The following is a 227,317-nucleotide window of genomic DNA, read 5'->3' as shown; positions in this document are numbered from 1 at the left end:
GCCGCGCCGATACATTTTTCAAGCGGCTGCGCGGCCTTATGTTTTCCCGGACTTTCCCCGGCGATATAGATGCTTTGATGTTGTCCCCCTGCAATGCGGTTCATACGTTTTTTATGCGTTATAGCCTGGATGTACTTTTCCTGGATAGCAATATGAAAGTCCTCCACATTATTTACGGCATGAAACCGGGAAAGCTATCACCGGTGATAAAGGACGCCCGTTATGTTGTGGAAATGGCGGTAGGAAGTGCGGGAAGCAGTGGGGTTTGTGTAGGTGACTTGTTGGTGTGGGATTAAATTAGGAAAGGCGGTGTGATGATGTTGTCTGTGTGGTTGATGTTTGGTTTTGTGACCGTTTGTATGATTACAGATATTATTGAGCGCAAAATTTATAACGTGGTTGTGCTGGCAGGACTTGTAACAGCGCTGGTCTTAAATGTTATTGTGCAGGGATTTTATTCCGGGGCCGTCTTCACTCTGGCAGGATTCTTTACCGGCATTTTTCTCTTAGTAATTCCCTTTGTTTTTGGCGGCCTGGGAGCCGGTGATGTTAAAATGCTGGGGATGATAGGCGCCTTTACCGGCTATCCGGTGGTAATCCAGGTGTTATTGGTGTCGGCTATTGTAGGAGGTGTATTTGCTTTGTACACAATGCTAAGACAGGGCAAAATGTTTAAGAGACTGAAAACATTTTTTCTTGGTATCTTTTGTGCCGCAGCAGCCAGAAAAACTGTGCATATGAATAATTTGGACGAGAAGGACGCGGGAAAAAACGCTATCCCCTACGGTGTGGCCCTCTCCGTTGGTGTAATCATTGTCTATGTAATGGGCTCAATGAACTACATCATGCCCGGCTTCAACGCCATGATCTTCTAATAAACTGGGGGTCAGGTTTAATGTTTTTAATCTTTCCTGCAAATTTGCATCTAGCTAAACAGCCCGTGCTCCTGCGCGGGCTGTTTTTTGCATCAGCTGCAGGATTTTGGCTTTGTTTTGCGAAATGTAGAAAGCAAATCCCAAAGGATGGTAATATTATGCTAAATGGTATCGGTTCCCTTGTTGCTCTTTTGCGTAGTACAGACTCTGGAAAAGTGCTTACGCCGCGTTTTTGGGCGTTGGTCCTGGAGGCTGAAGGTGATAATGCCTTATTGGAAACAAAGGGGGAGCAGGTTCGGGTAAAGCTGGAAACACCGGTGCAGGCCGGGGAAAAATTGCTTTTGGCTCGGGGGAACGTAACAGGAGGACGACTGCAGTGCCGTATTTTACAGCGTCTGGCTCCCGGCGAGCAGGGCGGTCAACTTACAGATACGGTATCTGTACTGTTTTATCCTGAGCAAAACGAACAGTTTCCTTACTTGCTCACGGTGGAGGAGGAGCAAAAAGGGGAAAATTTTTCTCATAATAGGCGCAAGTGGCGGTTTGTGCTGCATACTGAAAATCTGGGAACAGTAATTCTGGTGGTCGGTGAAACTGAAGGCCCCCTTTCTGCCCAGTTGCTTGTGGAAAGCGATGCGACAGCGGCGCGCCTGGGGCGTCTGACTCAATTGTTTGGCAGCGATAATACCTCCGGTGTTGTTTTACACGGAATCAGGGTAATGAATAGCTCTGAACGTAAGCGGACTCTGGGAACCGGGGTGTCGCTGGATCAGCATGGCTAAGGAGTTGGTTTTATGCAGGGCAAAAAGCCTTTAAAAGCAGTGGCACTACAATATCAGGAGGAAAAGGATGATGCTCCCCGGGTGGTGGCCCGCGGTGCCGGAAAGATTGCGGAGCAGATTTTGTTGCTGGCGCAGGAACACGGTGTGCCGGTTAAGCAATCCAAAGTCCTGGCAGAGACATTGTCACTGGTAGAGCCGGGAGATGAAATCCCTGAGGGTCTGTACCTGGCGGTGGCGCAAATTATGTCTGAGGTGCTTGCGGTGGATGCTTCCCAACACTGATGGGGGAGCATTTTTTTTCGTTAATTGCAGGAAAATTTCCGCAAATGTAGAATCTTCCACAAAATACAACATAATCTTACATGCCACCAAGGAGGAAGTAATTTGGAGAAATCAGAGAATTCGCTGTTGCAATGCTTTTTGCAAGTATCGCCGTTTATCAATGATTTAACCATGGGAGACCTGGCTGTTGCCATTAGCAATACCAAAGAAATTTTAGCCTATATTCCGGGAAAAACCATCGATCATAAAATTAAAGTGGGAGATGAAATAAAACCGGAGTCTGTGGTAGGTACTACCTTGTCCAAGGGCCAGCGGGTGGTTAGACAGGTGGGAGCGGAAGTCTATGGAATTCCTTATGTAGGTATCGGCCTTCCCGTTCGCGATGAACAAGGAAATATTATCGGTGCGGTTTCATTCAACGAAAGCCTGGAGCGGCAGGAATCACTGCGCAGCATGGCTGACAACCTAAGCGGGGCAACCCGTGAGTTAAGCGGCACCACGGAAGGTTTGGCGTCGCAGGCAGAAGAATTGGCTGCAGTGGGGCAGCACCTGTCTGCCATGGGAACCCAACTGGGCAATAGTGTGGTTGAGACCAACAGCCTGCTGCAGGTGATGCAAAAGGTAGCGGCTCAGACCAATTTATTGGGTCTAAACGCCAGTATAGAAGCCGCCCGCGTCGGTGAGAAGGGCCGCGGCTTTGGTGTGGTGGCTGATGAAATCCGTAAACTGGCGGACAACAGCGTTAAGTCTTTAAAAGAGATTGAAGAAATCCTGGGAACGCTGAACAAGGCCAAGGAAAGTATTTCCGGTGAAATTAACCAAATTGGCAGCATATCTTCTGAACAGGCAGCTGCTACCCAGGAAATGATGGCGGCGGTGGAAGAAATGAATGCCATGGCCCAAAACCTGCTGGAGTTTGCGGAAGAATTATTGAAATAGATTCAACAAAAGTCCTGCCTAACGGCAGGCTTTTTTGTACCCAAAACCGGGTCCGGTCAGACTTTTTGTTGACAATGTGACAGTGATGTCATATGATGAAAATAAGAAAGTGACAAGGGTGTCATATGAGAGTAGGGGAGGTGAATAAGTGCCTAACCAGACCTTTTTTAATCTGCCGCAAGAAAAGCGAGACAGAATCATCGATGCTGCTTTAGAAGAGCTCTCACAGAATTTGTTTGCCAATGCCAGTATCGCCAGGATTGTGGAAGAAGCGGGCATTTCCCGGGGAAGTTTCTATCAGTATTTCAACGATCTCTTTGACCTCTACAACTACCTCTTTACGCTTATCGGCGAGGAAAAAATCAATTATATAAATGATTTTAATAAAACACTTCAGCAGGCAGATTTTATGACAGTAATCCGGGCTTTGTATTCGGCGGGAATAAGTTTTGCCCGGGAGCACCCCAAATATGCCAGGCTGGGAGTCAACTTTTATAAGGAAGATGCCCAATTCCGTGCGAGGATTATGGGAGACCTGGCTGAAATGTCACTGCAGTATTTTGAGAAATTATTGCAGGATGGTCAAAAGCGGGGAGAAGTGGATTCAGGAGTTGATGTAAAGGTGGCAGCATTTCTTTTTCATACAGTTCACATTGCCATTATGGAGCATAGTCTGCAACACCACGACCCGGAGTACCTTTGGGCTGAGGAAGGCGGTTTTATGACCATTGCTGAAAAGGCGCTGTATATTCTGGAAAACGGCCTGAAGGTCAGGGCCTAAAAAGGGGGAATAGCTATGTTTGCAGTAAAAGACCTGGTTTTTAAGTATCCGCGTAATAAAGAAGATACGCTAACCGGAGTTTCTTTCGAAGTTGCCGATGGTGAAATTTTCGGCCTGCTTGGTCCCAGCGGTGTGGGAAAGAGTACTACTCAAAGAATTCTCATTAAACTGCTGGACAAATACAAAGGGGAAATTCTCTATCACGGCCGTGATTTACAATCTTATGGGCGGGAGTATTACCAGGAAATTGGCGTAGGCTTTGAAATGCCGGTCCATTTTTCCAAGCTGACGGCACAGGAAAACCTGGACTTTTTTAAAAAGCTATACCGAAACAGTGCGGATACAGACCAACTGCTGAAACGAGTGGGGCTCTACCATGACCGGGACAAAAAAGTCAATGAGTTTTCCAAAGGCATGAAAGTCCGGCTTAATTTTGTGAGAGCATTGTTAAATAACCCCAAAGTGCTTTTTCTCGATGAACCAACCAATGGCCTGGATCCCAAAAACGCCAGGATTATCAAGGATTTAATCTTGGAGTTTAAAGAGCAGGGCGGCACAGTACTATTGACCACCCATTTAATGAATGACGTGGATGAGCTCTGCGACCGGGTGGCCTTTATGGCCAAGGGACAGATAGCTGAAATTGACACACCTAAAAATCTGAAGTTAAAATATGCCCAGCGGAAAGTGCAAGTGGAGTACGAGGCTAACGGTGGCACACAAAAAGAAGAGTTTGATCTGGATACACTGGGCACCAACCAGGAGTTTTTTGCGGTGGTTAAAGAGAAGCGAATCATCACTGTGCATAGCAAGGAAACCAGCCTTGATGATATTTTTATTAAGGTGACGGGAGTTGAGCAGGATGAATAGCATTGCAATCCTGATGGCCGGAGAAATGCAGCGGCTGAAAAAATACAACATCCTCACCGCCAGCTTTACCGTTGCCCTTTTATGGATCGGGGTGCTGGCTCTGACAGAGATTCAGGATTTAAGCATGATTTTGCCGCTGGTCCTTTTTCTGGATGCCACCTCCATGGCCATGGTACTGATTGGTGTGACCATGTTTTACGAAAAAGAGGAGGGGACCATTAAAACCCTGCTTGTTTCCCCCATCAATAAAGTGGAGTATATTCTGGCCAAAACGGCAACAAACATCTTTTCCAATCTGATTACCCTGGCTCTGGTGTACGCCTACGCCCGGATTTTCCGGGAAATTAGTATTAACCTGGCCATGCTGGCCGCTGCGGTGATTCTTATCTCATTTTTTCATTCACTGGTAGGGTTTGTTCTGACTTACTCTTCCCGTGACTTTACGTCACTTTTAGTAGGCATGGTAAAGTATACGGTGGTTTTAATGGTGCCGGTTATTTTGGAACAGGTAGGTTTAATTGCCGATGAGACGGTGAGCAATCTGCTGCTTGCATTGCCTACCAAAGCATCCATGGTAATGTTGAACGCCGCAGCTCACACTCCTGAGTTGTGGGAGCTGCTGTTGGCCATTGGTTATCTTGTTGCGGCGTCTGCCATCTTATTTGTCTATGTGGTGAGAAGGTTTGATGAATATGCCGTGAAGGAAAGTGGTGTTTAATATGTATGCTACATTCATGATTAGTGAATGGAAGAAGTGGCAAAGAGATCCGATGATGGGGATTCTTATCTTTTATCCGCTTTTCCTGGCTTTAATCGGCCGGTATTTGCTGCCCTATATTGCCGACACCAGCGGATTTCCCCTGGAGATGTATGCCGACATCATCCTGGCGTCACTTTCATTAATGACACCGCTAATTTTCGGAGCGCTTATCGGTTTTTCCGTGCTGGATGACCGGGATGACCAGATCCTTACTTCCATCCAGGTAACACCCCTAAGCCTGTACCAGTTTCTTTCTTTCAGAATGCTGATGATTACCTTCATCTCGTTTATTGCTGTAATGTTTGTCCTTTGGTTCTCTGACATTTACCAGTTATCTTTGGCAGTTTTGCTCTCAATTTCTTTTCTTGCTGCTTTAGGTGCTCCGGTCACCGGTTTCATTATTAATGCTCTGTCCAAAAATAAAATTGAAGGTTTCGCCGTGATGAAAGGAGCAGGCACCGTCCTGATCGTTCCGGTGCTTTCGCTGCTATTTACCGATGCCCGGGAATTCTTTTTCGCCGTTGTACCCGGTTTTTGGCCGGCTAAAGCTCTCAGTGTAGCCATACATGGTGAAAGCGTTTTGCTTTTGACGTATTATCAGTATTATTTTGCCGGGCTTGTCTATGTTGTCCTGCTAAACATACTGGCCTACCGCTGGTTTTTGGGAAAAGTTAAAGTGTAGAACAAAAGAAGCACTTCTCCGTGAAGTGCTTCTTACCTTAAACATTAAAGCGGAAGTTAATGATGTCCCCGTCCTGTACCAGGTACTCTTTGCCTTCCAGGCGGAGTTTTCCCTGGTCACGGGCGTTTTTGAGTGAATCTCCCAGTTCCCTGAACTCAGTGTAGTTGATAACCTCGGCGCGGATAAAGCCGCGTTCAATATCGGAATGAATCTTACCCGCCGCTTTTTTGGCAGGGGTCTCTTTTTTAATGGTCCAGGCCCGGACTTCGTCCTCACCCACAGTAAAAAAGGAGATAAGGTTAAGCAGTTGGTATGTGGCAGCCGCCAGGCGGGCAATGCCCGACTCGGTTAAGCCGTACTCCGCCAGAAACTCTTCCTGCTCCTGCTTGTCCATCTGGCTGATTTCTGCTTCCAGTGTTCCAGAGAATTCAACCAGCGGATAACCTGTTTCTTCGCACTCAGCAACTATATTTTTTCGGCCCTCGTAGTCTTTTTCCTGCAACTGCTCTTCATCAAGGTTCACCGCCACCAAAACAGGGCGAGAGGAAAGGAAAGCATAATTGCGCAGAATGGGTAAGTCATCTGCGGACCAGTTGCCGGCGGAAAGGGGACGGGTTTGTTCCAGCAGCTCCTGACAGGCTTCCAGGACACGCTGCTCTTCCGGAGTGCGTTTTTGTTTTTTATCCTTTGTTTTGGGGGCCAGTAAGGTTTCTACCTGGGCCAGGTCTGTCAGTATCATTTCTTCCAGAAAGCTGGAGAAAGCTTTATCGGGAGAAACCGGTGCTTCCGGCCAGGGAACAGACGGATCACGGTGTGCCCGGACCACCACCGCCAGGGCATCACAGGCTTTTAGCCGGTTTGCCGCTTCACTGGTTAATTCACCGCTGCTTCCCAGAGAGGGGAAGTCGGCAAATTCCACCGTGGCATACGTGGTTTTTTTAGGATTAAAAATTTCCGACAATGCATCTACCCGGTCATCGGGCACGCGGGCTGCTCCCTGGGGGATGCCGCCTTTATGCCCTGTGGCTGATGCGCCGGTTAAAAGTTGAAACAGTGTTGTTTTGCCGGATAATGCCGGCCCTACTATACCAATTTTCATTTTCTCTACCACCTCACGAATTCAATCATAGCGCAGGGAAAGTCCGCTGTCAACAGCGTTTATGGCTTCCATTGCCGGTGCTGATAACTATAAACGCGCTTTGTGCAGGAATCAGGACAGGCAAGTAGAAATACAATATAGCAATGAAGATATACCGGAGGTTTGCTATGCTTGATTACAGGCAGATTCATGTCAGAGCGCTTTCACCGGTTCTGGAAGAATATCCCCAGATCCGTCTGGGTTATGTTTTTGGTTCTTATCTGTGCCGCGAGCGTTTTCGTGACGTTGATATTGCGGTGCTTCTAGATCCGGAATATGCCCGGGAGTCTTTGGAAAGTGATGTTTTGGGCTGTCGCATTGGGCAGGCCCTGCAATTGGGCTGCGATGTGGATTTAAAAATTATGAATAAAGCTCCCATTGAGTTTCGCTACACCATAGTGCGCAACGGCAGTCTTTTCTTTGCCCGTAACGAAAGGGAGCGAATTAATTTTGAAATACAGGTGCTGGATGAATTTCTCGATTACAGGGAAACTTTATCCTGGTTTGATACACAAGGGGGTGCCAGTTGGTAGTGCGTTATCATGGAGCAGAAGATTTTATCCGCGATTTGGCTTTATTTGATGAGGTAATGGGGGACTGGCGGAGGTACCGGGAGACGGTTTCTCTGCGTCAGCTATTGGAAAACCGGGATACCCGTAACATGGTGCTCTACAGCATGCTGATTACATTTCAGTCCGTTATGCGCTGTTCTCATCACGTTATCATAAAAAATTATTTGCCCAAGCCGGGCACTTACGAAGAAACATTTCTTATTTTAAGAAAGGCGGGTCTTTTGGAGTCATCCTTTGCCGACAAGCTTGCCGGCTTGGTCAGTTATCGTCAGGCACTGGTAAATTCTCCTCAGGCTGTGGATTTACGGGAAATTTATGAGGTACTTTCCAACGACCTGCAGGTTCTGGAGTTGTACCGTGTCAAGCTGGAAGCGTTAATGAAAGACGAAGAATAAAAATAAAAGCCCATGCGTGGGCTCTTATTTTACCGGTAGGAAATTATAACGCTTCCCATTTTGCGAAGCTGCTAAGGAAACCGGTATTGAAAAGCACGCGCTGAGGAAATCGAATACGCGTGCCTTTCTTGTCAGGCAGGAGGGGAATTATGGAAACATTAATATTGGGAGCAGGACAATTTGGACGCCGCGCGGCTACTTTTCTGCAGAAAAGTAAAGGCAGTATTGCTATTGTGGACAACAACAAAGAGGCATTAGACCAGGTTACAGGAAAAACGCAGACTTTTAAGTCTGAGGCCATAGAGTTTATGCAAAAGCACCTGGACCGATATGAGTGGGTTGTTCCGGCCATTCCGGTGCATGTGGCCCTATTATGGCTATTTTCTGAGTTTAAGGATGCCGGCCGGCAAATTGAAAAAATTTCGGTGCCTGAACAAGTCACAGTGCCAAATCCCTTTTGGCATAACGGGACGCTATACGCCAGCCTGGCCAGTCACCTCTGCCCGGAGGACTGTCCCGAGCCGGACGGTTACTGCACTGTTACAGGGGAAGAGCGAAAAGAGCCGCTGTACAGGATTTTAGGTGAATTGAAAGTTCCCGGTTTTACCGTCAATGTGCTGCAAAGCCATCAAATGGCGCCAGGTGTGGGCGGTTTGCTGGTGAGGGAGCTAAAGGAGCTGAGGGAAGAGTTTAAAAGTGGCAAAAGCAGCAGAATTTTAGCCACATCCTGCGGCTGTCATGCGGTGATAGATGCTTTTACAATTAAATAGCCCCATGTTAAAGCCGTTATTTACGGCTTTTTTTATACTGGAAGTTATAACGGCTTTGCAGTTTGCAAAGCTGCTAAGGAAATCAGTATCAAAAAGCACTCGCTAAGGAAACCGAAAAAGCGAGCTTTTTTTATTTTTTTTACATATTGGTAGTGGTCTGGAAGAAAAATATAAGGAAAAATATATGAAGGTGGTGTTTTAATGGGTAAATGTATTAAGGTAGACATGACAACAAAAGAAGTTAAAGTAACAGATTTACCCGAGCGTTATACTCATCTGGGAGGCAGATTGCTGACATCGCAGTATATTTATGACGAGGTTAGACCCACGTGTCATCCATTGGGAGAAGACAACAAGCTTATCATTGCTCCTGGCTTGCTCTCAGGAACTATGGCGCCTTCCTCCGGCCGAGTTTCCATTGGATCAAAGAGTCCTTTGACAAAAGGTATTAAAGAGTCAAACGGAGGGGGTATTACCGGGCAAAAGTTAGGTGCCATGGGTATTCGCGCCATTACCATTGAGGGGCTGCCAAAAGATGATGAACTACAGGTACTTGTGGTTAATGACGACGGGGCAAAATTAATCGCCCATCCTGACCTGGCCGGCAAAGGTGCCTATGAAACCACGGAAATATTACGGAATAAATACGGCAAAAAAGCGGCCGTGGCCTGTATCGGGCCCGCCGGTGAAATGCTCATGGCCAATGCCGGTATCGCAAACTGTGATGTGGAAGGCAGTGCCAGCCGCTACTGCGGCCGTGGCGGGCTGGGTGCGGTGATGGGCTCCAAGCGCCTCAAGGCAGTTGTTATTGATACAGCCAAGACCCGCGCCGATGATATCCATGACGAAGAAACATATAAAGCTGCCAGTAAAAAGTTCAGTAAAATGCTTAAGGACCATCCTGTTTGCGGTGAAGCACTGCCCAAGTTCGGCACCAATGTGCTGATGAATATTCTCAGTGAAGCGGGCGGTTTGCCGACGCGCAACTTCTCCGAGGGTCGTTTTGAACATGCCGATGCCATCGGCGGGGAGACATTGGCCAAAGTGTGTGAGGAGCGGGGCGGGGCAGCAACTCATCGCTGCATGACAGGCTGCGTTATCGGTTGTTCCAACTCCTATCCGCTGCCCGACGGCAGAGTGGTCTCCCCCATTGAATATGAGACTGCCTGGTCTTTTGGAGCGCATTGTGATATTAAAGATCTGGATGTTATTGCTGAATTAAACTGGCTGGCCAATGATATCGGCCTGGATACCATTGAAGCCGGCGGCGTTTTGGGCGTGATGATGGAAGCAGGAGTGATTCCCTGGGGCGACGGCAAACGGGCCATTGAAGTAATGGAAGAAATCCGTCAGGGGACTCCGCTGGGCAGAATTGCCGGGCAGGGTGCGGTCTATGCGGGGCAGGCTTTTGGTGTCACCCGTGTTGCTGCGGTGAAGGGTCAGCATATGCCGGCCTATGAACCGCGCACCGTTAAAGGTATGGGCGTAACCTATGCCACCACCCCCATGGGTGCCGACCATACAGCGGGTTACTGCGTAACTGCCAATATTCTTAAGGTGGGCGGCTTTGTGGATCCGCTAAAAGGGGAAGGACAGATCGATCTTTCCCGTAACCTGCAAATTGCCACAAACCTCATTGACGGTACTGGATTCTGTTTGTTTATCGCCTTTGCCGTTTTGGATGATGAGCAAGGCGTGCCCACCATAGTGGAGTTGATGAACGCCCGCTACGGCTGGAATCTGACCGTGGATGATGCGGTGAAGATGGGACAGCAGTCTCTGAAAGCGGAGAGGGATTTCAATATTCAGGCCGGCTTTACCAAAGAACACGACAGGCTGCCTGATTTCATGCTCAAAGAGAAACTGTCACCGCATGATATTCATTTCGATATCGGTGATCAGGAATTGGATACTTTGCATAATTACTAGCAACCAACGGGCCTGCAGCACAAAACTGCAGGCCCGTTTTCCGTTTGTGGAATATATTAATTAAAGGTTATGGGATGAAAACGATACAGGGTGGCAATCACATCATCGGGCTCTTTACCGCCATCTTGGCGTCCAGGCTGCAAAATGGGATCGCCGATTTGTGCCAGACCGTCTTCACCGTTACTGGAGTTGGCCAAAACATGATTGTTGGAGAGAATCAGCGGTTCACCGCTTTCCCGGTCATAAACAACGCCGCCAAATGTCCCTGCCGATACCTGGTAGTGGCCGATGCTCATCCCGGGCTTTGCCGGGCGCATCTTAACTTTCCTGTCCTGCGGGCCTTCAGTCCAGTACCTGTTGGTATCTGCAGTTAATAAGCCGCTCTCCACCACATCGGTAGGTACATGGTTTATAAACGGCGGTACCAAGTCCTCTGAGCGCAGGTTTTGCGGTGATACTTTTTTCTCTACCAGAACGGTCAGGCAGTGAGTGCCGGTATCTACGCCCGCCACCACTTTATGTCCGATACCGACGCCTACTACGTTGGAGAGCTTGAGCAGACTGTCTGCCCAAGATTCACAGATAGTTTGCAGGGACCGGTAGCTGTTCTCAGTATCCGGCCAGGAGTATTTATCTTCAGCGTCCAGCCGCACATTAAGGGCCAACAGTACTTCGGTAATGGGATGATATATTGTTGCTTTGGGTCCGCCGGCAAAGAGTAAGCCTACAGCGTGGTTTGCATTGTTTAAAAGCAGTGAACCGCTGTCTCCCGGCTCGCCCATTTTGCTGGTAATAATCTGATTGGTAAAACGGGCAGACTTGCCGGAACCAAAGCCCACGTTTACCGTAGCTCCCAGAGTGGTAATATGCCCCCGGCTAAAACCGGTGGAACGGCCGCTTTTTTGCACATTCATCCCCACCGTTGCTCCGGCCATGCCTCTGATTCTGCCAATACCCAAGATGCTGCTGTCCAGCAGATCAATGGAAACAGGTTTGGCAACCGCTGCATCTACCTGGTATTGTTTTGTTTCCAACACCCTCACCAAATACGTACCGCCGGGTAATTCCAGTTGGTAGTTGCCGTTGGCATCAGCTTGAGTTTCCGCCACCAAATCTCCTTTAACTGCACGAAAAACATCAATTTTAGCCCCGGGGATAGGGTGCCCGTCTTCATTCCTGGCCTGGCCGCGCAGTGTCTTTCCCCCGACTTTGCAGTTATTTGCAGCTTCACCGGCAATCCAGACAAAATCCTTTTTTTTCATCTATCTTCCTCCTGTTTTAATGAGCTTTGTGGTTGATACATAGTACACTACAGAGAGGAAGGCGGTGAAAATTTTTTTGAAATAAAAGGAAAGCGCCATTTAAAACAGAAATATTATATTTCAGAAGAAAATGGGGTGATGGCTTGCGCACCAAGCTTCTTGCTTTGGCGGATTTAGCGCAGAAGGAGCAAAAAGAAATATATATTGTGGGGGGCTTTGTCCGGGATGCGCTGCGCGGCATCCCTTCCTGGGATGTGGATTTGGTTGTGACCGAAGAGGCGGAACAGTTTGCCAAGCGTGCTGCCTGGCGCATGCGGGGCGAGTATGAAATGCTTGATTCCCAGTCACAATACTCCCGCATTTTTCTTGTTGCTTCCGACGGGCGTCCCTTTTCCCTGGACCTGACACTGGTGCATGGGGGAAAGCTGGAAGATGACTTAAAGCGCCGTGACTTTACTGTTAACGCCATGGCCGTATCACTGAATAACTATCTTCATGCCCCTGACTGGCAAGAGTCTGTTATAGATCCATGCGGAGGAAAAGAAGACCTGCATGTTGGCCGTCTCCGGTTAACAACGGAGGAATGCATTCTCAGGGATCCGGTACGGTTGTTTCGTTCTGCCCGCTTCCTTTTACGCTTAGGGTTGCAGTTTTGTCCGGATACATTGGCTGTGCTCAAAAAAAATGCTGGGCAGATTCGCTATGCACAGAAAATGAAGCTTTCCATGGAGTTGTTTCAACTGCTTGCCCAGCCTTATGCAGCGGATGGTATGAAAATCCTCCAGGATGAACTGGACGTGCTGACCCACTTTTTCGCTCCTTTTGCCCGGATGAACCAGGTTATTGTGGAAGGAGAAGCAGTTTTTGCCCACGGTTTGGAAGTTTGCCGGGCACTGGAAAAAATATTGGGTGAAAATTATTGTTTAACCTCAGAGCTATTACACAAGTTGCATGCCCATCTGAGGCAAAAAGTTGCCGGAAACAGGCCCCGTCTGTCTTTTTTGCGCCTGGCGTGTATTTTACACGACATAGGCAAGGTGGATGGAGTGCAGTGTGAGCGAGCCAAGCAGTCCTTTAACCATGAAATTGCGGCGGAAGCATACATTGGAAGCTTGGCACAGCGGCTGTGTTTTACCCAGGAGGAAGAAATGTACCTGATCCGCCTGATCTGCAACCATTCCCGCCCACTGTATACCAGAGAAGTTGATTTGGGTGCCAACTTGCGGTTTTTCCGGCAGTTTGGCGATACGGTGCCGGAATTAGTCCTGCTTAGTATGGCGAACCTGGTAGCGCGCCATGGCATGGATGCAATGCGATGCAGAGAACTGAGCTGTTTGCTGGATGATTATTTTGCCGGCAAGTATGCCACTTTACCGGAGCCTGTAATTTCTGCCAGAGAAATTATGGAGTTTTTTAATCTGCCTCCGACACGGGCTATTGGCAAATATTTGGAAGCGGTTTATGCCGCTCAACTGGAAGGCCGGGTAAAAAACAGCGGGGAAGCGCTGTCTCTTGTTTCAATTTTGCTGGAAGCCCGTAATAAGGGCGGTGAAGACACTTAAACAGTGAACGGAGGGGTTGCGGTGGGACTGCGTCTGCCATGGGAAAAAACAGAAGAACAGTTACTGTGTTTTGCGTCCGTAGACGTCTTGTCTTTACCACAAAGCGGAAGCCGTCCGGTTTTGGGGCGGGATAACCGTGTGCAGACAACACATAATACCGGACTGGAAACCGTTGCGCTCCCTCCGGAGAGTAAAGGTGATGGTGGTGGCTACAGCTTTCTGAATAAGCTGGGATTGGATAAAACAAAAAAAGAATTTATCAATGGAATACAGGCCTTAGCGGATAAAGACTTAAAAAAAGCTGCCGGGTTTTTCCGCCATGTTGTAAGCAGAGACGATGCCCTGGCCGATGCACAGTTTGCCTTGGCTCTTTGCGGCCAAAACCCCCAGGAACAACTGCAAGCAATAGACAGAGCCTGGTTACAGCAAACAAAGTTTACACAAATGTTCAAGAAAACAGGGGTGCAGCTCTGTGCCACCTTTATTGCCTGTGACGGAAAACAAATGCGTATTATGAACGACCATCCAGGTTTGGAAATTATCACTGCGGAAATATATCAAAACCATGGAAAACTGGAGGCGGCCCAGCGGGTACTGGAGATATCACAGCATGCGGATTTGGATATTTTCCGTTTCTCCCGCGGGGAATGCCTGTACAGATTACACCGCTATGAAGAGGCCATCGATCTGTTGCGCAGGTTAAATGATAATCCGGGACTGGCAGCACCTGCCTGTTATTTGATGGGCCTTAGCCTGGAAGCTTTAGGGTACATCTCCACAGCGGTTCAGGTGTATCGTAATTGCCTGAAAACAGAAACCTACAGCACACGGCTGGAAATGGCCATGCGCATTCGCCTGGTGGTACTGTTGGAACAGGAAGAAAAGCAATGGATGGCACAGCGTGAGCGTGACCGGTTAGCTGCCCTGCAAAGCGCCGCAGATAACGAAAAAGGGACCGGCCTGAAATAACTCAGACCAGTCCCTTCCTTATTTCCAGACAACGAACCTCTCCTTGTCTGGTTTTTAGGTTAGAGGTTTTTGACCACCAGGTCGCCTACTTCCTGGGTGTTATAACCCATTCTGCCGGCGGCCAGGCTCTTGATGTGAGACTCGCATACTGTCATGATGGATTTTTCCACCCGTGCTGCAGCGTCGGCTTCCCCGATGGTATCCAGCATCATGGCAGCGGCACCGATGGCGGCCAGCGGGTTAACCACATTCTGTCCTGTGTATTTGGGAGCGGAACCACCGATGGGCTCAAACATGGAGACACCTTCCGGATTAATGTTCCCGCCGGCGGCAATACCCATGCCGCCCTGAATCATGGCGCCCAGGTCGGTGATAATGTCTCCGAACATGTTCTCAGTGACAATAACATCAAACCATTCCGGGTTTTTAACCATCCACATTACTGTGGCATCCACGTGGGCATAATCGCGGGTAATTTCCGGGAATTCCTTTTCCCCGATTTCATGGAAGGCGCGCTCCCATAAATCAAAGGCATAGGTAAGTACGTTGGTTTTACCACACAGGGTTAGCTTTTTGTCCTTATTGCGCTTCATGGCATACTGGTAAGCATAGCGCAGGCAGCGGTCCACCCCTTTGCGGGTGCAGATGGATTCCTGCACGGCAATCTCATCGGGCGTTCCTTTACGCAAAAATCCGCCGGCACCGGCATACTGACCTTCGGTGTTTTCCCGGACCACCACAAAGTCAACATGCTCCGGACCCTTGTCTTTAAGAGGTGTTTCCACACCGGGGTAGAGCTTAACCGGACGCAGGTTGATGTACTGGTCCAACTCGAAGCGAAGGCGCAGAAGCAGCCCTTTTTCCAGGATACCCGGCTTTACATCGGGATGACCGATGGCGCCCAGATAAATGGCGTCAAACTGGCGGAGCTCGTCCACCACACTGTCGGGGAGAACTTCCCCTGTCCGCTTGTAGCGTTCTCCGCCCAGGTCATAATGTGTATAGTCCAGTTTAAAGCCTGCGGATTCACCTACAGCATCCAAAACTTTCAGGCCTTCACGGACAACTTCCGGGCCGGTCCCGTCACCCGGGAGAACAGCAATTTTGTACATAGTAAAACCTCCTATTCCCTTGCAATATACTGTTGTTTATACTGATAAAAAATTATAACACTTTCTTCACAGATTGTGAAGACGGTAACCAGTATAAAAAAACACGCACTAAAAACGCGTATTCTTTATTTTAATACAAAATGGGACAAAAGGGAAGTACCGGGTTGAAAGGAATTAACCGGGACCACCGCGAATGTAGTGAGTAAAAGCCATGAGGAAGGTTATTTATGAGAAACCTGTTCTCTCCTCTGTTTGCCCGAATAAAAAAAAAATATGTACGGTTCCCGGTAAGCTGCGGCATTGTCCCGGAGATATTCAGCCCGACCCAATCATGTTATTCCCGGGCACAGGAAAACACGGTTCTGTCCGCCACCTATACCGGCGCCGGGCAGTTGGAATCTTTTTTAAACAACCCCCACCTGCCGGATGTGGTGTGCATCGCAGCTTCCTCTGCCCAACGCTCCGGTGAGGAGTTTGCCCAGGCAATACAAACAGCGCGGCAGGAATCAATCCCGGTAATTGTCACGGAAACAGAAGCGGTGCTGGCCGCCCTGGGTTTGCCGCCTTTGCGCGGTGAAGAACTGGGCAAGGCTCTTACAGACATGGGTTTTGATCTGCGTCCGGAAGCTTCGGTTTGCCCCGAAGCTTCTCTGGCGGCCATTACCGGCTATTTTTACCTTAATAATGAGTATGAGATAGTGGGCCGAAACAAGAACGTGGTGCCGCTTTTGTTGGAAGAGCACCCGTTATTTTCCTTTGTCCGGCGGATTCCCTACGGTGAAGTGGCCACCTATGCCGAAGTGGCCAAGGAGCTTGGTTTGCAGTGGAATGAGCGGATGGTAATGACCCACCTGCGCCGCCTGCCGGCGGGAGCCGATGTTCCCGGGCACCGCCTGGTGGACCGCGACGGCAGGCTAAGCGAGATTTATCCCGGCGGTGTTTCTTCACAGCGAGAGAGGCTAAAGTGGGAGCTGGTGCCCTTTGCCGACCGGGAACATGTTTTCTTGGAACGAGCCAGATGGACCCGGACCAAATACCGGCCGCTCACCAATTATCTGCGGCATGCCACCGCAGAGGTGTCCTTTCTGGAGATGCATCTGTCGGAAATAGAGCAGGTTATCGGGGCACCACTGCCTAAAGCAGCCAGGCGGCTTGGTACCTGGTGGAAAGACGATAAACCTCATTCCTGGATCTGGCAGGAGGCGGGATGGAAGGTTACCGGTGTGAACCTGCAGCAGGAGATGGTAGCTTTTATGAGAATGGATTCTCTTAACTGAAATTGCGGAGGCGACAAATGAGAATACTGCATCTGGCCGATTTGCATCTGGGCTGGCGTCCCAACTTTCTGGGGTCAAAAAACGAAGAGCGCGGCAGGGAACGGGACAACTTCCTTACCCGTGCCGTGGACTTCGCATTGGATAAAAAAAATGAAATATCTGCGGTGCTGATTGCCGGTGATTTATTTGAAACCCACCGGCCACCGGCAGAGCTTTTGGAATATGTACTTTCTCAACTAAACAGGCTGGTGGAGAATAATCTTTATCTGGTGACGGTACCGGGTAACCATGATGAGGTATCTTATCAGGATTCAGTCTATAAAACCGCACAGAAACGCTGGCCCGGTGTTTTGGTTCTAAATCCAAATCCGGCTGAAATTGCCCGCCTGGAAAAAGACGGCCGGCAAATTGCTTTCTACGGTTTGGCCTATAGCGCCGGGCTGACACGGACTTCGCCACCACTGCAGGAATTTCCAAAGGGAGATGCCCACATTCATGTGGGCATCTTTCACGGCAGCCTCAACTGGGATGCCGGTGACCGTAGCCTGCCCCTTTCCGGTGAGGCCCTGTCCCAATCCGGCTATCATTGCGTGGCGCTGGGGCATATCCATCAGCATTCAGTACGTTACCTGGGGCAAACGGTGGCCTGTTATGCCGGAGCACCGGAAGCAAAACACTTTAGCGACCCGGGCTGCGGTACACTGACCATTCTTAACCTGGGCGAGTCCACCTCGGTGGAAACTGTGGACGCCCAGTGTCGTCCCTGTCTAACCTGCAAGGTGGATGTGTCGGAGCTGGACAGTCCACAGGAAGTGGAGAAACTGGTGGAAAGCCAGGCCGATTCCCGGGCTATGCAGCGTATTGTCTTAACCGGTGTGGCCAATTTTCAGATAGATGCGCAGGTTTTGCAGGAGAAATTTGCGCATCTGTTTTATCATCTGGAAATAAACGGCGACAATGTGTTTCTTGATGACGCAGTTATTGAGCGGTTGGCTGCGGAACCCACTATCCGCGGCTATTTTGTGCGCAGCATGCAGGACAGGTTAAAGCAGTCAAAAGAAGAAGAGGAGCGGGAAGTGGTTCGCCGTGCCCTGTTACGCGGTGTGGCGGCACTGGGGGGAGGTGCGGTTTTATGAGCATAACCTGGCTGTCCGTCACTCTGTCTGGGTTTGGCCGCTACCGTGAAGAAACTACGTTTCGCTTTGCCCCCGGGGTCAATGTGTGCCTTGCCGGCAACGAAGCGGGCAAAACCACACTGGCCGCCGGTTTGGCCGCGATCATTTACGGTTTGCCCGCCACCGCAGATCCCCGGGCCTTTGGCCAGGGACGTTACAAAAACTGGGACGATCCGGCCCGCTTTGCCGGGGAGCTTAATCTGCAGGCAGGTACACAACAATACCGGATCCTGCGTAACTTTGCCAACAATCGCGTCAGCCTGCAGCGTCTCATTGACGCCAAGTGGCAGGAAGAGGTGGGCGGGGAACACAAACCCGGTGCCAGAAAACCCAATCTGGCTTATGAAAAAAAAATAACCGAGCTTTTGGGTATCAACAGCCGTGAGCTGTTTATGGCCACCTTTTTTGTGGGACAACCCCTCCCGCAGGATGAAAATATAAACCCGGAGATTCAGCAGCTTATATCCGGCTCCGGTGCCCATTACCGTGATGCGCTGGATTCCCTTTTAGCACAGGCTAAAGCCATTACCCGTTATACCGGGCGGCTGGGCCTTACCGGCCAGGATATGCGCAACCATCGTGAGTTGGAGTTGTTGGAAGATGAAATTGCCACGGTGGGGCAGGCGGTTAAAGACAGTGAGGAAACACTGCTCTCTTTGCAGAACACTTCAGAAGAGCTGTCAATGCTGCGCAGGAAACGTGAATTGCAGTCCGAAGAGTTGCAGAAAAAAGAAGAAATGCTCTCTGGCTGGCAAAAATGGCGGAACCTGCGGGAGAGGTACACCGATTCCCTGCAGCGCCAAAATGTGCTGAGCATGGCTGTGGAGCAGGGAAAAAAGCTGCAGGGGGATATACAGGAAAAAAAGAAGCGGTTAAATCTGATTATGCCCGGGGACTGCCAGGATGCAGAAGAAATGCCGGACTTTGCTACCCTGGGACCAACGCCACAGCAAACGGTGGAGGAGGCAGAGAAGGCGGCAAAACGGCTGCACTCAGACTGGCAAACATTTTTGGCGGACTTGGAGCAGCTTGATTTGCTGGAAAGCCGCCTTGCCGGTGATTATTCCCTGTTTGAGGAAGCGGAGCCCACACTGTTGGAACAGTTGGCAGCATATAACGCCCTGCGCTACCGGTTGGAAACGGAAAAATCCAAAGCAGCCGCAGATTTCCAGCGGTTGCGCCGGCTGGAAGAGGACTGGCGGGCCGCCCTGGAGGATTTTGACGCAGAGTTTGCCGACCTGGCTGATCTGCCGGAAAACGCAGCCGAGCTCATTGACAAGAAGCTGCAGCTTTTAAATAAAATGCGGCGGGAAAAAGAAATAAAAAGACCGACAGGCAAGTCCTGGCTTCCGGCTACCGCTGCGGCGGCGCTTATGGGAGGAGCGGCCTTCTGGCTTTCCCGGGTAATTTGGCTGTCTGGTGCAGTGGCTGCCGCCACTGCTTTTGTGGTGCTGTATATCCTGGCACAGATAAAAAGAAACCGGCAGGCTGCTGCCGGAAAAAAAAGCCTGGGTGAACTTGATGGCTGCCTACAGCAGGTGGATGCACAGCTGGGGCAGCATGCTTTTGACGATGAAGCTGCCCTTGGCGAATTACGTGTGCGCCTAAAACAGCGCCAACGTGCAACTGCCCGGGTAGAGGAGATGGCCGAAGCTCTGCCCCCTGCCCATGCCAGGGAAGCACTGGCTGTGGCCCGGGAGAGTGCGGATAATGCGTATCATTCTTTTCTGGAACAGGCCGAACCGTTTCTGCGCAGCTTTACCGACATTGAAACAGCCTATGAATCCTGGCGGGACATGCTGCGCAAAGCAGCCACTTTGCGGGAGAGTGTGGCCTCCTTTGTTCGCAGGCAGGGAGCTGAAGTGGAGCCCGGGCAGCTAATGACGCTATCCCCCGCTGAGCTTTCGTACCCCTGGCCTGTTTTGGCCTCATTGGCCGGTGTATATGATTCGCGGGCCCAAACTGCGGAGACGTTAATGTCCTGGCTTGACCAAAGGGATGCTGCCTGGTGGCAAAAAGCAATAAACGATGCCATAAAGTTTGCGCAGACTCAACAGGAAGCCACAGAGCTTTTACAAGAGATACAAAACTGCCGGCAGGAACTGTCCGGTTTACTCAGTGCTCACGGTGCGGCGGATTTAGGGCAGTTGCAAAATGTCCTCACCGATGCCACCAACCGCGCAGTCCGTATCCTGCAAGATTGGGAGCAGGTCATTGAAGCACATCCCGGCCTGCCCGGCACCGGGGAGCAGGATCCGCATAATTTAGCTGAATTTTCCCGTGACCTGGAAGCTGAAACTGCACGGCTGCGGGACGAAGATGCCCGGCTGCATGAAACAATCCGCCAGCTGGAAATTGTTCAGTCCCGACTGCAGGGAAAGGCTCCGCAAAACCTGGCTGCTTTACAGGAAAGGCAAAGAGATTTGACGGAAAAACGTGGGCGCCTGCAGCGTGAAAAGGCGGCCCTAAAACTGGCGTATACGGAACTTTCGGACGCCATCCACAATTTTTCCAGTTCTTATAGGCAAGAGCTGGCACAGAAGTCCAGTGAAATATTTTGCCGTATTACCGGTCAACGAGAGAGAAAATTGGAGCTGGATGAGCACTTTAACATCGGCGTTACAGAGGAGGGAAGATCCGTTTCCCCGGCTCAGTTAAGCCAGGGAACCCGTGATCAGCTCTACATTTCCCTGCGCCTGGCCATTGCCGATTTACTGGCGGCCGATGTCCGGCTGCCCTTTATCCTGGATGACCCTTTTTTAAACTGGGATGAAAACCGCCTGGAGATTATCGGCACTACCCTGGCACAAATTGGGCAAAGCCGACAGGTGATTCTACTATCCCACCGGCAGGAGTATGCTCACTGGGGTACACATTGTCAAAAAAGTTAATGCTGGAGGAAAATATGACGGTACGGTTTATTCTGGGGCGCGCCGGTAGCGGCAAAACACAGCGCTGCCTGCAAAGCATTGCCCATTACAGTAAGACAGAACCCATGGGGCCACCAATTATTTTTCTGGTGCCGGAGCAGGCCACCTTCCAGATGGAACGGGAACTGGCCCAGATGTGCGGCGGCGGCACCTTCAGGGCACAGGTGCTGTCCTTTCGCCGACTGGCTTACCACCTGCTGCAGTCCAAAGGAGGCCTGCCGCCGGTAATGAGTGAATTGGGCCGGCAAATGGTGCTGAGGCGCCTGCTGCAGGAGAGCCAGGCGGAGCTGACCATTTTTGGCCGTGCGGCACAGCAACCCCGTTTTTGTGAGCAATTGGCTGTACAAATACGTGAGTTGAACAATTACCTTGTTTCTCCGGAAATGCTAAAAAATCAGGCCGCATCACCTGAAACCGGGGAAGCGTTGCGCAGCAAATTATCGGATTTGTCCACCGTTTTTGCCGCCTACCGTACTTTTACCGCCGGTAGCTTTATGGATCCCGAAGATACTTTGGCTATATTGGCTGCTGCGGTGGAGGAAGGGGCCCTGCCCGCCGGAACCCGTGTCTGGGTTGATGGTTTTGCCGGCTTTACTCCGCAGGAATTTCAGGTGCTGTCAGCCCTGTTTTCAACGGCGGAACATGTAGAGGTGGCTTTATGCCTGGATCCACGGCATATCCCGGCCCAACCGCAGGAGGATGAATTGTTTCATCCCACCCTGGAGACCTATCTGCAGCTGCGCCGTTTGGTGGGAGAAGCGGGTGTGCCGGCGCTGCCGCCGGAGCAGCTGCCCCTTGATGAGAAGCAGACCCGCTTTGCCCACAGTGAAGCGCTGCAAGTTTTGGAAGCCGGCTTTGGCCGTTTACCGGTGGAGAGCTATCCGCGGGAAGCGGAGGAAATTCGGTTGGTCACTGCCGCCGGCACCCGTGCCGAGGTGGAGGCGGTGGCGTGCGATATTTTGCATCTGGTGCGGGAGAAGGGCTGGCGTTTTCGCGATATCGGAATGATTCTGCGGGATTTCTCCCGCTACCACGACTTGGTGGCCGCCATTTTCCAAGAGTATCAGATTCCTTTTTTTGTGGATGAGCGGCGCAGTGCTACGCACCATCCACTGGTGGAGTTTTTACGCTCCGCCCTGGACGCGGCCCAGGCCAACTTTGCCCTGGAACCGGTGCTACAGTTATTAAAGACCGATCTGCTGCCCATTTCCAGGGAAACGGCAGATAAGCTGGAAAATTACGCCCGTGCCCATGGGATCCGCGGCAGTCGTTGGCTGGACGGCAAGCCATGGTCTTTTCGCCTGCGCCTGTCGCTGGACGAATCCCGGGACACTGCCACAGAGACAGATGCTCATCTGGAAGAAATAAATGAAGGCAAGACTGTTTTTGGCCGGATTTTTACTCCCTTTAACAGGCAGGTTGGCGGTTCGGCCAGGCCGGCAGCTGATTTTTGCCGTGCTATCTGGGCTTTGCTGGAGAGTACGGATGCTGAATTACAGCTGCAAAACTGGTCTGAGGAGGATGCCAATCCGGCCACTGCGGCCCAACACCGACAGGTGTGGAGCGGAGTTGTTGAACTGCTGGAACAGATTGTCTCTACCCTGGGTGAGCGCCAAATCAGCCTGCAGGAGTTTAGTCAGATACTGCAGGCCGGCCTGGAAGCGCTAACTTTGGGTTTGGTGCCGGCGGGTCTGGATCAGGTAATTGTTGGCAGCGTGGAACGCTCCCGCCAGCCCCGGTTGCGTGCGGCGTACGTGCTGGGGCTCAGTGAAGGAGATTTTCCAGCTCGCCTGAAAGAAGAAGGGCTGTTGGCCGATGAAGAGCGGGAAGCTCTGCAGGAAAACGGGGTGGATCTGGCCGTTACCAAACGGCAAAAACTTTTCCATGAACAATACTTATCCTATATTGCCCTGACCAGAAGCTCTGAGTATCTTTGGGTCAGTTGCCCTCTGGCCGATGAAGAGGGAAAAGCCAAACGTCCTTCCGCCTTGTTTAATCGTCTGCGGGAAACGTTTCCATATAACGATGTGCACTTCTTTGGCAATACACCGGACAGCAAAGAGGATCTCCATGCGCTGGCCGGTGCTGAAAAAAGTGCTGCCGCCCTGCTCTTGCAGGCCGGTGGTGTGGCGGCCGGCGGCGCTATGTCCGATTTTTGGGCTGCTGCCTACAATGAAGCTTTGTCGATACCCCAGGTGTACAACCGGATGAGAATGCTTTGGCCCTCCCTTACTGAAAGAAACCATATTGCACCGCTTCCGGCGGAGACGGTACTGGAGATATTGGGGACAGAACTAAAAAGCAGTGTCTCCCGCCTGGAGCAGTTTGCCCGCTGTCCCTTTGCCCATTTTGCCCGCTATGTGCTGCGTCTGCAAGAGCGCCACGAATTCCGGGTGGAGGCGCCGGAGATGGGAAATTTCTTTCACCATGCGCTGCGATTATTTGCCGAGAGCTTACAGGCTGAAGGGTTGGACTGGGCACAGTTGGAGACCGAAGAGGCCCAGGCGCGAATGAATTCCATAGTAGAAGAGCTTATTCCCCGCTTGCAGGGCGAAATCCTGTTGTCTTCTGCCAGGATGAGATATCTGGCCGAGCGTCTCAAAGAAACACTGGCCCAGGCGGTGGCAGCGCTTACTGAACATGCCCGTCGCAGTCAATTTAAGACGGTGGCGGTGGAGATGTCTTTTGGCAGCGGTAAAACTCCGGCCTGGCAGCTGCGATGCGGCCAAACTCAACTGAAGCTATACGGTCAGATTGACCGTATTGATCTGGCTGAAGCGGAAGGAAAAGCCTGGCTGCGGGTTATCGATTATAAAAGCACCCCCATAGAGCTTAAACTCTCCGATGTCTGGCACGGCCTTTCCCTGCAGCTTCTGGCTTATCTGGCGGTGGTAAAAGAGAATGCCCGGGCCTTTAGTGCTCTGCCGGCGGAGAGTGCCGGTGCACTGTATTTTGGTATCCATAAACCTTATGAGCGGCTGGACAACCCGCCGCCGGAGGCAGTGACGCAAAAACCGCCCAAACTTGACGGCCTGATGCTGGCCGAACCCAAAGTGCTGGATTTAATGGGCGGCCCGGAAATGGTACGTGCCGGCCTTAAAAGAGACGGTTCTTTTACGCAGCTGTCCCGCGTGGCAGATGCTGAGCAAACAGAAGCTCTTTTTACTTATCTCAGAGAAAAATTGGTTGAGCTGGCTCGTGAAATAACAAGCGGCAGGGTGGAAGCGGCTCCCTTTAAAAAAGCAGACGGCAGCCGGGCCTGCACCTTTTGTCCGTTTATGCCCGTCTGCCGCTTTGATGTGTCTATGGAGGGAAATCGTTACCGACACCTTAGCGCCCTGTCGCACAGACAGGTGCTGGAGCTTGTGAGCGGCAGTTATGAGGGAGGTGAAGCCTGTGGGCAATCTTTGGACGGATGAACAACTGGAAGCCATTGAAACCACCGGGTGTAACCTGCTGGTTTCCGCTGCCGCCGGCGCCGGTAAAACTGCGGTGCTGGTGGAGAGGATAATACGGCTGCTGTGCCATGAGGAAAACCCGCTGGATATTGACCGGCTTTTGGTGGTGACTTTTACCGAAGCCGCTGCAGCAGAAATGCGTGAACGTATTAGCGCCGCCATGGAAGAAAAAATTGCCCACTCGGGCCGCGGGGATTTGGCCCGGCAACTATCCCTGGTCAATGGCGCTTCCATTTCCACGCTCCATTCCTTCTGTCTGGATATAATTCGCCGCTATTTTTACCTGCTGGACATGGACCCCGGCTTCCGGGTGGCCGATGAAAGGGAGGCGCAAATGCTGCAGCAGCAGGTCTTGGACCAGCTGCTGGAAGACGCTTTTCAATCTGGTGATGCTGCTTTTCATGAACTGGCGCACCGCTATGGCGGAAAAACCGCAGATGAAGGGCTGGGCCGTTTGATACTGCGGCTGTATCGCTACACATGGAGTAACCCCTGGCCGCGGCAGTGGTTGGCGGAGGCTGCGACAGCTTTTAATGTGCCGGAGGGCGTGGAGACCGAAGAAGGCCTGGAAAAATGGCTGCCGCCGCTAAAGGAGCATCTTGGCCTTAGCCTGGCTCATGCCAAGTCCTCGCTTCAGCGGGCAGGCAAGCTGTGCAACCGCCCCGGTGGTCCGCTGGCCTATGAGAATCGCCTCCTTGAAGATTTGGAGCAGGTAGAAAACCTGGAAAGTCTGGTGGCCGGTTCCTGGGATGCGCTGCGTGAGGCGTGGCAAGGCTTGGATTTCAAGCGGCTGCCGGCGGTAAAAGACTGCGATGAAGAATTAAAGGAACAGGTGCAGGCGCTGCGCAAAAAGGCCAAAGAAGCGCTGAGTAAAATAGGCAAGACTTTTTTTGAGCGCTCTGCGGCGGACTACCTGAGGGAAATCGGGGAGCTTGCTCCGCTCATTGAAGTGTTGACCTCTCTGGTGGCCCGCTTTGCCGGGGAATATGGACAGGCAAAGAAAATGTACGGATTATTGGATTTTAATGATTTGGAACATCACTGCCTGCAAATCTTAATGGCGGAAGATGCTCCCCCCGGTGAGATTATCCCTTCAGAGGCGGCGCGGGAGGTGCGTGCCCGCTATGAGCATGTGTTGGTAGACGAATATCAGGACATAAACCCGGTACAGGACGCCATCCTTACTCTGGTATCCCGTCAGGGAGAAACTACCCCCAACCTGTTTATGGTGGGAGATGTAAAGCAGAGCATTTACCGGTTTCGGCTGGGGGACCCGGGTCTTTTTCTGGAGCGGTACAGGCGCTACCCTGCAGAAAAAGGAAAAAAGGAGCGTAAGCTGCTGCTTAGCAAAAACTTCCGCTGTCGGCACGGTGTTGTCACAGCGGTAAACTATCTGTTTCGCCAGTTAATGACCACACAGGCGGCAGAATTGGAATATGACCGGGAGGCGGAATTGGTATGCGGGGCACATTATCCAGAGCCCTCCCAGGAGTGCAAAATTTCCGGCCTGGTGGATGTGCATCTGTTGGAAAGAGAACAAGACGGGGACCATGACCGGCAGGGTGACGATGAAGGAGAAGATCTGGATGCGTTGGAGCGGGAAGCTACGGTAATAGCCGGGCAGATTCTGGTGCTTCTTAATGGCCCGGACGGAGCAAGGTATGTTTTTGACAAGGAGGAAAAAGCATATCGCCCGGTCACTTACCGGGACATTGTAATTTTGCTGCGTGCTACATCCAACAGCGCCAACCGCCTGGTGGAGATTTTGGCCCGTCATGGAATTCCTGCCTATGCCGACTTATCCAGCGGGTATTTTGCCGCCACTGAAGTGGAAACCATGCTATCGCTTTTGCAGGTGGTGGACAACCCGCGGCAGGATATACCACTGGCTGCTGTACTGCGCTCTCCTTTAGTGGGGCTCACCGTGGAAGATTTGGCTGCGGTGCGGCAGGCCGGGGAGAGAAACGATGATTTCTTTGACGCGGTGCTGGCCGCATCCCAGCAGCAATTTCCGGGCCTGTCGGAAAAACTCACCGATTTTCTGACCACCCTGGAGCGGTGGCGCACTTTGGCACGGCGGGAAACGCTGGCCACATTTATTACTGCTGTTTATCGGGAAAGCGGCTACAGTGACTATGTGGCGGGATTGCCGGACGGAGCTCAAAGGCAGGCCAATCTCCGCGCCCTTTTTTCCAGGGCCAGGCAGTTTGACCGTTTTGCCCGGCAGGGTTTGTTCCGTTTTCTCTCCTTTATCGAGCAGCTGCGCCGCTCCGGTGAAGACCTGGGTACTGCCCGGGCGCTGGGGGAAAAGGAAAACGTGGTCCGCATTATGAGTATTCATAAATCAAAAGGCCTGGAATTTCCGGTGGTGATTCTCGGTGATTTGGGCAAAACCTTCAACTTCCAGGATCAGCGCTCCGAAATGCTGGTACATCGCCGGCTGGGGTTGGGCCCGTTAATTGTGGAGCCGGAAAAGAAGCTCCGTTACCCCTCATTGCCATATCTGGCCCTAAAAATAATGGGTGAAGCAGAAACCAGGGCTGAAGAAATGCGTGTTCTCTATGTGGCACTGACCCGGGCGCGGGAACAGCTGATTTTGGTTGGCTCAGCCCGGGGACTGGACAAGCATCTGGAGTCCTGGCGCCAACTATTGGCACACTGCGGTGAACAATTACCTGCGTCCGAACTTACCCGGGCGCGGACTTATTTGGACTGGCTGGGAAGGGCGCTGATCCGCCACGGCGATGTGGAGGGCAGGACAGAAACTTATACCTGGCAGGCCGGTGAAGAATCACGGTTCCGCCTGACTGTCTGGGACAGGGAAAGTTTAAGCGAAATTGCAGTTAAACGGGAAGGGGAAGAAGAATATACTAAACGGGATGCTATTTTATCCCTGCGGCGCGTAAAGGTGGACACGGCAGATGATTTGCGGGAGGAAATCCGCACCCGTCTGGCTTATAAGTATCCCTATGCCCGTTTGGATTTGCCGGCCAAACTTTCCGTCAGTGAACTAAAGCGAAGATTTAGTGAACTGGAGGAGGAGGAAGGTGAGAAAAAGGCATTTACTCCCACCAGTTGGTCCCGCCCTGCCTTTATACAGCAAAAAGCCGGACTTAGTCCGGCAGAACGGGGCATCCTGTATCATCAGGTGCTGCAGCATCTGGACCTGTCCCTGTCTCTGGATGAAAGGGGGATTGAGGGCCAAATCCATTACCTGCAAAAGGCCGGAGTGTTGGCGGAGGAAGCAACTGATTATCTGGATCCGGGCCTGATTGCAGCGTTCTTCACCAGCGAAGCAGGGCGGGTGGTGCAGAAGTACCGCAGTGAGGTATACCGGGAATGGCCCTTCACCCTGTCATTGCCGGCAGCGGAGATTGCCACAGGCAACGGGGACGAATCGCTGATTATACAGGGAATAATTGATTTGTTGGTCCGTACACCCCAGGGTTTTGTGGTGATTGATTATAAAACGGACCGCCTTCCCGGCGGAGGCCTTAATGAACTGGCAAAGCGCTACGAGGAGCAGCTGCGCTACTATGCCAGGGCTGTGGAAACAATTCTGTCCGTCCCTGTTTGCGGGGCCTATCTGTATGCTTTTGCGGCCGGGGAGTCTGTGCGTGTTTTTTAGCTACTAGATTTCTTACGGATATATTAAGTTCTTTTTGGTCTTTTACAGGTGAGAGGATTTAAGCGTAATTAGGCGAATTTAAAAGGTTAACCAAAATTTATACAGATGAGGTGAGGAACATGTTCAATAAAATCGTTGTGGCTACCGATGGCTCAGAGCGTTCCCTGCGCACCGCAAAAGTGGCCGGCAACCTGGCCTGCAAGCATCCCGGTTGTGCAGTTTATGTGCTGCACGTATTCCATGAACTGCCTACTTTTGTAACCTCCATGCTGGAAAACGCCAACATTCATTATGGCAGCCAAATGAAGGAAAACGCCAAAGAAGTGTTTAACAAGACCATTGAAGCCATGGAAATTAATATCGATGAAGTGGAAGTACACACTATTTTGGAATATGGAAAGCCGGCGAAAAAAATCATTAAGTTGGCCAAAGAAGTGGAGGCAGACCTGATTGTCATTGGTAACTCCAATATTTCCGAAGCCGAAGAGTTCCTCACCGGTTCCGGCATCAGCCATAAAGTCCTTCATAAAGCTCCCTGCCATGTTTTAATAGTGCAAAGTGATGACAAGAAATAATTATCTTTGAATGCAACGAACCGGTCTGCTGGCAGACCGGTTCGGCTTATTTTTTTAGTTTGTATTATTATTTTTGCTGCGGTCTCCGGACAACCTGTCTCGCCCCGAGATTTTGCGTTAAGCCCGCCGGCTTTGGGCGGTGGTCCGACCGGAAGCAAGGTTCATTGCTGCAATTGTAGTGCATCTATTGCAACATTGGTTAGATTTATTTGTCATGCCACCACCTCCAGTCCCGATTCTTTATTCTTGTCTTGCTTCAATTAAAGTATAGCATACCATTATTTGTAAATCAACAGCTTCAGCAGAGATTATTTCAATAAGGCTTACTTTGATTATAGTCCTACTCTATGAAGAGCATTATTAATGAATTGACAAATAGACAGAATCGTCTTATAATGGGTGAAAATCCAATAGTAGCCATGGGGTGCCGCATTTGCGGAGAATAGGGAATCGGGTGAGAATCCCGAACGGACCCGCCACTGTAACCGGGGAGAAACCGCCAAATCCACTGTCCCAACAGGATGGGAAGGAGGCGGGGACAGAGAGCCGGAAGTCAGGAGACCTGCCACATGCGCTTAATGAACAGGATGATGGTAAAGTCCTCGAGCATGTTTTTTTGCTTGAGGACTTTTTTATTTGTAAAGAAAAAGGAGGACATAGCATGGAAAAACTACAACAAACTTTGGAGAGGATTGCACCCTTTGATTCAGAGGTGCAAAAGCAGTGTCAGGAGCACATCGACAACCTGACAAAGCCGCCAGGAAGCTTGGGCGTTTTGGAACACATTGCCGCAAAAATTGCCGGCATCACCGGCGAAGTTAAGCCTGTGCTGCCCAAAAAAACCTGTGTTCTCATGGCCGGTGACCACGGTGTGGTTGCCGAAGGTGTATCGGCGTTCCCTCAGGAAGTTACTCCCCAGATGGTCTTAAATTTTCTCTCCGGCGGTGCGGCCATGAATGTACTGGCCCGTCATGCCGGCGCCGAGCTAGTAGTGGTGGATGTGGGGGTAGCCGCTGACTTGCCCGATCATCCCGTGCTGCGGAAAATGAAGGTAGCCTACGGTACCGCCAATATGGCCAAGGGTCCCGCCATGACCCGCCAGCAGGCTATTGCTGCCATTGAGGCTGGTATTACAGTGGCTGAAGGCGCTATTACCGGCGGTACAGGCCTGTTTGGTACGGGAGAAATGGGAATTGGCAATACCACCGCAAGTACCGCCATCACAGCCTTTTATTGCGGCGGTAATGTTAAGGCCGCATGTGGCCGCGGTACAGGGGTTGACGACGAGCGGCTTCGCCATAAAATCAGGGTTATTGAAACAGCGCTGGAAGTTAACCGTCCGGAACCCGATGATGCCATTGATGTGCTGGCCAAACTGGGTGGATTGGAAATAGCCGGAATGGCCGGGGTTATGCTGGCTGCTGCTGCCAACCGCGTACCGGTGCTGGTGGATGGATTTATCTCCAGTGCAGCGGCGCTGATTGCGGCAAAACTTAATCCTGATGTCACTGATTATATGCTGGCCTCTCATTTGTCGGAGGAGCCGGGGCATGCCGCTGCGCTGCAGCTATTAGGCCTGAAACCTTTTTTGCAGATGAATATGCGCCTGGGAGAAGGCACAGGCACAGCTCTTGCCATACCTATGGTGGAGGCAGCCATAAAAATTGTCCACGAAATGGCCAGCTTTGCCGATGCCGGTGTTTCCAAAGGAGAGGAATAAACAACTAACTGTTAAAGCATGATAGACTTGTCGCTATCATGCTTTTTTCTTGCACCGGAAATAGATTATCATGCTTTGCAGTTAGCAAAGCTGCAGCGGAAACCGGCACTGAAAAGCACGCGCTTAGGAAATCGAATAGGCGTACTTTTCTTGCAGAAATCTTAAGAGCCGCAGAATGGGCAGGATATAAACAGGAAATCGCGAAAGAATTAAGCAGGAAAGGCGGTAGCAGATTTTGGAATCAATAGAAATCTTTATTATTATATTAAACGTGGTGACCTTGGTACTGATGGGCTTTGATAAGCATGCTTCCCGGAATAAATTATGGCGGATTCCAGAAAAACTATTACTGTTACTTGCCATAGCCGGGGGTAGTGCCGGGGTCTGGTTTGGCATGAAGTTGTTTCGCCACAAAACCAGGCACCCTCGGTTTATGTACGGCATACCGTTTATTATAGCGCTGCAGGTGGCTTTGTTGCTGTTTTTTTCGCTTCGTTAGAATAGGAGGCTCTTTATGATTCCTTTAAGGGATTCACCGGAGACAAGACGGTTCCCATACGTAAATATTGTTTTGATTGTGATAAATATCGGTGTGTTTTTCTGGCAGTTGTCCATGCCGGAAAGTGAGCTGGTACCTTTTGTTTTTGCCCACGGTCTGATTCCGGAGCGTTTGATGGAGACCATAAATCAGGGCGATTTGGCCGCAGCGGCGGGGCCGCTGTTTTCCTATCAGTTTATGCACGGAGGTTGGCTCCACATTATCAGTAATATGCTCTATCTGTGGGTGTTTGGCGATAATATCGAGGACCGGGTCGGTCATGTCAAGTATCTGGTCTTTTACCTGTTAATGGGTATTCTGGCCGGACTGGCTCAGGTGGCCCTGGATCCGGCAAGCCAGGTACCAATTATCGGTGCCAGTGGTTCGGTGGCCGGGGTATTGGGTGCCTATCTGGTAAGCTGTCCCAAGGCACGGGTTTTGGCGCTTGTCCCTATCTTTATCATCCTTACTCCGGTAGAGCTGCCGGCGGTGCTGTTTTTGGGATTCTGGTTTTTCCTGCAGCTGTTGCAGGGTATTGCCAGCATCGGCGTGGATGTATCCATCGCCTGGTGGGCGCATATCGGGGGCTTTGTGGCAGGTATGGTTTTAATTAATCTGTTTGGCAAAAAGATTAAGTGTGAATAGAGAGGAGAGTGGGGCATGGAAAAAAAGGAAGTCAACAAATCGGTAATTGAGCTGGCACAGGGGGACATCACCCAGGAAGAAACAGCTGCCATTGTAAATGCGGCTAATAAAGAATTAAGTCCCGGAGCCGGTGTATCAGGGGCAATCCATAAAGCTGCCGGAGAACAGCTTTGGGAGGATACTAAAAAGCTGGGTGGCTGTGAAACCGGGGAGGCAAAAATCACCTGGGGGTATAATCTGCGTGCCCGCTATGTGATTCACACCGTGGGGCCTGTTTATTCCGGCAGCCCGGAGGATGCCAAACTGCTGCGATCCTGCTATATGGAGTCTCTCAAACTGGCCTCCGGTCATGATGCGCAGTCCGTTTCTTTTCCCGCTATCTCCACCGGTGTGTTCGGATACCCCATTGACGAAGCGGCCAAAGTTTCCTTACAGGCAGTCCGTGACTACCTGCGGGAACACCCGGAAATACAGAAAGTACGGTTTGTGCTCTTTGGAGATAACGATTATGCAGCTTACCAGGCTGCACTGAAAAACTTACCGGTATAAAGAAGACCAAAAAAGACTCAGGTTGCTCCTGAGTCTTTTTTAATTCTGCCTGCCCTGGCAGAGAGTCACTCCTGTCATGAGACAAATTAACCTGTCCCCTTTGTCTCAAAATCGTGCCACACCCCCAAAAACGTGGACAGATAAACCTGTCCCTCTGTCCAAAAAAAATAGGAGAAAAGTGGGACAGTTGACCTGTCCCACTGTCCCATTTAGATGGCGCGGAAGAAGGTGATGATCATGATGATGAGGATGGCCAGCTTGAGGACGGTTCCGCCCAACAGGCCTACCAGGGTGCCGAAACCGGCACGGATTGCCTGCTGCAGCTGTTTGCCGGCAATTGTCTCGGCAAGTACTGCGCCCATAAACGGCCCGAGGATAATGCCAAAGGGGCCAAAGAGTAACAGCCCGGCCAATGCGCCGAAAACGGCGCCCCATACGGCATAGCGGCTGCCGCCGAAGCGGCGTGAACCGACGGCGGTGCTGAGAAAGTCAACGGAAAAGACTAACAGGACGGCCATGCCCTGCAGCAGAAAAAAATTGGCATCCAGGGAGGCAAAGGACGTAAGTACTCCGTATAAAAGCATTCCTCCATAAACCAACAATGCGCCGGGCAAGCCCGGCAGTACAACTCCAATCAAACCGGCAGCAAAAAGAATTACCGCCAAAACCAGTGCTGCTGCGGCCATCATACCGCCTCCTGTTAAGTTTCTTTCTTTATGTTATTCTTAAAAAATTATTCTGTTCCTGCTGCCCGTATATTCTGCCCGTTCATTTTACACAATAAAGACAAGTTCGAAAAAAGGGCGGTGATGACCGGTTTAACCGGGATATTATGCAGCAAAACATTGGATTTCCCCGAGTTGCTTACTTTTGTATGGAATATGGATTGAATTCAGGGCTCCCAATTTATGCGGGAGGTTTGGGTGTGCTGGCCGGAGATTATCTCAAGGCGGCTCATGACCTGAATTTACCCATGGTTGGTATTGGTATGCTTTGGCGCCATGACTACACCGAGCAGTTTGTGGGTGAGGACGGCTGGCCATACGACATTTACCCCAACTATGATTACGACTTTGTTAAAGATACGGGTATTACCATTACGGTACAGGTGGAAGGCCGGGACGTAACCTGTAAGGTGCGCTTGGTTGATCAGTACGGCAATGTGCCGCTATATTTGCTGGATACCAATTTCCCCGGCAGCGAACATGGTTGGATTACCAACAAATTGTACGGTGGCGGCACCCATGAACGGATTGCCCAGGAAATTTTGCTGGGCATTGGCGGCGTGCGACTGCTGCGTGCCTTAAATATTGACGTGGATGTCTATCATTTCAACGAAGGTCATGCGGTACTGGCAGGTTGTGAGTTAATCAGGGAAAAAATGGAGCAGGGTAAATCTTTTGAGGATGCCTGGGAAACCACGCGTCGTCAGGTGGTATTTACCACACACACTCCTGTGGAAGCAGGCAATGAAAAGCATAGTCATGGCGAACTGCAGCAAATGGGTGCTTACAACGGGCTCAATTATGACCAGATGGCCACGTTGGGCGGCGACCCTTTCAATATGACCGAAGCAGCTCTGCGGCTTTGCACCGTGGCCAATGCGGTATCAAACCTGCACGGCCATACAGCACGCTCCATGTGGCGCCATGTGGCGGATACCGGGCCCATCATTTCCATCACCAACGGTGTGCATCTGCCCACCTGGCAGTCACCGGAAATAAACCGTGCTTTTGAGGCGGGGCAGGATATCTGGAAACCCCACATGAAAGCAAAGATGGAATTGATTGAATTTGCCCGGCAGCATACCGATGCCAATCTGAATCCGGAAGCCCTTTTGGTGGGCTTTGCCCGCCGGGCCGCAGGTTATAAACGCTCCGACCTTATTTTCCGTGATTCGGAAATGATTGATCCGCTATTGCAGCAAGGAAAAATTCAACTGGTATTTTCCGGCAAGGCCCATCCCAATGATGAAGAGGGTAAAAGAATTATCCGCGATTTGGTCAAAATGGATCAGAAGTATAAAGATGCAGTGGTGTTTCTGGAAAACTATAATATGGAAATTGCCCGGCTCTTGATCCGTGGTTGTGACGTCTGGTTAAATAACCCGGTACGACCGCTGGAAGCTTCGGGAACTTCCGGAATGAAAGCGGCAATGAACGGAGTGCTCAATCTCAGTGTGGTGGACGGCTGGGTGGGAGAAGGTCCGCAGCATGGTGTTTCCGGTTGGTTATTGGATGTGCATCATCAGCATGTGGACCCGCAGCAGCAAAATATGAATGACTTGCAGGCGTTGTATAAAGTGCTGACCAATGAAGTGATTCCCACCTTTTATGATGACCGTAGCCGGTGGATGGATATGATGCGGGCCAGTATCGACATGTCCCATTACAAGTTTTCCTCCACCCGTATGATCAGGGAATATTACGAACTGATGTACCGCAGGGTGATGGAAAACCGGGCTGCCGTTACCGCACCATGGATGATTCCCAGCAGAATGCAGCAGGAACCGCGCCCGTATCAGCAATAGAATAATTTACAAAAAAAACTGTTGATTTTAATTAGACAGCGTGCTAAGATAAAGATATAAAAATGAAAACATATTTCACAATATGGAAATGGCACAATGACGTGCCGCATATGGGCGATGACGCTCCCAAAGGTAATGTGAACTTCACATGCCTGCGGGAGCTTTTTATATCTTAAGGAGGGATTGCCATGTTGAGGGAAGGAGAAATCCGGATTCCATCCGGGTGCGCCATTACAGGTTTTATTAACCGCAAGGGAAAAACCGTTTCCGGGGAAAAAATAATTCGTTCCATCGCGCTGATGCACGACCGTTCCAACGGACTGGGGGGTGGTTTTGCCGCTTACGGCATTTATCCCGAATTCCGTGATTACTATGCTTTTCATTTGTTTTATGAGGATCATGCCATTCGTAAAGAAACTGAAGAAGTACTTGCCAGGTATTTTACCATGGAAATGGGTGGTCCCATTTCTACCCGTAAAACCAAAGGCATTAGCAATCCTCCGTTAATATGGCGCTATTTTGTTAAACCCAAACTGGAACCGCTCTATGAAAGCGAGCTTAGTGCCAATGAGTATGTGGTGGAGCGGGTAATGGCCCTTAACAGTGCCATGAGCGGGGCGTATGTGTTTTCCAGCGGTAAAAATATGGGGGCCTTTAAAGGTGTGGGATATCCGGAAGATATCGGAGAGTTTTACCGCCTGGAGGAATATGAAGGATATATCTGGACAGCCCACGGCCGTTTTCCCACCAATACTCCGGGCTGGTGGGGCGGGGCCCATCCCTTTACACTATTGGACTGGTCTGTGGTTCATAATGGAGAAATATCGTCTTATGATGCCAACCGCCGTTATCTGGAGATGTTTGGCTATAAATGCTCCCTCCAGACAGACACCGAAGCCATAACCTACATCTTTGATTTGCTGATTCGCAAACACGGTTTGCCTCTGGATGTGGCGGTAGCCACCGTGGCAGCACCGTTTTGGAGCGAGATTGACAGAATGCCGCCACAGAAACAGAAACTACATCGGGCGGCGCGCATTGTATATTCCAGTCTGCTGATTAACGGCCCTTTCAGTGTGGTACTGGGTTCTGCCGGGGGGATTATGGCTTTAAACGACCGCATTAAACTGCGGCCGCTGACAGCGGCGGAACACGGAGACTTTCTGTATGTGGCCAGTGAAGAGTCGGCCATCAGAGAGATCTGCCCACAACCGGACCGGGTCTGGATGCCCCGGGGCGGCGAGCCGGTCATTGGCCTCTTGGACGAAAGCGTAGCACAGCAACAGGACGATGACAGTCCGTTGGCCTTATCTGCACAACAGCGGGTGGCGCGCGCCTGAAGCGAACTATTTGAGGGGAGGAGCTAAGTTATGACTATAAATAAAAGAGCTAAATACAAAATACAGCGGGACAGGGAGCAATGCATTGATTGCGGTGTTTGTGCCCGCCAATGTGCAAATGAAGTGCATTATGTGGACGAAGAGACCAAGGAGGTTCTTTGTGACTCCACCGATTGCTCCAACTGCCAGCGCTGTGTATCCCTTTGTCCCACCAATGCATTGGCTATTCAGAAAGCACCGCAGGAGTTCAGCGGTAACGCCTCCTGGACTGCCGGAGACATCAGAGGTATTCAGGCACAGGCCGAGGGTGGTGGAATTTTGCTGACCGGTATGGGGTGTGACAGAGGTTTACCGGACTATTTTGACCGCATGATGCTGAATGCATCCCAGGTAACAAATCCATCCATCGATCCGTTGCGTGAGCCCATGGAACTAAGAACATTTCTGGGACGCAAACCTGCATACCTGGAGTTGGATTCGTCGGGTAACCCGGCGGATTTGCCGCCGCAGCTGGAACTGGAGCTGCCAATTATGTTTTCCGCCATGTCTTTTGGCTCAATTTCCCTTAATGCCATAAAATCGCTGGCGGCTGCCGCGGAAAGTGAAAGCACCTTTTATAACACCGGTGAAGGCGGATTACACAAAGATCTTTATTGTTACGGTAAAAACACCATTACCCAGGTGGCTTCCGGCCGCTTCGGTGTTGATATTGATTACCTGCAGGCCGGTGCGGCCATTGAGATTAAAATCGGCCAGGGCGCTAAGCCCGGTATCGGCGGCCACCTGCCCGGTGAAAAAGTGGGCAGCGGAGTCTCGGAAACGCGTATGATTCCAATAGGCAGCGATGCCATTTCTCCGGCTCCCCACCATGATATCTATTCCATTGAAGATCTGACTCAGCTTATTTTTTCCCTGAAGGAGGCCACCGAATATACCAAACCGGTCAGTGTGAAAATTGCTGCGGTTCATAACGTGGCAGCCATTGCTTCCGGTATTGCAAGGGCCGGTGCCGACATCATTGCCATCGACGGTTATCGGGGCGGAACCGGTGCTACTCCGTTGCGCACCCGGGACCATGTAGGCATCCCCATTGAGCTGGCGCTGGCAGCAGTGGACACCCGGCTGCGCCAGGAGGGTATCCGCCAGGAAGTTTCCCTGGTTGTGGGTGGTGGCATTCGTCACAGTGCCGATGTGGTTAAAGCCATTGCCCTGGGAGCAGATGCTGCCTATATTGGTACTTCCGCGCTCATAGCCCTGGGGTGCCATGTCTGTCAGCAATGCTACACCGGAAAGTGTAACTGGGGAATCGCCACCCAGAACCCAGAGCTGGTTAAACGTCTCAATCCGGAAATCGGTGCCCGCCGGGCAGCCAATTTGCTAAGGGCCTGGAAACACGAAATTAAAGAGCTTCTAGGCGGTATGGGAATTAACGCTCTGGAAAGCCTGCGCGGTAACCGTTTAATGCTGCGCGGTGTGGGAATGACCGACAGGGAACTGCAGATCCTGGGCATCAAAGCTGCAGGGGAATAGGAGGGATAGCCTATGAAACGGATTCGTATTAAAGAGGAACACTGTATGGGCTGCCGCCTGTGTGAGATCCATTGTATTGCAGCACACAGTGCTTACCGTTATGATTTGGTGAGAACATTCAAGCGTGATAAGAATCGTCCTTCACCGCGCATTATGATTGAACAAAGCGGTCATACCTGCTTTGCTCTGCCATGCCGGCATTGTGAGGAAGCAAACTGCGTAAAGGCCTGTATCAGCGGCTCCATGACCAAAGATTTGCAAAGCGGCCTGGTAACAAATGATTCAGAACGTTGTGTAGGTTGCTGGACGTGCATTGCCGCTTGTCCTTATGGGGTCATCACCCGTGAGGGAAAAAAGATTAGTGTGGCTGCCAAGTGTGATTTATGCGGGGATAAGCCGGTATGCGTCCAACAATGTCCCAACGAGGCTCTGGTATGTGATGATCAGGAGGAGGGAGCATAATGAAGCATGTTATAATCGGTAACTCCACCGCAGCCGTTGGTGCGGTGGAGGGTATACGCAGAAGTGACCAGGACAGTTCCATTACCGTTATTTCTTCAGAACCTCATCACACCTATTCCCGTCCCCTGATTTCCTATTATTTGTCGGGAAAGGTTGATTCCGCCGGAATGGCCTATCGTCCGCCCGGTTTTTATCAGGAAAATAAGGTTACTACCTTACTTGGGAAAACGGCGGAATCCATCGATGTGGAAGGTAAAACAGTCCGTCTCTCCGGAGGAAAGTGTATTGCCTATGACAGGCTCCTGATAGCCACCGGCAGCCGGCCGTCCGGCTTAGATATTGAAGGCATTACCAAAAAGAACGTCTTCTCCTTTTATACTCTGGATGACTCCCGGAAACTGCAGCACTATATCCGGCCCGAAATGTCCGCCGTTGTTCTGGGCGCCGGGCTTACGGCCTTAAAAGCAGCTGAAGCGTTGGTTTCGCTGGGAGTAAAGACGACGCTTGTTGTGCGCAGCCGTATTTTGCGGAATTTCCTGGACACAAAGGCAGCTGAACAGCTTACCGCTCACCTAAAGCATTGCGGTCTTCATTTAGTTTGCGGCAGCGAACCCGAGGCTGTTTTAGGGAAAAGCGCGGCAGAAGCGGTTCAGTTGAGAGACGGCCGGGTTCTACCCTGTGATCTGGTGATTAGCTCCATCGGTATACAGCCTAATACTGAAATTGTCCGCGACAAATTGGAAACAGATTACGGTATTCTGGTTGATCAGGGGATGCGAACCTCCGCTGACCACATTTATGCCGCAGGTGATGTGGCCCAGGGCTATGATTTGCTCAGTGAGCAGCGGCGGGTGATTCCACTGTTGCCCGTGGCTTATGGTCAGGGGGAAGTGGCGGGACGGAACATGGCAGGCGAGAACGCCGTTTATACGGGTATGGGTATGAATGCAGTAAGTTTTTTCGGTTTACCGGTAATCAGTGCAGGGCAAATTGAGGCAAATGAGGGAGAAGAGGTTTCTCTGACCCAGGATGCGGAAGGCGGTAAAATTTATCGCAAGCTTATTTTTCGGGAAAACAGACTTACCGGTTATGTATTAATGGAGCAGATCGACAGGGCCGGTATTCTGACCTGGCTTATCCGTGAAAAAATTGATGTGACATCGTTTAAAGAAAGCCTGCTGGCCGGGACATTTAATCACGCCCACCTGCCGGAAGAAATACGCAGGAAAAAGGTAGCCGTTGCCGGGTAATTTTAAGCATTGATAAAAAGGAGGGGTTAATGTGGTTACCATCGATGCCAGGGGTGTTTACTATATGCAGTTAAACAAGCGGATCCGCCAAGCACTACGGGACGGGGCTGAGGAAATTCTGCTCAAAAATGTAAACGGGCAGCGCTATATTGCCGACGCCATCCGTGGAAATTATAAGCTGACCATCCAGGGCATTGCCGGCAATGATCTGGCTGCCTATATGGATGGGCCGGAAGTTGTGGTGCAGGGCAATACTCAGGATGCGGTGGCAAATACCATGAATGGCGGATCAATTATCATTCATGGTGATGCCGGTGACACTTTGGGGTATGCCATGCGCGGCGGTGAAGTTTTTGTGCGCGGCAATGTTGGCTACCGGGTGGGGATTCATATGAAAGAATTTAGAGAGCAGGTTCCTAAAATCGTTGTGGGCGGCAAAACCGGTGACTTTTTAGGTGAATATATGGCCGGGGGTATCATTGTGGTGTTGGGAATGCCCGACGGCCAGGATTCAGTGGGGAATTACTGCGGTACCGGTATGCATGGCGGTGTCATGTATATCCGAGGAGATGTACCCGACTACAAGTTAGGCCGGGAAGTGCAAAAGTCACAACCATCTCAAAGGGAGCGGGAGTTTTTGCAGGAAACACAGGACCGTTATTCACGCTATTTCCAGACAAATCTGCCGGGGCTGGATGAGCTGCCTTTTACCAAACTGGCTCCTGTTGGGAGTCGTCCATATGGGAACATGTATGTAAAATATTAAGCTGCCGGGCGCACTGTTGTGCGCCTTTTGCTTTTGCTTATTTCCCTGCAAAGCAGGAGAAGTGTCTTTGCAGGTCGAAATCAATCGAAAATGAGGACGGAGGGGATTATATGCGCATTAAACTGCCCTTAACGGAATACGTATCTTATAGCTTTGAGGAACTTCTTGATATGGAGCTTAAACGGGCCTATCGTGGAGGACAGTCTTTTTCGCTGGCACTTGTGGCTTTTTCCACCGGGACCAGTGCAGGCCGTGCCGTGCGCATTCTGCAGGATACACTGCGGGATACGGATACCGTAATCCGTCACGGGGAAACAAGCTTTCTTGTGTTCATGCCCATGACCAACAAGGAGGGTGCAAGGTTTGTAATAGAGCGGCTGCAGCACGCCTTTGCTTCGGAGGATTACCTGGATGATGTGGCAGGTAACACAACATTTCGTGTTTCGTACATAACCTTTCCCGAAGATGGCGACAACAAAGAGCAGCTTTTGGAGTTGTTGTTAAATAACCTTTAACCAAAGAAGGGGGGAGGAAATTGACAACATTGTGGCAGGGGTTCTGGCAGGTTGCCGACCCCAAAATTTGGGTGGCGTCCACAGTGCCCATGGCCGTGGGAGGTGCCCTGGCATATGGCCTTACCGGCCAGTTTAGCTGGTATTGGTTTCTCATAAGCATGCTGGGGGTATTCCTTATTGAAATCGGCAAAAACGCCGCCAATGACCTGGTGGACTATGAAAGCGGCGTGGATTTAATGGTGGCACCTGACAAACGTACCCCGTTTAGCGGTGGTAAACGGGCCATTGTGGACGGCAACCTTACCTTATCTCAGGCCAGATGGATTACTCTGGCCACTTTGGCAGCAGGAAGTTTAATTGGTTTTTACATTGCTTTTATGAGGGAGCCCGGCATTTTATGGATTGGTTTAAGCGGATTGTTTTTTGCCGCAGCGTACAGCCTCCCTCCGTTTAAACTGGCGTATAGGGGCTTGGGTGAAGCGGTGGTGGGCGTTACCTTTGGGCCGCTGATTGTGTCGGGGACATTTCTGGTTCAGGCTCATTTTCTGTCCTGGGAAGTTATTCTGGCATCGCTTCCCATTGGTTTATTAATTGCCAATGTACTTTTCATAAATCAGTATCCCGACTATGAAGCCGATTTACAGGGCAATAAACGCAACTGGGTGGTACGCCTTGGCAAAACAAAAGGGTTAAGCATTTATAAAGCCTTGTTCGCCGGCACCTACCTTTCCTTTGTGGGCCTGTTTGCAACCACCCTTAATCCTTTCTGGCTTATGTCTTTTGTGAGCCTGCCGCTGGTTATTCAGGCTGTTGGCGCAGCGGCCAGGTACAGTGAAGATATCCCTAAGATGATAGTGGCCAATGCCAACACAATAAAAACATATCAGCTGACCGGACTTACCATGGTTTTGGCAGCCATTCTCACCCGCTTTTTTGTCTAAACGTCCTTTGGGGGACGATTTTTTTTTGCTGTAAAAAACTAATCTGTGCACCTTTCTTGTTTCTCAGGGGAATATGCATAAATTGGGAAGGAAAAAGATATAATAATGCAACCGATGTATAGACGAATAGGGTGAGAGAATGACTGAAGAAACTTATTTACAGGATGAAGATAAGCCCTCGGAGGCTGAACAGGCTTTTAGTTCCACCACCAGCAAAAAAAACCTAAGTGGTGTGCGGGGACGTGCTTCCCGGACGGGGCGCAAAGGTGCAGTGATGACCCCCGTTGATTTTTTGCGGGGAAAAGACAAAAAAGCATACATGCAAAACAGTGAGGTGAAGGTGTATAATATGTACGAAGAAAAGGTAATGCCCTATGAGGAATTTAAGGAACTACCCATTGAAAAACAAGTGGTTTTGATGACCAAATGGCGGGATGAAGTAGGTACCAACAATATTATTAAAGATATGAAAATTTCCCGTAAAAAGTTTTATAGTGATGTTTTAAAAAGTCTGGGAATAGAAACCAAACCCCGCGGCCGACGGCCTAAAAAAGAAACTGAGGAAACTTCCGTTACTGACCGGACAGATACTGAAACCTCTGTGGAACTCACACCGACGGCACCGTCAGGAGAGAATACTTTTATCATTTCTTTTAACGGCCGCCTGTCAGGACACGCCCTGGCTAACCGCCTGGCCCGCCTGGCGCGAATCATTGACGGTGACGGAACCTATGAGATTAATGTGGAAGTTAGGGAAACAAATACTGTTTAAGCTATAAAAAAGGCGAAACCTAATTGCTAGGTTTCGCCTTTCTTATACTTTGGCAATGTTTCGGCCATAGAAGATTTCCATCATCTCTTTTTTCAGCCGTTGTTTAATTTTTCTCCGCTCACTGGGGGCTAAGTCTTTTTTGGAAATGCCGAAGAGATAGTTATCCAGATCAAATTCCTTAAGCAGCATCTTAGTGTGAAAAATGCTTTCCTGATAAACATTTACATCAATGGCATGGTATTTTTCTTTGGTACTGCCGGGAATATAATTCTGAATGGAATTGATTTTATGGTCGATAAAGTATTTTCTGCCGTTTACATCACGGGTAAACCCGCGTACCCGGTAATCCATGGTCATAATGTCTGATTCAAAGCTGTGTATCAGATAGTTCAGCGCTTTTAGCGGTGAAATGTGCCCACAGGTTGAAACATCAATATCGGCCCGGAATGTGCTGATGCCGTCGTCGGGATGACTTTCAGGGTAAGTGTGTACCGTAATATGGCTTTTGTCCAGATGTCCCACCAGGGAGTTAGGCAGCGGGCCCGGCGATTCGTTCTCCGACTGCTCATTGTATTCATCGCCTTCGGAAATAAGAATGGTAACACTGGCGCCCTGGGGTTCATAATCCTGCTTGGCAATGTTTAAGATATTGGCACCGATAATATCGGAAACATTGGTGAGGATGCTGGTGAGCCTTTCGGCGTTATACTGCTCATCAATGTATTCGATGTAACCTTTGCGGTCTTCGTCGGTCTTGGCATAACAGATATCGTACATATTAAAACTCAAGGACTTTGTCAGATTATTAAACCCGTAAAGCTTGAGCTTTTTAAATGATTTAATTTCCATTGGTCACTCCTAAAATTTTTTTATAGTTTTCCTCGCACTGTTTATTATAAACGCAATTTCTCCCATACACAAGGTTACGCTATTTTTTGCAAGACAAATTTAAGCGCTTTAAAATTTAAAAGATAGGAAATGCTATTAATAACACAAAACAGGTGGGAGATAATATGTTACTTTCATGGAAACAAAAGTCAGCAGAACGAAAACAGCAGGACGTGGATGTGCGGGAAGCGTTTATCATCTGGGACATCCTTAATTCCAAATATATGATGATGGAAAAACTGCAGATTTGGGAAGACTTTGCCCATGACAAGGATCTGGTAGCGGCTTTGCGCATTATAAAAAAGCCGGTTCTCAAGAACATTCATATCCTGGAGAAAATGATGGAGCGATTTTCCATTGATTCACCGGACCGTAACCGCAGTGCCACAAACACACCCATCAACCCCAAAGTGGTGACAGATGAATACATAGCGATGGATACGTTTTTTCATATGCAGGAACATGTTGAAAACCTGTTAAAAGCACTGCGCAATACTGTAACAAACGATTTGGTGCGTAAAACCATAAAAAAAATGGCCATCCGGACCATTAATGAAGCGGATACTTTTGTCGTTTATCTAAAAGCTAAGGGCTGGTTTTCGCAGCCACCAGCCTATCGTAATCTGCCCGCCGACATCAAGGAGGACATAAGCCTGTGTGCTGTGTCTAACCTCTGGGATCATCTTACTTATCGTTATGATAACAGAAAAACCACAGAAATTTTTTATAAAGCTGTCCATGATGTGGACTTTAAGTTGGTTCTGCATTTAGGCAGTAAGCAGTTAAACAGCCAAATAGCTGCTTTGGAGAAAGAGCTGAAAAGATACGGCATCCCCATGCCCAAAAGGCCGGGTAAATTTACGCAAACGTTTAGTGATTTGCAAATCTTAGATGATGACCACATTTACCGTGTACTATTAGCTTCAATACAAGGGGCTGCAATTTTACATGCCCAGTCTTTTAAAGAATGTGCATCCACAGACCGGGTCCGCGGGATTTTCAAGCAGCTTCTCATTGAGGAAATTAACATGCTGGACAAGTTTATGAAAATCGGCAAATTAAAGGGTTGGCTAAATCCCGCTCCTACCTATGGGCCGTAATTATTTCAAAAGGGTTTAGTGCAAAAAAAGGTCCGCCTGTCCTCGCAGAGGGTCCCTGTTTTGCGCTGTGAGACTCCGGGAGATGTCCCCGGAGTCTTTTTTTGCTAGGGAGTTTGCGATGCCCGGTGGGCGTTTACCACTCCGGCTCCCTGGTCGTTTTCGCCGTAACCCGTAAGGGGGTTGGCTGTTTCCGTCAGGAGATTTTTTATTTGATCCGGTGTGAGGAAGGGGTTCTGCTGCAGAAGTTGGGCGATGACTCCGGCGCAGACCGGTGTGGCCATGGAGGTGCCGGAGAGGCTTGTGTGCCAGTTGTCTATCCGTGCATCTCTGTTTTGTTTATCAATGGTGGAACCGGGTGAGCGCAGGGCAGTTATCTGTACTCCCGGTGCACAAACATCGGGTTTTACCAGACCGTCGATGGTGGGCCCCCGGCTGGAGAATTCTGCAACAAAGCCTTCTTCGTTGGGATTCCTGTCATTTATGGCTCCTACGGTAAGAATACCGGGCTCTATGGCCGGTGAGTTAATGGTGCGGGGCTGGGGCCCGCTGTTGCCCGCTGCAGCACAGACCACAATGCCCGCTTCCCAGGCCCGGACTGCTGCCTGGCAGACCGGGTCATCCCGGTGGGATTGGTAAGCATTGCTGCCCAGCGACAGATTAATTATCCGGATACTAAGGCGCTCCTTGTTTTGAACGCACCAACCAATCCCCTCAATAACGGTGGAGAGGCTGCCGGAGCCAGATTTATTTAAGACTTTCACGCCAACCAGTCCTGCTTCCGGTGCCGGCCCTTTATACTTACCGTTTGACTCACTTCCGGATGCTGCTGCACATCCTGCCACATGGGTGCCATGGCCGTTATCATCGTAGGGGTTGGTATCGTCGTTTATCAAGTCTTTGAAATCAAGAACACGATTTTGCAAATCCGGATGATTATAGATGCCTGTATCCAGCACCGCAATGACAATGCCTTTTCCCGTGTAACCCTCATCCCAGAGCCCGGGCGCGCCAACGGTGGGGGACGCCGCGTCCAGCACGGCATGAACTTCACCGTCATGCCAGATTTTCTTTACATTTTTGTTGCGAAGCAGTTTCTCTAGTTGCTCCGTTGTTACCTCGGAGGCAAAAGCGTCAATAACCTGGAGATTTTTCTTTAGCTTGCATCCTGTTTCCTCGGCCAGGGAGTAGGTGGAAATGGCATGAACTGCATATTTTTCCAGTTGCACAATAATGGGGAATTTCTTCCACCTACGAGTCAGCTTACCAATGGATTTTTGCAGAAAACAGGGGGTAAGACGGGTAGGACGGTAACAGTCCAAAACCCGTTTACGTAATTCCGGGCAAATTTTTGTCCCATATCCCCGCATCCAATTAACATCCTGAAAAATCATAAAAAAATCCCTCCGTCAAATTGTTACAATACAATATGTTGCAACGAAAGGGATTGCGATAGATTTGTAACAGACAGACGACAAAAAGGCAGATATTTTTCCATCAAAGGGAGTATGGACGATTGCAGGTTTTTATATATAATAGTATTTGATAGTATTTGGACAAGCAGAATAATAATGGAAGGATGCATAAAAATAATGCGAAAAATAATTTGGTTATTTATTTTATTGTTATTGTTATTTTTGGTTAGCGGTTGTGGGGAAACCTTTCCTGCTCCCGAAGATACTCTTTTGGAGTTTACAGAACTGTGGGATGCAGGTGAGTACGAAAAGATGTATGAGCTTTTGTCTGAAGAGTCACAAAGTTTTCATGATTTGGATGTGTTTGTTTCACGCTATGACAATATCTCCACCGGCTTGGTTTTACAAAGCCTGACATTGCAGGAAGTTGAGATTCCCGAGGAGGAGGAGGAGAACTCCGAGCAGAAGAGTGTGAGCTACACCCTTTTTTTTGAAACCGGAACCGTCCCCCAATTTACCCAGGAATACCATATTACCCTGCAAAAAGGGGAAGAGAAGTGGCTCATGGACTGGGAACATGAACATATTTTAACCGGGCTTACAGCCGATACCAGTGTCAGGGTAAGCCGTGATTTCCCACAAAGGGGAGGGTTTTATGACAGAAACAACACCCCTCTGGTTTATCGGGGACAGGTGAGGGAAGTGGGTGTTGTACCCGGTCGTATCGGGGACGAAGAAGCTCTGTTGTCCGGCCTGGCCGAAATATTGCAGATAAGCGAAGAGAGGATTAATGCGGCTTATACCCAGTCCTGGGTGCAGCCGGATATGTTTGTGCCCATCCAGCGCGTCACCGAGGATTTCTGGCAGGAAAACCAGGATGAACTCTTGGCACTGCAGGGGATTTTGGTTAACCGGGCAGAAAGCCGGGTTTATGATTTACCCGTTTCCCATGGACCGGCAATCGGTCATTTGTCCGAAATCACCGCCGAGACATTGGAAGAGTTAAAGGAAGCGGGATATCGGGCCGGAGATTATGTGGGCAGTATTGGTTTGGAAGCTTTTTTTGAAGAGCGTCTGGCAGGAAGTATCGGGTTTAGTATCACCATCAATAATGAAGAAAACGAAGCTATACATACTGTGGCGGAAAAAGCGGCAGTGGATGGTGAGGATATTGAGTTAACGCTGGATAAAGATCTGGTTAGGGCTGTGGACTGGGCATTGGGCCGCTACAACGGCAGTGTCCTGATTCTGGATGCAGGCACCGGTGATATCCTGGCCATGGCCAGCAAACCCGGATTTGACAGTAATCTGTTCTCTCTGGGAATAACCCCGCAGCAGTTTAATGAACTGCGGGAACTGGACAGTCCGTTTACAAATCGGGTACTGCGTACCCCTCATCCTCCCGGTTCGGTATTTAAGGCTATAACCGCTAAAATGGCGCTGGAAGCAGAAGTGTTTGATCCCGATGAGGCCTGGAACACTCCCCGCCAGTGGCAGAAAGATGCCGGTTGGGGTAGCTACCATGTCAGAAGGGTTGACAGGCCCGAAGGAGAAATTGATTTGCGCAAGGCCATGAAATGGTCTGATAATGTATATTTTGCTGATTTAAGCCTGAAGATCGGTTGGGATAAGTTTGAAGAGTATGCTCAAAGACTGGGATTTGGCGAAGTTCCGCCACATCTGCCAATGCGTGCTTCGCAGGTTATCTCCTCCAGCCCGCGTGAAACTTTGCTTGCCGATTCGGGGTATGGGCAGGGGGAACTGCAGGTCACACCGCTTCATATGGGTTTAATGATAGCCGCTATTTCCCGCGGTGACGGTAATCTGCCACAGCCCAGAATTACCATGGGTGACGATACGGGCATTTGGCAGGAAACCGGCTTTTCTGCAGAGAATATTGCACTGGTTGATGAAACACTACAGGCAGCGGTTCAGGATGAAGACGCACTGGCTTATATCAGTAACTCCTCATCCCTGGGACTGCGTGGAAAAACAGGGACTGCGCAGATAACTGAGGAGAAGCAGATTGGCTGGTTTGTCAGTTATTTTGATGACTATGTGATTGTGGTGGCGTTGGAAGGCGACAGTTCAATTACAAGCCGGGAGGCTGTTAGTGTGAGTGAACGAATACTTGAATACGGGTTTTAAACTGGTATAAAATAAGCATATAACATAACGGGAGGCAAGCGTCATGGGTTTAATTGATCATGTGGCGGCAGTTTTTAAGTCTTCGTCTGAGGATGCGGAAATGATTGGTGAAACAACGAGTTTAATCAGGCACATGGAGGATGAACTAAGGTTCCTCAGCAAAAATGATCCACAGCAATTTGCTGCTTTGACCAGGGAGCAATATGTGATAATTGTGCAAAGCATAATATTAAAAAAAGCACCACAGCTATCCAATGAAAAGAGAATGCAGTGTATTGCACAGGCTCGCAGGTTGTATGACAGTATAAAAGAAACTCTGCATTAAGAAATGGTCCCGGAGCCTAAGCTCCGGGACCATTTTGGTATCAGCGTACTTCTTTGGTTGTGTTTTCGTGGTGTCGGCTGTTAGTTAGCAGGGTGGCAACCAAGGCAATCTGCTTCGTAGCTGGCATCATCGAACGGGAACATTTCGTCATGGGACGGAACAATATCGTCGTGGCAACCCAGGCAGTATTCAAAATTCCCGGTGGTGCCGTGAGGCGTAACAATCTCTCCACCATGGCACAGCATACAGTCATCAAAATACCCGAAGAGATCTTCGTGGAATTCGATTTCATTTCTGTGGCAGACATCGCAAGTATCTTCATAACGTGGCCCCAAGTCATGGCTTTCCAAAACCGGGCCTGCTACAGCCTGCTTTGGAGCCAGAATTACCCCTCTAACCAGGAAACCGAACAGAACCATTACCACAAGTGAAAAAATTAAAAACTGCGTTGTTTTCTTATCCATAAGTACCTCCTCATTGGAAAAGATTAAAAATGATACCAAGAAATAAATATTCTACCTTTCGGTGGATTAACCCTGCAAATAAGTTAAAAATTTTAAATTTTTTTGACGAAAATTTGAACGGTATATACTGGTGGTGTATGGCAACCATATTAGAAAGGCACGGTTCCTCTACGCGTGCTTTTCTATACCGGTTTCATTAGCAGCTTCGCAAACTGTGAAGCGCTATAATTTCCGGTATAAAAAAAGTCTATTGAAAGGGGTTGTCCGTATGTCAAATATTACTGCCAGCTTGCTTATTGGTCGTTCTTCAACTAAAGATGGTATCTATGCTACACACAGTATGTATCTCATCGAAGAGGAAAAACCCGTTTGGTTTTTGCAGGAAACGGGAATTGAGCAAACGGAGTTAAACGGTTCCTGTGTGACCTGGGTTCCCCGCAGTGACAGCGTGCTGGAAGACGGTTTAATGATGATTGCTTTGTATGTGGTGAAAAACAAAGACTTTGTGGACCTGGCAGAAAGGTATATTCACGGTGTGGGAGGAGACAAGGCTGACCTGAACGCCGATGTCAAAAAAGAAAATCTTGAAGAGTTGAGGAATAAATGCCGCAACCTGAACTTTGGCAAAAAAGTTGCCATAACAGTGCTGGAAGGGTCGGCAATCAGCGGCCAACTGCCTGTGCTGGAGGATTACCGTTTACCGGTGGAAGTTTGCATTCCCCAATACGTCAGGCGCCCCAAAGATCAGGGCTATGATTATACTGTGACCGGTTCCCTGCGCACCCAAAGAGATATGCCCCAGCTGCAGCACTGAATATAAGGCCAAAATTTGATTAAAAAAAAAGGAATTGGGCATATTGGCAAGAATAGCATAAAGATGGGAGGTGAGAACCATTAGTGTAGAAAACTCAGCCAAAGAATTGGCAAATGCAATTAAAGAGACCGAAGAATACGCCAACCTTAATGCGGCTCATGCCCGAATTAAGCTTGACCCTGCAGCCCAGGAACTGGTTTCCGAAATGGAACAAAGCCAGCAAAAGCTTCAGCAGGCTCAGTCTCAGGGAATTCCCCCGGGACAGGAAGATATCCAGCAAATGCAGCTGGCACAGCAGAAGGCAATGCAAAATGAAACACTTAAGCAGTTGTTTCAGGCCCAGGAAGCGTTTGGCAAAGTTATGGAAGAGGCTAATAAGGTCATTAGCCAGGAATTATTCAGCTAAAAAAGAAGTCTGTGTCGCCATATGGTGCACAGGCTTTTTTTGTTTTTCCTTGTTGTCTGAAAATATTTGGCCCTACAAGCAGGAAAAATCACAAGGCAGGTAGAATCGAATATATGGCTGAAAAGCTGAATATATACTTAAAAAAGAGAGGAGAGGGTTTAATGAAGAAAAAATGGACGATGTTCATAACGCTGATCTTTGTTGTTGCCGTTATGGTGACTGCACTGACAGGTTGTGGCGAAGGAAACGGGAATGTAAACGGTGATAACAATGATACCGGAGATGCTTCCCCCAGTTTCATCAGCATTGCTTCCGGTAGCCCCGGTGGCGCGTACTTCCCCCTGGGTGCAGGGATGGCCAAGGTTATTACAGACAATGTTGAAGGTGTTTTTGCTCAGTCCGAATCCACCGGCGCATCGGTAGAAAACTCCCGTTTGGTAGGCAGTGGTGCTTCCGAAATGGGTATGGCCATGGCCAACGTTGCCTATGACGCATACGCAGGCCAGGGAGATTTTGACGGGGATCAGCAGGACGTAGTTGCTTTGTTCTCCATGTATCCCGCAGCACAGCATCTGATTGTAGGTGCCGATTCCGATATTTACTCCGTAGAAGATCTGGTAGGCAAAACCGTTAGCGTTGACGCTGCAGGCAGCGGCGCAGAAGTAACTTCCTACATCATTCTGGAAGCTGCAGGAATCCGTGATGAAGTAAATACACGGAACTTCTCCCAGCCTGAAGCAGCCGATGCCCTAAAAGACGGGCAGGTAGATGCGGTATTCTATAACTTCGCCCATCCCGGCGCTGTTGTGGAAGAAATTATGACAACCAAAGACATTCGCTTCATCCCCATCGAAGATGAGCTCTTAGATGCCATCATCGCTGACTACCCGTACTTCACCAAAGGTGTTATCCCCGCCGGTGTATACGGCCTTGACGAAGATGTTAGCGCTTTGACTGTAGGTAACCTGATGTTGGTACATGCAGACATGGATGAAGACTTTGCCTATGCATTGGTTGAAGCCATGTTTAAGGAAGCTTCTCTTAATGAACTGGTGGGCATTCACCAGGTGGCAGGCCTGATGAACGTTCAGGATTCCGCCGTATCCCCCATTCCGCTGCATCCCGGTGCAGAGAGATTCTTTCAGGAGCAGTAATAGTACATCAGCATTTTCTTTTGAGATTGTCAGCAGAGAAGATAACGAAGTTTTAACTGTGATTCCTGTTGAAGCGGGAGAGGAAATTGAGTATAGTTATATTCACTCCTCCGACGGGACCCCGGTGGAGCAGTCCTTTATTGTAAAGGATGACGGCCTGCTTCATCTGGTGGAAGAGCGCTATGCCTGGTATGGTGCCGGGCTGGAATTTGGTTCCGGCCTGGATGTGGATACAACGGGGGACATGGTCCGGATTACCGGTTATGACCGTTCATTTGCCGAACTGCCCTTCCGGGTAGCGTGGACCGTCCCCCAGGAGTTTCAGATTCGGGACAAAAAAATATTGCTCTCGGACCTGGCGCCGGGTGGCACGTCTCTTTTGGTTCGGATTACAGTTAAGAAATAGCCCTGATGATGCAAGAACACCCTGCTCCCAGGGACTTATTTCCCCGGGGCAGGGTCTTTTTTCCACAAATAACAAAGCTTATATGAACTTATGCCGCAGCAAGCTATTAACTTGGGACGGTGATAGGAAGGAGTGGGTTCATGGTTATCCGCGATTACATGGATAAGGTTGCAGAAAGCAAATTCACCGAAGCTCTACAAGGCAAATATCGTCATTTTGAGGGTAACTGGCGTTTATTGGTCACCGTCTACGCAGCCCTTGTAGGCTTGTACCATATTTATACCGCCTATGCCGGCCCGCCATTTGCCCAGATGTTTAGGACATTAAACTTAACGATGATTTTTCCGCTGATTTTTATGCTATACCCTGCCAGCAGAAGGTCTGTACCGCACCGCCCACAGCTTTGGGATCTGGTTTGTATTCTGCTTACCTTTGTGGTAGGCCTAAATGTTCTTCTAAATTACGGTGCCATAGCCAGTAGGGCAGGGGCTCCTATTATGTCGGACATTGTGCTGGGTGGAGTATTGGTATTTTTGGTCATAGAAGCGGCCAGACGTACTGTAGGCTGGCCGATTATCGTGGTTGCAGTAACCTTTTTAATCTACGCCTATTTTGGTCAAAGCATGCCCGGTATCCTTATTCATCGAGGATATGATTTTTCACGCATTTTTCCATATCTGTACCTGACCGATGCCGGCATATTCGGCCTGCCCATGGGAGTTTATGCTAGGTTCATTATATTGTTTATTATTTTTGGCTCCTTTTTGGACAAATGTGGAGCAGGAGTGTTTTTTAAGGATTTATCTTTGGCTCTCACCGGAAAGTATGTTGGCGGGCCTGCTAAAGCCTCTGTTGTTTTTAGTGCCATGATTGGTTCTATTACCGGTAGTTCAACGGCCAACGTTGTTACCACCGGGACGTTTACTATCCCACTGATGAAGAAGTTGGGCTATGATCCGGCTTTTGCCGGAGGTGTGGAAGCGGATGCGTCCACCGGCGGCCAGATTCTGCCTCCTGTAATGGGTGCAGCAGCCTTTGTTATGGCGGAAATGATCGGAGTACCCTACCGCGACGTCATGGTAGCAGCTGCGTTTCCTGCCTTTATGTATTTTGCCACAACTTTTTTTATGATTCACTACCGGGCAAAAAAAGACGGCTTAGTGGGATTGCCTAAGTCTGAGCTGCCCAATATGTTTGAAACACTAAAAGGCGGTTTTTATTATTTTCTGCCGCTTTTCTTATTGGTATATATGTTGTTTGTGGGTCGTTCTCCGGCAAGTTCTGTGTTTTATGCCATTATCCTCACTGTCTTGCTCAGCTGGATCAAAAAAGAAACCCGCATGTATCCCAAAGATATCTTTGAAACAGTTTCCGACGGCGTTATCAAGGCCCTGGAGGTTGGTGCTGCCTGTGCCATAGCCGGTATCATTATCGGTATGGTCACCATGACAGGGCTGGGCCTAAAATTCTCCGGAATTATTGAGCAACTGGCCGGCGGCCAGTTATGGATGGCCTTGCCTCTGACCATGATTGCCTCGCTGTTATTGGGGATGGGGGTTCCCACCACAGCCAAGTACATTATCCTTGCTACCCTTGTTGCCCCGGCTCTTGTTAATCTGGGAGCTCCGCTCATGGCGGCTCACCTGTTCATACTTTACTTCGGAACGGATGCCGACATCACGCCTCCTGTAGGTCTGGCTGCCTATGCTGCTGCCGGACTGGCCGGCGCTGATCCGCTGCGAACGGGCTGGGAGGCGATGAAGATGGGGATAACGGCGTATATTATACCGTTTCTCATAATTTACTACCCGGCCATAATTCTTGATGCACCGCTGTCTGAAATGCTCATCGTGTTCCCCACGGTGTTTATCGCCTGCGGCTTGATGGGCGCTGCCATGCAGGGTTACTTTATTCGGGTAATGCCCTGGTGGCACAGAGCTGTTTTGGCTGTAGGGTGTGTACTTTTGATGAGTCCCACAATTATGTTAGATATAATCGGTGCTGCGCTGATTGCCCTGATTATGATTCTGGAATATATTGCCAAGCGCCGTGACGATATGTCCGAAGGGATCAGTGTAAGCTAACTTTAGTTTTTCAGAAGCCTGTCTGTGCAGCTGCACAGACAGGCTTTCTTTTTTTTTGGCTTTCTTAGTTGGCACTAATAATATAGAGCCAATTATCAATTGGACTATGAAAATAAGGCCAATATTGTGATTAAAATAACAGATAATTTGCGAAATAGTGAATAAGTGAACGATAACAAAAGTATTAATTAACTAAATAAAGCAGAACAGGATAAGTGGGTCAGCATACTATGGTATCAAAATAGCCAGTTATTTCGCCCCATGGTAAAATGTACTCAGAAAGGTCCAATTAGCCATATTGGATTACAAAGGGGTGAGCCAATCATGAATGTCAAACATAGAGCTCCTTTATATCTGGAGATAAAGAATCAGATTCTGAATGAAATAAATCATAATAATTTTAAGCCGGGGCAGAAAATGCCCACAGAAAGAGAGTTGGCCCGCAGGCTCAACACCAGTCGCAATACCGTCAGTCATGCTTACGATATGCTAATCAATGAAGGAGTACTGGTGGCCCACCAGGGAAGGGGCACATTTGTAAATTGTGTTGATCAGCCCAAGCGGCAGAAAATGCTGATGCAGGCCTTCGTGGAACGGGTGGATGATTTGCTGGACGATGTGCTCAGCGAGGGAATTACCACAGAATCATTTCTTTCCATGGTGCAGGAAAGGGTCGGACGTAAGGAAGAAATGATGCAAAACGTAAGAGCGGTTTTTGTGGAGTGCAACATTGAGCAGGCCCGGATTTTTTCCCGGGAAATCACGGAAATGACTCATTTGGGAACTATACCGGTAGTTTTATCCGCACTGCGACAGTATGACGAAAAGATGAAGAAAACCATCGCTGCAGCCAATTTTGTTTTTACCACCTTCAGCCACCTGACGGAAGTGCGTGAACTTATTGCCAATGAGAACAGTAATGTTTATGGTGTTGCCGTCCGCCCCTGCCTGGAGGGGATTGTAAAGATTGCCCAGTATTCGGGGGACACTAACTTTTGTTTAATCAGCACCTCCGAAGAGTTTTACAGTAAATTTAACCGCAATATGCAATCTGCCGGTCTGGCCGGCTTAAGTATCAGCCATACCATTACCAGGGTAACAGAAGAACTGGAAGCGATGATTGCCAATGCAGATGTAATAATCGTCTCACCCGGGAGGTATGAGGAAGTAAAGAAACTGGTGGCGGGAAAAAAAGAGGTAATAATTTTTAACACCACACTGGATCTGGGATCGGCAAAAGCGCTTTTGCCCCTTATCAGAGACGGTGGCGGTGAGGAAAAAAAGAATTAAAAATCAAAGGAGGGTCTATTTTGGCTATACCCGCACAAAAGCCATGTATGGAGATTGCTGTTAAGAATGAATGGTGCAAGGGTTGTGGAATCTGTGTTGATTTTTGCCCCAAAAATGTTTTGGCAATGAGTGAAGACAAAAAGGCATGTGTGGTGCATTCGGAAAATTGTGTGGCATGTAATAAGTGTGAGCTTTACTGCCCGGATTTTGCTATTCATGTAATTCCTCAGCCTGAAAGGAACTGGAAATATGAAACTGTGGCAAGGTAACGAGGCTTGTGTGGAAGGCGCAATTGCGGCAGGGGCCAGGTTTTATGCCGGCTATCCCATTACGCCTTCCACAGAAATTGCCGAAATTGCCTCCCGCAGGCTTCCTCCGCAGGGAGGAAAGTTCATCCAGATGGAAGATGAGATTGGTGGTATTGCCGCTATGATCGGGGCATCGGTGGGTGGAGCTAAGGCTTTTACAGCTACCAGCGGACCAGGGTTTTCCCTGATGCAGGAAAACCTCGGCTACGCTGCCATGGCAGAAATCCCCTGCGTGTTGGTAAATGTGCAGCGCATGGGTCCCAGCACCGGTGTGGCCACCGCGCCCGCCCAGGGCGATGTGATGCAGGCCCGCTGGGGAACACATGGGGACCATCCTGCTATTGTCCTTTGCCCCTCATCGGTGGAAGAAGTATATTATCTGACCATTGAGGCTTTTAATTTAAGCGAGATGCTCCGGCAGCCGGTGATTCTGTTAATGGATGAAGTGGTGGGGCACATGCGGGAAAACATAGCTGAACCGGACAGGACAAAGATTAGAGTAATTGATCGCAGCAAACCGGAACCGGACCAATTGTACCTGCCATATGCGGAAGATTCTGATGTATCGCCCTTCGCTCCCTTTGGTGAAGGATATGCTTACAACATCACCGGCCTGGCCCATGATGAGAAGGGTTTCCCCACCAATGACGGAGAGGTTGTGCGGCGTCTCTTGGACCGTCTTCATCAAAAGATAGAAAATAATCTCTCTGAACTTCCCGGCATCGAAGAAGCAGAAGCCGCTGATGCCGACCTGGTCATCCTCTGCTACGGCTGTACCGCCCGCCCCGCCCGGGAAGCGGTAAGGTTGGCCAGAGACAGTGGTTTGTCTGTAGGTTATGTTCGCCTCAGAACATTATGGCCCTTTCCATATGAAAGAATTGCTGCTCTTGCTGATAAGAAAAGCATCCTGGTGCCCGAAATGAATATGGGGCAAATCATCGGCGAAGTGGAAAGAGCAGTGAAGGGAAAAACGGAAGTAGTGGGCCTCTGGCGCTATGACGGAGAATTATTCAATCCGGAAGAGATACTGAAAAAGATAAGGGAAGTGATTTAAATCTACGCATTCTCTCCTTCCTACCTGCGTTCGGACCGTTTCCCTCATATCTGGTGTTCCGGTTGTGGAAACGGATTGGTTGTCGGAGCTCTCTTGCGAACTATCGAAAAGATGCAGATACCGGCTGAAAACGTGGCCATTGTTTCAGGGATTGGTTGTTCTTCCCGGGCCGCCGGCTATCTTAACTTTCAGACACTGCATACCACCCACGGCAGAGCTTTGGCTTTTGCCACCGGTTTAAAAATGGTACGTCCCGAACTTACAATCTTTGTGCTGATGGGGGATGGCGATTCCACTGCCATTGGCGGTAATCATTTCATTCATACCGCCAGGCGCAATATTGATGTTAATGCCATTATATTCAATAATCAGATATATGGGATGACGGGGGGGCAGGCGTCTCCTCTGACTCCACAGGGGAAAAAAGGCTCCACCGCACCCTTTGGGTGCACGGAACGAAACTTTGATATCATGAAGCTGGCCATGGGTGCCGGCGCCACCTTTGCGGCCCGCAGTACCACCTATCATCTGAAGCTTTTGGATAAGATGATTGAAGAAGGTGTAAACAACAAGGGATTTTCCATTGTTGAAGCAATGACCTACTGCCCCACCGGATTTGGTCGCCAGAACAAGAGCGGCAGTGCTGCCGCCATGCTAAACTGGTATAAGGATCATGCGGTGCCGGTAGAAAAGGCTGCGGTGTCCGATGCCAAAACGGTAAAAGAAAGAATTACCATCGGTATCCATCACCAAGAGCAGGAAGCGGAGTTTGTCTCCGAGTATGAAAAGATTATTGAAAGCCAAAGGCAGAAAAGTGGTGGAAGCTCATGAATAACCGGCGGGAGTACCGGCTATGCGGTACCGGCGGCCAGGGGCTGATACTGGCATCTATAATTCTGGCGGAAGCAGCGGCGCAAAACGGTATGCAGGTGGTGCAAACCCAATCATACGGTCCAGAGGCGCGGGGAGGAGCCAGTAAGTCCGAAGTAATTGTGGCCCCGGACCGCATAGACCACCCTAAAGTAATTCAGCCGCATACGGTTCTGATTATGAGCAGCAAAGCTTACGCAAAATACGGTGCCGATTATCATCCCCAGGGCACCGTTATACTGGATAGCACGTTTGTCACCGATGCAGAAAACAAGTTTGCCGTCAAACTTCCTATTACGCGCCATGCCCGCACAGAACTGGGGACGGAAATAGTGGCTAATATCGTAGCATTGGGTGTTATCAATGCTTTGTCTGAGGAAGTACCCCACAATCTTCTTCAGGAAGCGGTTTTAAACAGAGCACCTAAGGGTACGGAAGTTATTAATACAAAAGCATTGGAGTTAGGTATGCGCCTGGCGCAAACATTGACCAGATAAGCACGCTGCGGCGTGCTTATTCCATTGTACTGGCAGGAAATTATAACGCTTCGCAGTTTGCGAAGCTGCTAAGGTATCCAGTATTGAAAAGCACGCGCTGAGGAAACCGAATAAGCGGGCTTTTCTTGTAAAAGTGTAATTTTCTCTCTTTGTGGCACTCTAAGGTTTACAAGGAGGGGATTTACATGAGTGGTAAGAGGGAACAGTGGAACTCGCGCATCGGCTTTATTCTGGCCACCGTGGGCTCGGCGGTGGGATTGGGAAACGTCTGGCGATTCCCCACAGTGGTGGTGCAAAGCGGAGGCGGAGCCTTTGTGGCACTTTTTCTTTTGATAGTGGTGGTGGTGGGAGTGCCGTTGATTATCGCCGAGCTGACTCTGGGAAGGGCCGGCAAGCAGAATATCGTCTCCACATTTTCCCGTCTGGCTCCAAATACCCGTTGGTGGCTGGTGGGGCTATTTAGCCTGGTTACCGTCTTTATCATAATCTCGTTTTATTCCGTTATTGCCGGTTGGGCGGTAATTTACTTTGTCGGTAGCGTAATGGGGATTTTCACCGGGTTAGATGCAGCAGGGCTCACACAGTTGAACCAGCAGCTGATTTCCAATCCGGTAATACCGGTTCTGGGCCAGGCAGTTTTTATCTTCTTTACGGTTCTCATTGTCCTTTTAGGGGTTACCGGCGGCATTGAGCGCATCAGCAAAATCATCATGCCCGGAATTGTTGTCATCCTGCTCATTCTACTGGGCAGAACCCTGTCGCTGGAAGGAGCGGTGGAGGGAGTAATCTGGTTCTTTCGCCCTGAGTTAGGTCTGATAAATGTTAATACGGCCCTTGATGCGGTGGGGCAGGTGTTTTTTAGTTTCAGCCTGGGTATGGGGGCCATCCTGACCTACGGCAGCTACCTGACCGATGAGGAAAACATACCACAGAGCGCCTTTTTAATAGGTGTTGCCGATGTGGGCATTGCCATTTTAATGGGCCTGATTGTTATCCCCGCCCTGTTTGCTTTTAATATTGAACCGGGCGTTGGTCCTGCCATCGTCTTTGTTACCCTGCCGGCTATATTTAACACTCTACCCTGGCCGATTTTTTGGTCAAGTCTTTTTTTCCTCATGCTCTCCTTTGCAGCCATCACATCAGCTGTTTCCCTTTTGGAGGTGGCAGCGGCCTACATTGTGGATCAAAGAGGCTGGACCCGCAAAGCGGCGGCCATTACCATGGGCGTTTTAATCTTTGTTTTTGGCCTGCCTGCGGTACTATCTCAGGGAGTGCTGTCCAATGTGGTGTTTCTGGGACGTGACATTCTGGACTTTATGGATTTTGTTTCTTCAAGCTTCTTTCTGCCCATCAGCGGCCTGCTCATTGTGATCTTTCTGGGTTGGGTCTGGAGTACCGACATAGCACTTTTGGAAATAGAAAAAGGCTCGCCCGGTTTTTACTGGGGGAGAGCCTGGTCATTCTTGATTCGCTTTGTGATGCCGATAGCTATTTTTTATATCTTTATAACCGGAATACGGGGGTAAGAGAATAACTACAGCGTAGAAATATTGTCAGAAATTGTTGATATTCTTGGGGGCTGTCATGTATAATGATTTTGAACATGAAAATAAAGGGGTTTTTGGATGAAACTTATCTACACCGGCAAAACAAAAGACGTTTATGAGCTGGAGGATGGCAATTATCTGCTTAAATTTAAAGATGACTGCACCGGAGAAAACGGTGTGTTTGATCCCGGTGCCAATTCGGTGGGTCTCACCATTTGTGGTGTTGGCAAAGCCGGGTTGCGTCTGACTAAGTTTTTCTTTGAAAAGTTAAGGGCACAGGGCATTCCAACACACTACATCGATGCCAACATTGATGAGGCCACCATGACCGTTAAGCCGGCCACAGTTTTTGGACAAGGCCTGGAGGTTATTTGCCGCTACCGTGCCGTGGGTAGTTTTTTGCGCCGTTACGGTAAATATGTGGAAGAGGGACAGCCCTTGGATGCTTTTGTAGAAGTTACCCTCAAAGATGACGGTAGAGGGGATCCACCTATAATAGATGACGCTTTGGACATGTTGGGTATCCTTACACTGCAAGAATACCAGGTGTTAAAGGACCTTACAAAGCAAATCGGCGCCGTTGTCAAAGAAGAACTGGCCAAAAAGGGTCTGGAACTCTACGATATTAAATTCGAGTTTGGCCGCATTGGTGAAGACGGGCAAATTGCTTTAATTGACGAAATTTCCGGAGGCAACATGCGCGCTTATAAAAACGGGGTCTGTGCGGAACCTTTGGAGTTGGAACAATTGATGTTGGAAGAATAAACTGAGGAGATGTTACCTTGAAATTACAGATTCAGCACGTAGGCAAGCGCTTCAAAGATAATACCTGGGGTGTAAGGGATTTTTCCCTGGAATTAACGCCGGGGCTTTTAGGCCTTTTGGGGCCAAAGGAAGCCGGTAAAACCACCCTGCTTCGGATGCTGGCCACCATAACCAAACCTACCACAGGCACAATAAAATGGAATGGGGAAGATATTGAAAAAAACCCCTTTGATTTGCGCCCTGATTTGGGCTATCTGCCCCAGGGGTTTGGAGTTTTCCCCAACCTGACAGTAAATGATTTTCTCAGACAGGCGGCTGCTGTTAAAGGAATGAGCGCAAAAACAGCTGAGCAAAAAACGGAAGAATTGCTTCAGCAGTTTGACCTAACTCACCAGCGCAATAAAGCGCTAAGTGAGCTATCTGCCGGGGAGCGGCAACTTGCCGGTCTTGCCCAGGCTTTAATTAATAACCCCCAACTGCTTGTCCTGGATGAGCCCGCAGCGGGCCTTAATAAAAAAGAACGTGAAAATCTAAATAAACTGCTGAGTGATTTGTCCAAAGACAGAATTATAATCATGGCCACAAGTGACCCCTGCCATATTGACGGTATTGCCACAGAAATTGCCGTTATTATAAAAGGAGAGCTGCAAAGACATTCACTGTCCTCAGAAAAACAGCTTGTCCAATATTGTTAAGAGGAGGTAAACTTATTTGCCGTACGTAAACATTAAAATTACCCGGGAAGGCGCCACTGCCGAGCAAAAAGCTAAGCTCATCGAAGGAGCTACGCAGCTTTTGGTGGATGTGCTTGGCAAAAATCCCAAAACTACTGTAGTTGTCATTGATGAAGTGGAGACAGACAACTGGGGTGTGGGCGGAGAGTCAATCACGGTGCGACGTAAAAAAGGAATGTAAATGTGAGGCGAAAATCATAAGATTTTCGCCTTTTTCTGTTCTGCTTAACATAATAATTATAAAGATTAAAAATTTACCATATTTGTTGTCCACTCCCATTGAGAAGATATTGCTTATCCTACATAATATGGATAGAGGGAGTGGTTTTGATGGTGAAAATATTGTTTGACCTGGATGAACACTTGGATTCATTGGCCAACGACCTCCATGAAAAGTACGGTTTAAACATGAAGCCAACCGTACGTAACGAATTTCACTGCATTGATGTCCTGCTAACGGATACCACCTATCCCTATGGCAAGGACTGGATGCCCCAGATGTCCTTTCAGATTTTCTTTGCCCGAAAAGTAATTGTGTTAAAAGCGGTTCGCCTGCCAAAGGAGTTGCAGAATAAAGGAATCGGCACCCACTGTTTTAACTGGCTTGTAGATTTGTGCAAAAAGTATGACATAGAACAGATCGAAGGAGAAGCGGTGGGAGATTCCAAGGGGTTTTGGACCAGTAAGGGTTGTGTGGAAACTCCGAAGAAAACTATTTATCAATTACATGCACACACACTCAAATAAGAAAGGCTCGCCACCCGGCGAGCCTTTTGCAAATTATTTTACAAACTCTTTACCAAAATCTCTGCACTGGGCAACCATATCCTGATCCGGATTCCAGAGAGCTTTCAGGCCCTCACTTTCCACCGTAAAACCGCACTCTTTTAACCTTTCAGTAACTATACCCACCGATTCACCGCTCCAACCATAGCTACCAAAGGCCGCTGCTTTTTTATCTTTAAAGCCCAGGCCCTTGATTTCTTCCAGAAATCCGGCTACCGCAGAGAGTATGCCGCGGTTGATAGTGGAGGAACCCACCAGAATACCTTTTGATTTAAACACTTCACTGACCACATCATTTTTGTCGGAGATGCTCAGGTTGAAAAGTTTTATTTTCATGGTTTCATCTTGTTGGTGCAGCCCCTCGGCTATGGCCTCTGCCATCTTTTTAGTTGAATTCCACATGGTATCATAAATTATGGCCACTTGGTTTTCCTGATAGTTATCGGCCCATTTTGCATACTGCTCCACTATTTGCAGGGGATTATCGCGCCAAATAACACCGTGACTGGGGCAGATTAAGTTCAGCGGTAGGTTCAGCTCATTGAACTCCGCTACTTTTTTGGGGACAAACCTGCTAAATGGAGTCAGGATATTGGCATAGTATTTGAGAGCTTCCTGATAGAGCTCATCTTTATCCACCAAATCATTAAACATAACCTCTGTGGCATAGTGCTGGCCAAAAGCATCATTACTGAAAAGAATGGCGTCACCGGTCAGGTAACAGAACATACTATCCGGCCAATGCAGCATGGGGGCTTCAATAAAGATTAATTCTTTTGAGCCTAAATCAATCTTATCGCCGGTTTTTACAATTTTGAAGTTCCAGTCCTGATGCATCTGTGCTTTGATCATCTTTGCTCCGTTTTGGGAGCAGTAGATGGGCGTATCCGGGATTCGCTTCATTAACTCAGCCAAAGCACCGCTATGGTCTACTTCTGAATGGTTAGCCACAATATAATCAATATCATCCAAATCAATTTCTTCAGCCAGTTTATCCACATACTCATGGGCAAAGGGTGTCCAGGCGGTATCAATCAGCACATTTTTTTCGTCACGAACCAGATAGGAGTTATATGTAGATCCGCGGTGCGTGGACAACTCATGCCCGTGAAATCTTCTTAAATCCCAATCAACTTTTCCAACCCAGGTTACACTGTCTGTAATTTTAAAACTCATTTAAATTACCTCCCTTTACTGGTACAAAATAATTTTGGTTAACCTGTCTTTTCCTCACTATCAAGTATATAACAATGCCTACTACTTAAAAGTGACAAAAGAATTAAAACTTGTTATAGCTGCTTAAACTATAAACACTATCAGTATTCCCCTATAAGGACAAGTTAACAAATATGAAATAACTGAGCCCCTCAAATGGTTTAAGATAAAATCATAAGATTATTTATAAGGAGGTCACCATGTTTGCCTGGTTGAGTCAACGAATTACAGGAATCTTTCTCATGTTTTTAATCCCCTGGAAAATTTATTCCGGCTATGCGCTAACCGGGCAGGTTCCCCGCATTGAGGGACTGCTTAGCAGCCATATCGTGGCTACACTTGACGGTCTGCTGATTGTCACAGTGATTTTTCATCTTGCTTACGGATTACGGGTGATGTTAATTGATGCAGGGATTAAGCAGGAAAAGGTCTTGTTTTATGCAGCAACAGCGCTGTCCCTGCTTTTGTCCGTCTATGCTCTGTACTACATTTATTGGAGGTAGTTTGGGATGCAGGTTTATGAACACGAGGTACTTGTGGTGGGATCCGGCCTTGCCGGGTTGAGGGCCGCAAGAGAGGCTGCTGAAAAACATGATGTTGCGGTGATTAGCAGGGTGCACCCTGTCCGTTCTCACTCTATATCTGCTCAGGGAGGTATTAACGCATCTCTCAAGAATCATGCCGAGGGAAAAGACGATAGCTGGGAAAAACATGCCTTTGATACCATTAAAGGCAGTGATTATTTAGCTGATCAGGATGCGGCAATGATTATGGCACAAGATGCTCCGGCCTGTGTCTATGAAATGGAACATTGGGGGACTTTGTTTAGCCGCCTTCCCGACGGAAAGATTGCCCAGCGCCCCTTTGGCGGAGCCGGTTTTCCAAGAACGTGTTACGCAGCAGACAGAACCGGCCATCATTTACTACATACTCTTTACGAGCAATCGGTAAAACATCAGATTAATGTTTATGAAGAGCGGTTGGTAACCAATATTGCCACCGATAATAACCTATGCCATGGTTTGGTGGCTTTAAATATGATTACCGGTGAATTGGAAGTCTATGCTGCTCCGGTGGTAATTGTGGCCACCGGTGGTGCGGGGCAGATTTACAGCAATTCCACCAATGCACTGATAAATACCGGCAGTGGTACAGCCACCGCGTACAGAGCAGGTGCACAACTGGAAGACATGGAGTTTATTCAGTTCCATCCCACCAGTTTATATGGGACCAATATTCTTATATCCGAAGCGGCAAGGGGGGAAGGCGGCTATCTGTTAAACAAAAACGGAGAGCGCTTTATGAAAAAGTACACTCCTCAAGCCATGGAACTGGGCCCCCGGGATATTGTGGCCCGCTCTATCCAGACCGAAATAGATGAGGGCCGCGGTTTCCCCGGTGATTATGTTCATCTGGATTTAACTCATTTGGGTAAAGAGAAAATAATGGAACTGCTTCCCGGTATTCGCATCTTAGCCATGGATTTTGCCGGGGTGGACCCCATACATGAGCCCATTCCCATTCAACCCGGGCAGCACTACACCATGGGGGGCATCGCCACAAACGTGGACGGACATACCCGGGTGAAGGGTCTGCTGGCGGCAGGGGAGGCAGCCTGTGTCAGTGTCCATGGTGCAAACCGACTGGGTGGGAATTCCCTTTTGGATACCCTGGTATTTGGCAAAAGGGCGGGCCGTGAAGCAATTAATTATCTTAGCAAAGAAAAGCCCCGTCCGGACAGAAAAGTTGTGGAAGGCCTGTGGGAGAAAGAGGAATCAAGGCTAAAGAACTTCTTGACAGGAGAAGGCAGCGAAGATTACAGGGAGCTGCGGGATAAAATGAAGCAGACTCTTACCGAAAAGGTGGGCATATTCCGCCAGGAAAATGAGCTAAAAGAAGCGGTGGAAATTTTGGCCGACTTACGCCGACGCTACCCTTCTGTAAAAATTAAGAACAGTTGTCGGCAATATAATCTGGAACTTATCAATGCCCTGGAGTTGGAAGGAATGCTTAATTTAGCAGAAACTGTGGCTTTGGGGGCACTTGGGAGAAACGAAAGCCGTGGTTCCCATTCCCGGCTTGATTTTCCCAAACGGGATGATGAAAAGTGGCTTGTACACACCATGGCCGATTATACAAAAGAGGGGCCGAAGCTTTCCGACAAAGAAGTAACCATTACCAAATTCACACCCCAGGAAAGGAAGTATTAATATGGAGCTTAAAGAAGTTGCCGTTGTCATTCGCCGCCAACCCGCCGGAGAACCAGACTCAGCAGCCTATGAGAGCTATACGGTCCAGGTGACTCCCGGCCTTACGGTATTGGAGGCGTTAATTTCTATCCAGGAAAACCAGGACCCAACCCTTTCTTTCCGGTATTCCTGCCGTGGCGCGGTCTGCGGTGCCTGTGCCATGCTGATAAATAATGAAATAAGTTTGGCCTGCCGCACCCAGATTGGTTATTTGAATTCTGCCAACATCAAAATCGAGCCTCTGCCAAACCTGCCGGTTATTACAGACCTGGTTGTGGATATGACGGAGTTTTGGAATAAATATCAGCATATTAAGCCCTGGCTTGAACCTAAAGACGATCCTCCGGAGACAGAAAGACATATGGAAGAAAAACTGCGTGTCAAGCTGGATCCTTATGCAAACTGTATTTTGTGTGCGTCTTGTTATGGAGTGTGCCCAGTGCCCCCACGCTCTGCAACCAAAAACTTTCTGGGACCGGCAGCCCTGGCCAAAAATTATCGTTTCTATGCCGATTCCCGGGAGGGAGGACGTTTTGAACGCCTGCTGCGGGTGGATTCACAGGACGGTCTGTGGGGGTGTGATACGGTTTTTAAATGTGTTGATGTCTGCCCCAAAGATGTGCCGCCCACTCATGGTATAGTTGAAAGCCGTAAAAAGTTAATGGCAGGTAAGCTGCTGGGAATGAAATAAAAATAACAGATTACGGCGCCGGCTTTTAGGGCGCCGTAATCTGTTATACAATATTAAAAACAGGTTATGTTAGCTTTTAAAAGGAGAGAGCGGTATATGCACTATGATTTTGATAAAATTATAGACCGCACCCACACAAACAGTGTGAAATGGGAATTCATGCAGGTCATGGAGTCTGAGGTTACTGCCGACACATTGCCATTCTGGGTGGCGGATATGGATTTTCCCTGCGCCGAGCCCATTCTCACGGCCCTACATAACAGAACGGAGCAAAAGGTATTTGGCTACAGCTCCCATGACACCCCAGAGTTCTTCCAGGCGGTCTGCGGCTGGTATCAAAACCGGTTTAATTGGAATGTGGATCCTGCCCATCTTGCTTACAGCCCCGGTGTGGTTCCGGCAATAGGTTTTATTTTGGACTTATTGACCAAGCCAGGGGAAGGGGTTATCATTCAAAGGCCTGTCTACCACCCCTTTACCAACATAATTGAGAGCCGAAGCAGAGTTGTGGTCAACAATCCGTTAATCAATCAGGACGGTGATTATCGCATAGATTATGCGGATTTGGAAAAAAAGGCGCAAAATCCTGATACAAAGGTAATGATTCTTTGCAGTCCCCATAATCCGGTTGGCCGGGTCTGGCAAAAGGACGAATTATTGCGGTTGGGTAAAATCTGCCTGCAAAACAACGTTTTTATCATCTCCGATGAAATCCACTGCGACCTGCTGCGGCGCGGTATCAGGCATACTCCCCTGGAAACCCTGTTTCCCCGGGAGCAGCACCGTATCATCACCACCACGGCACCCAGTAAAACCTTCAACCTGGCCGGCATGCAGTTTTCCAATATTATTATTCGCGATGATGAGCTGAGGGAGGCATGGGCACTATATGTCAAAGGCCGCCTAGCGATCATGGGGCCCACACCGCTTTCCATCGCTGCCACTCAGGCTGCATACAGCCAGGGAGAAGAATGGCTGGAGCAGGTGCTGGATTATCTGGATGAAAACATCTCATTTATGCAGTCTTATCTGGCGGAGCACCTGCCCAAAGCCCGCTTTTCGCCTCCGGAAGGTACATATCTGGCCTGGGTAGATTTCAGTTCTTACGGCTATACCCATGAAGCGCTGTACAAAAAGCTTGTTTGCCAGGCGCAGGTGCTGCCCCAGAGCGGTACGGTGTTTGGCAGTGAGGGGATGGGCTTTATGCGCTTTAACATAGCCTGCCCCAGGTCTGTTTTGCGTGAGGGATTAAAACGGGTAGCCGCGGTATTAAACCAAGAGACAAATCCGGTTTAGTCTTCCCAGCCTTCTTCACCCAACAGCGGCACAAATCCGCATTTACCAAGATTGATAACCTCTTTGCCGTCTTCTGTTTTGGAGACTAAAAGCAGATCCTGAAATTTGCGCTCACCGGCAGGGATAACCATCCTGCCGCCCATGGCCAGTTGGTCGTATAAAGAAGGAGGTACCAGGGGCCCGCCGGCGGTGACAATTATGGCGTCATAGGGAGCATTATCAGGCCAGCCTTTTGTCCCGTCACCGATAAGAAACCGAACATTGTCATAGCCCAACTGCTCCAATCTCACCTGCGCTTCTTGTGAGAGTTGGCTTACCTTTTCCACGGTATATACTGTTTTGGCAAGCTCGGCCAAAATAGCAGTCTGATATCCGGTACCGGTGCCGATTTCCAGTACTTTCTCATTTCCCTGCAACTGCAACGCCTGGGTCATAAGCGCCACCATAAAGGGCTGAGAAATTGTTTGCCCATGCCCCACAGGCAAAGCGGCATCTGCATAGGCATATTCTTCTTTACCCGCCACCACAAACTCATGGCGCGGCACTTTACGCATAGCGTTCAGCACCCTTTCATCGCGGATCCCGCGAGCCATAAGCTGAGTGGTAATCATTTGTTCCATTTTTTGATTATACATATTTTCTCACCTACTTAGCGCTTTAGATGGACTTTCGTTATACTTTTAGAGTGTCCTGCCGTTTCTTAATTACAAAAATATTAAAAAAACATGTCTGTATTAGAATCCCGCTTTGAAAAATGCGGGATTCTATTTTTTAAAACAGCGTAGGGAAAACAGAAAAAATATGTTGCTATAATTAACAATAATATGCTATATTAACATTGTTAATAAAATTAACTATGTTATGAGGTGAGTTTATGAAGACCCTAATAGTGTATGGGTCAAAACACGGTTGTACAGAAAAATGTGTTGGTATTCTCAAAGAAAAGATGTCCGGTGAAGCGGTGGCGGTGAATCTTGAGAAGGAGCAGTCTCCGGATCTGGAAGGATTTTCTGCGGTGGTGATAGGTAGTCCGGTTTATGCGGGACAGATAAAAAAGCCGGTGGCAGCCTTTATCCAAAGCCAACTGGATGCACTACAGCAAAAAAGGGTAGGATTGTTTCTGGTAGGGGGTAATCTGGAACAGATGGAAACCCAGATGAACACGGCTTTCCCAGAATCTCTGAGAAAACATGCACTGGCTACGGAACATTTTGGGTATGCTTATGATTTTAAGAAGCTGAACTTTTTTGAGCGCAAGATAATCCAGGTTATCGGAAAAGTAAATAATAATCAGGAAAACATTGAAACGGGGAACATAGAAAAAATGGCAGACGCCATAAGGTAAGGTGTTTCTTATGGATAAAAAAGCAATTCAACGCCGGCGTATGGAGCGATACTTAATAGATGCAGCAAAAACCATAATCCGGGATGAAGGGGTAGAGGCAGTAACTGTGCGAAAGGTGGCCGATTTGGCCGGCTACTCCTACACCACCATGTATAATTACTTTACCGATTTAAATGAATTGCTCTGGTATGTGGCAGCGGATTTCTTAGATGAGATTATAGAACTGCTGGAGAATGCAGGGCAAAGACATCCCCATGACGGGGTGGAAGCACTAAAAGAAGGATACCGGGCATATATAAATTATTTTCTGGAAAACCCTACGATCTACCGTTTCACTTTTTTTGCTAAGCTGGGGGAACCGCCTGCCAAGGTGGCAGAAAAAATGTCTGCACCGGTATTGGCCCAAAAACAGATTGAAGCTTTGGCCCAATGCGCAAAAGAAGGTTTGCTGCAGCTGGAAGATGCTCCCGTTGTGGGGGGATTGATTACCACTTTTGTACACGGACTGCTGCTGTTCTATTTTTCGGAGCGGATGCAGGTAAAAGAAAACGAACTAATAGGCAGGATGGAGCAGACAATAGATTATTTAATTCATAAATGAGTGAGAGGATGATAAGTATGCGTATTAAATGGTGGATGATAGTGATGGCACTGGTTTTATTGTTTCCCTTATCTATCGGTTTCTCAGTTTGGCAGGGAATCAGGGAAATTCAGCAAATGGAAGTTTATGATGTTTCCTTGACTGAATTGGCAGACGGTATTTATACCGGGCGCCAGGATACTACCGGGATTAAAGTTGAGGTTAGTGTGGATGTTTCAGACGGCAGGATTACAGCCATCGATATTCTGGAGCATGAAAATGGTCGCGGCTCAGACGCAGAGGTTATTGTAGACGATGTGATTGCTGCCCAGTCGCTTTCAGTGGACAGTATTTCCGGAGCAACACTGAGCAGTACCGTTATTCTAAAAGCGGTGGAGGAAGCGCTGCTGCAGACGTCAAACTAGTATAGATAGCTTACTTGAATGCGTCTGGAGGTAAATAAGTGGAAAAGTTATATGTTATGTACGGTGCAGAAGCAGAACAGATGGCCTTTACTTTACTTGAAACAATGGATGTGGCCGGTGAACTGGCAGGTATGGAAAATCCCCTTATCGGAATTAAACCGAATTTGGTAGTTTCACAGCCGGCAGAGTGGGGAGCCACAACCGATCCAAACCTGGTCCGCGGAGTAATAAAATATCTGCAGCAGCACGGCTTTTGCAATATTATTATCCTGGAAAGCGCCTGGGTGGGTGATTCCACAGAGAAGGCATTTGATGTATGCGGCTACCGTGAATTGGGTGTTCCCCTGGTGGATCTTAAAAAGGACGATGGTGTTCCTTTTGAAGTTGACGGAACCGAAATCTACGTGTGCAAAAAAGCACTGGAAGTGGATTATCTGATTAATATGCCGGTATTAAAAGCCCATTGCCAGACCAGGTTAACCTGTGCACTTAAGAATCTAAAAGGATGTGTGCCGGACAAAGAAAAAAGACGCTTTCATACCCTGGGCCTGCATAAACCCATTGCTGCTTTGAACAAAGTGTTACGAGCCAACATAGCTGTGGTAGATGGAATCATCGGGGATCTGACCTACGAAGAAGGGGGGACTCCGGTCCGCATGAACCGGTCCTTAGCCAGTCGTGATCCGGTCCTGATTGACACCTACGCTGCAGAGTTGATTGGCTATGAAATCGAAGATGTCCCCTATATCAGGATGGCAGAAGAACTGGGAATCGGCAGTACTTTGCTCACCGGCAGAATTGTGGAGCTTAATAACAAAAAAGAAGCCAGAGCCCCCGAATCACTTCTGGCCAGCAACGAAGTGGATAATCTGGCGCGCTGGATTGAAGAGGACCAGGCCTGCTCCGCCTGTTACGGTAGCCTGATCCATGCTTTGATGAGATTACAGGAAAAGGGGAAATTAAAAAAGGGCTTTAAGGTCCATATCGGCCAGGGCTGTAAAAAACTTTCCGGCACCATCGGAGTGGGTGAATGTTCCCGTAACTTTGAAGTTAATATCAAAGGGTGTCCCCCCAAGGCCAAAGATATCGTTTCCGGACTTGAGGAATGGATTAATAAAGAAGGACCAGCAGCTAATTAAGCTGTTGGTCTTTTCATTAACCTCAGTGTCAGACGACAGGATTAACGATATAATATACAGAATGAATAAGAGTACTTAACAAGTAATACAATTGCTCATGCCAAATAATCTATGGGAGGAATCCTGATGGCGCTGACGTTGGAAAGATATAATCCCCGCCGGCATGATGAACATGCGGTAGCCACTCTGATTTTTTTGGCTGATACCGAAATTATGTCATTTATGTTTGGTGAGAAAGGCAAAGCGGTGGGTTTGGTAAAGAAACTAATGCAGCTGCCTAACAACCATTTTAGCGCCAACCATATTACCTGTGCCTGCCTGGCAGGGGAGGTGGCCGGTGTGATTGTTGGGTTTGACGGTAAGCGAAAACAACAAATCAATAAAAAAGGACCATTGGATTATATAAAGGCATTTAGCCTGGTCAAACTTTTGCAGACAGTCCCGCGTTTGCCTGCAATGAGTAAGATAATTACTAAAGATGTACCGGCAGGTAACTATTATATTAACAGCTTCAGTGTAGATGAAAATTACAGAGGAGAGGGGTTGGGCTCCCAAATCTTACAGGTAATATTGGCCAAACACCCAACGGTGTGCCTGGATGTAAATATCAATAACCACCGGGCAATGAAACTGTATAAAAATTTTGGTTTTAAAGTGGCGGGAGAAAACATAACAACTTATGGTGGCAAACAAATCGGTACTTATTTAGTCAGAACCACTACCACCGGCAGGTTATAGCAAAGCCTGTGTCAGAGCATGACACAGGCTTTTGTCTGCAAATGCAGGGCAGGGAAACAATGGGTTAATCCAGAATATACCGATATATCTTTTTTTCGGAGGGAAATATGAAAAACTATTTTGCCGGCGAGCACATGGATAAGGGCATTGAAACACTGGCCGCTTTCATTAGGGCCTCTGATAACACTGTAGTCCTTACAGGTGCGGGTATGGATACGGACAGCAACATTCCCGACTTTCGGGGAGAAGGAGGATGGTGGAAGAATATTGATCCCAGAACGGTAGCCAATATCGACACCTTTGCACAAAACTATTCACTTTTTCAGGAGTTCTACTCCATGCGAATTAAACTGTTGCAGAACGTCAAGCCTCATCCCGGTCATTATATTCTGGCTGATCTGGAAAAGAGGGGCATTATAAAAAGTATTGCTACGCAGAATATTTCCGGCCTGCACCGTCTGGCCGGCAGTGAAAAAGTCTATGAACTGCACGGCAACATCGCTACCGTTAGATGTAACAGCTGCGGCCGCCAGGCTGACACAGCTGATTTCTTGGCCGGTGAAAACTGTACGGGCTGCAATACAGGTGCCCTCAGGCCCAATGTGGTTTTATTTGGCGAGGCTCTGCCCCAGGATGTCTGGGCACAGGCACTTTCCCATATCCAAAGAGCTGATTTGTTGTTGGTCATTGGGACCAGCCTGGAAGTTTCACCGGTTAACCAACTTCCTTTCCAGGCCAAAGGCAGAACCGTCTTTATAAATAAGGAGGACTGCAGCCAACATTATTCCTTTGATTTGACCCTGCTTGGTAATGCCAAAGAAGTCCTGAAGAAATTATCAGACCGGCTGACTTAAAAGAGATCCCCGATACTGCTAGTATCGGGGATCTCTTATTTAGATTTCTACGGTGCTGAAAAATCTGTGGATGAAACCGGCGGACAATCGGAGAACATTGGGGACGATTAACGGCGCCACCTCACGAAATGTATGTTCATCATAGCGCCCGTCGGCAAAATAGCTTTCATACCAGTTAATGGAAAGATGGCTGCCGTAATCAATCCAATCATAAATGTTGGCTGACATAACATGATGACACTGATCGTTGTGACAGAAAGTCTCCTCCCAGTAATAGTAACCTGCGCTGCCCACTTTATACTGTTGCCAGTTTGCGGCCAGCCAGTGTTCCAGTTCGCCGTGACCTCTAAAAGCGGTAATTCCGGCATGATGAGGAATAAAGATATCCTGGATTAAATGCAGCGCCCGTCCCAGATGATAGATGGCTTTTCCTCTTTTACCAAGCTGCCAGAGATTGTTTGCTATGGTAAATAACCGCGAGGTGGCGTCTGCAGAGCTTCTGGAAACAATGTAGCCCCGATGAGACCAGGGGTGGTGGAAATGCCACAGATGGCAGATATAGCCCCCGGAAAAGGGAAGGTCAGCATCTTTGGAGCCTTCAATGATCAGTTCCAAATATGTTTTTCCCAGATCCTTGTCGGTGCTGTTCAACAGTTGATAGATTTCCTCATAACCATCGTTTTTTAAAATCAAAGAGGTGTGGTCGGCGAGGTCCATGTGATTTTCAATTGTAAATAGTGGTCTGGCAAAATATCTTATATCCATGTTCCAGTATATGCATATAAACTGCTTTCTGCCAGCGCTTATCCCCCGTTTAACATAAAATATTTTCATGCATATAGTATCTAAAATGGGATGGAGGGAGAGGCATTGGATAAGTGGATTATTCTACTGGGGATCCTGCTGGTACTTCTGGTGATTGTGCTGAAAATAGCCTATAACTGGCCCAGGATAAAAAGATTTATCAGGGAAATTGTGGACAGTATCGGCACAGGGGGGAAAGTAGATGAAATAATAGCTGCGGCGGGCTATGCCTACGATGCAGAGCAGGATATTTTTTATACCACCATGTATGCATGGCAAAGAAATTTCGGTTACTGCCGACTCTATGATGAAGCGGCCGCCCCCTTAAACCTGATTATTGACTGTGAGCCCATATACTTTGACTATGCCGGCAAACGGTGGATGATTGAGTTTTGGAAAGGCCAGTATGCCATGGCAACGGGTTGTGAGGTGGGTGTATACAATACCACAGGACCAGATTTAAATATTCCCGGAGTTTTTAACGGAACATTTTATCATGTGGTCCCCGACGAAGATCTAATGGATATAACTGTAACCCTTATTAAGGACGAGAGAGCACTTTTTACCCGCAGCGGACTGCACTGGTGGCAAACCGGCTTTATCCTGGGGGAGTTTTCTCAGCCCTGGGAGCTTAGTGTGGATATTACCATCGAACTATTGGATTATGAAATGCGCCGGGCATTTGTCAAAGGATTAGTAGAAGCGGGATACCATGACGATGAAATACTCCGGAGAGGAAATTATGTCAGTCTTCGTTTTGCCCAGCCCAGGACACCCCAACCTTATACACGCAACCCCATTACAGACGGGGTTATCCAACAAAAAAATAAACTATTATGTGATATATACCAGGATATAGTGAAGACACGATCCTGGTCAGAAGCTGGTTTATCCAGCAGATTAAAATTAATAAAGCAACACTCACCAGAACTATATATAGCCCTGCGCAATTTCGGCAGAAACAGGCAACTCTATGAAAAGTATTCAATAATAAAAAGATACCTATAACAATAAGCGCTCTGTACGATACAGGGCGCTTATTAATTCCGCAGGTCTTTTAAATGTCAAAAGGACATAGGGAAAAACCGGCGAAATATGTTAATGGGTATTGACTCTGCAGTAAATTCTCTCTATTTTAGCTTTTATCTTCTGACTCAGCATCTATCTCTAACTTTTCCTTTTTCAGAGTTTCGTCAATGGTTTCTGTGTCTTGGAATTCTGCTTTGTAAACCGAAACTTCGTTTAACTGTACATTTTCTTTATTAACATCGATGCGCTCTTCACTAAGTGGAATTCGCATGGTCTCAGTTTTTTCGTTGTCACCCACAGATTTCTCAACCACCAGTTCTTCACGGGATACAGGGACTGTTATCGTTTTTTCTTCAGTGATAACGTCTTTATGAATATCTACATCGGAGGTTTTGACTCTGTGTGTTTCAATATCCAGTTGTTCTTCACGAAGTGGTATCTTTATATCATCTTCTACTTTGTATTCTACTTCGTTGTAACGTCGAGCATCTGTGTTAGAGCCAATAACTGCTCCCATGACCAGGCCAATTGCGCTCAACGTGATGGACATGGACAGAGGTATAGCCGTAAAGAGGAGGCCCAGGCCCGGGAGTATGCTTTCTCCAATTAACCCAATGAAAAAGCCAAGAAAGGCTCCCACAATTGCGCCAACAATTATTCTCATTGTACGGGATAAACTGTTTTGCACCATAACATCCTCCAATACACAGTTATTTAAAACTCCTACAAATTATTAATTTGTAGGAGTAGTGGATTAATGTTATTATCTTCCTAGTGGCGGTATTTATCCTTCTTCTTTAACCGGGGCTCACCTTCGGCGTCGATGTCGGCTTCTTCTCTTTTCAGTTTCTTATCAACCTGTCTGCTTCCCTCAACACTCTGCTTGTGAGCTTCAACCTGGCCTGTCACCATGGTGTGTTTATCTACATCGATTTCGTCTCTGTTTGTCTGAATATGATACGTCTCTTCTTCGCCAATGGGAGTATCACTTTGCTCGTTTAATGCTCTGCGTTCAATAATGACTTCTTCACGGCTTACAGGCACGTCAACCGCTTTATACTCTTCGATAACATCTTTGTGCAGATTAACTTCGCCGCTTTTTACCCGATCTTTATCAATATCCATTCTTTCTTCGTGTAACGTAAGCTTTGCGTCCTCAGCAAACTCTTCTTTATGCTTATGCTTTTCTTTATCAAATTCTTTTTTCTTTTTCATACAAAAACCTCCTGTCAGTTTTTCAAAGTGCATTATTAGTTTCTTACTAAACGGCAATAAAATAACAGGAAAGCTTATGTAGTAAAGTAATTGTTTTTGTAGGTAGTATACAATATCCATTTTTTTTTAATATGTGGGACAAGGAGACCCTCTGCATGGGTTGCCTGCCACTAGCTGAAGGGTAAAAGGAGAAGAGCAAAATGAACAATGCTAGAGAACATACCGACATAAGGAAAATATACCTGCAACGGACAGAGGATTATCAAAATCAATTGGTCCATGCCCACCGACAAAGCAGGGGATTATCCTCTCTGCGTCTTATTTCTTTTCTCGGTGGAGGGGGTGCTTTGTCCTACGGCTATTACAGGACAATGCCGGTCATGTATTTTCTGGCCTTTATCCTGTTCGTTCTGTTTGTTCATCTGATTGTCCGTCACTCAAGGCTTAATGACAAGATCAGTTTTCTGGAGAACTTGGTGCAAATCAATGAAACGGCCATTGTAAGGCTGGATGGCAACTGGACAACCTTTACCGATGACGGAAGCCAATACGTTAACCACAATCATCCCTATACCACAGACCTGCATATCTTCGGGAAAAGTTCACTGTTTCAATTTATATACGTACCCCTGTCTTCCGGGGGGAAAAAGCGACTGGTGGAGATGTTAAGCTCTCGGCCATCGTTTACCGAAATTGCACCGCGACAGGAAGCGGTTGCCGACCTGGCACAACGTCTGGATTTCAGACAACACCTGCAGGCAACGGCAAGCGATGCCTACTTTAAAAAGAAAAACCCCGCAGAAGTGCTTTCCTGGCTGGAAAGGAAGTATAGTACAGGTTCTGTGCCTCAAGCAGTATTTTTCCTGCCCGTTGTAACCCTGGTCATGTTTGCCCTGGCTTTTTTGGGGTTTGTACCGTATATATTGCCTCTTGCTTCATTGATGCTACAGGCGCTTATAGCTCTCTGGGGCGAACGGGTAGTATTGGAACGTTTTAAGGACCTGGAAAAGCCCGTTATACTCCTAAGGCGATATGCCGAACTGTTAGCATGGATAGAGGGTGAGGAGTTTAAAGCCTCCTTTTTGAAAGAGCAAAAACAACGGCTTTTTACCGGCGATGTTTCGTCCTCCCGCCTTATTAAGCGCTTAAAGAGTATAGCTGAGCGAAATGATCTGCGCTTTAGCAACGCTCTGATCTATTACCCGTTAAATATCAGCCTGTTTTGGGATTTGTGGACCCTGCGGAAACTGCAGGCCTGGCAAGACAAATGGGGAAACTCCGTCAGGGAGTGGTTTGACGCCGTTGCCGAGATAGAGGCAATCTCCTGTCTGTCCGGGCTGTACCACGATAATCCCCAGTGGATTTTCCCCAAAGTAATGGATGGAACGCCATTTATAGATGGGCAAAACATAGCCCATCCGCTTATTTCACCGGATGAGCGCGTTGGCAATGACTTAGCCATGCCCGAGCAGGGCCGGGTGCTGATGATAACCGGCTCCAATATGTCCGGTAAAAGTACCCTGCTTCGCACATTAGGCATTAACCTGGTTTTGGCCTATACCGGCTCAGCGGTTTGTGCCACAGAAATGTCCTGCTCCATGATGGATATCTACTGTAAAATGCAAATCCATGATGACTTAAAAGAGAGGACCTCCACGTTTTATGCCGAGCTTAAGAGAATGAAGATGATCATAGATGCAGCCAAAAGCAAAGAACCGCTCCTGGTGCTGCTGGATGAAATCTTCAGAGGTACTAACTCCCGAGACCGGATCACTGCCACCCGGACCGTAATCCGCCAACTACATGAACTAAACACCATCACCCTGGTGACAACCCATGACCTGGAGTTAGGCAGTCTGGCCGATGAGTACCCCGGCACAATCTCCAACTATCATTTTACCGATGACATCAAAGACGACCACATAGAATTTGATTATAAAATTAAACCCGGCATCTCTAAAACAGCCAACGCCATAGCATTAATGAAGATGATTGGTATAGAAGAGCAAGAGGACAGTAGGGTTAAAATCACTACCGATTATAAGAAATAGGAATAAGCAGGAAGTGAGAGCAAATGGAGATCAGGAATATGTCTGCAAGTGATATTGCCGGACTGGCAGTACTGTATAAGCAGTTTTGGGGAGAAGAATCATCTTCTCAGTTAATGACACAGAAATTTAAGGAGCTGCAGAATAATCCCCACTACATTTTTTTGAGTGCAGTTGAGGGTAATCGTTTAGTGGGATCAGTGCAAGGGATAATTTGCGAAGAATTATATGGGGAATGTAAGCCGTTTTTAGTTATCGAGAATTTAGTAGTAGACCGTCAACGCAGAAGGCAAGGGGTTGGCCGGTCTCTTATTGCAGAGATGGAGAAAGCAGCCATTAAGCACGGCTGCTACCAGGTATTATTTATCACTGAGAACCACAGAACTGAGGCAGTTAATTTCTATAGTTCATTAGGGTTTCGTAAGGATACACATAAGGGTTTTAAGAAGCAGTTAATTTAATGAGCAAGGAAGCTATTTGTGATCCCCGTATCTGATTGGTACGGGGGTTTTTCTATGCTTTTGACAATAGGACCTGTAGCCCAAAAAAATAGTACTGCATCCTCACGATAATAAACACAGCGTTTGATATAATAATGTCAACAATTACAATAAATGGCTTTGTAACAATTGTTAATAATTTGGCAACAGTTTTTCATTAATTGGTAAAACATGGGCAATTACTTTATATTATAATTAATGTGGACCCGTCGTTGATTTTTCTACACTCTTGTTCATTTTTGTACAAAGCTGCTGGTCAACCTGGGTTGTCAATGCAGAAGTTATTAAATGAGTAAGGGGGTAGAACAGATGACTTTTTGGGGCAGAGTCCTTGCATTGATTATATTTATTTCTTTTTCCTGGGGGATGCGTACTTTAGTATCTAAGAAGTTTACCGACAGTGCTCTTGACCGGGAAGAGAAAAAAAATGATTAAATATTTTTGCAGTCGATTAATGGCATTTTTTTTCTACATTTGGATAAATGACCCTCAAAAACAAGAAGAGAGGTTCGAAAACTATAAATGGGATTAGGATTGTTCTCTAAGTGTCCGGAGTACACAGATCTGTTATAAATCCATAAGCTTACTGAAGCTGAGTTTCCCGCTCAGCTTTTATTTACGCTACGCTACAGCCAGGTTCCAGTTCTGAGAAAGCTTATGGTTATTCGCTCCGGGTGTCAATTAAAACGTACGTACCTGAGGAGGGCACTATGTCATACATGGGTAAAGTTTTAGTGGTGGATGATGATCACATTGTTTTGGAACTTGTTAAATTGTATGGAGAGAGAGAAGGGTTTGAAGTCATCGTGGTAAGCGATGGCGACCAGGTCCTGCCTATATATGACCGAGAAAACCCGGATGTTGTTATTTTGGATATTATGCTGCCCGGCAAAGACGGGCTTACCCTTTGCCGCAGCTTAAGAGAGATACGCATGATCCCAATCATTATGCTTACCGCCAAAGGCGAGGAAGCTGATCGGGTTCTGGGATTGGAAATGGGTGCAGATGACTACATTTCCAAACCTTTCAGTCCCCGGGAGCTGGTGGCCAGAATTAAAGCGGTACTGCGCCGCACCCAGGCGGTTGAAGGGGTGACCAATTGGAAATTAAAATACAACGGACTGGAAATTCATGCTGATATCAGAAGAGTACTGGTGGATAGGGAGCACATTGAGTTAACACCGAGAGAATTCGATTTGCTCTATCACCTGGCAAAAAATCCGCAGCGTGTTTTTACCCGTGACGAACTTTTGGCCGCTGTATGGGGGTATGACTACTTTGGTGACCAACGGACAGTGGATGTGCATATTCGCAGACTGAGGACAAAACTGGTATCGCTGCAGCATGAGTATCTGTCCACTGTTTGGGGGGTTGGTTACCAGTTTACGCCACCTGTCAAAGAGGGAGAGATTTCGTCATGAACGCCTACCTTGAACAAGGCAGAGAATACCTCAAGCAGGGAAAAGACAGAGTGCGGGGATATGTTCCTGTTGCTAACAAACTCTTTAGTGGGACCAAACGTTTTCTGCGGCAGCAATTTGATAAAAATATCTACACAAAAATATTGTTCACTAATGTGACGGTTTTTGTTGTGGTGATGATTGTCTTGACCATGTTTTCTTCTTTTGTGGTAAGGCATGTCATTTACGAGCAGGCTCAGCAGGAACTGCTACGCAAAGCCAGAAGGGTAAACTTCGCTTTAATGCAGCAAACAGACTATGAGTGGAATGGCGCCGATGAGACTTTAAGTGAACTTCCCCATGGCAGCCATGGTTTGCTGAGATATCTCTCCGACACCTTTGATTCCAGGATCACCATTTTCGACGATGAAGGAAATATCTTGGGTACATCTGCGGAGCAGGATGTGGTACCCGGCAGCAAGGTTGATGCTAAATTTCTGGACACATTGAGCTTGGGCGAGCCTGCCATAATCGAAAACATGGAAAGAGAAACCGGTCAGAATAATTTTATTGCTTTTGTGCCAATGGGCAATCAGTCGGACCCTATGAATCTGGGAATCCTCCTGGAAGCAAGGTTGTCCAACCTAAATCTGGCCTTAAATAATATGCAGTGGTATTTGCTGCTTGCGGGAATGGTAATATTGGTGGTAATCCTCTTTATCTCAGTCTACCTTGCCATGTCAATATCCAGGCCCATTTCCCGTTTATCGGCTACAGTTGCCGATCTCAGCAGAGGTAACTTTTCTTCAGATTATGACGATGATTCTCTGGATGAAATCAGAGACCTGGCTGGGCAGCTAAATAAAATGTCTGTCAGACTGCAGAATGCTCAGGCCGCCAGTGCAAAGATGGAAGAAGACAGAACCAAACTGTTTGCGGAAATATCTCATGAGTTGCGCACACCATTGACCGCTGTTCAGGGCTTTGTAGAAGCAATTCGCGATGGTATGGTACCAGATGAAGCGGTGCTTAAGAGGTACTTGGAAACAATCTGTGATCAGACGGTGCATATCACCAGATTGGTGGACGACATGCTTTCATTAAGCAGGTTGGAAAGCGGCAACATTACTGTGGAGAAGCTTCCCCTGGATTTGACTGCTCTTGCGCAAGGAGTTGTTACTTCCATGGAAGGGATGGCCGGCGGCAATAACACCACACTTCAGTTCGTAACCAAAACAGGAAACAGCTTTGTGCTTGGCGATGTGGACCGTATGGAGCAGATTATTCGCAATCTGCTTAAAAATGCCATCAAAGCCACAAAGGACGGAACCATCAAGGTAGGAGTTGAAGAACAACAAAAGCAGGTCATTTTAACCATCGCCGACAACGGCATCGGTATACCGCCTGATGAACTGCCCCACATTTGGGATAGATTTTACAGAACCAAAAATCAGCGAGACCGTTACATGCAGGAAAACGGCAGCGGCCTGGGGCTGGTAATTGTAAAAAAACTTGTGGAGTTGCAGGATGGTAAAATCGAAGTTATAAGTAGATTAGGTAAGGGGACTACCTTTACCATTACCTTCCCAACCTATACCAAAGAAGATTAATTGGGAGGAAATATAATTCGTAACAACTGTTAACTTTTTAGAAACACACTTTATAAATTACGAAAAAATATGTTAATATTGTTTTGCTATAATCTAACCATAGAGCTTGTCAGCCAGTTTCCGGCGGGAAGGCGTATGGCAGGGATGTTGCTCCCCCGAAGCGGTCCCCGTCATCTTCTCCCCCGGATTTTTTATCTCAAAAAAGAAGGTGAGCCTATGGTAAGAGGGTATTTTAAACCATACCCGGCTGAAATTTTTTATGGGTCTGAATGTCTCTTTTGTAGTGTTATTATTACCCCGGAGAACCTTTGTAACAAATGGTATGAACCGGTATGTAAAGAATGCTCACATAAAAATGTCCAAATGTACCGGTCAGTAGTCAGTACCGCTGTGTGACCATTTTAAAGAACCCGTAATCACAGGATTACGGGTTCTTTTGTGTTTGAACAGGGTATAAGGGGTCTTTGTGCCATGGTTAAGTCAACCGTAGAAAATGGGAATTTCTCTGCAGGGCATAAATAGGCGTTTTTTTAATATTATAGGATAAGTATGTTTAGAGAAAAAAAAATCCACAGGAAGGAAATGGTATCCTTAATGCAGAATAAATAGTAAAAATATTCAGAAAATACAATCATTAATCACTGTCTATGGCCACAAGCCGAATGTTAGTTAACAGTTGGAGGGAAGTGATGCCCGAAATAGCTGATTTTATGGAAGTGATTCTGCAAAAGTGTGAAATAAGAGAGGGGGATTAAGGTGAAAAGTAAGCGAGGAGTACTAGCCGTATTAGTGGTGTTTGGTGTATTGGTTAGCATGGCCCTAAGCGGGTGCGGTGGTAACGGAGATGACTCCGCAGCACAGGACGATGCGATTCGGATAGGTATAGCCGGGCCGATGACATTTATTCACGGAGAACATATGTGGAAGAGTGCTACTATGGCTGCAGAAGAAATTAATGCGGCTGGCGGGGTACAGGTTGGTGATGTTAAGCGCCCAATTGAATTGGTTAGTGTGGAAACCAATGAGATTCTAAACGTACCGGACGCTGCTAATGCCATTGAGCGTGCCATTACCGTTGATAATGTAGATTTTCTGCTTGGCGGGTTTCGGACAGAGGCTGTCCTGGGAATGCAGGATGTGGCGGCGGATCATGAAACAATCTTTATCATCACAGGATCAGGGCACCCTCAGCTTACAACACGGGTGGGCGAAGACTATGAAAAGTATAAGTACTTCTTCCGTACAAACCCTATGAACTCTAACAATATGGCCAGAGCTTCGTTCTTGATTCTGCATGAAGTTGCCACCGTAGTTCGTGAGGACCTGGGCTTTGCGCAGCCCAAAGTAGCAATCCTGGCAGAAAGTGCAATTTGGGTAGATCCCATTATTGAAGCATCTGAAGCACAGATGCCGGAAATGGGTCTGGAGATAGTTGGTGTTTGGCGTCCGTCGGCAAATGCCACAGATCTTTCGGCAGAACTTTCTGCAATCAGTGCTTCCGGTGCGCATATTATCTTCACTGTGATGTCTGGTCCCGTAGGCGGGCCATTTGCCAGACAGTATGAAGAACTTCAGGTACCTGCTGCAGTTGCCGGTATTAACGTAGATGCAATGGGCGGTAAGTTCTGGGAAACAACCGGAGGACTGGGTGCATATGTCAGCACGTTAAACCTGGTAGGCCGTGTTGAGACCTCCCCCCATTCTATCGATTTCTTTGACCGATTCATGGATAGGTATGAGGAAATTCCTGTTTATACTGTGGCAACGTATGATGCGTTGAACATTCTTGTTTCCGCCATTGAAGAAGCCGGAACAACTGAAAATGAAGCAGTGATTGCAGCATTACAAGAAACTGATGCTCCTGCCCTTGGTGGGCGAGTAGTATTTACCGATGAGCATGATGTTACCTGGGGTCCGGGATATGTTACAGGCCTTGGCACACAGTGGCAGGACGGTGAACTTAAAGTGTTCTGGCCCAATGACTGGGAGGGCATTAAGTACGAGGGAACGGTACGTTACGAGCTGGCACCCTGGGTAGTAGATTTTTGGCAGTAGACTTCAGGGCGGTAAAACTTATGTTTTACCGCCACATATTCCCCTGTAAACAGAAAGGGTGGCAGATATGTGGGAACAAATTTTTGTAAACGGGATAATCGCCGGCGGTAAATATGCAATGCTTGCTTTGGGGTTTTCATTAATTTACGGTGTTGCCCGAATTATGAACCTTACACACACCGCTTATTATATGCTCTCTGCATATCTTATTTTCTATTTACATCAGACACTGGCTGTGCCTTTAATTCTGTCTTATATTCTCTCCATTATCATCGTTGTGATTATCGGGATGGCTGCTTATAAAGTTATGGTTGCCCCGGTGCGTGAGCGGTTTACAGCTGTCCTGATTATTACGCTGGTTCTGGCCATGGTTGTCCAGGAGGCGGTGCTGATTGTCTTTGGCGGACACTACCGTACATTGACAAAGCTTGTTTCAGGCACTACGAGCTTTAGCGGGATGACGTTGACTAACCAGCACCTCTTCACTCTTGGTGCCGTGATTTTTGTGCTGGGATCTATCTGGATACTGTTATTTAGGACCAGTTTAGGTATAGCAATTCGTGCCATGGCCATGGACAGAGAGGTTGCCAATCTGATGGGCATGCCTGAGAGCCAGATAGCCGGGATAACTGTAGCTATTTCTGTGGGCCTGGCAGCTGTTGCGGGAGCGGTGGTTGCGCCTCTGTATATTTTAGAACCTGCAATGTGGATGCATCCCCTTGTGGTGGTAATGGCCGCCGTAATCCTTGGTGGCCTCGGCAGCATCAAAGGAAGTATTATCGGGGCTTTCATTTTGGCCTTTGCAGAGGTTGGGTTAGTTTTTCTTGTACCACAACTGGCTTTCCTGCGGGGAGCCGTTTCCATGGCTGTGCTGTTGGCTGTGCTGATGATACGCCCTGAAGGCTTATTTGGGATATTTATGGAAGGGGAAAGGTAGGTAAAATACATGCAATTAATCGCATACCTGTTTCGCAAACTAGGCCGTGATTTCCATGGGGAGATCGTTTCCCTGCCCACCCGGACAATTTTGTTAATATCCTTCTTAATCTTGCTGGTCTTACCGCTGCTAAATGATAGCTCGTACCTGTTGCGCGTTATTACCCTCACCAGTATTTTTACCATCTACGCAGCCAGCTGGGATCTATTGGGCGGATTCACCGGACAAATAAGTTTTGGGCACGCTCTGTTTTTCGGTGTGGCTGCTTATACTTCAGCACTACTGAATCTTCACCTGGGGATGCCTGTTCTCATAACAATTCCCCTTGGTGCTTTAGCAGCTGTATTAAGCGGCTTAGTATTGGGATTGCCGGGGCTCAGGCTGAAAGGACCATACTTTAGCCTTGCCAGTCTGGCGTTTCCAATTATTATGATGGGTATTGTTTTTACCTTCCCTCAGCTAACCGGGGGCGAGTTGGGCATCTCGGGGATTACGCGTCTGGCAGAAACCCGACTTGCCGAATATTATCTGAGTTTAATAATCATGCTGATAATTGTTTTAGCTATGTGGAAAATTGTTACATCTAAGATTGGGCTTATATTTCATGCCATCCGGGAAGATGAAATTACTGTTCGCGCTTCCGGTATTAATACCTCGTTGTATAAAATGCTGGCTTTTATCATAAGCGGTCTTTTTGCCGGGGTTGCAGGCGGTATGTATGCGCATTTTATGCGGGTGGTGGGCCCGTCAACACTTGAGCTGATTATGTCGTTGCAGATTATTGTTTGGGTTATTTTTGGGGGTATAGCCACTATCTATGGATCCGCTGTGGGTGTATTTATCCTCTTTCCATTAATGGAGTATCTCCGTGTAGTCCCTGAATACAGGATGTTAATTTTTGCTTTGATCGTTATTCTGGTTCTTAGGATTATGCCGGAAGGGATTTCTAACTGGGCACAGGATTTACTGGAGAATGAATGTCCCAGATGTAAAGAGCGAAACGCTTTTACCCGTTCTTCATGCCGGATATGTGGTACGGAAATTGATTCCCGCCTACAAATTAATTTTCTAAAAAGGGGTGCTTAAAAATGGAAGGGTACATGAAAAAGCCATGGCTTGAATACTATACTGAGGGAATGAAGCCGTCCGTAGAAGTACCTGAGCTTTCTGTTCCAGCAGTATTTTTAGAGATGTGTGCTAAGTACGGTAAAAAGACCGCCATTATTTTTTACGGTAAGCAACTCACCTACAATGAGCTTAAAAAGCAGGTGGAAAGCCTGGCGGCTGCTCTGGCCGAACTTGGCGTAGGTAAGGGAGATGTGGTTGCATTATATGTTTTAAACAGCCCGCAGTATATTATCTCTTATATGGCTGTACTGATGACCGGAGCGGCAGTCACCCCTGTGAGTCCTGTATTTACCAGTCATGAACTAAAATATCAATTGCAGGACAGTGGTTCCAAAACAATTATCTGTCAGGATATTCTTTACGAAAACCTGTTTAATACAGGTTTAGACATGGAAAGGGTAATCATAACCGGCATAGATGAATACCTTCCGCCATTAAAGAAGCTTTTAGGCAAAACACTACTAAAAAACTTTTCCCAGGAAATGAATTTGTCCAGGACAGACATCCCCAGTCAAGAAGGGTTTTATCAGTTTAAAGAGTTGTTGCGTTCTTCTGCTCCCCCTGTAAATGCAGAGATTGACCCCCATAGTGATATAGCTTCCATCACCTATTCCGGAGGCACAACGGGCCCCCCTAAAGGTGTTATGCTGAACCACCATCAGATTATCGCCTGCGGCATGATGATGAAGGGGTTTTTCCCGTTTCTCGAAGAGGGGAAAGAGGTCTATCCGGCATTTCTGCCGCTATACCATATCTATGGTCAGCTGGTCATTATGGTGATGGGATTAACCCAGGGTGCCACTTTAGTAATATTTACTACACCGGATATAGATGAAGTTTTAGCTGCAGTAGAGCGTTACCAATGTACCGGTTTTTTCGGTGTGCCCACAATGTATGAATACCTAAAGGAGTATGATAAAACCGGCAGAGTAGACTGGAAACGTCTGAAACTGCTGATTTGCGGTGCGGATACACTTCATGAAAGAACTGTGCAGGATTGGGAAAAGCGTACGGGTACACAGATTATTGAAGGATATGGGCAGACGGAAAGTGGAGGGGTGTCTATTGTAAATCCTCGCAACCGGCCCAAGACCGGAACCATGGGTATTCCTGTCTCCAACGTTAAGGCAGCAGTCATAGCCATTGATTCTACGGAGTTTGTACCTCCGGGAGAAGTGGGAGAGATTGTTTTGCAAGGACCCAATGTGATGATGGGATATTGGAACAAGCCGGAAGCTACTGCTGAAACACTGGTGCAGATAAACGGAGAGCAGTGGTTACGTACAGGCGACCTGGGATATATGGATGAAGAAGGATACTTCCATTTTGTTGACCGCACCAGAGATCTTATCAAATTCAAAGGCTATTCGATTTTTGCCAGAGATGTGGAAGAAGTACTTTACACTCACCCTCATGTCAAAGCAGCAGGTGTAATTGGTGTCTCTAATCCTAAAGTAGGGCAGATGGTTAAGGCTAATGTAGTTTTGCAGCCGGAAGCCAGAGGGAAAGTAACAGAGGAAGAGATAATTAAATTTTGCGAAGAGAGCCTTGCTCACTACAAGGTGCCAAAAATTGTGGAGTTCCGTGGGGAATTACCCAAGACTGACGTTGGCAAAGTTTCGCGACGGGAACTAAGGGAAGAGGAAGAGGAGGCTATATAACCTATGGCCGCACATTTCCTGGAAGTAAATAAACTGTCCAAGCGCTTTGGTGGACTGCATGCTGTCCGTGATGTAAGTTTTACTGTAGGTCGTCAGGAAATAGTTGGTTTAATCGGCCCAAACGGTGCCGGCAAGACTACCCTGGTTCGACTCATCTTAGGAATTATTAAAGCAAATTCAGGCCAGGTCTTATTCAAAGGTAAGAACCTGACCGGAAAGAAAACATGGAATATTGTTGGTGAAGGCATTGCCGGAACGTTTCAAAACGCCCGTCCTTTCGGTCATCTACCCATTATCGCCAATGTAATGGTTCCCTGCCTGGGGCCCCGTGCTTCCAGAAGGGGGGAGTGGGTAAAGACCGTAGAAGCCCGGGCTATGGATGCTCTGGAGTTTGTCGGCATTGCGGATCTTGCCAAAGAGCCGGCATCACTCCTTTCTCAGGGCGATCTTAAACGTTTGGAAGTAGCCCGTGCCATTGCCTGTGAGCCGGAACTCCTTATTTTGGATGAACCTTTTGGAGGCCTTAATCCCACAGAAACCAGCCTCATGGCTAAATCTATCCGCCGTTTACACAAAGGTGGCAGATTTGGGCGCCTTCACAGTGAAGGCCCGGCCATGATTATTATCGAGCATAAACTTTCTGAGTTAATGAAAATTGTAGACAGAGTGATAGTCCTAAATTTCGGCCAGACATTGGCCATGGGCACTCCGGAGGAGATTGTCAGAAATCCTAAAGTTATTGAAGCCTATATCGGTAAGGAGGTAATTTAAATGCTCCTTACTGTAAATAATCTTTCAGTGAGTTACGATACCGCCAATGTACTCAGTGACATAAACATTAAGGTTGAAGACAATGAATTGGTAGGTTTGGTAGGGCCAAACGGTGCCGGTAAAAGTACGCTCCTACGGGCCATTACCGGGCTTGTGAAATGGGAAAAAGACAACAAAAAAGGCCAGCGCCAAGGTAGAATTAAAATGGGAGGTACTGTGGAATTCATGGGCGAAAGAATTGATCACCTGCCGGCCCATGAGATTGTCCGCAAAGGGCTTGTCCACTGTCCGGAACGCCGCCGTCCTTTTGCAGAAATGACCGTTTACGAAAACCTGCTGGCCGGTGCTTATCTGCTAAAAAAGAACGGAACGGAATTTAATCGACTGCTGGAAGAGATATATCATCTGTTTCCCGTTTTAAAAGAAAGAGCCAAACAGATTTCCGGTACACTCTCCGGCGGAGAGCAGCAAATGTTGGCCATAGCCCGGGCTTTAATGCTTAAACCAAAACTTTTATGCATTGATGAGCCTTCAATTGGGTTGGCCCCCATTGTAAAGTCCGATCTTTTTGAGCGGATCAGTGCAATAGCCCGCTCCGGTATTACTATTTTACTTGTTGAGCAGGATGTGGCACTGACCTTTACCCTGGCCAGCCGCAACTACATTCTCTCTCATGGCCGATTGGTAAACGAAGGTTCCAGCCAAGATTTACTGGAGGATGAGGGCATTCGCTCATCTTATCTGGGATTATAAACAATAATCAGCTTAATCAATTTAAGATAACCCCGCTCCCTGCAGTATAGGAAGCGGGGTTGTTAGGTTTAGGGTAAAATGCACTAAATCGGTACTTGATTTATAACTTTTGGGTTACACTATTTTACAGTTGAAGGTTTACGAAAGGAGTAACCTAGACGCCATGTTATTTCTCAAAGACAGGTTTGTCCGCGGCTCAATAGCCGGAATGATTGCCGGCATCATTATGAATATGGTTAGTTATCTTTTGGTCAGAATTCTGGGATTCGGCGAGGATTTGTTAACGGATTACATGGCAGAAATGTTGTTTGGCCGGACCCCCCTGATGCCAGTGGAGTCGGTGGTTGCTCTAATCGGTCACATCCTTTTTACAGGTACTTTGGGAGTAGTCTTTGTTTATATATTAACTATTGTGGATAGTGATTACATTTTCTATAAAGCCCTGGCATTTGCCTGGGCCTCATGGTTTATCCTGTATTCGCTGGGTATTTTGTTTGAAGTTCCCCTGCTTGATAAGAATACGGTATCTACAATTATAGGGCATGGCATAACTTCAACAGTTTTTGGAGTTGTCTTAGCCTGGGTTCTGTCCTTAATTGAGAAGCGAATGCTATCATAAATATTAAAAGCTTGAATTAAGCAGAAGTCCAGATTCATCTTTTTTGCGTAGACGGGAAAAGAATTTCATATTCGGTTTGTTTATGTTAAAAACTATAAAGAAGGTTTTAAGAGAACAGGGGTGAGCTGATGAAAGACAGATTCACCAGAGGTTTTATTGCCGGTGCAGTGGGTGGAGGGTTTACAAATATTTTTGGTTACATCAGCTTTAACGTGTTCAACTTCACAGATCTAAGATTTCTTGACTATGCGGCAGTTGCCATGTTTGGCAGAAAATCTGAAAACTTGTTGGAGTTGCTATTTGCTCTTTCCGGACAGATTGCTTTTTCTGCATTATTGGGGGTTATCTTTGCTTTTCTATTGCCGTATATATCAAGTGTACATGTTTATTTTAAAGGATGGTTTTATTCAGTTACAGTTTGGTTTGCAATTTATGCCGTTACGGTTCTGTTTCAAGTACCGGCTGTTTCTGAAGTTAATTTGAACACAGCTTTTTCCAATTTAATAGCAGCCTCAATATACGGTATAGTGTTGCCATATGTGATGTTATGGCTTGAAAAAAATAATGTCTGAGAAGCCCTGTAATCCCAGATAACGGATTCAGGGCTTACTGTTTGCTTATCAGAAGGATATTCACGCGACGCTGCCGAAATATGGAAAGCAATAGTATACTTCGAACAAAGGAAGCATTACCTCTGTTGAAGAACGGCCAGGAATTATTCTAATGTAGAACAGGTATGGTTGATTATCGAATGGGGTGAGCCAATTTGTGTGAGTTTTGCATTCAGCATGGTGAAGGAAAGAAATGGTATGAGGTTATGGGAAATTACTCTGCCGAACTGCTGGCACACCAGGATAGGCAAAAATATATTCGTCACTTTATTCCCAATGTACAAAGGAATGCGCAGGCCAATATTGCTAAACTGGCATGGGCCAAAGAACATTTTCCTTCAGTTTACCGTTATATTCGTGCCATTGGCACAAGCCGCATGAAGAGAATCCACTTTGGTCAGGTGGTCCCCCTGGAGGATGCGGAAAGAATAATTGACATGGTGCAGTCCATTACCAGGATTGCCTGTGTTTGCAGAAGTGTTTCTTCAGGGAGCAAAAACGGACGTTACTGTTTTATGCTGGGGATTGACCCCAATAATGCCGGAATCGATTATGCAGATCTGCAAAGTAGCCTAGAGACAATACCGCCTGAGAAAGCAAAGGAACTGCTGCGTCAGTTTGATGAGGAGGGGCTGGTTCATTCTGTCTGGACAATGAAGACCCCTTTTATTGGGGCCCTGTGCAACTGCAACCAGGATTGCCTGGCCTATAAAGTCCAGGTTCAGTCCGATCTGCTGGACTTAATGTTTAAGGCTGAATATGTTGCCTCAATCGAAGCATCTGCCTGTACCGGATGCCGGCGCTGCCAAAAGCTTTGTCAGTTTGAGGCCATCGATATGGCGCACGGATGCTGTAAAATAAATGAGCAAAAATGCTACGGCTGCGGGGTATGCCGCCAGGTTTGTGATACTGATGCAATTACCCTGCAAGAAAAATCTTATGCACAGGAGGTCAGGCATGAAAGTTTTAGGGATAGTAGGCAGTAAAAGAAAAAAAGGAAATACGTCAATTCTGGTGCAGAGCGCATTAAGAAAAGCCGAAGCAGAGGGGATGCAAACAGATTTAATTTTCCTGGGAGACCACTCCATTGCAGGGTGTACCGGCTGTGAAGGCTGTAAAGATACCTATAGATGTGTTATTGACGATGATATGCAGAAGATTTACCCTCTTTTGTTGGAAGCAGATGCCATTATTCTCGGTTCACCCACTTATTTTTATAATGTGACCGCCGATGTAAAGGCCTTTATCGACCGGTGCTATTGTTTCGTTACCTTTGCTGATGACGACCGTTCAGTCTGGGTAAGTATTAATGAAGCCCAGGGCGGAAAATTCGCCACGGTTATTGCGGTATGTGAACAATATTCGGAGGCAGACATGCGGTATACCCCTGAAGCAATGGCACTACCGTTGGAGGCATTGGGCTACAGGGTAATTGATAAAGTTAAGGTCTTAAAATTATTTGCGGCAGGAGAAGCCCGACAAGACAAAATCTCCTTAGAACAAGCGGCAAAAGCAGGGGAAAGACTAGCTAAGACATTAAAGTTAAAACAAGAAACGAAACAGAGGTGAGCTACATTCTATCTATCTGGCCATCGGCATGTTCAAGTTTCATGACCAAGTCTTCGTTTTTAAAGATATATATTTCCTGGTGATAACCGAAGTCCTGAATCTGGATGCTTAAACCATCAATGTCTTCATCATTGGTTTTGGCCTGGTAAAACTCCAGACCCATTTGTTCCAACTCTTCAAAACAGGTAGCAGCCGCACCGACTGCAGTGCCGGCACCTCACCGGCTAAAGCGGGCAAAATTTGGCATAGAGCGGGTTATCATAAATCTGTTAATTAACACTATGGCCACAATAGCGATTAGGAAAAGAGGAATATATTGTTTGGCACCGCCGCCATTAGCCGGTTGCGGGTGCTTTTTTTGCCGTACAGTAAGATTTTCCGCATCTTCCCATTCTTCATCGGTCAAAATATCTTTTGTCATTTTCGCACCTCTCTTTCAGGCATGATATCCTTTAGCATACCCCTATATGGTATATTAGTCAAGTTGCGTTCCATAGTTAATCATAATAAAATTCCTTATTGACCATAATAAAAAAATAGTGGGAGGAAAAAAATCACTTCTTGACGAATTATAGATAAAATATTTATGAAACATTTGGTAAAGCAAGTGTTATCTAAGAGGGAGGAAACATCAATGAACAAAGTGGAAAAAGCGTTAATGCATGGACTTTTTGTCCATTTGCATCACAACATTGACAAAGCCATTGATTTTGGTGCCTTTAAAAAGCTCAATGAAAAGGTAGACAAAACCTGGCCGGGAGCTCTTTTGGTTGGCCCGGACGCCAACGACGATGCTGCGGTAGTTGAAATTCCCGGGGAAGGCACCCTGGTAGTAGGAAAAATGGAGAGCCATAACTCTCCCTGTGTGCCAAGGCCTTATGATGCTGCAGCCACAGGAGCCGGCGGTGCAATGAGGGATGTGGTAGCTATGGGCGGCAGACCACTTTTTGCCCTGGATTTTATCGGCACCCGCCCTCTTGAACAAGAAGTTTTGGTTGGTCCCTGCGGTTTTAAAGGTGAATGTACCTGCGGTAATTGCGAAACTATGACCAGTCAGGATCGCTTAAACATAATGTTAAAAGGGATCAGGGATATGTGTAATACTATGGATGTATTTGTTGCGGGAGGAGGTTTCTCCACTTCCTTTAGCGACATAGTGCCTGCTTGTGTAGTCGCTGTGGTGGGTAAGCTGGTAACGGACAAGCCTCTCACCAAACCTGCCAAGATTGCCGGGAACAAGATTATCGTAGTGGGCGAAACAGGTACCGACGGAAACGACACTCTGTACAGAGCCGGATTGGTTTCGGAGATGCGTCCGGCTATAGCGCTTTTTGAAGAAGAAAGAGTGACCATGGATGCCAGCATCGCTGCGTTTAAGACAGGTAAAATTAATGCCTGCTCCGATTTAGGAGCCGCCGGTATTGGAGCAGCAGTATGCGAATCAGCCCGTTATGGCGGCTTTGGAGCCAAGGTGGACTTAACCAACGTTCCGGTAAGAGATAAGGATATTACGCCTGAGGAAATTCTAATCTGCGAAACACAGGCCCGGATGCAGTTCCAGGTTAACCCGGAGGATGTAGATGAAGTCTTAGAGGCTATCCGTTCTCAAAACGCCAAAGCCACTGTTGTTGGTGAAATTACCAATGATGATAAAGTTGTCTTTGAGTACCAGGGTAAAGAAATCGCCTCCATCCCCAATAACCCTTCTGAAGAAATCCTGGATGAACTGAGAAAATACTAATGATCAACGCACAGGCAACCCCCGTAATTATTTACGGGGGTTGCTTTATTTGACCGCTCTTTAGTTAAGATATGTTTCTTTTACTCCAGGTTTTGGCTCCCAGTTTTTGATAGCCAACCACATTGGCTTGTTGAGCATCGGGGACCAATATTCTTTCGAATCCGGGAAGTAGCCAGTTATACAGTTGTGCTCCACCTCCGCCGGTTATCAGGTAATGATCAAACTTTTGATTTAAGCCGGCTATTTCTTCTGTGATCTGCCTGGCCAAAGATTGAAACGCAGCGGTGTGGTTTTGCAATTGGTTCTTTATAAATAACCGATCTACGTCATACAGAGGAAGGCCACCCAAGTCCTGACTGATTCCTTTATAAGCTACGGCCATTCCCAGAGGACGTGTAAATGAAAAGGGTCGGATAATTTCCAGCGCTGAGAGGGCTAAAATGTCCAGAGTATGGAAGCCAACATCTACTACTAAAATGTTTTTGGACGCTAACCGATGATCAATTGTATTTCCACGTGAGTCCAGAATAAGCGACATGGCGCTTCCTAAGGGCTGCGGTACGATTTTTGTCTGTTGAACTTCCAGAGCACAGTTGTATGTTTTATTGTCCATTTGAATCCGCACCCGGTTAGGCAGGTGCTGCAGTTGATTATCCAAATCGTCTTTATACTGAAAGTAAAAATCTACAGGTAATCCGGTTACAATATTGACCCGGCCAGGTTTTAAGGCTGCCAAGGCAGTGGCAGCTAATATTGCAGAAATGTCGCTGCGTGCCTTATTTGCCGCCATGCTAAAGTATTTAATTGTCGCTTGCCGAATTGCCAGCTCCCCAACAAAGTAATGTTGATCGTTATACCATAACTGAATATTATTTTCGATGCCGGTAGGTGATTCAAATAGATTAACAGCCTCGCCCACAACAGACGGGCAACGAAAGAACTGGCCGTTATGGCCGGCCTTAGTCCAGCCAAAGCCTAAGTCGATGCCAACGACAGACTCCTTCATATCAAACACTCCCTGTTATATGACATTTATATTTAATTCTATGATGAAATTGTCGAGATATAACATTAGGCTCAATTATGGCTCAGAGGTGAGAACTATTTTTACGTAAGAAAAAAATAGTCTTTACGTTTCAAGTCTAAAGTGATAAAAATAAGGTAAGGTATATGTTATTGCATTTTTTGTGAAATTTTTCGTTTGCCTGGCAGGAATACTTTATTATTTTGAAGAATAGGAATCATTAATTATAAGGAAAAAAGATGTAATCGAGAAGTTTCATAGCATATAGTTATATTCGAAGTCCAACTTCTGCAACTTGTAGAGACTCAACATCAGTGTTAAATTGGACGCTTTACCCACGAGCATGACAGGGCAGAACCCTAAGGGGTAGTCGCCTATTATTTGTTTAAGGGAGGCTTTTAAACTGATGAGCTTTACAGCTGCACAGGAAATTCAGGCTACAACTGAAGTTATTACCTCGCTTTTACCCGTATTTGCAGTGGCGGTTCCTTTAGCAGGATCCCTGCTGGTTTTTTTTGCCGGAAGATTTTCGGAAAAACTCCGGGATATCTGTGCTGTTATTACCGCACTTATTACTTTTGGTATCGTATTCTCCATGTATCCTTTGGTACAGCAGGCAGTGCTGCAATATGAGTTTGCGAAATTTCTCCAGGTTAGCATTCATTTTCGTGTGGACTTTTTTGGTTTTGTCTTCGCGGCTTTAATGTCATGCATCTGGTTTCTGGCAACCCTTTATTCCATTGCCTATATGGAACACGGGCGGGCAAAAAACAGGTATTATGTTTTTTTGCTCTCCACTCTGGGTCACTGTCTGGGCGTGGTGTTGGTAGGGGATCTGTTCAGTTTATTCTTATTCTTTGAGTTAATGACCTTCTCATCTTATGTTTTGGTGATTCACGAGGAAACTCCGGATGCCATGGCAGGCGGTGCGGTTACGTTGTACCTGGGTGTTTTCGGAGGCTTGTGCCTGCTAATGGCCATTTTTCTGCTTTACTTCAATGTGGGAACCATGGAAATTATACCCCTGTATGAGCAGATTGCAGCAAGTGCCATTAATCCATACACAGTGGTTACACTGTTTCTGGTTGGCTTCGGTATTAAGGCAGGAATGGTACCTCTGCATATCTGGTTGCCCAAAGCGCATCCGGTGGCCCCGGCTCCGGCCAGCGCATTGCTTTCCGGCCTGATGATTAAAGCTGGTGCGTACGGTATTTTCCGCGTGGTAGGCATGATTTTTACTCCGTCAGAATTCAGCGAGGTGGCCGTGCCGTCCATAGTATCAGTTAATTTCGGATACGCCATCATCTGGATGGGTATCATCACCATGTTTTTGGGTGCTTTTATGGCCCTGCTTTCCACCGGTGCCAAAAAAATTCTCGCTTACAGTTCAGTATCGCAAATGGGCTATATTCTTCTGGGAGTCGGCACGGCCGCGTATCTGGGCTTTGCCGGTCCCATGGGCTTTGCCGGGGCCTTGTATCACATCATTAATCACGCCTTCTTTAAAGCAGGGCTTTTTATGATGGTGGGCTCAATTTATATGATTACCCATAACCTGGACATAACCCAGGTTAGAGGCATGGCCAAAAAAGTGCCTTTTATCGCTGTTACCTTTTTGATAGGTTATGCCGGGATTGGTGGAATCCCCGGGTTTAATGGCTATGGCAGTAAAACCATTCTTCATCATGCCATTGTTGATGCCGCCAACCTGCACGGATCCGTTCCGCTGCATGTTGCAGAAAAGATATTTGTGGTTACCAGTGCCATGACTCTCTGCTATTTTGCCAAACTGTTTAGGGGCCTTTTTCTCGGTGATGTCCCGGAGAAATACGATAAGAAGAGTTATAACTTCACTTGGCCCGTATATGCGGTTCTGGGTACCTTTGGCGCGATAATCATTGCAATCGGCCTGTTTCCCCATTTCCTGCTGAATCGGATGGTCATCCCCGCTATGGCCGGCTTCACCTATGACCCTTATAAAGTAGCGTACCTGGAAAATCTCAGTGTCTGGATTTGGCCGGATATCCGCGAGATGGTAATCGTGGTTGTTTTAGCTGTCCTTTTATTCTATGTCTTAAACCGCTTCCGCCTGATGGAGTGGAGAGCGCCTCATTGGCTCAGCGTGGAGTTTGCCTTTTACCGCCCAGCATATCATTTCATCGTGCATACTTGCTGTAATTTCGGCACAAAGTTTGATGCAGCCATTAATAAGGTGTATCTGCAAACAGGAGCTGTGTCTAATAAAATGTGTACCTACGTAAACATGTTTGATGAGTCCATCAATGATGCCTACGAAAAATCAGGGACTTTTGCCCGGCGTGTGGCAGAGGGAACTGAAAGATTTGACTCATCAATTAATGACGCCTATGAAAAAACGGGCAGCCTGGCGCGGCGCATGGCAGAGGGTACTGAAAAGTTCGACACCTCGCTGAATGATGCCTATGAAAAATCCGGCAGTTATGCCCGGCGCATGGCGGAGGGAACTAAGCGGTTTGACTCTTCCTTAAATGATGCTTATGAAAAATCCGGAAAGTATGCCAAGAAAATGGCCCAAAAAACCGCACAATTTGATGACTCTCTGGACGATATGTATGAAAAATCCGGTCAACGCTCCCGCAGTTTTTGGGATAAACTGAGAGGCAAGCCATCTGACTGGAACATTAAAAACCTTAATTTTGATTCACTGCTGATGGCAATAATGCTAGTATTGTTTTTCCTTATAATCTTTTACTTTTCCAACATTACAGTCCTCTAACACCATTGCATACACACATTAAAAGCACTGACTTCATTGTCAGTGCTTTTATCATGTCTGCCTTAGAGACCATTAGCCGCGATAATTTCCTCTACAGTGACACCGTACTTCTCGGCGATAGAGTGTAATGTTTCTCCCTGGTTAACGGTATGAATCCGGGAACTGGGAGTCGGTGCAGGCATCATCTCATTTACGGTGACCAATCTGTACCCTTGATGCATCAGTCCGGTAATGATGCGCGGCAGAGCTTTTACTGTATTGTAGCCGCCCACATGCATCAGGATGATTCCGTTGGGGGAGGAATTATCTAAAACCCTGTTAACCAGATAGTCGGCAGTAATTGGCTTCCCGCCGATTTCATGAGCCCAATCGTGGGAATCTACCGTCCACATAATGGTATACGGGTACCCCTCCTGTGCCAGGATTTTCAGCATACGCTCATTATAGGCACCGTAGGGCGGCCTAAACAGATAAGGCCTTCTGTTGGTGATTTCTTCAATGATACGGGTGGATTCACCAAGTTCTTCTCTGATTTCCGTTTCATTCATCTGTGACATATCTGCGTGGGTCAGAGAATGGTTTTCAACAATATGACCTCGGTTAACTATCTCGCGGGTCAAATCGGGATTATCCCTTACCCAAAGAGCTCTGGGAAAAAAGGTGCTTTTTACATTATATTTATCCAACTCATCCAACAGAGGGATTGTTTGGTCATAATACCAACCGGCGTCAAAGGTAAGAGCAATCTGTTTTAGAATTCCCTCGTTTACTACCTTTGAGATACTTGGGCTATCGTTTTCGGAAAACGGTATGATTAACTGTTGCCCAACATAAATTGCCGGAGTTTCCGGTTCAACCCTGCCTTCAGGAGGTTGGGGACTAATGAAAAAGGCATCAAAGCCGGCCTCTTTTAACCTTCTGACCTGTTCTTTGGCCCGCTCCTTTGAAGAAAAAGCACCCGCCTGAACGCGGTAAAGTTTCTGACCGCTTAAATCCCCGTTTTCAGGTGCAGGACTAATGATAAAGGCATCGAAACCGGCCTCTTTTAGATTTTTGACCTGCTCTTCGGCCCCTTGCCTTGAGGAGAAGGCTCCAGCCTGAACACGATATAACTGCCGGGCTATACTCATTTCCACACCTCCTTGTCACTGTTTTTGTTAGCCCCCTACTGACAACGTAATTCCCTTTATTTTATGTTGTGGATGCCAGGGGTGTCACAATGGCTCTAATGATTTGACTTCACAGCGTCTACTTCTAAGGAGCAGTAGCAATTTTTGAGTTCCGGAATAAAATATAACAGGGTTCTATGAATTTGAACATAAGAGGTGATAGAATGACGGATAAAAAGAAACTTCCTATAAGAGATCCCATCGCGATGCTGCAAAAAGAATATGACACAATTGTTTCTGAGACAGAACGGCTACATTTAATGCAAGGTCTGTTTTTAACAAGGTTGAGGGAGCTTGTAGATTGGTATACCATTAACAGAAAACCTAAAAAAGGCTGGGAAGAATACTTTTCGATAGGAAGGGAAACCAAGCTAAAGGGAGAAAGTGTGTGGACAGTCAGAAGAATCCTGGGCAACCCGCCTTATAAAATTCGCAGTACCGCCGTGTTCCCCGCTGCTAACCGGGAAATCTGGGTCTTTACTCCTTACGATAACGACTCTACCGGGCTTTACCTTTATTTTAAGGGTAATCAGCTGGACAGTTTTAGGCTTGATACGTTCACCGGCTTTTACGGTTCAGATCTATTAGATGATCACGGGTTCTGGCAATAGCAAAAGCGGAAACCACCGGTAAAAAGAAAAATGCCCCGAATCACCTCTTGAAAAGGTGGTCCGGGGCATTGTAATTAGCATCTAGACTCCTGGTTTAAGTTAGCTATTACTCTTACGATTCAATTGGAGTGCAAAAGCAATTATCTGTTTTAGCGCATCATTAATGTCATCCGTGCTTTTTATCTTAACATGACGCATTTTATCCCCTGTGCCCTCTAGGAGGCCATTTGGATCTTCGATTTCTGTGCCACGGAAAAACCCGAAGTTAATATGGTTTTTAAAGGCTACAAAATAACATAACAAACCATGGTCTTCATAAGTTGGCTGTTTCCACTTCATAACCCTTTGAGCTTCCGGGGCAACCTCCAACACTAATTGATCAAGCTTCTTGGCGGCCTCAAGCTTCCATCCATCTAAAGCTTGGGTATATTCATCGATAGTTTCAAATTTACGTCATCTTTATCTCCACCTTTTTCGTTTATGATAGACACTTCTATGGTACTATTTACTTCACCAGGTTGTAATTCCTGCGATAGCTGTTAAGAATCCTAAAGATTTGTTGGTTGGGAGGATAATTATAACAATAAGCAGAAAAACAATGATAAATCTGTTTTCTGCCAAGTTGGCTATCAAAGGGGATTTGCCTTCCTTTAGATTGTTTAGAAATGTTCAGTTGATGTTTAGTTGACCAATTTACAATAAAATTAAGCAGCATGGACAATTGTTTAGCTAGCAGGGAATACAATGAGTGGAGGAGATAGTTGTGCAAAAATACGAATATAAATGCGTCCTTATTTTAGGTTTTGGAGGAACCACTTCAAGAATGCTGACCTCATATGGGCACGAAGGATGGGAACTGGTGTGTGTATGGTGGGCATGGCATTATCTCAGAAGACCTATCTCCTAAGGGCCTTAATTATCGCTTTTGCCTTATTGGCAGATTCTCTGTATTAAGGAGGGGTAGCTCAATGACCAGAGATAGTATTGAGGTTAACCCGTCAATGGGTGTTATCTTCAGGGTGTTCAAGGTGCTGCAACAATTTGCCCTAATTTTAGCTATCTATGGTATTCTCACAGGTCAATTTGGGATTATTGCTTATGTGGTTCTACTCTTGGGAGCGGTAAATTTGCTTGAAATACCGAAAAAAAGTGGAATGAGCGATAAACTTTCCAATCTCATTGCAGGATTAAGTATACTTTTCGCTGCTTCTTTTATCATTATGTTTTTTGTTAGCCGAATGACTTTCTAGTCTAACGCAACACGGTTGGGTTAATCGTGATAATGCCTCATCTTGAGGCATTATATGTTTTTTAAAGGGGTGAGGAAGATGGAAGAGAGAGTGAATGAATCATTACTTGAAAACGTGGTTAACAATATGGCCCGAAATCGAAATGTTTTAGGGGCTGTTCTTTGTGTAGAGAAGGGGGATGGCTCTTTTTCCTGGACAGGTGGTGCCGGTAACATGCAAGAAGGCCACCGGTATTTTATCACCAGCGTAACCAAGCTGTATACAACTGCCATGATATTGCGCTTAAGAGCTGAAGGCCTTCTTCGGTTAGATGACAAGCTCTCTAAGTTTTTTAGCGATGAAATACTGGACGGACTGCATCATTATAACGGTATTGACTATTCAAGGGAGATTACCGTTACTCATCTGTTGGCTAATACCTCAGGGCTACCCGACTACCTGTCATACAAAGTAAACGGAAACACAGCAGATTCAGAGCTCTTCAACAAAGGTATAGATCAATCATGGCCGCTTGAAAAAGTGCTGGAGGCTACCAAAAGTTTAAGACCCAAATTTATACCGGGACAAAAAGGAAAGGTTCTATATTCTAATACAAACTATCGACTGCTGGGCAGTGTTATTGAAAAGATAGCCGGGATGAGAATAGATGCTGTTTTTCAGAAATACATTTTTGATGAGTTAAATCTTATAGATACATATGCGTATTCCAATGTTAAAGACAATACTCCGGCTCCAATGTATTTCCAACTGCAGGCAATTCAAATTCCCAATTGTATGGCCTCAGTTACCGCTGAGGGTGGTATAGTGTCAACTGCCAAAGAAACAATGGCAGTGTTAAAAGGATTTTTTAACGGGCAATTCTTCCCCGCAAGCTACCTGGAAGAACTGAAAAAATGGAATTTCATCCTGTTTCCCTACCAATTTCACTTTGGAATAGGGCTAGAAAAACTGTGGGTCCCCCGGTTGTTGTCTCCGGTAAAACCAATCAATGAAATTCTGGGTTTCTGGGGCTCATCGGGAGCATTTGCATTTTTTAATCCTGATAAAGACCTGTATTTTACGGGAACAGTAAACCAATCAAATGGACTGGGGCACAAAGCTGCTTTTAAAGCTATGCTGAAGATCATTAAATCTGCCTAAAATTTTTATACAGCCCCGTTATGGGGCAATTTATTTTAGGTGGCATAGAAAAACTCTGGAGTGTGGGAACCTTTTGCAATCAGCAGCGTCTGAAAAAACAGGAGGTGCGATTCTATGAATAGGCGATTATGTTTTATTATGTGTATTGCTGTATGTTTACTGGTTCTGGTAGGATGCAATGAGCCAGACACAACTGACCCAAATAATACACCCCCTGAATCAGCAGACTCAAACTCTCCACCTGAATCAATTGATCCGGCGGATTTAGAAACCACACCCTATGAAACGGTAAACAACTTTGTCGGGGTCACTATGACTGTTGATCAAGAAACAGTATCTAACACCGGGTTGACAGTAGTATTTGAGAACAACACAGAGAGGGAATGCATCTATGGCGAATACTTTTCCCTGGAAAAGAAAATAAACGGAACTTGGTATCAGCTGCCTGTGGTTGTAGATGGGAATTACGGATTTAATGATATCGGATATCCTTTGCCTCCAGGTGGTAGCGGAGAATTTACGGCAAAGTGGGAATGGTTATATGGCACCCTGGAGCCAGGTAATTATCGTATTGTCAAAGATATACTAGATGTCAGAGAACCGGGAGATTTTGATACGTACTATTTGGCTGCGGAGTTTGAAATTTAAGGCTGGACATTAAAAGCGGTGCAGAGGTCTGCACCGCTTTTAATATTCCTGATTATGACAGACTTAAGGAAGCTTAAGTGGGGAAGTTGTTGCGACATATCATTGCTTTGTAGTGCCAGAGAATGTTTTGCAGATGTTGTAACATTTGCATATACACAATGCAGGCCCTGGGGTGACATTTCCCTTCACACAATCTGTCTTCGTGGAAATTTATACTGTTTGCCGAATCCCTGCGCAGAGTGTCCACCTCTTTATGCACGTGTGCTAAGATTACAGGGTTGCATGTACGCAGGCCGTCTGCCACATGTGGCAGTACACTAACAGTGCGGCACAATATGTCATTCATCTCTTTGATGGCTGCATTTGTGAACCTGGTTCTAGAGTTTATCTTTTTTTCAACCTGAGTAGCCAGCCGCAGCAGATCATAAAAAATTTTGCTGAGATTGACCGCTGTTGCATGAACAGTTAAAGCTTCATTTTTGTCCATCTGTCTTGCAGACTCAGAAAACTCCACCAAACCCATACTAATTTGTTTTCCCAACTTCTCCAGCGCCTGCCTGTATTTTAATGATAATCTGTTTTTCATAAAAGCTGTATGTATTTCGGAAAATAGCTGGTTTAACTTGGATACAATCTGGTACATCTCTTTTGAGGCAGAGGCACTTAAGATTTTTTCCATACTGTCCCTCCCCCAGGCTAAAAGTAACAACTACCGCTAGCCTTTTATACATAATATGCGTGTTCACCTGTATTTGATAGTGGTCAAGTTTAACAAGAATAAGCTTTCTGGCAGGGAATGTGAATTGGCAGAATAGAAACATTGGAACTAGCATCTATCAATAATTATGGAAAAAAGCCACAGAATAACATTGCATGTTTGTACAATGTTCTGTACAATATAGGTGTGGAGGTGTTTTTATGATAGCGATAAGCTATTCAGCCATTAGACAGCGTTTTAAAGAATTCTGTGACAAAGCAACTAACGACTTCGAAACCATTATCATTACGCGAGAACGCGGTGAAAACGTAGTAATGCTTTCTGAATCCGAATATAATAATCTTTTAGAAAACTTGTATGTTAGGAGTAATCCAGAGTACTATAATGAACTTATGAGATCTATAGAACAGCTAAAGCAAGGTAGAGGTACGAAAAGAGAGTTGTTAGATGAATAAAGTTTTTTCAGATATCGCATGGACCCATTATGTGTACTGGCAGACCGAGGACAAAAAAATCCTCAGAAAGATAAACGAACTTCTGCGAGACATTGAGCGCCATGGGAATACTGGACTTGGAAAACCAGAACCGCTAAAACATGAATTGTCTGGTTACTGGAGCAGAAGAATTACAAATGTTCACCGGCTTATTTATAGCATTGACGAGAATAACATCTATATAGTTAGTTGCAGAAATCATTATTGATTACATTTACAGTTTTTCACTTCGCATTAGAAAATGAAGAAAAAAATAACCTATAGTATATAGGATACATTTTCACCAGCCATCGGAGTTATTTATACCGGTGGCTTTTTTCGCTTCTTTTATGCAAATGTTCAGTTTATGTTCAGAAGCATCCTTTATGATTAAACAAGACAAACCCGGTTTGACGGGGAACAAAGTTTAGTTACGTACGTCTAACTAAATATATTTTAAATATCTGGGAGGTGACCCGGCTTAATTAGCTGGTACACAAATGAGGGAAATTAAAAACAACGGTTTAGTACTCTTTCTTACAGCAGTTATATTGATCCTTTCCTGGATGAACATCTCTGCAACACGAAACCTGGAGCACAGAATTAACAATATGCACGGAGAGTTTGCCTCGCTGCGATCTCAGGTTTCACATGAAGTGGGACAGATCTCAGGTACTGTGCAACATATGAGAGAAGCAGAGCGCTGGTGGAACATCAGAGATGTGGAATTCTTGGCAACATGGGCAGATGAAGGCCTGGTAAGGTTGGAGTGGCAATTAAGGGAATATAGCGCAGGAAGCCAGGTAACCCTCAATTACCGAAAGCGTGGTGAAGATACTTTCACAACAATTGCTGCAGAATCTGAAAGTGAAGGCTACTTTTATGCTGATTTTATGGCAGAGATAACACATGAACCTTCATTCGAAATCTATATTACAAGTCCTTCTAAGCGAGACAGCGTTTCGGAAAAAATGGTAGGATTTGAGTCTGATCAATATCAAGCCTATGAGTATTACATTTCTGTTAAGGAAGATGGTAAACTCCGCAGCAGTGATGTACTCAGCTTAAATTTGGATACATTGTCTCGGCGCCTATACAATCCTTTATATATTGGGGTTCATTTAAATGACGAAATCTATATTTCTCTGAATGAAGACACGTTTGGATTTAAGGAAAGTAAATACCAGGTTGAGCAAGCCTTTGCTGAGGTTCGCAAAGGAGATGCAGTAATCCAGCGGGAGCGCCTTATTTTAAACGACGACATGATTGAATCGGGCGGACAGTATTATCCTGAGGATATTTTTTATGAAGCAAGGTTTGACCCCGCCTCTGACTATGATGATCTTTATCTGATTGTAAATTATAATGACGATATGAAGTTTGAACTAAAAATCGATCTAAATGTAATAGGACTACAATACAATTATTAGTACCATTCATTTTTCCAGGCTGTCAGGAATATTATTGACAAAAGCCAGCTCCCCGGTTGTATTATATGATAATAAGAATCGGCAAGGAGAGATGAAATGAAAATATTAGTATGTACTGACGGTTCCGGACAAAGCCAAAGAGTTATAGAAAAAGCAGCACAGATTGCAGCCGGCGGTAATGTTGAGGTTACAGTCATCCATGTATATGAAACAAGTAAAAATGGACCTTACAGGATCGAGGGAAATGAAACCCTGTCCGAAGAATTAAATCGGCAATTAATAGAGTTAAAAGAGCAGGAGAAAGAAAAGAGTAAAAAGGTTTTATCAGAAGCAGCTAAGGCGTTGGAGAAGAAAAACATTAACGTAAAAACACTCTTAAAAGAGGGTCGCGCTGCAGAAACTATCGTCAGGGTTGCTGCAGAGAATGAGTTCGACATAGTTGTGCTTGGCAGCAGGGGACTTAGCGGCTTGAAAAAAATGTTCCTTGGAAGTGTCAGCAATGCGGTATTACATGAGATTAAAGCCAGCGTACTGATAGTAAAATAACTCAATAGGTAACTCTTCACACTATTTCCGTCTGTAAAGGACCATAGGGGAAGGTGCGCCAATAAGCGCACCTTTTTTAAATTTAGGACTATTGTCGCAGATGATATGAGACTCAAAGTAGATTCAAGTGATAGTAAATTATGGTACACTATTTTTAGGAATTAATAATAAAGGGAGGTTGAGACTTTGCGGAAAATTTTTATATCTATTCTAGCTGTCATTTTTATAATGGCAGTTGCACCTGTTGCCGCAGGGACGGCAGAGGCGGTAGAAGATGAAGGCGGGATCATCGCTGTTGAAACCCTGGAAGCTCAGGAAGATGTATTAACGCCTGATTCTCCGTTTTACTTTTTTAAACGCTTTATTGAAGAAGTGCGCCTCATTCTGACGTTTGATCAAGAGACTAAAGTTGCACTCCTGGATGAACTGGCTGAAGAGAGGGCAAAAGAACTGGCAGCGTTGGAGAGTATGTACGAAGATGGGGAACTTAGCGATAAACAGCTGGCTACCCTGGAAAAGGCCCTGGATGACCTGATTATCTACACAGAGAGACTGGTAGATGAACTGGTGGTTTTGGATGCTGACGATGGTAAGACTGAAGAAAAAGATGAAGTTGAAGAAACTACAGATTCGGATGGCACCCAGGATGACAGTGATACAGACCTGGATGCTCCAAAGGAAGGCGACGCAAAAGACATCGATGGCGTGGAGGGCGACGAAGCAAGAGATGAACTGGAACCGGAACTTGATAAGTATCAGTGGCGCATTGCCCATCTTCAGTCAATTGCGGACCGGGCTCCGGAAGCGGCACAAAACGGCCTTGCCCGAGCAATGTTAAACGCCGAACGGCAGCGTGAACGCGCAATAGAAAAGGGTAAAATCCCTGCCGATGATACTGAAGGTCAGGAGATGGAAAAAGAGGATTCGGAAAACGTTGATTTAGAAAATGGCGAATACGAAAACGGAGACGCAGAAGGCGATGGATCTGATATTGCCGACTCTGAAAGTTTAAGCACAGACGATCAGGCAACCAATGTTGACCTGGAAAACAGTGAACCAAAACAAAAGGACCGGGAAGATGGTAAGACTGTTAAGAGCACTGGTCCCCCGCCATGGGCCAACGGCAACGCCAACGGAATAAACGGAAACAACAATGGTAACAGAAACAACGGCAATGGCAATGCGAATCCCAATAGAAAGCGGTAATTGTATACTTGCTAATAAAAAAGGCAGCCTTAGGCTGTCTTTTTTAAATGCTTTATGGCTGAACGAATTAAAAGACTATGTTTGATGATACAAAAGTATTTATCAGAAGGAACTTGTGGAATTATGTAGAAAATAAAAGAATATCTGAATGTGAAGCGCGAAAATAGCCGTCAGCTTAGGGGGAGACACAAATGCATTATAAATTTTCTGACCTGGTTAATATTAAAAAGCTTCAAAAAATTCTGGAGAATTTCTCCTCAGTAACAGACCTCCCGGTGGCTATAGCAGATGCAGACGGCAACATTTTAATTGGGGTAGGGTATCAGGAAATCTGTAAGGATTTTCATCGTAAATTTCCTGCCTCTAATGCAATGTGTAAAAAAAGCAATACATTTATTAACCGGAAATTGCATGAATCAGAAGTAATAGAAAATCAGTGCATAATTTATAAATGTGAAAACGGGCTAACCGATATGTCCGCTCCCATAATCATTGAAGGAAAACATCTGGCTACTTTCTTGATGGGACAGTTTCTCCTCGAAGAACCAGACGAACAACTCTTTAGGGAGCAAGCAGAAAAATTTGGTTTTAATATGACAAATTATTTGAATGCTTTGAAAAAGGTGCCGGTTTATCCTGAAGAAAAAGCCAAGAAAATCATGAACTTCTGCACAGATTTTGCAGAAATTTTGACCACACTAGGCCTAAAAAATTTAAGAGATCAGGAAAACAATGAACGAAAAAAACAACTTGACGAATACAAATCAAAAATGGAAAAATTAGAGTCTATTGGTTTTTTGGCCGGGGGAATAGCCCATGATTTTAATAATATACTAACTGCTGCACTTGGTAACATTTCTTTGATTAAATTAAAATTAAATAGGGAAGAGAACGATAAAGTCATGGAATATATAGATGAGGCAGAAAAAAGTTTGTATGAGTCAAAGAATCTGACTCAACAACTGTTGACCTTTGCCAAGGGTGGTGCACCGGTAATTAAAGTTGTCTGTACTAAAGAATTACTACAAGAATCTGTGACTTTTACATTAAGAGGATCCAATGTTAAATGTGTTTTTAATCTGGCGGAGGATTTATTGCCTGTAGAAGTTGACAAAGGGCAAATAAGTCAGGTAATCCAAAATATTATAATTAACGCAAATCAAGCTATGCCAAATGGCGGTACTGTCAGAATCGATGCTGAAAACGTTTTTGTTAATAACCAGGAAAAAGTGTTACCTGTTAAAGACGGCCAATATGTAAGAATATCTATTAAAGATCATGGGGTAGGTATTCCTAAAGAGTTTATTAATAAAATATTCGATCCTTATTTTACTACTAAGCAAAAAGGCAGCGGGTTAGGCCTGGCAACTTCTCATTCTATAATCAATAAGCACTACGGTTATATCGCAGTTGATTCTCAGTTGGGTAAGGGGACAACTTTTCATATTTACCTAAAAGCTTCAAAAAATAATTATGATGCTAAAATTAATCAGCGGACCGAGCCCTTTGTGGCTAGTGGCAGAATACTTGTAATGGATGACCAGGCAAATATCAGGGAAATGTTAGCCAATACTTTGCGTTCCTTTGGTTTCGAGGTTGAGAGTGTAGAAGAAGGAGATGAAGCTTTAGAAGTCCTTAAACAACATGCTTTTGACGTTGCTATTTTAGACTTAACAATCCCGGGAGCAAAAGGTGGAAAAGAAATAATTCAAGAAGTAAAACGGATAAATGAAGACATCAAAGTTATCGTATCCAGTGGCTATAATAACAGTCCGGTTATGTCCAATTATAAAGACTATGGCTTTGATAATGTTCTTGCAAAACCTTTTAGTCTTGAGGAGCTGGAAGAAGTCCTGAAGGACATTTAAGCCACCCAAGATAACGTTGCTTGCAACGGAATAGATATGGTTGCGGGTAAGGATATGATCTACTGGTACAAAAAAAAGGACGTTCCCGTCCTTTTTTCTTGTTATGCAGCTTTTTCACTATTTACGCGCTTAGCATAGAAATCTACTTCTGTGCCAAAGAAACACTGGGTACCTTTATAATGGTCAAACGCAGTATTGGCCAGACCATCTGCAAAGCTCAGATAAAAATCATAACCTGTACGACCCTCAATTTCAGAACGCTCAAACTCAACTTTGCAAACACCATCTGCAGTTGGGATTAACATATAGAAGATATGGCTTTTATCATCATGCCATACTACATACGGGATGTTTTGAGACTCAATTTCTCCTGCAAAATCTTCACTGCTTTCAAATAAGTTAACCACTGCTTCACGGGACACCAAATTGGATTTAGAAAACTCTGTTTGACCAAGAACAATTTTTTGCACTAATACTCTCTCCTTCGTTTTAGGCTCACAAATATATACTATATAACAAAAGTTAACAAATTGCTAGCCTTAATTTTGTTTTTATTTTGTTTGAGAAGAAAATTTTTCTAATACGTCACAAATTAGCAGCTATTTCCGTTATAATAGTGAAATCGATTTCAATTATATTAAAGGAGATTTTCATGGGTAATGATCAAATAGACCAACACTTCGCTGCAGGCGGTGAAACTGAACTACATAGGGCGATAGAACTATATGGCCAACCCCTTCTCAGATATTGCCACAATATACTTTGTGATTATGCGGAGGCTCAGGATGCTGTCCAGGTTACCTTTATCAAAGCTTACAATAAAAGAAATACTTTTAAAAACAGTACTTCTTTAAGGGCATGGTTATACCGGATTGCTTACACGACCTGTATTGACATACTGCGTAAGAAAAAAATACTGAGTATAATTCCATTAGTGCCTTCAAGCTTACAAGCTCCGGCAAATGACAATCTTATAGCAGATGATCTCAAAGATGCACTTTTAAAATTGACTCCTGCTGAGAGAGCGCTAGTGTTTAGCCGGGTAATTGATGAAACAAGTTATGCAGATTTGGAATCTATTTATCAGGTGCCTGCCACAACATTGCGTAAGCGCTATGAACGAGCAAAGGCGAAACTGGCAAAGTCATTAAAGGAAACCAATTCTTATTATGTAAGATTGGAGGAGAGTAAATGAGATACGATGCGGACGAAAAATTAATTAAAGATGCTCTTGATACAATAAAAACTCCTAAATATAACATTGGGTTGGAAGTGGAAAAGAAAATGAAAAATAAGAAATTGTCCCTGGGTCATAAGAGGCCTGCGGCTGCTGCATTGATGATTTGTTTACTTTTCATATTTTCAACCGGAGTGGCGGCGGCTACTATAAAAAGTTTTAATAACGTACTGGCTTTAGTCAGTCCCGGTATTGCATCTATCCTTTATCCCGTTAATGTTAGCGACGAGGATAAAGGTATAAAAATGGAAGTAGTAGCTGCCATGAATGATGATGAAATGGCTGTGATTTATGTGACAATGCAGGATTTAACAGGCAATAGAGTTGATGAAAACATAGACCTCTATAATTACTCACTAACCGGCACTATGATGCTTAACAGCCAGGTGGTGCACTATGACGAAAAAACACAGACAGCCACTCTGCGTATCGTAGGTAATGGCGGTAAAAGTTTAAACAATAAGCTTGCCGGCATTTATATTAATTCGTTTCTTAGTGACAAGCAGATTCACGATGAAGTCAATACAGGAATTAATCTTTTGGATATAGGAAAAACAGACCAATTGCAATTAATTCCCCTGGATATGGACAACATCCCCGGGGGCGGTGGAAACTTATACTCAGAGTATAGGAATCAGGGAATTGTTAATATCTTAAAGCCGGAACAGATGAAGATAAGTTTCCCCGGGATTGATTTTATGTATATCTCTAATATGGGATACATCGAAGATCGCCTGCATATCCAAACAAGATGGGTAGGGGATGGTGTTGATGATCACGGCTACTTCTACTTTGTGGATAGCAAGGGGGATACAGTCAATATCGACAGCTCCCGTATCTCTTTTGGGACTGATGAAACGGGCACTACTCAATACGGAAGTGAGTATAGCGAGTACATCTTTGCTGTAGAGGATATAGATTTAAATGATGTAGAGCTTATGGGGTACTTTGTGACCAACGGTAACTTCACCACAGGTAAATGGAGGACCACCTTCAGGTTCGAACCTGTTGTTGAGGAAAAAAGGAGTGCAGCAAACATTGAATTAAATTCTTGGACTGCAAACAGCGTTTCTGTTTCTCCAATGGGAGTAACGCTAGTGGGCAGCGGAGAAGGCGATGAACTAGATAAGATTAAAATCAGCGCCAATCTGATAGATGGCAGCAAGCATACTTTCGATTCAACAAGGGTTTACAGGGAAAACAACATGACCAGGGCCAAGTTCACTTCCAGCTCACCGCTGGACATTTCAAAGCTGGAATCTGTCAGCATAAATGAGCATGTGGTAAAATTTGATTAGCAAAAACGCTCCGTAAGCTTATGTTTACGGAGCGTTTTAAATCAAACAGTATGGGTGAACCCAAACTTTTTTAGGCTTGTCAACGGTTTATATATTGTTTAGAATTTGTTTAGAAGACTACGCTATGATGAAACTGAAAGACGAGGTGATTATAAAGTGCAAAACTATGAGTACAAGTGTATACTGATTTTTGGTTTATCAGAAAAAACAGAGCGAGTATTAAACGAGTACGGCCGACAGGGATGGGAACTGGTAGCGGTTTCGTGGGCCTGGCATTACTTTAAACGACCCCTTGCCGAATAATCAACGCCTACTGTCCCAGGCAGATCTGCTTATCATTAACACTTTGTCTTGAAGATGTTTTGGAATTATCCTAAGTTAAGAAGAGGGGTAGCGAAATGGCAGCAGATACAAAAACAAATTCCTCTAAAGATCTGAGCGGTTTGCAAGAACGTTTGCAGGAACAACTACAGCGTCTTATGACAGCAAAGCATGTGAAGCACGCAATTATAGCAGTTGAGAGTATGGACGGCTCGTTCAAATGGATTGGGGCCGAAGGCATAGCCAACCCTGATGGGACACCTATGACAACCGAAACCCCATTCTGGGTTGCCAGCGTAACAAAGCTCTACATTGCAGCAGCAATTTTAAAGCTACATGAACAAGGCCGCCTATCCATTGACGATACAATGGCATCTTACCTGCCCGGAAATCTGGTAGATGGAATACACCGGATAAACGGTGTAGACTATGCGGATAAAATAACCATCCGCCATCTTATGAGCCATTCCTCCGGACTTGCGGAATATCTGGAAATACACAGAAAAGATGAGAAAAGCCTGTTTGAGCTTGTTGCTGAAAACCACGATCTGTCATGGCGCACTGAAGATATTATGCAGATTGTCCGTGATGTAGACACTCCTCTATTTGTTCCGCAGTCAGGCGCAAAAAAGAAGATACGTTACTCGGACACAAACTTCCAGTTACTTATTGCAATAATTGAAAAGGTAACCGGGCAGCCAATCCATCTCGCTTTTGAGGAAATGATTTATCGTCCATTAGGTTTGGAGCAAACTTTCCATCCCGGAACCACACCGGCAAGGCAAGCAGCTCCGGTTGCTGATGTTTGGTATAAGGATGATCCCCTCAATATTCCTCAAGCTATACATTCTTTCAGAGATTTAAACAGCACAGCCGGCGAACTGCTAACATTTATGAGGGCCCTGATTCGAGGCGAGGTATTCGAAAATCCGGCCACCGCTAAGTTGATGACTGGTGAATGGAATCAGTTTGGTTTCTCTATCAGCCCGGTTGGCCCTGGTTGGCCCATAGAGTATGGCCTGGGGATTATGCGCTTCCGCTACCCCAAATTTTTAAACCCGATTCGCCCTATCCCTGAGGTTATCGGTCACACCGGGGCATCGGGATCTTGGCTGTTCTACTGCCCGCCACTTGATATTATGCTTACCGGAAATGTGAGTCAGGTAGCAGCCACGGCCCTGCCTTTCCAGGTTGTGCCCAAGTTGCTCACCATGCTGAAACCATATTTTGCTTAGCTACTTCCTATTTCTGTATGCAAAGAAAGTTCAATTCAATCTTGTCTCTAAACAAATTGATTACCAGGGGTTTCCTGGCATACTGTTAACGCCATAATGCAGTGGGATAATTAAAGGCAGGTGAACTTTTAAATGAACGCTGTAACATATTCCCTGAATACACCACAGCATATGGCACAGGACTACTATCTAACTGTCTCTGCACTGAGCAATGATGTGTTGGCCCAGCTGGAAAAAGAGGCCTATATAACAATAGAAAAATTCATAATATATATCGGCGAAAATATAAAGGAAGAACATGAGACAGACAAAAGCCTTTATTATTTGGAGCTGCTAATGATGGGTGTATATTGGCGCCAATATATAAAGCGAGCCCTCGCGTTACAGCCAGTGGCAGCCAAAGTTCTCTCCAGTTTATCATCGCTAAGAGAAGAGGGGAAATTGGCCAAGAGGCTCTTTGATCCTCTTAGAGGAATTCTGGCAACCCTCTTTTTGCTAAAAGAAAGCAGGGCAGAGGCTAAATGCTTGCCGCAAAGCTTAGTCAAATTAATTGATTGGCTAAACTCAGCCGGAGATTTTAAGCAGGAAGCTGAAAGGTTAAAAGTCTGGGTTGGTTTTCTGCAAAGCCAAGATGACGAGGACGCAGAAAAGATAATTTGCCAGGCTGTAGAGTTGGCCCAGTGGTTTGAAACGAAATGTACACAGCAGCTGGGAAGGTATGTAGAAAATGTTGACAACTTTCTGCAAGATAACAGTACCAATTATAAATGGAAAGAGAACGTTATTTTTTGCCGCAGGGGAAAGGCCGAGTATTTTTTAAATATGGTTGGGGCGGAAATAATGAACAAAGCTTTTAGGAAAGGCTTTGTAGACAGTAAAGTAAAAAGAGTACTTGTACCTACCTGCCTTCGCTTTCAGTCTAACGATAAATGTAAGGCAGTAAAAACTTCTGTAGGCTATTCTTGCCGGCAATGCTCAGCAAACTGTAAAGTAAACTCCCTGGTCAGGCTGGGCAGAGAACATAATTTTTCTGTTTCTGTAATCCCACACTCTACAACAGCTTTTTCAGATGGAGGTACCACACACGGTGAAACAGGAATAGTAGGCATAGCGTGTACACTGAATCTTATATCAGGCGGTTTTAAAGCCAAAGCGAGAGGACTGGAGCCTCAGTGTGTGTTGCTAAATTATTGCGGCTGCAAAAAGCACTGGCATAAAGACGGTATCACTACCGATTTTAATGTAGACAGATTATTGTCTCTATTACAGATAAATAGTCAAAAATCGCAGGTGTATTAATAAAGCAGATTTAGGCAGCCATCGATTAAATGTTATTTGTTAAAAGGCAAGGGGTTGATTTGATGTGCGGTAGATACACTTTCGTTGAGACAGGTAAATTGTGGGAGAGGTTTGGTGTGGAGGGCGCTCAGCTTGTTCCACGTTACAATGTGGCTCCCACCCAAGAGGTGCCCGTTATAACCGGCTCGGAGAAGAGGCGCTTGGTACAGATGCGCTGGGGTCTGGTTCCCCATTGGGCAAAAGAGATTTCCATCGGCAGCAGAATGATAAATGCCCGTGGGGAGACGGTTGAGGAAAAACCGTCTTTTCGCAGTAGTTTCCGGCACAAAAGATGCCTGGTGCCTGCAGATGGATTTTTTGAGTGGCAGCGGCAAAATGGCTTAAAGGTTCCCTATCGCTTCACTTTAGCAAACGGTGGACTGTTTGCCATGGCCGGACTATGGACCGTTGGATTTCGCCAAATAGAGACGAAATTCAAACTTTTACCATCATCACAACAACTGCCAATGAATTGGTGGGAACAGTCCATGACCGTATGCCGGTAATCCTATCACGGGAGAATCAGCAACTTTGGTTGGAAGGCAAAGACGCAAAGCACTTAAAACAACTGCTGGTTCCTTACCCGGCAGAGCAAATGAGCTGTTATCAGGTATCGCAGCTCTGCAATTCCGCCATAAACGATCTGCCTGAATGTATTTTGCCGGCATAATATCACAGATGTTTAAACCCCACACGCCATTGAGAAAAATGGCGTGTGGGGTTTCTTGTACCGGTGGGAAATTATAACGCTTCGCAGTTTGCGAAGCTGCTAAGGTAACCGGTATTGAAAAGCACGCGTAGAGGGAATCGAATAAGCGTGCCTTTCCTATAATTGTTCAGACTGTATTGGCTTGCCGTTGGAAATATTGACAACAGAGTATAAAAATATTACACTATACATAGATATATAGACAACTATCTATGTAAAGCAGGTGATGGTATTGGATGATAAAGTAGAAATATTTAAAGCTTTAGCCGATAAAAACCGGCTATTGATTTTAGAGATGCTCTCCTGTGGAGAGTTATGTGCCTGTGATCTTATGGATGGTTTAAACTTAACCCAACCTACCATCTCGCATCATATGAAAATTCTACAGCAATGTAAGCTTGTAAAAGGCAGAAAAGAAGGTAAATGGGTTCATTATTCCATCAATCAAGATAGAGTAGAGGAGCTGCAGGAATTCATAAAAAATGTAACTTCGTTTAAAGAGGAATGTATTTGTCAGGTTAAAAAAACTGAACAGTTCCAATGTAAATTACTATAGAATCTTGGTGAACCTGGTACTATATGGTACAGTGAGGTGAAGATATGTGGAAATCACCATAGGGGTAGAAGCAATTAAGTATATATTGGAAAATGGCAGGCATGCCACCATTAGGTATAGTAAGAAGGGATGATGTCATTCCGGGGTTGTAGATGTGCCGGTAATTAATCTCGGCGAGCCCCCGGGTAATCTGGAAGATTATCAACAGTTTGTTACAGGAGAAGTTGTGTTGCACTATCCAAAAAAGTTAGAGGCAGAAAGAAAAGCGATAATCATTTCGGTTGCTAAGCTGTTTAAGTGGAAAAAACTTTCTGTGGAATGGCATTAAACCCCAGGGAGGAGAGTTTGTGAAGAAAAAAGTTGCTTTTGTTTGTGTCCATAATTCTTGTCGTTCACAAATGGCAGAAGGATGGGCAAAAAAATTAGGAAGCCATGTATTTGACGTGTATTCCGCTGGAACAGAAAACTATCCGGAAGTAAAGCCGGGTGCAGTGCAAGTTATGGAAGAAGCAGGCATAGACATGAGTGGACACTATCCAAAATTATTAACCGATATCCCAGCTGGATTAGATATTTTAATTACCATGGGCTGTAATGTAGAGTGCCCGTTTGTGCCGTGCAAACACCGTGAAGATTGGGGTCTTGATGATCCATCCGGTGGCCCCATCGAAGGATTCAGGAGTACCAGGGATTTGATTAAAGCAAAAGTAGAAAATTTAATTAAAAGAGTAGAGTTTGGTGAGTTTAAGTAAATAAAGCAGGGAGGCATGTTTTATGGAACAGGAAACTGTTGAACAACAAGGACAGGGACTGGGGTTCTTTGAGACTTATTTAACTGTGTGGGTAGCGCTTTGTATTATAATCGGAGTAGCCATCGGTCAGTTTTTACCGGCTGTCCCGGAAGTTTTAAGCCGGTTCACTTACCATCAAATATCTATCCCGGTAGCTATCTTAATCTGGCTTATGATTTACCCCATGATGCTCAAAGTAGATTTTACAAGTATTGTAGAGGCCACAAAAAAGCCCAAAGGACTGATTGTAACCAGTGTCACAAACTGGTTAATTAAGCCCTTCACCATGTTTTTAATTTCCGCTTTTTTCTTAAGAGTGGTATTTAGTGCCTGGATCCCGGAAGCTTTGGCCAACCAATATGTGGCGGGGGCGGTGATTTTAGGGGCAGCACCATGTACCGCCATGGTTTTTGTCTGGAGCCACCTAACCAAGGGAGACCCGGCCTATACATTAATCCAAGTGGCGGTAAATAACATTATTTTGTTATTTGCTTTTACACCCATCGTAGCAATATTACTGGGAGTAACTGATGTATTTGTCCCATACGGTACTTTGATTCTATCTGTCCTGCTTTTTATCGTCATTCCCTTTGCTGGCGGGTATTTAACCAGGACTCTTATAGTTAACAGCAGAGGGATCGAATACTTTGAAAACGTATTTTTGAGGAAGTTTGATAACGTAACCATTGTAGGATTATTGCTGACCTTAATAATTATCTTCACCTTCCAGGGTGATGTAATAATTGCTAATCCATTGCACATTGCCTTGATTGCCGTTCCATTAACCATCCAAACCTTTTTCATTTTTATTGTTGCTTACGGCTGGGCAAAGGCTTGGAAGCTGCCCCATAGTATAGCAGCACCGGCAGGATTAATTGGTGCCAGTAACTTCTTTGAACTGGCGGTAGCGGTGGCTATCTCGTTGTTTGGGTTAACCTCAGGAGCAACCCTGGCAACAGTGGTTGGAGTATTGGTAGAAGTCCCTGTGATGTTGGCCTTAGTCAGAATTGCCAACAGAACAAGGCATTGGTTCCCTCAAGTTAGTTAACGGGAACATTGGAACGGCACCATGTAACGGTGGTTCCCACGTTTATAATAAATGATAAATATAAAATCATCGGAGCTAAACCGTATCACGAATTTAAGGAACTGTTACAAAAGATTACAATAGGGCAATAAGATAATTAGCGGCGCACAATTGTTGCGCCGCTAATTATCTTATTGCAGTAGAAAGTTCGTTAAGACAATACCAGCCTATACACGTAGTGATTGTTTCTACCACAGATTATTTAACTCAATTTCCAGTCCGTCAAAGTCTGGATGTCGCAAAACATCTTCTTCCATTCCTAGAGCAACCACGGTATACAGACCATCTCTGAAACATTCAACAGTTTTCTCCTGGGGGTTGATTATCCAAAAATGCTCCACCCCTGCTTTCTGAATGGTGGTTGGCTTGATACCAACGTAGTATTACGCTTTTTAGTCCGTGACAACGAAGAGATGTTTTCTAAAGCCAGCTCTCTATTTGCCAGAGCAGAGCGTGGAGAAATCCTCCTGTTATTGCACCCGATAACAGTCGCCGAGATTATCTGGACTCTGGAGAGTTTTTACGGTTATGATAAATCACAAATTGTATGTGTTCTGCGCAGCTTTATTGAGGCCGACGGCATCCATGTGCCAGAAAAAGAGATTATAGCTACTTCATTAACATTTTATTTGGATAAAAACGTTGACTATGTTGATGCATATTTATTTGCTTACGCTTCACAATCCGGTTCTCCTACTATATATACCTTTGACAAAAAGCACTTTATGCGACTGGGAATAAGAGAAGAAGAGTCATTGCTGTAATTGGGCATAAACCCCGTAAACCTTATTATTTAGGTGTGCGGGTTTTTTAGTTGAACTAAATGTAACAACTGAAAGGATTTTTTCATATGTGGTAGAAATGGTAAGTTATGTTTGCGATGGAAGGTGGGGATAAAGATTATTCAGGTTATCGGCATTATTGTATTGGTTATCGTAGCTATTGTGGCAATTCTTCTCGGATTATCTACTTTTAATCATAATTATCAGCTGCAAAAAGAAGTGAATAAGTATCCTCCACCAGGACAGTTGGTGGATGTAAATAAACAAAAGATACATGTCTTTAGTGAGGGCGAAGGAGACCTTACCTTTGTTTTTATGTCCGGACATGGTACTGCGTCTCCAGTCCTGGACTTTAAACCATTATGGCAAAGGCTAAGGAATGAATACCGAATAGTGGTAATGGAGAAGCCGGGGTACGGATGGAGTGAAGCCTCCCACAGTTCCAGAGATGTAGCTACAATGCTGGAAGAAACAAGAGAAGCACTAAGCCTTTCCGGGGAAAAAGGACCGTATGTCCTTGTACCTCACTCCATGTCGGGTCTGGAAGCTATCTATTGGGCACAGACTTATCCAACTGAAGTAAAAGCCATCATAGGCCTGGATCCTTCTGTCCCTGATTTTATTCAACATTCACTTGAACTTCCTCAAAGCAGCCAATTATCTATGATGTATTTAGTTTCAAGAATGGGTTTGTCCCGATTCATGCCTCAGGAAGAAAAGGAAAAAAACTTTCCCCTGCTTAAATCAAACGATCTGTCTGGCGAAGACAAAGAGCAGTACCTGGCCATGTTTTATAGAAGTGCTTATACAAAAAACATGCTCAATGAAGTTAATTATTTGCAGAAAAATGCCAGAATTATAAGTGAGACTAATTTCCCCATAGAGATTCCCATGTACTTCTTTATTTCAGATGGCAAGGAAGTCACAGAAGCTGACTGGAGAGGAATCTTAACCGATTATGTGTCGAGGGCTAATAAGGGCAGGTACCTTAACCTGGACAGCGGGCACTACCTGCACCATCATGATTCAGACCTCATAGCTCGGGAAATAAGAAAGTTTATAGCAGAAATCTTCTGAGTACAGCATTTCCCAGAATAGAGCCTGACACAGTAAAATATTCACCCCACATTCTTAATAAGAGGATGTGGGATTTTTCGATGCTAATGGATGTGAGGTGCTTTAAGGTTCCTTAGTTATAACGTAAGTGCAGCAGGAAATAGAATATATTTGAAGAAGGAGTTGCTAACAAAATCGGAGGGGGAATGTTAGATGGGTTTATTTTGGAATTTAATTCAGCAGTGTCAGATTAGCGACCAGCACCGTAAGTCTGAGACGCTGGAAAATAGAGTCGCTATCTTGGAGGAAGAACTGAGAAATACACAAGACCTGCTGTATAAAACGTTAAAAGTCTTAGAGGAGTACACAGACCGCGATATAAACGGTGACGGTAAAATCGGGATTTAAAAGCACAACCTCGCTCCAGTGTTTTATAGACACTGAGGCGAGGTTGTTTTCAACATTGCTATTTAATTACTACTATCACCTTAATCTATCGTATTCAATTTAATGCTTCTTCCTGTTGTCGATTGTTAGTACTGAATTAAATATGCCGATAGACATGAGAATAAGTGCTGATAGTATAAACACTGTTGATATTTTGTCTCCTGCCAAACGTAATGGCAAACCCATTAATTCCTTTAACAGTTCCCAGGGGCCTGGTAGGGAGGAAAAATTGAAAACCGACGAACCTCCCATTCCCATAATAAATCCCAAGACAATCCAGGTGATAAAAATTGGGGACAGTATTGAAAAATAGCTATATAATGTCAACTTACCGTTGTTATGCTCAATGATTCTTTTGCAATACATATAAATAACATAGGCCGGCAAGAAAAATATGCCCACAGTAGATATGAACCATCCAAAAATACCACTGAATCGAACCCAGAATGCCCAAATCACAGCACCTACGAAAAAGAGCAAGATATTCTGGGACATAAAACGGATGCGGCTTTCTTTATCTGGCATACATATCCTCCTTACCATTAACGTATTGATAGTACAATTATTATGACAGAAAATACATAATGATACAATATATTTCCAACTCACCGGGACTGACACCATAGCGCCTCACCCAAACAAAATTGACACCTCTGCTACCTTGTTGTACAATATACTCAGATGGTATTATGCAGAGCAAGATAGTTGCGGGAGGAGTTTGTATGGCTGATCGCTCGCAGTTTTTGCGGGGAACTCTGGAAGGTTGCCTTTTAAAGATTATTGAAACTGATGAAACCTATGGCTATGAAATTGCCACGAAACTAAAAAGTTATGGCTTTCAGGATATTAGCGAGGGCACTATTTACCCGCTCCTATTGCGATTGGAGAAAAACGGATTTATTGAGTCCATAAAAAGAGCATCGCCCCAGGGACCTCAAAGAAAATATTATTACCTAACTGAGGCAGGGGAGACGGAGTTAAGCGATTTCTATGGTTTATGGAGTGAAATCAGAAATAGCATAGACAGGTTATTCAGAGAGGAGGGGTCCGATAATGTGTGAGACAGACGCAAAAAACACTGCGGGAAATGTGGCGGGCAATAAACTTAATACGGAGTACAACGAAAAGTACCTGGAAATCGCATCATCTTTGCGGGAAAGTAATCTGTCAAAGACAGAGCAGACAGAGGTGTGTAATGATGTCTTAGGCATTTTGTTATCCGGCCAAAATGAGGGTAAACCTGTAGAAGAGGTGATAGGAGTTGATGCTGCAGCTTTCTCAGATGAAATCATTAAGGCTTTCTCGAAAGTAGAGCGCACTAACGAGAATAGAGGACCGAATATCCCATTTTTGCCGTCCTTTAGGAAAAGTAAGGTGTTGTCTTTTTATCATCTGGGGGCATGGCTACTGGCTGCGTATATTGCTCTTACTGCCACCGTTGTAGAATATAATACTGTTCGCCCTGTTTTCTATATAATTATAGTATTTAACGGCTTTTTGTATCCACTTTATTTAAATGGCAAACCACCTGAACCCTCGAGCACAGAACTCAAACGTCTAATACTATCCGCCACAGCTGCGTTAGGCGTTATTCTTACTGCGTGGCTGATAAATTACTCTATTGTAAACATATAGTACCCTGGATGAGTGGTGGCCAATATCAGGAAATGGAAGATAAAAGAAAAGAGCTGGAGATGTGGTGAATCATGAAAGTATTCATTCGACAGTGAAGAGAAAGCTGGGAGTTTAATAAAACCCACGGAGCGGTGAGATGATTTTGAAAAGGTGCTGTTACTTCTGAGGGAGCATTTGCCGGCGGAAAAAATATAGATCAGAGATCAAGTAAGTATACGTACATATTAACTTTCCCCTGTGATTTTTTGGGAAGCAGGATATATTCTCAACAGTAGATTGAGTACCCCCCCGCACTTATAGGAATAATAGAAGGCGCCCAATCGGAGGGCGCCTTTTTTGAACTCAGGAGTTGATTTGTATTAGTGATCAAGTTATTCAGTTGGTACGGGAATTTCTAGAACTGTTGTTGATTTAAAAAGGACAGTATCAGCATGAAGTGTAAAGGCGTTTTCGCCCTTTGGCAAAGGCTCAAACCGGAGTTCTTGGTATTTCTTTAATCTTCTATACTCACGGTCCCAATCAGTTTCCATTAGTTCCAATAAATCTAGGATATCTTTTTCAAAAGGATTGTCAAAACCGGGAATGGAAAGTGATGAATTTAATAGTCGATAACGGTTTCCTTGAGAGTCTGTAACGTATAGATCTCTCACATCTGCCAGTCGGCCATGTTGATATGAGATAGTAATCACTGTTTCCTTATCATTCAATTCAAGGTCCTCAACAGAAACAAGTGTATCGTGGAGCCATATAGTAGGTGTTTGCCAGCGCCAAAGAATCTTGCGGAAGTTTAGTTGCAGAGGATTGCTTTCTTCGATAAATCCATCAGCACGTATTCTTAGGCCCTTTCTATCTGTAGCAGGGGTAAAAATAGTGGTTCCTTTATAATATGAGCTTTGCGAAACAGCGGATCCACTAACTGGTCTATAAGAATGCCCTCGTCTGTCAACAAGTTGAACAGTAATTCCCCGAGGTAAGAGTGTTTCTCCAAACAACGAAATAGGGGAGGCATCGATGCGACTTTCTTCTTTTAAATATATATAATCCCAATCATTTATTTGAAAGTCGATTCGTGTACCCGTTACGCCTAAAGCTATATCAGCGCGCAGTTCAAGACCGTCATTCTCCACCGACAGGCCGCTATATTCGTCATTCTCAAATGTCTCAATAAGCTCAACCGGAATTTTCGCTGTTAGCAGAGGCAAATCTGTTTCGAAATTGCTAAAATTGCTGATATCCTTTATTTCCAGCTTAAGAATTTCTAAGTCCGGAGGAAGGGCTTCAGTTAACTGTAACATGCCGGAATGACCATTCTCTAGATCCTGTTCCCGAATACTGCTAATCCCGCCTCTACGGTAGGAGGGAATATTGAACCAAATGTCTTCCGGCAATTCTCCTTCTATTGTGTAGAATATCGCAGTGCGGGCCGACTCTGCCACTACTCTGTGGACAGTGAAATCAATACCGTTCTCTGATACGGAATATTCGATATCTCTGCCTCTGGTGAACCCATCATATAAACCTTCATCAAAGGAGAATAATGCTTCCAGGAAGGGAATTTTTTCAAGCTGACGAGCTATTCCGTGACTAACAAAAGGCAGGACAACTAAAAGAGCTAGTAGGAGTGAAGCCGCAACTATTAGCGGTTTTGTTTTTCTTTTCTTTGTTTTTTCAATTTCAGGAGGACAGATACTGTTTATACCTTGTATTGCAGTAGTCTTTATTTTTTTGTACATATGGTGAAAAGAGCTACAGTCAGTACATTGATCAAGATGTCTTGTTATCTCAAAGGTAATATTTTCTTCTATCAGGTTAAAACGTACTTCTTCACATTTCATTACAATCCGCCTCCTCTCCGGGGAGATAAATGGACCTTAGGTTTTCTACCGCTTTTACCAGTTGATACTTCACAGTGCTTTCAGGCAGTGAAATAGCGTCAGCAATTTCTTTAAACGTAAAGTCTAAACCGAAGCGCAAAACAATTATTTCTTGCTGCCTTTCAGAAAGATGTGATACCATTGCTTCAAATTCTACCCAATACTCATCGTGACTGGGGGCAGACTCTGTCTTAGTATGTATAGGTAGAGGAAAACGCTTTTTACGGCGTAAATGGTCGCGACATGTATTTACTACTACTTGGTAGAGCCAGGAAGAAATAGACGATACTTCCGCTACCTGGCCAATATGGCGCCAAACTTTCAAAGAGGCCTCCTGCAAAGCATCCTCTGCATCAGCATGGTTGCCCAGAATACTAATTGCATATCGATATAGTTTTGGCCTTATGCTCTGAAATATCTCAAACTCATTGCGCCTGGGCTCAGACTTTTGCATTCTCTCACCTCTTTTACTCTCTATATCTATAGACGCACAAAAAGCTCCAAAAAGTCAATGCTTTTGAAAATATTTCTATATTAGCGGATTTAGCGGATTTATCCGATGAAGATGCCCATAATATATATTGATAAGTTAGGAAAAAAATTATAAAATAAATTAGGAGGTGTATTAATGATTATAACAGCCACTGAGTTCAAGAATAAAGTAGGCGAATATTTGGAGCTTTCTCAGAAGGAGGAAGTTATAATCTCTAAAAACGGAAAAAGCATTGCAAAGCTTGTAGCTATAGATGAAAATGAGTATCCTGCCACCAAGGCTCTTACCGGAGTATTTGAAAAAGCAGCTTCGTATGACTCAGTCCGTGTAAAAGGCGAGAGGCTTAAGAAATATGAAAATATTGATTGATACTAACATTATCCTTGACGTCTTGCTTAATCGCCGGCCATTTGTGGAAAAGTCGGCAAGATTATTTGAATTGGCCGAAAAAGAGAAACTGGAAGCATTCATTACTTCTAATTCTGTGACAGATATTGTTTATATCTTACGCAAAGCGTACCGCATGGAGGAAATTAGAAACTACTTGCTAATTATGTTTGGCTTCATAAAAATTCTTAATGTAGCAGCAAATGATGTTGTTAGCGCTTTGAAAATGGATGTAAAGGATTTTGAGGATGCAATTATTATGCAATGTGCAAAACAGAACGGCATGGATATAATCGTATCCCGTAACAAAAAGGATTTTGCGGGTAGCCCCGTTAAATGTTTAACCGTTGACGAATGGTATAATGAGTATTGTAGTAACTATTGAAATTCCAGATTATAGACTATTCCCCAAAACGCTATTTAATAAACCTCGCATTCATTATAATGTATGGATGCGAGGTTTGTTAGCAGGAAGCAAGTGCCATTTAATTGAATATAATAGAAGGCTCGAACGCCGATTTAGAATATGAAGGAGTACTTCATGAGAAGAATTTCTATATGGCTAATTATTGCCGTTATTACTTTAATTGCACTACTTGCCACTGCCTATAATATTAGTAATTCAAGATCGTTTCAGTTTTTTGGAGGAATTGTTGACAGGGTACAAACACAGCAAAAGGTAGTTGCTTTAACGTTTGATGACGGCCCAACAGAAAAGACTGATGTAATCCTGAAGTTACTTGAATCCTTAGATGTTAAAGCAACCTTTTTTTTAACTGGGAGGGAATTGGAACAAAACATTGAAGAGGGACGAAGAATAGTATCGGCTGGCCATGAAATAGGCAATCATTCGTACTCTCACAAAAGAATGGTGCTAAAATCTCCTGGCTTCATAAAGGAGGAAATTGACAAGACAGATCAGCTGATAAGGCAGGCAGGGTATGAAGGTGAGATTCATTTCCGTCCTCCTAATGCGAAAAAGCTTCTTATACTCCCTTATATGCTAAGACAGTTTGATACGAAAACTATCATGTGGGATGTGGAGCCTGACTCATATCCACAGATAGCATCCAGTTCGGACAAAATTGTGGACCATGTTATAGAGAATGTAGAACCGGGATCAATAATCCTTCTCCATGTAATGTATGAAAGCAGAAGAGAATCACTAAACTCCGTTGAAGGTATCGTGGAAGCATTGAGAAGGGACGGATATACATTTAAAACTGTATCGGAGTTATTGGAGTACCATGAGGTCGATTAAAAGATTAGTTACGGTAACCGCAGGGCCTTTCAGAAACATTGAAAGGCCCTTTTGCGGTGGTATTTGTGCTATGATATTGTAAGTTAACAAAAATATTTAAGAAAATCTGCTAATATATAAAACTATTACCGGCAGTTGTGCATCTAATGCTTGAAAGGAGGATGACAATGATAGATTTATTAATAAAAAAAGCAAAAAAAGGCGATAAGGATAGTTTATCTCAGGCTATCATGGCAGTAAAAGATGACGCCTACCGAGTGGCATATTGTTATCTCCACAATCAAGAGGATAGCATGGATGCAGTTTGTGATGCAGTTGAAAAAGCAATGGTCAATCTGAAAAAACTCAAAGAACCTAAGTATTTTAAGACCTGGTTCATCCGCATTGTAATTAATGAGGCCAAGATGCAACTCAGACAGAAACAAAAAGTAATTTCTTTAGCTGATAGTTTATATGTCAATGAAAGTTTTCAGGAAAAGCAACGTGAAGATATCATTGATTTGGAGAAGATGCTTGATGAGCTGGAACCGCTGGACAGATTGCTGATTTATATGAAATATTACTTAGGTTACACATTAGACGAAATCGCTCTCTCCGTAGATTTACCCTTAGGAACAGTTAAAACAAAAATCTACGGCAACCTCAAAGTAATGAGAGATAAATTGGAATTGAGGGAGGTTTAAATTATGACTGACAAAAATGACGAAAAATTGTTGGATCAATATATAGATAATCTGGAAAAAAAGAGTATCGAGGTCCCTACAATGCTGGAAGAGAGAATAAAAGAGCGCATTGATAAGGTTGAAATAAAGAAGAAAAGCATTAACCCATTTTTATCAAAGGTCCTGGTAGCGTCGCTCCTTTTAGTAACGCTATTTAGCGCATCGGTAAGGTTCTTTCCTGGCTTTGCAGCGTATGCCGGCAACTTTCCAGTACTCCGTATAGCAGTTGACTGGCTGCAGGGTGATTCCGGTACAGAGCATGCCAGAAGAGAAGGATACAATCAGATTCCCGGCTTTACAGTAGAAAAAGACTCATATGTTTTAAAGTTCGATAATATTATGCTGGATGAAGACCGCCTGGTGATGAGTATTCAGTTATTTACCGAAGACCAAACAGGTTACGATGAAGATAAAAGGCTGGAGGTAAGATACACAGACTTTGCAGACAGCGGTGGCCTACAACAAGTTGAATATGAAACAGAAACTGAAGCAATAATCGAGATTAGGGAAGAGAAAGTTTTTGCTGATAATGAGTTGAGAGAGTTTTTAGCAAGTAATCCTGAGCACATAAACCTCGAAGTTGTACTGTCGGAGAGAGGTTCACAAACAATTTACGAGTTTGGCAGTATTAAAATTCCAATAAACAGTGAGCAGATATTGTTCTCACAAAAGTACTCCATCGAAACAATAACCAATTTGGAAAAAGGCTTATTAACGCTCCACAACTTTACTGTCAGCCCCACAAGAATGCGCCTTGATGTCTCCTTTGACATGGAAGATGGCTACTATTTCACAAGTTTTGAAAATCCCCGTCTCATGGATGCAGGGGGAAATGCCTATCAATCTGAAGGCCTGGTCAGCATAAACACTAGTGACGTGGAACGCAGCATGTTCTTTGTTCCTTCAATTTACTTTGATGATCCCCACACGGAAATGTACTTTGCATTTGATGGTGTCTGGGTAGGCTCCGAATATGATGACACTTTTACACTCTCATTAAATGATGAGTACCCCAAGTCCATTAACTTTATGGGCGAGGAAATAATTATTGAGCAAGTGTCCTATAGGGGAAGTGGTAATGGTGAAGGCTACCTGCATAGTGCAGGCGATGATTTAGTCATAGAAATCAGGAAGCCTGAAAATGTCTGGCTGGAAAACATGGAAATTGACGGAGAAATAAGTTCCCACGCCTGGAGTACTGGTTTAGACGAAGATGGCAATCCCCGGCCTCACTTATATGGCCTGAATGTTGAATACCGGGACGAATATGAGGTAACACTCCTTTTTTCCGGACGCCTGATGGACGGTTTGCAAGAAATAAAAATGGATCTGGAGTAGAAGTAAGAAGCATGCACTAAAGTCAAGTGCATGCTTCTTTTTTACTTTAATCAGGCGTCCGGTTCCGGTCTTCGGAAAGGATGCGTGATGCAGCCCAATTGCGGAGCTATTTGATGCTATAGAGTATGTAGTTATAATATTAGTATTGGAGGAGGCCTATTTTTGACAATACGATGCGAAATGACAAGTAATCGGCAGGAAGAGGGTGGAATATTGTAGAAAATAAAGTAAAAGATTTCAAAAGATAAATTTTATCAAAGGGGCTACAAGAATGAAAATGAAGCTGTTTATGATAGCGATAATTATGCTTTTTAGCCTGGCTGGTTGTGGAGGAAACAATGATTTCACCTTGCCAACACCGACAAATGAGTTAACCCAGGAGCAGTTTTCATATCTTGAAGACCTTGGGCTTACGGTGAAATCTTATGAAGAGGAACCATCCTATACGTTTGAGCTAGCCAGGGAATGGTTAATTGATGACGTAGCCTGGGGACGGGTATTTAAGTATCTTGAGGTGTTTGATGGTGTGGATGCTGCTGAATATATTGACAAGACACTAGATAGCTACCGATTTGTAGTAGAAGGCCATTCCTCTGCACAATGGGGGGACACTGGCCAATCTTTAGCCATCATATTGACTTCGGACAAAAAAATAGTTGGTGGCTATGCAATTCCGAAAATGAAAAGTGAAGCCAACCAAGAAGAACTTGACGGCGGACCATATCCTTTAAATGGAGAGATTGAAGATTTTGAAGAGAAGGCAGGGATGTCATTTAGCGAGTTTGATCAGTACTGGGCTGAAAGATATACAGATAAATAAGGCGGTGATGAAATTTAAAAGAACAACTCTGTTTGCACTCTTCCTGGGAATGATATTGCTCTTTATTTATGTCCAGTCTCCACGGGTAGGCTTATCTGAAGTCAGTGTTGATATTATTACCGATGAAGCTTATACCGGTTCGTTTTCCGTGGGGAATAACCAGGAGATCTTCGTATCAACCGCACTGATTTATGAATTTACTCTAGCTAACACAGGCAGAAGGCAACTAGGCAAATATCCGGTTACGTTGCAACTGACACTGGAACATGAAAGCGACCTATTAAATGACATTCTTTATTCAATGGGGTGGGGATTTTCGGGCCCCGGTGAAATACCGCCTAATGAGGAATCGAAGGCTGTAATCCATTATGAATTGGGGGTAATAGATACAAAAGGCGTCGGAGGTGTACAGCAATTGCCGGATCAGGATGTCCTGGATGAGATTCTGGACAAAGCGCTTGAAGCCACCTTGATAATTTCAGAAGGACATAATGAATTAACACGTATTGACCTCCGCAAATATAAGACAGATTAATCGAAGAGTAATTAATTTATCCTGCAGTATACCCAGTAACACTCGAGAAAAAATATCTACTTTTAGGTGGGAGAAAATACCGTGGCAAAAACAAAAATAGCAATGATATTTTCGTTAATTATCGTATTAGCCTTGATCTGGTGGTTCATGCCAAACTCATTGACCAGTATTGACCCGGAAAAAGTTTCTGTAATAATAATATTCAATGGAAATACCGGCAATTCAACTACCATTTCAGAGTCGGATGATGTTTCTTATATAATAGACAGCTTTAACAAAACAACCATTAGAAAAGAGAAGCTTTCCATTGGGTATATGGGCTACGGCTATCTATTAACAATAATAAAAAACGATGCGAGCATTTACAATGAATTTATCATTAACTCCGCTAACAACATACGTAAAGACCCGTTTTTTTATCAGGTAACTACAAATTCAATTGATTACGACTATATTCAAAACCTGGTTGATTAAATGCTAAAGCAAAGGGGGGGCTTATGATAAAAAAAGGAGTAACCTGTTTATTGCTGTTTATTACACTGTTTCTGGTGGCCTGTTCCGGACAGGGAGTTTTATTAAGACAGGATTTAGAGAACTGGTTTGGAGCGCCAGAAAAAATAGAAATTCATTATGAAGGAGAAAAGTATACTATATCAAAAGATGATGAGGCTTATTCACAAATTATGAGTTTGCTAAACAAAAAGATTCTCTCCACTTATAAACCCAGTACAGCAGATTGTGATTATGATATTTGTGAACTGGAAAGTGTCAAACAAAATGGTCTTGCAGTGGAGTTAGTCTACTCCAAAGAAATGAACGCTGACATAGTTTGTGGAACAGACTTAATCAAAAGAAGATACAATCGACTGTTGATGCCTCTAACAGGAGATCTCAGTAACCTAATTTTTTTCGGTAATCCAGACATTGGCGGGAATGCTTTAGGTGATTTCGAGAATAATGATGCTCTCATTGACTACATTAATCAATTTACACAAGGGTAAGCAGTATTAATCTTAAATGAGATATTATAGGAGTTGAGATCATTGAAAGTAATATTTTTTGGCGGTACCGGTAGTATGGGACAGCGGGCAGTTAGTGAGCTCTGCAGCTTTTCTGAAATTAAGGAAGTTACAGTAACAGCAAGAACCCGTGAGAAATATGAAACACTGTTAAATCAAATAAAAAAAGGGAACGAAAAGCTGAAATATCTTGAATTTGATATTAACAGTGCAGAGGATCTTGCCGGTATTATCCGCGGGCATGATGTTGCTGCCAGCGCAATTGGGCCGTTTTACAGATATGAGAAGAGACTGGCTTTGGCTGCTGTCACAGCTGGCGCTGACTACGTTAGTATTTGCGATGACTTTGACGCTGCACAACAGGTATTTGAACTGGACGGTTTTGTGCGGGAAAGGCATCAACGTGTACTTACGGGAGTGGGTTGGACACCGGGGCTCTCCAGTTTTATGGCCAGAGCAGGCGCTGATTCCCTTGATACAGTAGAAAAGATTAATGTCTCATGGGCGGGTAATTCAGACGACTCTGTGGGAGCCGCAGTAATTCTTCATGTTCTACATATCTTTTACGGATTGGTTCCTTCATTTATGGATGGGGAACTGAAAATGGTTCCTGCCGGCTCAGGCAAAGAGGTTGTTAGCTTTCCCGGTGTTCTTGACAGAATTAATGTATATAATGTGGGGCATCCAGAGCCGGTAACCATGCCGCGATATTTTTCCGGTGTTAAAGAAGTGACCTTAAAGGGTGGAATTAATGAAGATGTCCTCAATAAACTGGCGCTGCTTGTGGGAAGGCTTGGCCTCAGTAAAAGCCAAACTACCCGGGACATGCTTGCGGCAATGCTGAGAAAGTCACTGCCGCTTTTGCGAAAAACTATAGGTGCGGCATCGGAGCACTCAGGAATCAGGGTTGATATTTCAGGCACCTTAAACGGAGAGAATAAGCAATTGGTATATAGCGCTGCCGGCCCTATGGATATCCTGACCGGAGTACCTATGGCTGTTGCTGTGAGGGAGCTTGCAAAAGGCAATATAAAGCAAGTAGGTGTATTTGCACCGGAAGCGCCAGGCGTTTTAGATCCTTCAGTTTTCTTTGACGAACTTGAAAAAAGGGGTGTGCAGATTATCAGAGAGGAGAAAAAGGGTTAAGAAAGGACCCCGTTCCAGTGGAACAGGGCCTAGCTGTAATTTATTCTATTGCAGTTTCTTCGCTATCATACCACAGCATAGAAATCCTCAGCCGTCAGCAATGTTTGCGGCAATAATTAACTGTCCTTGTCAGTGCTGTCTAATGCAGGCGGGTTTTTTAGCCGTTCAATTATTTCATTGATATCCGGAAGCTCTTTGATGGGGTATATTTTTCGAAACATTTCACGTCCATTTTCGTCAAGTATTATGTTGGCCCGTTCCGAAGTGCCATGCTTATCACGGAACACACCGTACTGTGAGGCAACATCTCCGTGAGGCCAGAAGTCACAGAGCAGACTGGTGCCGCTAATACCAAGAGAGTCGGCCCATGCCTTTTTGCAGGGCAAGGAATCCACACTGAGACCCAGTGCTATCGTGTTCAGTGCAGCAAAATTTTCCCGGTTTTCTTCCAGGGAGCTCATTTGATCCGAGCATACACTGGTCCAGGCCAGGGGATGAAATGAAAGCAGCACTTTCTTGCCTTTAAAATCAGAGAGACGAATATCCGTACCATTCTGGTCTTTCAACAAAAAATCCATATTATTTCCTCCTTATGGGCCCGGGTAAAGCCGGCTAAATTCCCATGCATTCTTTGTTAATCTTAGCCTGATGATTCAACACAAAACCTTTACTAACCTCTAAAAAATACTAAAATTAAGGGTTTTGTAATCTCCAATAATCTTTTAATATACAAAAAAGCCCCTGTAAGTGAAGAAAGTAAGCAGGTCTTCCCTCATCTAGTAAGGAGCTGAATTAATTGTTTATCAAAACTATAAACTTCATGATTTCTAACATTTTTATATGCCAGCAGAAGAGAGTCTACAAAATCAATCTTTATCGTTGAGTAAGTCTGTAAAGCTTCGAAAATGACTTGTTTATCATAGACCTGGATATTATCATAATCAAAAAGCTCACGCAATGCTCTGCATATTTCTTTATTACTTATCTTATAAACCTTTTGGAGGACATAAACTATTTCAGCTATCACTTCATTAGGAACAAAAATATCTTCATTTTCTATCAACAATGCGGCTTTCTGTGTCAACTCATCATTATCACTTAGAAGATATCTTAAAATTATATTAGCATCAACTATATTCATCTTTCTCCGCCACCACTTCGGGCCATGCCTTAATTTCCTTATCAATAAGGTCTTCGTTTTTGTAGTTTTGTAAAATTCCTTTTGCTTTTTTGGGTCGTTCTGGCTTACATTTTCCCACAGAGATGTTTTCCTCATGTGGTAGGATTATAATTTCCACTTGCTTGTCTACAAGTTCTTTTGGTAATTTGAAAATTCCGGCTAAGATATTACTGTTCGCAACTTTTCTAATAAAGGTCATGACCAACCCTCCTTGAGGTGTAGCTATTATAATATTATTTTATCACATTATATTTTCAATTACGATGTCAGCTTTGAACCTCCCCCACTTTCACTTCGTTTAGAAGTGGGGGATTCCTGATTCATTGACTGCTGCCCCGTCACATGAGGGTCTTATGCTGTCTCCACAGGCTTGACCTCGGGCAGTCCCTGCCCTAGTTTATCCTTGTGATGGGGCTAGGCTATCATACCCAACTCCACAAGTCCTTGCTGCAAAATATTAATACTGGCATTGATATCCCTCTGGTGCAGTGCTTGACAGTGCGGACATTGCCATTGGCGTATAGTCATGTCTTTGATTTCTTTGTTTCTGCATCCGCACGCACTGCATATTTGGCTGGATGGGAAGAAACGGTCCACGAAGTGTACGGTTCTGCCATACCAATCGGCTTTATAGAGAAGCATTTGCTTAAATGTTCCCCAACTGGCATCACCGATAGCTTTGGATAAGCGCCTGTTTTTCATCATTCCCTTAGGGCTTAGCGTTTCCAGGCATATCACTTGGTTTTCATGAATCAGCCTGGTTGAGAGCTTATGCAGGAAGTCTTTGCGGATATTAGCCACTTTTTCATGCTGGATAGCCAGCTTAATTCTGGCTTTGTTCCTATTTTTGCTGCCTTTTTGTTTGCGGGATAATTCCCGCTGCATCTTTTGCAGTTTTCTTTCGGCTTCCGCCAAGGTTTTGGGGTTTTTGATTGCCTCTCCCGTGGAGAGGACAGCCAAATCCCTGAGCCCGAGGTCGATGCCAACCTTCTGGCTGCTGACCTTTAGCGACTTCGGCGTGTGGACATCTGCAAGAACTGAAGCAAAATATTTGCCCGAAGCCGTCTTTTTGACGGTGACAGATGTGATGTTGCCTTCAATTTCACGGCTTTTAGCAAACGAAACCGCCCCAATTTTGGGCAGTACAAGTTTATCTCCCATCACCTTGATGTTGTTGTTGACCATTTGTGTGCGGTAAGATTGCTTGTTGTTTCGTCTACTTTTGAATTTAGGAAAGCCTGCTCGTTTCTGGAAGAAATTCTTGTAGCTTACATCTAAATCCCGCAGGCTTTGCTGCAGAGCAATGCTGTCAACAGCTTTGAGCCACGGCAACTCTTTCTTTAATTCTTTTAGGTTGGCAGCACACTTAGTATAGTTAAGCGTTTCTTTTACCGTTTTGTAGGCTTCAATCCGCCTATCTAGGTAATAGTTGTAGACGAAACGGCAGGAGCCAAGGGTTTGGTTAATGACCGTCTGCTGTGATTTATTAGGGTAGAGCCTGAAATTGTAGGCTTTATGCATCGCATTCACCGCCTTTCATTATGGAATATTATACCATAGCGAACAGGTGTTTGCAAGAGAGCAGCCGATTCATCTCCCACTTAAAGAAGTGGGAGTCTTCTCGACTGATTTGATAAAGTTTTTTGACTTCAATCAGGAATTTGAAACGCCTGCTATTTGACTATAGATCCGTAACCCTGTTAATTGGATGCGGAGTTTTTTTTAGGAAGTTTACTCTGCAGGAATAAGGTGGAAGATTGTAGAAATTAAAGTAAAGTTTGCATAGATACATTACTGCCTAAGGGCATAGAATAGCACCAGGTATTCCCACCTGTTACAAGGCTTAGCAAGGCACATTAAAGAGATGTGTTTGGCTTGACCCTTTTCTATGTCTTTCTACGGGAGGCCGGGACAGGAGGTTATCTGTTTACGCTTTTTCTTGCCATACTTGGTCCATTTCGCGGTGGTCCCGCCAAAGCTATTGTAATTGCTGCCGCTTTTTTGCGTAGCATTACCGGGGTTCCCACAGCAAACGCCAATGTTACCGGCTCTCATACTATTTCAGTATTACAGAAAAATGGCTATAAGCCGGAAGTAATTGGTGCTGTGGAATCTGCGGTATTGACCAACAGCCAACTGATGCCACCGCTAATGGGAGCAGCTGGTTTTATCATAGCTGAGTTTATGGGAATGTCCTACGTGCAGGTTATTACCGCCGCTACTCTACCGGCTTTGCTTAGTTTTGGCTACATTCTTGCCGTGCTCCATCTTGAGAGCAAAAAGTCAGAGATAAAACCCACCGCAATAGACGATATTCCACCGTTTTGGCCCACATTATTTTCTGGCATACAATACTTTATTCCTATCCTGGTTTTCATCTATTTCATATTAACTTTGCAGGCTGCACCTGCCGTTGCGGTTATCCCCTCAATTGGTGCTGTGGTTATTCTCGCTATCATCATAAAAGTAGTTCATGCCTTTAAAAACCTCAGATCTGGTCAGTCCACAAAGTCCGTACAGAAACAGGCTACATCAATCTGGACATTTATCATCCGCAGCCTGGACGGTGGAGCCAGAGCGATGGCAGCAATGACGGTTGGATTTGCAGCAGCGTCCTTTATTTTAAGCGTAATAACACTAACCGGCCTGCAAGGTCGCATGGTGGTTTACATTGAAACTTTGGCAGGAAACAGTTTAGTAGCGGTCCTGCTATTGACAGCTTTGGTTTGTTTAATTGCAGGTATGGGCATGCCGGCGCCGGCCAAAAGGATCGTTACAGCAGTACTGACTGCAGCGGCTATCCCACTGGTTCAACCTAATCTTCATTGGTTAGCCGTTCACCTGTTCATTTTCTATTACGCCGTCCTGGCCGACAATGTGCCTCGGATTGGGATTGCCGCCCATAGCGCCTATCAGGCTGCCGGGTCAGATCCTAATAAAACCGGCCTGCTGGGTGTGAAATATAATCTGGCTGCGTTTTTGCTACCTTTTTTGTTCATCTGGAACCCACAGTTGCTGATGATAGACACCGTCTGGTACATAGCCATGCTTACTGGTGCTATCACCTTTGTGGGCCTGTACTGTATTGCCGCCATAGTGCAGCGCTGGTTAATTACGCAGCTCAGAATTGCAGACCAATTTATCCTGCTGGCTATTGCAATTGCACTGCTTTGGCCCAATTTAATCAGTAATTTCGTGGGTATATTTGCATTTGCTTTGTTCTACCTAAAGGCTAGATCAGTCAACATATCGTAGCGGAGGGGAGAGTAGGAATACCTTTTGCTGTAAAACTACCGAAAGCACCGGTTTCCGTAAACGCAGATTTAATGACAACAGACAAAATTAATGCGAAGTTAAAGGATCCTGAATTTAAGGGTAGGGTGTTCTTGCTTTACGAAGGGGAATTTAATCCCCTTTTTATTTTTTTTTTGTATAAATCCTGTAACATTTTCCTGATTCAAACGTAAATAGAGCAAGGGGGAAGCAGATGAAGCGTGATACATTGGATGAAATATACAAGTCATATATGGATGAAGTATATCGCTATCTGCTATTTTTGTGCCGCAATCATTATCTGGCAGAAGATGTGATGCAGGAAACGTTTTATCGCGCTTATTTGCATCTTGAGGATTGCCCGGAAGAGCGAGTAAAGCCATGGTTGTTTAGAGTAGCTCACAATGCCTTTGTTGATATTCAGCGTAAAGATACCCGTAATTATACCAAAGCTCACGATTATTTCGAGAGACTTACAGATGGGGTAAGTGCTGAGGATGAAGCCATTAAAAAAGAAGGGCTAACAGAACTAACCACAATAATCTGCAACCTGCCTGGCAAACAGCAGGAAGCAATTCTGTTATATGATTTCCATGGATTTTCCTATGACCAATCCGCTGAAATCATGGATGTGAAGGTTGGCTATTTTAAGGTTTTATTATTCAGGGCAAGGCAAAAAATCCGTCAGGAAAGGGGAGTTTGATAAGATGACAGAGGAGTTTAGGATAAAGCTAAAAAGATACTACGAAGGAACGCTTTCTGAAGAAGAGGCGGCAGAAGTGGAGAATGAATTGGAAAAAATGGAGATTTATCAATCCTACCTTGACGAATTTTTAGATAAAGACCAGCCGCAGCAGGGTCGCGGTAAAAATGGAGATCAACATACTAATAAACAACGAAAAATAATAAAAAAAGGGAAGTGGAGGGCAAGGGTTGAAAATGCCCTGACTGCTATTGTTTTCTTGTTAGTTTTAACTATTCTTTCTTCCTCAATTTCTGGAGCTTTTTTTGTTAGCGGGAGCCCTAATCGGGTTGATACATTCAGAGAGGTAATATCTCGAACAATTGCGGTGACCAGGCCTAATCTGAGGATAAACAATGACTACTCCCAGATAGGCGCTTTCTTCACCATGGATAATTCCGGTACTTTGGAAAAAAGAGTGGGCGGCGAGTACATCAGAGCCGGAGAATTTGATATGAGGTTCTTGTTTAATCGGCCGGGGGCACCTGATATTCAACTGCATACCGAGAGGGTTGCAGTCCGTTATCCTTTTCAATATCCGGGAGCAGATGCTCCCACAGAGCCGGAATGGAGTATTTTAGAGAATTTGCCGGAGGGCACTGTGGCCGAGGCGTATATTTCTCTGGACGGGTTTTATCAGTTAGAGCAAGTAACAGAACTATTTGCAGCCAAAGAAATCGCGCCGGTTTGGGCTGTAGTGGATACAGGATTTGATGACATGAGAGAAATGGATGACAATCCGTGGATTCCTTCCCCCATTGGCTTTCCCGTCGGTAGTGGGAGAAGCGACGTTTCAGAATATTTTCTGGAAACGCTTACTTTCTTACAGAGGCATGAAGATATAGCCAATAGTGTTGGTTTTAGGAATAATTTGTTTTTGCAGGATCGTTTGGATTACCTAAATGATAACGGCATAAAGATATATGGACTTGTGGTTACCGGCCCTACAAAAGAGATTTTGCAACTTAGAGAAGAAAGCTGGGTAACGTTTCTTTTGCTGGGTGAGGTTCGTTTATGGAATTGGCGTTAAATATTTGGCTTAAACTTGGTTGACTATGTTAGTGAAGATTTGGTAGTATGACTCGGTTTTCTAAAACTTCTATAACAACAAATAGCAATAATCGGCTTAGATTTAGAGATTGGCAAAATAGATTAAGCTGGTTTAATGACCGAATGACTGACATTGGCTTATCCACTGGGATTAGAAGAGTGAACCCCTGACCTGGGCCCTACTTTGTCCAGATGTTAAACTAAGTAGAGAAATAATTGTGTTACATGGAAGGAATTGGTGGGAAGGTAGTGGAATAATGAAAAATTAATAATTATTGACAACGATACTTCAGGCGAGGTTGAAGCTTATGCACATCATAAACGAAAAAATTCCCGCTTGGTTTCCGCGAGACTTAATCAATCCGTTTCTGTATCTAATCAGCTGTTCGATACTGGTTACAGGATTGTTTTTTATTCCGTTTTTCGATATGTATCTCCAAGGTCATTGGTGGTGGTTGCCCTGGAACATCTTCCTTGCGTGGCTACCTCTATTTTTCGCCTTGTGTCTACTATGGGCGGTGCACGGAGAGCAGAGTCGTCTGATAATAATTACCTGCTGGGGCCTGTGGCTGTTTTTCTATCCCAACGCACCATATATGCTTACGGATTTGATTCACCTAAACCGCTTTGAGTTTGTTATTGGCACCCAATTCAGTGCCGATCCGGCGGTATGGTTCGGTTTTCTGCACTTGGTTGCGGGCGTGGCAGTAGGTTGCGGCTTTGGTTTGCTCTCGCTTGTCATGCTCCAACGGTATACGGAACGAACGCGCGGTGCTGTGTGGAGCTGGCTGCTGGTTGCCGGAACTTCACTGCTTTCCGGCATTGGCATATGGATCGGCCGCAATCTGCGTTTTAACAGTTGGGACATCTTATTCCGTCCATTCCACCTGCTTCGCAATATCGCCTCACAATTCGACCGCAACGCCTTCCTGCTGTGCCTATTATTCACGATTATGTGCGCGGGGGCGCATTTGATGGTGGTGTCTTTTAACAAGGAGGTGAAAGATGAAAGAGGTATTCGCAATTAATATAAGGGGGTGACGCGGTTATTCAATTGTATATAAGAACACTTAGTGTTATCAAGGAGGCCGAAATAAATGATCTTATTTGCAAATATTTATATATTACTTACGATAATTATTGCTATATTTCAGGTTGCATTAGCAATGGGTGCACCACTGGGTGAGTTTACGATGGGTGGCAAGTTCACAGGGAAATTGCCAATTAAAATGAGAGTGGCTGCATTAGCACAAATCGTTATACTGCTGATTTTTGTTTTTATAGTGGCAGCAAAGGCAGGAATAGCGTTTGAACAGTATTATAGTTTTGGAAGAATTGGAATTTGGTTTGTTGTAGCATTTTTTGTTTTTGGCACACTTGTAAACATTTCATCACCTAGCAGAAAAGAGAAGCTAACTATGGGGCCAGCCAATATCATTGCTTTAATTAGCACGCTTGTAGTAGCACTTAGCTAAAAACCCCGCGCGCCCTATATATGGGAGTAAGCGGGGTTTAAACTAAAACACCTTAATAGCTAGCCATTTCTTCTAAAGAGGAGTGCTTACAAAACAGTCTGGGTTACCCATGAACCGCATGCCCCTGGGAGTAAATTTAACCAACTGTACGCACATCCTGATTCTGGACCCGGCTTCAACCTCACCACTTATCCACGGGACACGGAATTCTGCCTCATTAGGGCTGAGGAAAGTCACGTTCTCCAAGTCTACCGTATCCAATCTAACCACAACAGCAGGGATTTCCACGATTTCCCCCGTTCCTCGGAGCTCAGCTCCACTGATGTGACCCCCCACTGGTCGGGCTGATTGAACACTGCAGCGGCGGTCGCCACCCCAGCGGCAACAACCCTGCTACCTGAGATAGTTACTCCGCGTGCCTCTGGTTTAGGAACAGCCAGAGCGTGGGCGATACTACTAAAAGTAAGACCGAAGCAGAGGAAGAATGACAGTACGGTAAAAAGTGTTTTTGTTTTCATACTAATCCTCCTCGTATACTGATTGATGTCTTATAGTATATGCATAATAGCACACCGTGTGTATTATACTTTAATACATTTATTGCTATCATGTTTGAGGTAAGTATGTTGCGTTTATTTCTATTTTCTTAATGCTGCTCGAACCGATGACTTAGATATCGACAAGGAAACTGTTGAAAGAATTGAATCAGCTTGGCTAAGGTTCCATGGGCATACTGAAAGATTACCACTGGATGGAGTTGTAAATCCAACCGCTTTCACAAAAACCTATATTAATCTGATTCAGGAGTTAGATGATATAGTAGGTGTTAAAGGTCCAAAAACCTCTTAGAAACGATTTAACAGGAAAGGGTGATTTGTTAATGGAGATTGTTGCAATGTTAATATTTATGTTACCCATTATTGCGCTATATAAGATACATGCCATAGATGGCCGTGTAGAAGAGCTAGAAAAAAGGGTTAAGGAATTAGAAAGTCTGAATCAAGATTAAGCATTGTACTGACTATTGCGTATGTTACATTTATAATGATTTTAAGTTAGTTCACATAATATATATTTCCGCCCACAGAGAAAAGGCTTTAAAACCCCCGTAACTCCCTTGGTATAAGGGGTTGTGGGGGTTTTCCATAGGCATCAAAAGTTCTCATAATTCACCACTGTTTAGGGAAACGTCATATAAAACGATATGTCTGGTCATTTTTTATGTGCAATTTTCAACATGTAGCGAAACTTTTCTGATAAGCTGTCGTTATAACTATTAGTAGCTCCCGTAAAGGAGGTGGCCTGTTGAGTGACGGTAAAAATGATGAGCTTGAGGAGCTTTATCATCTATATTTTAGCCGGATTCAAAGTTATCTGTATTATTTAAGCGGTGACTATAATCTGGCAGAAGAGCTGGTGCAAGAAACTTTTTACCGTGCAGGACGCAGCCTATTATTAAAAAGAAAAATTACATATGTTTCAGCCTGGCTTTTTACGATTGCAAGAAACCTTTATTTTGATCATGCGAAAAAATCCAATTTTAAAATTGATATAGTTAGCTTTGAAGATTTATCTGCACCAAATTTACCGAGGGAAAAATATACAGGCTATCTTCCTGAACGTTCGCATGAGAATAGGGAGTTGCAGAAAGATATTCAGGTCACACTTATGTCGTTGACAGAAAACCAGCGGACAGCACTTTTACTAAAAGACCACCAGAGCCTGACTTATCAGGAGATAGCAGAAATCATGGATTTGTCCGTGATGTCAGTCAAAAGCCTTCTCCACCGTGCCCGTTTGGCTTTCCGAAGAAAGTTTGAAGAATACAACAGAAAGGGTGATGAACAATGAGCCCTCTGATTTGTGAAGTTGTTAATGACCTTTGGCCGCTGTATCAGGAAAATCAGCTTAGCTCAAAAACTGTACTTGAGATTGAAGAGCATTTAAAAGGCTGCCCGGAGTGTCGGAAAATGATATCTGCCACAGATGAAGCGGCCGGACTTATTTCACAGTTGGATGCTCCACTTGCAGATTCCGAGAAAGAAAAAAGTATGCTGCGCAGGGCCCAAACGAGGCTAAGATATAAGTTGCTGGCAACTGTGGTGTTAGCGACGGTATTTCTCTATTTTTCACTTTCATATATACCTGTCGGGCAAAGATACGAGCAATACGCTGAAGATGCTAAAAAAGCACTGTCAATCATAATGGAGATGACTCAGCCCGGTACAGAGGTGCTTGTTGCTTATTCCAACCGGAATATAATCAGTGTATACGGTGAAAGATCCCTGCCCAACATAAAAACAACCTGGGAAGTTCAGGTTGACCGCCGCGGTGTGATGGATATCAAAGAGTTCAGGCAGGAGCCTGCAAATTTAGAAGCTCTGCCCTGGCCGTGGCGAACTGATATTGGTACACAGTATGATAACAGTCTAAGAGACGAACAGCAGGAAATACTTGAACGGTTACCTGAGTGGAGTGAAGCAGAAGCTGTTATTTCCTTTTATGAAGATCTGACCCCCGCTGAGGTTAGCCACTTTCTCAGTGACAGAAACTTAAGACCGTTGCATGCCGCTTTCCATGCAGATATTCCCGATTATGACGGAGAAGGCGCCCCCTGGCTTCCCCGCTTCGGGTTTTCCCTTGTTGATGATAATCTACTTCCGGCAACACAGCAATCAGTAATAAGGAAAAGTGAAGCATTTCTTGAAGAACTAATCTGGCTGTCGGAGAGATATCATATTATTGAAAATATCTTTGGTTACCCGCGTGTAAATGATATCGTGGATTACGTTCAAGAAAATGGTTTTGAAATTAGCGGAATAACAGTGAGGGGTCCGGCTGAAGATTTAAAGATTTTGTTTGAGGATGAACAGGTACGTTCTGTGCATATCGGAGAAATTGCATTTCGTCGCAGATAAATCAAAAATGAATATTGGAATCCAGCATCATAATTCAGAGCTATAGCGGAGAAATTCTAAGTTTATCGCAGAAGCCTCATTGTCGCATGGGAGGAGAAAAGACTATGAAAAGACCAATTATTGGTGGTTTTGAGAATATTGCCCCCTGAAGGCTTTGCTGCTTTACACAAAGGTAAATATTTACTATAATCAAAGTAGGTAAGTCAAATCAGTGCAAGGGAGTGGCTTGCAGTGTCAAGAATGGTCAAGGTTTCAAGTAAGGGGCAGATAACTCTGCCGGCATCGATAAGAAAAAAGATTAACGTTAAGCCGGGCGAATATGTGAGATTGGTTGAAGATAGTGATGGAGGAGTTCGTATATTGGTAGCCGAAAATGGGATTGAATATCTGAAAGGAAGCGTATGTGTCAGTAGTCCTCAGGATATTGAGCAGGCTAGACGTAAAGCTCTACAGGAGCGAATTGATGAAAAGAATAATTGATGCAAATATTGTTTTGAGGTTTTTGCTTAACGATATTCCGGAGCAAGCTGAGCAATGCGCACTTTTATTAAAACGGTTGGAGAAAAATAGTGAACAAACCTTTCTGCCTGATATTATACTAGCGGATATTGTCTGGACTTTAGAAAAGTTTTACCGTGTTCCAAAAAGAAGAATTGGAGAATTGCTAATTCCCATAATAAATCTCCGCGGCCTGCGTTGTTCCAGTAAGGAAACAATAAGGGTTGCTTTGAAGACTTATGCTGAAAAAAACATTGATTGGAGCGATGCATTTGTAGGCGCACAAATGCTTGCCAGCCAACAATATACTATTTACTCATATGATGGTGACTTCGACAAAATAGACGGGATCACGAGAGTCGTTCCATAAACATCACCTTAGCTGTCCCGATTATTTATAACCGTAAGCTAGGTGCAGCTTTGTTCTCAGTGTATGTGCTTTAACCATCATGCCACAGCAATTTAATAGCCGGTATTTGGTGAATACGCGTATTTATTTGATATTGTAATGGATTTTTGAAAAAGTCCAAAGAGAATGCTTGGGGCAATTAACCGTGAATACTAACAAACTTTTCACAGGGTAACAAGCGGAATGTCTGCGTACTCCAATCAGAAAACAAAACTATACAACTCAAAGTTGGGTTAATTAACCAATATTTTTTGGTTATGGTAAAAATCACATCAGAGTAAGGTCTGAAATGTTGTTATATTTTGGTTCTTTAGTAAAAGGATGGGAAGGAGATAAATTGATTATAGAGAGTATTTACTGTAAAATTGACTTGATGGAGTAAAATAGAGGGGACGCAGGCATGCCATTTGACACCATTAAGAAAGCAGTATGCCCAGAGTGTGGGAACAGTGTTCATTTTGTTGAGATCAACATCGGGAGAGTTATAACCAACTTTGACAATGAGCCGTCTTTTAACATATAGATGTTACTCCATATGAAAAAATCGGATCTATTGTACGCTGTGCCTGGATAGAAGGGAGTAATCCAGGTAGGGGAGGAAGGGGAGGCCCTAAGAGTGTCTCTAATAAGTGTAATCAAAAAAGGAAGAACCGGTATGATTCCGTTCTTCCTCACTCTGTGATTTTTTTTATTGTTTGTCTGCCTGATAAAGTTCTGCTATTGCTTGAGCTAGGTATGGTATGGTTCTTAACGCTTCTTCCAGGGAATTGTTGTTTCCGCCTATTTCAATCAGGAGCGCATTAGGGTGTATATGTTGGTTGTAATTTAGTTGTGGTCTCTGAAGCAATCCTCTAGTTAAGTTAGGATTAATTGCTTCCAGTCTGTTATCGACGAATTCTGCAGCTCTAACATTTTGGCGATAATATGGGTTATTACGCCCCCCAATTACAAACATCACTTTACCTGTTGGGTTGCCATTTAGATTGGTAGTAGTTACAGTCCTTAGTTGGCCGTCTCTATGCAAGTCGATTACCAATTTGGCATCTGGATACTCTTCAAGTAGTTGCGTAATAGTGGGCAAGGCCTTTTCGTAAGCTGTTCCATGAGGGATGTTATGGATTGTTTTGTCATGAACAACAGGAATTCCATACTCTTCTTGTAATATTCGTTTTAGCTCTTCCCCAAGTCGGACAACGGCTATTGATAGGTCGCTTGTGAAATTACTTCCTGAAGTTGGCTTAAATGACTCAGTGGTATGAGCATGGTAAATGATTACCTCTCCCGAATTGGCCATGTTACGAACTGGAATTATGATATTAGGCTCCTCAGAATTGTGTTCATCAACAATATTTCTGCTTATTGGTTCAAGGATATTCCTTGGTTGCTCAACAGCTTGCTCTTTTTCCGTATCTGTATTGTAATGTTCAGTAAAATATATAAAATCATCAGTTTCAAATTTAACCATATAGCTAAAACCTGGAATGGCTTGTGAAAAAACGTGTAGCCCGAATTTCTCAAAAAAATAGTCTAAGTATGTATCAGTCTGATAAATTGAAGTAAGAAAGATTGAGAATACCATAGCCACAGCAGCTAAGAGAGATGTTGCTAAAAAAATATTATTTGATAAATTACTAGTGTCGTGCCTATTGTTGCGGTAGTATCTTTTTCTCCTGTAGTAAGTTCTTTTGGCCATGGGCATCCCTCCCCTATTATATTTACTCTATATATTAGACTATGCGTAATATCCCTAAACTTGCTCTTTAAGGGTTGGAGGCGCAGAAAAAATACGAAAAATACAGATAAGAGGAAGAGTTAAGTTTGCTGCAAGGTTATTGTATTGGTAGGTATAATCCACATTAGTCGTAAACCAAAAGCCACTTAGAAACGATTTAAACGCTTCGGTTTTCTGCAGTACTGGGAGCAATGCAGCAGTGATAGAGATAAAGTAGGACTTGGTGAAATCAATAATCGGAAAAGCTGTAAATACACCAAAAGACCAGTTTTGCAGAGGTTAAAGGGATTCTGGCAAGATTCAATATTAAAAAATCTAGCAGGTTCACATAATATATAGTAGGTGATTGTATGAGGGCCCCTTACAAAATACCGTACAGCAGAATGCGAAAACAATTTGATTTTAAAGAGAAAGCTTTGTTTATAATTGGGCTTACAGTAATTTTAATAGGCATAAACATACTAGCAGGATTGTTGCATTTAAGGGTATTAGGAGAACCTGACATACTAAAGCAATTTAATAGCATATCAGAGATAGTTGCAATTTCAGCCAGGGCTGCACTTCTTGAAGAAGTAGTATTTCGGTTTATAATGATTACGGTCATTATGCATCTTCTGCAAAGAGTCTCGAAGTTTCATAAGATGTCAGTAAGCAGAATGTGGCTAGTATCATTGATTATTTCGTCATTGGCTTTCATGTTTGTTCATTCTACAGAAGCGTATCTGATTGCATTTGCCTTTGGAATGCTACTGGGATATACATTTATTAAGCATGGATTAATAGTAGTTATAGCGATTCATTTTTTGGTTAATGTAAGCACGTTTACTTACTTTTTTCTATTTCATTAAGCAAGTTCACATAATATATATTATCGGACGTTTTATGTTTTTATGAGTGAGCGCCTATCTGTACCCAGGCGCTCTTTTGTGTTAGCTCTATCTTCCTTTTTTGTGGTTATAGTTGGGGGCTTTGTTTACGTTGTTCTTTTACTAGATGAACTAGCATCATTATTATACCGATGTTGAGTGATACGTCGGCTATGTTGAAGATTGGGAATCTAAAGGAAAATAATATTAAATTGACAAAATCGATAACTTCACCGCCGTGAAAAAGCCTGTCTATGAAGTTGCCTAATGTTCCGCCTAATAATAATGCCAGGGATACTCCGTACCACTTCATGTTTTTAGGCTTTATCTGGAGTAAATATATCAGGACCCCTATCACAGCTACTGAAACGATGATAAACAGCCCTAACTGGCCTGCGAGAATACCAAAAGCGCCCCCCGGATTTCTAAGTGAACTAAGATACAGGGTGCCGGGAATGATGCGAATACTATTTCCTATGTCCAGATTAGTGACAATAAGCCACTTGGAGAACTGGTCTAGAAATACAATGGTTAGTGCAACAATATAGAATATCATAATTCCCTCTCCGGCTTTACATAATATAGCTTGTTCTGTTTTGTACTAACTCTTTTGATTCTACTGTGCTTCATCATAGTCCTGCTTTTTTTTTGAAAAGAAATTATGTTTATGTAAAACATCGATAAAAATATCTACCAAGAAGGGATCAAATTGAATTGTTTTTAATGTTTTGATGTGTTCGATTACTGTTTTATAGTTTAGTGCTTTTCTGTAAGGACGATTGCTGGTCATGGCATCATAGGTATCCATGATGGCCATTATACGACAGGCCAGCGGGATATTCTTTTCTTTTAGGCCTAATGGGTACCCTTCCCCATTCCACCATTCGTGGTGGTGGAGGATGTATTTGGCTATGTGGCTTAATTCCGGGGAAGACTGAGCAATCCGATAGCCGATTTCCGAATGTCGCTTCATCTCCTCCCTCTCTTTTACGGTTAATGAGCGAGGCTTAAAAAGTAACTTGTCTGATATGCCTACCTTGCCGATATCATGAAACTTTGCCAGAAGAATTAAGTCTGTTTTCTCCTTAGCGGAAAGACGCAGTTCATCGGCCATAATGGCAGCTAATTTCTCCATCCTGTCGGCATGGCCTTCGGTGATGTAGTCTCGCTCGGCCAACATGGCCATCAGGGTTGTGGTAAAGTGGCTTTTAGCGCTGGTGCTGCGGTAAAGTTTATTGCTATTTAGGATGTTATCTGCTTCTATAATGATATCCTGAATTGGAGTGTTTCCGGTTGCAAAGCCGATAGACAGGCTTAAGGGGAATTCAGGTTGGTTGTTGTTATAGTCATCTAGGGCTTTGTCTATTCTTTTGGCTGCTGCTTCTGCCTGGGAGGCGGTGGTGTTGGGGAGAAGAATTGCAAATTCGTCACCGCCAATGCGGCAAATTGCATCGGTTGCCCGAAAAGCGCTGCGAATAACTTTCGCTGCTGCTTTTAGTACTGTGTCTCCTTTTGGATGGCCCATGGAGTCATTGATTAACTTTAATCCATCTATATCAACCATTATTACAGATACCGGTGTTGATGCTTTGTTGTTTAATCTAAGCAGTTCTTCTTCAAAATAGCTGCGGTTGTGAAGTCCGGTTAATGTATCGTACATAGTGAGATACCGCATTTTTTCTTGGGTTTCTTTATATGAGGTGAAATCTTTAATGGTATTAATGGCACCGATTACATTTTCTTCTCCGTCCTTAATGATTGAAGCGGATCCCCATATGAAGGCACCTTTCCCTCCGTGTAACCGGGGAACGTAAACTTCGGCTATCAGAGAGTCCCCTTCCCATCTCAGGAAAGAATACTGCTTTTGTGGGATTTTACCGGGATCTAGAACAAAATCTATCAGAATTGGCCGGCGGGAACCGTAAAACGGTATTGAGTACTCAAAGTGGCCACGGCCAAGCATTCTTTCTGCCCTCACCCCGGTTAAACGTTCCATAGCTTTATTCCAGGCTGTGACCCTGCCTTCTGTATCAATTGTGAAAGTAGGGTCCGGGAGGCAGTCGATAATATTTTTAAAGTATTGTCGCGAGGCATCCAGTGCCTCGTGCGCCCGCTTTAAATCTGTAATGTCTGTGACAGTGCTTTCATAGTAAAGAATTTGTCCGTCACGGTTACGTATTGCTCGCCCTCCGGCACGTATTACCAGTGTTTTGCCATCCTTTTTTCTCCATTTGAGCTCAATATTGCTGTAATAGTTGGTATCTTTTAGCGAAGATATTACTTCTTCGCGTTGTTTATTATCTATATAGATGTCTCTGGGAGTGTTTAGCTCCAATACTTCTTCAAGTGAATCATAACCCAACATTTTTACGAAGGCTGAATTGGCCAGAAGGATTTTTCCATCCTCAGTGCATTGGAAAATACCTTCCTGAGCATTTTCAAAGAGGTGTCGGTATTTTTCCTTGCTCTCCTGGAGTTTGTTTTCCAATACAGTAATATCTGCATAATTTTCTATAGATACCAGAGAGAGTTTGGTATCAGGAATCAGGCGAGCTTTAATGATAACATCTTTTTCATTACCTTCTGCATCTATGAAAGGGAAAACTTCAGTTTTCAGTGATCCAGTTTCATTTTTATGATACTTAAGTACACGTTTTAGGTGAGCGGGATGAATGAAGCTATGTATTTTCTCCTTGCCCTGCACATCCTCCAGCTTTACCTTGGAGAAAAGTTCCATTTCTTGGTTTGCATAAAGAATGGTATAATTCTCATCTACCACAACCATAGGCGTGGCCGCCACGTCAAATATTGTCCGGTAGGTGTGCACAGCTTCCTGTAAAGGCACTGTGCCTTCATAGGTATTTCTGTGAAAGTTAATTAAAAAAGATTTGATTAACCAATTGCCCATTTAAGCCCCTCCGTGGTGTTGAGAATTTTCAGACAATGATTATGAATATTCGACATAATATGATTATTTCCTCTTATTTCTATGGGAAAATTTGCATAAAAAAAGCCGCTTAGCGGCTTAGGAGAAATCTTTTAGTTTTTGTTTTACTGCCTCTCTGTTTTTCATGTATCTGCCACGGGTTGCTTTAATCCAGTCTTCCAGGTGGCGTTTACGGTGTTGTGGTGTCCAGAAAGCATCGTTTAGTACTTCCTGGGGGATGTTGATTTGGTTGTTTGCTTCCAAAGTCCCCTCTACCAGGCAAAACGGGCACTGGATCTTGTTTTCGCCCAGGAGGCGTACTGAACGGCTGTAGCAGGATGGGCACTGGTTAGGCTCGGGGGTTCTGGGTTCTGTTTCTCCCCGTAGGTATGATACCAGTCCGGCGCCAAGGCTGGCTACGTCTTCCATAAGGTCGTCTTGTAGGAGTATTTCACCGGGTCCGGGGGCATATGCTTCGTGATAGTTGTAGACGGGGAATCCAAAGGATAAGGCGAACTGATTCATCATTTCCATGCCGATGGGGTTCCAGTCTGCTTTGCCGGCCACGGTCATGTTAAGGGAGCCGCGGCGGCGGCCTTGCATGTCATCTATGTAGAGAGACATCATAAGCGCCCGGTCCATTATTTTTTTGATGACGGATGCGGGGCTTAAAAGATAGATTGGGGCGGCCACAATGAGTCCGTCGGCCTGGATAAGTTTTTCTACCAGTGTGTCCATTTGGTCCTCTTCACGGCATTTACCGCGGAACACACAGGCCAGACAGCCTTCACAGGATGCAATGTTTAAATCGGTGATGTTTATGGTTTCCACTTCTGCTCCGGCTTTCTGGGCAGCTTTTGATGCTTGTTTGACCAAGATTTCACTGTTTCCGGGGGAACGGCGTGAAGCTATCAGGGATAATATTTTCATTGTTCAACTACCTCCTCACCCTTTCTATTCGACCTGCGTTGAAAAAAACCTGCAAAGCAAAAATAGGCGCTGGTTGCGCCTATTCGTCTTCTACTTCTGTTTCGTATGTTTGGGCATTTGCACCGTGTTTATTGAGGATGTCTACGGCAAAGTGGGGTTTGTCGCTTTCGGTAACATTGACGGCCACAGCGTAAGCAGCTGGTAAATGGGTTCCTTCCCCCATCATTTTTTTGGCATCCTCCTCATTGTAGAGGTCGGAGCTGGAGCGGCCTTCTACGGCTACATCGCTGCCCATTACGCCTCGGGCATACAGAGGGAGTTCAGCGGAATACGCGTTGTTCATGGGGTCTACCCCTTCTACCGGGTCGTCGGTAAGCTGGTGAAAAGAGACTTTCATAAATCCCTGCTCTCCCAGTTCCCAGATAGCCAAGCGTGCGTTGTCCTTGGAGCGAAATTTACCAATTACCAAATTGACTTTCATATTATCCCGCCTGTCAGATTGTTTTTATTATTTTGCCCTGACAGGGGGGTTTTACACGTATTATTCACCCATCACTTTGATTACCACCCGTTTGTTGCGGCGGCCGTCAAATTCGGCATAGAAAACCTGCTGCCAGGGGCCGAAATCCAAACGTCCTTTTGTTACAGGGATTATTACCTGATGGCCCACAAGGATGTTCTTCAGGTGGGCATCACCGTTGTCTTCTCCGGTGCGGTGGTGGCGGTAGTCGGGGCCAAAGGGTGCCAGACGTTCCAGCATTTCATGGATATCTTCCATAATGCCGGATTCCAGGTCGTTAATGAATACTCCGGCGGTGATGTGCATGGCCGAGACCAGGACCATGCCTTCCTGGATGCCGCTTTTGTCCAGAGCTTGCTGGACCTCTTCTGTTATCACTTCCAGCTGGTAGCGTTTAGGAGTGTTAAACGTCAGGTACTCGGTATGGAACTTCATTATTCATCAGCTCCCACAAAAAGATTTACAAAGTCGAACTTGGTTACGTCCACCAGGCCGCGGTTGGTGATACGCAAATCGGGAATAACAGGTAACGAAAGCAGGGCCATGGTCATAAACGGGGAGACCAGTGTGCAGCCAAGGTTTTGCCATGCTTTGGCCAGCGCTGCAACGTTTTGGGCTACTTCCTCCACCGGCTGGTCTGACATCAGGCCGGCTACCGGAAGCTCCACCAGGGCCAGTACTTCACCCTCGGAGACGGCCACCATGCCGCCGCCATGCTCGGCCAGGATGTTACCGGCCACGGCCATATCGGCATCGTTGGTTCCTACGATAAGCAGGTTGTGGCTGTCGTGAGCTACTGTGGAGGCCACGGCGCCGCGGGTAAAGCCAAAGCCGGTGACAAAGCCAACGGCATGGGTGCCCTGGCCGCTGTGGCGCTCAAAGACAGCCACTTTGGCCAGATCTTTGGTGGGGTCGGCATGAATCAGGCCGTTTTGTGCTGGTACCTGTAATTGCAGTTCTTTGGTGCCTACCTGGGCTTCAGAGATTTGCATTACACGGACGGTGGGTGTGGTGTTTGGCGCTTTAATGTGGAAATCTGCTTCTTCCAGAGGCTTGGGTAGTCGAACCGAATGGCGGACTGAAACCGGATATTTGTGGGTGGGCAGTTTGGTTTGCAATTTACCTTTGTCTGCGATGAGGTTGCCGGCGATAAAGACGCTGTCTACTTCGACGCAGGTCAGGTCTGAAATCAGGAGCATGTCTGCATACTTGCCGGGGGCGATGCTGCCCAGGTCCTTGTCACAGTTAAAGTAGCGGGCCGGGTTTATAGTTACCATCTGAATGGCCCGGATTGGGTTTAGGCCTTCCTGTATGGCGCGCATTACTACATGGTTTAGGTGTCCGCGTTCTAAGAGGGTTTCCGGGTGGGTATCATCGGAGCAGAGTATGCAGTAGCTGCTGTCGATGTTGTGTTCGGTTACAGCGCGGATGGTTTCCTTTACATCATGCCAGGCAGAGCCTTCACGAAGCATGGCATACATGCCGCTGCGGAGCTTGGCCAGGGCACCTTCTTTGGTAACCGACTCGTGGCAGGAGGAGATGCCGGCGGACATGTAGGCATGAAGGCCCGGGCCTTCGGTGGGCATAGCATAATGACCGGTGACTACTTTGCCGGCGGCCAGGGTTTCTTTGATAATGGCATGGACGTGCGGGTCATTGGCTAAAACTCCGGGGAAATTCATCATTTCGCCAAGGCCGGCTACCCCCTCCCAAGAGAGTACTTCCCGTACTTCCTCAGGGCCGATGGCGGCACCGGCATCCTCCATGCCGGGAGCTGCGGGAACACAGGATGGTACGGTGGTAAAGACGCGCAAGGGAACTGTTTTTCCCTCTTCATGCATCAGGCGTATTCCTTCCATTCCCAGGACATTGGCGATTTCATGAGGGTCCATGAAGATGGCTGTGGTACCGTGGGGCATGACGGCTCCGGCAAAGCCTGTGACATTAACCATACTGCTTTCCACATGAATATGGCCATCGAGAAATCCCGGAGCCAGGTATTTGCCGGCGGCATCAATAACTGTGGTCTCCGGACCGATGGTATGGGAGGCATCACCCACCAGGGCGATGCGGCCTTCGGCTACTGCTACATCGGTACCGGGGATGATTTCAGCGGTATGTACGTTTACCAGACGTGCATCCTTTATCACCAAGTCGGCAGTCTTACGTCCCATGGCCACATCCACCAGCGTTTGGGACACATCCTGTAAGTTGTTTTCTTTACGTTCGCCCATTATATTGCTCCTTCCACTAGCTGTCCTCTTTGAGTTTTTCCAGAAAAGACGGGATATCTTTTATGTGGCCGGAGAAATCGGCCTGCGGTGGTTTACCGGATTTATTTACTACCAGATCTTTTACCAGATAGGTTTGCATGCCGGCTTTGGCGGCGGCACGGATATCATCGTCGGCATCGTTGCCAATCATTAAGCAGTCCTGGGGAGCAACGTTAATGCGCTCGGCAATCTCCAGATAGTATTCCGGGTGGGGTTTACAGTAATGCATGTGTTCATAAGATGTGACCAGGGCAAATTGCTCTTCTGTGAGGCCTGCCCAATTCATGCGGTGGCGGATAGCTGCTAAGGGGAATACCGGATTTGTGGCCAGCACTAGCGGGCAGGCATGTTTAGTTGCGGAGGCCAGCACCTCCGGGGTGTGGGGATATGGTTTAACATAGGGCTTTAATTCCGGAAAGACATCCTGATAAAAGGTGTCGATATGGGGATAAACTGCTTCCGGTTTATGGGGCAGCGTGGTTAAGAAGTGCTCCCAAAAAGCCTCCCTGTTTGTTTTTTGAGGATCACGGTTTTCAATCATGGCTTGTGTGGAAGCCATAAGGTTTACCACAAACTCCTGTGGGTCCATCATGTGGGCAAAGTGAACTGCCAACCGCTTTAAGTACCGGCCGAGGAAATCATCCATGTCTACGTTTAATAATGTTCCGTCCAAATCGAATAATATTGCTTTGGGCAAAACTTTCACCTCTTTCCTCAAGGCAGATTCTACATCTTTGTATATTTTTCCTGTTTTTCGTGTTAATTTGCTCAGGATTAAAAAAAAGTATTTATGGCAGGAAATCAAGATGCTTTTGTCAAAATATTATGACAATATGGAGGTGTTGGAATGCCTGCGAATAAAGTAGTGTCCGTCTCCGATGCATTGTCATTGGTTCAGGACGGGATGCAGCTAGGCTTGGGTGGCGGACCGCTGGCCATGAACCCGGTGGGCCTGGTTACCCAGTTGATTCTAAGTGATGTAAAAGATTTGGATGTGGTGGTGGCACCCATTGGTGGGTTTGCTGCCGATTTGTTAATTGGCGCCGGCGCGGTGCGCTCTGTGGAATTGGCTCAATTGGGCTTTGAAGAGTTGGGAATGGCTCCTGCTTTTCGGCAGAGTGTCCAGTCCGGTACGGTAAAAGTACTGGATCATACCTGACCGGGTCTTTTGGCTGCGCTCCAGGCTGGAGCGATGGGGATTCCGTTTATGCCTGTGCGGGGTGTGATTGGTACCGATTATACCAGTGTGCGTCCTGATTTTAAAATTGTTAAAAATCCATATGGAGATGATGAAGTATTGGTAGTCCCGGCAATTAGTCCGGATGTTTCCCTAATTCATGCCTTTAAAGCTGATGGTTTTGGCAACTGTATTGTGAACAGCAGTATAGATGATGCCCTGCTGGCCCGGGCTTCGCAAAAAGTGATTATCTCTGCTGAGGAGATTGTGGATACTGAAGAATTAAAGTCTTCGCAGCGGGGTAACTTTGTTAGCCGTGTTCATGTTGATGCTGTGGTGAGATTGCCGCAGGGAGCCTTCCCCACAGCTTGCGGGAGCTATTACCGGGCAGACATAGAAGCTTTGAAGGCTTACCAGGGGGCGGCAAAGGATCCGGAAGGATTTGCCCGGTACATTGAGACATTCTGCCGCCGTTTTAGTGACGGAGGTGAAGCAAAGTGAACTATACCACGGAAGAATTAATGGCCACAGTGATTGCCCGGCAGGTAAAAAACGGGGAAACCATCGCTGTGGGTACTTTCTCCCCCATTCCTTCCACAGCGGCTCTGTTGGCCAGGGAAAGCCATGCGCCGGACAGTGATGTGTACATTATGGGGAGTAAAGATTGGTGGCCTTTTTCTGAAGGCAGCATGGAGTTTTTTAATATGGCTCAAAAAGGCCGTTTTGATTATTTCTTTTTAAGCGGGGCCCAGATTGACCGTAAGGGTAATATTAATTTGCATGCCATCGGCGATTATGATAAGCCGAAAGTCAGGCTGCCCGGCGGGGCAGGCTCGGCTATGCTTTATTACATGGTAAAGAAGGTTGTACTGTTTAAAACCGACCATTCCGCAAAATCCTTTGTGGAGCAGGTGGATTTCACCACCAGCAGTGCCTCCTCTCCTCCCTCCGTCCATCGTCCCGGTGGTTTACACTTTTTGGTAACACCGCTGGCTATTTTGGTGCGCAATGAGGATAGTGGTTTGTTGGAGTTGTACTCTGTACATCCCGGTCATACTGCTGAAGAAGTACAGGCTAATACTGGATTTGAACTGCCTTTGTTTGAAGGATTTGCCGGTTCAACGGAGCCTCCTTCAGAAGATGAACTGAAACTGCTGCGGGGACCTGTCCGGGAAAACGTGGCTAAAATTTATCCTGCCTTTGCTAAAAAAGCATTTGGCGCTTAATAAGGAGTCCTAAAATGTACCAGGATTTATGTCACGATCGATACAATGAGATAAAAAAGCAGGGAAAGTACAAAATTGTTGATGAACAGTGGCATTTTCTCCAGGATTTTGGCCATCATAAATGGCCGGGCCGCCGTTTAAAGGAAGATGATGACCACTTCACCACTTCCTATCCCAGAGAGATTGTTATTGATGACCATGGACAAAAGAGAAAGCTGAGTCTGCTAAGTGAGGATGATTATAATTTTGCTGTAGGTAAGCTTACTTTGGAAGAATGGCAAAAAAGAAAATCACGCTCACCACAGAGAGTGATCCGGCTGTCTTTGCTGGCCTTATTTACAGTTTTTATAATTTGGTTAGTGGGGATGATAATGGGCTGAAAAGCCTATTTTTTTTTGCTGCCAGAAAATTGTAATGCAGTTTTGCTAAGCTGCTAAGGGTGAAAGCACGCGTTGAGGGAACTTCAATAAGCGTGCCTTTCTTTTGAAAATGTAGAAAAATTAAAAGATTTATAAGACCATAATGAACAAATTTCGACATATTATTGATTGTTGTGAATCTTTTAATTAATATAATAAAAGTAATTATTTTTATACTAAGGGGGTTTCTCATGTCTCGGAGTGAAGGACTAAAAGGATTTTGGCTTTATATGTGGCAACTGCATCGACAAACAAAAAACGTAATGAAACTAAACTTTTCTGCCAAAGAGCAAATGATGTTGGCAGAATCCGAGGAAGAACGAAAAGAACCGGCAGATAAAACTCACTACGGTATAGACGAAAATGAGGTTTTACCAGGGGGAGATCGCAGTCCCAAAGAAGGAATGGATGTCAGCCACGATTACGGTCCGCGGCAGAGAATCGGATTGTTTCTGGGTCCCTTGCTCTTTTTTATCTTTTTAATAATGCCTAACCCTGAAGGCATGAGTCCGGAGGCACAGAGGGTATTGGCCAGCACGGCCTGGATTGCCACGTGGTGGATCACTGAAGCTATTCCCATTCCTGTCACCTCCTTGTTACCCATTGTACTTTTTCCTCTGACCGGCAGCATGGCGGTAGGAGATACGACTGCCCCCTATGCCAATCCCAATGTGTTTTTGTTTATGGGTGGATTTATGATTGCTGTTTGTATGGAAAAATGGAACTTACACTCACGCATTGCTTTGGGTATTATTAATTTTATTGGCACCAGCCCTAACCGGCTTATTCTGGGCTTTATGGCGGCTACCGGTTTTCTGTCCATGTGGATTTCCAATACCGCTACCACCATGATGATGCTGCCCATCGGCCTGGCTGTGATTTTACAGGTGGCTACTTTGGTTGAAGAACAAGGCATTGAAGGCATCGATGTTCGTAAGGGTAAGTTTAATTTCGGCACCTGCCTGATGCTTTGTATCGGCTATTCTGCATCCATCGGCGGTGTGGCCACTCTTATTGGTACTCCGCCCAACATTATTTTTGCCGGAGCAGCTGAGGAAATGTTTGGTGTTACCATTGGCTTTGCCCAGTGGATGGCTTACGGCTTGCCCATTTCAGTTGTCTTCATGTTAATTGCATGGCTGTATATGACACGGGTTGCCTATCCTACCAAATTAAAAGAAATTCCCGGTGGGCGTGAAGTAATTCAGTCGGAAATGGCTGAGTTGGGTACCATCTCCAGAGAAGAAAAATTGGTGGCCGGAGTTTTTCTCTTTGTGGCATTGGCCTGGATTAGCCGCTCTTTTATCCTGGAGACCTATTTCCCCATGATCAATGATGCCTTGATTGCTATCTTAGGGGCTATTATCACCTTCCTCATTCCCGTTAACCTGAAAAAAGGAGAGTTTTTAAACGACTGGCACACTGCGGTTAAGGTTCCCTGGGGAATTCTTTTGTTATTTGGTGGCGGCCTGGCCATTGCAGCAGGGTTTTCCACCACAGGCTTGGCTGAGTGGATCGGAATGCAGCTGTCTGCTTTGGAAGGTACTGCTATGATTTTGATTGTCCTGGCTGTGGTAACACTGGTAATTTATCTGACGGAGATCACCTCTAATACCGCCACCACTTCCATGATGATGCCCATTATGGCGGCAATGGCTGCTGCCATGGCTGTTCCTCCCTTTACTATGATGATTACTGCTGCTACCGCCGCTTCTTATGCTTTCATGTTGCCGGTGGCCACACCGCCCAATGCTGTAATCTTTGGCAGCGGCTATATTACCATCCCGCAAATGGTTAAGGCCGGCGCCTGGCTGAATATTTTGGGTGTAATAGTAATTACACTGTTTGCTTACTTCTGGTTACCCATAATCTTTTAATAGAATCACCAATGCCGGTACACTTGTTGTACCGGCATTTTGACTGTGTATTTAGAATTATTTTAAATATTAAAAGATTAAAAAGAACAATATGAGCAAATTTCCCATTTTATTGATAAGTCTGAATTTTTTATATTACTATAATAGTGAAAGAATTAACAGTCAAAGGAGGTTGATTATGTCATTCCGGAGTGAAGGATTAAAAGGTTTTTGGCTGTATATGTGGCATCTGCATCGTCAGGCAAAAAACATGATGAAATTAAATTTTTCAGCCAAAGATCAGTTAATGCTGGCAGATTCGGATAGCGAACGCAAGGAATTAGCCCAAAAGGTTCATTGCGAAATTGATGAAAATGAGATTGTACCCGGAGGAGACCGCAGCCCTAAAGAAGGAATGGATGTAAGTCATGATTACGGACCACGCCAAAGAATCGGACTTTTCTTAGGTCCTCTGCTCTTTATAATCTTCTTAGTGATGCCCACCCCAGAAGGTATGAGTGTGGACGCACAGCGTGTTCTGGCCAGTACCGCCTGGATTGCCACCTGGTGGATTACCGAGGCTATTCCCATTCCTGTAACTTCCCTTCTTCCTATTGTACTCTTTCCATTAACCGGTGCCATGGCTGTGGGAGAAACCACTGCACCGTATGCTAACCCTAATGTGTTTTTGTTCATGGGTGGTTTTATGATTGCGGTGTGCATGGAAAAATGGAATCTGCACTGCCGTATTGCTCTGGCAATTATTAATTTTATCGGCACCAGCCCCAACCGGCTTATTCTGGGCTTTATGGCCGCTACCGGTTTTCTGTCCATGTGGATTTCCAATACCGCCACCACCATGATGATGCTACCCATTGGTCTTGCTGTGATTTTGCAGGTGGCTACGTTGGTCCAGGAGCAGGGTATTGAGGGAATTGATGTCCGTAAGGGTAAGTTTAATTTCGGTACCTGCCTGATGCTTTGTATCGGCTATTCTGCATCCATCGGCGGTGTTGCCACCCTTATTGGTACTCCCCCCAACATTATCTTTGCCGGAGCAGCTGAGGAAATGTTTGGCGTGACCATTGGTTTTGCCCAGTGGATGGCTTATGGAATGCCCATTTCTATAATTTTCATGGTTTTGGCCTGGCTGTACATGACCCGGGTTGCGTATCCCACCAAACTTAAAGAGATTCCCGGGGGCCGTGAAGTTATTCGTAAGGAACAGGCCGAGCTTGGCATAATCTCCAGAGAAGAAAAAATGGTGGGCGCAGTGTTTCTCTTTGTGGCACTGGCCTGGATTAGTCGCTCCTTTGTTCTGGAGAACTATTTCCCCATGATAAATGATGCGCTGATAGCTATTTTAGGGGCTATTATCACCTTCCTTATTCCCGTTAACCTGAAAAAAGGAGAGTTTTTAAACGACTGGCATACGGCCGTTAAGGTTCCCTGGGGTATCCTGTTATTGTTTGGGGGCGGCCTTGCCATCGCAGCCGGATTTACAAATTCAGGTCTGGCTGAGTGGATCGGCATGCAGCTCTCTGTTCTTGAAGGTGCACAAATGATTTGGATTGTGCTGGCAGTTGTGGCTCTGGTAATTTATCTGACGGAAATCACCTCCAACACCGCCACCACTTCCATGATGATGCCCATTATGGCGGCAATGGCTGCTGCCATGGCCATTCATCCTTTTGCTTTAATGATTACCGCAGCTACCGCAGCCTCATATGCGTTTATGCTGCCGGTGGCCACACCACCAAACGCAGTAATCTTTGGTAGCGGCTACATTACCATTCCCCAAATGGTAAAGGCCGGCTCCTGGCTAAACATCCTGGGGATAGCGGTGATTACGTTATTTGCTTACTTCTGGTTACCTGTGATCTTTGCCTTCTAAACATAAAGCCGGCACCTGTAGGTGTCGGCTTTATTAATCTTCTGAAGGTATTGCGCAGCTTGTGCAGAGTAAATAAAAAACCGGCCGCAGCCGGATTTATAGAATTACCAAAACCACACCTGCCAGGATAAACAGGGAGATAAAAATAAGACGTGGTGACAGCGGTTCGTCGGAGCGGAAAAATAGTGCCACCAGCAGTAGGTTAAACAGTGCTTCTGTGGAGATGAGGATGTTGGCGATGGATACGCTGGTATAGAGCAGTGAAGCAAAAAACAGGTATTGTGCCAGGGTGTTGAAGAAGCCGCACCACAGGTAGCCGCGGCACTCTTTTTTAAAGCAAAGTGCCTGCTTGGCGGAAGCAGTTATGTTTTCGAAATCACCGCGGTTTTTTATTAGCATGTAGATGATGATGCAGAGCAAAGATACTACTGTCCCTGCCGCCACACCGACGATGGGCGAGCCGATTTGGCGCATTCCCAATTGGCGCAATATATGGCCCACGCTGAGAGATAGTCCGGAAAGCACACCGAAAATTACTCCCATGTCCAGAGCAAAGGGCTTTTCTCTGGTTTTTGCTACCTCTGCCGGAACAATACCGATGTTGGCAGAAGGCGCTTTCATATCTTTAGACGCAGATAAGATATAAAGGCCGGAAAGCACCACCGCAGAACCGATGAAGTCTGTGGGGGTTAGTCGGTCCCCCAGAATGGTAATGCCCAAAAAGATGGTAAACATCGGTGCCGACACTTTAAAGAGGCCGGCACGGGTAGCGCCGATGCGCTCAATTGAGGCAAACAGGAAAAAGCGCCCGGCAAAGGTGGTAAATACTCCTGCCAGGCCAAAATAAAACAGTCCCCAGAATGTCAGCTGCGGCAACGCCGATAAAAGAACAAGAATCAGTAAGGCAATGATGTTGACCGTATTTGTCATCAGCAGCGTAACCAGCTGGCCGCCGTTTCTTTCCATGGTTTTCATGCCCTGACGGGCCATCAGATTGCTGGAACTAAAAAAGAAGCCACCCAGCAGTGCCAGAAGTTCTCCCAAGAATGTCTCCTCCAAATTGTGATAAATTTCTGTCTATATCAAATATTATCACAATTATCCTGGGGTGAAAAGGATTATGACTGAATATTAGTTTCACACACCCACTGGGGTTTGGGGCGCTTCTCCAGTACTTCCTGGACGTAGACGCGTAACAGCTCGGCTACGCTCCAGGCCTGATACGGGCAGCCGCGGGGTGTGTGGGGGTGCTCTCCGTCATAGATTTCTGCAATGGAAGCCAGGCCAAAGTCAAAGAGGTGGTGAAAAAACGGGGCCAGCATACGTGTAGCTACTTTACGGGAAGGCCTGGAGTATTTGTGTACGCGTCGGTACGCTGACACGTAAGGGCCGATGAGCCATGCCCAGGCAGTGCCCTGGTGATAAGCGCCGTCTCTGCTGAGCCTGTCGCCAAAGTATCCGGGGCGGTAATCTGTCTCGTAAGGCGCTAAGGTGCGCAGGCCAAAGGGAGTGTAGAGATGACGGCCAACGGCGTTTAAAACCTGTTTTTCCTGCCGGGTGGAGAGTAAGCGGTACGGCAGGCTTAAGGCAAAAATCTGGTTTGGCCGCAGCCGTTCATCCCTTTCACCGCGAAAGACCACATCGGCCAGGTAATCATGACGAACACACCAGAACGTGGTGGGGAATTTTTCCTGGACGCGCAGAGCCAGTTCACCGTAAAGCTTACGAGCATCCTGATCTCCGATGCAGCCGGCCAAAAGGGTCATGAAATAAAGAGCGTTATACCACAGAGCATTTATCTCTACTGCCTTGCCGTGGCGCGGTGTCACTACCCATTCTCCCACCTTGGCATCCATCCAGGTTAGCTGAACCCCTTTTTCACCAGCGGTAATCAGGCCGTCGGCATCCATGACAATGCCGTAGTCTGTACCCACCCGGTAGCTTTGGATTATTTTTTTGAGGATGGGATAAATTTCTGTTTTAATAAAGGACATGTCTCCGGTATAATCCAGGTAGCTTTTTACGGCCTGGATATACCAAAGGGACGCATCTACAGTGTTATATTGCGGTTCTCCCCCGTCATCGGGGATAAAATTGGGCATCAGTCCGTTTTGTTCATAGCGGGCATATTTGGCCAGTACTTGCCGGGCCTCTTCGTACATCCCCGTTACCAGCAGTAAACCGGGCAGAGAAATGAACGTATCACGGCCCCATTCATCAAACCACGGATAGCCGGCAATAATGCCGGTTTCTCCATTTTTTTTGACAATAAATTTATCACCGGCGCGTGCCAGTTCGCGACAAAGAGGTTTTTGTGTGCGAACCCGGGCGGTAACCTCTTTGCGTCTATTGATTTCTTTTTCGTATAGCTGGTTGTACTGTTCCACACGGGACCCGTGAAGTGAGGCAGACAGGGCAAATTCTCCGCCGGACTCAAACTCCATCTCCCAGAATCCGGGTATAAAGTGATGTTCCAGGTGCTCCTCCCCCCTTTCCTTCTCATGGGGGTAGCACATGTTATGGAACCAGGCATACATTTCCTTAAACACTCCGGTTGTGGCTTCCAGGGTAACGGTGGGGCCATCCGGTGAGTTGACATGGACGCATGTCTTTTCAATTTTTTTATCAAAGGGCCAGGACGGGCTGTCATTTACACTATGATGGGAACGATCGTTTACCAGAGGGTAAATTCGCAAGCTGCAGGGTCGGTTGGCCTCCAGCTTATAACGGACAATGGTGGTGGCTTCGCCGTGAACCATAAACAGCTCTTTTATGAGGTAAATGTCTTCCAGGCGATATACGAAGGTGGGAATTGGCTCCAGGATAAATTCCACTAAATGTATATTGCCGTTTTGGCGGTACCCGTCTGCCAGTTCATTGGCCGCCAAATAATAAGTTTTGCCTTCCACCGTTAATTCTTCCTGTACTTTGCTGACAAATAAACGGCGCCCGCCGCCGGTGGGAGGACTGGCGATTAAGAGGCCGTGATAACGACGGGTATTGGTGCCGGCAATGGTGCCTCCGGCATAATCACCTAAGCCATTTGTTAAGAGCCATTCCTTTTCAGCGCCTTTTTCCCAGTCTCCCGCCAGATTTGGTCCAAATCTCATCTATTCTCCCTCCCCCAAAGCCTTTGATTCTGTCAGCAGGCAGAGCATGCCGGCTACTCCCGCTTCCACGCCCAGTTCTGCTTTACGTAGCGTTACGGATGCGGCTGCCGGCGGAACTGCATGTTCGGCAATAATTTGTCGCAGGGGCACAAACAGGTCGTCTCCGGCTTCTGCCACGCCGCCGCCAATTACTATTACCTGCGGATTTAAGAGGTTAACCAGGTTCACAAGTCCTATACCCAGATAATGTATGGCTCCCTGCAGTACTTCCTGAGCCAAAGGGTCTTTCTTTTTGGCTGCGGCAAACACATCGGGAGCTGTGACCTTGCTGTTTTGTGCTGTAATTTCGGATAAGATAGTTTTGCGGCCGTTTTGCATTTGTTCATTGGCAATGCGGGCAATTGCTGTGCCGGAAGCCACTGTTTCCAGGCAGCCGCGGCGGCCGCAGCCGCAAAGTGGCCCGTCCGGTTTAACCACCATATGGCCTGCTTCACCGGCAAACCCCCGGCTACCGCGGTATATCTTGCCGTCTGTTATTAGACCGGCCCCGATGCCGGTACTTACTGTGATAAAAACCATGTCACCGCTTCCCTGCCCCGCGCCGCGGCGTGATTCTCCCAGAGCCGCCGCATTGGCATCGTTTTCGGCAATAACCGGGATACCCAGCTTGTCCTGCAGCCGGCTTTCCACATCCACATCGGACCAGCCGGCCATATTGGGCGAATGGATTAACAGGCGCTTTTCCCAGTCATAGAAGCCGGCAATGCACACACCTATCTTGGCTAGTTGTTCTTTTTTCCCGCCGGACTTCTCCAGGAGTTGGTCAACAGAGGATACCATCTGATCCATTACTGTTTCCGACCCTTCACGGGCACGGGTTTCCAGTCTTGTGTGGGCCAGGATGTCTCCCTTACTGTCGGCCAAAACAGAGTAGATTTTGGTGCCGCCCAGATCTATGGCGGCATATAAGTTGTTGGTCATATTTTTTCTCCGTTTAATATGGATTTACCATTGACAGGTGATATCGGTTAGTTCCTCATATTTTTTCAGGTAAGCACCTACGGTGGCAACATAGGTGGCATGGGACCAGGTCAGGGGTGCCACAGACACCGGTGAACCGTTGTAAGGATGCAGTTGCTCTGAGAGTACTCCGGAGGAAAGCGACCAGCGGTCAGCCCAGGACAACAGCTCCACCGCCTGTTCCAGATCTTCGGTGGTTTTGGCTTTGGCAATATGCCATTGAGCCAGCCATAGGGTACAGATAATCCAGGGATTGCCGGGAACCGTTTCAATCTCCCGGGACTTTTGGAAGTAATAATCATCTGTATAGCGGGCAATGCCGCCAACTTCTGTTTTTACCCATAAACCCTTTTCAATGGCCTCCATCGTATTGATTAGGCGATTATCGTCGGGTTCTAACACTTCAAAAGCAAAGAGCGCCCACAGGGAACTTTCCAAGGTACTGTCTTTTTGCAAAGTTCCGTCGGGTTTAACAAGATAGCCCCGGATAAATCGGCCCAGATCTTCATCGTAAAGATGAGTCATGATGGCTTTATGCAGTTTGCGGGCCGCTTCTGCGTAGGCATGGCATTTTTCTTCCTCGCCCAGGATATCGGCAAAGCGGGAGGCGGCTTGAAGTGCTGCGTAAACAGTGGCTGCGGTGTATGTAAAGACCCCCCTTCTCTCTTCCCATAAATCATAGCTGGGTAAGGGAAGCTCCAGCTCGTCATCGATGTAGTTCATCATAAAATCGGCGGCAGGTTTTACAAAACCGCGGTAACAGAACTGGACAAAGTTTAAATTCTTCTGTTTCTGATAATATTCCCACAGGGCACAGATTACAAGGGCGGTTTCGTCTTCCTGGATGGGCAGTTGTGCCCGTCCGTGTTCCACCCACGGATGCCATGATGAACCCACCGACCCGTCGGGGTTATATTTATGCAGCAAAAACCCTTTATCGGTGATGGAGTTTTCGCAGAAATAGAAAAACTGGGTGACAAGCTCAGGGTAACCGGCCTGGATGGCAGCCATGGCTACCAGGGCTCCGTCTCGAGGCCACATGTAGCTGTAATGGTCACGGTTAAACTGGATAATATCTGAATCATTGGCGGCGATGATGGCTCCCATGTTGCGGTCAATTTGTGTGCTGGTAATCAACAGGCTGCGTTTGTATTGGTCTACCACATTCTGTGGCAGATTGGCAAAGTGGGTGTCTTGTTTGTTGACCCAGTTGGCCATGTATGTTTCAATTCGCTCCAGCAGGCGGGCCGGGGTACGGTCCACCACATACTTATCCAGGTCCCGGACCTCTTGATAGTTTCTGCCCACAACCAGCCAATAATATAACGTTTTTTCTTCTCCGGCATCCAAAAACATCCGAAAAGAAATGGTGCTGTCCACTGAACCCTGAGCGATGGGGTTATTGGCTAACCGGCCGTCCTCGGCATCCCGCCAGGTTCCTTCCGCTCCACCGAAGCGTTTTATGCCGGTGGCAAATTCATAGATCAGCTGGCCGTCAGCTCTGCCGTTGGCCAAAAAGTAGCGATTCCGTTTGTAGTGGTAAATGGCGGGAATTTCCGGATTATAGACGGCGGTATCGCCTACTTCACTTTCATCGATGGAAAAGTCATGGGTAAAAAAGATGCGAATTTCCCTTTTTTTAGCGGCCTTATTTTTTACCGTCATCCGTTTCAGATAGATGTTGTCGGTAAAGTGCACCGCATCATTGATGTATAGCTCTATTTCCAGTTTATCATGGCGGGCACTGACTTCGCTGACCAGAGACTCATGCTTGTAGCCAATGGTTTTTTCCCAGTTCTTGTCGTAGCACCAGGCAAAGCGTCCGTCCGCCCAGATTCCAAAGGAGCAGTAGTGGCCTCCCACATGATTAAGTTGCCCCACATAGGGAAAATACAAGTCACGGATATTTAAAGAGCTGTCAAAGTTTATCAGCATTTGGCCGTTACCCAGTACCAGTGGACGTGGCATAATCCTCCTCCTTGCTCTGCGGCTCGGGCAGTCTGGCTGCTTCCCAGACCTCCCGGTAGACCTGTTTTGTTTTTTGCGCCAGCGTATCCCAGGAAAATGTGGTGGTGGCTTTTTCTTTGCCCTGTTTGGCCAGCCTGGCAGAAAGCTTTTTGTCTTCCAGTAAAGTGCGTATACAGGAAGACAGGGCTTTGGTATTGCCGGGGGGGCATTTCAGGCCGTCTACTCCGTCAATGACCACTTCCCCCATGCCGCCCACATCGGAGACCACCACAGGAGTTTCAGCAATCATGGCTTCCAGCGCCACAATGCCAAACGGCTCGTAAAGGCTGGGAAAGACGGCAATGTCTGCGGCAGCCAAAAGACGATTTCGCTCCGTGTCGGTGATAAAGCCGGTGAAGGTAACTTTGGCGGCAATGCCCAGATCCTTGGCCTGCTGTTTTAGCGACTCCAGCATGGGGCCTTTGCCGCTGATGACAGCCCGTGTTTTGGGATGAGCGGCAAAGACGGCGGGCAGAGCACGCAGAAGTACCTCTACCCCCTTTTCCCGGACCAGCCGCCCCACAAAAAAGATAATTGCTTCATCCTCACGGGCGTATTGCTGCCGCTCCAGGCGGGAAAAGGGTTTGGCGGCCACCTTTTCCTGCATAACACCGTTTTCGATGACCGTTATCTTTTCCGCAGGTGCATCAAAAAGGCGGCATACTTCCCGAGCCATATATTCGCTGCAGCAGATAACCCGGTCTGCCCCGTCCACCAGTTTTTGCTCGTGTTGGTGGATTTGTTTTTGCAGCGGGGTAAACAGTCCGCCGTTTCTGCCGTATTCTGTGGCATGGATAGTGGCAACCAGGGGCAGGCGCCAAAAGCGTTTCATGCCTAATGCCGCGGTGCCCACCAGCCAGTCATGGGCGTGGAGAACGGCAAATTGGTTGGCCGGAACAATGTGTTGGGCGAAGTTAAAGAATACCAGGTTTAACTGCATGACCCAGTCATGAAAATCTATTTCTTCTCCGGCCCGTTGATAAGGAGCTACCCGATAGACCTGTACTCCGCCGTTTATCTCCTGAGCCGGCATATCGCCGGCGTGGGAAGTAAGCACCGAAACCGGCTGATTCATTTCACACAGTGTCTGGCTGAGATCGTCAACATGCCTGGCCAACCCGCCCATAATTTGCGGCGGATACTCCCAGGACAGCATGAGCGTGGCCGGATTTTCACTTAAATTTGCCGCTGAAGTCAGAGGTTCCGGCGCATAGGCTCTGGTATGCATGCCGGGAAAAAGGCCGGATGCGTCTGTTTCCATGGCGGTGACCTCATCAAGGAGAACCCTGCCTTCGGAGAGCATATGGTCTAAACGCCGGAAGTTTTCCAGGTGACAGTTAAAGCGGCTGCGGGCATAGTTGTCTGTGGTACCTGCATTGAGCATAAAGGCCCAGTCAGAGCTTTGTACCAACAAAAGTTCCCGACCCATCTGGGTTAAAGCCCTTTTTTGAGCATCATCGGGGTCGGGGTGAGCGGTGGCTTGGCGAATCAGGCATGTTTCTGCCTGATGCGCCGGCGGGTAGAGCCAGTCATTTTTGGGATTGAGCCAAACCTGACTGTAGCCCCCTTCCCCCCAGCTGGAATGGGTAAGTTCCGCCCGGGAACCGCTGCCGTGGGCATCTATATAGCCCGAGGGGGTGGTAAAAGTATAAACATCCTGATGTTCTGCAGCGTGGCGAAATAACTGCTCCAGAAAATCAGGGCCTTCAAACCACCAGTGACCAAATAGCTCAGCATCATAGGGAGCGGTAACCACAGGAGATTGATTACCTTCGTTTTGTAGATATTCGATTTGCCGCTCCCGGTTAAAGTGAAAGTTTTGCGCGTGCTCCAGAGCCTTTTGTTGCGCTCTGTGGGGGTTATAGGGCTCTTTGGGGCCCTCACCTCCGGTGACGCGCCAATATTTCATCCCGGTATTTACCCGGACAGGATAAGGCAGGTACTGTTTAATATAGTCCTCATCCAGTTCAAAACCGATATCGCGGTAATACTCCCGGTAGTTCTCATCACCGGGATAACCGGAGTGAAGGCTCCAAACCTGAGAAGATGTTTCCGGATCCCGGGCAAAAACAGCAACTCCCGCTGCAGTCTGGACCGGAGCATATACATCATGTCTGGGAGTGGGCCAGGCGTTTTGTACGCCGTGGGTATCCACAAAACAATACTCCACGTTTTTTTCAGCCAGGATGTGGTCCAGCCCGGAGAAATAACCGCATTCGGGCAACCAGATTCCCCGGGGATAAAAACCGAAACGGGTAGCAAAGGCTTCCAGGCCTATTCCTACCTGAGCCCGGACAGCCTCCGGTGTTTTGAGCAGTGGCAGGTATCCGTGCGTGGCACAGGTGGTAATCAGCTCCAGTTTTTCAGTCCGGCAAAGCCGGGCAAAAGCAGATGTCAGGTCGCAGTTATAGGTGACTGTGTAGGCCCGGTGGATTTTCTGCAGACGGTCAAGATAAAAACGGGCAAGGTGATGATACTCTTCCATGCTGCGGGTGCGTATGGTTTCCTGTTCTGCCAGGCGGATGAGACGCTGCAGGTAATCTTCGTAGCGCCGGGCCAAAACCGGGTGGTCCAGCATGGCCAAAAGAGAAGGTGAAAGTGACAGGGTAAGCGCAAAAGGCACCCGGTCTTCGCTGAGTCGATCCAGTGAAAGTAAAAGGGGTAAATATGATTCAGTCAAGGCTTCAAAAAACCAACGCTCTTCCAGATGATGTCGGTTTCCTGCAGCATAGACAAACGGTAAATGTGCATGCAATACTAAATTTACATAGCCCTTTGACATTTAATCACCTCGCGAGCCTTTATTTTCTGCGGGAGAATAAGCAAAGGGCAAGGAGTCGGGCACAAGCTGCGAACCGGACGTATCCTTGCGGTGGCTTTCAGTGGTTGATTTAGGCATCAGATGCTTTGTGGCTTTACCTGCCGGTGGAGTAATCACCGGGGCGGAACGAAGCAGGGTAAAAAAACCGCCCTGATAAGACAGGCCCAGCTCAGCATAGTAAGCGTTATAGGGGTTTTGCCGGGAGAAATAAGTTCTTCCTTTTATCTCCTGTGAAGGGATAGACAGGGTATCTGCTATCTCTGCCCCTTCTGCTGTCTCGCGCACAAGTCGAATTTGCAGACCAAAATGCTCACCGGGCAATGATGATTTGGCCAACTCCAGATATTCCGGTGTAACATCCCAGTAAGCAAAGAGCGTATATGGAGTCTGCACCATCAAATGCATTGCATTTTCCCGGATATGTTGGCATGCCGTCATTTTCGGACCCCCCTTTTGTTGCCTGGCCCAATACTGTTAAATTCGCTGAATTTTCCACTTTCTCCTTGCTCAGGCAGGTAAATGCAATTCTTTGTTAAGAAACACCTGTTAGATACTTTTTTTCTTTCTAAATAAAAAAAACATTTGACTTTTCTCCTGAATTTGTTATTATTAAGTTTAAATCAAAGACACAAAGCAATGACGGGGCAAGTATGTCGGGCTCTGGAGAGCAGAGAGCCGCCGGATGGTGCGAGGCGGACCGAAGACCGGACAGAAACTCCCCCCTGAGTGCCAGCCGAACGGAAACTAGTAGATCTGGCCGTCATCCCGCGTTAAGGGCTTGAGTGGGTGCGCAGCATTACTGCGTGCTTAGTAGAGTGGTACCGCGGAAACCTTTCGCCTCTAAACGGCGAAGGTTTTTTTTAGTTACATCAATCATTTTATGAGCAGGAGGAATTGTTATGACTGAAAAAATTATGATTTTCGATTCTACGCTCCGTGACGGGGAACAAACTCCCGGCGCACGGCTTAACCGCAAAGAGAAACTAAAGATTGCCAAGCAGTTGGCTAAGCTGAATGTGGATGTGATTGAGTGCGGCTTCCCCGTCTCTTCTCCCGGCGAGTTTAAAGCAGTACAAAGTATTGCCCAGCAGGTAAAAGGTCCCATTATTACGGCTCTGGCCCGTACAATACAGGGCGACATCGATGCGGTCTGGGAAGCCATTAAAGATGCGGAACGTCCCCGGATTCATACTTTTCTTGGTTCCTCCGATATCCATATGAAATATAAATTGCAAAAGGACCCGCAAACACTGCTGGAAATGGGTGTGGAAGCGGTCAGGTATGCCAAGCGCTATACTGCGGATGTGCAGTATTCTTTAGAAGATGCCACACGCAGCGACCTGGATTATATGTGCCGCGTTATTGAGGCGGTGATTAATGCCGGAGCCACCGTTATTAACCTGCCCGACACAGTAGGTTATGCAGTGCCGGAAGAATACGGTGCCATGATCAGCAATATCATGAACCGGGTACCAAATATCGATAAAGCAATAGTCAGTGTGCATTGCCATAACGATTTGGGCCTGGCGGTGGCCAATTCCCTGGAAGCAATCAAATACGGAGCGCGCCAGGTGGAATGTAATATTAACGGCATCGGCGAACGGGCGGGCAATGCTGCTCTGGAAGAAATCGTAACCGGGCTGGTAATCCGCAAAGACTACTTCCAGGACTACCGCACCGATGTCCAACTGGATGAGATCTATAAGACCAGCCGCCTTGTCTCAAACCTTACCGGTATTCCCATTCCCGTTAACAAAGCGGTCATTGGTATCAATGCCTTTGCCCACTCTTCCGGAATTCACCAGGACGGAGTGCTTAAAAACCTGTCCACCTATGAAATTATCAATGCCGAATTAATTGGTGGTAAGGCGGCGCAAATGGTGCTCACCGCCCGTTCCGGACGCCACGCGGTGAAAAATGAACTGCAGGAAATGGGCTTTGTGCTGGAAGAAACGGAGTTTGCCCAATTCTTTGAGGCATTTCTGGAGCTGGCCGACAAGAAAAAAGAAGTATTCCGTGAAGATCTGGAAGCGTTGATGGCAGACCGTCTGGCCTATGCTGCCCCCACCTATTCCCTCGAGTACCTGCAAACGGTGAGCGGCTCCCGCAGCATTCCGGCGGCGGTGGTGAAGCTGAAAAAAGACGACGAAATTTTTGTGGAAACCGACTGCGGTGCCGGGCCCATCGATGCCGCCTATAATGCTATTGATAAAATTACCGGTATCGAACCCCGCCTGGAGACCTATAACCTGCGCGGCGTCACCGAAGGTCGAGATGCTTTGGGTGAGGTGTCCATCATGATTCAGTATCAGGACAAAAATATTGTGGGCCGGGGAACCTCCACCGATATCATTGAAGCATCCGTCAGGGCTTATTTAAACGGTGTCAATAAACTGCTTTCCATTTGTCATATGAATGGCAACGGCCATACTAACGGCTGCGGCTGTGATGTAAAATAAAAAGTACAAAAAAACCGATTGGCTTAGTGCCAATCGGTCTTTTTTAGGTATGATTCAATTTTGGAATCTGCTGTTTTTTTCTCTGGGGCTTTCTTTTCCAACGGGAAATAATCATACAATGGATAGGCATCCAGTTTGTCGTGGAAAATATCTCCTTCATGCCAGGGTATTTCATGTTCGGACATATTATCACCCCCGCAGGTTTTGTTAATAGCATGACCGGGAGTGAAAAAATTATTATCAGGGGAGAATCAGCTCTTGGCCGGGATGCAAAACGGAGCCGGAGAGCTGGTTTGCCTGGCGGATCTGCTCAATATAGCTGCGAATGTCACGGCCCGGTGCATGTATTTTAGCCAAAGACCATAAAGTATCTCCTGCGGATACCACCACGGTTTGGGGCTCTTCTACTTCCCCCATAGCAACATTACCCTGAAAGAAAGTAAAAGCCATAATCAACATCCAGATTGTCAAAAGGGCCAAAGCCCGGTATATTTTCAGTTTCTTCTTCTCGGTCCGTGCTTTTCTGGCAGTAAAGGCAGAAAGAGTTTTCATTTCGCATCACTCCAAACACTTGTTTGTATAAACTATAGCACGAACAAGTGTACGCGTCAATAGGTTTTCATAAAAAAATCGAACGGGTGTTTGATTTTTATGGAAAATTATGATATAATGCTTTTAAAGTGAGGTGTTGCCCAGTGGATGATCTGACACCAAGGCAAATGCAGATATTAGACTATATCCGCCGTGAAGTGAAGGCAAAAAATTATCCGCCTTCTGTACGTGAAATCGGCCAGGCGGTGGGCCTTTCTTCCAGCTCCACCGTTCATGCCCATTTAGCAAAACTGGAAAGCAAGGGTTATATTCGTCGGGATCCAACCAAACCAAGAGCTCTGGAGCTTATTGACGACGATCCTTCCCCCACTGTTGTTCCCGATGTGGTCAGCGCTCCGGTGGTAGGTCATGTTACAGCCGGTGAGCCAATTCTGGCGGAACAAAATATTGAAGAATATTTTCCTCTGCCCAAGATGATGGTCCACCAGGACAATGTATTCCTGCTCAGAGTCCGGGGCGACAGCATGATTAATGCCGGTATTATGGATGGCGATTTGGTTATTGTCCGGCAGCAGTCTACCGCCAGCAACGGGGAAATAATTGTAGCCATGCTGGAAGGTGAGGCCACGGTGAAACGGTTCTACAAAGAAAAAGACCATATTCGCCTGCAGCCGGAAAACGATTTATATGAACCCCTCCGTTCCCCTCATATCTCTATCATCGGCAAAGTAATCGGCGTATTCCGTCACATTCATTAAATAATACAAGGCCTGCTCCCTTTTATGAGGAGCAGGCCTTTTTTATGGACAGAGGGACAGGTTTATTTGTCCACTTATTGTGGTCTGGGCCAGTCGGGAACAACTACGCCTCCGGATATGATTAGTTTCAGGGCTTCTTCCACCGTCATTTCCAGGGGCATTAACTGTTCTTTGGGAATCAGGAGCAGAAAACCCGAGGTTGGGTTCGGGGTGGTGGGAATGAAGACGGCCTGAACGTCTTGGGCAGTTTTCTCCTGTACTTCTCCGGCGCCTTTGCCGGTGATAAAGCCAATGGCAAACATTCCTTTTCTGGGGTACTCCACCATGGCCACCGATTCAAAGATGTTTTTACGGTCCCCGGAAAATGCATCGATAATCTGCCGAATGGCAGCATAGACCGGTTTCACCACAGGCAGTCCGGCAAAGGTCATTTCAATTTGCCTGATAATTTTTACTCCCAGCACGTTTGTGGCCAGCAGGCCAACGCCAAAAATAAAGGCAATGGTTAAAAGAAAGCCTAAGCCGGGGAGAGTCCGGCCAAAGAAATGCGAAAAAAGATTGTTAAATATGGAATCGACGGAGGTAAATAAGAAGATCAACAGATAAAGGGTAATCAGGGTTGGCAGCAGAAAAAGCAAACCGGTGATAAAAATGCGGCGGATTCGGTTCAAAGCTTAGCACCTCTTTTCGGGGAAGTTTTCTGTTCCTTTTGATACCAACTACACCACTCTGTAACAGGACACTGTGGACAACGGGGCTTTCTGGCCACGCAGATGTAGCGGCCGTGTAAAATCAACCAATGATGGGCATCCGCCCACAAACTGCGGGGGATGGCCCGAGAGAGTTGTTTTTCCGTTTCTTCCGGTGTTTTTGCTTTGGCCAGGCCCAATCTGTTTGCCACTCGGAATACGTGGGTATCAACGGCCAGGGCCGGCACGCCAAAGGCATTGGCCAGCACCACATTTGCTGTTTTGCGTCCCACACCGGGCAGTGATTGGAGCTTGGCCAGAGTACGGGGCACCTCTCCCCCGTGTTGGTCCAAAATGGCCCTGGCCGCACCCACCAGATGTTTGGCTTTGTTGCGAAACAGTCCCAGGGATTTAATGTCTTCTGCCAACTCCTCTGGGGTCAGCTCTGCCATATCTTGCGGACTGGCGTACTTGGCAAAAAGGTTGGCGGTAACTTTATTAACCTGTTTATCGGTGGACTGGGCCGAAAGGATTACAGCCACCAGGAGCTGCCAGGGGGTGTCAAAGTTCAGCTCGGAAACCGGCTCAGGGTTCTCTTCTTGTAAAACGGCCAGAATTTTTTCAGCTTTTTCTTTACGGGTGGTCATCATGTTTCTCCTGCCAATAATTAATGATAAATAGTATACCTAAATAACGTGTACTTACAAAAGAGCTCGCATGCCGGTCATGCGAGCTCTCTCTGGGTGTAATTTAAAATACGGTGAGGTAATTTTCCACTTCCCACTGGTGAACCTGTGTTCTGTAGGTGTTCCACTCAATGGTTTTGGCATCCAGGAAGCGATTATAGATATGTTCGCCCAGAGCCTTTCTCACCAATTCATCTTTTTTCAGCTCTTCCAGTGCGTTGCCCAAAGTAAGGGGCAGGGTCTCAATGCCCAGTTCTTGCCGTTCGGCCTCAGACATATCGTAGATATTCTGATTGACCGGTTCCGGAGGAGTGATTTTGTTTCTGATACCGTCCAGGCCCGCTTGCAGCGTAACGGCCAGAGCCAGATACGGGTTGCAGGAAGGATCGGGATTTCTCAGTTCGATGCGGGTGCCGATGCCGCGTCTTGCGGGAATGCGAATCAACGGGCTGCGGTTGCGCTCGCTCCAGGCAATGTAGACCGGAGCTTCGTAACCGGGCACCAGCCGCTTGTAGGAGTTAACCAGCGGATTGGTCACCGCAGTGAAGCCTTTAATGTGCTTAATCATACCGCCGATATAGTAGCGGGCTGTATCGGAGAGCATGGATTCGTTGTTTTCATCATAGAAAACATTATTACCGTCTTTAAACAGAGACTGATGAGTGTGCATACCGGAGCCGGCAATTCCAAAAACCGGTTTGGGCATAAAGGTGGCGTGCAGGTTGTGCTGCATGGCAATGGTGCGTACCACCAGTTTAAAGGTGGCGATGTTATCGGCGGTGGTCAGGGCATCGGCATATTTAAAAGCGATTTCATGCTGACCGGGAGCCACTTCATGATGGGAGGCTTCCACCTCAAAACCCATTTCCTGTAGTGTGAGAACCATGTCACGACGGGCTGCCTCGCCCAGATCCACGGGCATCAAATCAAAATAGCTGCCGCGGTCATGGGTAATGGTGGTGGCACGGCCGTGCTCGTCCTTTAAAAACATAAAAAATTCCGCCTCAGGGCCGGCGTTCATTTCGTATCCCATGGAGGCCGCATCGGCGATGGCGCGGCGCAGGGTATTGCGGGGGCATCCGGAAAACGGCGTTCCGTCTGAATTATGAATATCACAGATCAGGCGTGCTTCCGCCCCTCCCTTATGGGTATTCCAGGGGAAAATGGCAAACGTATTGGGGTCGGGACGCAGATACATATCCGACTCCTCAATGCGTACAAATCCCTCAATGGAAGAGCCGTCAAACATCAGCTCTCCGTCCAGCGCCTTCTCCAGCTGCTGCACAGGGATGGCCACGTTCTTGGAAATTCCCAAAACATCGGCAAACTGAAGACGGATGAACTTGATCTTCAGTTCCCGGACAAAATGTAAAATATCATCCCTGTTATAACCCATTTAACTACCCCTTTTCTGGTAAATTCTCGCGATTTATTCCTTTACGATTATATCGGCACATTATTAAAGCTGTCAAGAAGTTGGTGAAATTTCTAACCGGTCCAGTATAGTGGCCAGCGCCAGCTTCACATGTTCATAGGTCAGGCCGCCCTGCATAAAGACCTGATAGGGTGGCCGCAGGGGTGCATCGGCGGAAAACTCACTGCTGGCCCCCTGGACAAAGGTGCCGGCGGCCATGATTACCTCATCGCGGTATCCGGGCATGGGCGCCGGCTGCGGAGTCAGGTGGCTGTCCACCGGTGAAGCACTTTGTACCGCCCGGCAAAAACTTTGTAACAGTTGGGGGTCGCCAAGCTGAACCGCTTGGACAATGTCTCCCCTCTTTTCTCCGGGTTTGGGGCTTACGGTGTACCCCAGCCTGGTAAAAAGAGCCGCTGCCAGCATCATACCCTTTAGTGCCTGTCCAACCTGGTGGGGGGCCTGAAACAGCCCTTGAAAAAACAACCGTTTTACCCCGGGCATGGCTCCGATGTCGCTGCCCAGCCCCGGGGCGGTAAGGCGCCAGGCAGCCTTCTCCACCAAATCGGCACGGCCGGCCACATAACCGCCCAGCGGCGCCAGTCCGGCACCGGGATTTTTAATCAGTGATCCCGCCAGTAAATCTACCCCCACATGGCAGGGCTCGCACTCATCTACAAACTCACCGTAACAGTTGTCCACAAAGACTATTGTATCTGGAGAGCGTTTTTTTACAGCAGCGTTTAGCTCTTTAATGTCCTCCACAGTAAGGGCCCGCCGCCCTGCATAGCCGCGGGAGCGCTGAATTAGCACCGCTTTAGTCTTTTCTGCCAGGACTTTATCCAGTTTTTCTTCATCCAGCCCTGCAGTAAGATCCACTTCGTCATAGCTGATGTTTTGGCTGGCCAGATCACCTGGCAGGTCAGCCGTTAAGCCCAGCGCCTTCTGCAGGGTATCATAGGGTTTCCCTGTGAGGGAAACAAGCCGGTCACCGGGGGAAAGGACGCTGTATAAACAGCAGGAAATGGCGTGGGTGCCGGAGACAAACTGAGGACGGACCAAGGCTGCTTCGCCGCCGAATACCAGGGCATAAAGCCGGTCAAGCTGTTCTCTGCCTATGTCATTGTAGCCGTAGCCGGTGGAATCGTAAAAGCTTGTCTCATCCACCCGGCACTCTTTAAACGCTTCCAGCACCCGCCCCTGATTGTAGAGTGTGGTTTCATCAACCTCTGCCAGCTCTGGTTTTATCTCTCTTTCAACAGCGGACAACAACTCCTGATATTTTTTGTAATTATTTATCATCGGCAAATTCTGCTGCTCCTTCAACCAGACTGTTTTTTACTTTTTCGGCCCATGGCCTGGGCATCACCGCACGGACGGCAATGCCGTCGGCTTTGTATTCTTCCTGCTCCAGTTGGCCGTACTTACGAATTATGGCCAGTATCTTTTCGCTGCCAAAGGGCAGCGTCAGATCCAGGCGGACATGATTTTTTTGCAAATTGTCGGAAATGGCCTCCAGAAGCGTATCCAGCCCCACTTTGTTTTTAGCGGAAACGGCCACATGTTCAGGCCACTCTCCGGCCAGGGCGGACAGGTTGGCATGCGCCTCGGGCATATCCATTTTATTAAACACCACGATAGCAGGCAGCTCTTGGGCTCCCAGCTGCTGTAAAATATTTTGCACCGCGTTCATTTGCTCCGCGGCCTGAGGGTGTGAAGTATCCACCACGTGCAAAAGGAGGTCGGCCTCCAGCACTTCCTCCAGCGTGGCACGAAATGCGGCCACCAGGTGATGGGGCAGTTTCTGAATAAAACCTACGGTGTCGGTTAAAAGAAACATACTGCCGCCGGGCAGCTCCACCTGTCTGGTGGTGGGGTCCAGCGTGGCAAACAGCTTGTCCTCGGCAAACACGTCCGCATTGGTCAGTGCATTTAGAAGTGTGGACTTGCCTGCATTGGTATAGCCCACCAGGGTGACCACCGGCAGCGGCACTTCCTGCCTGGCTTTGCGATGCAGGGTACGGTGTTTTTTGATTTCTTCAATCTCTTTTTTAAGGTCGCTGATTCTTTTGCGAATGCGGCGACGATCCACTTCCAACTTGGTTTCACCGGGCCCTCTGGTGCCGATTCCACCGGCCAGCCGGGAGAGCTGTACCCCCATTCCCGTTAAACGGGGCAGCAGGTAGTGCAGTTGCGCCAGCTCCACCTGCAGCTTTCCTTCCTTTGTCTTGGCCCGCTGCGCGAAAATATCCAAAATCAGTGCAGTCCGGTCTACTACCCGGACTGCCACCGCCTCTTCCAGGTTTCTTCTCTGGGACGGGGAAAGCTCATCGTCAAAGAGAACCAGTTGAGCATCGGTCTCCTCCACAATAAGGCGGATTTCCTCCGCTTTGCCTTTGCCTACATAAAATGCAGAATCCGGGCGCTGCCGTTTCTGAATAATTTCCGCCACCGGCTCTGCACCGGCGGTTTCGGCAAGCAACGCCAACTCATGCATGGTTTCCTCGATATTCCATTGTGTATCCTGCGTTTCCAGTCCTACTAAAACTGCTTTTTCCATCTGCGCCAAAACCTGCCTCTCTTCTGCTCATTTTATCAAAAAGAGCAGGATGGGGCAATTCTTCCCTGCTAATCCGGCATGGTCCACACGTTTACCTCGTTTTGCGTTGCCATTAAATCTTCCCGCATAATCTGCATCAGCTCGTCACGGCCGTAAATCCTTTTATCAACCAGGCGCAGCGCCTGCCGGCGGATGGCCCGTTCTATGAGATTGCGCACCAGACGGGCGTTACTGAAATTGGAAGTGTTTTTATCTATTTGTTCCTGCAGGTGGCGCCGCAAATAATCCAACGCACCGGCGGTTAGCTGGTACTGGCGCTCTTTTATCATCATCAGGGCAATATCCAGCAGCTCATTGCAGCTGTAGTCGGGAAAATTCAGGTGAATCGGGAAGCGGGAACGCAGCCCGGGATTGGTGCGTAAAAACTTTTCCATTTCCTGCTCATAGCCTGCCAGGATGAGAATCAGGTCATTTTTGTTGTCTTCCATGGCCTTGACCAGGGTATCAATGGCTTCTTTACCAAAATCCTTATTGCCGCCACGCGCCAGGGAATAAGCTTCATCAATAAAGAGGATGCCGCCCATGGCTTTTTTTAGCTGCTCCCTTGTCCTCTGAGCCGTCTGTCCGATGAATTCTCCTACCAGATCAGCCCTTTCCACTTCCACCAAATGACCTTTGGGAAGCACCTGTAGTTCCGCCAACATTTTCCCCAGTATACGGGCCACCGTGGTTTTACCCGTACCCGGGTTCCCCTTAAAGACCATATGTAAAACCAGTCCGTCGTTTTTCAGCTGAAAACTTTGCCGCCTGCGGCTTATTTCCACATAAGCACGGATTTCCCGCACCAACTCTTTTACATTCCCCAGCCCTACCAACCGGTTTAGTTCATTTATCAATTGCTGTAGATTTGGCGGAGTTTCCATGACGTCATGCGGTTCGTCAACCGCTTGCCTGGTCTTTGCCACCACTTCCAGGGCATCTTCAGTTCTAGAGGCGTTTTCCGGGCTTGGTTGCAGTTGATTGTCCTCCATTCTATAGGTTACACGAAGTTTGGCCGTTTGCTTCATGGCTTACAACCCTCCCCATAGAGATATTATATGCCGGAGGGCCAAAAGTGCGAAAAACATCAGCCGGAAAAAAAAGGGGACAGTCCTTATCTCTCCGCACTACAGGCAGAAAAATAAGGGCTGTCCCCCGTCGCTGTCCGGACGGTAGCCGGCATTTATTCAGTGGTCTGGTTCAGGTTAATGTTGCGAAACGGAATAATTGTGGAAACGGCGTGTTTGTATACCAACTGCTGCTTATTGTCTACGTTTAATAAAATGGTGAAATTGTCAAAACTCCGTACTGTCCCCTTAATCTGATAACCGTTGACTAAAAACACGGTTAACATCATATCTTCTTTGCGGGCAAGATTGAGAAAATTATCCTGCAGATTAACAGGCCCTTTGTTCAATGTCATCTCCTCCAATGTTGTTTGTTATAAAAATTACATAGATCCCTCTTATGTAATTCTCTTTTACTGCGGTAAATCCTGCCATTTTTTCGAAATTTTTTGCGCTGCAGCTTGATAATTGCCCAAAGCATGCATATCCAACCAGATTAAATCCTCATCCCGGCGAAACCAGGTTAACTGCCTTTTGGCAAAGCGCCGGGTGTCCCTTTTTATCAGTCGGATTGCTTCCTCCAGGGAAATTTGGCCTGTCAGATAGGCCACAATCTGCTTATAGCCCAGGCTTTGCAGTGATTTTGCCGCAGGCGGCACTCCCTCATTTAAAAGGTTCCGGACCTCATCCACCAAGCCGGCATCCAGCATGGAGTCAACCCGCTTTTCAATACGCCGGTAGAGCAGTTCCCGGGGCATGGTGAGGCCAAATTGTACTGTATTGTAGATGGGTTCATCAGAAGTCTTGTCAACCTGATGGCTGATGGGCCGCTTGCTTTGCCGGTAGACCTCCAACGCCCGGATAACACGGCGAAGATCATTGGGATGTAGCTTTTCCGCCGCCTCCGGGTCCACCGCAGCCAACTTACCGTGCAGATATTGGGAGCCGTGCTGCTCTGCTTCCCGGTGCAGACCGGCACGATACTCTTCATCCATACCGCTTTCACTAAAAGAAAAGCCGTGAACCACCGCCCGCACGTACAGCCCGGTGCCGCCCACCAGGATGGGCAGTTTACCCCTGTTTGTGATGTCTGTAATTGCTTTTTTTGCATCTTCCTGAAAATCGGCGACGGTATAATTGTCTGCCGGGTCCACAATATCCAGCAAATGATGGGCAACGGCCTCCCGTTCCTCCCGGGAAGGTTTGGCCGCCCCGATATCAAGGCCGCGGTAAACCTGCACCGAATCGGCGGAAATAATTTCCCCGCCCAGTTTTTTGGCCACCTCTATTGCCACCGCAGTCTTACCCACAGCGGTAGGGCCTACAATAACCAGTAATTTTTCCATAGCTACTGCCTCCGGAAATTTCTGGCCACGGCCTGTTCGGTGAGAACCAGCACTGTGGGCCGGCCATGGGGACAGGTATGGGGCTGGCTGGTCTCTGCCAGATTGTTTAGCAATGCAGACATTTCTTTGGGGTCAAGGGACTGATTTGCTTTTACCGCACCTTTGCAGCTCATCATTTGCAGTGTTTTTTCAAAGAGATGAGTATTATCGGCATCTGCTGCGCTGTTTAAAATCTCGGTTAAGTCATCCTGATTCAGGCAGTGACGGAAAAACATAGGAATTGAGCGCAAGATAAAAATATTATTGCCAAATGTTTCAAATCTTAATCCCAGCTCGGCAAAAATATTGAGAGATTTAAGCAGTGCCGCCGCCGTCAGGGGGTCTAGTTCAAAGGTTTGGGGAATCACATCCTGAACCGGCAAAGTCCCGTCGGAAAGCTCACGCTTTAGCTGGTCATAGAGCACCCGTTCATGGGCGGCATGCTGGTCCACCACATACAGCTCACCTGTTTGGGACTGGGCCAGAATATAGGTGTCCCGGTACTGCCCGATGGGGCGCAGGCGCGGAAAATTATGCGTTGTTTCCCGCACATCTTCTGTGGCTTCTCTATTTGTTTCTGCTGCGGCAGGCTCTGCAGTTTCATTGGTCTCTTTGATTTCTGCAGGGACAGCTTCCGCTTCACGCTTGCCGGCAAAAGGAGATTCCAAAGGGACATTATCCTGGGGCAATTTCTTCTGGCGGTCGAAATCAATAGCCTGGTCATAAAAGCCGGTGGCAGCTGCCGTCTCACGCAAAGCAGCGGTATGCGGCGTTCCCATTTCGCCAATAAGGGAGGCCTGGCGCAGCGCCGCTTTGGCTCCGGCCAAAAGCTGTCGGTAAATATCCCTCTCCCGGGAAAAGCGCACTTCCCGCTTAGCGGGGTGGACATTGACATCCACCTCTGAGGTATCCATCTCCACAAACACAATGGCGGCGGGGAAGCGGTTGCGCGGCAGCAAGGTCTGATAGGCGGTTTGCAGCGCATCGCTTAAAAGCGGCGAGCGGATGGGCCGCTTGTTGACAAAGAAGAACTGCAGGTTGCGGTTGGCCCGGCTAAGCGCCGGTTTTGCCAGAAAACCATGCAGAGCTAATAGTTCTCCCTGCCAGTCCAGGGGGATCATCTGGCGCATATTCTGCCTGCCCAAGACCTGTCCCGCCGCATCGGCCAGTTGGCCGTTACCGGGGGTCACCAGGGTATTTTTACCGTTTACGGTAAGAGAAAAGGAAACGTTGGGCCAGGCCAGCGCCAGCCGCTGTACCGTGTCGGTTATCCTGGCGGTTTCCGCCCCCTGGGATTTGGTGAATTTCAAACGGGCCGGAGTATTGAAAAACAGGTCCTCCACCCGCACCTCTGTTCCTACCGGGCAGCCTGTTTCCGTTACCTGGAGTGTTTTTCCTCCCTCAACTTCAATTTCTGTACCGGCCATATCCTCTGCCCGCCTGCTGACCAGACGAAAACGGCTCACCGCAGCAATGCTGGGCAGCGCTTCGCCGCGAAAACCCATGGAGGTTACCCGGGTCAGATCTTCGGCACATTGAATCTTGCTGGTGGCATGACGCTGCAGGGCCAGGGGCACGTCCTCTGCCGCCATGCCGGCTCCGTTATCCGCCACCCGCATGGACTCCAGCCCTCCGCCGGCAATACTGATATCTATCCGGGTAGCGCCGGCATCCAGCGCATTTTCCACCAGCTCTTTTATCACCGCCGCGGGTCTTTCCACCACTTCCCCGGCTGCTATTTTGTTGGCCGTAACTTCGTCAAGGAGCAAAATCCTACCCATCTTCATTTCCCTTCTTTAATGCCTGCTGCAATTTGTACAGCATCTGCATGGCCTCCAGCGGCGTTGTGGTCATTAAATCAGCTTCCTGAACCTCATCCATCAACCCGGTTAACTCCGGATCCGGCATAAACAGGCGCATCTGCTCCGCCTCCGACGCAGCCGCCGTTTCCCGCACAGCCTGGGTGGGCGATTCCAAAGAATTAAGGATTTCCCGGGAGCGCGAAATAACCCGCTGCGGCAGGCCCGCCAGCCGGGCTACCTGAATGCCGTAGCTGTGGTCCACGCTGCCGGCAATAACTTTATGCAAAAAGACTATATCTTCTCCCTTTTCCTTCACCGCGGTAGCCATGTTCTGTACCGCCGGCAAGTCAGAGGCCAAATCCGTCAGTTCATGATAATGGGTGGCAAACAGCGTTCGGGCTCCTACTTTGCCGTAAAGATGCTCCACCACCGCCCGGGCAATACTGATGCCGTCAAAGGTGCTGGTGCCTCTCCCCACTTCGTCTAAAAGCACCAGGCTTTTGTCTGTGGCCCGGCTTAAAATATTGGCTACTTCACTCATCTCCACCATAAAGGTACTTTGTCCGCCAACCAAATCATCGGCGGCACCGATGCGGGTAAAGATGCGGTCAACCAAGCCAATGTTAGCCGATGCCGCCGGGACGAAACTCCCCACCTGTGCCAATAGCACAATCAGGGCAGTCTGGCGCATATAAGTTGATTTTCCCGCCATGTTGGGGCCGGTAATCATCAACAGCCGCTGGTTATCCCGGTCCAGCCGGGTGTCGTTGGGGACGAACATGCTGTCCTGCATGACCCGTTCCACCACCGGGTGGCGTCCTTCCCGGATATCCACCACATCGCCATCATCCACCTGGGGGCGCACATAGCGGTAGTCCCGGGCTACCCGGGCCAAAGACTGGAAAACATCCAGTTGGGCCAGAGCCGCCGCCGCTTCCTGAATTTCCATGGTATTGGCGCCAACCTTGCGGCGCACTTCTTGAAACAGTTCATATTCCAGAGCACAGATTTTTTCTTCCGCACCCAGCACCGTGGCTTCATATTCCTTTAATTCGGGAGTGATATAGCGCTCCGCATTGGCCAGGGTCTGCTTGCGGATATAATCATCGGGGGTAAGATGGGCATTGGCTCTGGTGATTTCTATGTAATAACCAAAAACCTTGTTATAACCCACCTTCAGGGATTTAATCCCGGTCCTCTCCCGTTCCCGCTGCTCCATACTTAAGATGTAGTCGCGGCCGTGGCGGCAGGCATGACGCAGCTTATCCACATCAGGATGAAACCTGTCCCGCACCAGTCCGCCGTCCCGCACCGACAGCGGCGGATCATCGCAAAGAGCCTCTGTAAGGTAGAGTGATAAATCCTCCAGCACCGGCAGGTGCCGAGCCAGCGTTTGCATGCGCTCTCCACCGGACAGGAGTTTTTCGCGCACCGCGGGCAATACAGCCAGTGTACTGCGCAGCGCCACCAGATCCCGGGCGTTGGCGCTTTCATAGTGCACCTTGCTTAACAGGCGCTCCAGGTCATAAACTTCATCCAAAAGCTCTGAGAGCTCGTCCAGCATGAGAAAATCACCGGCCAGCTCCTCCACCGCATCCAGACGCTCACAAATGGCCGCCTTATCCAACAGCGGCTGCTCCAGCCAGCGCTTTAAAAGCCGGCCACCCAGCGCAGAACGGGTTTTGTCCAATACCCAGAGAAGCGAGCCGTATTTTCTCTCTTCCCGGATGGTACGGGTCAGCTCCAGGTTGCGTCTGGTGGCCGCATCCAGCACCATATAACCTTCCGCATTATAAACCTCCGGCTGCTGCAAATGGGACAAATTGCCCTGTCTGTTATCGTGCAGATAGGCAAGAGCGGCACCGGCGGCGGAGACGGCAAAAAATAGATCGGCACATCCCAGGCTGTCCAGGTTTTGGACGGCAAACTGGGACAATAATGTTTCCTGAGCCTGCTTTAATGCATAGTTTTTATCCCGGCAGGGGTTTATTGCCACCTGGGTTCCCAGCCGGGCCATCGCTTCAGTCAATACCTGATTATCTTTTGCCCCTTCATTGACAATAATTTCAGCGGGATTTAACCGGCACAGTTCATCTGCCAGAAAGCGTGCCGCCTGGCTGCCCCGTTCCTGAGACATGACAAACTGGCCGGTGGAGACATCCACCGCAGCCAGGCCAAAGCCTCCCCTGCCCACATAAACAGAGACCAGGTAATTATTACTTTTTTCATCCAACAGGGAAGTTTCGGTCACCGTCCCCGGGGTAATCACCTGCACAATTTCCCGCTTTACAATCCCTTTGGCCTGCTTGGGGTCCTCCACCTGCTCACAGATTGCCACTTTATAGCCCCGTTCAATGAGGCGGCTGAGATAGGTGTTTAAAGCATGGTAAGGAAAGCCTGCCAGCGGCACATCTTTGTCCCTGGCAGTAAGGGTAATTTCCAGTTCTCTGGCACCGATTTTGGCATCATCAAAAAACAACTCATAGAAATCTCCCACCCGGAAGAGCAGGATTTTGTCCTGGTTGTGCTCTTTAATCTCCCGATACTGACGAATCATTGGTGTTTCTGTTTTCAACGCTTTTCCTCCCCAAAAGGCTCCAGGTTCGGGCTTGGGTAATCTCCACCATTACCAAATCACCCGCATTTACGTTCTCTCCCGTAAAGTTCACCGTTTTACTGCTGCGTGTGCGACCGGTCATCACACCGGGATCCGTTTTGCTTGGCCCTTCCACCAGCACTTCCACGGTCTTACCCACCGCTTCCTGATTATGCCGCAGGCTGTGTTTGTTTTGAACCTCCAGCAAACGCTGGAAGCGCTCTTTTTTTACCTCATTGGCCACTTGATGGGGCATGTCCGCCGCCGGAGTTCCACTGCGGGGTGAGTACAAAAAGGTAAAGGCCATATCATAGCCCACCCGGTCCACCACGTCCAGCGTGTCCAGAAAATCTTCTTCCGTCTCTCCCGGAAAGCCCACTATTATATCTGTAGAGAGGGCACAATCAGGTGCGTATTTACGCAGTATGTCCACCAGATCCAGATAATGCTCTTTGGTGTACCCCCGGTTCATTAACTTTAAAATACGGTTACTACCGGCCTGGATGGGCAGATGCACATGCTCGCAGACGCTGTCACATTCTCCCATTACTTTAGCCAGTTTTTCCGTAAAATCCCTGGGATGGGAGGTCATGAACCTGATGCGGTTGATATCCGTTTCCCGGTCCACCCGCACCAGCAAATCGGCAAAGTCCATTTCTTCCTCCAGGTCTTTACCGTAGGAGTTTACATTCTGGCCCAAAAGCGTAACTTCTTTGAAACCCTGTTTGGCCAAAGCCTTTATTTCATTGATAATTTCCTCAGGTTTGCGGCTGCGTTCCCGCCCGCGCACATAAGGCACAATACAGTATGAGCAAAAATTGTTACAGCCGTATGTAATGTTTACCCAGGCCTTCACACCGTCTTTGCGGGTTACCGGCAGGCCTTCCACCACATCACCGGCCTCATCCCATAAATCAAGCACCGTCTCTTTGCTCTCCGCGGCCCGCTGCAACAACTCGGGAAAAGCGGCAATATTATGGGTGCCAAAAATCAAATCCACAAAGGGATAGCTCTTCTTAATTTTTTTTGCCACATCTTCCTGCTGCACCATACAGCCGCAAACGGCAATCATCATCTCCGGATTTTCCTTTTTTAAAACACCAAGCCTGCCAATACGGCCAAACACCTTCTCTTCCGCCTTCTGCCGCACCGCACAGGTATTCATAATCACCAGATCGGCGCCTTCCACCTCATCAACTTCCTCATAGCCAATCTCATCCAAAAAGCCACGCAGCGTCTCCGCATCGCGCTCATTCATCTGACAACCAAACACCGTCATGGTATACGTCTTTTTCTTCATATCAGCCACATCCACTCCATTTTGGGACAAGGGGACAGGTCAGCTGTCCCATTTCCAACACCCCCATGCAATGTGGACAGGGGGTCCCTCTGCCAGGACAGGCAGGCTTATTTGTCCACACTTTCTTTGCCGTATATAGGGATAGTCCCGTTGATCTTTTATAGCTCACTCCATTTTTATGTATCTCTACCATTGTAATATAATTTACCCAAAAAGCAAAGCGAGACCGCTACCCCGCTTTGCTTTTATTTACAAAAAAAGGGCTCTATCATGTGCCTCTCCTGAAACTTAATGAAATGATAGCAGGCTATTCCTAATGTACTGTCTGGTTTTTGCCGGGTTTTCATGGTATATTTTAAATTAAAGAGGGTGAGGAGGTTTTTATGAAGACAACAACAGAGACATATCGTTTATTAAACAGCATCGCGCTTCTGGGGATTGTCATTGTGTTGCTATTTGTGGATCTGTCTGAGCTGCAGGGCACAATGTTGTCAAATCTGCTTATTGTTTTGTTGGGTATCAACTTTATGCTGATTCGCTACGAAAAGCGGTTGAAAACTAATCAGCCCGTTAATTTTATGAGTCTGCTTAAAGATGTCTATTTTGTCATCAGCTACATGGTATTTTGGCTGGGCGTAGCTCTGATAATCTATACCTTGATTGTGTATACATAAGTACAAAGACAAATGCACCGCCAAAAGCGGTGCATTTGTTATTTGTCCCGACGCGAGTAGGCCGCAATTGTTGCATTAGTAAGCCAAAAGACAAACCCACCTAAAAAGCCGACATAGCTTAGCTCCTGATTTTGTAAGTAGAATAGAATTGTATAAACCAGGGCAAACAGAATGCCGCCGGCCAGGCCTGGCAGCAATAGTTTGGTATTTTTCATAGTTTCTCTCCCTTTATGGTGACAAAGATTTGTAGCACTGATAACCGTCCCCTGTGTTGCATTTTTAAGATTTCGTCTAAAATGTGGATTTTCCTGCACAAAGTCCATGCCTACTTGTCAGATAGGTTATTGTATGTTATTCTGGTATTGCCTCTACTACAGGGGTTAGGAAGGAGAATTACCATGTCGAAACCCACAGTTTTGTTTGAACTCTTTGGCTTACAGGTTTATTTATACGGTGTGATGGTGGCCATTGGTATTGCCGCCGGACTCTATGTGGCGCTGAGTGAGGCAAAGCGGAAAGGGTTGGATCCGGATAAGATTACCGACCTGTCCTTTGTGCTGATGGTGGGTGGTATCGTCGGTGCGCGGCTTGTATATGTGCTGTTGAACATCGGTAATTATATCAGCCATCCGGCTTCCCTCTTCTCTATCCATAAGGGCGGCCTGGCTTTTCATGGTGCGGCTTTTGCCGGGATTGCCATAGTGTATGTCTTTGCCAAAAAGAACAGTGTAAACTTTATGAAGATTGCCGATTTGTTTGCGCCGGCATTGATTCTCGGTTATGCCATCGGCCGTCTTGGTTGTGATATTTACGGTAATGAGACAACTGTTGCCTGGGGTGTTGATGTCTTTGGCGTGACCCGCCATCCGGTTCAATTCTACTCAGCCTTCTTTGCTTTTGTAATCTTTGGCGTGTTGTGGTACAAACGCAAAGCCATAGAGTTTGAAGGTCAGCTGTTTATTTGGCTGGCCGGCCTGTACTCCGGTTACCGCTTTTTTATCGAGTTCTTCCGCAATGAAACCAGTGCGGTGACTCCGGCACAGCTTATCAGCCTGGGTATTCTGGCGGCCTGCTTTATTTACTCCGAACACAGGAAGCGCAGCGGCAGCCTGGTCTCTGAGGGAGGTCGTAAATAATGGGCGGTTGTTGCGGCGGCGGACATGGTGGTGGACATGGCGGTGGACATGGCGGTGGACATGGTGGCGGCCACGGTGGTATGCACCTTTTATGGTGGATTTTACTGGCCGTTTTAGCATTTACCGTCATCAGTAATATAGTCAGTTAAAAAACCGGATGCATGCGCATCCGGTTTTTCTATTCCATTTTTCCCGTCTCTTCCAGTGACATGAAAGGCACATCCATGGTTTTGCAGCTTCCCATCACTGTGACGTTGGCAGTGTTACTTTTAATCCCTTCAATCCAGACCGGTTCACCCAGATATTTTACTTCTATTTTTTCCGGTGAATCCAGTATTTCCTTAACACGGTCTTTATCCATGACTACACCCCTTTTTGGGGTTAGTATGCAACAAAGCAGCTGCCGGATATACACTTGAGGCTTAGCTTTTGACTAAATCGGTAACGGAGCCCTCATTTGCAGCAAGCAAAGCTTGAGGTGTTGATTTAATCAGTGATGTTTGGGAGCCTCCCCCGGAATACAGCACCGGCATATCCATCACATTTTTATCTATGAGAAAAGTGGCCTCAAAACCAAAGGATGGTGTTCCACCACAAGGATAGCCGGTACGCTGCAGAATTTCTTCAGCATTGGCCATGCGCATTTTTTTCAGCCCCAGGTATCTGGCGGCTTTTTTTGTGTCTACCCGGTCATTGCCGCGGACGATGGCCACCGCCAGTTCACCGTCGGGACCCAGCAAACAGATATTCTTAACAAATTCCTCCGTTGATGCTCCGGCGGCCTCCGCCGCTTCGGCCACCGAGTGGCAGGATTCATTAAAGCTAAGATGCTCTGCGCTGATATTATTGGTGCTCATAAAGTCTTTTATCTTTTTTTCCAGCTCGGACATCTTTACCTCTCCTTAACTATTTCTTGCAAAGCCTGCAGGATGCTATTTATCTGCTCCGGGGTGTTTTTGTAGCCAAATGAGAAGCGCAGTGTGCCCTGGGGAAAAGTGCCTAATGTTTTGTGGGCCAGGGGCGCACAGTGCAATCCGGAGCGCGTCATTATCCCGTATCCCTGCTCCAGCATAAAGCTGAGGTCGCCGTTGTCGATACCGTCAATATTAATGGATATGGTGGCAACCATTTTATCGGGGTCATTGATGCCATAAACCGTAATTTCAGGTATTTCGGCCAAACCGGCAAGAAACTGAGCGGTAAACCGGTGTTTATCCTTGCCAATATTCTCCCGGCCGACTTCGTTTATCAGGCGGATTCCCGCTGCCAGTCCGGCAATGCCGGGAACATTTTGTGTGCCGCTTTCAAACTTGTCCGGCAGAAAATCCGGCTGAGTTTCCTCTTCGGAGCGGCTGCCGGTGCCTCCTTCCACCAGCGGTGCAGTAACAGAAACAGCACGCTCGCTCAGACACAGCCCTCCGATGCCCGGGGGTCCCAAGAGGCCTTTGTGGCCGGTGAAAGCCAGGTAATCACAGTGCAGTGCTTTAAAATCCACAACTTCGGATCCGGCGGTTTGGGCTGCATCCACACAGAAAAAAGTGTTTGTTTGTTGGAGAATTTCTCCGATTTCATAGACCGGCAAAATTGTGCCCGCCACATTGGAGGCATGGGTCAGAATAACCAGCCGGGTTTGGGGCCGAAGCGCCTTTTTTACCTGCCGGGGATCCAGCGAACCGTCGGCTGCGCAGGGCAATTGCTCCACGGAGATGTTTTTCTCGCCGGCCAGACTGGTTAGCGGCCGCACCACGGCGTTGTGCTCCATGGACGAGATCAGCACATGGTCTCCTTCTTTTAGCAGCCCCTTAATGGCCATATTCAGGGAGTAGGTAATATTGGGAGTAAAGATTACCTGCTCGGGGGTGGGAACATTAAAAAAACGGGCCAGCAAATGTCTGGTTTCATAAACCATGCGGGCTGCATCCAGTGCCTTTGCGTAGCCGCCCCGTCCGGGGCTGCAGCCAATATCGCGCATGTAGTGTGTCATCTCATCAATGACCTGAGGCGGCCGGGGGTAAGTGGTGGCCCCGTGGTCGGCGTATATTTCCTGCATAATTAATCCTCCCAGGGAAAAGTCTTTAAGTGGTCTAAGAGTGCCTTTGATGCGGGAGATAATATCCGTTTGCTGTGTGAGACAAGGTAAAAGCTGCGTTTTAGATTAAGATCTGTTATTGAGCGGGTGGCCAGAATGCCAAACTGCAGGTAATCTGACACCACATACCGGGAGATAACGGTAAGCCCCAGGCCCTGCCGAACAGCCTGTTTGATAGTTTCCTGGTTATCAAAGATTGTGACCTGAAACATCTCCGTTGATGCATTGGCCTTGACCAATTCACTTTCAAAATGGGAACGGGTTCCGGAGCCCGGTTCCCTTAAGAGCATTTTGTGCCCGGATAAATCGTTTAAGCTTACAGACTCCTTGGCTAACAGCTCTGAATAATGCTGTTTGTGGGGAACAGCAACCACAAGTTCATCTTCCAGAAGCGGTGCAAACTCCAGGTGGGGCCTTTTTATCTTCTCTCCCACCACCCCCACAGGCACGTGGTAATTGAAGACATCCTCGCAGGTCTCTTTGGAATTTTTCTGGGTAAGTTTGATATTAACCCGATTATGCAACTCCTTAAACGCCGCAATGGCCCGCGGCAGGAGATACTGACAGGGCACTGAACTGGCTGCAACAGTAAGGGCTTCCTCCCCTATTTCACTGCTGTCCCGGATACTGTCCACAGCACTAAGGCGCAGCGCCAGCATTTCTCTGGCAAAGCGGTAAAGAACACTGCCGGCCCCGGTAAGTTTTAATTCTGTTTTTCCCCGGTCAAAAAGTGAGGTGCCCAGTTCCTTCTCCAGGCTTTTTATATGGGCGCTAACGGTGGGTTGGCTTAAATAAAGCTGCTCTGCGGCGCGGGAGAAAGAGCGCTCCGCTGCCACACTGACAAAAGCTTCTAATTGATAAAATTCCATAAACTCACGCCCTTTCCAATCTATATAGTTTTCGCATCAAAAACAGTTTATCCTGCGAAAAAGGTAATTTTTCCTTGGATAATTACTTTATCTATAACATGCGGCACTCTTATAGAGAACATCTATTTGTAGAAGCCATGACTGGGAAAATATAATGACAATGTAATACCTAAATTACAGGGGGTGGGTATATTGGAAAAAAGCAAAATTATTATCAGTGGAATACTGGTAGGCTTACTAGGTGTTCTGCTGGTCCGCTTTGGTAACCCAGCCAACATGGGGGTCTGCGTAGCTTGTTTTGTGCGTGACATCTCAGGGGGGTTGGGTTTTCATCGGGCAGAAGTGGTACAATATCTGCGACCGGAGGTTTCAGGCTTTATCATTGGTGCTTTTATCATCAGCATGTTCAGCGGTGAATTTCGTGCCCGTGGAGGGTCTTCTCCCTTGCTGCGTTTTTTAATTGGTATGGCGGTGATGATTGGTGCCCTGGTATTTCTGGGCTGCCCGTTGCGGATGGTTTTACGGTTGGCGGCTGGGGATTTTAATGCAGTTATTGGTTTACTGGGCTTTATCTTTGGAATTTTTGTGGGAGTACAGTTTCTGAAACGGGGCTTTTCCCTGGGACGTAGTCAGCGCATACATAACGGTAATGGTATTGCCATACCGGGCCTTGCTTTGGTATTATTAATCTTAGTTATTGTGGCGCCGGCCTTTATTTTTTTCAGTGCAAGCGGCCCGGGCTTTGCCAGAGCTCCATTTCTGATCTCTTTAGGGGCCGGAGTCTTGATTGGAGTATTGGTGCAGCGCAGCCGGTTGTGTCAGATTGGCTGCTTCAGGGATATGATGCTTATTGGTGACTCTCACCTGCTGTACGGTTCCTTGGCCATCTTTGCCGCCGCCCTGGTGGGTAATCTGGTTTTGGGCTATTTCAATCCCGGTTTTGTCGACCAGCCGGTGGCACATACGGCAGGGCTGTGGAACTTCATCGGCCTGGCAGTGGTTGGCCTTGGTGCTACTTTGCTGGGAGGCTGCCCCATCCGGCAGACAATTCTGGCCGGTGAGGGAGACACCGACGCCGGCATGACTTTTTTGGGGCTGCTCTTTGGCGCAGCGGTAGCTCATAATTTTGGCTTGGCGGCCAGCCCCGCCGGTGTCAGCCAGGCCGGTCAGGCCGGAGTTTTGCTGTCAGCAGTATTCCTTTTAGTAGTAGGATTTGCCTTTACAGTTCCCCAGATAAGCTTTGTGCGGAAAGGAGGAGTTACTCTTGACCGCTAACGTTAACTTGGATGTCCGGGGATTATCCTGCCCTGAACCGGTGATTCGTACAAAAAATGCTTTGGGTACAGGGCAACCCGCTCTTCCCCTCACCGTTGTGGCAGACAGCTTTGTGGCGGCAGAAAATATTCGTCGCCTGGTCACAGGGATGGGTTTTAGCTGTCAAACCCGGGAAGATAACTCAGAGTTTGTTATAACCATCGATAAAGAGGTGTAATTTTGGAACGTTTTTATGTCGGCACTTTCCACTCCGTTTCACACGCTTTAAGATTTGAAAAATTACTGAAAAACCATAACCTGGATGTGGCAATGATTCCGGTTCCCCGTGTCATTTCTTCTTCCTGCGGCATTGCGGCGCGTTTTAGTGAACAGGCGCTCCCTTCAGTTCAGGCACTTTTAACTGAAGATGGGGACGATGTGGAAAGCATTTACCTTTTATCATACGAAGGTAAAAAGGTTCATGCTGAAAGGCTGGCAGGCCCCTGGGACAATGATAGCTAAAAAAGCTATTCAACCTCTGCTTGTTATGTTACAATAGAGTTTGAATACGCAGAGGAGTTGATAGTGTGGCGCAGTATCAGCTGATTCAGCTTGTAGATTGGTTTTTTATCATATTACGCTGGATGATTTTAGCCAGGATTTTGATGTCCTGGATCCCCAATAGCCGCAATAATGCCGTAGCACAGTTTATTTATGAAGGTACGGAGCCTATTTTGGCCCCTTTCCGCAAGCTTATGCCCAAAGGCGCAATGCCCCTTGATTTCTCACCCATCATAGCCATTATTGTAATATCCCTTATCAATAGTGCCGTTGTGACAATGATTAGCACGTATTTATAACTGCATAAAAACCTCTCATGAGCAGAAAGCTAACGTGGGAGGTTTTTTTATGTACTTAATCCGGTTAAAGCGAAACGTGGGTAAAATTGATATGATTGTCCGCATAATTCTGGGCAGTATCCTTTTTGCTTTGGGTGCCTTACGTGTTTTCCCCGGGGGGCATCTGGGTGCGGTGATTCCCGTTATTCTGGGGGCTGCACTGGTTGTAGAAGGCGTTGCCCGCTATTGACTGATTTATGATTTGTTGGGTTGGTCAACCCATGAAAAACGTAATGAGTCTTGATATCAAGGAGGCTTTTCTGTGCCCAAACAACCGACAATTACTGTTTATTCTGCCGGTAAATACTGAGGTTCCTGTGAAGATGTGAAAGAGTTTCTTTCACAAAAAGATTTACCGTTTCGGGAATATAATATTGTGGAAGACCGCAACGCCTTTGAAGAGATGTGGCATATCTCAGGTCAAAAGGCGGCACCCGTTGTTACCATAGACAGCACTGTGGTGGTAGGATTTAAAAAAGACACTCTGGAAAATGCTCTGGATGGTTTTTCTTAACAAAAGCTTGTTCGTTATTGACGTAACAACAAAGCCACAAGCAGACCATGTCTGCTTGTTTTATTTTTTGTCTTCCGCTATAATTAATGCAGAAAAGGATACTATGTCCGGTTAGAGGTGAAACCATGAATCAGCAGGAAAGTAAGTTTATAGCCAGTGCCGCAATTCGGCTGGCCTTATCGCCAGACCGTGATGCGGAGAGGCAGCTAAAGGAACAACTGGCCCAAGAGGGGATTAAAGCCACCGCTGCAGATTACGGCGGGGAATTTATCACATCAGTTCAGAAAGTGGTGGAGCGGGCGGTGGTGGCCGCCAAACGGGAAGGCGTTATTGAGAGCACCCATCAGGCTGAAGGCGGTGTGGCCGGCGCAGCCCGGGAAGCACTGTCACAGATTATGCCAAAAGCCGTAGGGTTAAATGTGGGTGGTAAAGTAGGCATTGCACGCAAAGGAGACCACATCGCTGTGGCCATCTTCTTTGCCATCGGCCTCCTGCATTTAAATGAGGTAGCCATTGGACTGGGACACCGCGCTATTTAGGCGGTGTCTCTTTTTCTTTGCAGAGCCGTGCCCTGCCGATAACCGTATCACCGTAGCGGTCGCGAATGCGGTCGGTAACACGGGTCAGGTTTTCCATTCTTTCTTCAGAGGCTCCAAAGAGGGATAACTGGACGCCGCCGTCTGCAGGCAGCAGGTTGGAAACGCTCACTCCCAGCAGCCGTACTTTGCGCCAGGGTTCAAATTGCTTCTGGTGTATGTCCACAGCGGTTTTATAAATAACGTCGGTGAAGCCGGTGGGTTCATGCAGGGTCCTGGAGCGGGTGACGCTAACAAAATTCTGGTCTTTGACGGTAAGCGTTACCGTCCTGGCCACATTGCCGCTCTGCCGCAGCCTTCTTCCCACTTTTTCGCTAAGCTTAAGCAGCACCCGGGCCACATCTTCCGGGTCATTAATGTCCCGCGGCAGCGTCAGTGAATTTCCCACCGATTTAACCGTATCAAATACGGTGGGATCCACCGGCGAATCATCACGCCCATTGGCCAAATGATGCAGGGACTCACCGGCAACACCAAAACGGCTCACCAACAGTCGCAGCGGCATGGCCGCCAATTCGCCGATGGTTTCAATACCCATTTCATGGAGTGCCGGTGCCATCTTGCGGCCCACCCCCACCATTTCTTCCACCGGCAGAGGCCATAAAACTTCCGGGACATCCCGGGGCCACAGGATGGTGAACCCCTGGGGTTTTTGGCGCTCCGAAGCCATTTTGGCCAGAAACTTATTACCGGAGATGCCCACGGAACAGGGAATGCCGGTTTCGTCCAAAATACGCTGCTGCAGCAGGCGACCAATTTCTTCTGTGGTGCCAAACAACCGGGCCGAGCCGGTCACATCCAGCCAGGCCTCATCTATGGAGAAGGGCTCCACCAGTGGTGTGTAATCCTCCATTATGGCCATAATTCTTTTGGAGTATGCCGAATAAAGTTTGTGGTCCGGGGAGATATAAATTCCCTGTGGACAAAGCTTTTTTGCCTGCCACACAGCCATGGCGGTCTTTACGCCAAACTTTCTGGCTTCATAAGAGGCGGTAAGAATGATGCCGTGCCTTTTTTGCGGATCACCCGCCACCAGCAAAGGCTTTCCCTGCCACTGGGGATTTTGGGCCTGATGGCAGGAGGCAAAGAAGGCATTCATATCCACATGAATGATCTGACGCATATGGTCCTCCCGAATATATGTTCGCTTTTAGTATAGCAAATTATCCCCGGTTGTGCCAGAGGTTTTTAACTGCTTTTTCAGCCACCTCCGCCATGGCTTCATAGCCGTCAATATTGGGATGGCAGCCATCGGTGGTCAGCTGGGTTTTAAAGCGCCCTGCGGCATCATAGAAAGCTTTGTGAAAAGGAATAACCGGCAACCCTTCCCGGTCGGCCAGGTCCTGATAAAAGGCGCGGTATTCGCTAAGCAAAGCGTCCACCTGGGGCTCGTCCACGGGGATTGGCAGTCCCATAATGAGCTGCACACCTCTTTCCTGACAGCGTCGATGTACTTCCAGCACATTTTCTGCCACTACTCTCAGGGCTTGTCCCCAGTACGCATCATTTGTTCCTCCCAGAAAAATCAGATGTGTGGGGTTTTCCTCCAGAGCCGCAGAAAGCCGGTGCAGCATAAAGGTGGTGGTGTCTCCGTTAATTCCGCCGTTTACGATATCCAGGCTTGTCCACTGGGAAACCAGCTGCACCCAGGACTGGTGCGGCCCGTACGGAAACCCATAAGTAATGGAGTCACCCAAAGCAAAGATTTTTACAGTCATTGTCATCACCCGTAATCTTATTCTTCTTCCTCTTCATTATTCTCTTCTTCTGCCGGTTCTTCCTCCTCTTCCGTCTCTTCCTTCTCTTTCTCCTCATCGGCATCAGTTGCGGCCGGCACTTCCGCCGTCCCTACCCTGTATTCAGCGGGAACGGCCCGGTATGTATCACGGAATAATTGCTCTCGCTTTATTTCTTCCCCATCCTGATATGTAATTCGCCAGGAAGTAACCTTATATCCGGGCTGGCCGCTTTTAATTCTTTCCCGGGCTCCCCGCGGTAAATCAGGGGTTTTAATAATTTTCTCACCGCCGGGAATGGTTTCCAGATCAGTGGTGATAATTTCAACCTCGTGTCCCGGGATGGGATTGCCGTAAAGACGGATGGTAAGGCGGTTACCGTCCACAAAAGCGCGCTGCCATACCGCATAATCACGGTCATTTACATATTTTAAATCAATCCAGCCGTAAGAGATGGTAGCATCACGCCCCGGTGGCAGATAGCCCACCGCCAGACCGTGATTTCTGCGCTCAATTATCCCCATATCCGCCAAAAGAACAGCGTTGTACAGGGTAGATGATACCTGGCAGATCCCGCCGCCCAGGCCGTCCTGCAATTGGCCGCCCACGATAACAGGTGCTTTTTTATATCCTTTATCAGCGGTGGTATTGCCCACCGTTTCATTCCAGGAGAACTCCTCCCCGGGAAGAAGCAGGATGTCATCCACCGCTTCTGCTGCCAAACGGATATTGTGGTTGCGGTTTTGATCGTTCCCGGAAAAAACAGTGCTGAATGTGGCAACCGGCTCGGTGATTTTTAAACTCTCCAAATACTCTGCGGTCTGCTCTGCCTCCACCGTTTTAGCTGTCAGTTCAATATCACCAACATCCGGATAGGTATCAAGAGCCACAAAGAGATTGTTTAAAGTAACGGCAACGTTAAGTTCCTGACCCGGTTTGTCAGGAATAATTTCCACACTTTCCCTGTCCTCAGACAGTTTTAAGTCGGCATTCACCGGCTCCTGCCAGACTATTTCTTCCATAGGATCCATGGCAGCACGGAACCTAACCGTTTCCACCATAAGAAGCGGTTTAATCTGCAGCGGCTCCGAATTTAAGGAGATGCGTCGGGGATAACGCAATAAATGTGCCCGTTCTCTGCCCACAGCCATGGCCTGGCTAACCGTTTCTTCCACATCCACCTCTATTCCCAGTTGGTCATACGTCAGAGTCCACGTTTTATCCTCATAGTGAATATCCACTTCATGATGGCCAAAACGTTCCTGCTCATACTTTTGCATCAGCATTTCTGCCGCTTCCGCCGCAGTTTTTCCACCCACGTCTACACCGTCAATCTCTACCCCCGCATAGATCCGGTCTCTGTGATAGAAGTAATCTGCAGTAATCAGTAAAGTGAAGATGGCCAGAATAACAATTGTGACAATATGCCACCGTTGAATCTTGGTTTCTGTCATTTACGATTCCTCTCTTTATAAAAAGAATTACTGATTACATAGATATTTTTTAAAATGCAAAATTATGTTACAAAGAGTTTTCCAACTATTACTTTATCTTAATATGAATAATAAACTGATAAAAGCGCAAAATAACAATGAACCTCACAGGCGGCCGAAAGTCTAATGTAAATGGCTCAGTTTACTTCAGACCAAACAAAAGCCCCCTGTGAGGTTCTTCATTGCTACATAAGAAGAGTAGGCATACAAAAAGCGCGCATTGCCTTCAATGCGCGCTTTTTCTGTTTATTAAGTTTTAGCCAAGCAGTGAGAGCAAAATCCCGGCTGCGATGGCCGAGCCGATTACACCGGCTACGTTGGGTCCCATGGCGTGCATTAACAGGAAGTTTTGGGGATTCTCTTCCTTACCAACTACCTGGGATACACGGGCAGCCATGGGTACGGCGGACACACCGGCAGAGCCAATAAGCGGGTTAATTTTACCACCACTCATTTTGCACATTATTTTGCCCATTAGCACACCTGTGGCTGTTCCAATGGCAAACGCCACAAGGCCAAGGAGAATAATGGCCAGTGTTCTGGGATCTACGAAGTTGGCGGTGGCACCAACAGCTAAGCCAAGCATAATCACAATAATGTTATTTAAATCATTTTGCGCAGTTTTGCTTAGTCTGTCAGTTACTCCGCATTCCTTAAGCAGGTTACCAAACATCAGCATTCCCAGAAGGGGAATAGCCGGTGGTAACAGTAAGCCACCGATGATGATGACGATGATCGGGAATAAAATACGTTCAGTACGGCTTACCGGACGGAGCTGCTCCATCACAATTGCGCGCTCTTCCTTTGTTGTCAGAGCTCTCATAATAGGCGGCTGAATTACCGGAACAAGCGCCATGTATGAGTAGGCAGCCACCGCAATGGCTCCCAGAAGTTCCGGTGCCAAATGACTGGCAAGAAAAATTGCGGTAGGACCGTCAGCACCGCCAATAATAGCGATAGCACCGGATTCTGCAGGGCTAAAGCCCATAATAGCTGCCCCGATAAAAGTTGCAAAAATTCCGAACTGTGCCGCAGCACCTAAAAGAAGGGTCTTGGGATTGGCAAGCAAAGGTCCGAAATCTGTCATTGCCCCAACGCCTAAGAAAATAAGCGGTGGAAAAATAACAAAACTAACCCCCTGGTAAAAGTAGTACATTAACCCGCCTGCGGTTTCTGTCAGGCCGGTCACCGGATTGATTACGGGAGGATCCATAATCCCGCCCAGGGGAAGGTTCGCAAGTAAAATGCCAAAACTGATGGGGACAAGCAAAAGTGGTTCAAACTTTTTCTGAATCCCAAGATAGAGCAGGACACAGGCGATAAGAATCATAACCAACTGTTCCCAGCTTAGTGCTGCAAATCCTGTGCTCCCCAGAAAAGTTTGTAGCTTATCTAATAGTGCCATGGACGTCCCCCCTATTCTATGACGACCATAACATCACCGGTATTGACGCTGGCACCTTTGGAGACGGATACTTCTTTTACAGTACCGGCAGCCGGAGCAGTTACCTCGTTTTCCATTTTCATCGCTTCCAGAATGAGCAGAACATCACCGGCCTGTACTGCCTGTCCGGCATTAACATTTACACTTAGTACCGTTCCGGGCATGGGAGCGGTTACGCTATTCCCACCGCCGGAAGCTGCAGCTGCGGGCTTGGGTGCTGCCGGAGCGGCAGGTTTCGGAGCAGGGGCTGCTGGCTTGGGTGCTGCAGCTTTAGGTGCAGCAGGTGCTGCGGGAGCAGGTTTGGCCGGCGCTGCAGGAGCAGCAGGAGCAGCAGGGGCGGCTCCACCCAATTCCTCAACTGAAACATCGTAAGCTTCACCGTTTACAGTAACTCTGAACTTCTTCATTATCTCCTCTCCCTTCGAAACATAGCTAAATCCTGGCGCTTCTCCATTAATCTTTTTCTACCTGCAATGGCCCATTCAGAACCATTTTGGGTGGATTGCGCCCGCTGTACTGAAACAATTTCAAATTGGTTTGCCGGCATATTCATGCTGGCGGAAATTGCGGCTGTAATGGCAGCTACAATCTCGGGGGCCGTCCCGTATGACTGCTGCGGTTGGCTGACAGCGGCAGCAACCGGTGCACTGCTGGCCTCCGCCGCAACTGCGGGGGGCACATTAGTGCCATTGGTTATTTGGGGTTCTGGTTTAGCCGGTTTGGCGCAACAGCGGCTGAAAACAATAAGGACTAGATACAAAAGGTACAGGGAAACTACAACTACGGTAAAACCGACGATCATAATTTCCAAACTATACGATAAATTATCCATTCATTATCTCCTCCCTACGCAGCATAATATCTTTGTCTTTTTCTGTTGTCTGCGGCCCTCATCACCTCACAAGTAATCTTTATTGTATCATATCGTATCCTTTCTGAAAAGCGCGAATATTTAGCTCTTCTGTTCCAGGCGGGACACGTTTACTGATGGATTTTTCTATAAACTCTTTATCTATATGTTTTTTTAATGTTGCGGCCAGTACGCCCAGAGACACCATATTGGCAACAATTTCCTTACCAACTTCCCGGGCGGTACCTAAAATAGGTACACGCAGTGCACTTTCGGGACAATCATCTGCCGATAGCGACTCCTCCACAATCATGGTGCCGCCGGGATTAATATCGTCACAATATTTGGCATAAGCCTGGGCAGTCAGGGCAAGGACAATATCCGGTGTAGTGACCTTAGGATAATCAATGGGCTGATCGCTGATGATGACCTCTGCTTTACTGGCTCCGCCCCTTGCTTCCGGACCGTAAGATTGTGTCTGTACTCCATAAAAACCAGCCTCTAATGCTGCATCCGCCAGGGTAACCGCGGCAAGTATGATGCCCTGCCCTCCGGAGCCGGACAGCCGGATTTCTTTTCTAATCACCGCATTCATCCTTCCTGCACTGGTCGTTTAAACGTCGATACAGCTTAGTATATTCGGTGCGTAAATCGGTTTTAAATATGCCCGTTACTATTTTATCCTCAATGGCATGGGGTGGCAGCTTTTGGGCCTTTTCCACGGAAATGGTGTTCTCTTTCTGCCACTGAATCATATCCACCGGGCCGCCAATTTTATTCTGCCTGCCAAAGTAAGTGGGGCATTGTGTAATGCAATCCATTACCGCAAACCCGTCGTGTTGCAGAGCTTTAAGCATCATGGCTTCCAGTTTTACCGGAGCATACGTTACTCCCCGGGCAACATAGGTGGCCCCTGCTGCTTCCGCTATTCTGCAGATGTCAAAGGGTGTGTCCAGGTTGCCATGGGGTGCGGTGGTGGCACGGCAGGCATTGGGGGTCATGGGAGAACATTGCCCACCGGTCATGCCGTAAATGGAATTATTAAAAATAAACATCTTGATGCCGATATTGCGCCGGGCGGCATGAATAAAATGATTGCCGCCGATGGCGGTGGTATCTCCGTCTCCGGAAACTACAATTACTTCCAGTTCAGGATTGGCCAGCTTAACGCCGGTGGCATAGGCTACCGGTCGCCCATGGGTGGTATGTAAAGTGTTAAAGTTAAGATAGCCTGAAGCCCGGGAAGAGCAACCGATTCCTGAGACCACCACAACTTTTTCCGGATCAAGCTTCATCGTGTCTATAGCTCTTAGCAGGGCTCCTACCACCTGGCCATTGCCGCAGCCGGCACACCAAATGGTGGGATAATGCTCAAGGCGCAGATATTTGCGAATACCGTTGTTCTGGCTCATTCCGCAGCCTCCTTAATTACGGACAGGATTTTTTGCGGCGGAATTAACGTGCCATCCACATGAGAGACGGAGATTCCCCTGGCGCCTTTGGGTATCAGGCGGCACACTTCGTTATGTACCTGGCCCAGATTCATCTCAGCGGTAATAACGGTTTTGGCATTACCGCAAACTTTTCTGACAGCTTCATCAGGAAATGGCCAAAGGGTTATCAGCCTGAGCATGCCTACTTTAATTCCCGCTTCCCGCGCTTCCCTGACAGCCGCCCTGGCTGAACGGGCGCTTCCTCCGTAGGAAACCACAACAATTTCCGCATCGTCCGTAAGGTATTCTTCATAGAAAGTAAGTTTATCTTTGTTTTTTAAGATTTTATCCCGCAGCCGCCGGATTTGAGCATCGATTAGCTCCGGCTTGCCCGTGGGAAAACCCCGTTCATCATGGAACAGTCCGGTGACATGATAGCGGTAACCGGTGCCAAAGGAAGCCAGCGTTGGAACGCCGTCTTCTCCTGCACTGTAGGGAAGATAGTCCTTGGCCGCCACATCCGGTTCTTTACGGTTAACAACCTCCATCTCGCCGGGATCAGGCAGCACAGCACCTTCGCGCATATGGCCCACCACTTCATCCATCAGTAAAATCACCGGGGTGCGCAGCATTTCTGCCAGATTGAAAGCTTTAACCGTTAATGAGAAAGTTTCCTCCACCCCTCCCGGGGTCAGGACCACAATTTCATGGTCACCGTGGGTGCCCCAGCGGGCCTGCATCACATCTCCCTGTCCCGGAGCAGTGGGTGAGCCGGTACTGGGCCCCATCCGCTGTACATTAACTACCACACACGGGACTTCGGTCATAATAGCATAACCCAGGTTTTCCTGCATCAGGCTAAAGCCGGGGCCGCTGGTGGCGGTAAAAGATTTGACTCCGGTAAGGGAAGCTCCGATGCACGCAGCAATGCTGGCGATTTCATCTTCCATCTGTATGAATCTGCCGCCTCTTTCCGGTAAGCGTTTTGCCATGATTTCAGCTATTTCCGTAGATGGTGTGATGGGGTAGCCGGCATAAAAGCTGGCTCCGGCGTACAGCGCCCCCGCTGCACAGGCTTCGTTTCCCTGCATAAGCTGTTTCTTTTTTTTCTCAGTCATGTTCCGCTCCTTCCAGAGCAATGGCAAACTCCGGGCAGCGCAGTTCACACAGGCCACAGTTGCTGCAGGCTTCCGGATCCTTTACATACGGTTTACCGTCTTCGCCAATTTCCAGCACATTCTTGGGGCAAAAACCGCTGCAGATCCCGCAGTTTTGCTTGCACCATTTCTTATTAATATTAATCGTTGGTGTTTGCTTCTTTTTTTGAGCCAAAATACGCACCTACCTTAATTTGGCCTAAGTAAAAAAAAATACCTATGTTTCCTGTGGTATTTTTTCACTGGATATTCTTATTATTATTCGTCTAATTTTTAAAAAACCCTTTTTTTATAATTTAGAATTTTACAACAATACTATTACAATACTCCTTAAATCGTGCATAATCGACCTGAGTTAAACCGCAGAAACCCAGTTCACGGGCATGGCTGCCGTTTTGTCCATGGAAATCGGAACCTCCGGAAACAAGCAAATCTTTTTCTTCAGCCAGGCGTCTGTAATGGTAGGCTTCTTCTTCATCGTGATCAGGATGATAAGTCTCCAGTCCCCGCAGTCCATAGTGGATAAACTCGGCTAACAGCCTATCATCACCGGTCAGGCCGGGATGTGCCCAGGAAGAAAAACCCCCGGCATTAGCGATAACCTGTATGGCCTCCTTGGGTGTTAACTTATACCTTTCCACATACCCCGGCATTTTGTAGCCCAATAACCGGGAAAAAACATCAGAGACGCTGGAAAAATAGTCTTTCTCCACTAAAACCCTGGCAATATGGGGTCGTCCCGGTGCCGCATCTCCCGCCTGCCGCCGGACTTCCTGCATATTAATTTCATATCCCAGGCCGGTCAGCTTTTGCACCATTTTCTCAGCCCGATTAAAACGGCTTTGATGCAGAGTATCCAGAAGTTTAAGTAATTTAGAATGGGTATGGTCGATACAAAAACCAAGAATATGTATCTCACGGTCATTATATTCGGTACTTAACTCCACTCCAGGGAATACGGTAATCCGTTGTTCTTTTGCCGCACTCAGAGCCTCGGCTATGCCGTCCACAGTATCATGATCGGTGATGGCAATGGCGTCAAGGCCCAGGCGCCGAGCACGGGCCACCACCTCTCTGGGAGTATAAACACCATCGCTGGCCTGTGTATGGACATGTAAATCAGCAACTATCTTCATCTGTCTCCTCCTGTGGCAGGCAAGCCTGCAAAACCCGTAGAAAGTTCCCACCCAAAATTGCAGAAATCTCCTCAGCAGAAAAGCCACGCCTGATAAGCCCTTCCGTTAGCCGGGGCAGCTTTGACACATCCTCCAAGCCCTGCACTGCTCTGGGTATGCCGTCAAAGTCTGAGCCCAGCCCCAGTACAGACGTGCCGAAACGTTCGGCGATATAGCAAAAGTGATCCAGCAGGTCTTCCAGGGTGGCATCTTTTTGTTCGCTGACAAAGGGAGGATAGTATGTCAGCCCCACCACTCCTCCCTGCTCACTTAAGGCCCGCAATTGTTCATCGCTTAAGTTACGCCTGTGTGCGCAAAGGGACGCGGCGTTGGCATGGGTAACAATCGGTGGTGCAGATACTGTCTCCAGCAGGTCAAAAAATCCCTTTGGTGCCAAATGAGCTGCATCCACCATAATGCCCAGGCTGTTCATCTCAGTCACCATGGCTTTACCAAGGGGGGTCAACCCTCCCGCAGAAGCACCAACACCCACACCATCGGCCAGTAAATTACGCTGATTCCAGGTCAGGCCCACACTGCGCAGGCCCAGTCGGTACAGGATATGAAGCATCTCCACATTCTCCAGCGGTTCTGCTCCTTCCAGAGCCAACAGTGCCCCTATTTTACTGGTGTTTTTTACAACCCCCAGATCTGCTTTGTTTTTTACCACCACAACATCTTTACTATGCTTCCCCATCTCACGCCAGAAATGTTCCACCAGAAACAAAGTACGCTGCAGGGCGCCATGGGGCTTAAATTCCGGCTCTATGTAGACGGCAAAAAACTGCAAATTAACCCCGCCACTGCGCAGGCGCGGCAGATCGGCCTGGCCCACTGCATTTAATTCACCAAAAGAATACGGGCCCTGTGTACCTAAAAATAAATGCACAGTATCACAATGGCCGTCAACCACTACAGATTTTTTGTGCAATCCGGCGGCATCAGTCAGATTGGGACACCTCCAAGTTTTCTTTTCTTGTACCGGTGAGAAATTATAACGCCGGCAACCAGCAAGGCTACGGCGGAAACCGTTCCTGAAAACCGCGCCTTTCTTATCTATTATAACGGAAAAAACACCCATTTAAATGAGTGTTTTTCTTAACTTTATCTGGGCTGTATCAGAAGTTTTATTGCGGTCCGTTCTTCTCCGTCAATTTCAATATCGGTGAAAGCCGGGATACAGATTAGGTCCATGCCGCTGGGAGCTACAAAGCCTCTGGCTATGGCTACAGCTTTTACAGCCTGATTTAATGCTCCCGCCCCAATAGCCTGGATTTCCGCACTGCCTCTCTCTCTTAAAACTCCAGCCAACGCCCCTGCAACAGAATTCGGATTGGATTTTGCTGAAACTTTTAATACTTCCATGCTGGACCTCCTGATTTTTTGATTTTTCTGATAACTTTAACTATTATATTAATTCAGCGCTATTCAGAAAAGTCCTGCCTAAATCAGTAATTTTTTGTAATTAAAAGCTTTTTTTACTTTATAGCTGGTGAATATCAAAAATCCGCTCGATGCTCACCGCATAGCCGGTTTGCGGGTCAATCTCAATAACTACAGCATTAAACTGTGCTGCGCCTTTGTCTAATACTTCAAACCGGGCGGGCAGCTGGGTCCTGAACTTTTTTATCACAATTTCCGGGTCAATTCCCAGAACCGACTCATACGGCCCGGTCATTCCCACATCAGAGATGTATGCGGTTCCATTGCTTAGAAGACGTTCATCCGCAGTCTGAACATGGGTATGGGTCCCCACCACAGCAGATACACTTCCGTCCAGAAAACGGCCCATGGCAATTTTCTCCGACGTGGCTTCTGCATGAAAGTCTACCAGAAGGCAGTTTGTTTCAGCCTGCAGCTCTTTTACCGCTTCTTCCACCCGGCGAAACGGACAATCCAGGGCAGGCATAAAAACACGGCCGTTGGCGTTTACAATCCCTATCTTTACTCCTTTGCACGCAAAAACAGCATAACCCTGTCCCGGCGTACCAGGCGGATAATTTACAGGCCGCACAATGCGGCTGTCCCGGTTTATGTAGGCAACTCCTTCTTTCTTATCCCAAACATGGTTGCCCATGGTCAGAGCATCAACACCGTAACCAAACAGCTCATTGGCTGTCTTTTCATTAAAGCCGGTTCCGGAAGCCAGGTTTTCACCGTTGGCCACCGTGAAGTCAACGCAATAGTTTTCCTTAACCCTGGGCAGCAGATCCCGAACACAATGACGCCCGGGCCGGCCCACCACATCACCGATCATAAGAATACGCATAGAATCACACCTCACTTAAAATTCTCGCAACTAGCAGTTTTCCATATTTTTCTGTGAAATATACGGAAAAAGGCTGCATTCACAGCCTTCTAATTATACTCCTGATTATTTATCGTATACGAATACTTTACCTGACTCACGAAAAGCCAACAGGTTGTCCTTTTTAGCCCCAGTGCTGTGAGTCAGCAAATAATCAATAATTTCTTCCTGGCGAACCATCTCTTCATCATGAATAGTTTCCAGCGTATTGCCGTCCTGTAAAAGAGACTGGGCAAAGGTGCCGGAAACCACACCGCATAAGAGCTGAATAGCTTCCAGCGAAAGTGAGGTGGTACAGCAGCTTACTTCCAGCAAAGACAGTTTTCCGGTACGCTGCAGTTTAGGTTCCAAAACAAAGCTTTCCCCCGTCAACTCCTGAAAAGCACTAAGGGATTCATCCAGCAGCGCGGTGAACCCGGCAAAATCATCTTTTTTTACACTGCCGACCAAAATAAACGTAAACTTTGCGTGGTCGTCCGGCATATTGAAATTAATGGACATAATTTCCGGAAAACGCATCAGCAAAGAAATAAGCAGATTTGTAGTATAGGCGTCCTGTTTTGTTTGTTGTTTAGCTTTGACCACAGATTACACTTCCTCCGACAAAAGATTATCACAAGTTAAGATTAATTCAATATCGATAGAATAAAATCCTTCATAATTACACAACTTCATCATTGCAATTTCTGGATAGACATTAAAGGCATAGGCCGCAGCAGCATTTGCTGCCGCAGTATAAAAAAAACAACGGGCGGAAGCCAAAGCTCCGCCCTGATTGTTTTCTATTTTGCATAATCCACGGCCCGGGTTTCCCGAATCACCGTAATTTTAATCTGCCCGGGATACTCCAGCTCGTCTTCAACCTTCTGCACAATTTCGCGGGCCATGTTCACACTGGCCAGGTCATCAACTTTTTCAGGTTTTACCATGATTCGAATCTCACGGCCGGCCTGAATAGCATATGCCTTATCCACACCTTCAAAGGAATCGGCAATCTCCTCAAGCTTTTCCAGCCTCTTGATATAAGCTTCCAGTGTTTCCCGACGTGCACCGGGTCTGGCGGCAGAAACCGCATCCGCGGCCTGAATCAAGACAGCTTCCAGCGTGAGGAAGTCTTCATCGCCATGGTGTGCGGCAATGGCGTTGACAATTTCACGCGATTCTTTGTACTTTCTGGCCAAATCGCCACCAATGGTAACGTGAGGTCCTTCAACTTCGTGGTCCACTGCTTTGCCAATATCATGCAGCAATCCTGCCCGTTTGGCAAACTTAACATCCAGTCCCAGTTCGGCAGCCATAGCGCCGGCCAGATGGGATACTTCAATGGAGTGTTTGAGTACATTCTGACCATAACTTGTACGGTAGCGCAAACGTCCCAACAGTTTTACCAGTTCGGGATGCAAGCCATGTACTCCCGCGTCAAAGGTGGCCTGTTCGCCTTCTTCGCGAATGCGGACATCCACTTCCTGACGGGCTTTTTCCACCATCTCCTCAATGCGCGCCGGATGAATCCGGCCGTCTGAGACCAGTTTTTCCAGGGCAATCCTGGCAACTTCACGGCGAATGGGGTCAAAACCGGAAAGAATAACCGCTTCAGGGGTATCATCAATAATCAGGTCAATACCCGTCAGCGTTTCCAAGGTTCGGATATTGCGGCCCTCCCGGCCGATAATCCGCCCTTTCATTTCATCATTGGGTAAAGAAACTACAGAGACGGTAGATTCCGAAACGTGGTCGGCGGCAAACTTCTGAATGGCGTACGTAATAATATGACGTGCCTTTTTCTCCGCATCCTCTTTTGCCTGACCTTCGATTTCCTTAATCATCATGGCCATTTCATGCTTAACTTCTTCCCGAACACGGGAAAGCAGGATTTCCTTGGCTTCATCGGAAGTCATTCCGGACAAACGTTCCAGCTCGGCCAGCTGTTGCTCCAGTGCTTCTTCCGCTTTTTCACGGATTGCAGCAATGCCTTGCTCTTTGCTTTTCAGTTCGTCTTCCTTGCGCTCCATAAACGCTGTTTTCTTGTCCAGCGCTTCTTCTTTTTGTACCAGTCGCCTTTCGTTGCGCTGAAATTCAGCACGACGCTCACGGCTCTCCTGTTCCAAATCCTTGCGCAGCTTATGGACTTCTTCTTTTGCCTCGATAATTTTTTCCCGTTTGGCTGCCTGCGCCTGTTTCTCCGCTTCCTCGAGAATGTTTTTGGCGGCTTCTTCAGCAGAGCCGATTTTACTTTCGGCAGCTTGCTTCCGGACCATATAACCAATACCGGCACCGACAACGGCAGCAACTACAGCAATAAGAATCACAAAAATAGTATCCAAGCATATTCACCTCCCTATTACATAGCGTTAGTTGAAACATAAATTAGAATTTCCCTTAGAAAACAAAGAAAGCTGTGTGGGCACACAGCTATAAAGAGGCACATACGAATCTTAACTGGGCGAACTTATTGCTTTTTTAACCAGTAAAAGATATATATGAACAGGCCAGAGGCCGCTTACTCTTTATCAGTCCCACACTTTATCTGTTTCTGCCTTAAATTGTATCTTTTTTAAAAGTTTATGTCAAGACAAGCGTGGCTAAAGCGGTCATTCCGGCGGATAATTTTCCTCATTCAGGGCAGAACGGGACACAGAGGCGGAAAAGCCACGGTTTGCCAGCTTTCTGAGGATTTTTTGCGGGCAGGTTTCCCCCCGCTGGCGGAGGCGCTCCACAAAGCGTATGGCCTGTTCCTCTTCCTGATGTTTAGTATAAACTTCCTCTAGCACCTCTTTTGCCAACTGGGTGTCCACACCTGCCTGGCAAAGCTTGGCAAGATAGTAGCGCCGCCCGTGCGCTTTCTGCTCCAGTCGCACCGACAAATAGTTTTGTGCAAATTCCCTGTCATTTAAGTACCCTGCTTCCAGCAGTTCATCAATCACCTCTGCTGCCAAAGCTTCCGGTGCTCCTTTTTTTAACAGGGCAGCCCGCACCTGGTGACAGGTGCGGGCCCGAAATCCCAGCATTTTAAAAGCAATACCCCGTGCCCGCTTAAGCGTTATTTCCTGACTCATGCTTTGTCAGTTTGCTCCGCTTCTACAGCCACAGTGGGCAGGCCATAAGCTTCCCGGATTTTTCTTTCAATGGTCAGGGCGATATCCGGGTTCTCTTTTAAAAACTGGCGGGCGTTTTCCCGGCCCTGGCCCAGGCGGTCGTCGCCAAAGGAGAACCAGGCACCGCTTTTCTGCACCAGGTCCATGTCACAGCCCAAATCCAACAGGGTTCCTTCCCGGGAAATCCCCTCACCGTAGACAATGTCAAACTCAGCCTGTTTAAAGGGTGGCGCCACTTTGTTTTTCAGCACCTTGGCACGGGTACGGTTACCCACCGCCTCGTTACCCTGTTTTAATGTTTCGGTGCGGCGCACATCAATGCGCACAGACGCATAAAACTTCAGTGCGCGGCCGCCGGGTGTAACTTCCGGATTGCCAAACATTACGCCTACTTTTTCCCGGATCTGGTTAATAAAGATGGCGGTGGTATGAGACTTGGAAATGGCGCCGGAAAGCTTGCGCAGAGCCTGCGACATAAGCCGTGCCTGCAGCCCCACATGCGAATCTCCCATCTCCCCTTCAATTTCCGCTTTAGGGACCAGAGCTGCCACCGAGTCCACAACCACCACATCAATGGCTCCGCTGCGCACCAAAGATTCGGCAATTTCCAGAGCCTGTTCACCGGTGTCCGGCTGGGATACCAGGAGTTCATCAATGTTTACACCCAATCTCTGGGCATAGACAGGATCCAGTGCATGTTCGGCATCAATAAACGCCGCAAAACCACCGGACTTCTGTGCTTCGGCAATGGCGTGCAGCGCCACCGTTGTTTTACCGGAAGATTCGGGCCCGTAAATCTCAATCACCCGACCACGGGGAAATCCACCTACTCCCAGGGCAACATCCAACGCCAGCGAGCCGGTGGGAATCACCGACAGGTTCATCCGTCCGCCCGAATCACCCAGCTTCATAATCGAACCCTTACCAAATTGTTTTTCAATCTGCATTAAGGCCATTTCCAGGGCCTTCTGTTTTTCCATCATGTTATTGAAACCTCCTAACCAAACATTTGTTCCCTGTGAATAATTTCGCTTCGGGAACGGAAAATCCTGCCTCTGAAAAAAAAAATTTAAATCCAGAATAAATTCTTCCACAACCCGGTAGTCAGGCCCCCGGGGTGTCAATGTGCTCTGGACACAAGAGAAACGGTCCACCGCCATATTGCCTACCCGTGTCTGGGCTTCTTCCTGTAAGAACTGAGACAGATTAACTTTATGGTTTTCCCGCACCCTCCCCAACGTCAGATGTGGAGCAAAGGGTTTATCCGGTTTGCTGTCTAGGACAACAGATAACTGCTCAGCCAAGTTAATTAATTGCTCACGTCCCGTTGTAACACCGGCCCAGATTACCCGGGGGCGGGCAGGGTTGGGAAATGCGCCCAAGCCGCGAACCTCTAACTCAAAGGGACGGCACCGCTTAGCCGCGGCCTGCGCTTTTTCCAGCATAGACGCCATTTCTTCTGTACCCACTTCACCGATAAATTGCAGTGTAAGATGCAGGTTTTCCGCAGCAACCCACTTCATGGCTTTTTTATCGGCAGGGATACGCAAACGAAGCTTTGTCAGCTCCTCCCTTATGTGGGCGGATAAATTTATCGCAAAAAAAATTCTGGCCATGGCAAAACCTCCGTATCTACTAATTAATCACCTAAGCAAAAAATCCTGCCGCAGCAGGATTATGGTTCTTCTATATCTTCTGTCTCCTGTTCTGTATCTTCTTCCTGTATTTCAAACTCCAGCTCGCCGTCATCAATGGCTACTGAGCCAAACAGATGGCGTTCCATGGAGAAGCCGCTTTGCAGCTGAAATACCCGAATCACATCGGCAGCTTTTAAGTACAGCTCCCCTTCGGCCTGTCGTCCGTAATGGAGAAGGACAAGAGAAAACGGCGTCTCCTGCCTGGCCTGTAACCCACGGATTCCCGACGCCCCGGTAGTACCGGCATTAATTAGCACCGATTCGTCCCGTTCGGTGATATCTACCTGATGCAAGTGTCCGGTTAAAATCACCGGAACCTGGCCCAAAAATCTGCGGGCAATGCGCGGGTGATGAGCGGTAACCACATGAGGTGCTTCGTCGGCCTCATCAATAACTGCCTGCAACCTGTCGGCAAACTCATCCAGAACATAGTCGGCGGGCACCACCATGCCCGAATCTCCGGCAGAAGGATCTGTAATCCCTGCCACCCGCAGGCCCAGAACTTCAATCTGCCCTTCTTCCAGCACCGTCACATTGTCAATAGCCTGTACCCGGTTAACAACATCGGGCGAATCATGGTTTCCGGGTATAAAGATATATGGTATATCAAACAACTCAATGGGAGCGGCCAGACCCGCCTCAATCTGGGTGCCAAAATCGGTAATATCGCCGGTATCTATAACCAGATGTATGTCAAAGGTTCTCACTACCTGCTTAATAAAATCCATCCCCGCCGGGTTGTTGTGCAGATCCGATACGTGAGCCACCTTTAGCTCGCCCTCCACAGTACCCAACGGTTCCAGCCGTTCTATCTGCTCAAAAAGGATACTCATGTTAGCTGCAATTAACTGTAGTTGCTCGCCCAGCGACCGTACCCGAAACAATGTTTCTTCCAGCAAGCCAAACATCCAGGGCGCAGCTTCCAGAATTCCTTCAAACTCCGGATACATAAATGCCATGGGCTCAAAGGTGGCATAAGCTGACACAAGCAGGATGCCCAGCACCACCATTCCTATCATGCCGGCGATCAAGAGCCGCTTTCGATCCCGCTCGCCAAAGATAAAAGGACCGGCCAAACCTCCCACAAAAGCTAAAGCCAATAAACGTACCAGAAAAATGTTAATCTGTCTCTGTGTGGTGTCCTTTAGTCCGTCCAGGTATTCCTGGTCCTCCGCTTTCTCCAGAACCGCCTGCAGTTTATCCAGATTAATATTGGTCAGTGTTACCCTAAACATTAAAGGAGGCATATGGGTCTGTGCCCGAACCAGGCCAAGCGGCGGCATGGACAACTCGGTAAAACCATGATCAAAAATCATCAGGTCCATTTCCAACTGAAAAGCATCGATCACTGTGGTATAACTGCTAAATAAACTGACAAAAGCCAGCATGCCTACGACGGCCAGCAAAACCAAGGCCACCAGTTGCCGGCGATCCTGAATATTCAAAAAATCACCCGTTTAGATTAAGAAGGTACAGGCGGAGCATGTTTAGTGCAGCCATCACCGCCCGTTCCTTTATAGTCTCCCGGTTTCCGAAAAAATTAAACCTTCTACAGGAGACGCCTTGGGGAGTTGCCAAAGCAATAAAAACCAGGCCCACCGGCTTTTGGTCACTGCCTCCGGTGGGACCGGCCACGCCGGTGATGCCCACCGCCACATCGGCGGCTGAACGACGGCGGATGTTTTCCGCCATAGCCCGGCCCACTTCTTCAGATACCGCACCATAATCACGGATTAAAACGGGGTTTATTCCCAGCAGGTCCGTCTTTGCCCGGTTACTGTAAGTAACCTGTCCCTGCAGAAAATAGTCGGAGCTGCCGGCAATATTGGTCATGATATGCGACAGATATCCACCGGTACATGATTCAGCCGCCGCAAATGTAAGGTTGCGCTTCCATAAAAGCCGTGCCACCGCCATAGCCATGGTTTCCTCGTCCCGCCCAAAAACCGCCTCGCCCAAACGGGTAAGCAGCTTGCCCTCGGTCTTGTCCAGCAGCTTTTGGGCTTCCTCTGTACTTTCCGCTTTGGCCGTCAGGCGCAGATGCACTTCCGAATACTTAGCCAGCGGGGCAATGGTGGGGTTAGTCTGCTCCACCACCAAATCATGGATCTTCTCCTCCAGGGCTGACTCCCCCAGGCCGGCAACTTTAAGCACACGGGATAATATGACACAGTTTCCCTGCGGCAAAAGCGGCACCACCTTATCACGAAAAAGCGGTTCCAACTCCCGGGGCGGGCCGGGTAAAAGCACCACAATTTTTCCGTTGTCCTCCAGCCAGATTCCCGGCGCAGTACCGTGATCATTTTCCAAAAGCCTGGCGCCTTTGGGCAGCAGAGCCTGTTTACGGTTGTTATCGGTCATGCTCCGCCCCATTTTGGCAAACAGTTCTTCCAGATAAGCCTCCCAGGCTTCATCTTTAACCATTTCCAGCCCCAAAACTTCAGCCACTGTTTCCTTGGTTAAATCATCCATGGTGGGACCCAGGCCGCCGGAAAAAATTATTAAGTCGGCACGGGTCTGCGCCAGGCGAAAAGCCTGTTTTACCCTGCTGGGGTTATCCCCCACCACGGTGTGCCAGAAGACGTCAATGCCCAGCTTAGCCAACTCCTCGGAGATAAAGCGGGCATTGGTGTTGGCAATCTGCCCCAAAAGCAGCTCCGTTCCCACCGCTATAATTTCTGTTTTCATCTGGATCGCCTCACTTTTTAGCGGATGGCCTGCTGAATAATACCGCCGCCCACCACATCATCACCTTCATAAAAAACAACGGACTGCCCCGGCGTTACCGCCCGTTCCGGCTCATCAAATTCCAGCTTGGCCTGCCCGTGGGGCAGTGGCGACAGCAGTGCCGGCACTTCTTTGGCATGATAGCGGATTTTGGCCATGACCCGCCGCGGCTCCTTTAATTCATCAATGAGGATAAAGTTAAGGTCATCAGCCACCAGCGCCCGGAAGAAGACATCCCGGTCATCCCCCACAATCAGCGTATTATTTTCCACATCCAACTCCACCACAAAGATAGGGCGGCCCACCGCTATCCCCAGGCCCTTGCGCTGGCCCACGGTATAGTTAACCAAACCCTGATGGGTGCCCAACCGGTTCCCGTCCAAATCCAGAATGGGTCCGGGCTTTGACTCCACATCGGTTTCTTCCCGTAAAAAACGTTTATAATCATCATCGGGAATAAAGCAGATTTCCTGGCTGTCCGGCTTATCGGCCACCGCCAGGCCATACTTGGCTGCCATTTCCCGCACTTCACTTTTTAGAAAGCCGCCCAGGGGAAACAAGGTATGGGCCAGCTGCTTTTGCGTCAGGTTATACAGGGTGTATGTCTGGTCTTTTCGGGCATCCGCCGCCTTTTTCAGGCGAAACCGTTCCAGGCTCTCATCATATTCAACGCGGGCGTAATGGCCGGTGGCCACATACCACGCTTCCAGCTCAAAGGCCTTTTTTAACAGTAAATCAAATTTCAGATACCGGTTACAGGCAATACAGGGATTAGGAGTACGTCCCCGCCGGTATTCATCAACAAAATAGTCCACCACCTGGGTGCGAAACGATTCTTTAAAGTTAAGAACATAAAAGGGCATTTCCATTTTATCCGCCACCCGGCGCGCATCATCCACCGCCGAAAGCGAGCAGCAGCCCCGGCCCGAATGCTTGGCTTCATCTTCAAAGTCCGGTGACACCCACAGACGCATGGTGACCCCAATGGCCTCATAACCCTGCTCTTTTAGCAGTGCAGCACACAGGGAACTGTCCACACCACCACTCATAGCCACTAAAACCCGATTATTTTTTTTCAAGACTCCATCATTCCCTCCGCACAAACACTACCTGTTATTATGACCAATTTCCACCGTAACATTGCCCCGTGTTGACTCCACAAGCTGCGCCTTTAAAGTTTCCACCTTTGTAAGCGGCAGCAGGCAGGTTACACAAACTCCGTTTTCCTGATAATCAACGCCGTCTACTTCACCATCAACTGCGCCGATTTCGCGAATTACATTGCCCAGCAAATCATAGGAAACCAGAATTTTAATAACTTCCTTAAATACTTCCGTTTTTTCTCCGGCCTCGGCAAGCCCTGCTTCCGCACAGGCGCGGTAGGCCCGGACAAGCCCGCCGATACCCAGCTTCACACCACCAAAATACCGTGTGCCCACCACCGTCACATTAGTTAGCCCGGCTTTCTCCAGTGCCTGCAGCATGGGTGATCCGGAACTGCCCGCCGGCTCACCGTCATCACTTTGCCGAGAAACCGCTCCATCACCCACACCTATCCGGTAAGCATAAACATTATGGGTAGCATCGGCAAACTCACCGCTGACCTTTTCAATAAAAGCTTTGGCTTCGGCTTCGGTCTCCGTCTTGGCCACACTGGCAATAAAGCGGCAGGCGCCCACGGCAATCTTTACCCGCACATTCCTGGCCACAGTAGTGAAGCTATCACTCATCCTGCTCACCCTGTTTTCGCTCTCTGTCCCAACGCTGTAGCCTTTCCTTAATGGAGCGCTCATAGCCGTTATCACCGGGCTTATAAAAACCCGGGCGCTTCATACCGTCCGGCAGGTAATTTTGCGGCACAAAATTGCCGGGATAATCGTGGGGATAGCGGTATTCCTTACCGTAGCCCATCTTTTTTGCCCCGCTGTAGGAAGCATCGCGCAAATGAGTCGGCACCCGGTCTCCGGGACGCTTCTTCACCAAAGACTGCGCTTTGTTAATCCCCATGTAGGCCGCATTACTCTTAGGTGCTGAGGCCAGATACGTTGTGGCCTGAGCCAGGGTTATCCGCCCTTCCGGCAGGCCAATCATCTTTACCGCATCCGCTGCGGCCACCGCCACCAATAGTCCGTGAGGATCCGCATTGCCGATATCCTCCGAAGCCAGAATCACCAGCCGCCGCGCAATAAAGAGCGGGTCTTCCCCCGCCTCCAGCATCCGCGCCAACCAGTACAGCGCCGCATCCGGGTCAGAGCCCCGCACCGACTTGATAAAAGCGGAAATCACATCATAATGGGTGTCACCGTCCCGGTCATACACCACGGCCCGCCGCTGCACGGCCTCCTCCACCAGAGTGATGTCCACCTCTTTATTGCCGTCTTCTCCGGGGGACGCCAAAGCTGCCGCCATCTCCAGCGCATTTAAGGCGGTGCGGGCATCACCGTTGGCCATCATGGCCAGATGATCCAGTGCCTCGTCGGTGAACTCCACCGTCTCAAGCCTTGCTTCCGGCTCAGATTGAGCCCGTACCAATAAAGCCCTGACGTCTTCAGCAGACAAGGGTTCAAAAGGAAAAATACGCATCCGGGACAACAGTGGAGCATTGACGGTAAAGTAAGGGTTTTCTGTGGTGGCGCCAATTAAAACCACAATCCCTTTTTCCACCGCCGGCAAAAGCGCATCCTGCTGTGCTTTGTTAAAACGATGAATCTCATCCACAAAAAGAACTGTCCGCTTACCCTCCTGAGCCAGGCGGTTTCTGGCCGCCTCCATCTCTTTTCGCAGTTCACTGACACTGGAAGAGACCGCATTCACCCGCACAAAGGCCGCGTTGGTCTTCTCTGCGATGATTTCCGCCAAAGTGGTTTTTCCCGTTCCCGGCGGACCGTAAAAAAGCAGTGAGGACAGCACATCGCTTTCTATTAAACGGCGCAGCGGTTTCCCCTCACCCACCAGGTGCGTCTGCCCGGCAAACCCTTCGAGGGTTTTGGGCCTCAGCCTGAGAGCCAGGGGTCCGTGTTTTTTCAGTTCCTCTTCTTCACGATGGGTGAAAATATCCATTTTACCTCATCCAATCGAGGCCAGCATTCTTTTGGCCTGTAAATATAAACCGCACTCCACCCGTTTCCTGTGCAGAGTACAGCCCAACTCATAGGGTTTCTCCATGTCCTGATTCATACTCCAAGCCGCCGCATGACAGCCCCCGCCACAGAAAAAACGGGCAAAACAGTCCCGGCAGGCCTCCTTATTGGCCGAATCCACCGCGGCAAAACGTGTCAGCAGTCCGTCCTTAACACCACTGTCCACATGACCGCAGCAAAAATCCTCATCCCCGGCAAACTGGTGACAGGGATACAAACTGCCCTCCGGTGTCACCGCCAGGTAGGCAGCGCCGGCACCACAACCCTGAGCCCGCTTTTTGGCACAGGGCCCCTGGTGCAGATCCAGCTCAAAGTGGAAAAAGAAGACCTTCTCCCCCTGCTCTTCCCGCTGCCAAAGCTTTTGGGCCAGCTTTTCATATTCTTTCTCCAAAACAGGTACATCTTCACTTTGCAGCGCCTCGGCGGCCTCAGGAGACAATACCGCCGGCTCCAGCGAGATACGATCAAACCCTTCTTCTATCATCACATCTATATCTTTGCTGAAATCCAGGTTATGCCGGGTATAAGTACCCCGCAGGTAATAGTTATCCCCGCCGCGGCCCTTAACCACCGCCTTGCAGTTCTCTAATACCCGCTGCCAGCTCTTACCCCCGCCGGGCAGCACCCGCATCCGGTCATGCACCTCTTCTCTGCCGTCCAGGGAAAGGACAATACTCATCCCCTCCCGGTTCAGATACTCCAGCACTTCACCGGGCATGCGCAGCGCATTGGTGGTCACCGTAAACTTAAGCACTTTGCCCATTTCCTGGGCCCGGGCTTTGCCGTACTCCACCGTATCTTTTAAAACCTGAAAATTAAGAAGCGGCTCACCGCCAAAAAAATCTATTTCCACATGCTTTCTGCCCTTGCTCTTCTCCAGCAGAAAGTCCACCGCTTTTTTTGCCGTCTCCAAAGGCATCAGCCCGCGGTTACCTCCGTAATGCCCTTCACCGGCAAAACAATATTTACAGCGCAGATTACAGTCATGGGCCAGATGCAGGCACAGCGCCTTTACAACTCCGTCGGAAGACAAATCCACCTCTCGAGGCTCACTGAATAACAACCCCTTTTCCTGCAGCTCACAAATCTCAGCCATAACCTGTCGGGCAGTTTCCTCGCCAAACTCAGATGCAGCTTCCTTTTGCACATCGTCTACTGCCAGTCCCTGCGCCAACTTCTCCACTGCTAAAAAACCGGGCCCGTCCAACACATGCAAAGCCCCGCTCTCCACATCCAATGCCAACTTCAATCCATGCATCTCAAACGTATGCACCATACCCATAAAACACACACCACATTCCTCTGTTAATATGTTATACCTACAAGAAAGGCGCGCTTATTCGGTTTCCTCAACGCGCGCTTTCAGTACCGGTTTCTGCTGCAGCTTTGCTAGCTGCAAAGCGTTATAATTTTCCTGCCGGTACAAAAAAAAGTAGTCTGCGACTACTTTTTTTACTCTTACTGCTCAGATTCTCTCTCGCAAACCTGGTTGGCCACCGTGCAGGAAGTCTTGCAGGCAGACTGACAGGATGTGGGGCACTCGCCGCAGCCGGTGCCTTTTGCAAATGCTTTGGCCGCATCGGGATTAACGGTCAGAATATGTTTCTTTTCCACAATTTTTCGCCTCCTCACATATTACAGTACGATTATAGCATAGATGGTAATAGCGGTAAAGTTAGACATTAAGGAAGGTAAATCATCTCAGTCCTAAAGTTATCAACGATTTCTTCGTTCTTGTCAAGATATGGGCGAATACTCTCTACTACACCAGAAACGTTCTTTCTAATGTATCTTTCTGCATTTCCGCTTTCTAATGCTTGTAATCGCAATTCTTCTAATTCACTTATTGCTGCTGCAAAGGTTGTCTGAAAATCTGCTAATTTTTGCAGTTCTTCCTCACCAACGTTGCGAAACTGTAGTTGTAAAAAGTATCTTTCATGAATAATGAAAGCTTGCCCAGAGAGCAAATCCAGGGCCTCTCTCAACTCTGGTGATTCCTGGCTAAGTACGTTCATATTACCACTCAAAGCACGTGTAGTAGCAAAATCACCTATCAGTCTACTTACTTCCACCTCATTATCTGGAGCCTCCAGAACATTGTCAAGCCTGGTACTCAATTGCTGCAAAGCAATTATGCGGGATACTTGCAAATCATACCATAAACTATCCTGACTGCGTCTAAAAATGCTCATCTGATAGATTAGGTATAGGTTGACAACAAGGCTTAAAATCAATAATAATGCCACTAATTTGTGTTTATTAATTCTGTCAACACTCCCCTGCCCTGTATAATTATTGAAAGTCCAGAGATTTGCTTTTCCAACCTTCCCCCTGTGTCACCTTGTGTTATGACAAAATCGCTCTCTTTTATCACGCTAAAGCCCCTGTTTTCTTCATTAATATCCTGCAGCTTGCTGAGGATTTCCGCTTCTGCTTGCTTATATGCCCTGTTTCCTGCCTCGGGTGGCAAATCCCAATACATTGAGTTCAGCTCTTGGGCCATAGCTCTAAGATTTTTCTGATAGGCTTTTAGTTCTTCTACTTGCTTTTGCGATAAGTTTCCTATTCCCTCTTGATATAAATAGTTATTTACTATCATTTTTGAATAATAGGTTAACTCGAATAACTCATTTACAAATTCATCGTCAGTAAAGTAGCTAATTCTGCTAAGCAGTGCCTGATTAGAATATGCCCCAAGCCTGCTTAAAGCCTCTCCATCATCGGGATCCTCCAGTAATTTTTCCATGGAAACAGCAATTTGTTGCAGGGTAGCACCTTGCCTGACAATCTGCTCTCTGGCTAGGATCGCACCTTCATTGCGGGCAGTTGTAGCCATTGAAAAGAGAACCACATTGGCAATAAGGCTCAGAATACAAAACACTAAAATCCCTTTGACAGCCACAGGTAGCTCCAACCCCTCTTTTTGGAGCCCTTCCTGTACTACAATATAAATGAGCAAACCAACAAAGCTTGTAAAGAACACAAAGATGCCCCAAGCACCACTTTTGTTCCTCTTATGTGCGTCAGAAGCAACCCATCCGGCCAGCAGCATGTTAACTACCAGGAAACTAATATGATACATTTCAACCCCCTTAATATCTATCAACCTAATTGCTGCGAAGATAATCTATAAGTTTATCTACTGAAATCTGCGAAAGAAAAACTGAAGTTTATATAATTTAAAGCAATTGTTAGATATTAACACTTTTCTATAGTAATAAAAAAGTTCCTGCCTGTGGCAGGAACTTATCTTTGTCCGCGAACTGCGGTGAGAACGGCCAGTACGCCGATAAATTGTAAAAAGGTCATGGTTTCATTTAAGAATATTATGGCGGCGATGATGGCCACCACCGGTTCTACGGCGGCAACCAATGTGGCTTTTCCTGCTTCCACATGGACCAGGCCGGTGACAAAGAAAACGTAGGCCAGCATGGTGGAAAAGACGGCAATCATTACCACCAAAAGCCAGAGGGCCATGGGTTCGGCCACCAGGGGTGTTAAAAGCCAGGGCGGGCGGAGAACCAGCAAGACCAGCATGCCGGTGCCCAAGGCCAAAATTACCGTCTCCAATGTACCGTAGCCCCGCTGAAAAGCGCCTTTACTGAAGATGCCGTAAATACCAAAGGTGAGTCCGGCTCCTAACCCGGAGAGGACTCCGGGAATGTTTAGAAGTAGTTGTCCGGGACGATACCCCTCTACTACCAGAAAGATACCGATTACGGTAAGTACCAAGGCCATTATTTTCTGTTTGGTTAAAGGTTCTTTAAGCACCAGCCGGGCGGCCAGTAAGCTAAAGGCCGGGGCGGTGTAGAGCAGAATTACGGCGGTGGTAACGGTGGTTAACTGGATGGCGGTTAGATAAAAAATATTAAACCCGGCAACGCTGATGGCGCCAAATGCCAGAAAGAAGAGAAAGTCTTCCTGGTTAAAGTGGAGCCGGCGTTTGGTGGTTATGGCAAAAGCGTATAGCAAAACAAAGCTGATCACAATGCGCAGAAGTGATAACGTCAGTGGATCAACGCCAAACTCAAAAATAAACTTGCTGATGGTACCGGTGGTGCCCCAAAGGGCTCCGGCCAGGATAACGAAAATAAATCCGGCTTTACTCTTATCCATTTAATTCTCCAATTATAGGCATGTATTAGTTTATTCTGTGGCTTCTCCTGCTGCGAACAAGGAATTTCTGGTAATTACCGGCCCCACTACTTCAAAGACACTGATGGCTGCCAGTTCCACGGCGGTTACCATGGGAGCAATTTCGGGAAAGCGGATTTGAACCAATAGAATCAGTCCAATGGTAACACCGGCTTTGGAAAGCAGTGACCTGCCCAGAAAGGGACGCAGCTTGGGGTCAACGCCGGCAAAGGAAGCTCCAGCTGTAACGCCCGTTACGATGCCGATGGTACGGGCCAGAATGTAGATAAGTGCTACCTGCCAGTTAGCTACCAGTACATCCAGGCGCAGGCTGGCACCTGCCAGAGTAAAGAAAACAATAAATAAGGGCAACTCTATTCCTTCCAGGGAAGCAAATACCGTGGCAGGACGTCTGGCCAGGTTTGCCAGGGTAAAACCGGTAACGAGGTTGACAAGTAGCGGGGAAAGATGAAACATCTGAGACAACCCGCTGTTAAAAAGAATTACCGACAGGGTAACCACCAGAATGTGCTTTCTGTCTCCCGCACTTTTAGCCAGATACACCAGAATAAGGCCGGAGATAACTCCGATGATAACAGAACCCAGCAGCTCCTGGCCTGTTTCAACAAAAGCTGCGCCGGAAACGGTATTAATATCGGCAAGCATTGTAGCCACCACCGCGGAGATAATTCCGAAAAGAAAAATGGCAAAAGCATCGGCCATGGCCACTATGCCCAGTAGTGTCCGAGCCAGGGTTCCGGTGGCGCGAACTTCCTTAATTACGGTAATCACCGGGGCCGGAGCCGTGGCGGTGGCGGTGGCGCCCAGAACAAGGGCGATGGGCAGCGGCAGGCCGGCAAGAAAATACATGGCTATAAAAACTGCACCGAATGTTACAATACTTAACCCGGCACTGGAGAGAATAATGGCGGCACGGATATTGCGAATCCGCTCAATTTCCAGCTCCGCACCAACGATAAAGGCAATTACACCAAGACCCAGTGTTTTAACCAGGTCGAACTGCTGACTCATCTCGACAGTAATCAGGTTTAACAGCGACGGACTAAACAATAGCCCAATGAGTATATAGCCGGTAACCGAAGGTAGTTTGAGGCGTTTGACAGCCAGGGCTGCACCGTAGCCTCCGGCCAGTGCCAAAGCCATGGCTAAAGCCTGGTTTTCAATCATAATGTTCACTTCCAATTCGAGGTCAGTTTATTCATCATGTCCGTTTAATTCAGGGGCAAAGCCATAAGCCTCGGTAACGGGAACCACAAACATGAACCCGGCACCGGGGCGCTCCAGATCCCCCATGGTCTTCTTTACCGCATTAATGGCATTGCGTAGTTTGCCCGGATCTTTTATAACGGAAAAAATGGTCACGTTATTGGGGCGGCAGTCCTCAAAAAGATTACGGATTCCACCGAAGAGGGGAACCTTTGTGCATAGTGTACGGCCCATTCCGGAACTGTCAATTACCGTTGCACCCCGGACTCCTACTTTCAATAAAGTTTCCAGGACTGCATCTAAGTCTTCTGTGTTATTAAGAATGATGGTGAGCATATCCATTGGCGGACACCTCCAACTTTTTAACTTTTTTGCTTACCTGATGTGAAAAATACCGCATACGCGGTATTTTGTTAGTTAGGCTTCATTTAATTCCCTTAATAGTGTGTCCAAATCAATTCCATGTACAACGGCGGCCTGAGCAATGGTTTCCCCGGCGGCGGTGGCACAGCCTAAGCAGTGCATGCCATGGCGCATCAGGACCTGAGCGGTGTTGGGGTTTTGGCGCAGCACTTCGGCAATGGTCATTTCTTTGGTAACTTTAAAGTCATTGGGGCTCATCAGTTCCTCTCCTTTACGCTTGTCTTATTACCATTCTACTCCCCCTGTCATAAATCGTCAAGAAAGCTTGCTGATTCGCTCTCTTGCTTTGCTCTTTTTGCCATTGGTTTAATTAACCGTCAGAGCTTCCCGAACGCGGCGCACCTGCCCCATCAAACCGGCAAATTCCGGCGGTGTCAGGGATTGGGGCCCGTCACAGGAAGCTTTTTCCGGGTTGGGATGCACTTCAATAACCAACCCGTCGGCTCCGGCTGCCACCGCAGCACGGCTCATGGGTGCAACAAGGCTGCGCTTTCCCGTCCCATGGCTGGGGTCTACCACCACCGGCAAGCCGGAAAGCTCCTTTAACAGGGAAACCGCACTTAAATCTAAAGTGTTGCGCAGTGCCGTCTCGAAGGTGCGGATGCCCCGTTCACACAGGATAACATCGGGATTACCCGCATCCAGGATATATTCGGCAGCCAAAAGCCACTCCTCCACCGTGGAGGACATCCCCCGTTTTAACAACACCGGTTTGTTAGTTTTACCCACTTCCTTAAGAAGAGCGGTGTTTTGCATGTTTCTGGAGCCCACCTGCAGGATATCGGCAACCGCCGCCACCTCATCTACATTTCTGGTATCCATTACCTCGGTTACTATTGCCAGGCCTGTAGCTTTGGCCGCTTTAGCCAACATCTCAAGCCCTGCCTGCCCCAGGCCCTGAAATGCTTTGGGGGAGGTGCGGGGCTTATAGGCGCCGCCGCGCAACACCTGTGCTCCCGCCTCTTTTACCGCACCTGCCGCGGCCAGCAGAGTTTCTTCGTCTTCCACCGCACAGGGACCGGCCATGACCACCAGTTCTCCGCCGCCTATTTGCAGACCGTTTACATTAACCACATGCTGAACAATTTCGGTTTTGATGGCCTCCATGGCTCTCCCCCTCTTCTATGGCTGATTTAAGTGAGCGGATAAAGGATCCGGCCACATCATACTTTGCTTCCCCGTTAGCTTCTGCTATCTTTTGCACCAGCGCACTACCCACAATTACACAGTCGCCGGATTGGGCCGCAATTTTGGCCTGGCCGGGATCTGAGATTCCAAAACCCAGTGCCAGGGGAACAGCGGTGAACTTTGCGGCCCGCTGCAGGAGTCTTTCCACCGCCGGATCCATGGCAGTGCGCTTGCCGGTCACGCCGGTAACGGTGACACAGTAGATAAAACCCCGGGCACTTTTGCAGATTTTCTCCAACCGCTCATCTGTGGTGGTGGGTGCCAAAAAGCGGATATTGATGAGGCCGGCAGCTTGTGCGGCAGAGTCTAGTTCTGCTGCTTCTTCAAAGGGCAGATCCGGCACCACCAGAGCGCTCACCCCGGCCTGTGCCGCTTCACGGCAAAACCTTTCTATTCCCCGGCTATAAATCTGATTAAAGTAGACCAGCAGCACCACAGGTGTGTCGTTGTAGTTATGAAAGCGCTTTACCAAATCCAATACTCCGTCCGTTGTGGTCCCGGCCTTCAGCGCTCTGCCGGCAGCCAGTTGCAGTACCGGTCCGTCTGCCAGCGGGTCGGAGTAAGGAATACCAAGCTCTATAACATCGGCTCCGTTTTCCGCCAGGGTGACCATCAGTTTTTCAGTAACGGACAAGTCCGGGTCACCGGCGGTGAGGAAAGGAATCAATGCTTTTTGGCCGGAAGCCTTTATCTTTTCCAGTTTGTTTTCAAGTTTATTCATCAGAGCTTCACCCCCGCAAGATTAGCCACCGTTTCCACATCTTTATCGCCGCGGCCGGATAGATTTAAAAGAATTATGGTGTCCGAATTGTACTGTGGCGCAATTTTAGCCAGGTGGGCCAGTGCATGGCTGCTTTCCAGCGCCGGGATAATTCCCTCTTCCCGGGTCAGAAGGCCAAAGGCCTCCAGAGCTTCATCATCGGTTACCGAGACGTACTCAACCCGTTTGCTGTCTTTGAGGAAGCTGTGTTCCGGTCCCACGCCGGGATAATCCAGTCCGGCGGATACAGAATGGACCGGTGCCACCTGACCGTTTTCATCCTGCAGCAGGTAACTGAGAGTGCCGTGCAGTACCCCCGGCGTCCCCTTGGTCATGGTGGCGGCATGTTCTGATGTTTCAACGCCTTTGCCGGCAGCCTCCACACCAATCATGTGGACATCATCTTCCAGGAAAGGGTGAAACAAGCCGATGGCGTTGCTGCCGCCGCCTACACAGGCTATCAGAATATCCGGCAGGCGCCCCGTCATCTCTAAAGCCTGCTTTCTGGCTTCAAGCCCGATAATGCTTTGCAGATCGCGCACCATGGTGGGATAGGGGTGGGGACCTGTGGCAGAGCCCAGTACATAAAACGTATCCCGTACGTTTGTGACCCAGTCACGAATGGCTTCATTGGTGGCATCCTTTAAGGTGCGGCTGCCCGAGGTAACAGGCGTTACCGAAGCTCCCAGCATTTTCATGCGGAACACATTGAGCGCCTGTCGTTTAATGTCTTCTTCGCCCATGTATACCACACATTCCAGCCCCAAAAGTGCCGCAGCGGTGGCGGCGGCCACGCCGTGCTGACCGGCACCGGTTTCAGCCACCACTCTTTTTTTACCCATGCGGCGGGCAATCAGAGCCTGGCCCAGAGCATTGTTAATTTTATGGGCTCCGGTATGGTTTAAATCTTCCCGCTTAAGAAGGATTGTTGCACCGCCTAAGTGTTTGCTGAGCTTTTCTGCCTTATAGAGAAGTGTGGGACGGCCCACGTAATTTTGTAAAATATCGGTATATTCTTTCTTAAAGCTCACATCTTCTTTTAGAATGTTATAAGACTCTTCAAGTTCGTGCAGGGCCCCCATTAAGGTTTCCGGAACATACTGGCCGCCATAAATACCAAACTTTCCTGCTACCTGCATCATGCGCACCTCCGTACTTGATCTATAAATGCTTTAATTTTGTCCCTGTCTTTAGCTCCGTTTGTCTCTACCCCACTGGATACATCCACTGCGTAGGGTTTTAGTTTCCCGATGGCTGCCTGCACATTCTGAGGGGTCAGGCCTCCGGCCAGAATTACCGGTTTGGGTAAAGCAGTTTGTGCCAGATTCCAGTCAAAAGGTTCTCCGGTACCACCGGCCAGGGTGGGATGGAAAGTATCCAGCACCACGGCGGAAGCGGGATGCCCGGCCAGGCCGTTTAAGTCTTCTGCCTGCTTTACCCGGATTGCCTTTAACACCGGTAAAGTAAAGCTTTGGCAGTACTGTTCATCTTCGTTGCCATGAAACTGTAGTGCCGTCAGGCCACATGTTTGGGAGATTCTTTCTACCGACTCAATATCCGTGTCCACAAAAACACCGATCCTGCTGATAAAGGGCGGCAGTGCCGCACAGATTTTTTGGGCTGTGGCCACATCAATTTGGCGCGGGCTGTGGGCAAAAACCAGGCCCACCGCATCGGCTCCCGCTTCTGCACAGTACAGTGCATCGGCCACGTTTTTTATACCGCAGATTTTTATCCGGGTCATGCCGACTTCCTCCCCGTTAATTCCCTGATTTTGGCGGTGGGATTTGCAGAGCGCACCAGCGTTTCTCCCACCAGCACCGCATCTGCTCCGGCGGCACCCAGCAGATGCACATCCACTGCGCTTTCAATCCCGCTTTCGCTGACCAAAAGGACATTATCCGGGATTTGCGGGGCCAGCTGTAGTGTATGGTTCACATCGGTGGTAAAGTTTTGCAGGTTGCGGTTATTAATCCCCACAATACGCGCTCCCGCGGTCAGGGCCATTTGGATTTCATCGGCGCTGTGCGTTTCCACCACAGCTGCCAGATCCAACTCGTCACAGATTTGCAGGTACGCCCTTAGCTCTTTTTCCGGTAGAAACCCGGCGATGAGAAGGACCGCATCCGCTCCCAGGGCGCGGGACTCATAGAGCTGGTAACTGTCTATAATAAAATCTTTACGTAAAACCGGTAAAGTTACGGCACTTTTCACCTTGACCAAATCTGTGGCAGACCCTTTAAAGAAATCTTCTTCAGTCAGCACCGAAATGGCCCGGGCACCGCCTGACTCATACGCTCTTGCTAATTCTTCCACCGTCAGGGTCAGACCAAAATCTCCTTTGGACGGAGATGCTTTTTTTACTTCGGCTATCACCGACATTCCCGGCATAAGCAGCGCCTGGTAAAACGGTCGCGGCGCCTCGGCCTGTTCCAGCCTCTTTTCAATCTCCGACAGCGGAACTTTTTTTCTGGCTTCGTCCACCCGAAGTCGTTTTTTAGCTGCAATTTGCAAGAGCATTGTTATTCCCTCCCGTAAAGCGCTGCAGCGCCTGCAGCTTCTCCATGGCCGCGCCGCTGTCGATGGCTTTTTGCGCCATTTGTACCCCATCTGACAAATCTTCTGCCTGCTCACCCACATAAAGGGCAGCCGCTGCATTTAACACCGCCACATCACGGTAGGGGCCGGGTTTGCCTTCCAATACTTCCAGTATAAGGCGGGCGTTTTCCTGGGGCCCCCCGCCCGACAGGGCATCGGGTGCAGAACGATTCAGTCCCACATTTTCCGGTGTCAGCTCTCTTTTGCTGACCCGGCCTTCCTTTAATTCGCAAACCAGAGTACTTCCCGCCAGCGTCAACTCATCGCTGCCGTCGGAGCCATGGACCACTAAAGCACGTTTTGCTCCCAGTAAATTCAGTACATTGGCCATCACCTCTGCCAACTGCGGGGCATATACTCCCATTACCTGGCGCTTGGCTCCTGCCGGGTTTGTCAGGGGCCCTAACAGATTAAATACTGAGCGTACTCCCACTTCTTTTCTGGGGCCTGCGGCATGTTTCATGGCCTGGTGCAGAACCGGTGCATACAGAAAGGCAATGCCGATCTCATCCAGGCAGAGGCCCATTTGCTTTGGAGTTAACTCCAGGGTTACTCCCAACGCTTCCAGCACGTCGGCGGAACCACATTTGCTGGAGACGGAACGGTTACCGTGTTTGGCCACCGCCAGCCCGGCACCGGCAGCAATAAGGGCGGCTGCGGTGGAGATGTTAAAAGTGCCGCGACCATCTCCGCCGGTACCGCAAGTATCGGTGAGATTGGCACGCCCGGACTGAACTTTTTGCGACCGTTGGCGCATGGCTTTTGCGCAGCCATAAATTTCTCCGGCAGTTTCTCCCTTCATCTTCAATGCCACCAGAAAGGCCGCCACCTGAGCCGGCGTGGCCTCACCGTCCATAATGGAGGCCATGGCCGACTGCGCTTCCATCTCTGTTAAATCTGTTCCCAGGCACAATTTATTTAATAGTTCTTTCATGCTACCGCACCTCTCACGAAGTTTTTAAGTACTGTCCGGCCTTCCGGAGTAATGATGGATTCGGGGTGAAACTGCAGGCCCATTACCGGGTACTCCCGATGGCGCAAAGCCATGACAATACCGTCTTCAGTTTCTGCGGTAATCTCCAGGCAATGGGGAAAGGACCGGCGGTCAATGATGAGAGAATGGTACCTGCCTGCCTTAAAAGGACTGCCCAGTCCCGCAAATAGTGGATCGCCAAAATGGTAAACCTGAGATGGTTTGCCGTGAATGGCCTCCGGTGCCCGCACAACCTTGCCGCCGAAACAGTGGCCGATGGCCTGATGACCCAGACACACTCCCAGGATGGGGACTTTACCGCAAAATTCTTTGATGACCTCCACCGACAGGCCGGCATTTTCCGGAACGCCGGGTCCCGGAGAGACTACTATAGCCTGCGGGTTTAGTTCGGATAATTCCTCTATGGTAAAGCGGTCATTTCTGTATACTTTTAGCTCCTCACCCAGCTCTCCCAACAGTTGTACCAGGTTATAGGTAAAGGAATCGTAATTATCAATAACGGCAATCATCTACTGCACCCCCAGTGTGGCAAACATGCCCTTGGCTTTATGAATTGTTTCCTGGTATTCCGCTTCCGGAACCGAATCGGCCACGATGCCGGCTCCGGTCTGGATATAGGCGGTGTTGTCTTTTATCACCATGGTGCGGATGGTAATACAGGTATCCATGTTCCCTGCAAAGTCCAAATATCCCACCGCGCCGCCATAGGGTCCGCGCTTTACCGTTTCCAGCTCATTTATAATCTGCATGGCCCGGACTTTGGGTGCACCGGAGAGGGTGCCGGCGGGAAAGCAGGCCTCCAGCGCTTCCATGGCTTTCTGCTTTGGTGCCAGCTCACCGGTCACCTCCGAGACCAGATGCATCACATGAGAGAAGCGCTCCACTTTAGCGTACTCTTTGACGTTTACCGTTCCGTAGCGGGCTACGCGCCCGATATCGTTTCGGCCCAGGTCCACCAGCATCACATGCTCCGCCAGCTCCTTGGGGTCGTTTAGCAGGTCCTCTTCCAACTCCCGGTCTTCTGCCTCACTTTGGCCCCGACGCCTGGTACCGGCAATGGGCCGGGTTGTAACTGTTTCTCCGTCCACCCTGACCAGCATCTCCGGGGAAGCCCCCACCAGAGTGACGTCTGGAAAGTTAAGCAAAAACATGTACGGTGAAGGATTAAGGCTGCGCAGCCGCCGGTAAATGGCAAAGGGCTCTTCGCTGATGGGAACGGCAAAGCGCTGTGACAGTACCACCTGAAAAATATCTCCGGCTTTGATATATTCCTTGGCTTTTTTAACCCGCTCTGTAAATTCGCTTTCGGTGAGGTTGCCCTTAGGGATGCCTGCCACCGGCTGCCCTTTTGTTGTTTCGTGTATATCAGGTAGCGGACCGGAGAGCTTTTCTGCCATCTGCTGCATTGAATTGCGGGCAGCCTTTTCGGCATATGCGGCACTCTCGCCTTCCAAGACAGGACGGTTTACCACCAGATGCAGCTTATGGGTGAAATGATCAAAAATCAGGATGTTCTCCATGAACTGCAGGTAAGTGTCGGGTAAGCCCAGTTCGTCTTCCTGGGGCGATGTTCCCACCGGCTCCAGCAATCCAACGTTATCGTAGCCGAAGTACCCCACCGCACCGCCGCAGAATCTGGGCATGGCCGGATGGGCCGGCAGGGCGTACTCTTCAAAAAGGGTTCGTAGCTGTTGAAAAGGGCCTTGCTTTGTGGTTTGCCGGCGGCCGTCAGACCAAGTCATCTCCACTTCCATTCCCTGCCCCTTCACTACTAAAAAGGGGTTGTAGCCCAAAAAAGAGTAGCGGGCTACCTGCTCACCGCCTGCCGCGCTTTCCAAAAGGAAAGACGGGCCTTTCGGGCAAAGTTTGATAAATGCGGAGATAGGGGTTTCCAAATCTCCCACCAGGGAGCGATGCAGTGTGACCATCTTTGCATTACGTACCGTTGTTGCCGCCAGATTCATGACAGACCCTCCTGTTTTTAAGAAAATAAAAAAAGTCTTCCGTCCATAGAAGGACGAAAGACCTGCTTTCGCGGTGCCACCTTAATTGGCCTGTAAATATAAACAGACCCTCTTAGACAGGTACGGGACAAATCAAAAGACGTCCGATACCCCGTTCCCGGTAACGTGAGAACATTCCGTTGGAGCCTACTCCTCTTGTTTCGGTCCACTACTCACGGGCCCATTCAACGGCGGTCATTTTACCGGACTCTCACCTACGCCGGCTCTCTGAGAAAACTTCCTCTCCGTCTACTCTTCCCGATCATCGTATTTGTAAAAAGTCTAGCACGGCAGACATTAAATGTCAACTGTTTTTTTACACAGGCAGACATGAATTGTACCCGCCTCAATTGCAATAGCGAATGCACCACCCCACCGTGCCGGTGAGAAGTCAAGCAGCAGCAAGTCTTTCGGCGTGGAAAGCTTGTAATGGTGTAAGATACCCAAGAATCTTCCGAGGAAGATTGTTACACCAATTCTGTATACGGGCGACGGACTCGGGTGTGAGATCCGCAAATGACGTTCCTTTGGGAAGGAACCTTCGTATTAAGCTGTTGTGCTTTTCATTGGCACCCTTTTCCCAGGAGCTGTACGGATGGCAAAAGTACGCTTTACTACCGAGGCTACTGAGCTGGTCTGACAGACCAGAGAACTCACTGCCGTTATCTGCTGTAATCGTCTGGAATACCTGGGCGAATCATCCCCGTAATCTCTCTGTAGAGCCACTAGAGCCTCGTTTACACATTCTACAGTGGTGCTCTTCGAGTCGTCGTATAAGAAAGAACCCGGCTCTTTCCCTCAAGGAGTGTCAGAAGCAGATTGAGCCTCTGACTG

At 47.2% G+C, this 227,317-nt stretch carries 240 protein-coding genes, 4 pseudogenes, 1 riboswitch and 2 other annotated features; of the genes and pseudogenes, 143 read left to right on the top strand and 101 right to left on the bottom strand.

Annotation, left to right across the window (positions count from 1 at the left end; genetic code table 11):
* The 9 genes from DEALDRAFT_RS03235 to DEALDRAFT_RS03195 form a co-directional block, all read left to right on the top strand.
* The coding region (locus tag DEALDRAFT_RS03235) for a DUF192 domain-containing protein (RefSeq protein WP_008514822.1) at positions 1–296 on the top strand (296 nt) is incomplete at its 5' end.
* 18 nt (positions 297–314) lie between these two features.
* Complete coding sequence (locus DEALDRAFT_RS03230; RefSeq protein WP_083798606.1) at positions 315–875, top strand: A24 family peptidase; 561 nt, start codon at positions 315–317, stop codon at positions 873–875.
* A gap of 158 nt (positions 876–1,033) precedes the next feature.
* Complete coding sequence (locus DEALDRAFT_RS03225; RefSeq protein WP_008514820.1) at positions 1,034–1,657, top strand: hypothetical protein; 624 nt, start codon at positions 1,034–1,036, stop codon at positions 1,655–1,657.
* Between the two features lie 12 nt (positions 1,658–1,669).
* Positions 1,670–1,939, top strand: coding sequence for an EscU/YscU/HrcU family type III secretion system export apparatus switch protein (locus DEALDRAFT_RS03220; protein ID WP_008514819.1), 270 nt, complete (start codon positions 1,670–1,672; stop codon positions 1,937–1,939).
* Between the two features lie 102 nt (positions 1,940–2,041).
* Entirely contained in the window at positions 2,042–2,878 is an 837-nt protein-coding gene (locus tag DEALDRAFT_RS03215; protein ID WP_008514818.1) for a methyl-accepting chemotaxis protein, read from the top strand.
* A gap of 148 nt (positions 2,879–3,026) precedes the next feature.
* The gene (locus DEALDRAFT_RS03210; RefSeq protein ID WP_008514817.1) at positions 3,027–3,659 is read left to right on the top strand and encodes a TetR/AcrR family transcriptional regulator; all 633 of its coding nucleotides are present in this window, start codon (positions 3,027–3,029) and stop codon (positions 3,657–3,659) included.
* A gap of 15 nt (positions 3,660–3,674) precedes the next feature.
* A complete protein-coding gene (locus DEALDRAFT_RS03205; RefSeq protein WP_008514816.1) occupies positions 3,675–4,529 on the top strand; it encodes an ABC transporter ATP-binding protein in 855 nt (284 codons plus the stop codon).
* Positions 4,522–5,247: a fluoroquinolone export ABC transporter permease subunit gene (locus DEALDRAFT_RS03200; RefSeq protein WP_008514814.1), complete on the top strand. Its 726-nt coding sequence runs from the start codon at positions 4,522–4,524 to the stop codon at positions 5,245–5,247. The genes DEALDRAFT_RS03205 and DEALDRAFT_RS03200 overlap by 8 nt, the downstream gene beginning before the upstream one ends.
* A 1-nt stretch (position 5,248) precedes the next feature.
* Positions 5,249–5,971: an ABC transporter permease gene (locus DEALDRAFT_RS03195; protein WP_040378348.1), complete on the top strand. Its 723-nt coding sequence runs from the start codon at positions 5,249–5,251 to the stop codon at positions 5,969–5,971.
* A gap of 37 nt (positions 5,972–6,008) precedes the next feature.
* Here the strand turns inward: DEALDRAFT_RS03195 and DEALDRAFT_RS03190 are convergent, their stop codons facing one another.
* Positions 6,009–7,070, bottom strand: a complete 1,062-nt coding sequence (locus DEALDRAFT_RS03190; protein WP_008514810.1) for a DUF933 domain-containing protein — start codon at positions 7,068–7,070, stop codon at positions 6,009–6,011.
* A 167-nt stretch (positions 7,071–7,237) separates the two neighbouring features.
* On the opposite strand from DEALDRAFT_RS03190, the gene mntA reads away from it, so the two are divergent.
* The 4 genes from mntA (at position 7,238) to DEALDRAFT_RS03170 (ending at position 10,775) form a co-directional block, all read left to right on the top strand.
* Positions 7,238–7,642: a type VII toxin-antitoxin system MntA family adenylyltransferase antitoxin gene (gene mntA, locus DEALDRAFT_RS03185; protein WP_008514808.1), complete on the top strand. Its 405-nt coding sequence runs from the start codon at positions 7,238–7,240 to the stop codon at positions 7,640–7,642.
* The gene (gene hepT / locus DEALDRAFT_RS03180; RefSeq protein WP_243441132.1) at positions 7,642–8,076 is read left to right on the top strand and encodes a type VII toxin-antitoxin system HepT family RNase toxin; all 435 of its coding nucleotides are present in this window, start codon (positions 7,642–7,644) and stop codon (positions 8,074–8,076) included. The genes mntA and hepT overlap by 1 nt, the downstream gene beginning before the upstream one ends.
* A gap of 149 nt (positions 8,077–8,225) precedes the next feature.
* Complete coding sequence (locus DEALDRAFT_RS03175; RefSeq protein ID WP_008514806.1) at positions 8,226–8,846, top strand: NAD-binding protein; 621 nt, start codon at positions 8,226–8,228, stop codon at positions 8,844–8,846.
* 201 nt (positions 8,847–9,047) lie between these two features.
* Positions 9,048–10,775, top strand: a complete 1,728-nt coding sequence (locus DEALDRAFT_RS03170; RefSeq protein WP_008514805.1) for an aldehyde ferredoxin oxidoreductase family protein — start codon at positions 9,048–9,050, stop codon at positions 10,773–10,775.
* A 56-nt stretch (positions 10,776–10,831) separates the two neighbouring features.
* Here DEALDRAFT_RS03170 and DEALDRAFT_RS15805 read toward each other — a convergent pair whose 3' ends face one another.
* Positions 10,832–12,037: a carboxypeptidase regulatory-like domain-containing protein gene (locus DEALDRAFT_RS15805; RefSeq protein ID WP_008514804.1), complete on the bottom strand. Its 1,206-nt coding sequence runs from the start codon at positions 12,035–12,037 to the stop codon at positions 10,832–10,834.
* Positions 12,038–12,180: 143 nt separating this feature from the next.
* On the opposite strand from DEALDRAFT_RS15805, the gene DEALDRAFT_RS03155 reads away from it, so the two are divergent.
* Complete coding sequence (locus DEALDRAFT_RS03155) at positions 12,181–13,599, top strand: tRNA nucleotidyltransferase/poly(A) polymerase family protein (protein ID WP_008514803.1); 1,419 nt, start codon at positions 12,181–12,183, stop codon at positions 13,597–13,599.
* Between the two features lie 21 nt (positions 13,600–13,620).
* Complete coding sequence (locus DEALDRAFT_RS03150) at positions 13,621–14,568, top strand: tetratricopeptide repeat protein (RefSeq protein ID WP_008514802.1); 948 nt, start codon at positions 13,621–13,623, stop codon at positions 14,566–14,568.
* A 59-nt stretch (positions 14,569–14,627) separates the two neighbouring features.
* On the opposite strand, the gene DEALDRAFT_RS03145 is transcribed toward DEALDRAFT_RS03150, so the two are convergent.
* A complete protein-coding gene (locus tag DEALDRAFT_RS03145) occupies positions 14,628–15,680 on the bottom strand; it encodes a 3-isopropylmalate dehydrogenase (protein WP_008514801.1) in 1,053 nt (350 codons plus the stop codon).
* Positions 15,681–15,907: 227 nt separating this feature from the next.
* On the opposite strand from DEALDRAFT_RS03145, the gene DEALDRAFT_RS15800 reads away from it, so the two are divergent.
* The 10 genes from DEALDRAFT_RS15800 (at position 15,908) to DEALDRAFT_RS03095 (ending at position 32,175) form a co-directional block, all read left to right on the top strand.
* Positions 15,908–16,957 (top strand): MGMT family protein, encoded by a 1,050-nt coding sequence (locus DEALDRAFT_RS15800; protein ID WP_008514800.1) that lies wholly within the window; start codon positions 15,908–15,910, stop codon positions 16,955–16,957.
* A 17-nt stretch (positions 16,958–16,974) separates the two neighbouring features.
* Positions 16,975–18,093: a metallophosphoesterase family protein gene (locus tag DEALDRAFT_RS03135; protein ID WP_008514798.1), complete on the top strand. Its 1,119-nt coding sequence runs from the start codon at positions 16,975–16,977 to the stop codon at positions 18,091–18,093.
* The gene (locus DEALDRAFT_RS03130; protein WP_008514796.1) at positions 18,090–21,023 is read left to right on the top strand and encodes an AAA family ATPase; all 2,934 of its coding nucleotides are present in this window, start codon (positions 18,090–18,092) and stop codon (positions 21,021–21,023) included. Before DEALDRAFT_RS03135 ends, DEALDRAFT_RS03130 begins: the two co-directional genes overlap by 4 nt.
* 14 nt (positions 21,024–21,037) lie before the next feature.
* Entirely contained in the window at positions 21,038–24,481 is a 3,444-nt protein-coding gene (gene addB / locus DEALDRAFT_RS03125; RefSeq protein ID WP_008514795.1) for a helicase-exonuclease AddAB subunit AddB, read from the top strand.
* Positions 24,459–28,148, top strand: coding sequence for a helicase-exonuclease AddAB subunit AddA (gene addA / locus DEALDRAFT_RS03120; protein WP_008514793.1), 3,690 nt, complete (start codon positions 24,459–24,461; stop codon positions 28,146–28,148). The genes addB and addA overlap by 23 nt, the downstream gene beginning before the upstream one ends.
* Positions 28,149–28,267: 119 nt before the next feature.
* Positions 28,268–28,723, top strand: coding sequence for a universal stress protein (locus DEALDRAFT_RS15795; RefSeq protein ID WP_008514791.1), 456 nt, complete (start codon positions 28,268–28,270; stop codon positions 28,721–28,723).
* 406 nt (positions 28,724–29,129) lie between these two features.
* A riboswitch (cobalamin riboswitch) is annotated at positions 29,130–29,307 on the top strand.
* 77 nt (positions 29,308–29,384) lie between these two features.
* On the top strand, positions 29,385–30,443 hold the full coding sequence (gene cobT / locus DEALDRAFT_RS03110; protein WP_008514789.1) for a nicotinate-nucleotide--dimethylbenzimidazole phosphoribosyltransferase: 1,059 nt from the start codon (positions 29,385–29,387) through the stop codon (positions 30,441–30,443).
* A gap of 235 nt (positions 30,444–30,678) precedes the next feature.
* Positions 30,679–30,942 (top strand): DUF1294 domain-containing protein, encoded by a 264-nt coding sequence (locus DEALDRAFT_RS03105; protein WP_008514787.1) that lies wholly within the window; start codon positions 30,679–30,681, stop codon positions 30,940–30,942.
* Positions 30,943–30,957: 15 nt separating this feature from the next.
* Entirely contained in the window at positions 30,958–31,626 is a 669-nt protein-coding gene (locus tag DEALDRAFT_RS03100; protein WP_008514786.1) for a rhomboid family intramembrane serine protease, read from the top strand.
* Positions 31,627–31,641: 15 nt separating this feature from the next.
* A complete protein-coding gene (locus DEALDRAFT_RS03095; RefSeq protein ID WP_008514784.1) occupies positions 31,642–32,175 on the top strand; it encodes an O-acetyl-ADP-ribose deacetylase in 534 nt (177 codons plus the stop codon).
* Between the two features lie 209 nt (positions 32,176–32,384).
* On the opposite strand, the gene DEALDRAFT_RS03090 is transcribed toward DEALDRAFT_RS03095, so the two are convergent.
* A complete protein-coding gene (locus tag DEALDRAFT_RS03090; protein ID WP_008514782.1) occupies positions 32,385–32,861 on the bottom strand; it encodes a DUF456 domain-containing protein in 477 nt (158 codons plus the stop codon).
* 146 nt (positions 32,862–33,007) lie between these two features.
* Here DEALDRAFT_RS03090 and glgP point away from each other — a divergent pair, with 146 nt between their 5' ends.
* From glgP to DEALDRAFT_RS03045, 9 genes are all read left to right on the top strand, one after another.
* Positions 33,008–34,705 (top strand): alpha-glucan family phosphorylase, encoded by a 1,698-nt coding sequence (gene glgP, locus DEALDRAFT_RS03085; RefSeq protein WP_083798603.1) that lies wholly within the window; start codon positions 33,008–33,010, stop codon positions 34,703–34,705.
* Between the two features lie 188 nt (positions 34,706–34,893).
* Positions 34,894–36,045 carry a class II glutamine amidotransferase gene (locus tag DEALDRAFT_RS03080; RefSeq protein WP_008514778.1) on the top strand — a complete coding sequence of 384 codons (1,152 nt, stop codon included), beginning with the start codon at positions 34,894–34,896 and terminating at the stop codon, positions 36,043–36,045.
* A 30-nt stretch (positions 36,046–36,075) separates the two neighbouring features.
* Positions 36,076–37,575, top strand: coding sequence for a glutamate synthase-related protein (locus tag DEALDRAFT_RS03075; RefSeq protein ID WP_008514775.1), 1,500 nt, complete (start codon positions 36,076–36,078; stop codon positions 37,573–37,575).
* 12 nt (positions 37,576–37,587) lie between these two features.
* Positions 37,588–38,037 carry a 4Fe-4S dicluster domain-containing protein gene (locus tag DEALDRAFT_RS03070; RefSeq protein WP_008514773.1) on the top strand — a complete coding sequence of 150 codons (450 nt, stop codon included), beginning with the start codon at positions 37,588–37,590 and terminating at the stop codon, positions 38,035–38,037.
* Positions 38,037–39,287 (top strand): NAD(P)/FAD-dependent oxidoreductase, encoded by a 1,251-nt coding sequence (locus DEALDRAFT_RS03065; protein ID WP_008514771.1) that lies wholly within the window; start codon positions 38,037–38,039, stop codon positions 39,285–39,287. Before DEALDRAFT_RS03070 ends, DEALDRAFT_RS03065 begins: the two co-directional genes overlap by 1 nt.
* Before the next feature lie 31 nt (positions 39,288–39,318).
* A complete protein-coding gene (locus DEALDRAFT_RS03060) occupies positions 39,319–40,053 on the top strand; it encodes a GltB/FmdC/FwdC-like GXGXG domain-containing protein (RefSeq protein ID WP_008514770.1) in 735 nt (244 codons plus the stop codon).
* Positions 40,054–40,163: 110 nt separating this feature from the next.
* Entirely contained in the window at positions 40,164–40,568 is a 405-nt protein-coding gene (locus DEALDRAFT_RS03055) for a diguanylate cyclase domain-containing protein (RefSeq protein WP_008514768.1), read from the top strand.
* Positions 40,569–40,588: 20 nt separating this feature from the next.
* A complete protein-coding gene (locus DEALDRAFT_RS03050) occupies positions 40,589–41,509 on the top strand; it encodes a prenyltransferase (RefSeq protein WP_008514766.1) in 921 nt (306 codons plus the stop codon).
* A 139-nt stretch (positions 41,510–41,648) separates the two neighbouring features.
* The gene (locus DEALDRAFT_RS03045) at positions 41,649–42,281 is read left to right on the top strand and encodes a hypothetical protein (protein WP_008514764.1); all 633 of its coding nucleotides are present in this window, start codon (positions 41,649–41,651) and stop codon (positions 42,279–42,281) included.
* Positions 42,282–42,323: 42 nt separating this feature from the next.
* Here the strand turns inward: DEALDRAFT_RS03045 and speD are convergent, their stop codons facing one another.
* On the bottom strand, positions 42,324–43,130 hold the full coding sequence (speD, locus tag DEALDRAFT_RS03040) for an adenosylmethionine decarboxylase (RefSeq protein ID WP_008514761.1): 807 nt from the start codon (positions 43,128–43,130) through the stop codon (positions 42,324–42,326).
* 164 nt (positions 43,131–43,294) lie between these two features.
* Here speD and DEALDRAFT_RS03035 point away from each other — a divergent pair, with 164 nt between their 5' ends.
* Positions 43,295–44,269, top strand: a complete 975-nt coding sequence (locus tag DEALDRAFT_RS03035) for a DUF3231 family protein (RefSeq protein ID WP_008514759.1) — start codon at positions 43,295–43,297, stop codon at positions 44,267–44,269.
* Positions 44,270–44,373: 104 nt separating this feature from the next.
* Here DEALDRAFT_RS03035 and DEALDRAFT_RS03030 read toward each other — a convergent pair whose 3' ends face one another.
* Positions 44,374–45,660 carry a S8 family peptidase gene (locus DEALDRAFT_RS03030; RefSeq protein ID WP_008514757.1) on the bottom strand — a complete coding sequence of 429 codons (1,287 nt, stop codon included), beginning with the start codon at positions 45,658–45,660 and terminating at the stop codon, positions 44,374–44,376.
* A 198-nt stretch (positions 45,661–45,858) separates the two neighbouring features.
* On the opposite strand from DEALDRAFT_RS03030, the gene DEALDRAFT_RS03025 reads away from it, so the two are divergent.
* Positions 45,859–47,829: a penicillin-binding transpeptidase domain-containing protein gene (locus DEALDRAFT_RS03025; RefSeq protein WP_008514756.1), complete on the top strand. Its 1,971-nt coding sequence runs from the start codon at positions 45,859–45,861 to the stop codon at positions 47,827–47,829.
* Positions 47,830–47,872: 43 nt separating this feature from the next.
* Positions 47,873–48,154, top strand: coding sequence for a hypothetical protein (locus DEALDRAFT_RS03020; RefSeq protein ID WP_008514753.1), 282 nt, complete (start codon positions 47,873–47,875; stop codon positions 48,152–48,154).
* 80 nt (positions 48,155–48,234) lie between these two features.
* On the opposite strand, the gene DEALDRAFT_RS03015 is transcribed toward DEALDRAFT_RS03020, so the two are convergent.
* Positions 48,235–48,618 (bottom strand): hypothetical protein, encoded by a 384-nt coding sequence (locus DEALDRAFT_RS03015; RefSeq protein WP_008514751.1) that lies wholly within the window; start codon positions 48,616–48,618, stop codon positions 48,235–48,237.
* A 268-nt stretch (positions 48,619–48,886) separates the two neighbouring features.
* On the opposite strand from DEALDRAFT_RS03015, the gene DEALDRAFT_RS03010 reads away from it, so the two are divergent.
* The 15 genes from DEALDRAFT_RS03010 (at position 48,887) to DEALDRAFT_RS02940 (ending at position 61,294) form a co-directional block, all read left to right on the top strand.
* On the top strand, positions 48,887–49,432 hold the full coding sequence (locus DEALDRAFT_RS03010) for a hypothetical protein (protein ID WP_008514750.1): 546 nt from the start codon (positions 48,887–48,889) through the stop codon (positions 49,430–49,432).
* Between the two features lie 70 nt (positions 49,433–49,502).
* Positions 49,503–49,838 carry a YlbF family regulator gene (locus DEALDRAFT_RS03005; RefSeq protein ID WP_008514749.1) on the top strand — a complete coding sequence of 112 codons (336 nt, stop codon included), beginning with the start codon at positions 49,503–49,505 and terminating at the stop codon, positions 49,836–49,838.
* 161 nt (positions 49,839–49,999) lie between these two features.
* The gene (locus DEALDRAFT_RS03000; RefSeq protein WP_008514747.1) at positions 50,000–50,992 is read left to right on the top strand and encodes a TAXI family TRAP transporter solute-binding subunit; all 993 of its coding nucleotides are present in this window, start codon (positions 50,000–50,002) and stop codon (positions 50,990–50,992) included.
* A 58-nt stretch (positions 50,993–51,050) separates the two neighbouring features.
* Positions 51,051–51,398 (top strand): DUF1850 domain-containing protein, encoded by a 348-nt coding sequence (locus DEALDRAFT_RS02995; RefSeq protein ID WP_040378346.1) that lies wholly within the window; start codon positions 51,051–51,053, stop codon positions 51,396–51,398.
* A gap of 140 nt (positions 51,399–51,538) precedes the next feature.
* Entirely contained in the window at positions 51,539–53,482 is a 1,944-nt protein-coding gene (locus tag DEALDRAFT_RS02990) for a TRAP transporter permease (protein ID WP_008514744.1), read from the top strand.
* A gap of 324 nt (positions 53,483–53,806) precedes the next feature.
* Entirely contained in the window at positions 53,807–54,772 is a 966-nt protein-coding gene (locus tag DEALDRAFT_RS02985; protein ID WP_008514742.1) for a GntR family transcriptional regulator, read from the top strand.
* A gap of 47 nt (positions 54,773–54,819) precedes the next feature.
* A complete protein-coding gene (locus DEALDRAFT_RS17370) occupies positions 54,820–55,041 on the top strand; it encodes a 4Fe-4S binding protein (RefSeq protein ID WP_040378345.1) in 222 nt (73 codons plus the stop codon).
* Positions 55,022–56,134 carry a 2-oxoacid:acceptor oxidoreductase subunit alpha gene (locus DEALDRAFT_RS02975; RefSeq protein WP_008514738.1) on the top strand — a complete coding sequence of 371 codons (1,113 nt, stop codon included), beginning with the start codon at positions 55,022–55,024 and terminating at the stop codon, positions 56,132–56,134. The genes DEALDRAFT_RS17370 and DEALDRAFT_RS02975 overlap by 20 nt, the downstream gene beginning before the upstream one ends.
* 93 nt (positions 56,135–56,227) lie before the next feature.
* The gene (locus tag DEALDRAFT_RS02970) at positions 56,228–56,965 is read left to right on the top strand and encodes a thiamine pyrophosphate-dependent enzyme (protein WP_008514737.1); all 738 of its coding nucleotides are present in this window, start codon (positions 56,228–56,230) and stop codon (positions 56,963–56,965) included.
* Positions 56,962–57,501, top strand: a complete 540-nt coding sequence (locus DEALDRAFT_RS02965; protein WP_008514736.1) for a 2-oxoacid:acceptor oxidoreductase family protein — start codon at positions 56,962–56,964, stop codon at positions 57,499–57,501. Before DEALDRAFT_RS02970 ends, DEALDRAFT_RS02965 begins: the two co-directional genes overlap by 4 nt.
* A 185-nt stretch (positions 57,502–57,686) precedes the next feature.
* Positions 57,687–59,027 (top strand): sodium-dependent transporter, encoded by a 1,341-nt coding sequence (locus tag DEALDRAFT_RS02960; protein WP_008514735.1) that lies wholly within the window; start codon positions 57,687–57,689, stop codon positions 59,025–59,027.
* Between the two features lie 99 nt (positions 59,028–59,126).
* On the top strand, positions 59,127–59,813 hold the full coding sequence (locus DEALDRAFT_RS02955; protein ID WP_008514734.1) for a phosphoribosylaminoimidazolesuccinocarboxamide synthase: 687 nt from the start codon (positions 59,127–59,129) through the stop codon (positions 59,811–59,813).
* A gap of 17 nt (positions 59,814–59,830) precedes the next feature.
* Positions 59,831–60,508 carry an ATP-binding cassette domain-containing protein gene (locus DEALDRAFT_RS02950; protein WP_008514733.1) on the top strand — a complete coding sequence of 226 codons (678 nt, stop codon included), beginning with the start codon at positions 59,831–59,833 and terminating at the stop codon, positions 60,506–60,508.
* Between the two features lie 16 nt (positions 60,509–60,524).
* Positions 60,525–60,728: a 2-hydroxymuconate tautomerase family protein gene (locus tag DEALDRAFT_RS02945; RefSeq protein WP_008514731.1), complete on the top strand. Its 204-nt coding sequence runs from the start codon at positions 60,525–60,527 to the stop codon at positions 60,726–60,728.
* A 149-nt stretch (positions 60,729–60,877) separates the two neighbouring features.
* Positions 60,878–61,294, top strand: coding sequence for a hypothetical protein (locus DEALDRAFT_RS02940; RefSeq protein WP_008514729.1), 417 nt, complete (start codon positions 60,878–60,880; stop codon positions 61,292–61,294).
* 33 nt (positions 61,295–61,327) lie between these two features.
* Here the strand turns inward: DEALDRAFT_RS02940 and DEALDRAFT_RS02935 are convergent, their stop codons facing one another.
* Positions 61,328–62,509, bottom strand: a complete 1,182-nt coding sequence (locus tag DEALDRAFT_RS02935; RefSeq protein ID WP_008514728.1) for an anaerobic nitric oxide reductase flavorubredoxin — start codon at positions 62,507–62,509, stop codon at positions 61,328–61,330.
* A 218-nt stretch (positions 62,510–62,727) separates the two neighbouring features.
* On the opposite strand from DEALDRAFT_RS02935, the gene DEALDRAFT_RS02930 reads away from it, so the two are divergent.
* The 4 genes from DEALDRAFT_RS02930 to DEALDRAFT_RS02915 all read left to right on the top strand — a co-directional run bounded on the left by DEALDRAFT_RS02930 (position 62,728) and on the right by DEALDRAFT_RS02915 (position 66,784).
* Positions 62,728–63,051, top strand: a complete 324-nt coding sequence (locus DEALDRAFT_RS02930) for a hypothetical protein (protein ID WP_318026052.1) — start codon at positions 62,728–62,730, stop codon at positions 63,049–63,051.
* Between the two features lie 6 nt (positions 63,052–63,057).
* Positions 63,058–64,758 (top strand): FAD-binding protein, encoded by a 1,701-nt coding sequence (locus tag DEALDRAFT_RS02925; RefSeq protein WP_008514724.1) that lies wholly within the window; start codon positions 63,058–63,060, stop codon positions 64,756–64,758.
* Position 64,759: 1 nt separating this feature from the next.
* Entirely contained in the window at positions 64,760–65,488 is a 729-nt protein-coding gene (locus DEALDRAFT_RS02920) for a succinate dehydrogenase/fumarate reductase iron-sulfur subunit (RefSeq protein ID WP_008514722.1), read from the top strand.
* 96 nt (positions 65,489–65,584) lie between these two features.
* Positions 65,585–66,784 (top strand): MalY/PatB family protein, encoded by a 1,200-nt coding sequence (locus DEALDRAFT_RS02915; RefSeq protein WP_008514720.1) that lies wholly within the window; start codon positions 65,585–65,587, stop codon positions 66,782–66,784.
* On the opposite strand, the gene DEALDRAFT_RS02910 is transcribed toward DEALDRAFT_RS02915, so the two are convergent.
* Positions 66,781–67,419, bottom strand: coding sequence for a protein-L-isoaspartate(D-aspartate) O-methyltransferase (locus DEALDRAFT_RS02910; RefSeq protein ID WP_008514717.1), 639 nt, complete (start codon positions 67,417–67,419; stop codon positions 66,781–66,783). The genes DEALDRAFT_RS02915 and DEALDRAFT_RS02910 overlap by 4 nt on opposite strands.
* 239 nt (positions 67,420–67,658) lie before the next feature.
* Here DEALDRAFT_RS02910 and DEALDRAFT_RS02905 point away from each other — a divergent pair, with 239 nt between their 5' ends.
* The 6 genes from DEALDRAFT_RS02905 (at position 67,659) to DEALDRAFT_RS02880 (ending at position 71,865) form a co-directional block, all read left to right on the top strand.
* Positions 67,659–68,129 carry a flavodoxin domain-containing protein gene (locus DEALDRAFT_RS02905; RefSeq protein ID WP_008514715.1) on the top strand — a complete coding sequence of 157 codons (471 nt, stop codon included), beginning with the start codon at positions 67,659–67,661 and terminating at the stop codon, positions 68,127–68,129.
* 10 nt (positions 68,130–68,139) lie between these two features.
* A complete protein-coding gene (locus DEALDRAFT_RS15790) occupies positions 68,140–68,730 on the top strand; it encodes a TetR/AcrR family transcriptional regulator (protein WP_008514714.1) in 591 nt (196 codons plus the stop codon).
* A 17-nt stretch (positions 68,731–68,747) separates the two neighbouring features.
* Positions 68,748–69,134: an FMN-binding protein gene (locus DEALDRAFT_RS02895; protein WP_008514712.1), complete on the top strand. Its 387-nt coding sequence runs from the start codon at positions 68,748–68,750 to the stop codon at positions 69,132–69,134.
* A 38-nt stretch (positions 69,135–69,172) separates the two neighbouring features.
* On the top strand, positions 69,173–70,273 hold the full coding sequence (locus DEALDRAFT_RS02890; RefSeq protein WP_008514710.1) for a DUF362 domain-containing protein: 1,101 nt from the start codon (positions 69,173–69,175) through the stop codon (positions 70,271–70,273).
* Between the two features lie 126 nt (positions 70,274–70,399).
* Positions 70,400–71,011 carry a GNAT family N-acetyltransferase gene (locus DEALDRAFT_RS02885; protein ID WP_008514708.1) on the top strand — a complete coding sequence of 204 codons (612 nt, stop codon included), beginning with the start codon at positions 70,400–70,402 and terminating at the stop codon, positions 71,009–71,011.
* A gap of 107 nt (positions 71,012–71,118) precedes the next feature.
* Positions 71,119–71,865 carry an SIR2 family NAD-dependent protein deacylase gene (locus tag DEALDRAFT_RS02880; RefSeq protein WP_008514704.1) on the top strand — a complete coding sequence of 249 codons (747 nt, stop codon included), beginning with the start codon at positions 71,119–71,121 and terminating at the stop codon, positions 71,863–71,865.
* A 39-nt stretch (positions 71,866–71,904) separates the two neighbouring features.
* Here the strand turns inward: DEALDRAFT_RS02880 and DEALDRAFT_RS15785 are convergent, their stop codons facing one another.
* Positions 71,905–72,630 carry a phospholipase C/P1 nuclease family protein gene (locus DEALDRAFT_RS15785; protein ID WP_008514702.1) on the bottom strand — a complete coding sequence of 242 codons (726 nt, stop codon included), beginning with the start codon at positions 72,628–72,630 and terminating at the stop codon, positions 71,905–71,907.
* Positions 72,631–72,735: 105 nt separating this feature from the next.
* On the opposite strand from DEALDRAFT_RS15785, the gene DEALDRAFT_RS02870 reads away from it, so the two are divergent.
* Positions 72,736–73,677, top strand: a complete 942-nt coding sequence (locus DEALDRAFT_RS02870; RefSeq protein ID WP_008514701.1) for a DUF4474 domain-containing protein — start codon at positions 72,736–72,738, stop codon at positions 73,675–73,677.
* Positions 73,678–73,804: 127 nt separating this feature from the next.
* Here the strand turns inward: DEALDRAFT_RS02870 and DEALDRAFT_RS02865 are convergent, their stop codons facing one another.
* Together DEALDRAFT_RS02865 and DEALDRAFT_RS02860 are read right to left on the bottom strand one after the other, a co-directional pair.
* Positions 73,805–74,389: a YsnF/AvaK domain-containing protein gene (locus DEALDRAFT_RS02865; protein WP_008514700.1), complete on the bottom strand. Its 585-nt coding sequence runs from the start codon at positions 74,387–74,389 to the stop codon at positions 73,805–73,807.
* 80 nt (positions 74,390–74,469) lie between these two features.
* Positions 74,470–74,913 (bottom strand): YsnF/AvaK domain-containing protein, encoded by a 444-nt coding sequence (locus tag DEALDRAFT_RS02860; RefSeq protein ID WP_008514698.1) that lies wholly within the window; start codon positions 74,911–74,913, stop codon positions 74,470–74,472.
* Positions 74,914–75,113: 200 nt separating this feature from the next.
* Between DEALDRAFT_RS02860 and DEALDRAFT_RS02855 the strand changes: the two genes are divergently transcribed.
* The 15 genes from DEALDRAFT_RS02855 to DEALDRAFT_RS02790 all read left to right on the top strand — a co-directional run bounded on the left by DEALDRAFT_RS02855 (position 75,114) and on the right by DEALDRAFT_RS02790 (position 90,575).
* Complete coding sequence (locus tag DEALDRAFT_RS02855; RefSeq protein WP_008514697.1) at positions 75,114–76,964, top strand: MutS-related protein; 1,851 nt, start codon at positions 75,114–75,116, stop codon at positions 76,962–76,964.
* A gap of 38 nt (positions 76,965–77,002) precedes the next feature.
* The gene (locus tag DEALDRAFT_RS02850; RefSeq protein ID WP_008514695.1) at positions 77,003–77,422 is read left to right on the top strand and encodes a GNAT family N-acetyltransferase; all 420 of its coding nucleotides are present in this window, start codon (positions 77,003–77,005) and stop codon (positions 77,420–77,422) included.
* Between the two features lie 348 nt (positions 77,423–77,770).
* Positions 77,771–77,896 carry a hypothetical protein gene (locus DEALDRAFT_RS17365; protein WP_008514693.1) on the top strand — a complete coding sequence of 42 codons (126 nt, stop codon included), beginning with the start codon at positions 77,771–77,773 and terminating at the stop codon, positions 77,894–77,896.
* A 275-nt stretch (positions 77,897–78,171) separates the two neighbouring features.
* The gene (locus DEALDRAFT_RS02845; RefSeq protein WP_008514692.1) at positions 78,172–78,882 is read left to right on the top strand and encodes a response regulator transcription factor; all 711 of its coding nucleotides are present in this window, start codon (positions 78,172–78,174) and stop codon (positions 78,880–78,882) included.
* A complete protein-coding gene (locus tag DEALDRAFT_RS02840) occupies positions 78,879–80,471 on the top strand; it encodes a sensor histidine kinase (protein ID WP_008514691.1) in 1,593 nt (530 codons plus the stop codon). The genes DEALDRAFT_RS02845 and DEALDRAFT_RS02840 overlap by 4 nt, the downstream gene beginning before the upstream one ends.
* A 756-nt stretch (positions 80,472–81,227) precedes the next feature.
* On the top strand, positions 81,228–82,526 hold the full coding sequence (locus DEALDRAFT_RS02835; protein WP_008514689.1) for an ABC transporter substrate-binding protein: 1,299 nt from the start codon (positions 81,228–81,230) through the stop codon (positions 82,524–82,526).
* Positions 82,527–82,593: 67 nt separating this feature from the next.
* Positions 82,594–83,463 (top strand): branched-chain amino acid ABC transporter permease, encoded by an 870-nt coding sequence (locus DEALDRAFT_RS02830; protein WP_008514688.1) that lies wholly within the window; start codon positions 82,594–82,596, stop codon positions 83,461–83,463.
* A 9-nt stretch (positions 83,464–83,472) separates the two neighbouring features.
* Positions 83,473–84,549, top strand: a complete 1,077-nt coding sequence (locus DEALDRAFT_RS02825) for a branched-chain amino acid ABC transporter permease (RefSeq protein ID WP_008514687.1) — start codon at positions 83,473–83,475, stop codon at positions 84,547–84,549.
* Between the two features lie 2 nt (positions 84,550–84,551).
* Positions 84,552–86,252: an AMP-binding protein gene (locus DEALDRAFT_RS02820; protein ID WP_143753352.1), complete on the top strand. Its 1,701-nt coding sequence runs from the start codon at positions 84,552–84,554 to the stop codon at positions 86,250–86,252.
* A gap of 3 nt (positions 86,253–86,255) precedes the next feature.
* Entirely contained in the window at positions 86,256–87,023 is a 768-nt protein-coding gene (locus DEALDRAFT_RS02815) for an ABC transporter ATP-binding protein (protein ID WP_008514683.1), read from the top strand.
* Positions 87,024–87,776 (top strand): ABC transporter ATP-binding protein, encoded by a 753-nt coding sequence (locus DEALDRAFT_RS02810; RefSeq protein ID WP_008514682.1) that lies wholly within the window; start codon positions 87,024–87,026, stop codon positions 87,774–87,776.
* A 163-nt stretch (positions 87,777–87,939) separates the two neighbouring features.
* Positions 87,940–88,395, top strand: a complete 456-nt coding sequence (locus DEALDRAFT_RS02805; RefSeq protein ID WP_008514680.1) for a hypothetical protein — start codon at positions 87,940–87,942, stop codon at positions 88,393–88,395.
* 128 nt (positions 88,396–88,523) lie between these two features.
* Entirely contained in the window at positions 88,524–88,967 is a 444-nt protein-coding gene (locus DEALDRAFT_RS02800) for a hypothetical protein (protein ID WP_008514678.1), read from the top strand.
* Positions 88,968–89,212: 245 nt separating this feature from the next.
* On the top strand, positions 89,213–89,992 hold the full coding sequence (locus DEALDRAFT_RS02795) for a 4Fe-4S binding protein (RefSeq protein WP_243441128.1): 780 nt from the start codon (positions 89,213–89,215) through the stop codon (positions 89,990–89,992).
* Positions 89,964–90,575 carry a flavodoxin family protein gene (locus DEALDRAFT_RS02790; RefSeq protein WP_008514673.1) on the top strand — a complete coding sequence of 204 codons (612 nt, stop codon included), beginning with the start codon at positions 89,964–89,966 and terminating at the stop codon, positions 90,573–90,575. The genes DEALDRAFT_RS02795 and DEALDRAFT_RS02790 overlap by 29 nt, the downstream gene beginning before the upstream one ends.
* Before the next feature lies 1 nt (position 90,576).
* Here the strand turns inward: DEALDRAFT_RS02790 and DEALDRAFT_RS16830 are convergent, their stop codons facing one another.
* Together DEALDRAFT_RS16830 and DEALDRAFT_RS02785 are read right to left on the bottom strand one after the other, a co-directional pair.
* Positions 90,577–90,738, bottom strand: a complete 162-nt coding sequence (locus DEALDRAFT_RS16830) for a hypothetical protein (RefSeq protein ID WP_008514672.1) — start codon at positions 90,736–90,738, stop codon at positions 90,577–90,579.
* 54 nt (positions 90,739–90,792) lie between these two features.
* On the bottom strand, positions 90,793–90,996 hold the full coding sequence (locus tag DEALDRAFT_RS02785; RefSeq protein ID WP_008514670.1) for a hypothetical protein: 204 nt from the start codon (positions 90,994–90,996) through the stop codon (positions 90,793–90,795).
* 213 nt (positions 90,997–91,209) lie between these two features.
* Here DEALDRAFT_RS02785 and DEALDRAFT_RS02780 point away from each other — a divergent pair, with 213 nt between their 5' ends.
* Positions 91,210–92,316 carry an AIR synthase-related protein gene (locus tag DEALDRAFT_RS02780; RefSeq protein ID WP_008514669.1) on the top strand — a complete coding sequence of 369 codons (1,107 nt, stop codon included), beginning with the start codon at positions 91,210–91,212 and terminating at the stop codon, positions 92,314–92,316.
* Between the two features lie 64 nt (positions 92,317–92,380).
* Here the strand turns inward: DEALDRAFT_RS02780 and DEALDRAFT_RS02775 are convergent, their stop codons facing one another.
* Positions 92,381–93,322 (bottom strand): ParM/StbA family protein, encoded by a 942-nt coding sequence (locus tag DEALDRAFT_RS02775; protein WP_008514666.1) that lies wholly within the window; start codon positions 93,320–93,322, stop codon positions 92,381–92,383.
* A gap of 424 nt (positions 93,323–93,746) precedes the next feature.
* Here DEALDRAFT_RS02775 and DEALDRAFT_RS02770 point away from each other — a divergent pair, with 424 nt between their 5' ends.
* Complete coding sequence (locus tag DEALDRAFT_RS02770; RefSeq protein WP_008514664.1) at positions 93,747–96,095, top strand: complex I subunit 5 family protein; 2,349 nt, start codon at positions 93,747–93,749, stop codon at positions 96,093–96,095.
* 62 nt (positions 96,096–96,157) lie between these two features.
* Here the strand turns inward: DEALDRAFT_RS02770 and DEALDRAFT_RS15780 are convergent, their stop codons facing one another.
* Complete coding sequence (locus tag DEALDRAFT_RS15780; protein WP_008514662.1) at positions 96,158–97,225, bottom strand: polysaccharide deacetylase family protein; 1,068 nt, start codon at positions 97,223–97,225, stop codon at positions 96,158–96,160.
* Between the two features lie 203 nt (positions 97,226–97,428).
* Between DEALDRAFT_RS15780 and DEALDRAFT_RS02760 the strand changes: the two genes are divergently transcribed.
* A complete protein-coding gene (locus DEALDRAFT_RS02760; protein ID WP_008514660.1) occupies positions 97,429–97,875 on the top strand; it encodes a hypothetical protein in 447 nt (148 codons plus the stop codon).
* 99 nt (positions 97,876–97,974) lie between these two features.
* Here the strand turns inward: DEALDRAFT_RS02760 and DEALDRAFT_RS02755 are convergent, their stop codons facing one another.
* A complete protein-coding gene (locus DEALDRAFT_RS02755; RefSeq protein ID WP_040378340.1) occupies positions 97,975–98,313 on the bottom strand; it encodes a DUF1801 domain-containing protein in 339 nt (112 codons plus the stop codon).
* Between the two features lie 530 nt (positions 98,314–98,843).
* Here DEALDRAFT_RS02755 and DEALDRAFT_RS02750 point away from each other — a divergent pair.
* From DEALDRAFT_RS02750 to DEALDRAFT_RS02740, 3 genes are all read left to right on the top strand, one after another.
* Complete coding sequence (locus tag DEALDRAFT_RS02750) at positions 98,844–99,125, top strand: hypothetical protein (protein ID WP_008514657.1); 282 nt, start codon at positions 98,844–98,846, stop codon at positions 99,123–99,125.
* A gap of 78 nt (positions 99,126–99,203) precedes the next feature.
* Positions 99,204–100,265 (top strand): serine hydrolase domain-containing protein, encoded by a 1,062-nt coding sequence (locus DEALDRAFT_RS02745; RefSeq protein ID WP_040378377.1) that lies wholly within the window; start codon positions 99,204–99,206, stop codon positions 100,263–100,265.
* Positions 100,266–100,379: 114 nt separating this feature from the next.
* A complete protein-coding gene (locus DEALDRAFT_RS02740) occupies positions 100,380–100,913 on the top strand; it encodes an immunoglobulin-like domain-containing protein (RefSeq protein ID WP_008514654.1) in 534 nt (177 codons plus the stop codon).
* A 73-nt stretch (positions 100,914–100,986) separates the two neighbouring features.
* Here DEALDRAFT_RS02740 and DEALDRAFT_RS02735 read toward each other — a convergent pair whose 3' ends face one another.
* Positions 100,987–101,592 carry a Na/Pi cotransporter family protein gene (locus tag DEALDRAFT_RS02735; RefSeq protein WP_008514652.1) on the bottom strand — a complete coding sequence of 202 codons (606 nt, stop codon included), beginning with the start codon at positions 101,590–101,592 and terminating at the stop codon, positions 100,987–100,989.
* A 239-nt stretch (positions 101,593–101,831) separates the two neighbouring features.
* Here DEALDRAFT_RS02735 and DEALDRAFT_RS02730 point away from each other — a divergent pair, with 239 nt between their 5' ends.
* The 6 genes from DEALDRAFT_RS02730 (at position 101,832) to DEALDRAFT_RS02705 (ending at position 107,154) form a co-directional block, all read left to right on the top strand.
* Positions 101,832–102,086 (top strand): type II toxin-antitoxin system Phd/YefM family antitoxin, encoded by a 255-nt coding sequence (locus DEALDRAFT_RS02730; protein WP_008514650.1) that lies wholly within the window; start codon positions 101,832–101,834, stop codon positions 102,084–102,086.
* Complete coding sequence (locus DEALDRAFT_RS02725) at positions 102,079–102,333, top strand: Txe/YoeB family addiction module toxin (protein WP_008514649.1); 255 nt, start codon at positions 102,079–102,081, stop codon at positions 102,331–102,333. Before DEALDRAFT_RS02730 ends, DEALDRAFT_RS02725 begins: the two co-directional genes overlap by 8 nt.
* A gap of 271 nt (positions 102,334–102,604) precedes the next feature.
* Complete coding sequence (locus tag DEALDRAFT_RS02720; protein WP_008514648.1) at positions 102,605–103,534, top strand: hypothetical protein; 930 nt, start codon at positions 102,605–102,607, stop codon at positions 103,532–103,534.
* Positions 103,535–103,630: 96 nt separating this feature from the next.
* A complete protein-coding gene (locus DEALDRAFT_RS02715; protein WP_008514647.1) occupies positions 103,631–104,080 on the top strand; it encodes a universal stress protein in 450 nt (149 codons plus the stop codon).
* A gap of 186 nt (positions 104,081–104,266) precedes the next feature.
* The gene (locus tag DEALDRAFT_RS02710; protein ID WP_008514645.1) at positions 104,267–105,286 is read left to right on the top strand and encodes a DUF5667 domain-containing protein; all 1,020 of its coding nucleotides are present in this window, start codon (positions 104,267–104,269) and stop codon (positions 105,284–105,286) included.
* 191 nt (positions 105,287–105,477) lie between these two features.
* On the top strand, positions 105,478–107,154 hold the full coding sequence (locus DEALDRAFT_RS02705; RefSeq protein ID WP_008514643.1) for a PocR ligand-binding domain-containing protein: 1,677 nt from the start codon (positions 105,478–105,480) through the stop codon (positions 107,152–107,154).
* Positions 107,155–107,255: 101 nt separating this feature from the next.
* Here the strand turns inward: DEALDRAFT_RS02705 and DEALDRAFT_RS02700 are convergent, their stop codons facing one another.
* Positions 107,256–107,624 (bottom strand): hypothetical protein, encoded by a 369-nt coding sequence (locus DEALDRAFT_RS02700; RefSeq protein ID WP_008514642.1) that lies wholly within the window; start codon positions 107,622–107,624, stop codon positions 107,256–107,258.
* Between the two features lie 182 nt (positions 107,625–107,806).
* Here DEALDRAFT_RS02700 and DEALDRAFT_RS02695 point away from each other — a divergent pair, with 182 nt between their 5' ends.
* The 13 genes and pseudogenes from DEALDRAFT_RS02695 (at position 107,807) to DEALDRAFT_RS02645 (ending at position 117,972) form a co-directional block, all read left to right on the top strand.
* Positions 107,807–108,349 carry an RNA polymerase sigma factor gene (locus tag DEALDRAFT_RS02695; protein ID WP_008514639.1) on the top strand — a complete coding sequence of 181 codons (543 nt, stop codon included), beginning with the start codon at positions 107,807–107,809 and terminating at the stop codon, positions 108,347–108,349.
* Positions 108,346–109,689 (top strand): DUF4179 domain-containing protein, encoded by a 1,344-nt coding sequence (locus DEALDRAFT_RS02690; protein ID WP_008514636.1) that lies wholly within the window; start codon positions 108,346–108,348, stop codon positions 109,687–109,689. The genes DEALDRAFT_RS02695 and DEALDRAFT_RS02690 overlap by 4 nt, the downstream gene beginning before the upstream one ends.
* Before the next feature lie 156 nt (positions 109,690–109,845).
* Positions 109,846–109,992 (top strand): DUF4177 domain-containing protein, encoded by a 147-nt coding sequence (locus DEALDRAFT_RS16670; RefSeq protein WP_143753351.1) that lies wholly within the window; start codon positions 109,846–109,848, stop codon positions 109,990–109,992.
* A gap of 95 nt (positions 109,993–110,087) precedes the next feature.
* Complete coding sequence (locus tag DEALDRAFT_RS02685; RefSeq protein WP_008514634.1) at positions 110,088–111,245, top strand: serine hydrolase domain-containing protein; 1,158 nt, start codon at positions 110,088–110,090, stop codon at positions 111,243–111,245.
* 132 nt (positions 111,246–111,377) lie between these two features.
* Positions 111,378–112,544, top strand: coding sequence for a DUF116 domain-containing protein (locus DEALDRAFT_RS02680; protein ID WP_008514632.1), 1,167 nt, complete (start codon positions 111,378–111,380; stop codon positions 112,542–112,544).
* Positions 112,545–112,573: 29 nt separating this feature from the next.
* Positions 112,574–113,253: pseudogene (locus DEALDRAFT_RS02675) on the top strand (SOS response-associated peptidase).
* A 271-nt stretch (positions 113,254–113,524) separates the two neighbouring features.
* Positions 113,525–113,848, top strand: a complete 324-nt coding sequence (locus DEALDRAFT_RS02670) for an ArsR/SmtB family transcription factor (RefSeq protein ID WP_008514628.1) — start codon at positions 113,525–113,527, stop codon at positions 113,846–113,848.
* Positions 113,849–114,002: 154 nt separating this feature from the next.
* Positions 114,003–114,176, top strand: coding sequence for a hypothetical protein (locus tag DEALDRAFT_RS16825; protein ID WP_153246589.1), 174 nt, complete (start codon positions 114,003–114,005; stop codon positions 114,174–114,176).
* A gap of 19 nt (positions 114,177–114,195) precedes the next feature.
* Positions 114,196–114,600 (top strand): arsenate reductase ArsC, encoded by a 405-nt coding sequence (locus tag DEALDRAFT_RS02665; protein WP_008514627.1) that lies wholly within the window; start codon positions 114,196–114,198, stop codon positions 114,598–114,600.
* Positions 114,601–114,622: 22 nt separating this feature from the next.
* A complete protein-coding gene (arsB, locus tag DEALDRAFT_RS02660) occupies positions 114,623–115,687 on the top strand; it encodes an ACR3 family arsenite efflux transporter (protein ID WP_008514625.1) in 1,065 nt (354 codons plus the stop codon).
* A 371-nt stretch (positions 115,688–116,058) separates the two neighbouring features.
* Positions 116,059–116,490 (top strand): PIN domain-containing protein, encoded by a 432-nt coding sequence (locus DEALDRAFT_RS02655; RefSeq protein ID WP_008514624.1) that lies wholly within the window; start codon positions 116,059–116,061, stop codon positions 116,488–116,490.
* 123 nt (positions 116,491–116,613) lie between these two features.
* Entirely contained in the window at positions 116,614–117,585 is a 972-nt protein-coding gene (locus tag DEALDRAFT_RS02650) for an alpha/beta fold hydrolase (RefSeq protein ID WP_143753350.1), read from the top strand.
* A gap of 192 nt (positions 117,586–117,777) precedes the next feature.
* A complete protein-coding gene (locus DEALDRAFT_RS02645) occupies positions 117,778–117,972 on the top strand; it encodes a hypothetical protein (RefSeq protein WP_008514620.1) in 195 nt (64 codons plus the stop codon).
* A gap of 99 nt (positions 117,973–118,071) precedes the next feature.
* On the opposite strand, the gene DEALDRAFT_RS02640 is transcribed toward DEALDRAFT_RS02645, so the two are convergent.
* Entirely contained in the window at positions 118,072–118,536 is a 465-nt protein-coding gene (locus DEALDRAFT_RS02640; protein WP_008514618.1) for a hypothetical protein, read from the bottom strand.
* 197 nt (positions 118,537–118,733) lie between these two features.
* Between DEALDRAFT_RS02640 and DEALDRAFT_RS02635 the strand changes: the two genes are divergently transcribed.
* Both DEALDRAFT_RS02635 and DEALDRAFT_RS02630 read left to right on the top strand, forming a co-directional pair.
* Entirely contained in the window at positions 118,734–119,072 is a 339-nt protein-coding gene (locus DEALDRAFT_RS02635; RefSeq protein ID WP_008514616.1) for a PadR family transcriptional regulator, read from the top strand.
* Positions 119,065–119,646 (top strand): DUF1048 domain-containing protein, encoded by a 582-nt coding sequence (locus DEALDRAFT_RS02630; RefSeq protein ID WP_008514615.1) that lies wholly within the window; start codon positions 119,065–119,067, stop codon positions 119,644–119,646. The genes DEALDRAFT_RS02635 and DEALDRAFT_RS02630 overlap by 8 nt, the downstream gene beginning before the upstream one ends.
* Before the next feature lie 371 nt (positions 119,647–120,017).
* Here the strand turns inward: DEALDRAFT_RS02630 and DEALDRAFT_RS02625 are convergent, their stop codons facing one another.
* Positions 120,018–121,481 carry a DUF4179 domain-containing protein gene (locus tag DEALDRAFT_RS02625; protein WP_008514613.1) on the bottom strand — a complete coding sequence of 488 codons (1,464 nt, stop codon included), beginning with the start codon at positions 121,479–121,481 and terminating at the stop codon, positions 120,018–120,020.
* Complete coding sequence (locus tag DEALDRAFT_RS02620) at positions 121,471–121,974, bottom strand: RNA polymerase sigma factor (RefSeq protein WP_008514611.1); 504 nt, start codon at positions 121,972–121,974, stop codon at positions 121,471–121,473. The genes DEALDRAFT_RS02625 and DEALDRAFT_RS02620 overlap by 11 nt, the downstream gene beginning before the upstream one ends.
* A 174-nt stretch (positions 121,975–122,148) precedes the next feature.
* Here DEALDRAFT_RS02620 and DEALDRAFT_RS02615 point away from each other — a divergent pair, with 174 nt between their 5' ends.
* The 10 genes from DEALDRAFT_RS02615 to DEALDRAFT_RS02570 all read left to right on the top strand — a co-directional run bounded on the left by DEALDRAFT_RS02615 (position 122,149) and on the right by DEALDRAFT_RS02570 (position 129,241).
* Positions 122,149–122,382: a type II toxin-antitoxin system Phd/YefM family antitoxin gene (locus DEALDRAFT_RS02615; RefSeq protein ID WP_008514609.1), complete on the top strand. Its 234-nt coding sequence runs from the start codon at positions 122,149–122,151 to the stop codon at positions 122,380–122,382.
* A complete protein-coding gene (locus DEALDRAFT_RS02610; RefSeq protein WP_008514606.1) occupies positions 122,366–122,785 on the top strand; it encodes a type II toxin-antitoxin system VapC family toxin in 420 nt (139 codons plus the stop codon). Before DEALDRAFT_RS02615 ends, DEALDRAFT_RS02610 begins: the two co-directional genes overlap by 17 nt.
* A 156-nt stretch (positions 122,786–122,941) precedes the next feature.
* Positions 122,942–123,661 carry a polysaccharide deacetylase family protein gene (locus tag DEALDRAFT_RS02605; protein WP_008514604.1) on the top strand — a complete coding sequence of 240 codons (720 nt, stop codon included), beginning with the start codon at positions 122,942–122,944 and terminating at the stop codon, positions 123,659–123,661.
* Positions 123,662–123,828: 167 nt separating this feature from the next.
* Positions 123,829–124,344 (top strand): sigma-70 family RNA polymerase sigma factor, encoded by a 516-nt coding sequence (locus DEALDRAFT_RS02600; protein WP_008514602.1) that lies wholly within the window; start codon positions 123,829–123,831, stop codon positions 124,342–124,344.
* Between the two features lie 3 nt (positions 124,345–124,347).
* The gene (locus DEALDRAFT_RS02595) at positions 124,348–125,721 is read left to right on the top strand and encodes a DUF4179 domain-containing protein (protein WP_008514600.1); all 1,374 of its coding nucleotides are present in this window, start codon (positions 124,348–124,350) and stop codon (positions 125,719–125,721) included.
* Positions 125,722–125,992: 271 nt separating this feature from the next.
* Positions 125,993–126,541 (top strand): hypothetical protein, encoded by a 549-nt coding sequence (locus DEALDRAFT_RS02590; protein ID WP_008514598.1) that lies wholly within the window; start codon positions 125,993–125,995, stop codon positions 126,539–126,541.
* A 7-nt stretch (positions 126,542–126,548) separates the two neighbouring features.
* Positions 126,549–127,076: a hypothetical protein gene (locus DEALDRAFT_RS02585; RefSeq protein ID WP_008514596.1), complete on the top strand. Its 528-nt coding sequence runs from the start codon at positions 126,549–126,551 to the stop codon at positions 127,074–127,076.
* A gap of 81 nt (positions 127,077–127,157) precedes the next feature.
* Positions 127,158–127,550, top strand: a complete 393-nt coding sequence (locus tag DEALDRAFT_RS02580) for a hypothetical protein (protein ID WP_008514594.1) — start codon at positions 127,158–127,160, stop codon at positions 127,548–127,550.
* Positions 127,551–127,573: 23 nt separating this feature from the next.
* Positions 127,574–128,077, top strand: coding sequence for a hypothetical protein (locus DEALDRAFT_RS02575; RefSeq protein ID WP_008514591.1), 504 nt, complete (start codon positions 127,574–127,576; stop codon positions 128,075–128,077).
* Positions 128,078–128,119: 42 nt separating this feature from the next.
* Positions 128,120–129,241: a saccharopine dehydrogenase family protein gene (locus tag DEALDRAFT_RS02570; protein WP_008514588.1), complete on the top strand. Its 1,122-nt coding sequence runs from the start codon at positions 128,120–128,122 to the stop codon at positions 129,239–129,241.
* Between the two features lie 116 nt (positions 129,242–129,357).
* Here DEALDRAFT_RS02570 and DEALDRAFT_RS02565 read toward each other — a convergent pair whose 3' ends face one another.
* The 4 genes from DEALDRAFT_RS02565 to tnpB all read right to left on the bottom strand — a co-directional run bounded on the left by DEALDRAFT_RS02565 (position 129,358) and on the right by tnpB (position 131,942).
* A complete protein-coding gene (locus tag DEALDRAFT_RS02565) occupies positions 129,358–129,819 on the bottom strand; it encodes a redoxin domain-containing protein (RefSeq protein ID WP_008514586.1) in 462 nt (153 codons plus the stop codon).
* A 194-nt stretch (positions 129,820–130,013) separates the two neighbouring features.
* Entirely contained in the window at positions 130,014–130,382 is a 369-nt protein-coding gene (locus DEALDRAFT_RS02560) for a PIN domain-containing protein (RefSeq protein ID WP_008514584.1), read from the bottom strand.
* Positions 130,369–130,620 carry a hypothetical protein gene (locus DEALDRAFT_RS02555; RefSeq protein WP_008514582.1) on the bottom strand — a complete coding sequence of 84 codons (252 nt, stop codon included), beginning with the start codon at positions 130,618–130,620 and terminating at the stop codon, positions 130,369–130,371. The genes DEALDRAFT_RS02560 and DEALDRAFT_RS02555 overlap by 14 nt, the downstream gene beginning before the upstream one ends.
* 215 nt (positions 130,621–130,835) lie before the next feature.
* Complete coding sequence (tnpB, locus tag DEALDRAFT_RS02550; RefSeq protein WP_008514580.1) at positions 130,836–131,942, bottom strand: IS200/IS605 family element RNA-guided endonuclease TnpB; 1,107 nt, start codon at positions 131,940–131,942, stop codon at positions 130,836–130,838.
* A gap of 354 nt (positions 131,943–132,296) precedes the next feature.
* Here tnpB and DEALDRAFT_RS02545 point away from each other — a divergent pair, with 354 nt between their 5' ends.
* The 5 genes from DEALDRAFT_RS02545 to DEALDRAFT_RS02525 all read left to right on the top strand — a co-directional run bounded on the left by DEALDRAFT_RS02545 (position 132,297) and on the right by DEALDRAFT_RS02525 (position 136,961).
* Positions 132,297–133,676 carry a TRAP transporter permease gene (locus DEALDRAFT_RS02545; protein WP_008514578.1) on the top strand — a complete coding sequence of 460 codons (1,380 nt, stop codon included), beginning with the start codon at positions 132,297–132,299 and terminating at the stop codon, positions 133,674–133,676.
* 232 nt (positions 133,677–133,908) lie between these two features.
* Positions 133,909–134,397 (top strand): sigma-70 family RNA polymerase sigma factor, encoded by a 489-nt coding sequence (locus DEALDRAFT_RS02540; protein WP_008514576.1) that lies wholly within the window; start codon positions 133,909–133,911, stop codon positions 134,395–134,397.
* Positions 134,333–135,466: an anti-sigma factor gene (locus DEALDRAFT_RS02535; RefSeq protein WP_143753349.1), complete on the top strand. Its 1,134-nt coding sequence runs from the start codon at positions 134,333–134,335 to the stop codon at positions 135,464–135,466. The genes DEALDRAFT_RS02540 and DEALDRAFT_RS02535 overlap by 65 nt, the downstream gene beginning before the upstream one ends.
* 328 nt (positions 135,467–135,794) lie before the next feature.
* Entirely contained in the window at positions 135,795–136,514 is a 720-nt protein-coding gene (locus DEALDRAFT_RS15775) for a DUF1361 domain-containing protein (RefSeq protein ID WP_008514572.1), read from the top strand.
* A gap of 69 nt (positions 136,515–136,583) precedes the next feature.
* Positions 136,584–136,961, top strand: a complete 378-nt coding sequence (locus DEALDRAFT_RS02525) for a hypothetical protein (RefSeq protein ID WP_008514571.1) — start codon at positions 136,584–136,586, stop codon at positions 136,959–136,961.
* A gap of 248 nt (positions 136,962–137,209) precedes the next feature.
* Here DEALDRAFT_RS02525 and DEALDRAFT_RS02520 read toward each other — a convergent pair whose 3' ends face one another.
* The gene (locus DEALDRAFT_RS02520; protein WP_008514569.1) at positions 137,210–137,479 is read right to left on the bottom strand and encodes a hypothetical protein; all 270 of its coding nucleotides are present in this window, start codon (positions 137,477–137,479) and stop codon (positions 137,210–137,212) included.
* Between the two features lie 362 nt (positions 137,480–137,841).
* Between DEALDRAFT_RS02520 and DEALDRAFT_RS17360 the strand changes: the two genes are divergently transcribed.
* The 5 genes from DEALDRAFT_RS17360 (at position 137,842) to DEALDRAFT_RS02495 (ending at position 140,747) form a co-directional block, all read left to right on the top strand.
* Positions 137,842–137,970 carry a hypothetical protein gene (locus DEALDRAFT_RS17360; protein WP_276324436.1) on the top strand — a complete coding sequence of 43 codons (129 nt, stop codon included), beginning with the start codon at positions 137,842–137,844 and terminating at the stop codon, positions 137,968–137,970.
* Between the two features lie 296 nt (positions 137,971–138,266).
* Positions 138,267–138,812 carry an RNA polymerase sigma factor gene (locus tag DEALDRAFT_RS02510; RefSeq protein ID WP_008514566.1) on the top strand — a complete coding sequence of 182 codons (546 nt, stop codon included), beginning with the start codon at positions 138,267–138,269 and terminating at the stop codon, positions 138,810–138,812.
* A complete protein-coding gene (locus DEALDRAFT_RS02505; RefSeq protein ID WP_008514563.1) occupies positions 138,809–139,879 on the top strand; it encodes an anti sigma factor C-terminal domain-containing protein in 1,071 nt (356 codons plus the stop codon). Before DEALDRAFT_RS02510 ends, DEALDRAFT_RS02505 begins: the two co-directional genes overlap by 4 nt.
* Positions 139,880–140,119: 240 nt before the next feature.
* Positions 140,120–140,359: an AbrB/MazE/SpoVT family DNA-binding domain-containing protein gene (locus DEALDRAFT_RS02500; protein WP_040378369.1), complete on the top strand. Its 240-nt coding sequence runs from the start codon at positions 140,120–140,122 to the stop codon at positions 140,357–140,359.
* On the top strand, positions 140,343–140,747 hold the full coding sequence (locus DEALDRAFT_RS02495) for a PIN domain-containing protein (RefSeq protein WP_008514560.1): 405 nt from the start codon (positions 140,343–140,345) through the stop codon (positions 140,745–140,747). The genes DEALDRAFT_RS02500 and DEALDRAFT_RS02495 overlap by 17 nt, the downstream gene beginning before the upstream one ends.
* Positions 140,748–141,474: 727 nt before the next feature.
* On the opposite strand, the gene spoIIP is transcribed toward DEALDRAFT_RS02495, so the two are convergent.
* Complete coding sequence (gene spoIIP, locus DEALDRAFT_RS15770) at positions 141,475–142,479, bottom strand: stage II sporulation protein P (RefSeq protein ID WP_008514559.1); 1,005 nt, start codon at positions 142,477–142,479, stop codon at positions 141,475–141,477.
* A gap of 389 nt (positions 142,480–142,868) precedes the next feature.
* On the opposite strand from spoIIP, the gene DEALDRAFT_RS02485 reads away from it, so the two are divergent.
* The gene (locus DEALDRAFT_RS02485; protein ID WP_008514558.1) at positions 142,869–143,366 is read left to right on the top strand and encodes a CPBP family intramembrane glutamic endopeptidase; all 498 of its coding nucleotides are present in this window, start codon (positions 142,869–142,871) and stop codon (positions 143,364–143,366) included.
* A gap of 106 nt (positions 143,367–143,472) precedes the next feature.
* On the opposite strand, the gene lspA is transcribed toward DEALDRAFT_RS02485, so the two are convergent.
* The 7 genes from lspA to DEALDRAFT_RS02450 form a co-directional block, all read right to left on the bottom strand.
* Positions 143,473–143,940, bottom strand: a complete 468-nt coding sequence (gene lspA, locus DEALDRAFT_RS02480) for a signal peptidase II (RefSeq protein ID WP_008514557.1) — start codon at positions 143,938–143,940, stop codon at positions 143,473–143,475.
* A gap of 60 nt (positions 143,941–144,000) precedes the next feature.
* Positions 144,001–146,292, bottom strand: a complete 2,292-nt coding sequence (locus DEALDRAFT_RS02475; protein WP_008514556.1) for a PAS domain S-box protein — start codon at positions 146,290–146,292, stop codon at positions 144,001–144,003.
* Positions 146,293–146,409: 117 nt separating this feature from the next.
* Positions 146,410–147,240 (bottom strand): flavodoxin family protein, encoded by an 831-nt coding sequence (locus DEALDRAFT_RS15765; RefSeq protein WP_008514555.1) that lies wholly within the window; start codon positions 147,238–147,240, stop codon positions 146,410–146,412.
* 79 nt (positions 147,241–147,319) lie between these two features.
* Positions 147,320–147,721: a hypothetical protein gene (locus tag DEALDRAFT_RS02465; RefSeq protein WP_008514554.1), complete on the bottom strand. Its 402-nt coding sequence runs from the start codon at positions 147,719–147,721 to the stop codon at positions 147,320–147,322.
* A gap of 60 nt (positions 147,722–147,781) precedes the next feature.
* Positions 147,782–148,195, bottom strand: coding sequence for a secondary thiamine-phosphate synthase enzyme YjbQ (locus DEALDRAFT_RS02460; RefSeq protein ID WP_008514553.1), 414 nt, complete (start codon positions 148,193–148,195; stop codon positions 147,782–147,784).
* Positions 148,195–149,994, bottom strand: a complete 1,800-nt coding sequence (ade, locus tag DEALDRAFT_RS02455; RefSeq protein ID WP_008514552.1) for an adenine deaminase — start codon at positions 149,992–149,994, stop codon at positions 148,195–148,197. The genes DEALDRAFT_RS02460 and ade overlap by 1 nt, the downstream gene beginning before the upstream one ends.
* A 16-nt stretch (positions 149,995–150,010) precedes the next feature.
* Complete coding sequence (locus DEALDRAFT_RS02450; RefSeq protein WP_008514551.1) at positions 150,011–150,730, bottom strand: HAD family hydrolase; 720 nt, start codon at positions 150,728–150,730, stop codon at positions 150,011–150,013.
* A 150-nt stretch (positions 150,731–150,880) separates the two neighbouring features.
* Here DEALDRAFT_RS02450 and DEALDRAFT_RS17205 point away from each other — a divergent pair.
* From DEALDRAFT_RS17205 to DEALDRAFT_RS02420, 5 genes and pseudogenes are all read left to right on the top strand, one after another.
* Positions 150,881–151,711, top strand: a pseudogene (locus tag DEALDRAFT_RS17205) (CoA transferase subunit A).
* Entirely contained in the window at positions 151,708–152,436 is a 729-nt protein-coding gene (locus tag DEALDRAFT_RS02435) for a CoA-transferase subunit beta (protein ID WP_008514546.1), read from the top strand. The pseudogene DEALDRAFT_RS17205 and the gene DEALDRAFT_RS02435 overlap by 4 nt, the downstream one beginning before the upstream one ends.
* Before the next feature lie 14 nt (positions 152,437–152,450).
* Positions 152,451–152,816, top strand: a complete 366-nt coding sequence (locus DEALDRAFT_RS02430) for a hypothetical protein (RefSeq protein ID WP_008514544.1) — start codon at positions 152,451–152,453, stop codon at positions 152,814–152,816.
* 230 nt (positions 152,817–153,046) lie between these two features.
* A complete protein-coding gene (locus DEALDRAFT_RS02425; RefSeq protein ID WP_008514543.1) occupies positions 153,047–154,732 on the top strand; it encodes an SLC13 family permease in 1,686 nt (561 codons plus the stop codon).
* Positions 154,733–154,910: 178 nt separating this feature from the next.
* On the top strand, positions 154,911–156,605 hold the full coding sequence (locus DEALDRAFT_RS02420) for an SLC13 family permease (protein ID WP_008514541.1): 1,695 nt from the start codon (positions 154,911–154,913) through the stop codon (positions 156,603–156,605).
* Positions 156,606–156,701: 96 nt separating this feature from the next.
* Here DEALDRAFT_RS02420 and DEALDRAFT_RS02415 read toward each other — a convergent pair whose 3' ends face one another.
* The 6 genes from DEALDRAFT_RS02415 to DEALDRAFT_RS02390 all read right to left on the bottom strand — a co-directional run bounded on the left by DEALDRAFT_RS02415 (position 156,702) and on the right by DEALDRAFT_RS02390 (position 166,001).
* Positions 156,702–157,649: a DMT family transporter gene (locus DEALDRAFT_RS02415; RefSeq protein ID WP_008514539.1), complete on the bottom strand. Its 948-nt coding sequence runs from the start codon at positions 157,647–157,649 to the stop codon at positions 156,702–156,704.
* A 74-nt stretch (positions 157,650–157,723) separates the two neighbouring features.
* Entirely contained in the window at positions 157,724–159,715 is a 1,992-nt protein-coding gene (locus tag DEALDRAFT_RS02410; protein WP_008514536.1) for an amylo-alpha-1,6-glucosidase, read from the bottom strand.
* On the bottom strand, positions 159,716–160,696 hold the full coding sequence (locus DEALDRAFT_RS02405; protein WP_008514535.1) for an ROK family protein: 981 nt from the start codon (positions 160,694–160,696) through the stop codon (positions 159,716–159,718).
* Between the two features lie 24 nt (positions 160,697–160,720).
* Entirely contained in the window at positions 160,721–162,703 is a 1,983-nt protein-coding gene (locus tag DEALDRAFT_RS02400) for a glycoside hydrolase family 15 protein (protein WP_008514533.1), read from the bottom strand.
* Positions 162,678–165,524: a 1,4-alpha-glucan branching protein domain-containing protein gene (locus tag DEALDRAFT_RS02395; RefSeq protein ID WP_008514530.1), complete on the bottom strand. Its 2,847-nt coding sequence runs from the start codon at positions 165,522–165,524 to the stop codon at positions 162,678–162,680. The genes DEALDRAFT_RS02400 and DEALDRAFT_RS02395 overlap by 26 nt, the downstream gene beginning before the upstream one ends.
* Positions 165,525–166,001 (bottom strand): DUF4912 domain-containing protein, encoded by a 477-nt coding sequence (locus tag DEALDRAFT_RS02390; RefSeq protein WP_008514529.1) that lies wholly within the window; start codon positions 165,999–166,001, stop codon positions 165,525–165,527. It lies immediately after the preceding gene.
* Positions 166,002–166,190: 189 nt separating this feature from the next.
* Positions 166,191–166,408 (top strand) — a binding site (T-box leader).
* Positions 166,409–166,462: 54 nt separating this feature from the next.
* Here DEALDRAFT_RS02390 and DEALDRAFT_RS02385 point away from each other — a divergent pair.
* Entirely contained in the window at positions 166,463–168,022 is a 1,560-nt protein-coding gene (locus DEALDRAFT_RS02385; RefSeq protein WP_008514527.1) for a 2-isopropylmalate synthase, read from the top strand.
* Positions 168,023–168,045: 23 nt separating this feature from the next.
* On the opposite strand, the gene DEALDRAFT_RS16820 is transcribed toward DEALDRAFT_RS02385, so the two are convergent.
* Both DEALDRAFT_RS16820 and DEALDRAFT_RS17125 read right to left on the bottom strand, forming a co-directional pair.
* Positions 168,046–168,207: a hypothetical protein gene (locus DEALDRAFT_RS16820; protein WP_008514525.1), complete on the bottom strand. Its 162-nt coding sequence runs from the start codon at positions 168,205–168,207 to the stop codon at positions 168,046–168,048.
* 55 nt (positions 168,208–168,262) lie between these two features.
* On the bottom strand, positions 168,263–168,574 hold the full coding sequence (locus DEALDRAFT_RS17125) for a LysM peptidoglycan-binding domain-containing protein (RefSeq protein WP_008514522.1): 312 nt from the start codon (positions 168,572–168,574) through the stop codon (positions 168,263–168,265).
* Positions 168,575–168,717: 143 nt separating this feature from the next.
* Between DEALDRAFT_RS17125 and lexA the strand changes: the two genes are divergently transcribed.
* A complete protein-coding gene (gene lexA / locus DEALDRAFT_RS02375; RefSeq protein ID WP_008514520.1) occupies positions 168,718–169,332 on the top strand; it encodes a transcriptional repressor LexA in 615 nt (204 codons plus the stop codon).
* Positions 169,333–169,406: 74 nt separating this feature from the next.
* Here the strand turns inward: lexA and DEALDRAFT_RS02370 are convergent, their stop codons facing one another.
* From DEALDRAFT_RS02370 to miaB, 11 genes are all read right to left on the bottom strand, one after another.
* On the bottom strand, positions 169,407–170,003 hold the full coding sequence (locus tag DEALDRAFT_RS02370) for a DUF502 domain-containing protein (protein WP_008514516.1): 597 nt from the start codon (positions 170,001–170,003) through the stop codon (positions 169,407–169,409).
* Positions 170,000–170,668, bottom strand: a complete 669-nt coding sequence (gene nth, locus DEALDRAFT_RS02365; protein ID WP_008514513.1) for an endonuclease III — start codon at positions 170,666–170,668, stop codon at positions 170,000–170,002. Before nth ends, DEALDRAFT_RS02370 begins: the two co-directional genes overlap by 4 nt.
* Positions 170,669–170,771: 103 nt before the next feature.
* On the bottom strand, positions 170,772–172,103 hold the full coding sequence (gene glnA / locus DEALDRAFT_RS02360; RefSeq protein WP_008514510.1) for a type I glutamate--ammonia ligase: 1,332 nt from the start codon (positions 172,101–172,103) through the stop codon (positions 170,772–170,774).
* A 72-nt stretch (positions 172,104–172,175) separates the two neighbouring features.
* Positions 172,176–173,423, bottom strand: a complete 1,248-nt coding sequence (locus DEALDRAFT_RS02355) for a methionine gamma-lyase family protein (protein ID WP_040378334.1) — start codon at positions 173,421–173,423, stop codon at positions 172,176–172,178.
* Complete coding sequence (gene hflX, locus DEALDRAFT_RS02350) at positions 173,413–174,681, bottom strand: GTPase HflX (protein ID WP_040378361.1); 1,269 nt, start codon at positions 174,679–174,681, stop codon at positions 173,413–173,415. Before hflX ends, DEALDRAFT_RS02355 begins: the two co-directional genes overlap by 11 nt.
* Before the next feature lie 68 nt (positions 174,682–174,749).
* Positions 174,750–175,748 carry an AAA family ATPase gene (locus DEALDRAFT_RS02345; RefSeq protein ID WP_008514504.1) on the bottom strand — a complete coding sequence of 333 codons (999 nt, stop codon included), beginning with the start codon at positions 175,746–175,748 and terminating at the stop codon, positions 174,750–174,752.
* Positions 175,749–175,903: 155 nt separating this feature from the next.
* Entirely contained in the window at positions 175,904–176,137 is a 234-nt protein-coding gene (gene hfq, locus DEALDRAFT_RS02340) for an RNA chaperone Hfq (RefSeq protein ID WP_008514503.1), read from the bottom strand.
* A 63-nt stretch (positions 176,138–176,200) separates the two neighbouring features.
* Entirely contained in the window at positions 176,201–177,133 is a 933-nt protein-coding gene (gene miaA, locus DEALDRAFT_RS02335) for a tRNA (adenosine(37)-N6)-dimethylallyltransferase MiaA (RefSeq protein WP_008514501.1), read from the bottom strand.
* Between the two features lie 2 nt (positions 177,134–177,135).
* Positions 177,136–178,953 carry a DNA mismatch repair endonuclease MutL gene (gene mutL / locus DEALDRAFT_RS02330; RefSeq protein WP_008514500.1) on the bottom strand — a complete coding sequence of 606 codons (1,818 nt, stop codon included), beginning with the start codon at positions 178,951–178,953 and terminating at the stop codon, positions 177,136–177,138.
* On the bottom strand, positions 178,946–181,549 hold the full coding sequence (mutS, locus tag DEALDRAFT_RS02325) for a DNA mismatch repair protein MutS (protein ID WP_008514498.1): 2,604 nt from the start codon (positions 181,547–181,549) through the stop codon (positions 178,946–178,948). The genes mutL and mutS overlap by 8 nt, the downstream gene beginning before the upstream one ends.
* Positions 181,506–182,870 carry a tRNA (N6-isopentenyl adenosine(37)-C2)-methylthiotransferase MiaB gene (miaB, locus tag DEALDRAFT_RS02320; protein WP_040378360.1) on the bottom strand — a complete coding sequence of 455 codons (1,365 nt, stop codon included), beginning with the start codon at positions 182,868–182,870 and terminating at the stop codon, positions 181,506–181,508. Before miaB ends, mutS begins: the two co-directional genes overlap by 44 nt.
* Positions 182,871–183,253: 383 nt before the next feature.
* Between miaB and DEALDRAFT_RS02315 the strand changes: the two genes are divergently transcribed.
* On the top strand, positions 183,254–183,544 hold the full coding sequence (locus tag DEALDRAFT_RS02315) for a hypothetical protein (RefSeq protein ID WP_008514495.1): 291 nt from the start codon (positions 183,254–183,256) through the stop codon (positions 183,542–183,544).
* A 38-nt stretch (positions 183,545–183,582) separates the two neighbouring features.
* Here DEALDRAFT_RS02315 and DEALDRAFT_RS16815 read toward each other — a convergent pair whose 3' ends face one another.
* The gene (locus tag DEALDRAFT_RS16815; protein ID WP_008514493.1) at positions 183,583–183,759 is read right to left on the bottom strand and encodes a hypothetical protein; all 177 of its coding nucleotides are present in this window, start codon (positions 183,757–183,759) and stop codon (positions 183,583–183,585) included.
* Positions 183,760–183,942: 183 nt separating this feature from the next.
* Between DEALDRAFT_RS16815 and lgt the strand changes: the two genes are divergently transcribed.
* The gene (gene lgt, locus DEALDRAFT_RS02310; protein WP_008514491.1) at positions 183,943–184,680 is read left to right on the top strand and encodes a prolipoprotein diacylglyceryl transferase; all 738 of its coding nucleotides are present in this window, start codon (positions 183,943–183,945) and stop codon (positions 184,678–184,680) included.
* Positions 184,680–184,829 carry a hypothetical protein gene (locus tag DEALDRAFT_RS16810; RefSeq protein ID WP_153246588.1) on the top strand — a complete coding sequence of 50 codons (150 nt, stop codon included), beginning with the start codon at positions 184,680–184,682 and terminating at the stop codon, positions 184,827–184,829. The genes lgt and DEALDRAFT_RS16810 overlap by 1 nt, the downstream gene beginning before the upstream one ends.
* 29 nt (positions 184,830–184,858) lie before the next feature.
* Here the strand turns inward: DEALDRAFT_RS16810 and DEALDRAFT_RS02305 are convergent, their stop codons facing one another.
* The 4 genes from DEALDRAFT_RS02305 to DEALDRAFT_RS02290 form a co-directional block, all read right to left on the bottom strand.
* Positions 184,859–185,041, bottom strand: a complete 183-nt coding sequence (locus tag DEALDRAFT_RS02305; RefSeq protein WP_008514487.1) for an H-type small acid-soluble spore protein — start codon at positions 185,039–185,041, stop codon at positions 184,859–184,861.
* A gap of 61 nt (positions 185,042–185,102) precedes the next feature.
* Entirely contained in the window at positions 185,103–185,570 is a 468-nt protein-coding gene (locus DEALDRAFT_RS02300) for an aminoacyl-tRNA deacylase (RefSeq protein ID WP_008514484.1), read from the bottom strand.
* Positions 185,571–185,572: 2 nt separating this feature from the next.
* On the bottom strand, positions 185,573–186,730 hold the full coding sequence (locus tag DEALDRAFT_RS02295) for an aminotransferase class V-fold PLP-dependent enzyme (protein WP_008514482.1): 1,158 nt from the start codon (positions 186,728–186,730) through the stop codon (positions 185,573–185,575).
* A gap of 2 nt (positions 186,731–186,732) precedes the next feature.
* Positions 186,733–187,638 (bottom strand): selenium metabolism-associated LysR family transcriptional regulator, encoded by a 906-nt coding sequence (locus tag DEALDRAFT_RS02290; RefSeq protein WP_008514481.1) that lies wholly within the window; start codon positions 187,636–187,638, stop codon positions 186,733–186,735.
* 183 nt (positions 187,639–187,821) lie between these two features.
* On the opposite strand from DEALDRAFT_RS02290, the gene yedE reads away from it, so the two are divergent.
* From yedE to DEALDRAFT_RS02255, 7 genes are all read left to right on the top strand, one after another.
* Positions 187,822–188,913 (top strand): YedE family putative selenium transporter, encoded by a 1,092-nt coding sequence (gene yedE, locus DEALDRAFT_RS02285; protein ID WP_318026051.1) that lies wholly within the window; start codon positions 187,822–187,824, stop codon positions 188,911–188,913.
* On the top strand, positions 188,903–189,130 hold the full coding sequence (locus tag DEALDRAFT_RS02280; protein ID WP_008514477.1) for a sulfurtransferase TusA family protein: 228 nt from the start codon (positions 188,903–188,905) through the stop codon (positions 189,128–189,130). The genes yedE and DEALDRAFT_RS02280 overlap by 11 nt, the downstream gene beginning before the upstream one ends.
* Before the next feature lie 2 nt (positions 189,131–189,132).
* Positions 189,133–189,414, top strand: coding sequence for a DUF3343 domain-containing protein (locus DEALDRAFT_RS02275; protein ID WP_008514475.1), 282 nt, complete (start codon positions 189,133–189,135; stop codon positions 189,412–189,414).
* Between the two features lie 65 nt (positions 189,415–189,479).
* The gene (locus tag DEALDRAFT_RS02270) at positions 189,480–189,752 is read left to right on the top strand and encodes a YggT family protein (protein WP_008514473.1); all 273 of its coding nucleotides are present in this window, start codon (positions 189,480–189,482) and stop codon (positions 189,750–189,752) included.
* Between the two features lie 49 nt (positions 189,753–189,801).
* On the top strand, positions 189,802–189,981 hold the full coding sequence (locus tag DEALDRAFT_RS02265; protein ID WP_008514471.1) for a YgaP-like transmembrane domain: 180 nt from the start codon (positions 189,802–189,804) through the stop codon (positions 189,979–189,981).
* A 135-nt stretch (positions 189,982–190,116) separates the two neighbouring features.
* Positions 190,117–190,305 carry a glutaredoxin family protein gene (locus DEALDRAFT_RS02260; RefSeq protein WP_008514469.1) on the top strand — a complete coding sequence of 63 codons (189 nt, stop codon included), beginning with the start codon at positions 190,117–190,119 and terminating at the stop codon, positions 190,303–190,305.
* Between the two features lie 125 nt (positions 190,306–190,430).
* The gene (locus DEALDRAFT_RS02255; protein WP_008514468.1) at positions 190,431–190,844 is read left to right on the top strand and encodes a HutP family protein; all 414 of its coding nucleotides are present in this window, start codon (positions 190,431–190,433) and stop codon (positions 190,842–190,844) included.
* Here the strand turns inward: DEALDRAFT_RS02255 and DEALDRAFT_RS02250 are convergent.
* The 42 genes and pseudogenes from DEALDRAFT_RS02250 to DEALDRAFT_RS17600 all read right to left on the bottom strand — a co-directional run.
* Complete coding sequence (locus tag DEALDRAFT_RS02250; protein ID WP_008514466.1) at positions 190,837–192,024, bottom strand: DNA polymerase IV; 1,188 nt, start codon at positions 192,022–192,024, stop codon at positions 190,837–190,839. The genes DEALDRAFT_RS02255 and DEALDRAFT_RS02250 overlap by 8 nt on opposite strands.
* A gap of 40 nt (positions 192,025–192,064) precedes the next feature.
* Positions 192,065–192,619, bottom strand: coding sequence for a GDSL-type esterase/lipase family protein (locus tag DEALDRAFT_RS02245; protein WP_050780756.1), 555 nt, complete (start codon positions 192,617–192,619; stop codon positions 192,065–192,067).
* Between the two features lie 17 nt (positions 192,620–192,636).
* Complete coding sequence (locus tag DEALDRAFT_RS02240; RefSeq protein WP_008514463.1) at positions 192,637–194,091, bottom strand: VanW family protein; 1,455 nt, start codon at positions 194,089–194,091, stop codon at positions 192,637–192,639.
* A gap of 295 nt (positions 194,092–194,386) precedes the next feature.
* Entirely contained in the window at positions 194,387–195,535 is a 1,149-nt protein-coding gene (locus tag DEALDRAFT_RS02235; protein WP_008514461.1) for a sodium ion-translocating decarboxylase subunit beta, read from the bottom strand.
* An 11-nt stretch (positions 195,536–195,546) separates the two neighbouring features.
* Complete coding sequence (locus tag DEALDRAFT_RS02230; protein WP_008514459.1) at positions 195,547–195,981, bottom strand: biotin/lipoyl-containing protein; 435 nt, start codon at positions 195,979–195,981, stop codon at positions 195,547–195,549.
* Complete coding sequence (locus DEALDRAFT_RS02225) at positions 195,981–196,406, bottom strand: OadG family transporter subunit (RefSeq protein WP_008514457.1); 426 nt, start codon at positions 196,404–196,406, stop codon at positions 195,981–195,983. Before DEALDRAFT_RS02225 ends, DEALDRAFT_RS02230 begins: the two co-directional genes overlap by 1 nt.
* 79 nt (positions 196,407–196,485) lie before the next feature.
* Positions 196,486–197,019 (bottom strand): 2-oxoacid:acceptor oxidoreductase family protein, encoded by a 534-nt coding sequence (locus DEALDRAFT_RS02220; protein WP_040378333.1) that lies wholly within the window; start codon positions 197,017–197,019, stop codon positions 196,486–196,488.
* The gene (locus DEALDRAFT_RS02215) at positions 197,003–197,836 is read right to left on the bottom strand and encodes a thiamine pyrophosphate-dependent enzyme (RefSeq protein WP_008514454.1); all 834 of its coding nucleotides are present in this window, start codon (positions 197,834–197,836) and stop codon (positions 197,003–197,005) included. Before DEALDRAFT_RS02215 ends, DEALDRAFT_RS02220 begins: the two co-directional genes overlap by 17 nt.
* Positions 197,833–198,975 (bottom strand): 2-oxoacid:acceptor oxidoreductase subunit alpha, encoded by a 1,143-nt coding sequence (locus DEALDRAFT_RS02210; RefSeq protein ID WP_008514452.1) that lies wholly within the window; start codon positions 198,973–198,975, stop codon positions 197,833–197,835. The genes DEALDRAFT_RS02215 and DEALDRAFT_RS02210 overlap by 4 nt, the downstream gene beginning before the upstream one ends.
* On the bottom strand, positions 198,968–199,189 hold the full coding sequence (locus DEALDRAFT_RS02205) for a 4Fe-4S dicluster domain-containing protein (RefSeq protein ID WP_040378332.1): 222 nt from the start codon (positions 199,187–199,189) through the stop codon (positions 198,968–198,970). The genes DEALDRAFT_RS02210 and DEALDRAFT_RS02205 overlap by 8 nt, the downstream gene beginning before the upstream one ends.
* Positions 199,190–199,310: 121 nt before the next feature.
* The gene (locus DEALDRAFT_RS02200) at positions 199,311–200,150 is read right to left on the bottom strand and encodes a PHP domain-containing protein (RefSeq protein ID WP_008514450.1); all 840 of its coding nucleotides are present in this window, start codon (positions 200,148–200,150) and stop codon (positions 199,311–199,313) included.
* The gene (locus DEALDRAFT_RS02195) at positions 200,134–201,120 is read right to left on the bottom strand and encodes a dipeptidase (RefSeq protein WP_040378331.1); all 987 of its coding nucleotides are present in this window, start codon (positions 201,118–201,120) and stop codon (positions 200,134–200,136) included. Before DEALDRAFT_RS02195 ends, DEALDRAFT_RS02200 begins: the two co-directional genes overlap by 17 nt.
* A gap of 173 nt (positions 201,121–201,293) precedes the next feature.
* Positions 201,294–201,554, bottom strand: a complete 261-nt coding sequence (locus DEALDRAFT_RS02190; protein ID WP_008514446.1) for a stage V sporulation protein S — start codon at positions 201,552–201,554, stop codon at positions 201,294–201,296.
* 118 nt (positions 201,555–201,672) lie between these two features.
* Positions 201,673–202,458 carry a TIGR00282 family metallophosphoesterase gene (locus DEALDRAFT_RS02185; protein WP_008514444.1) on the bottom strand — a complete coding sequence of 262 codons (786 nt, stop codon included), beginning with the start codon at positions 202,456–202,458 and terminating at the stop codon, positions 201,673–201,675.
* A 105-nt stretch (positions 202,459–202,563) separates the two neighbouring features.
* Positions 202,564–203,082, bottom strand: a complete 519-nt coding sequence (locus DEALDRAFT_RS02180; RefSeq protein ID WP_008514442.1) for a hypothetical protein — start codon at positions 203,080–203,082, stop codon at positions 202,564–202,566.
* Positions 203,083–203,085: 3 nt separating this feature from the next.
* Positions 203,086–203,259, bottom strand: coding sequence for a hypothetical protein (locus DEALDRAFT_RS16805; RefSeq protein WP_153246587.1), 174 nt, complete (start codon positions 203,257–203,259; stop codon positions 203,086–203,088).
* A 20-nt stretch (positions 203,260–203,279) separates the two neighbouring features.
* On the bottom strand, positions 203,280–204,821 hold the full coding sequence (rny, locus tag DEALDRAFT_RS02175) for a ribonuclease Y (RefSeq protein WP_008514440.1): 1,542 nt from the start codon (positions 204,819–204,821) through the stop codon (positions 203,280–203,282).
* 267 nt (positions 204,822–205,088) lie between these two features.
* Entirely contained in the window at positions 205,089–205,553 is a 465-nt protein-coding gene (locus tag DEALDRAFT_RS02170) for a regulatory protein RecX (protein WP_008514438.1), read from the bottom strand.
* A complete protein-coding gene (gene recA, locus DEALDRAFT_RS17200) occupies positions 205,550–206,575 on the bottom strand; it encodes a recombinase RecA (RefSeq protein WP_040378355.1) in 1,026 nt (341 codons plus the stop codon). Before recA ends, DEALDRAFT_RS02170 begins: the two co-directional genes overlap by 4 nt.
* Positions 206,576–206,683: 108 nt before the next feature.
* Positions 206,684–207,208: pseudogene (thpR, locus tag DEALDRAFT_RS17195) on the bottom strand (RNA 2',3'-cyclic phosphodiesterase); the annotation flags it as partial.
* A 59-nt stretch (positions 207,209–207,267) separates the two neighbouring features.
* Positions 207,268–208,734 (bottom strand): metallophosphoesterase family protein, encoded by a 1,467-nt coding sequence (locus DEALDRAFT_RS02160; protein WP_040378330.1) that lies wholly within the window; start codon positions 208,732–208,734, stop codon positions 207,268–207,270.
* Between the two features lie 4 nt (positions 208,735–208,738).
* The gene (locus tag DEALDRAFT_RS02155) at positions 208,739–209,977 is read right to left on the bottom strand and encodes a competence/damage-inducible protein A (RefSeq protein ID WP_008514433.1); all 1,239 of its coding nucleotides are present in this window, start codon (positions 209,975–209,977) and stop codon (positions 208,739–208,741) included.
* Positions 209,978–209,994: 17 nt separating this feature from the next.
* Positions 209,995–211,095 (bottom strand): tRNA 2-thiouridine(34) synthase MnmA, encoded by a 1,101-nt coding sequence (gene mnmA / locus DEALDRAFT_RS02150; RefSeq protein WP_008514431.1) that lies wholly within the window; start codon positions 211,093–211,095, stop codon positions 209,995–209,997.
* 27 nt (positions 211,096–211,122) lie between these two features.
* Complete coding sequence (locus DEALDRAFT_RS02145) at positions 211,123–211,746, bottom strand: IMPACT family protein (protein ID WP_008514429.1); 624 nt, start codon at positions 211,744–211,746, stop codon at positions 211,123–211,125.
* Positions 211,739–213,076 (bottom strand): replication-associated recombination protein A, encoded by a 1,338-nt coding sequence (locus DEALDRAFT_RS02140; protein WP_008514427.1) that lies wholly within the window; start codon positions 213,074–213,076, stop codon positions 211,739–211,741. The genes DEALDRAFT_RS02145 and DEALDRAFT_RS02140 overlap by 8 nt, the downstream gene beginning before the upstream one ends.
* Before the next feature lie 6 nt (positions 213,077–213,082).
* Entirely contained in the window at positions 213,083–214,438 is a 1,356-nt protein-coding gene (scfB, locus tag DEALDRAFT_RS02135) for a thioether cross-link-forming SCIFF peptide maturase (RefSeq protein ID WP_243441125.1), read from the bottom strand.
* A gap of 176 nt (positions 214,439–214,614) precedes the next feature.
* Complete coding sequence (scfA, locus tag DEALDRAFT_RS16370; protein WP_008514424.1) at positions 214,615–214,770, bottom strand: six-cysteine ranthipeptide SCIFF; 156 nt, start codon at positions 214,768–214,770, stop codon at positions 214,615–214,617.
* Between the two features lie 68 nt (positions 214,771–214,838).
* Positions 214,839–215,390 carry a hypothetical protein gene (locus tag DEALDRAFT_RS02130; protein ID WP_143753347.1) on the bottom strand — a complete coding sequence of 184 codons (552 nt, stop codon included), beginning with the start codon at positions 215,388–215,390 and terminating at the stop codon, positions 214,839–214,841.
* Between the two features lie 11 nt (positions 215,391–215,401).
* Complete coding sequence (locus DEALDRAFT_RS02125; RefSeq protein ID WP_008514421.1) at positions 215,402–216,238, bottom strand: hypothetical protein; 837 nt, start codon at positions 216,236–216,238, stop codon at positions 215,402–215,404.
* Between the two features lie 164 nt (positions 216,239–216,402).
* Positions 216,403–217,272 carry a DMT family transporter gene (locus tag DEALDRAFT_RS02120; RefSeq protein ID WP_008514419.1) on the bottom strand — a complete coding sequence of 290 codons (870 nt, stop codon included), beginning with the start codon at positions 217,270–217,272 and terminating at the stop codon, positions 216,403–216,405.
* 30 nt (positions 217,273–217,302) lie between these two features.
* On the bottom strand, positions 217,303–218,478 hold the full coding sequence (locus DEALDRAFT_RS02115) for a cation:proton antiporter (RefSeq protein ID WP_008514417.1): 1,176 nt from the start codon (positions 218,476–218,478) through the stop codon (positions 217,303–217,305).
* Between the two features lie 27 nt (positions 218,479–218,505).
* On the bottom strand, positions 218,506–218,859 hold the full coding sequence (locus tag DEALDRAFT_RS02110; RefSeq protein WP_008514416.1) for a P-II family nitrogen regulator: 354 nt from the start codon (positions 218,857–218,859) through the stop codon (positions 218,506–218,508).
* A 75-nt stretch (positions 218,860–218,934) separates the two neighbouring features.
* The gene (locus DEALDRAFT_RS02105; protein WP_008514414.1) at positions 218,935–219,138 is read right to left on the bottom strand and encodes a DUF1858 domain-containing protein; all 204 of its coding nucleotides are present in this window, start codon (positions 219,136–219,138) and stop codon (positions 218,935–218,937) included.
* A gap of 108 nt (positions 219,139–219,246) precedes the next feature.
* On the bottom strand, positions 219,247–220,047 hold the full coding sequence (gene aroF, locus DEALDRAFT_RS02100; RefSeq protein ID WP_008514413.1) for a 3-deoxy-7-phosphoheptulonate synthase: 801 nt from the start codon (positions 220,045–220,047) through the stop codon (positions 219,247–219,249).
* On the bottom strand, positions 220,007–220,849 hold the full coding sequence (trpA, locus tag DEALDRAFT_RS02095; RefSeq protein ID WP_008514412.1) for a tryptophan synthase subunit alpha: 843 nt from the start codon (positions 220,847–220,849) through the stop codon (positions 220,007–220,009). The genes aroF and trpA overlap by 41 nt, the downstream gene beginning before the upstream one ends.
* On the bottom strand, positions 220,849–222,030 hold the full coding sequence (trpB, locus tag DEALDRAFT_RS02090; RefSeq protein ID WP_008514411.1) for a tryptophan synthase subunit beta: 1,182 nt from the start codon (positions 222,028–222,030) through the stop codon (positions 220,849–220,851). The genes trpA and trpB overlap by 1 nt, the downstream gene beginning before the upstream one ends.
* Positions 222,027–222,632 carry a phosphoribosylanthranilate isomerase gene (locus tag DEALDRAFT_RS02085; RefSeq protein ID WP_008514410.1) on the bottom strand — a complete coding sequence of 202 codons (606 nt, stop codon included), beginning with the start codon at positions 222,630–222,632 and terminating at the stop codon, positions 222,027–222,029. Before DEALDRAFT_RS02085 ends, trpB begins: the two co-directional genes overlap by 4 nt.
* Positions 222,629–223,408, bottom strand: a complete 780-nt coding sequence (trpC, locus tag DEALDRAFT_RS02080) for an indole-3-glycerol phosphate synthase TrpC (protein WP_008514409.1) — start codon at positions 223,406–223,408, stop codon at positions 222,629–222,631. Before trpC ends, DEALDRAFT_RS02085 begins: the two co-directional genes overlap by 4 nt.
* Complete coding sequence (gene trpD, locus DEALDRAFT_RS02075; protein WP_008514408.1) at positions 223,386–224,420, bottom strand: anthranilate phosphoribosyltransferase; 1,035 nt, start codon at positions 224,418–224,420, stop codon at positions 223,386–223,388. Before trpD ends, trpC begins: the two co-directional genes overlap by 23 nt.
* Complete coding sequence (locus DEALDRAFT_RS02070) at positions 224,417–224,989, bottom strand: anthranilate synthase component II (RefSeq protein ID WP_008514407.1); 573 nt, start codon at positions 224,987–224,989, stop codon at positions 224,417–224,419. Before DEALDRAFT_RS02070 ends, trpD begins: the two co-directional genes overlap by 4 nt.
* Positions 224,990–226,444 carry an anthranilate synthase component I gene (gene trpE, locus DEALDRAFT_RS02065; protein ID WP_008514406.1) on the bottom strand — a complete coding sequence of 485 codons (1,455 nt, stop codon included), beginning with the start codon at positions 226,442–226,444 and terminating at the stop codon, positions 224,990–224,992.
* A gap of 46 nt (positions 226,445–226,490) precedes the next feature.
* Positions 226,491–226,758: a binding site (T-box leader), on the bottom strand.
* Positions 226,759–226,874: 116 nt separating this feature from the next.
* Positions 226,875–227,317, bottom strand: a pseudogene (locus tag DEALDRAFT_RS17600) (IS30 family transposase); the annotation flags it as partial.

It is taken from the genome of Dethiobacter alkaliphilus AHT 1 (assembly GCF_000174415.1).
Taxonomy (GTDB): Bacteria; Bacillota; Dethiobacteria; order Dethiobacterales; family Dethiobacteraceae; genus Dethiobacter; species Dethiobacter alkaliphilus.
This window is presented reverse-complemented; position numbering and strand designations above follow the sequence as displayed.

Excerpts from the sequence above, each read along its gene's own strand:
- DEALDRAFT_RS03230 (WP_083798606.1), top strand. The coding sequence starts at position 315 with ATGATGTTGTCTGTGTGGTTGATGTTTGGTTTTGTGACCGTTTGTATG.
- DEALDRAFT_RS03225 (WP_008514820.1), top strand. The coding sequence starts at position 1,034 with ATGCTAAATGGTATCGGTTCCCTTGTTGCTCTTTTGCGTAGTACAGAC.
- DEALDRAFT_RS03220 (WP_008514819.1), top strand. The coding sequence starts at position 1,670 with ATGCAGGGCAAAAAGCCTTTAAAAGCAGTGGCACTACAATATCAGGAG.
- DEALDRAFT_RS03205 (WP_008514816.1), top strand. The coding sequence starts at position 3,675 with ATGTTTGCAGTAAAAGACCTGGTTTTTAAGTATCCGCGTAATAAAGAA.
- DEALDRAFT_RS03200 (WP_008514814.1), top strand. The coding sequence starts at position 4,522 with ATGAATAGCATTGCAATCCTGATGGCCGGAGAAATGCAGCGGCTGAAA.
- DEALDRAFT_RS03195 (WP_040378348.1), top strand. The coding sequence starts at position 5,249 with ATGTATGCTACATTCATGATTAGTGAATGGAAGAAGTGGCAAAGAGAT.
- DEALDRAFT_RS03190 (WP_008514810.1), bottom strand. The coding sequence starts at position 7,070 with ATGAAAATTGGTATAGTAGGGCCGGCATTATCCGGCAAAACAACACTG.
- mntA (WP_008514808.1), top strand. The coding sequence starts at position 7,238 with ATGCTTGATTACAGGCAGATTCATGTCAGAGCGCTTTCACCGGTTCTG.
- DEALDRAFT_RS03175 (WP_008514806.1), top strand. The coding sequence starts at position 8,226 with ATGGAAACATTAATATTGGGAGCAGGACAATTTGGACGCCGCGCGGCT.
- DEALDRAFT_RS03170 (WP_008514805.1), top strand. The coding sequence starts at position 9,048 with ATGGGTAAATGTATTAAGGTAGACATGACAACAAAAGAAGTTAAAGTA.
- DEALDRAFT_RS15805 (WP_008514804.1), bottom strand. The coding sequence starts at position 12,037 with ATGAAAAAAAAGGATTTTGTCTGGATTGCCGGTGAAGCTGCAAATAAC.
- DEALDRAFT_RS03145 (WP_008514801.1), bottom strand. The coding sequence starts at position 15,680 with ATGTACAAAATTGCTGTTCTCCCGGGTGACGGGACCGGCCCGGAAGTT.
- DEALDRAFT_RS15800 (WP_008514800.1), top strand. The coding sequence starts at position 15,908 with ATGAGAAACCTGTTCTCTCCTCTGTTTGCCCGAATAAAAAAAAAATAT.
- DEALDRAFT_RS03135 (WP_008514798.1), top strand. The coding sequence starts at position 16,975 with ATGAGAATACTGCATCTGGCCGATTTGCATCTGGGCTGGCGTCCCAAC.
- DEALDRAFT_RS03130 (WP_008514796.1), top strand. The coding sequence starts at position 18,090 with ATGAGCATAACCTGGCTGTCCGTCACTCTGTCTGGGTTTGGCCGCTAC.
- addB (WP_008514795.1), top strand. The coding sequence starts at position 21,038 with ATGACGGTACGGTTTATTCTGGGGCGCGCCGGTAGCGGCAAAACACAG.
- DEALDRAFT_RS15795 (WP_008514791.1), top strand. The coding sequence starts at position 28,268 with ATGTTCAATAAAATCGTTGTGGCTACCGATGGCTCAGAGCGTTCCCTG.
- cobT (WP_008514789.1), top strand. The coding sequence starts at position 29,385 with ATGGAAAAACTACAACAAACTTTGGAGAGGATTGCACCCTTTGATTCA.
- DEALDRAFT_RS03100 (WP_008514786.1), top strand. The coding sequence starts at position 30,958 with ATGATTCCTTTAAGGGATTCACCGGAGACAAGACGGTTCCCATACGTA.
- DEALDRAFT_RS03095 (WP_008514784.1), top strand. The coding sequence starts at position 31,642 with ATGGAAAAAAAGGAAGTCAACAAATCGGTAATTGAGCTGGCACAGGGG.
- DEALDRAFT_RS03090 (WP_008514782.1), bottom strand. The coding sequence starts at position 32,861 with ATGGCCGCAGCAGCACTGGTTTTGGCGGTAATTCTTTTTGCTGCCGGT.
- glgP (WP_083798603.1), top strand. The coding sequence starts at position 33,008 with ATGCAGCAAAACATTGGATTTCCCCGAGTTGCTTACTTTTGTATGGAA.
- DEALDRAFT_RS03080 (WP_008514778.1), top strand. The coding sequence starts at position 34,894 with ATGTTGAGGGAAGGAGAAATCCGGATTCCATCCGGGTGCGCCATTACA.
- DEALDRAFT_RS03075 (WP_008514775.1), top strand. The coding sequence starts at position 36,076 with ATGACTATAAATAAAAGAGCTAAATACAAAATACAGCGGGACAGGGAG.
- DEALDRAFT_RS03070 (WP_008514773.1), top strand. The coding sequence starts at position 37,588 with ATGAAACGGATTCGTATTAAAGAGGAACACTGTATGGGCTGCCGCCTG.
- DEALDRAFT_RS03065 (WP_008514771.1), top strand. The coding sequence starts at position 38,037 with ATGAAGCATGTTATAATCGGTAACTCCACCGCAGCCGTTGGTGCGGTG.
- DEALDRAFT_RS03055 (WP_008514768.1), top strand. The coding sequence starts at position 40,164 with ATGCGCATTAAACTGCCCTTAACGGAATACGTATCTTATAGCTTTGAG.
- DEALDRAFT_RS03045 (WP_008514764.1), top strand. The coding sequence starts at position 41,649 with ATGACTGAAGAAACTTATTTACAGGATGAAGATAAGCCCTCGGAGGCT.
- speD (WP_008514761.1), bottom strand. The coding sequence starts at position 43,130 with ATGGAAATTAAATCATTTAAAAAGCTCAAGCTTTACGGGTTTAATAAT.
- DEALDRAFT_RS03035 (WP_008514759.1), top strand. The coding sequence starts at position 43,295 with ATGTTACTTTCATGGAAACAAAAGTCAGCAGAACGAAAACAGCAGGAC.
- DEALDRAFT_RS03030 (WP_008514757.1), bottom strand. The coding sequence starts at position 45,660 with ATGATTTTTCAGGATGTTAATTGGATGCGGGGATATGGGACAAAAATT.
- DEALDRAFT_RS03025 (WP_008514756.1), top strand. The coding sequence starts at position 45,859 with ATGCGAAAAATAATTTGGTTATTTATTTTATTGTTATTGTTATTTTTG.
- DEALDRAFT_RS03020 (WP_008514753.1), top strand. The coding sequence starts at position 47,873 with ATGGGTTTAATTGATCATGTGGCGGCAGTTTTTAAGTCTTCGTCTGAG.
- DEALDRAFT_RS03015 (WP_008514751.1), bottom strand. The coding sequence starts at position 48,618 with ATGGATAAGAAAACAACGCAGTTTTTAATTTTTTCACTTGTGGTAATG.
- DEALDRAFT_RS03010 (WP_008514750.1), top strand. The coding sequence starts at position 48,887 with ATGTCAAATATTACTGCCAGCTTGCTTATTGGTCGTTCTTCAACTAAA.
- DEALDRAFT_RS03000 (WP_008514747.1), top strand. The coding sequence starts at position 50,000 with ATGAAGAAAAAATGGACGATGTTCATAACGCTGATCTTTGTTGTTGCC.
- DEALDRAFT_RS02990 (WP_008514744.1), top strand. The coding sequence starts at position 51,539 with ATGGTTATCCGCGATTACATGGATAAGGTTGCAGAAAGCAAATTCACC.
- DEALDRAFT_RS02985 (WP_008514742.1), top strand. The coding sequence starts at position 53,807 with ATGAATGTCAAACATAGAGCTCCTTTATATCTGGAGATAAAGAATCAG.
- DEALDRAFT_RS17370 (WP_040378345.1), top strand. The coding sequence starts at position 54,820 with ATGGAGATTGCTGTTAAGAATGAATGGTGCAAGGGTTGTGGAATCTGT.
- DEALDRAFT_RS02975 (WP_008514738.1), top strand. The coding sequence starts at position 55,022 with ATGAAACTGTGGCAAGGTAACGAGGCTTGTGTGGAAGGCGCAATTGCG.
- DEALDRAFT_RS02965 (WP_008514736.1), top strand. The coding sequence starts at position 56,962 with ATGAATAACCGGCGGGAGTACCGGCTATGCGGTACCGGCGGCCAGGGG.
- DEALDRAFT_RS02960 (WP_008514735.1), top strand. The coding sequence starts at position 57,687 with ATGAGTGGTAAGAGGGAACAGTGGAACTCGCGCATCGGCTTTATTCTG.
- DEALDRAFT_RS02955 (WP_008514734.1), top strand. The coding sequence starts at position 59,127 with ATGAAACTTATCTACACCGGCAAAACAAAAGACGTTTATGAGCTGGAG.
- DEALDRAFT_RS02940 (WP_008514729.1), top strand. The coding sequence starts at position 60,878 with ATGGTGAAAATATTGTTTGACCTGGATGAACACTTGGATTCATTGGCC.
- DEALDRAFT_RS02935 (WP_008514728.1), bottom strand. The coding sequence starts at position 62,509 with ATGAGTTTTAAAATTACAGACAGTGTAACCTGGGTTGGAAAAGTTGAT.
- DEALDRAFT_RS02925 (WP_008514724.1), top strand. The coding sequence starts at position 63,058 with ATGCAGGTTTATGAACACGAGGTACTTGTGGTGGGATCCGGCCTTGCC.
- DEALDRAFT_RS02920 (WP_008514722.1), top strand. The coding sequence starts at position 64,760 with ATGGAGCTTAAAGAAGTTGCCGTTGTCATTCGCCGCCAACCCGCCGGA.
- DEALDRAFT_RS02915 (WP_008514720.1), top strand. The coding sequence starts at position 65,585 with ATGCACTATGATTTTGATAAAATTATAGACCGCACCCACACAAACAGT.
- DEALDRAFT_RS02910 (WP_008514717.1), bottom strand. The coding sequence starts at position 67,419 with ATGTATAATCAAAAAATGGAACAAATGATTACCACTCAGCTTATGGCT.
- DEALDRAFT_RS02905 (WP_008514715.1), top strand. The coding sequence starts at position 67,659 with ATGAAGACCCTAATAGTGTATGGGTCAAAACACGGTTGTACAGAAAAA.
- DEALDRAFT_RS15790 (WP_008514714.1), top strand. The coding sequence starts at position 68,140 with ATGGATAAAAAAGCAATTCAACGCCGGCGTATGGAGCGATACTTAATA.
- DEALDRAFT_RS02895 (WP_008514712.1), top strand. The coding sequence starts at position 68,748 with ATGCGTATTAAATGGTGGATGATAGTGATGGCACTGGTTTTATTGTTT.
- DEALDRAFT_RS02885 (WP_008514708.1), top strand. The coding sequence starts at position 70,400 with ATGGCGCTGACGTTGGAAAGATATAATCCCCGCCGGCATGATGAACAT.
- DEALDRAFT_RS02880 (WP_008514704.1), top strand. The coding sequence starts at position 71,119 with ATGAAAAACTATTTTGCCGGCGAGCACATGGATAAGGGCATTGAAACA.
- DEALDRAFT_RS15785 (WP_008514702.1), bottom strand. The coding sequence starts at position 72,630 with ATGGATATAAGATATTTTGCCAGACCACTATTTACAATTGAAAATCAC.
- DEALDRAFT_RS02865 (WP_008514700.1), bottom strand. The coding sequence starts at position 74,389 with ATGGTGCAAAACAGTTTATCCCGTACAATGAGAATAATTGTTGGCGCA.
- DEALDRAFT_RS02860 (WP_008514698.1), bottom strand. The coding sequence starts at position 74,913 with ATGAAAAAGAAAAAAGAATTTGATAAAGAAAAGCATAAGCATAAAGAA.
- DEALDRAFT_RS02855 (WP_008514697.1), top strand. The coding sequence starts at position 75,114 with ATGAACAATGCTAGAGAACATACCGACATAAGGAAAATATACCTGCAA.
- DEALDRAFT_RS02850 (WP_008514695.1), top strand. The coding sequence starts at position 77,003 with ATGTCTGCAAGTGATATTGCCGGACTGGCAGTACTGTATAAGCAGTTT.
- DEALDRAFT_RS17365 (WP_008514693.1), top strand. The coding sequence starts at position 77,771 with ATGACTTTTTGGGGCAGAGTCCTTGCATTGATTATATTTATTTCTTTT.
- DEALDRAFT_RS02845 (WP_008514692.1), top strand. The coding sequence starts at position 78,172 with ATGTCATACATGGGTAAAGTTTTAGTGGTGGATGATGATCACATTGTT.
- DEALDRAFT_RS02840 (WP_008514691.1), top strand. The coding sequence starts at position 78,879 with ATGAACGCCTACCTTGAACAAGGCAGAGAATACCTCAAGCAGGGAAAA.
- DEALDRAFT_RS02830 (WP_008514688.1), top strand. The coding sequence starts at position 82,594 with ATGTGGGAACAAATTTTTGTAAACGGGATAATCGCCGGCGGTAAATAT.
- DEALDRAFT_RS02825 (WP_008514687.1), top strand. The coding sequence starts at position 83,473 with ATGCAATTAATCGCATACCTGTTTCGCAAACTAGGCCGTGATTTCCAT.
- DEALDRAFT_RS02820 (WP_143753352.1), top strand. The coding sequence starts at position 84,552 with ATGGAAGGGTACATGAAAAAGCCATGGCTTGAATACTATACTGAGGGA.
- DEALDRAFT_RS02815 (WP_008514683.1), top strand. The coding sequence starts at position 86,256 with ATGGCCGCACATTTCCTGGAAGTAAATAAACTGTCCAAGCGCTTTGGT.
- DEALDRAFT_RS02810 (WP_008514682.1), top strand. The coding sequence starts at position 87,024 with ATGCTCCTTACTGTAAATAATCTTTCAGTGAGTTACGATACCGCCAAT.
- DEALDRAFT_RS02805 (WP_008514680.1), top strand. The coding sequence starts at position 87,940 with ATGTTATTTCTCAAAGACAGGTTTGTCCGCGGCTCAATAGCCGGAATG.
- DEALDRAFT_RS02800 (WP_008514678.1), top strand. The coding sequence starts at position 88,524 with ATGAAAGACAGATTCACCAGAGGTTTTATTGCCGGTGCAGTGGGTGGA.
- DEALDRAFT_RS02795 (WP_243441128.1), top strand. The coding sequence starts at position 89,213 with ATGGGAAATTACTCTGCCGAACTGCTGGCACACCAGGATAGGCAAAAA.
- DEALDRAFT_RS02790 (WP_008514673.1), top strand. The coding sequence starts at position 89,964 with ATGAAAGTTTTAGGGATAGTAGGCAGTAAAAGAAAAAAAGGAAATACG.
- DEALDRAFT_RS16830 (WP_008514672.1), bottom strand. The coding sequence starts at position 90,738 with ATGGGTCTGGAGTTTTACCAGGCCAAAACCAATGATGAAGACATTGAT.
- DEALDRAFT_RS02785 (WP_008514670.1), bottom strand. The coding sequence starts at position 90,996 with ATGACAAAAGATATTTTGACCGATGAAGAATGGGAAGATGCGGAAAAT.
- DEALDRAFT_RS02780 (WP_008514669.1), top strand. The coding sequence starts at position 91,210 with ATGAACAAAGTGGAAAAAGCGTTAATGCATGGACTTTTTGTCCATTTG.
- DEALDRAFT_RS02775 (WP_008514666.1), bottom strand. The coding sequence starts at position 93,322 with ATGAAGGAGTCTGTCGTTGGCATCGACTTAGGCTTTGGCTGGACTAAG.
- DEALDRAFT_RS02770 (WP_008514664.1), top strand. The coding sequence starts at position 93,747 with ATGAGCTTTACAGCTGCACAGGAAATTCAGGCTACAACTGAAGTTATT.
- DEALDRAFT_RS15780 (WP_008514662.1), bottom strand. The coding sequence starts at position 97,225 with ATGAGTATAGCCCGGCAGTTATATCGTGTTCAGGCTGGAGCCTTCTCC.
- DEALDRAFT_RS02760 (WP_008514660.1), top strand. The coding sequence starts at position 97,429 with ATGACGGATAAAAAGAAACTTCCTATAAGAGATCCCATCGCGATGCTG.
- DEALDRAFT_RS02750 (WP_008514657.1), top strand. The coding sequence starts at position 98,844 with ATGACCAGAGATAGTATTGAGGTTAACCCGTCAATGGGTGTTATCTTC.
- DEALDRAFT_RS02745 (WP_040378377.1), top strand. The coding sequence starts at position 99,204 with ATGGAAGAGAGAGTGAATGAATCATTACTTGAAAACGTGGTTAACAAT.
- DEALDRAFT_RS02740 (WP_008514654.1), top strand. The coding sequence starts at position 100,380 with ATGAATAGGCGATTATGTTTTATTATGTGTATTGCTGTATGTTTACTG.
- DEALDRAFT_RS02735 (WP_008514652.1), bottom strand. The coding sequence starts at position 101,592 with ATGGAAAAAATCTTAAGTGCCTCTGCCTCAAAAGAGATGTACCAGATT.
- DEALDRAFT_RS02730 (WP_008514650.1), top strand. The coding sequence starts at position 101,832 with ATGATAGCGATAAGCTATTCAGCCATTAGACAGCGTTTTAAAGAATTC.
- DEALDRAFT_RS02725 (WP_008514649.1), top strand. The coding sequence starts at position 102,079 with ATGAATAAAGTTTTTTCAGATATCGCATGGACCCATTATGTGTACTGG.
- DEALDRAFT_RS02720 (WP_008514648.1), top strand. The coding sequence starts at position 102,605 with ATGAGGGAAATTAAAAACAACGGTTTAGTACTCTTTCTTACAGCAGTT.
- DEALDRAFT_RS02715 (WP_008514647.1), top strand. The coding sequence starts at position 103,631 with ATGAAAATATTAGTATGTACTGACGGTTCCGGACAAAGCCAAAGAGTT.
- DEALDRAFT_RS02705 (WP_008514643.1), top strand. The coding sequence starts at position 105,478 with ATGCATTATAAATTTTCTGACCTGGTTAATATTAAAAAGCTTCAAAAA.
- DEALDRAFT_RS02695 (WP_008514639.1), top strand. The coding sequence starts at position 107,807 with ATGGGTAATGATCAAATAGACCAACACTTCGCTGCAGGCGGTGAAACT.
- DEALDRAFT_RS02690 (WP_008514636.1), top strand. The coding sequence starts at position 108,346 with ATGAGATACGATGCGGACGAAAAATTAATTAAAGATGCTCTTGATACA.
- DEALDRAFT_RS02685 (WP_008514634.1), top strand. The coding sequence starts at position 110,088 with ATGGCAGCAGATACAAAAACAAATTCCTCTAAAGATCTGAGCGGTTTG.
- DEALDRAFT_RS02680 (WP_008514632.1), top strand. The coding sequence starts at position 111,378 with ATGAACGCTGTAACATATTCCCTGAATACACCACAGCATATGGCACAG.
- arsB (WP_008514625.1), top strand. The coding sequence starts at position 114,623 with ATGGAACAGGAAACTGTTGAACAACAAGGACAGGGACTGGGGTTCTTT.
- DEALDRAFT_RS02655 (WP_008514624.1), top strand. The coding sequence starts at position 116,059 with ATGCTCCACCCCTGCTTTCTGAATGGTGGTTGGCTTGATACCAACGTA.
- DEALDRAFT_RS02645 (WP_008514620.1), top strand. The coding sequence starts at position 117,778 with ATGGGTTTATTTTGGAATTTAATTCAGCAGTGTCAGATTAGCGACCAG.
- DEALDRAFT_RS02640 (WP_008514618.1), bottom strand. The coding sequence starts at position 118,536 with ATGCCAGATAAAGAAAGCCGCATCCGTTTTATGTCCCAGAATATCTTG.
- DEALDRAFT_RS02635 (WP_008514616.1), top strand. The coding sequence starts at position 118,734 with ATGGCTGATCGCTCGCAGTTTTTGCGGGGAACTCTGGAAGGTTGCCTT.
- DEALDRAFT_RS02630 (WP_008514615.1), top strand. The coding sequence starts at position 119,065 with ATGTGTGAGACAGACGCAAAAAACACTGCGGGAAATGTGGCGGGCAAT.
- DEALDRAFT_RS02625 (WP_008514613.1), bottom strand. The coding sequence starts at position 121,481 with ATGAAATGTGAAGAAGTACGTTTTAACCTGATAGAAGAAAATATTACC.
- DEALDRAFT_RS02620 (WP_008514611.1), bottom strand. The coding sequence starts at position 121,974 with ATGCAAAAGTCTGAGCCCAGGCGCAATGAGTTTGAGATATTTCAGAGC.
- DEALDRAFT_RS02615 (WP_008514609.1), top strand. The coding sequence starts at position 122,149 with ATGATTATAACAGCCACTGAGTTCAAGAATAAAGTAGGCGAATATTTG.
- DEALDRAFT_RS02610 (WP_008514606.1), top strand. The coding sequence starts at position 122,366 with ATGAAAATATTGATTGATACTAACATTATCCTTGACGTCTTGCTTAAT.
- DEALDRAFT_RS02605 (WP_008514604.1), top strand. The coding sequence starts at position 122,942 with ATGAGAAGAATTTCTATATGGCTAATTATTGCCGTTATTACTTTAATT.
- DEALDRAFT_RS02600 (WP_008514602.1), top strand. The coding sequence starts at position 123,829 with ATGATAGATTTATTAATAAAAAAAGCAAAAAAAGGCGATAAGGATAGT.
- DEALDRAFT_RS02595 (WP_008514600.1), top strand. The coding sequence starts at position 124,348 with ATGACTGACAAAAATGACGAAAAATTGTTGGATCAATATATAGATAAT.
- DEALDRAFT_RS02590 (WP_008514598.1), top strand. The coding sequence starts at position 125,993 with ATGAAAATGAAGCTGTTTATGATAGCGATAATTATGCTTTTTAGCCTG.
- DEALDRAFT_RS02585 (WP_008514596.1), top strand. The coding sequence starts at position 126,549 with ATGAAATTTAAAAGAACAACTCTGTTTGCACTCTTCCTGGGAATGATA.
- DEALDRAFT_RS02575 (WP_008514591.1), top strand. The coding sequence starts at position 127,574 with ATGATAAAAAAAGGAGTAACCTGTTTATTGCTGTTTATTACACTGTTT.
- DEALDRAFT_RS02565 (WP_008514586.1), bottom strand. The coding sequence starts at position 129,819 with ATGGATTTTTTGTTGAAAGACCAGAATGGTACGGATATTCGTCTCTCT.
- DEALDRAFT_RS02560 (WP_008514584.1), bottom strand. The coding sequence starts at position 130,382 with ATGAATATAGTTGATGCTAATATAATTTTAAGATATCTTCTAAGTGAT.
- DEALDRAFT_RS02555 (WP_008514582.1), bottom strand. The coding sequence starts at position 130,620 with ATGACCTTTATTAGAAAAGTTGCGAACAGTAATATCTTAGCCGGAATT.
- tnpB (WP_008514580.1), bottom strand. The coding sequence starts at position 131,942 with ATGCATAAAGCCTACAATTTCAGGCTCTACCCTAATAAATCACAGCAG.
- DEALDRAFT_RS02540 (WP_008514576.1), top strand. The coding sequence starts at position 133,909 with ATGAAGCGTGATACATTGGATGAAATATACAAGTCATATATGGATGAA.
- DEALDRAFT_RS15775 (WP_008514572.1), top strand. The coding sequence starts at position 135,795 with ATGCACATCATAAACGAAAAAATTCCCGCTTGGTTTCCGCGAGACTTA.
- DEALDRAFT_RS02525 (WP_008514571.1), top strand. The coding sequence starts at position 136,584 with ATGATCTTATTTGCAAATATTTATATATTACTTACGATAATTATTGCT.
- DEALDRAFT_RS02520 (WP_008514569.1), bottom strand. The coding sequence starts at position 137,479 with ATGAAAACAAAAACACTTTTTACCGTACTGTCATTCTTCCTCTGCTTC.
- DEALDRAFT_RS17360 (WP_276324436.1), top strand. The coding sequence starts at position 137,842 with ATGGAGATTGTTGCAATGTTAATATTTATGTTACCCATTATTGCGCTA.
- DEALDRAFT_RS02505 (WP_008514563.1), top strand. The coding sequence starts at position 138,809 with ATGAGCCCTCTGATTTGTGAAGTTGTTAATGACCTTTGGCCGCTGTAT.
- DEALDRAFT_RS02500 (WP_040378369.1), top strand. The coding sequence starts at position 140,120 with ATGGTCAAGGTTTCAAGTAAGGGGCAGATAACTCTGCCGGCATCGATA.
- DEALDRAFT_RS02495 (WP_008514560.1), top strand. The coding sequence starts at position 140,343 with ATGAAAAGAATAATTGATGCAAATATTGTTTTGAGGTTTTTGCTTAAC.
- spoIIP (WP_008514559.1), bottom strand. The coding sequence starts at position 142,479 with ATGGCCAAAAGAACTTACTACAGGAGAAAAAGATACTACCGCAACAAT.
- DEALDRAFT_RS02485 (WP_008514558.1), top strand. The coding sequence starts at position 142,869 with ATGAGGGCCCCTTACAAAATACCGTACAGCAGAATGCGAAAACAATTT.
- lspA (WP_008514557.1), bottom strand. The coding sequence starts at position 143,940 with ATGATATTCTATATTGTTGCACTAACCATTGTATTTCTAGACCAGTTC.
- DEALDRAFT_RS02475 (WP_008514556.1), bottom strand. The coding sequence starts at position 146,292 with ATGGGCAATTGGTTAATCAAATCTTTTTTAATTAACTTTCACAGAAAT.
- DEALDRAFT_RS15765 (WP_008514555.1), bottom strand. The coding sequence starts at position 147,240 with ATGAAAATATTATCCCTGATAGCTTCACGCCGTTCCCCCGGAAACAGT.
- DEALDRAFT_RS02465 (WP_008514554.1), bottom strand. The coding sequence starts at position 147,721 with ATGAAAGTCAATTTGGTAATTGGTAAATTTCGCTCCAAGGACAACGCA.
- DEALDRAFT_RS02460 (WP_008514553.1), bottom strand. The coding sequence starts at position 148,195 with ATGAAGTTCCATACCGAGTACCTGACGTTTAACACTCCTAAACGCTAC.
- ade (WP_008514552.1), bottom strand. The coding sequence starts at position 149,994 with ATGGGCGAACGTAAAGAAAACAACTTACAGGATGTGTCCCAAACGCTG.
- DEALDRAFT_RS02430 (WP_008514544.1), top strand. The coding sequence starts at position 152,451 with ATGTACCAGGATTTATGTCACGATCGATACAATGAGATAAAAAAGCAG.
- DEALDRAFT_RS02425 (WP_008514543.1), top strand. The coding sequence starts at position 153,047 with ATGTCTCGGAGTGAAGGACTAAAAGGATTTTGGCTTTATATGTGGCAA.
- DEALDRAFT_RS02420 (WP_008514541.1), top strand. The coding sequence starts at position 154,911 with ATGTCATTCCGGAGTGAAGGATTAAAAGGTTTTTGGCTGTATATGTGG.
- DEALDRAFT_RS02410 (WP_008514536.1), bottom strand. The coding sequence starts at position 159,715 with ATGAGATTTGGACCAAATCTGGCGGGAGACTGGGAAAAAGGCGCTGAA.
- DEALDRAFT_RS02405 (WP_008514535.1), bottom strand. The coding sequence starts at position 160,696 with ATGACCAACAACTTATATGCCGCCATAGATCTGGGCGGCACCAAAATC.
- DEALDRAFT_RS02400 (WP_008514533.1), bottom strand. The coding sequence starts at position 162,703 with ATGCCACGTCCACTGGTACTGGGTAACGGCCAAATGCTGATAAACTTT.
- DEALDRAFT_RS02395 (WP_008514530.1), bottom strand. The coding sequence starts at position 165,524 with ATGTCAAAGGGCTATGTAAATTTAGTATTGCATGCACATTTACCGTTT.
- DEALDRAFT_RS02390 (WP_008514529.1), bottom strand. The coding sequence starts at position 166,001 with ATGACGGCATGCCAACATATCCGGGAAAATGCAATGCATTTGATGGTG.
- DEALDRAFT_RS02385 (WP_008514527.1), top strand. The coding sequence starts at position 166,463 with ATGACTGAAAAAATTATGATTTTCGATTCTACGCTCCGTGACGGGGAA.
- DEALDRAFT_RS16820 (WP_008514525.1), bottom strand. The coding sequence starts at position 168,207 with ATGTCCGAACATGAAATACCCTGGCATGAAGGAGATATTTTCCACGAC.
- DEALDRAFT_RS17125 (WP_008514522.1), bottom strand. The coding sequence starts at position 168,574 with ATGAAAACTCTTTCTGCCTTTACTGCCAGAAAAGCACGGACCGAGAAG.
- nth (WP_008514513.1), bottom strand. The coding sequence starts at position 170,668 with ATGACCACCCGTAAAGAAAAAGCTGAAAAAATTCTGGCCGTTTTACAA.
- glnA (WP_008514510.1), bottom strand. The coding sequence starts at position 172,103 with ATGGGTTATAACAGGGATGATATTTTACATTTTGTCCGGGAACTGAAG.
- DEALDRAFT_RS02355 (WP_040378334.1), bottom strand. The coding sequence starts at position 173,423 with ATGATAAATAATTACAAAAAATATCAGGAGTTGTTGTCCGCTGTTGAA.
- hflX (WP_040378361.1), bottom strand. The coding sequence starts at position 174,681 with ATGGAAAAAGCAGTTTTAGTAGGACTGGAAACGCAGGATACACAATGG.
- DEALDRAFT_RS02345 (WP_008514504.1), bottom strand. The coding sequence starts at position 175,748 with ATGAAGCAAACGGCCAAACTTCGTGTAACCTATAGAATGGAGGACAAT.
- miaA (WP_008514501.1), bottom strand. The coding sequence starts at position 177,133 with ATGGAAAAATTACTGGTTATTGTAGGCCCTACCGCTGTGGGTAAGACT.
- mutL (WP_008514500.1), bottom strand. The coding sequence starts at position 178,953 with ATGGGTAGGATTTTGCTCCTTGACGAAGTTACGGCCAACAAAATAGCA.
- miaB (WP_040378360.1), bottom strand. The coding sequence starts at position 182,870 with ATGAAGAAAAAGACGTATACCATGACGGTGTTTGGTTGTCAGATGAAT.
- DEALDRAFT_RS02315 (WP_008514495.1), top strand. The coding sequence starts at position 183,254 with ATGAAGACAACAACAGAGACATATCGTTTATTAAACAGCATCGCGCTT.
- DEALDRAFT_RS16815 (WP_008514493.1), bottom strand. The coding sequence starts at position 183,759 with ATGAAAAATACCAAACTATTGCTGCCAGGCCTGGCCGGCGGCATTCTG.
- lgt (WP_008514491.1), top strand. The coding sequence starts at position 183,943 with ATGTCGAAACCCACAGTTTTGTTTGAACTCTTTGGCTTACAGGTTTAT.
- DEALDRAFT_RS16810 (WP_153246588.1), top strand. The coding sequence starts at position 184,680 with ATGGGCGGTTGTTGCGGCGGCGGACATGGTGGTGGACATGGCGGTGGA.
- DEALDRAFT_RS02305 (WP_008514487.1), bottom strand. The coding sequence starts at position 185,041 with ATGGATAAAGACCGTGTTAAGGAAATACTGGATTCACCGGAAAAAATA.
- DEALDRAFT_RS02300 (WP_008514484.1), bottom strand. The coding sequence starts at position 185,570 with ATGTCCGAGCTGGAAAAAAAGATAAAAGACTTTATGAGCACCAATAAT.
- DEALDRAFT_RS02295 (WP_008514482.1), bottom strand. The coding sequence starts at position 186,730 with ATGCAGGAAATATACGCCGACCACGGGGCCACCACTTACCCCCGGCCG.
- DEALDRAFT_RS02290 (WP_008514481.1), bottom strand. The coding sequence starts at position 187,638 with ATGGAATTTTATCAATTAGAAGCTTTTGTCAGTGTGGCAGCGGAGCGC.
- DEALDRAFT_RS02265 (WP_008514471.1), top strand. The coding sequence starts at position 189,802 with ATGTACTTAATCCGGTTAAAGCGAAACGTGGGTAAAATTGATATGATT.
- DEALDRAFT_RS02255 (WP_008514468.1), top strand. The coding sequence starts at position 190,431 with ATGAATCAGCAGGAAAGTAAGTTTATAGCCAGTGCCGCAATTCGGCTG.
- DEALDRAFT_RS02250 (WP_008514466.1), bottom strand. The coding sequence starts at position 192,024 with ATGCGTCAGATCATTCATGTGGATATGAATGCCTTCTTTGCCTCCTGC.
- DEALDRAFT_RS02245 (WP_050780756.1), bottom strand. The coding sequence starts at position 192,619 with ATGACTGTAAAAATCTTTGCTTTGGGTGACTCCATTACTTATGGGTTT.
- DEALDRAFT_RS02240 (WP_008514463.1), bottom strand. The coding sequence starts at position 194,091 with ATGACAGAAACCAAGATTCAACGGTGGCATATTGTCACAATTGTTATT.
- DEALDRAFT_RS02235 (WP_008514461.1), bottom strand. The coding sequence starts at position 195,535 with ATGGCACTATTAGATAAGCTACAAACTTTTCTGGGGAGCACAGGATTT.
- DEALDRAFT_RS02230 (WP_008514459.1), bottom strand. The coding sequence starts at position 195,981 with ATGAAGAAGTTCAGAGTTACTGTAAACGGTGAAGCTTACGATGTTTCA.
- DEALDRAFT_RS02225 (WP_008514457.1), bottom strand. The coding sequence starts at position 196,406 with ATGGATAATTTATCGTATAGTTTGGAAATTATGATCGTCGGTTTTACC.
- DEALDRAFT_RS02220 (WP_040378333.1), bottom strand. The coding sequence starts at position 197,019 with ATGAATGCGGTGATTAGAAAAGAAATCCGGCTGTCCGGCTCCGGAGGG.
- DEALDRAFT_RS02215 (WP_008514454.1), bottom strand. The coding sequence starts at position 197,836 with ATGAGCCAGAACAACGGTATTCGCAAATATCTGCGCCTTGAGCATTAT.
- DEALDRAFT_RS02210 (WP_008514452.1), bottom strand. The coding sequence starts at position 198,975 with ATGACTGAGAAAAAAAAGAAACAGCTTATGCAGGGAAACGAAGCCTGT.
- DEALDRAFT_RS02200 (WP_008514450.1), bottom strand. The coding sequence starts at position 200,150 with ATGAAGATAGTTGCTGATTTACATGTCCATACACAGGCCAGCGATGGT.
- DEALDRAFT_RS02190 (WP_008514446.1), bottom strand. The coding sequence starts at position 201,554 with ATGGAAGTATTAAAAGTTTCAGCAAAATCCAATCCGAATTCTGTTGCA.
- DEALDRAFT_RS02185 (WP_008514444.1), bottom strand. The coding sequence starts at position 202,458 with ATGCGTATTCTTATGATCGGTGATGTGGTGGGCCGGCCCGGGCGTCAT.
- DEALDRAFT_RS02170 (WP_008514438.1), bottom strand. The coding sequence starts at position 205,553 with ATGAGTCAGGAAATAACGCTTAAGCGGGCACGGGGTATTGCTTTTAAA.
- recA (WP_040378355.1), bottom strand. The coding sequence starts at position 206,575 with ATGATGGAAAAACAGAAGGCCCTGGAAATGGCCTTAATGCAGATTGAA.
- DEALDRAFT_RS02155 (WP_008514433.1), bottom strand. The coding sequence starts at position 209,977 with ATGAAAACAGAAATTATAGCGGTGGGAACGGAGCTGCTTTTGGGGCAG.
- DEALDRAFT_RS02145 (WP_008514429.1), bottom strand. The coding sequence starts at position 211,746 with ATGAGTGATAGCTTCACTACTGTGGCCAGGAATGTGCGGGTAAAGATT.
- DEALDRAFT_RS02140 (WP_008514427.1), bottom strand. The coding sequence starts at position 213,076 with ATGGATATTTTCACCCATCGTGAAGAAGAGGAACTGAAAAAACACGGA.
- scfB (WP_243441125.1), bottom strand. The coding sequence starts at position 214,438 with ATGGGTATGGTGCATACGTTTGAGATGCATGGATTGAAGTTGGCATTG.
- DEALDRAFT_RS02125 (WP_008514421.1), bottom strand. The coding sequence starts at position 216,238 with ATGTATCATATTAGTTTCCTGGTAGTTAACATGCTGCTGGCCGGATGG.
- DEALDRAFT_RS02120 (WP_008514419.1), bottom strand. The coding sequence starts at position 217,272 with ATGGATAAGAGTAAAGCCGGATTTATTTTCGTTATCCTGGCCGGAGCC.
- DEALDRAFT_RS02115 (WP_008514417.1), bottom strand. The coding sequence starts at position 218,478 with ATGATTGAAAACCAGGCTTTAGCCATGGCTTTGGCACTGGCCGGAGGC.
- DEALDRAFT_RS02110 (WP_008514416.1), bottom strand. The coding sequence starts at position 218,859 with ATGGATATGCTCACCATCATTCTTAATAACACAGAAGACTTAGATGCA.
- DEALDRAFT_RS02105 (WP_008514414.1), bottom strand. The coding sequence starts at position 219,138 with ATGAGCCCCAATGACTTTAAAGTTACCAAAGAAATGACCATTGCCGAA.
- aroF (WP_008514413.1), bottom strand. The coding sequence starts at position 220,047 with ATGGAGGCCATCAAAACCGAAATTGTTCAGCATGTGGTTAATGTAAAC.
- trpA (WP_008514412.1), bottom strand. The coding sequence starts at position 220,849 with ATGAATAAACTTGAAAACAAACTGGAAAAGATAAAGGCTTCCGGCCAA.
- trpB (WP_008514411.1), bottom strand. The coding sequence starts at position 222,030 with ATGATGCAGGTAGCAGGAAAGTTTGGTATTTATGGCGGCCAGTATGTT.
- DEALDRAFT_RS02085 (WP_008514410.1), bottom strand. The coding sequence starts at position 222,632 with ATGACCCGGATAAAAATCTGCGGTATAAAAAACGTGGCCGATGCACTG.
- trpC (WP_008514409.1), bottom strand. The coding sequence starts at position 223,408 with ATGCTCTTGCAAATTGCAGCTAAAAAACGACTTCGGGTGGACGAAGCC.
- trpD (WP_008514408.1), bottom strand. The coding sequence starts at position 224,420 with ATGAAAGAACTATTAAATAAATTGTGCCTGGGAACAGATTTAACAGAG.
- DEALDRAFT_RS02070 (WP_008514407.1), bottom strand. The coding sequence starts at position 224,989 with ATGATTGCCGTTATTGATAATTACGATTCCTTTACCTATAACCTGGTA.
- trpE (WP_008514406.1), bottom strand. The coding sequence starts at position 226,444 with ATGAATCTGGCGGCAACAACGGTACGTAATGCAAAGATGGTCACACTG.